General features: G+C 70.2%; 184 protein-coding genes and 11 pseudogenes (2 of these 195 running past the window's edge). 70 read left to right on the top strand and 125 right to left on the bottom strand.

The window, feature by feature from the left end; genetic code table 11:
• Positions 1-620 carry the 5' portion of a TetR/AcrR family transcriptional regulator gene (locus tag ACLLJJ_RS36440; protein WP_434598955.1) on the bottom strand. 22 nt of this gene lie to the left of the window's left edge, so 620 of the gene's 642 nt are visible here — the first part of the coding sequence; it begins with the start codon at positions 618-620; the stop codon falls past the left edge of the window.
• 100 nt (positions 621-720) lie between these two features.
• On the opposite strand from ACLLJJ_RS36440, the gene ACLLJJ_RS36435 reads away from it, so the two are divergent.
• From ACLLJJ_RS36435 to ACLLJJ_RS36420, 4 genes and pseudogenes are all read left to right on the top strand, one after another.
• Positions 721-1,491 (top strand): MBL fold metallo-hydrolase, encoded by a 771-nt coding sequence (locus ACLLJJ_RS36435; protein WP_434598953.1) that lies wholly within the window; start codon positions 721-723, stop codon positions 1,489-1,491.
• Positions 1,492-1,639: 148 nt separating this feature from the next.
• Positions 1,640-2,059: an ester cyclase gene (locus ACLLJJ_RS36430; RefSeq protein WP_434598952.1), complete on the top strand. Its 420-nt coding sequence runs from the start codon at positions 1,640-1,642 to the stop codon at positions 2,057-2,059.
• A 467-nt stretch (positions 2,060-2,526) separates the two neighbouring features.
• Positions 2,527-3,471 (top strand): hypothetical protein, encoded by a 945-nt coding sequence (locus ACLLJJ_RS36425; protein WP_434598951.1) that lies wholly within the window; start codon positions 2,527-2,529, stop codon positions 3,469-3,471.
• Positions 3,472-3,729: 258 nt separating this feature from the next.
• Positions 3,730-4,722: pseudogene (locus ACLLJJ_RS36420) on the top strand (IS256 family transposase); the annotation flags it as partial.
• 7 nt (positions 4,723-4,729) lie between these two features.
• Here ACLLJJ_RS36420 and ACLLJJ_RS36415 read toward each other — a convergent pair.
• Together ACLLJJ_RS36415 and ACLLJJ_RS36410 are read right to left on the bottom strand one after the other, a co-directional pair.
• A complete protein-coding gene (locus tag ACLLJJ_RS36415) occupies positions 4,730-6,772 on the bottom strand; it encodes a recombinase family protein (RefSeq protein ID WP_434598950.1) in 2,043 nt (680 codons plus the stop codon).
• Between the two features lie 130 nt (positions 6,773-6,902).
• Entirely contained in the window at positions 6,903-7,310 is a 408-nt protein-coding gene (locus ACLLJJ_RS36410; protein ID WP_434598949.1) for a DUF5372 family protein, read from the bottom strand.
• Here ACLLJJ_RS36410 and ACLLJJ_RS36405 point away from each other — a divergent pair.
• From ACLLJJ_RS36405 to ACLLJJ_RS36395, 3 genes and pseudogenes are all read left to right on the top strand, one after another.
• Positions 7,204-7,498 (top strand): annotated as a pseudogene (locus ACLLJJ_RS36405) (transposase); the annotation flags it as partial. The gene ACLLJJ_RS36410 and the pseudogene ACLLJJ_RS36405 overlap by 107 nt on opposite strands.
• A gap of 285 nt (positions 7,499-7,783) precedes the next feature.
• Positions 7,784-8,149: a hypothetical protein gene (locus tag ACLLJJ_RS36400; RefSeq protein ID WP_434598948.1), complete on the top strand. Its 366-nt coding sequence runs from the start codon at positions 7,784-7,786 to the stop codon at positions 8,147-8,149.
• Between the two features lie 69 nt (positions 8,150-8,218).
• Positions 8,219-9,226 carry a transposase family protein gene (locus ACLLJJ_RS36395; protein ID WP_434598947.1) on the top strand — a complete coding sequence of 336 codons (1,008 nt, stop codon included), beginning with the start codon at positions 8,219-8,221 and terminating at the stop codon, positions 9,224-9,226.
• Between the two features lie 148 nt (positions 9,227-9,374).
• Here ACLLJJ_RS36395 and ACLLJJ_RS36390 read toward each other — a convergent pair whose 3' ends face one another.
• Positions 9,375-9,629 carry a hypothetical protein gene (locus tag ACLLJJ_RS36390; RefSeq protein ID WP_434598946.1) on the bottom strand — a complete coding sequence of 85 codons (255 nt, stop codon included), beginning with the start codon at positions 9,627-9,629 and terminating at the stop codon, positions 9,375-9,377.
• Between the two features lie 76 nt (positions 9,630-9,705).
• A complete protein-coding gene (locus tag ACLLJJ_RS36385; protein ID WP_434598945.1) occupies positions 9,706-9,957 on the bottom strand; it encodes a hypothetical protein in 252 nt (83 codons plus the stop codon).
• A 534-nt stretch (positions 9,958-10,491) separates the two neighbouring features.
• Here ACLLJJ_RS36385 and ACLLJJ_RS36380 point away from each other — a divergent pair.
• A complete protein-coding gene (locus ACLLJJ_RS36380; protein WP_434598944.1) occupies positions 10,492-10,617 on the top strand; it encodes a hypothetical protein in 126 nt (41 codons plus the stop codon).
• A 163-nt stretch (positions 10,618-10,780) separates the two neighbouring features.
• On the opposite strand, the gene ACLLJJ_RS36375 is transcribed toward ACLLJJ_RS36380, so the two are convergent.
• Complete coding sequence (locus ACLLJJ_RS36375; RefSeq protein WP_434598943.1) at positions 10,781-11,632, bottom strand: helix-turn-helix transcriptional regulator; 852 nt, start codon at positions 11,630-11,632, stop codon at positions 10,781-10,783.
• 215 nt (positions 11,633-11,847) lie between these two features.
• On the opposite strand from ACLLJJ_RS36375, the gene ACLLJJ_RS36370 reads away from it, so the two are divergent.
• The 3 genes from ACLLJJ_RS36370 to ACLLJJ_RS36360 all read left to right on the top strand — a co-directional run bounded on the left by ACLLJJ_RS36370 (position 11,848) and on the right by ACLLJJ_RS36360 (position 14,644).
• A complete protein-coding gene (locus ACLLJJ_RS36370) occupies positions 11,848-13,185 on the top strand; it encodes a metallophosphoesterase (protein ID WP_434598942.1) in 1,338 nt (445 codons plus the stop codon).
• 175 nt (positions 13,186-13,360) lie between these two features.
• A complete protein-coding gene (locus tag ACLLJJ_RS36365) occupies positions 13,361-14,062 on the top strand; it encodes an SDR family NAD(P)-dependent oxidoreductase (RefSeq protein ID WP_434598941.1) in 702 nt (233 codons plus the stop codon).
• A 54-nt stretch (positions 14,063-14,116) separates the two neighbouring features.
• On the top strand, positions 14,117-14,644 hold the full coding sequence (locus ACLLJJ_RS36360; RefSeq protein WP_434598939.1) for a hypothetical protein: 528 nt from the start codon (positions 14,117-14,119) through the stop codon (positions 14,642-14,644).
• A 926-nt stretch (positions 14,645-15,570) separates the two neighbouring features.
• Here ACLLJJ_RS36360 and ACLLJJ_RS36355 read toward each other — a convergent pair.
• Both ACLLJJ_RS36355 and ACLLJJ_RS36350 read right to left on the bottom strand, forming a co-directional pair.
• A complete protein-coding gene (locus tag ACLLJJ_RS36355) occupies positions 15,571-16,776 on the bottom strand; it encodes an IS256 family transposase (RefSeq protein ID WP_434600620.1) in 1,206 nt (401 codons plus the stop codon).
• 356 nt (positions 16,777-17,132) lie between these two features.
• Entirely contained in the window at positions 17,133-18,407 is a 1,275-nt protein-coding gene (locus tag ACLLJJ_RS36350; RefSeq protein ID WP_434598938.1) for an APC family permease, read from the bottom strand.
• Positions 18,408-18,869: 462 nt separating this feature from the next.
• Between ACLLJJ_RS36350 and ACLLJJ_RS36345 the strand changes: the two genes are divergently transcribed.
• The 4 genes and pseudogenes from ACLLJJ_RS36345 to ACLLJJ_RS36330 all read left to right on the top strand — a co-directional run bounded on the left by ACLLJJ_RS36345 (position 18,870) and on the right by ACLLJJ_RS36330 (position 22,533).
• Positions 18,870-19,040, top strand: coding sequence for a hypothetical protein (locus ACLLJJ_RS36345; RefSeq protein WP_434598937.1), 171 nt, complete (start codon positions 18,870-18,872; stop codon positions 19,038-19,040).
• A complete protein-coding gene (locus tag ACLLJJ_RS36340) occupies positions 19,037-20,077 on the top strand; it encodes a DNA cytosine methyltransferase (RefSeq protein WP_434598936.1) in 1,041 nt (346 codons plus the stop codon). Before ACLLJJ_RS36345 ends, ACLLJJ_RS36340 begins: the two co-directional genes overlap by 4 nt.
• Positions 20,077-21,097, top strand: a pseudogene (locus tag ACLLJJ_RS36335) (DnaB-like helicase N-terminal domain-containing protein). The gene ACLLJJ_RS36340 and the pseudogene ACLLJJ_RS36335 overlap by 1 nt, the downstream one beginning before the upstream one ends.
• Positions 21,098-21,267: 170 nt before the next feature.
• A complete protein-coding gene (locus ACLLJJ_RS36330; RefSeq protein ID WP_434600619.1) occupies positions 21,268-22,533 on the top strand; it encodes a DUF317 domain-containing protein in 1,266 nt (421 codons plus the stop codon).
• A gap of 160 nt (positions 22,534-22,693) precedes the next feature.
• Here ACLLJJ_RS36330 and ACLLJJ_RS36325 read toward each other — a convergent pair whose 3' ends face one another.
• From ACLLJJ_RS36325 to ACLLJJ_RS36280, 10 genes are all read right to left on the bottom strand, one after another.
• Entirely contained in the window at positions 22,694-23,443 is a 750-nt protein-coding gene (locus tag ACLLJJ_RS36325; protein WP_434598935.1) for a DUF5655 domain-containing protein, read from the bottom strand.
• A 102-nt stretch (positions 23,444-23,545) separates the two neighbouring features.
• Positions 23,546-23,971, bottom strand: a complete 426-nt coding sequence (locus tag ACLLJJ_RS36320) for a hypothetical protein (protein WP_434598934.1) — start codon at positions 23,969-23,971, stop codon at positions 23,546-23,548.
• 71 nt (positions 23,972-24,042) lie between these two features.
• Positions 24,043-24,519: a hypothetical protein gene (locus ACLLJJ_RS36315; protein ID WP_434598933.1), complete on the bottom strand. Its 477-nt coding sequence runs from the start codon at positions 24,517-24,519 to the stop codon at positions 24,043-24,045.
• Between the two features lie 67 nt (positions 24,520-24,586).
• Positions 24,587-25,165: a DUF6262 family protein gene (locus ACLLJJ_RS36310; protein WP_434598932.1), complete on the bottom strand. Its 579-nt coding sequence runs from the start codon at positions 25,163-25,165 to the stop codon at positions 24,587-24,589.
• A complete protein-coding gene (locus ACLLJJ_RS36305) occupies positions 25,162-27,747 on the bottom strand; it encodes a tyrosine-type recombinase/integrase (protein WP_434598930.1) in 2,586 nt (861 codons plus the stop codon). The genes ACLLJJ_RS36310 and ACLLJJ_RS36305 overlap by 4 nt, the downstream gene beginning before the upstream one ends.
• Positions 27,744-28,925, bottom strand: coding sequence for a tyrosine-type recombinase/integrase (locus tag ACLLJJ_RS36300; RefSeq protein ID WP_434598929.1), 1,182 nt, complete (start codon positions 28,923-28,925; stop codon positions 27,744-27,746). The genes ACLLJJ_RS36305 and ACLLJJ_RS36300 overlap by 4 nt, the downstream gene beginning before the upstream one ends.
• Before the next feature lie 278 nt (positions 28,926-29,203).
• Positions 29,204-30,466, bottom strand: coding sequence for a hypothetical protein (locus ACLLJJ_RS36295; protein ID WP_434597396.1), 1,263 nt, complete (start codon positions 30,464-30,466; stop codon positions 29,204-29,206).
• Between the two features lie 368 nt (positions 30,467-30,834).
• Complete coding sequence (locus ACLLJJ_RS36290; RefSeq protein WP_434595796.1) at positions 30,835-31,173, bottom strand: helix-turn-helix domain-containing protein; 339 nt, start codon at positions 31,171-31,173, stop codon at positions 30,835-30,837.
• Complete coding sequence (locus ACLLJJ_RS36285; RefSeq protein ID WP_434597394.1) at positions 31,170-32,237, bottom strand: tyrosine-type recombinase/integrase; 1,068 nt, start codon at positions 32,235-32,237, stop codon at positions 31,170-31,172. Before ACLLJJ_RS36285 ends, ACLLJJ_RS36290 begins: the two co-directional genes overlap by 4 nt.
• A 176-nt stretch (positions 32,238-32,413) precedes the next feature.
• Positions 32,414-32,584 carry a hypothetical protein gene (locus ACLLJJ_RS36280; protein WP_434598928.1) on the bottom strand — a complete coding sequence of 57 codons (171 nt, stop codon included), beginning with the start codon at positions 32,582-32,584 and terminating at the stop codon, positions 32,414-32,416.
• A 451-nt stretch (positions 32,585-33,035) separates the two neighbouring features.
• Here ACLLJJ_RS36280 and ACLLJJ_RS36275 point away from each other — a divergent pair, with 451 nt between their 5' ends.
• Positions 33,036-33,305, top strand: a complete 270-nt coding sequence (locus ACLLJJ_RS36275) for a DUF2399 domain-containing protein (RefSeq protein ID WP_434600618.1) — start codon at positions 33,036-33,038, stop codon at positions 33,303-33,305.
• A gap of 266 nt (positions 33,306-33,571) precedes the next feature.
• On the opposite strand, the gene ACLLJJ_RS36270 is transcribed toward ACLLJJ_RS36275, so the two are convergent.
• Positions 33,572-36,862 carry a BTAD domain-containing putative transcriptional regulator gene (locus ACLLJJ_RS36270; protein ID WP_434598927.1) on the bottom strand — a complete coding sequence of 1,097 codons (3,291 nt, stop codon included), beginning with the start codon at positions 36,860-36,862 and terminating at the stop codon, positions 33,572-33,574.
• Positions 36,863-37,038: 176 nt separating this feature from the next.
• Between ACLLJJ_RS36270 and ACLLJJ_RS36265 the strand changes: the two genes are divergently transcribed.
• From ACLLJJ_RS36265 to ACLLJJ_RS36250, 4 genes are all read left to right on the top strand, one after another.
• Positions 37,039-37,644, top strand: a complete 606-nt coding sequence (locus ACLLJJ_RS36265) for an NADPH-dependent FMN reductase (protein ID WP_434598926.1) — start codon at positions 37,039-37,041, stop codon at positions 37,642-37,644.
• Entirely contained in the window at positions 37,641-38,408 is a 768-nt protein-coding gene (locus ACLLJJ_RS36260; protein ID WP_434598925.1) for a thioesterase II family protein, read from the top strand. The genes ACLLJJ_RS36265 and ACLLJJ_RS36260 overlap by 4 nt, the downstream gene beginning before the upstream one ends.
• A gap of 55 nt (positions 38,409-38,463) precedes the next feature.
• Positions 38,464-40,797, top strand: coding sequence for a BTAD domain-containing putative transcriptional regulator (locus ACLLJJ_RS36255; protein ID WP_434598924.1), 2,334 nt, complete (start codon positions 38,464-38,466; stop codon positions 40,795-40,797).
• A gap of 69 nt (positions 40,798-40,866) precedes the next feature.
• On the top strand, positions 40,867-41,547 hold the full coding sequence (locus tag ACLLJJ_RS36250) for a hypothetical protein (protein WP_434598923.1): 681 nt from the start codon (positions 40,867-40,869) through the stop codon (positions 41,545-41,547).
• Here the strand turns inward: ACLLJJ_RS36250 and ACLLJJ_RS36245 are convergent.
• Both ACLLJJ_RS36245 and ACLLJJ_RS36240 read right to left on the bottom strand, forming a co-directional pair.
• The gene (locus tag ACLLJJ_RS36245; RefSeq protein ID WP_434598922.1) at positions 41,462-43,600 is read right to left on the bottom strand and encodes a BTAD domain-containing putative transcriptional regulator; all 2,139 of its coding nucleotides are present in this window, start codon (positions 43,598-43,600) and stop codon (positions 41,462-41,464) included. The two genes, ACLLJJ_RS36250 and ACLLJJ_RS36245, sit on opposite strands and share 86 nt — an antisense overlap.
• Positions 43,601-43,839: 239 nt before the next feature.
• Positions 43,840-45,438: an aspartate aminotransferase family protein gene (locus tag ACLLJJ_RS36240; protein ID WP_434598921.1), complete on the bottom strand. Its 1,599-nt coding sequence runs from the start codon at positions 45,436-45,438 to the stop codon at positions 43,840-43,842.
• Positions 45,439-45,634: 196 nt separating this feature from the next.
• Here ACLLJJ_RS36240 and ACLLJJ_RS36235 point away from each other — a divergent pair, with 196 nt between their 5' ends.
• Positions 45,635-46,183: a flavin reductase family protein gene (locus ACLLJJ_RS36235; RefSeq protein ID WP_434598920.1), complete on the top strand. Its 549-nt coding sequence runs from the start codon at positions 45,635-45,637 to the stop codon at positions 46,181-46,183.
• Between the two features lie 112 nt (positions 46,184-46,295).
• Here the strand turns inward: ACLLJJ_RS36235 and ACLLJJ_RS36230 are convergent, their stop codons facing one another.
• The 4 genes from ACLLJJ_RS36230 to ACLLJJ_RS36215 all read right to left on the bottom strand — a co-directional run bounded on the left by ACLLJJ_RS36230 (position 46,296) and on the right by ACLLJJ_RS36215 (position 49,992).
• Complete coding sequence (locus ACLLJJ_RS36230; RefSeq protein WP_434598919.1) at positions 46,296-47,471, bottom strand: acyl-CoA dehydrogenase family protein; 1,176 nt, start codon at positions 47,469-47,471, stop codon at positions 46,296-46,298.
• A 147-nt stretch (positions 47,472-47,618) separates the two neighbouring features.
• The gene (locus tag ACLLJJ_RS36225) at positions 47,619-48,044 is read right to left on the bottom strand and encodes a YybH family protein (protein ID WP_434598918.1); all 426 of its coding nucleotides are present in this window, start codon (positions 48,042-48,044) and stop codon (positions 47,619-47,621) included.
• 57 nt (positions 48,045-48,101) lie between these two features.
• On the bottom strand, positions 48,102-49,508 hold the full coding sequence (locus ACLLJJ_RS36220; RefSeq protein WP_434598917.1) for a flavin monoamine oxidase family protein: 1,407 nt from the start codon (positions 49,506-49,508) through the stop codon (positions 48,102-48,104).
• A gap of 106 nt (positions 49,509-49,614) precedes the next feature.
• Entirely contained in the window at positions 49,615-49,992 is a 378-nt protein-coding gene (locus ACLLJJ_RS36215; protein ID WP_434598916.1) for a YybH family protein, read from the bottom strand.
• A gap of 261 nt (positions 49,993-50,253) precedes the next feature.
• Here ACLLJJ_RS36215 and ACLLJJ_RS36210 point away from each other — a divergent pair.
• The 4 genes and pseudogenes from ACLLJJ_RS36210 to ACLLJJ_RS36195 form a co-directional block, all read left to right on the top strand.
• Positions 50,254-52,863, top strand: a pseudogene (locus tag ACLLJJ_RS36210) (type I polyketide synthase); the annotation flags it as partial.
• A gap of 16 nt (positions 52,864-52,879) precedes the next feature.
• Positions 52,880-61,750, top strand: a pseudogene (locus tag ACLLJJ_RS36205) (SDR family NAD(P)-dependent oxidoreductase); the annotation flags it as partial.
• Between the two features lie 60 nt (positions 61,751-61,810).
• Positions 61,811-67,948, top strand: a complete 6,138-nt coding sequence (locus ACLLJJ_RS36200) for a thioester reductase domain-containing protein (protein WP_434600617.1) — start codon at positions 61,811-61,813, stop codon at positions 67,946-67,948.
• Complete coding sequence (locus ACLLJJ_RS36195; protein ID WP_434598915.1) at positions 67,911-68,198, top strand: hypothetical protein; 288 nt, start codon at positions 67,911-67,913, stop codon at positions 68,196-68,198. The genes ACLLJJ_RS36200 and ACLLJJ_RS36195 overlap by 38 nt, the downstream gene beginning before the upstream one ends.
• A 69-nt stretch (positions 68,199-68,267) precedes the next feature.
• Here ACLLJJ_RS36195 and ACLLJJ_RS36190 read toward each other — a convergent pair whose 3' ends face one another.
• Positions 68,268-68,849: a maleylpyruvate isomerase N-terminal domain-containing protein gene (locus tag ACLLJJ_RS36190; RefSeq protein ID WP_434598914.1), complete on the bottom strand. Its 582-nt coding sequence runs from the start codon at positions 68,847-68,849 to the stop codon at positions 68,268-68,270.
• 225 nt (positions 68,850-69,074) lie between these two features.
• Between ACLLJJ_RS36190 and ACLLJJ_RS36185 the strand changes: the two genes are divergently transcribed.
• The 4 genes from ACLLJJ_RS36185 to ACLLJJ_RS36170 all read left to right on the top strand — a co-directional run bounded on the left by ACLLJJ_RS36185 (position 69,075) and on the right by ACLLJJ_RS36170 (position 76,336).
• A complete protein-coding gene (locus ACLLJJ_RS36185) occupies positions 69,075-70,250 on the top strand; it encodes an acyl-CoA dehydrogenase family protein (protein ID WP_434598913.1) in 1,176 nt (391 codons plus the stop codon).
• A gap of 131 nt (positions 70,251-70,381) precedes the next feature.
• The gene (locus ACLLJJ_RS36180) at positions 70,382-71,269 is read left to right on the top strand and encodes an NAD(P)-dependent oxidoreductase (protein ID WP_434598912.1); all 888 of its coding nucleotides are present in this window, start codon (positions 70,382-70,384) and stop codon (positions 71,267-71,269) included.
• Between the two features lie 206 nt (positions 71,270-71,475).
• Positions 71,476-72,900, top strand: a complete 1,425-nt coding sequence (locus ACLLJJ_RS36175; RefSeq protein ID WP_434598911.1) for a flavin monoamine oxidase family protein — start codon at positions 71,476-71,478, stop codon at positions 72,898-72,900.
• Positions 72,901-74,947: 2,047 nt separating this feature from the next.
• Positions 74,948-76,336 carry an endo-1,4-beta-xylanase gene (locus tag ACLLJJ_RS36170; protein WP_434598910.1) on the top strand — a complete coding sequence of 463 codons (1,389 nt, stop codon included), beginning with the start codon at positions 74,948-74,950 and terminating at the stop codon, positions 76,334-76,336.
• A 79-nt stretch (positions 76,337-76,415) separates the two neighbouring features.
• Here the strand turns inward: ACLLJJ_RS36170 and ACLLJJ_RS36165 are convergent, their stop codons facing one another.
• The 4 genes from ACLLJJ_RS36165 to ACLLJJ_RS36150 are packed head-to-tail and all read right to left on the bottom strand — an operon-like array spanning position 76,416 to position 81,973.
• Positions 76,416-78,887 carry a beta-glucosidase gene (locus tag ACLLJJ_RS36165; protein WP_434598909.1) on the bottom strand — a complete coding sequence of 824 codons (2,472 nt, stop codon included), beginning with the start codon at positions 78,885-78,887 and terminating at the stop codon, positions 76,416-76,418.
• Positions 78,884-79,705 carry a carbohydrate ABC transporter permease gene (locus tag ACLLJJ_RS36160; protein WP_434598908.1) on the bottom strand — a complete coding sequence of 274 codons (822 nt, stop codon included), beginning with the start codon at positions 79,703-79,705 and terminating at the stop codon, positions 78,884-78,886. The genes ACLLJJ_RS36165 and ACLLJJ_RS36160 overlap by 4 nt, the downstream gene beginning before the upstream one ends.
• Entirely contained in the window at positions 79,702-80,637 is a 936-nt protein-coding gene (locus ACLLJJ_RS36155) for a carbohydrate ABC transporter permease (protein WP_434598907.1), read from the bottom strand. Before ACLLJJ_RS36155 ends, ACLLJJ_RS36160 begins: the two co-directional genes overlap by 4 nt.
• 31 nt (positions 80,638-80,668) lie before the next feature.
• Positions 80,669-81,973 (bottom strand): ABC transporter substrate-binding protein, encoded by a 1,305-nt coding sequence (locus ACLLJJ_RS36150; RefSeq protein WP_434598906.1) that lies wholly within the window; start codon positions 81,971-81,973, stop codon positions 80,669-80,671.
• Between the two features lie 140 nt (positions 81,974-82,113).
• Here ACLLJJ_RS36150 and ACLLJJ_RS36145 point away from each other — a divergent pair, with 140 nt between their 5' ends.
• Positions 82,114-83,145, top strand: coding sequence for a LacI family DNA-binding transcriptional regulator (locus tag ACLLJJ_RS36145; RefSeq protein ID WP_434598905.1), 1,032 nt, complete (start codon positions 82,114-82,116; stop codon positions 83,143-83,145).
• A 1,053-nt stretch (positions 83,146-84,198) separates the two neighbouring features.
• Here ACLLJJ_RS36145 and ACLLJJ_RS36140 read toward each other — a convergent pair.
• The 7 genes from ACLLJJ_RS36140 to ACLLJJ_RS36110 form a co-directional block, all read right to left on the bottom strand.
• The gene (locus ACLLJJ_RS36140; RefSeq protein ID WP_434598904.1) at positions 84,199-84,780 is read right to left on the bottom strand and encodes a hypothetical protein; all 582 of its coding nucleotides are present in this window, start codon (positions 84,778-84,780) and stop codon (positions 84,199-84,201) included.
• The gene (locus ACLLJJ_RS36135) at positions 84,780-85,928 is read right to left on the bottom strand and encodes an ROK family glucokinase (protein WP_434598903.1); all 1,149 of its coding nucleotides are present in this window, start codon (positions 85,926-85,928) and stop codon (positions 84,780-84,782) included. The genes ACLLJJ_RS36140 and ACLLJJ_RS36135 overlap by 1 nt, the downstream gene beginning before the upstream one ends.
• Positions 85,929-86,147: 219 nt before the next feature.
• Complete coding sequence (locus ACLLJJ_RS36130; protein ID WP_434598902.1) at positions 86,148-87,023, bottom strand: ATP-binding cassette domain-containing protein; 876 nt, start codon at positions 87,021-87,023, stop codon at positions 86,148-86,150.
• Positions 86,990-88,051, bottom strand: coding sequence for an ABC transporter permease (locus tag ACLLJJ_RS36125; RefSeq protein ID WP_434598901.1), 1,062 nt, complete (start codon positions 88,049-88,051; stop codon positions 86,990-86,992). Before ACLLJJ_RS36125 ends, ACLLJJ_RS36130 begins: the two co-directional genes overlap by 34 nt.
• Positions 88,048-89,031: a sugar ABC transporter substrate-binding protein gene (locus ACLLJJ_RS36120; RefSeq protein ID WP_434598899.1), complete on the bottom strand. Its 984-nt coding sequence runs from the start codon at positions 89,029-89,031 to the stop codon at positions 88,048-88,050. The genes ACLLJJ_RS36125 and ACLLJJ_RS36120 overlap by 4 nt, the downstream gene beginning before the upstream one ends.
• A gap of 155 nt (positions 89,032-89,186) precedes the next feature.
• Positions 89,187-90,191 (bottom strand): substrate-binding domain-containing protein, encoded by a 1,005-nt coding sequence (locus ACLLJJ_RS36115; RefSeq protein ID WP_434598898.1) that lies wholly within the window; start codon positions 90,189-90,191, stop codon positions 89,187-89,189.
• Positions 90,192-90,314: 123 nt separating this feature from the next.
• The gene (locus ACLLJJ_RS36110) at positions 90,315-91,079 is read right to left on the bottom strand and encodes a GntR family transcriptional regulator (protein ID WP_434598897.1); all 765 of its coding nucleotides are present in this window, start codon (positions 91,077-91,079) and stop codon (positions 90,315-90,317) included.
• Between the two features lie 102 nt (positions 91,080-91,181).
• On the opposite strand from ACLLJJ_RS36110, the gene ACLLJJ_RS36105 reads away from it, so the two are divergent.
• A complete protein-coding gene (locus tag ACLLJJ_RS36105) occupies positions 91,182-92,186 on the top strand; it encodes a Gfo/Idh/MocA family protein (protein WP_434598896.1) in 1,005 nt (334 codons plus the stop codon).
• 48 nt (positions 92,187-92,234) lie between these two features.
• On the opposite strand, the gene ACLLJJ_RS36100 is transcribed toward ACLLJJ_RS36105, so the two are convergent.
• From ACLLJJ_RS36100 to ACLLJJ_RS36085, 4 genes are read right to left on the bottom strand one after another with little or no spacing between them, the layout of a single operon-like run.
• Positions 92,235-92,657: a PaaI family thioesterase gene (locus ACLLJJ_RS36100; protein WP_434598895.1), complete on the bottom strand. Its 423-nt coding sequence runs from the start codon at positions 92,655-92,657 to the stop codon at positions 92,235-92,237.
• A complete protein-coding gene (locus tag ACLLJJ_RS36095; protein WP_434598893.1) occupies positions 92,654-93,835 on the bottom strand; it encodes a cytochrome P450 family protein in 1,182 nt (393 codons plus the stop codon). Before ACLLJJ_RS36095 ends, ACLLJJ_RS36100 begins: the two co-directional genes overlap by 4 nt.
• 24 nt (positions 93,836-93,859) lie before the next feature.
• The gene (locus ACLLJJ_RS36090; protein ID WP_434598892.1) at positions 93,860-94,537 is read right to left on the bottom strand and encodes a response regulator transcription factor; all 678 of its coding nucleotides are present in this window, start codon (positions 94,535-94,537) and stop codon (positions 93,860-93,862) included.
• The gene (locus ACLLJJ_RS36085; protein ID WP_434598891.1) at positions 94,534-95,748 is read right to left on the bottom strand and encodes a sensor histidine kinase; all 1,215 of its coding nucleotides are present in this window, start codon (positions 95,746-95,748) and stop codon (positions 94,534-94,536) included. Before ACLLJJ_RS36085 ends, ACLLJJ_RS36090 begins: the two co-directional genes overlap by 4 nt.
• Positions 95,749-95,893: 145 nt before the next feature.
• Between ACLLJJ_RS36085 and ACLLJJ_RS36080 the strand changes: the two genes are divergently transcribed.
• A complete protein-coding gene (locus ACLLJJ_RS36080) occupies positions 95,894-96,112 on the top strand; it encodes a hypothetical protein (RefSeq protein WP_434598890.1) in 219 nt (72 codons plus the stop codon).
• A gap of 38 nt (positions 96,113-96,150) precedes the next feature.
• On the opposite strand, the gene ACLLJJ_RS36075 is transcribed toward ACLLJJ_RS36080, so the two are convergent.
• The gene (locus ACLLJJ_RS36075; RefSeq protein WP_434598889.1) at positions 96,151-97,077 is read right to left on the bottom strand and encodes a DMT family transporter; all 927 of its coding nucleotides are present in this window, start codon (positions 97,075-97,077) and stop codon (positions 96,151-96,153) included.
• A gap of 354 nt (positions 97,078-97,431) precedes the next feature.
• Between ACLLJJ_RS36075 and ACLLJJ_RS36070 the strand changes: the two genes are divergently transcribed.
• The gene (locus ACLLJJ_RS36070; protein ID WP_434598888.1) at positions 97,432-98,172 is read left to right on the top strand and encodes an SDR family NAD(P)-dependent oxidoreductase; all 741 of its coding nucleotides are present in this window, start codon (positions 97,432-97,434) and stop codon (positions 98,170-98,172) included.
• A gap of 19 nt (positions 98,173-98,191) precedes the next feature.
• On the opposite strand, the gene ACLLJJ_RS36065 is transcribed toward ACLLJJ_RS36070, so the two are convergent.
• The 23 genes from ACLLJJ_RS36065 to ACLLJJ_RS35955 all read right to left on the bottom strand — a co-directional run bounded on the left by ACLLJJ_RS36065 (position 98,192) and on the right by ACLLJJ_RS35955 (position 122,910).
• Positions 98,192-99,478, bottom strand: a complete 1,287-nt coding sequence (locus tag ACLLJJ_RS36065) for an MFS transporter (RefSeq protein WP_434598887.1) — start codon at positions 99,476-99,478, stop codon at positions 98,192-98,194.
• Positions 99,475-100,374, bottom strand: a complete 900-nt coding sequence (locus tag ACLLJJ_RS36060) for an alpha/beta hydrolase (RefSeq protein WP_434598886.1) — start codon at positions 100,372-100,374, stop codon at positions 99,475-99,477. The genes ACLLJJ_RS36065 and ACLLJJ_RS36060 overlap by 4 nt, the downstream gene beginning before the upstream one ends.
• A 202-nt stretch (positions 100,375-100,576) precedes the next feature.
• Complete coding sequence (locus tag ACLLJJ_RS36055; protein ID WP_434598885.1) at positions 100,577-101,527, bottom strand: Gfo/Idh/MocA family protein; 951 nt, start codon at positions 101,525-101,527, stop codon at positions 100,577-100,579.
• On the bottom strand, positions 101,527-102,927 hold the full coding sequence (locus tag ACLLJJ_RS36050; RefSeq protein ID WP_434598884.1) for an NDP-hexose 2,3-dehydratase family protein: 1,401 nt from the start codon (positions 102,925-102,927) through the stop codon (positions 101,527-101,529). The genes ACLLJJ_RS36055 and ACLLJJ_RS36050 overlap by 1 nt, the downstream gene beginning before the upstream one ends.
• Positions 102,924-104,228: a lipopolysaccharide biosynthesis protein RfbH gene (rfbH, locus tag ACLLJJ_RS36045; RefSeq protein ID WP_434598883.1), complete on the bottom strand. Its 1,305-nt coding sequence runs from the start codon at positions 104,226-104,228 to the stop codon at positions 102,924-102,926. Before rfbH ends, ACLLJJ_RS36050 begins: the two co-directional genes overlap by 4 nt.
• A 1-nt stretch (position 104,229) precedes the next feature.
• Complete coding sequence (gene rfbB / locus ACLLJJ_RS36040; protein WP_434598882.1) at positions 104,230-105,231, bottom strand: dTDP-glucose 4,6-dehydratase; 1,002 nt, start codon at positions 105,229-105,231, stop codon at positions 104,230-104,232.
• Complete coding sequence (locus tag ACLLJJ_RS36035; RefSeq protein WP_434598881.1) at positions 105,228-106,295, bottom strand: glucose-1-phosphate thymidylyltransferase; 1,068 nt, start codon at positions 106,293-106,295, stop codon at positions 105,228-105,230. Before ACLLJJ_RS36035 ends, rfbB begins: the two co-directional genes overlap by 4 nt.
• Positions 106,296-106,798: 503 nt before the next feature.
• Positions 106,799-107,392, bottom strand: coding sequence for an NADPH-dependent FMN reductase (locus ACLLJJ_RS36030; protein ID WP_434598880.1), 594 nt, complete (start codon positions 107,390-107,392; stop codon positions 106,799-106,801).
• A gap of 137 nt (positions 107,393-107,529) precedes the next feature.
• Entirely contained in the window at positions 107,530-107,733 is a 204-nt protein-coding gene (locus ACLLJJ_RS36025; protein ID WP_434598879.1) for an acyl-CoA carboxylase subunit epsilon, read from the bottom strand.
• Between the two features lie 14 nt (positions 107,734-107,747).
• Positions 107,748-109,292 carry an acyl-CoA carboxylase subunit beta gene (locus ACLLJJ_RS36020; RefSeq protein ID WP_434598878.1) on the bottom strand — a complete coding sequence of 515 codons (1,545 nt, stop codon included), beginning with the start codon at positions 109,290-109,292 and terminating at the stop codon, positions 107,748-107,750.
• Between the two features lie 18 nt (positions 109,293-109,310).
• Entirely contained in the window at positions 109,311-110,090 is a 780-nt protein-coding gene (locus ACLLJJ_RS36015; protein ID WP_434598877.1) for a 4'-phosphopantetheinyl transferase family protein, read from the bottom strand.
• On the bottom strand, positions 110,087-110,503 hold the full coding sequence (locus ACLLJJ_RS36010) for an acyl carrier protein (protein WP_434598876.1): 417 nt from the start codon (positions 110,501-110,503) through the stop codon (positions 110,087-110,089). Before ACLLJJ_RS36010 ends, ACLLJJ_RS36015 begins: the two co-directional genes overlap by 4 nt.
• A gap of 36 nt (positions 110,504-110,539) precedes the next feature.
• A complete protein-coding gene (locus tag ACLLJJ_RS36005) occupies positions 110,540-112,006 on the bottom strand; it encodes an MFS transporter (protein ID WP_434598875.1) in 1,467 nt (488 codons plus the stop codon).
• A 103-nt stretch (positions 112,007-112,109) separates the two neighbouring features.
• Positions 112,110-114,398: an SDR family oxidoreductase gene (locus tag ACLLJJ_RS36000; RefSeq protein WP_434598874.1), complete on the bottom strand. Its 2,289-nt coding sequence runs from the start codon at positions 114,396-114,398 to the stop codon at positions 112,110-112,112.
• Between the two features lie 2 nt (positions 114,399-114,400).
• Complete coding sequence (locus ACLLJJ_RS35995) at positions 114,401-115,339, bottom strand: aromatase/cyclase (protein WP_434598873.1); 939 nt, start codon at positions 115,337-115,339, stop codon at positions 114,401-114,403.
• A gap of 20 nt (positions 115,340-115,359) precedes the next feature.
• Positions 115,360-116,145: a 3-oxoacyl-ACP reductase FabG gene (fabG, locus tag ACLLJJ_RS35990; RefSeq protein ID WP_434598872.1), complete on the bottom strand. Its 786-nt coding sequence runs from the start codon at positions 116,143-116,145 to the stop codon at positions 115,360-115,362.
• A gap of 94 nt (positions 116,146-116,239) precedes the next feature.
• The gene (locus ACLLJJ_RS35985; RefSeq protein ID WP_434598871.1) at positions 116,240-116,512 is read right to left on the bottom strand and encodes an acyl carrier protein; all 273 of its coding nucleotides are present in this window, start codon (positions 116,510-116,512) and stop codon (positions 116,240-116,242) included.
• Positions 116,513-116,620: 108 nt separating this feature from the next.
• Positions 116,621-117,835, bottom strand: a complete 1,215-nt coding sequence (locus ACLLJJ_RS35980) for a ketosynthase chain-length factor (RefSeq protein ID WP_434598870.1) — start codon at positions 117,833-117,835, stop codon at positions 116,621-116,623.
• Positions 117,832-119,103 carry a beta-ketoacyl-[acyl-carrier-protein] synthase family protein gene (locus ACLLJJ_RS35975; protein ID WP_434598868.1) on the bottom strand — a complete coding sequence of 424 codons (1,272 nt, stop codon included), beginning with the start codon at positions 119,101-119,103 and terminating at the stop codon, positions 117,832-117,834. The genes ACLLJJ_RS35980 and ACLLJJ_RS35975 overlap by 4 nt, the downstream gene beginning before the upstream one ends.
• Positions 119,100-119,429: a TcmI family type II polyketide cyclase gene (locus tag ACLLJJ_RS35970; protein WP_434598867.1), complete on the bottom strand. Its 330-nt coding sequence runs from the start codon at positions 119,427-119,429 to the stop codon at positions 119,100-119,102. The genes ACLLJJ_RS35975 and ACLLJJ_RS35970 overlap by 4 nt, the downstream gene beginning before the upstream one ends.
• A 67-nt stretch (positions 119,430-119,496) precedes the next feature.
• Positions 119,497-120,966: an FAD-dependent monooxygenase gene (locus ACLLJJ_RS35965; RefSeq protein WP_434598866.1), complete on the bottom strand. Its 1,470-nt coding sequence runs from the start codon at positions 120,964-120,966 to the stop codon at positions 119,497-119,499.
• A gap of 323 nt (positions 120,967-121,289) precedes the next feature.
• The gene (locus ACLLJJ_RS35960; protein WP_434598865.1) at positions 121,290-122,204 is read right to left on the bottom strand and encodes a hypothetical protein; all 915 of its coding nucleotides are present in this window, start codon (positions 122,202-122,204) and stop codon (positions 121,290-121,292) included.
• Positions 122,197-122,910, bottom strand: a complete 714-nt coding sequence (locus ACLLJJ_RS35955; RefSeq protein ID WP_434600616.1) for a response regulator transcription factor — start codon at positions 122,908-122,910, stop codon at positions 122,197-122,199. The genes ACLLJJ_RS35960 and ACLLJJ_RS35955 overlap by 8 nt, the downstream gene beginning before the upstream one ends.
• Before the next feature lie 410 nt (positions 122,911-123,320).
• On the opposite strand from ACLLJJ_RS35955, the gene ACLLJJ_RS35950 reads away from it, so the two are divergent.
• Positions 123,321-124,010: a ScbR family autoregulator-binding transcription factor gene (locus tag ACLLJJ_RS35950; RefSeq protein ID WP_434598864.1), complete on the top strand. Its 690-nt coding sequence runs from the start codon at positions 123,321-123,323 to the stop codon at positions 124,008-124,010.
• 89 nt (positions 124,011-124,099) lie between these two features.
• Here the strand turns inward: ACLLJJ_RS35950 and ACLLJJ_RS35945 are convergent, their stop codons facing one another.
• From ACLLJJ_RS35945 to ACLLJJ_RS35935, 3 genes are all read right to left on the bottom strand, one after another.
• Positions 124,100-124,786 (bottom strand): ScbR family autoregulator-binding transcription factor, encoded by a 687-nt coding sequence (locus ACLLJJ_RS35945; protein WP_434598863.1) that lies wholly within the window; start codon positions 124,784-124,786, stop codon positions 124,100-124,102.
• A gap of 142 nt (positions 124,787-124,928) precedes the next feature.
• Positions 124,929-125,702 (bottom strand): SDR family NAD(P)-dependent oxidoreductase, encoded by a 774-nt coding sequence (locus ACLLJJ_RS35940; RefSeq protein WP_434598862.1) that lies wholly within the window; start codon positions 125,700-125,702, stop codon positions 124,929-124,931.
• Positions 125,699-126,433, bottom strand: a complete 735-nt coding sequence (locus ACLLJJ_RS35935) for an HAD family hydrolase (RefSeq protein ID WP_434598861.1) — start codon at positions 126,431-126,433, stop codon at positions 125,699-125,701. Before ACLLJJ_RS35935 ends, ACLLJJ_RS35940 begins: the two co-directional genes overlap by 4 nt.
• Before the next feature lie 392 nt (positions 126,434-126,825).
• Here ACLLJJ_RS35935 and ACLLJJ_RS35930 point away from each other — a divergent pair, with 392 nt between their 5' ends.
• Positions 126,826-127,809 carry a ScbA/BarX family gamma-butyrolactone biosynthesis protein gene (locus ACLLJJ_RS35930; RefSeq protein WP_434598860.1) on the top strand — a complete coding sequence of 328 codons (984 nt, stop codon included), beginning with the start codon at positions 126,826-126,828 and terminating at the stop codon, positions 127,807-127,809.
• Positions 127,810-127,895: 86 nt separating this feature from the next.
• On the opposite strand, the gene alc is transcribed toward ACLLJJ_RS35930, so the two are convergent.
• On the bottom strand, positions 127,896-129,029 hold the full coding sequence (gene alc / locus ACLLJJ_RS35925) for an allantoicase (RefSeq protein WP_434598859.1): 1,134 nt from the start codon (positions 129,027-129,029) through the stop codon (positions 127,896-127,898).
• Between the two features lie 2 nt (positions 129,030-129,031).
• Complete coding sequence (gene allB / locus ACLLJJ_RS35920; protein WP_434598858.1) at positions 129,032-130,372, bottom strand: allantoinase AllB; 1,341 nt, start codon at positions 130,370-130,372, stop codon at positions 129,032-129,034.
• 304 nt (positions 130,373-130,676) lie between these two features.
• Between allB and ACLLJJ_RS35915 the strand changes: the two genes are divergently transcribed.
• Positions 130,677-131,474 (top strand): IclR family transcriptional regulator, encoded by a 798-nt coding sequence (locus ACLLJJ_RS35915; protein ID WP_434598857.1) that lies wholly within the window; start codon positions 130,677-130,679, stop codon positions 131,472-131,474.
• 186 nt (positions 131,475-131,660) lie between these two features.
• On the opposite strand, the gene ACLLJJ_RS35910 is transcribed toward ACLLJJ_RS35915, so the two are convergent.
• Together ACLLJJ_RS35910 and ACLLJJ_RS35905 are read right to left on the bottom strand one after the other, a co-directional pair.
• Positions 131,661-132,326 (bottom strand): ABC transporter ATP-binding protein, encoded by a 666-nt coding sequence (locus ACLLJJ_RS35910; RefSeq protein ID WP_434600615.1) that lies wholly within the window; start codon positions 132,324-132,326, stop codon positions 131,661-131,663.
• Between the two features lie 2 nt (positions 132,327-132,328).
• Positions 132,329-133,408: an ABC transporter permease gene (locus ACLLJJ_RS35905; protein WP_434598856.1), complete on the bottom strand. Its 1,080-nt coding sequence runs from the start codon at positions 133,406-133,408 to the stop codon at positions 132,329-132,331.
• Between the two features lie 110 nt (positions 133,409-133,518).
• Here ACLLJJ_RS35905 and ACLLJJ_RS35900 point away from each other — a divergent pair.
• Positions 133,519-134,714 (top strand): annotated as a pseudogene (locus ACLLJJ_RS35900) (sensor histidine kinase).
• Positions 134,711-135,346, top strand: coding sequence for a response regulator (locus ACLLJJ_RS35895; RefSeq protein ID WP_434598855.1), 636 nt, complete (start codon positions 134,711-134,713; stop codon positions 135,344-135,346). Before ACLLJJ_RS35900 ends, ACLLJJ_RS35895 begins: the two are co-directional and overlap by 4 nt.
• Before the next feature lie 172 nt (positions 135,347-135,518).
• Here ACLLJJ_RS35895 and ACLLJJ_RS35890 read toward each other — a convergent pair whose 3' ends face one another.
• Both ACLLJJ_RS35890 and ACLLJJ_RS35885 read right to left on the bottom strand, forming a co-directional pair.
• Entirely contained in the window at positions 135,519-135,833 is a 315-nt protein-coding gene (locus ACLLJJ_RS35890) for a DUF5955 family protein (protein ID WP_434598853.1), read from the bottom strand.
• A 165-nt stretch (positions 135,834-135,998) separates the two neighbouring features.
• A pseudogene (locus ACLLJJ_RS35885) lies at positions 135,999-137,839 on the bottom strand (serine/threonine-protein kinase).
• Between the two features lie 94 nt (positions 137,840-137,933).
• Between ACLLJJ_RS35885 and ACLLJJ_RS35880 the strand changes: the two are divergent.
• Complete coding sequence (locus ACLLJJ_RS35880; RefSeq protein WP_434598852.1) at positions 137,934-138,548, top strand: nucleotidyltransferase family protein; 615 nt, start codon at positions 137,934-137,936, stop codon at positions 138,546-138,548.
• 224 nt (positions 138,549-138,772) lie between these two features.
• On the top strand, positions 138,773-140,395 hold the full coding sequence (gene aceB / locus ACLLJJ_RS35875) for a malate synthase A (RefSeq protein WP_434598851.1): 1,623 nt from the start codon (positions 138,773-138,775) through the stop codon (positions 140,393-140,395).
• A gap of 67 nt (positions 140,396-140,462) precedes the next feature.
• On the opposite strand, the gene ACLLJJ_RS35870 is transcribed toward aceB, so the two are convergent.
• Positions 140,463-140,774, bottom strand: coding sequence for an ATP-binding protein (locus ACLLJJ_RS35870; protein WP_434598849.1), 312 nt, complete (start codon positions 140,772-140,774; stop codon positions 140,463-140,465).
• 55 nt (positions 140,775-140,829) lie between these two features.
• On the opposite strand from ACLLJJ_RS35870, the gene ACLLJJ_RS35865 reads away from it, so the two are divergent.
• Positions 140,830-141,063, top strand: a complete 234-nt coding sequence (locus tag ACLLJJ_RS35865) for a DUF397 domain-containing protein (RefSeq protein ID WP_434598848.1) — start codon at positions 140,830-140,832, stop codon at positions 141,061-141,063.
• On the opposite strand, the gene ACLLJJ_RS35860 is transcribed toward ACLLJJ_RS35865, so the two are convergent.
• The 3 genes from ACLLJJ_RS35860 to ACLLJJ_RS35850 form a co-directional block, all read right to left on the bottom strand.
• Complete coding sequence (locus tag ACLLJJ_RS35860; protein ID WP_434598847.1) at positions 141,047-145,531, bottom strand: DUF3320 domain-containing protein; 4,485 nt, start codon at positions 145,529-145,531, stop codon at positions 141,047-141,049. The two genes, ACLLJJ_RS35865 and ACLLJJ_RS35860, sit on opposite strands and share 17 nt — an antisense overlap.
• Before the next feature lie 231 nt (positions 145,532-145,762).
• Positions 145,763-147,031 (bottom strand): helix-turn-helix domain-containing protein, encoded by a 1,269-nt coding sequence (locus ACLLJJ_RS35855; RefSeq protein ID WP_434598846.1) that lies wholly within the window; start codon positions 147,029-147,031, stop codon positions 145,763-145,765.
• 49 nt (positions 147,032-147,080) lie between these two features.
• Positions 147,081-147,233, bottom strand: coding sequence for a hypothetical protein (locus ACLLJJ_RS35850; protein ID WP_434598845.1), 153 nt, complete (start codon positions 147,231-147,233; stop codon positions 147,081-147,083).
• Positions 147,234-147,409: 176 nt separating this feature from the next.
• Between ACLLJJ_RS35850 and ACLLJJ_RS35845 the strand changes: the two genes are divergently transcribed.
• From ACLLJJ_RS35845 to ACLLJJ_RS35810, 8 genes are all read left to right on the top strand, one after another.
• Positions 147,410-148,375, top strand: a complete 966-nt coding sequence (locus tag ACLLJJ_RS35845) for a DUF3068 domain-containing protein (protein WP_434598844.1) — start codon at positions 147,410-147,412, stop codon at positions 148,373-148,375.
• 230 nt (positions 148,376-148,605) lie between these two features.
• Positions 148,606-149,892, top strand: a complete 1,287-nt coding sequence (locus ACLLJJ_RS35840; protein ID WP_434598843.1) for a glycosyltransferase family 4 protein — start codon at positions 148,606-148,608, stop codon at positions 149,890-149,892.
• A gap of 4 nt (positions 149,893-149,896) precedes the next feature.
• Positions 149,897-150,622: a class I SAM-dependent methyltransferase gene (locus ACLLJJ_RS35835; protein WP_434598842.1), complete on the top strand. Its 726-nt coding sequence runs from the start codon at positions 149,897-149,899 to the stop codon at positions 150,620-150,622.
• A complete protein-coding gene (locus tag ACLLJJ_RS35830; RefSeq protein WP_434598841.1) occupies positions 150,619-155,421 on the top strand; it encodes an alpha-(1->3)-arabinofuranosyltransferase domain-containing protein in 4,803 nt (1,600 codons plus the stop codon). Before ACLLJJ_RS35835 ends, ACLLJJ_RS35830 begins: the two co-directional genes overlap by 4 nt.
• Positions 155,418-156,725 (top strand): condensation protein, encoded by a 1,308-nt coding sequence (locus ACLLJJ_RS35825; protein WP_434598839.1) that lies wholly within the window; start codon positions 155,418-155,420, stop codon positions 156,723-156,725. Before ACLLJJ_RS35830 ends, ACLLJJ_RS35825 begins: the two co-directional genes overlap by 4 nt.
• Positions 156,722-157,492: a class I SAM-dependent methyltransferase gene (locus ACLLJJ_RS35820; protein ID WP_434598838.1), complete on the top strand. Its 771-nt coding sequence runs from the start codon at positions 156,722-156,724 to the stop codon at positions 157,490-157,492. Before ACLLJJ_RS35825 ends, ACLLJJ_RS35820 begins: the two co-directional genes overlap by 4 nt.
• Before the next feature lie 17 nt (positions 157,493-157,509).
• Positions 157,510-158,421 (top strand): hypothetical protein, encoded by a 912-nt coding sequence (locus tag ACLLJJ_RS35815; protein ID WP_434598837.1) that lies wholly within the window; start codon positions 157,510-157,512, stop codon positions 158,419-158,421.
• Complete coding sequence (locus ACLLJJ_RS35810) at positions 158,408-158,620, top strand: Trm112 family protein (RefSeq protein ID WP_434598836.1); 213 nt, start codon at positions 158,408-158,410, stop codon at positions 158,618-158,620. The genes ACLLJJ_RS35815 and ACLLJJ_RS35810 overlap by 14 nt, the downstream gene beginning before the upstream one ends.
• Before the next feature lie 17 nt (positions 158,621-158,637).
• On the opposite strand, the gene ACLLJJ_RS35805 is transcribed toward ACLLJJ_RS35810, so the two are convergent.
• The 6 genes and pseudogenes from ACLLJJ_RS35805 to ACLLJJ_RS35780 all read right to left on the bottom strand — a co-directional run bounded on the left by ACLLJJ_RS35805 (position 158,638) and on the right by ACLLJJ_RS35780 (position 168,059).
• Positions 158,638-159,618, bottom strand: coding sequence for a fibronectin type III domain-containing protein (locus tag ACLLJJ_RS35805; RefSeq protein WP_434598835.1), 981 nt, complete (start codon positions 159,616-159,618; stop codon positions 158,638-158,640).
• A gap of 252 nt (positions 159,619-159,870) precedes the next feature.
• Positions 159,871-160,548 (bottom strand): hypothetical protein, encoded by a 678-nt coding sequence (locus tag ACLLJJ_RS35800; protein ID WP_434598834.1) that lies wholly within the window; start codon positions 160,546-160,548, stop codon positions 159,871-159,873.
• Positions 160,549-160,558: 10 nt separating this feature from the next.
• Positions 160,559-163,405: pseudogene (locus ACLLJJ_RS35795) on the bottom strand (polymorphic toxin-type HINT domain-containing protein); the annotation flags it as partial.
• Between the two features lie 801 nt (positions 163,406-164,206).
• Positions 164,207-165,733 carry a YfcC family protein gene (locus ACLLJJ_RS35790; protein ID WP_434598833.1) on the bottom strand — a complete coding sequence of 509 codons (1,527 nt, stop codon included), beginning with the start codon at positions 165,731-165,733 and terminating at the stop codon, positions 164,207-164,209.
• Positions 165,734-165,884: 151 nt separating this feature from the next.
• Positions 165,885-167,237 carry a M20/M25/M40 family metallo-hydrolase gene (locus ACLLJJ_RS35785; RefSeq protein WP_434598832.1) on the bottom strand — a complete coding sequence of 451 codons (1,353 nt, stop codon included), beginning with the start codon at positions 167,235-167,237 and terminating at the stop codon, positions 165,885-165,887.
• A gap of 129 nt (positions 167,238-167,366) precedes the next feature.
• Positions 167,367-168,059: an alpha/beta fold hydrolase gene (locus tag ACLLJJ_RS35780; protein WP_434600614.1), complete on the bottom strand. Its 693-nt coding sequence runs from the start codon at positions 168,057-168,059 to the stop codon at positions 167,367-167,369.
• A gap of 167 nt (positions 168,060-168,226) precedes the next feature.
• Between ACLLJJ_RS35780 and ACLLJJ_RS35775 the strand changes: the two genes are divergently transcribed.
• The 3 genes from ACLLJJ_RS35775 (at position 168,227) to ACLLJJ_RS35765 (ending at position 171,414) form a co-directional block, all read left to right on the top strand.
• Positions 168,227-169,120 (top strand): chitosanase, encoded by an 894-nt coding sequence (locus ACLLJJ_RS35775; RefSeq protein WP_434598831.1) that lies wholly within the window; start codon positions 168,227-168,229, stop codon positions 169,118-169,120.
• Positions 169,121-169,332: 212 nt separating this feature from the next.
• A complete protein-coding gene (locus tag ACLLJJ_RS35770) occupies positions 169,333-170,196 on the top strand; it encodes a chitosanase (RefSeq protein WP_434598830.1) in 864 nt (287 codons plus the stop codon).
• A gap of 231 nt (positions 170,197-170,427) precedes the next feature.
• Positions 170,428-171,414 carry a phosphatidylinositol-specific phospholipase C domain-containing protein gene (locus ACLLJJ_RS35765; protein WP_434600613.1) on the top strand — a complete coding sequence of 329 codons (987 nt, stop codon included), beginning with the start codon at positions 170,428-170,430 and terminating at the stop codon, positions 171,412-171,414.
• Between the two features lie 69 nt (positions 171,415-171,483).
• Here the strand turns inward: ACLLJJ_RS35765 and ACLLJJ_RS35760 are convergent, their stop codons facing one another.
• From ACLLJJ_RS35760 to ACLLJJ_RS35730, 7 genes are all read right to left on the bottom strand, one after another.
• The gene (locus ACLLJJ_RS35760) at positions 171,484-172,908 is read right to left on the bottom strand and encodes a nucleobase:cation symporter-2 family protein (RefSeq protein WP_434598829.1); all 1,425 of its coding nucleotides are present in this window, start codon (positions 172,906-172,908) and stop codon (positions 171,484-171,486) included.
• 355 nt (positions 172,909-173,263) lie between these two features.
• Positions 173,264-174,673: an 8-oxoguanine deaminase gene (locus tag ACLLJJ_RS35755; protein ID WP_434598827.1), complete on the bottom strand. Its 1,410-nt coding sequence runs from the start codon at positions 174,671-174,673 to the stop codon at positions 173,264-173,266.
• Between the two features lie 192 nt (positions 174,674-174,865).
• Entirely contained in the window at positions 174,866-175,789 is a 924-nt protein-coding gene (pucL, locus tag ACLLJJ_RS35750; RefSeq protein WP_434598825.1) for a factor-independent urate hydroxylase, read from the bottom strand.
• Positions 175,790-175,794: 5 nt separating this feature from the next.
• Positions 175,795-176,199, bottom strand: a complete 405-nt coding sequence (gene uraH, locus ACLLJJ_RS35745; protein ID WP_434598824.1) for a hydroxyisourate hydrolase — start codon at positions 176,197-176,199, stop codon at positions 175,795-175,797.
• Positions 176,200-176,204: 5 nt separating this feature from the next.
• Complete coding sequence (gene uraD / locus ACLLJJ_RS35740) at positions 176,205-176,714, bottom strand: 2-oxo-4-hydroxy-4-carboxy-5-ureidoimidazoline decarboxylase (protein ID WP_434598823.1); 510 nt, start codon at positions 176,712-176,714, stop codon at positions 176,205-176,207.
• Between the two features lie 168 nt (positions 176,715-176,882).
• On the bottom strand, positions 176,883-177,203 hold the full coding sequence (locus ACLLJJ_RS35735; RefSeq protein ID WP_434600612.1) for a helix-turn-helix domain-containing protein: 321 nt from the start codon (positions 177,201-177,203) through the stop codon (positions 176,883-176,885).
• A 44-nt stretch (positions 177,204-177,247) separates the two neighbouring features.
• The gene (locus ACLLJJ_RS35730) at positions 177,248-177,499 is read right to left on the bottom strand and encodes a hypothetical protein (RefSeq protein WP_434598822.1); all 252 of its coding nucleotides are present in this window, start codon (positions 177,497-177,499) and stop codon (positions 177,248-177,250) included.
• A gap of 125 nt (positions 177,500-177,624) precedes the next feature.
• Between ACLLJJ_RS35730 and ACLLJJ_RS35725 the strand changes: the two genes are divergently transcribed.
• The 3 genes from ACLLJJ_RS35725 to ACLLJJ_RS35715 all read left to right on the top strand — a co-directional run bounded on the left by ACLLJJ_RS35725 (position 177,625) and on the right by ACLLJJ_RS35715 (position 181,073).
• Positions 177,625-178,488 carry a TIM barrel protein gene (locus tag ACLLJJ_RS35725; RefSeq protein ID WP_434598821.1) on the top strand — a complete coding sequence of 288 codons (864 nt, stop codon included), beginning with the start codon at positions 177,625-177,627 and terminating at the stop codon, positions 178,486-178,488.
• A gap of 48 nt (positions 178,489-178,536) precedes the next feature.
• Complete coding sequence (locus ACLLJJ_RS35720) at positions 178,537-179,433, top strand: 2-hydroxy-3-oxopropionate reductase (protein ID WP_434598819.1); 897 nt, start codon at positions 178,537-178,539, stop codon at positions 179,431-179,433.
• Positions 179,434-179,615: 182 nt separating this feature from the next.
• A complete protein-coding gene (locus tag ACLLJJ_RS35715; protein ID WP_434598818.1) occupies positions 179,616-181,073 on the top strand; it encodes a catalase in 1,458 nt (485 codons plus the stop codon).
• Between the two features lie 798 nt (positions 181,074-181,871).
• On the opposite strand, the gene gcl is transcribed toward ACLLJJ_RS35715, so the two are convergent.
• Positions 181,872-183,647 carry a glyoxylate carboligase gene (gene gcl / locus ACLLJJ_RS35710; RefSeq protein ID WP_434600611.1) on the bottom strand — a complete coding sequence of 592 codons (1,776 nt, stop codon included), beginning with the start codon at positions 183,645-183,647 and terminating at the stop codon, positions 181,872-181,874.
• A 236-nt stretch (positions 183,648-183,883) separates the two neighbouring features.
• Between gcl and ACLLJJ_RS35705 the strand changes: the two genes are divergently transcribed.
• Positions 183,884-184,606: a hypothetical protein gene (locus tag ACLLJJ_RS35705; RefSeq protein ID WP_434598817.1), complete on the top strand. Its 723-nt coding sequence runs from the start codon at positions 183,884-183,886 to the stop codon at positions 184,604-184,606.
• Positions 184,607-184,632: 26 nt separating this feature from the next.
• Complete coding sequence (locus tag ACLLJJ_RS35700; RefSeq protein ID WP_434598816.1) at positions 184,633-185,139, top strand: GNAT family N-acetyltransferase; 507 nt, start codon at positions 184,633-184,635, stop codon at positions 185,137-185,139.
• A gap of 16 nt (positions 185,140-185,155) precedes the next feature.
• On the opposite strand, the gene ACLLJJ_RS35695 is transcribed toward ACLLJJ_RS35700, so the two are convergent.
• Complete coding sequence (locus tag ACLLJJ_RS35695; protein WP_434598815.1) at positions 185,156-186,778, bottom strand: AMP-binding protein; 1,623 nt, start codon at positions 186,776-186,778, stop codon at positions 185,156-185,158.
• Positions 186,775-188,457 carry an AMP-binding protein gene (locus tag ACLLJJ_RS35690; protein WP_434598814.1) on the bottom strand — a complete coding sequence of 561 codons (1,683 nt, stop codon included), beginning with the start codon at positions 188,455-188,457 and terminating at the stop codon, positions 186,775-186,777. The genes ACLLJJ_RS35695 and ACLLJJ_RS35690 overlap by 4 nt, the downstream gene beginning before the upstream one ends.
• 129 nt (positions 188,458-188,586) lie before the next feature.
• Between ACLLJJ_RS35690 and ACLLJJ_RS35685 the strand changes: the two genes are divergently transcribed.
• Positions 188,587-189,423, top strand: a complete 837-nt coding sequence (locus ACLLJJ_RS35685; RefSeq protein WP_434598813.1) for a response regulator transcription factor — start codon at positions 188,587-188,589, stop codon at positions 189,421-189,423.
• A 140-nt stretch (positions 189,424-189,563) separates the two neighbouring features.
• Here the strand turns inward: ACLLJJ_RS35685 and ACLLJJ_RS35680 are convergent, their stop codons facing one another.
• Together ACLLJJ_RS35680 and ACLLJJ_RS35675 are read right to left on the bottom strand one after the other, a co-directional pair.
• Positions 189,564-189,779, bottom strand: a complete 216-nt coding sequence (locus ACLLJJ_RS35680; RefSeq protein ID WP_434598812.1) for a hypothetical protein — start codon at positions 189,777-189,779, stop codon at positions 189,564-189,566.
• Between the two features lie 115 nt (positions 189,780-189,894).
• The gene (locus tag ACLLJJ_RS35675; protein ID WP_434598811.1) at positions 189,895-191,010 is read right to left on the bottom strand and encodes a winged helix DNA-binding domain-containing protein; all 1,116 of its coding nucleotides are present in this window, start codon (positions 191,008-191,010) and stop codon (positions 189,895-189,897) included.
• Between the two features lie 145 nt (positions 191,011-191,155).
• Between ACLLJJ_RS35675 and ACLLJJ_RS35670 the strand changes: the two genes are divergently transcribed.
• Together ACLLJJ_RS35670 and ACLLJJ_RS35665 are read left to right on the top strand one after the other, a co-directional pair.
• Positions 191,156-192,286 (top strand): magnesium and cobalt transport protein CorA, encoded by a 1,131-nt coding sequence (locus ACLLJJ_RS35670; protein ID WP_434598810.1) that lies wholly within the window; start codon positions 191,156-191,158, stop codon positions 192,284-192,286.
• 291 nt (positions 192,287-192,577) lie between these two features.
• A pseudogene (locus tag ACLLJJ_RS35665) lies at positions 192,578-192,742 on the top strand (transposase); the annotation flags it as partial.
• A 132-nt stretch (positions 192,743-192,874) separates the two neighbouring features.
• Here the strand turns inward: ACLLJJ_RS35665 and ACLLJJ_RS35660 are convergent.
• Positions 192,875-193,045, bottom strand: a pseudogene (locus ACLLJJ_RS35660) (IS6 family transposase); the annotation flags it as partial.
• A 75-nt stretch (positions 193,046-193,120) separates the two neighbouring features.
• A pseudogene (locus ACLLJJ_RS35655) lies at positions 193,121-193,285 on the bottom strand (NF041680 family putative transposase); the annotation flags it as partial.
• 252 nt (positions 193,286-193,537) lie between these two features.
• Between ACLLJJ_RS35655 and ACLLJJ_RS35650 the strand changes: the two are divergent.
• Positions 193,538-193,837: a putative quinol monooxygenase gene (locus ACLLJJ_RS35650; RefSeq protein ID WP_434598809.1), complete on the top strand. Its 300-nt coding sequence runs from the start codon at positions 193,538-193,540 to the stop codon at positions 193,835-193,837.
• 599 nt (positions 193,838-194,436) lie between these two features.
• Here the strand turns inward: ACLLJJ_RS35650 and ACLLJJ_RS35645 are convergent.
• The 16 genes from ACLLJJ_RS35645 to ACLLJJ_RS35570 all read right to left on the bottom strand — a co-directional run bounded on the left by ACLLJJ_RS35645 (position 194,437) and on the right by ACLLJJ_RS35570 (position 208,850).
• Positions 194,437-194,802, bottom strand: coding sequence for a hypothetical protein (locus ACLLJJ_RS35645; RefSeq protein WP_434598808.1), 366 nt, complete (start codon positions 194,800-194,802; stop codon positions 194,437-194,439).
• Between the two features lie 195 nt (positions 194,803-194,997).
• A complete protein-coding gene (locus tag ACLLJJ_RS35640) occupies positions 194,998-195,558 on the bottom strand; it encodes a relaxase domain-containing protein (RefSeq protein ID WP_434598807.1) in 561 nt (186 codons plus the stop codon).
• A gap of 29 nt (positions 195,559-195,587) precedes the next feature.
• Entirely contained in the window at positions 195,588-196,331 is a 744-nt protein-coding gene (locus ACLLJJ_RS35635) for a DUF6390 family protein (RefSeq protein ID WP_434598806.1), read from the bottom strand.
• Positions 196,332-197,399, bottom strand: coding sequence for a hydrogenase expression/formation protein HypE (gene hypE / locus ACLLJJ_RS35630; protein ID WP_434598805.1), 1,068 nt, complete (start codon positions 197,397-197,399; stop codon positions 196,332-196,334).
• An 8-nt stretch (positions 197,400-197,407) separates the two neighbouring features.
• Complete coding sequence (hypD, locus tag ACLLJJ_RS35625; RefSeq protein WP_434598804.1) at positions 197,408-198,511, bottom strand: hydrogenase formation protein HypD; 1,104 nt, start codon at positions 198,509-198,511, stop codon at positions 197,408-197,410.
• Entirely contained in the window at positions 198,508-198,804 is a 297-nt protein-coding gene (locus ACLLJJ_RS35620) for a HypC/HybG/HupF family hydrogenase formation chaperone (RefSeq protein WP_434598803.1), read from the bottom strand. Before ACLLJJ_RS35620 ends, hypD begins: the two co-directional genes overlap by 4 nt.
• Before the next feature lie 37 nt (positions 198,805-198,841).
• Positions 198,842-201,400 carry a carbamoyltransferase HypF gene (hypF, locus tag ACLLJJ_RS35615; protein WP_434598802.1) on the bottom strand — a complete coding sequence of 853 codons (2,559 nt, stop codon included), beginning with the start codon at positions 201,398-201,400 and terminating at the stop codon, positions 198,842-198,844.
• Between the two features lie 2 nt (positions 201,401-201,402).
• Positions 201,403-201,915 (bottom strand): hydrogenase maturation protease, encoded by a 513-nt coding sequence (locus ACLLJJ_RS35610; RefSeq protein WP_434598801.1) that lies wholly within the window; start codon positions 201,913-201,915, stop codon positions 201,403-201,405.
• Positions 201,916-201,918: 3 nt separating this feature from the next.
• Entirely contained in the window at positions 201,919-202,125 is a 207-nt protein-coding gene (locus tag ACLLJJ_RS35605) for a hypothetical protein (RefSeq protein ID WP_434598800.1), read from the bottom strand.
• Positions 202,126-202,142: 17 nt separating this feature from the next.
• Positions 202,143-202,262, bottom strand: coding sequence for a DUF6893 family small protein (locus ACLLJJ_RS35600; RefSeq protein WP_434598798.1), 120 nt, complete (start codon positions 202,260-202,262; stop codon positions 202,143-202,145).
• 14 nt (positions 202,263-202,276) lie between these two features.
• Entirely contained in the window at positions 202,277-203,719 is a 1,443-nt protein-coding gene (locus tag ACLLJJ_RS35595) for a hypothetical protein (protein WP_434598797.1), read from the bottom strand.
• Complete coding sequence (locus tag ACLLJJ_RS35590; protein ID WP_434598795.1) at positions 203,716-204,357, bottom strand: DUF6084 family protein; 642 nt, start codon at positions 204,355-204,357, stop codon at positions 203,716-203,718. The genes ACLLJJ_RS35595 and ACLLJJ_RS35590 overlap by 4 nt, the downstream gene beginning before the upstream one ends.
• On the bottom strand, positions 204,354-205,007 hold the full coding sequence (locus ACLLJJ_RS35585) for a DUF5947 family protein (RefSeq protein ID WP_434598794.1): 654 nt from the start codon (positions 205,005-205,007) through the stop codon (positions 204,354-204,356). Before ACLLJJ_RS35585 ends, ACLLJJ_RS35590 begins: the two co-directional genes overlap by 4 nt.
• Positions 205,004-205,969: a NifU family protein gene (locus ACLLJJ_RS35580; protein WP_434598793.1), complete on the bottom strand. Its 966-nt coding sequence runs from the start codon at positions 205,967-205,969 to the stop codon at positions 205,004-205,006. The genes ACLLJJ_RS35585 and ACLLJJ_RS35580 overlap by 4 nt, the downstream gene beginning before the upstream one ends.
• A gap of 1 nt (position 205,970) precedes the next feature.
• Positions 205,971-207,761: a nickel-dependent hydrogenase large subunit gene (locus tag ACLLJJ_RS35575; protein ID WP_434598792.1), complete on the bottom strand. Its 1,791-nt coding sequence runs from the start codon at positions 207,759-207,761 to the stop codon at positions 205,971-205,973.
• Positions 207,762-207,794: 33 nt separating this feature from the next.
• Entirely contained in the window at positions 207,795-208,850 is a 1,056-nt protein-coding gene (locus ACLLJJ_RS35570; protein WP_434598791.1) for a hydrogenase expression protein HypE, read from the bottom strand.
• 302 nt (positions 208,851-209,152) lie between these two features.
• On the opposite strand from ACLLJJ_RS35570, the gene ACLLJJ_RS35565 reads away from it, so the two are divergent.
• The 4 genes from ACLLJJ_RS35565 to ACLLJJ_RS35550 all read left to right on the top strand — a co-directional run bounded on the left by ACLLJJ_RS35565 (position 209,153) and on the right by ACLLJJ_RS35550 (position 212,743).
• Positions 209,153-209,482, top strand: coding sequence for a hydrogenase maturation nickel metallochaperone HypA (locus tag ACLLJJ_RS35565; RefSeq protein ID WP_434598790.1), 330 nt, complete (start codon positions 209,153-209,155; stop codon positions 209,480-209,482).
• A 3-nt stretch (positions 209,483-209,485) separates the two neighbouring features.
• Positions 209,486-210,304: a hydrogenase nickel incorporation protein HypB gene (gene hypB, locus ACLLJJ_RS35560; RefSeq protein WP_434598789.1), complete on the top strand. Its 819-nt coding sequence runs from the start codon at positions 209,486-209,488 to the stop codon at positions 210,302-210,304.
• Positions 210,305-210,319: 15 nt separating this feature from the next.
• Positions 210,320-210,799 carry a hypothetical protein gene (locus ACLLJJ_RS35555; protein WP_434598787.1) on the top strand — a complete coding sequence of 160 codons (480 nt, stop codon included), beginning with the start codon at positions 210,320-210,322 and terminating at the stop codon, positions 210,797-210,799.
• Between the two features lie 111 nt (positions 210,800-210,910).
• On the top strand, positions 210,911-212,743 hold the full coding sequence (locus ACLLJJ_RS35550) for a serine/threonine-protein kinase (protein WP_434598786.1): 1,833 nt from the start codon (positions 210,911-210,913) through the stop codon (positions 212,741-212,743).
• Here the strand turns inward: ACLLJJ_RS35550 and ACLLJJ_RS35545 are convergent.
• The 6 genes from ACLLJJ_RS35545 to ACLLJJ_RS35520 form a co-directional block, all read right to left on the bottom strand.
• Entirely contained in the window at positions 212,684-213,088 is a 405-nt protein-coding gene (locus ACLLJJ_RS35545) for a hypothetical protein (RefSeq protein WP_434598784.1), read from the bottom strand. The two genes, ACLLJJ_RS35550 and ACLLJJ_RS35545, sit on opposite strands and share 60 nt — an antisense overlap.
• A gap of 47 nt (positions 213,089-213,135) precedes the next feature.
• A complete protein-coding gene (locus ACLLJJ_RS35540) occupies positions 213,136-214,284 on the bottom strand; it encodes an aromatic ring-hydroxylating oxygenase subunit alpha (RefSeq protein ID WP_434598783.1) in 1,149 nt (382 codons plus the stop codon).
• Between the two features lie 12 nt (positions 214,285-214,296).
• Positions 214,297-215,460, bottom strand: coding sequence for an N-methyl-L-tryptophan oxidase (solA, locus tag ACLLJJ_RS35535; protein ID WP_434598782.1), 1,164 nt, complete (start codon positions 215,458-215,460; stop codon positions 214,297-214,299).
• Between the two features lie 12 nt (positions 215,461-215,472).
• Positions 215,473-217,923, bottom strand: a complete 2,451-nt coding sequence (locus tag ACLLJJ_RS35530; protein WP_434598781.1) for a GcvT family protein — start codon at positions 217,921-217,923, stop codon at positions 215,473-215,475.
• A 65-nt stretch (positions 217,924-217,988) separates the two neighbouring features.
• On the bottom strand, positions 217,989-219,074 hold the full coding sequence (locus ACLLJJ_RS35525) for an S-(hydroxymethyl)mycothiol dehydrogenase (RefSeq protein WP_434598780.1): 1,086 nt from the start codon (positions 219,072-219,074) through the stop codon (positions 217,989-217,991).
• 192 nt (positions 219,075-219,266) lie between these two features.
• Positions 219,267-220,079, bottom strand: coding sequence for an IclR family transcriptional regulator (locus ACLLJJ_RS35520; RefSeq protein WP_434598779.1), 813 nt, complete (start codon positions 220,077-220,079; stop codon positions 219,267-219,269).
• Positions 220,080-220,233: 154 nt separating this feature from the next.
• Here ACLLJJ_RS35520 and ACLLJJ_RS35515 point away from each other — a divergent pair, with 154 nt between their 5' ends.
• Together ACLLJJ_RS35515 and ACLLJJ_RS35510 are read left to right on the top strand one after the other, a co-directional pair.
• Positions 220,234-220,572 carry a bifunctional 3-phenylpropionate/cinnamic acid dioxygenase ferredoxin subunit gene (locus tag ACLLJJ_RS35515; RefSeq protein ID WP_434598778.1) on the top strand — a complete coding sequence of 113 codons (339 nt, stop codon included), beginning with the start codon at positions 220,234-220,236 and terminating at the stop codon, positions 220,570-220,572.
• Between the two features lie 23 nt (positions 220,573-220,595).
• On the top strand, positions 220,596-221,771 hold the full coding sequence (locus tag ACLLJJ_RS35510; protein WP_434600610.1) for an NAD(P)/FAD-dependent oxidoreductase: 1,176 nt from the start codon (positions 220,596-220,598) through the stop codon (positions 221,769-221,771).
• Between the two features lie 75 nt (positions 221,772-221,846).
• On the opposite strand, the gene ACLLJJ_RS35505 is transcribed toward ACLLJJ_RS35510, so the two are convergent.
• Positions 221,847-222,494, bottom strand: a complete 648-nt coding sequence (locus tag ACLLJJ_RS35505) for a pyridoxamine 5'-phosphate oxidase family protein (protein WP_434598777.1) — start codon at positions 222,492-222,494, stop codon at positions 221,847-221,849.
• 158 nt (positions 222,495-222,652) lie between these two features.
• Between ACLLJJ_RS35505 and ACLLJJ_RS35500 the strand changes: the two genes are divergently transcribed.
• The 3 genes from ACLLJJ_RS35500 (at position 222,653) to ACLLJJ_RS35490 (ending at position 226,246) form a co-directional block, all read left to right on the top strand.
• Entirely contained in the window at positions 222,653-223,864 is a 1,212-nt protein-coding gene (locus ACLLJJ_RS35500) for a lycopene cyclase family protein (RefSeq protein WP_434598776.1), read from the top strand.
• 73 nt (positions 223,865-223,937) lie between these two features.
• A complete protein-coding gene (locus tag ACLLJJ_RS35495; protein WP_434598775.1) occupies positions 223,938-224,675 on the top strand; it encodes a class I SAM-dependent methyltransferase in 738 nt (245 codons plus the stop codon).
• The gene (locus ACLLJJ_RS35490; RefSeq protein WP_434598774.1) at positions 224,672-226,246 is read left to right on the top strand and encodes an FAD-dependent oxidoreductase; all 1,575 of its coding nucleotides are present in this window, start codon (positions 224,672-224,674) and stop codon (positions 226,244-226,246) included. The genes ACLLJJ_RS35495 and ACLLJJ_RS35490 overlap by 4 nt, the downstream gene beginning before the upstream one ends.
• Before the next feature lie 259 nt (positions 226,247-226,505).
• On the opposite strand, the gene ACLLJJ_RS35485 is transcribed toward ACLLJJ_RS35490, so the two are convergent.
• The 4 genes in view from ACLLJJ_RS35485 to ACLLJJ_RS35470 are tightly spaced (each overlapping or abutting the next) and all read right to left on the bottom strand, a layout consistent with a single transcriptional unit that may run on beyond the window.
• Positions 226,506-227,543, bottom strand: coding sequence for a DUF5914 domain-containing protein (locus ACLLJJ_RS35485; RefSeq protein ID WP_434598773.1), 1,038 nt, complete (start codon positions 227,541-227,543; stop codon positions 226,506-226,508).
• On the bottom strand, positions 227,540-228,613 hold the full coding sequence (locus ACLLJJ_RS35480; protein ID WP_434598772.1) for a phytoene/squalene synthase family protein: 1,074 nt from the start codon (positions 228,611-228,613) through the stop codon (positions 227,540-227,542). Before ACLLJJ_RS35480 ends, ACLLJJ_RS35485 begins: the two co-directional genes overlap by 4 nt.
• The gene (locus ACLLJJ_RS35475; RefSeq protein ID WP_434598771.1) at positions 228,610-230,175 is read right to left on the bottom strand and encodes a phytoene desaturase; all 1,566 of its coding nucleotides are present in this window, start codon (positions 230,173-230,175) and stop codon (positions 228,610-228,612) included. Before ACLLJJ_RS35475 ends, ACLLJJ_RS35480 begins: the two co-directional genes overlap by 4 nt.
• Positions 230,172-230,686, bottom strand: partial view of a polyprenyl synthetase family protein gene (locus ACLLJJ_RS35470; RefSeq protein ID WP_434598770.1) — the 3' portion only. Its footprint extends 865 nt past the window's final position; 515 of the gene's 1,380 nt are visible here — the last part of the coding sequence; its start codon lies beyond the right edge, outside the window; it ends in the stop codon at positions 230,172-230,174. Before ACLLJJ_RS35470 ends, ACLLJJ_RS35475 begins: the two co-directional genes overlap by 4 nt.

Raw genomic sequence — 230,686 nt, 5'->3', positions numbered from 1 at the left:
AGAACCTGGGACAACCACCGCTGGTAGGCGGCGGCGTCCCACTGCCGCCCGGCGGTGAGCTGGGTATACACGTGCGGGCCGGTGAGCACCCAGCACGCGTCGGCTTCCTGAGTCGGGGCCGCGTCGGCGCGCAGCATGCCCTGCTGGGCGAGGTGGGCGATGAACGCGGTGACGCCGGTCAGCCTCTCCCGCTCAGTGGTGGCGAGCACCTGCGCCACCTCGGGTCCCGCCTCGCCCAGCAGTGACTGCAGCGGAGCGGTTCGCTCATGGAAGCCGCACACGAAGGCCGCGTACTGGCGCAGCTTCCTGCGCGCATCCTTTTCGGCCCACACCTGCTGGAGAGCGGGACGCTCGGACATGGGCACCGGGTCGTCGTCTCCGGCCAAAGTGGTGTCCCACAGCGCTTTCATCAGCCCCGGCTTACTGCCGTACGTCTTGTACACCATCTCGGGAGACACCCCGGCGCGCGCGGCCACCGCGCGCATGGTCGTGGCCTGGTAGCCCTCGGCCAGCAGCAGTTCCCCGCACGCTCGCAAGACGGCGGCACGGTTGCGCCGGGCGGCGGCCTGCCGCCCACTGGCGTCGTACGACCTTCGGCCTGCCGGATCGGTGGACGGCACGTGCGGAACCTCCAATATTGAGTACAATACGTTGTATCGAACGTTCGGCGTCAGTTCAGTTCGCCCTCAGACGCCATTCTCCCGCCCGCCGGAGCAGCCCATGAGCAAGACCGCCCCCGTCCGCACCGTCGCGCCGGGCATCGACCGCCTCGGTGACGACGCAGTCAACTTCTATCTGGTCCATCACCCCGACGGGCTCCTACTCGTGGACGCGGGCCTGCCAGGGCACCTGAGCCAGCTGCGAGACCACCTGGCCGCCGCAGGCCGCCACCTGTCCGACATCCGAGCAGTGTTGCTCACCCACGCCCACCCCGACCACACGGGCCTTGTGACCGCTCTGCACCAGGCCGGAGCGGACGCCTGGATCCACAGGCAGGACGTCTCGACGCTCACGGACGGACCGCGCAGCGCGATGCGTCACGCGAAGCCCGAACGTTCCCTGGTGCCGTACGTGCTGCGACGCCCGTCGGCGCTGGGCACCCCCCTGCACATGGCGCTTCGGGGCGGCTTCACGGCGCCGCCCTTTTCTCACGCTCGCAGCTTCGACGGTGACAGGACGTTCGACTCCCTTCCCGGTAACCCCCAAACGCTGTCCCTGCCGGGCCATACCCCGGGGAGCGTGGCGTACGTCTTCGCCGAACGCGGGGTGGTGTTCACCGGGGATGCTCTGGTCACCCACGACGGCATCACCGGGCATCGAGGCCCGGCCACCGTCTGCGGGGCGTTTACCAACGACAGCGCCACCGCTCTCGCCTCCCTCGGCCGGCTCGCCGAACTGCCCCATTCGCTGGTTCTTCCCGGTCACGGCGAGCCGTTCACCCAAGGCATCGCCGCCGCGACCAGCCAAGCCATCCGCAACGGCGCCTCCTGATCACGGCCGCAGCACTACTGAGACTCACCCCCCGCCGGCATTAACGGCTCGCCCGCGGCCCCGCCATCATCGTGACCGACTTGCGTCCGTACCCCGTACCCCGTACCCCGTGCCCCGCACCTGACCGCACACCCATGGAGCATCAGACATGACCAGCATCGAAGACCGGAACAAGGCTCTCGTCACCCGGTTCAACAAGGAGTTCATCGAAGGAGGCGACGCCGACGTCTTCACGGAAACGATGTCGTCGAACTTCGTCAACCACAACGCTCAGCAGGGAACCTCGCCGGGGCCCGACGGAGCAGCACACTTCTTCAACGAGATCCTGCGCACCGCCTTCCCGGACCTGACGGTCACGATTCACGACCAGATCGCCGAAGGCGACAAGGTTGTCACCCGCAAGTCCTACGAAGCGACACACCGCGGACCTTTCCTCGGCGTCGCACCCACAGGGCGGAAAGTCACCTTCGGCGTCATCGACATCATCAAGCTGAAGGACGGCAAGTACGTCGAGCATTGGGTCAACGCAGACATGCTCGGCCTACTCGGTCAGCTCAACAGCAGGTGACGTGACCGGCACTCCCGAGCCCTGGCGGACCTCGGCCGTCGCGACGTGCGGTATGGCCCCTGCCAGGCGAACACGGAGCTTCACCCCCGCACCGTGACGCGGAGGCAAGGCCGCCGAGCGCGCCGCCCATCGCCCGCGTGCGGCGGGCCGATCACACCTGTTGCTGTCCTCCATGCGCACGCGAGCCCCTCGAACGAAATGAAACGGAAACGATCCCTTGCGCTATGGACCGAACGATCGGTAGTTTCCAGGGGCAGGGCGAAGGGGCCGCGCTCATCCGATGGATGCCGCTTCCGCGCGGCCCCTCACGAGCAGTTGACCGCGTTTCACCGCAGGACAACAGCGCCCGCCCCATGGGGCGAACGGCGCGCTATCGGCCGCCCCCGGGCCGTCCCGAACCCTGCAACTCCCGCCGCCCGGGCTACCTGTCAACCAGCACTATTCCTGGAGGATGCATGTATCGTCGCTTGCCCATCGCCAGCCTCGCCGGAACCGCCGCCGCAGCCTTGCTCTTCACCGCAGGAACCGCCTCCGCCGTCGCCCCGCCCCTGTCGAACGCCCGAGTAGTCGCCCATCTCGACCTCACCGCAGGGCAATTACCGGAGAACATCGCCCTCGGACCCGACGGCTCAGCCGTCCTGAGCCTCTCCGGATCGCGACAGGTCGCACTTGTCACGCCCGCCGGGCAGATGAAGGTGCTCGCCACCTTGCCCGGAGCGCACTCCCCCTCAGAACAGGCCAGCATCGCCGGACTCGTACGAGCCGGCGACAGCAGCATCTACGTCGCCTACCGATCAGGGGACGCGGACCGGAACGGCATCTGGCGCGTGTCCCCGACCAGCCCTCCCCAGCGCGTCGCGGCGCTGCCCGTCGGCGTCGCCGTGAACGGACTCGCGGCTGACCCGCTGACCGGCGTTCTCTATGGAACCGACTCCACGCGCGGGACGATCTGGCGCATCCCCACCCGCTCCGGCTCGCCCGAGATCTGGAGCTCCGACGCCTCCCTGAAACCCGGCAGTTCACCCACCTCATACGGCTTCGGCGCCAACGGCATCAAGGTGCACAAAGGTGCTGTCTGGGTGAGCAACAGCGACAACGGCACTCTCCTGCGGTTCCCGGTGCGCCCCGGAGGCTCGGCCGGTCCCGTCGAGACGAAGACAACCGGCCTCACCGGTGTGGACGACTTCTCCTTCGTCGACAACTCCGACACCGTTCTGGCCGCCCTGAACAGCCAGAATGAAGTCGCTTTGGTGAAGCCCGACGGCACACACAGCATCGTGCTCACTGGGCAGGACGGTCTACAGACTCCCACCGCCACCGCAGTGCGTGCTGGGACGGCCTACGTAACGAACGCCGCCTACTTCACCCAGCAGGACCCCAACCTGCTCCTGGCCGACATCGACCTTCCGTAGCACGTCAGTCGCCGCGCAATGGCCAAACCCGCAGCGGGTAGCTCTTGGCACCCCCTTTCCCTGTCGGCCGCTCACCGCACTGGTGAGCGGCCGCGCCCGCAGTTCGGCGCACAGCGCCGCTCAGGGCACGCTGTGCTACCACCGCATGTGCGACAGAGCCAAACGTTCGGTGTGACTCCGCACCAAAGCGTCAACCACAGATTCCGGGAAGGGTCTGTACGGTGACTGGTGTAACTCCCGAGCTGGAAGCGACAGTTGATGACTGACGTGGCGAGTGACATCGAGGCCGGGGAGGCCGCCGTGAATCCGTCGAGTGCCGTGGATGACGGGCTGGTCGCCGAGCTGGTGGCCCGGGCTCAGGCCGGCGGGGTGAGACTGACCGGGGAGGGCGGCCTGCTGGCCGAGCTGACCCGGCGGGTCCTGGAATCGGCCCTGGAGGGTGAACTCACCGACCACCTGGGCCATGAGCCCGGGGAGCGGGCCGAGGGCGGCCGGGAGAACTACCGCAACGGACACCGGTCCAAGACGGTGACGACCGAGGCCGGGCCGGTGGAGATCACGGTGCCGCGGGACCGGGCCGGGACGTTCGAGCCGCAGCTGGTCAAGAAGCGGCAGCGGCGCCTGGGCGGGGTCGACGAGATGGTCCTGTCCTTGTCCGCGAAGGGGCTGACGCACGGGGAGATCTCCGCGCACCTGGCCGAGGTCTACGGAACCGAGATCTCCAAGTCCACGATCACCAACAGCGTCATGGCCGGCATGGCCGAATGGCAGAACCGGCCGCTGGACCGCGTCTACCCGGTCGTCTTCATCGACTGCGTGAACGTGAAGGTCAGGGACGGCTCTGTCGCCAACCGCCCGGTTTACATGGCCCTGGCGGTGACCGCCGAGGGTCATCGCGACATCCTCGGCCTGTGGATTGGGGACGGCGGTGAGGGCGCGAAGTACTGGCTGCAGGTCCTCACCGAGATCAAGAACCGTGGCGCGGACGATGTGCTGATGCTGGTCTGCGACGGTCTGACCGGGCTGCCTGACGCGGTGAATACCGTCTGGCCTGCAACGATCGTTCAAACCTGTGTCGTCCACCTGCTGCGGAACAGCTTCCGCTACGCGGCCCGCCAGGACTGGGACAAGATCGCGAAAGCGCTCAAGCCCGTCTACACCGCACCGAACGAGAACGCGGCGGCCGAACGCTTCGGAGAGTTCCAGGACGCCTGGGGGAAGAAGTACCCGGCGATCATCAAGCTGTGGGAAGTCGGCTTCATACTGCCTGCCCTGTCTCGTAGTTGGGGTTTGTGCGCGTGAGGTGCGAAGAGGTCTGGACGCGGGTGCGCCAGTACGCCTCGGTCTCGTCGTTCCACGGGATGCACCAGCGGCGGTGACGTCCCTGGCGGGCGGTCATCTCGCCGCTGCGGAGCCAGGGATAGATCGCGGACTCGTGGATGTGCAGGATGCGGGCGACCTGCGGCACCGTGATCTCTCCAGGTTCGGTGGGGTCGTTGCGTTTGGAGCCGATCGCGTGCTGCTGGCGGATGTGCCGGATCGAGGCGACGGTGAAGGGACGGGACTTGCCGGTGGTGAAGCCGAGTGTGTTGAGGTGTTCGGCGATGGCAGCGTCGCTGCAGGTGTCCAGCAGTTCGCGGACGATCAGCACGGCGGCCGTCGGGTTGCGGTTGGTGCGCCGGTCACAGGCGATCTCGTCGGTCGCGCCGGTGTGCCAGCGGACGCCGATGTGTGCGCGAGCGTCGTCGACATGTCGCACGGTGACATCCGCGATCAGGGTCCTCAGCAGGCGCTTTCGGTCTCTGGCCGTGGTGGTCGGCGCGTCCCACAAGGCCGGTAGGTCGTGGGCGAGTTGTTGCAGGCTGCCAGGTTCGGGCACGGCCGGCTCGGCTGCGATCAGGTCCGCCAGTGCGGTCTCGGCCTGGGCGAGGACGGTGAGTTTCGCCTCCCATCGGGTTTCCAGTGACCGGGCGACCATCCGGTTCTCCGGCTCGACCTGAGCGAAGGAGCGCTCGGCACGGTCGGCTTCGTAACGGGCGCGTTCGACAGCGAGTTCGGCGGCCCGGTGGGAGCGCTGGTGACGGTGGTGGACCTGGTCGGCGGCGGCCAGGGCGAGCTGGACGTGCTCGGGGGTCAGCGCGTCCAGCAGCAGCCCTGCGACCTGCGGGTCGACGGCCGCGGCGGCGATGGTGTGACAGCCGGGGGCGAGGACTGCGTCGCTGCGGGCCCGGGTGCACACGTAGCCCGCGGTGTTGTCCGCGCGCCGGTAACTGGTGTTCATCGGGAAGCCGCACGAGCCGCAGAAGATGATGCCCTGGCACAGCGGCGGGCCCTCGCGCGGCGGCCGGGCTCCGGTGTTGGTGCAGTTCGCGGCCAGCTTCGCCTCGATCTGCAGATAGCGCGGCCAGGAGATATACCCCTCGTGATGCTCGGTGATCAGGACTGGCCACTGGTCACGGGGGCGGCCGGTGACCGACGTGGTCACCGTGCCGTCGGGCCGGACGCGACGCACGCTCCTGTCACGACCATAGGCGTAGGCACCGGCATAAGCGGGGTTCTTCAGTACGGCGACGGCCCGGCCATGGGTGAGCCGTCCCCAGCCCAGGCGCCCCTCCCAGACACCGGTATCCCGGCGCGGGAAGCGCCGCCCGGCAAACGCCCGCACCACACCGAGAGCGGAACCATGCTGGTCGAAGAGGGAGAACACGTCGGCGACCGCTGTTCGTACTTCCTCGTCCGGGTCGATGACGATGTGTCCGTCACTGTCGTGGAGCAGGCCGACGGGCAGCGGCAGACGCAGGTCACCGCGCTCGGCGGCGGCCTTGCGGGCTCCCTGCAAGCGTCCCGCCAGGATGTGCAGTTCGGCCTCGCTCATCGTGGACTTCAGGCCGAGCACCAGACGATCGTTGAAATCTCCCAGGTCATAGACACCATCGCTGTCGATCAGGAGGGTGTCGGTGAGCCGGGCGAACTCCAGGAGCCGGCCGAACTCGGCCGAGGACCGGGCCAGCCGGGACACCTCCAGGCCAAGCACAGCCCCGACCTCGCCGAGGCAGACCCGGGCCACCAGCTGCTGGAAGCCGACCCGGGTGCCGGAAAACCGGCCCGAGGTCCCCAAGTCCGCATCCACGACGGTGATATCGCAGGCGGCCCATCCCAGCTCCCGAGCCCGGTCGGCCAGCGCGTACTGACGGGCCGTCGACTCGGTGTTCTCCCTGACCTGCAGCAGCGTCGACTGCCGCACATAGATCAACGCCAGCCTCGACCGGTGCGAGGCAGTGATCTTCTGACTCCCGCTCATCCCTGCTCGCCTCCCCGCGCAGAGCAGACTCGATCATGTTCGCGACCAGCAGCGCAGCAACCCGGTTCCAGTCCTCGGCATGCGTCACCGCCCGTCACCTCCACTCGGGCGACTGCAAGCGGGCCGCCCCTCATGACGTTCCTCCGCCGCTCGGCTCGCCGCAACGGCTCATCAGGGCATTCACCAGGGCAGACAGCGCGCAGAGCCCCTCGATCGCGAGCCGGTTCTCACTCGCGACTGGAGCGCGATCCGTCCACGCCTGCGGCAACGTCACCGTCATGCCGTCACCGGCCGTGCAGATGAAGACCAGCTGCCCCGAACGGCGCACCGTCCGGCACACGCGCACCCGGCGCCCCGACCACGGATGGAACGGGTGAGTGACGGTCAACGAATCCACAGAATCAACACGATCAGGGGCACTATGCGCTGCCCTCTGGGAAAACGCCTGGGCCGAGTTCGTTCCCTTCCTCCAGTTCGACGTGGAGATCCGCACAATCGTGTGCACGACCAACGCGATCGAGAGCGTCAACGCCCGCATCCGCAAGGCGGTAAGAGCTCGCGGCCATTTTCCCCAACGATCAAGCCGCCCTGAAATGTGTGTACTTGGCGGTGATGAGCCTGGACCCCACCGGCGCAGGACGCAAGCGGTGGACCATGCGGTGGAAGGCCGCACTCCAGGCCTTCGACATCGCCTTCGACGGCCGGCTCACCGCCGGACGCCGCTAAAGAAATCCGAACGAGTTCCACCGTTCGCTACACAGACCCTCCGGGAAGTTCGAGGGGCCCCATGAACTTCGAACCTCGGCGCTTACGACCTTGGGAGTAATTGACGTTGGGGCGTGCTGGCCTGGCAGGTCGGCTGGTGGGTGATCAGCGGGTCGTCATGCGGGCGAGGACCAGTCTCGGTTTCTGATCTCGACCCAAAATCCGCATCGCGGTGTGTAGCTCCAGGGTCCAAGCTGGAGGGGAGGGGTTCTGCTGTTTCCCTCAGTAGGTAAGCAGGGAGGAGCTATGACAGCAACGAAGCGGAAGGACACTCCTGTCGCCATCGAAGGTGGCGGGGTGGAGTTTCGTATGCAGGACGTCGGTGGAGACATGTCCGTTGCCTTTGTGACGTTTCCCGAGGGCACCGACATGGGGCCGGCTCTTAAGGGTCTGGCCGGCGACCTGTGTCCGTGCCCGCACTGGGGCTACCTCTTCAAGGGGCGGCTGAAGATGCGGACGCCGGACGGTGACGAGTTCTACGAAGCGGGTGAGGCCTTCTACTGGCCGCCCGGCCACGCCCCAGTGGCGCTCGAAGACTGCGAGTACATCGATTTCTCGCCGACCAAGGACCTCAACGAGGTCATCGAGCACGTCAAGGCGCAGGGAGGATGACGGCCGTCTCGCAAGGGCCGGGCGGCCCTTGCGGGTTTCGGGGCAGTACCGGCCGGGCCTGACCGTGACATGAGAAGGGCCGTGCGGGTTGGGTGGGTTGTGACGCTTACTTGGGCCCGTGCGGCCTGTTCCCATCCTGCCCTGTCCGGGGTCTCTCGCGCACACTTCGGCGAGTTGCTCGAAGAACTCGCCCCGAAGTGGCAGGCCCGCCGTGAGTCCGCACTGCGCGAGCGGCGGGGCGGGGAACGGCGGCGGGCCGCCGGGGCCGGGCGCAAGCAGCGGCTGGTGTTCACCGACCGGCTCCTGGTCACGCTGGTCCACCTGCGGCTGGGCCTGCCGCACGCGGCACTGGCCGAGCTGTACCGGGTGGACCGCTCGACTGTCTCCGGCGCGATCCGAGAGCTCCGGCCGCTGCTGGCGGCCCGGGGCTTCGCGGTGCCCGGTCGGCCGGGGCTGCGGCTGCACACGCTGGAGGACCTGTTCGCCTATACCGCCGCGGAGGGCGTCAGGCTGCGGATCGACGGCACGGAGGTGCAGGTCCGGCGCCCGCGCGCGGGCCGCCCCGGCCGCAAGGCGTTCGTGTCCGGCAAGAAGAGGCAGAACACCATCAAGACCACCACCTTCAGTGACGGCCAGGGCCGCACCCTGTTCAGCGGGGTTGTACGGCCAGGCCGGATGCACGACCAGACCGCCGTGCGTACTGAGGGCATCGCCGAGCAGTTCCGCCACCACCCGAAGGTCGAGGCCGAGGTCGACGAGGGCTACCGGGGACTGGCCAACGAGTTCCCCGACCAGGTCAGCGCCCCGCCGAAGAAGCCGAAGGACGAGGCTCCACTCGGCGAGCACCACGCCTGGCGCGAACAGCGACGCCGCCAGTCCTCCGCCCGGATCTGCGTGGAACACACCAACGCTGAGTACAAGCAGTGGCGCCCGCTCCAGCGGTTCATGGGTTGCCGCGAGACCTACCCCGAGACCCACCTCGCGATCGCCGCCCTGGTCTCCGACCGCTCCGCCCGGCGGGCGACCCGCCGCAAGCTGAGCACCGAACTGGTGCTCGCCCGGCAGGTCGCCCGCTGATCACCCACCGGCCGACCCGCCCAGGCCAGCACGCCCCAACGTCAATTACTCCCAAGGTCGTTACCGCTTGCTGTCCACGGACACAGATCACAGCAGCCCAGAATCGATCTCCCGCTTGAGTGCCAAGAGGATCGGACCCGGCTTTCAGTCACAACCTCTTCAGGACGAGCGCAGCGCCGAAGAGACTTGCTGCCAGCGGAACGCCGATTTGCGCGGTGACCAAGATGAGGTAATGGGCGGTCGAGTACACGCCGTACGGAATCGCGTGCCCGGAACCTGCGTCGATCGCCCTCAGGGTATTTTCACCGAAAACGGCGCTGGAGGCCCCGCTCAGGGCGAGCACGTACGACGCGATGCGCGCGCGCTTCGCGACAGCTGCGTTGGAGGTCGGTTCCGTATTCAAGATTTTCCAAGCCCTTCTGTGCTGGATCTCAGCAGTCGTCCGCTCACCGGCCCCACAAGTGTTGTCTCTGGGCGAATCATTCGATGATCTCGGAGTCTTTGAAGATCAGGACGTTATTGCGGTCGGCGAAGACGTTGCAGGTTGCGGTCACCACGATCTCCTCGCCGATTTTGACGCTCTCCAACCGGCGGAATGATTCTGCGCGGCGATCGTCATAGGGAAGGACGATGCTGGCGAGATGGGTGCCGTTCTCTGCGTCCGACGCTTCGATCGCAGGTGTCCCGTACTCACTTGCGCCTGTCTTCAACGCGACGGCCTGGACCGTCACGGATTGTCCGTAGCACTCCTTCTCCGCACGGGATCGGTCTGCCATGAACAGGTCGTGAAGGTCCCGGATCCGAACGGTACCGGTCAGGTCAACTAGCGTATGAGACGCGGTTTTTGTTGCAGGTGTGCCACCCCTCGGAGCGCCGGCACCGGCCCCCGCGCAACCCGTCAGGCCGACGAGAAGCGCCAAGGCACCTGGGAGAAATATGCTGTGCCTCATCGCGTCATCCTTCGGTCGTTCCTGTTTCTCGATTCCAAGGTGGGCAGAAGGCAAAGAAAGATCCGACCGGACTCCCGCCTGTTGCTCGGCGGCACCCGGGCGCCCACGTTTCGGCGTCCCGAGTTCCGATGTGCACGGCGTGACCCGCGGCGACCTTCCGGTGTGCGGTCGTGAACCCGAGCCCGTCGTTCACGCGGTGACAGCGTCGTAGCCATGCCGTCACGCTGCCTCAATGCCGGATGATCAACCAGGGACTCCGCTTCCTGGTACCGCCGATACCAGAATGACCACGATGAGCCGGTGCACAGTAATGCCATGGCGACGACAGAACGGTTCGCAGGCGCATCCCACGAGCCGGCCCTTCAGGTGGTCTCGAAGCGTGACGCGACGAACTCGGCACAATGCGCCCGGCTCCTGGCGCTCTTCCCGCCCAAGGACTGACCGCCGCATCCCTTGCGGGTCACGCGCGACTGAGCAGCCCGCCACCGGCCGGAGTGCTCAGTCGTTCAAGATTGTTCTCGGCGTTGTCCGCTATGCCGCAGGTACTCAACCCTGAAGGGTGACGCGGTCCCCGCGCCGGGAGGGGCGGGGGCATGCGCGGCGTTCATTCGAGGGATCCGGTCATCAGGCGCTGGGTGCCGATGGTGGCGAGCAGGGCGAGTTTGCTGTCGGATTCACTGCCGGGCTCGGCGGTGTACATCACGATGCGCAGGTCTCCACGCTGGGCGTTCAGGATGTCGCAGTCCAGGTCGAGGCGTCCCACGTCGGGGTGGGCGATGCTCTTGACGGTCGGGCCGTGTTCGGTGATCTCGTGGCGCTTCCAGATTTCTCGGAACTGCGCACTGTCCTGGTTCAACTGTGCGATGAGCTGGCGCAGCTGGGGGTCGTCGGGGTAGCGGCCGGCACTACGCCGCAGGTCGGCGACCATAGAAGCCTCGAATGCCTCGGTGTTGCCCGATCTGCGGACGTGGCAGTCTGAGAGGCCGGTGAAGTGCAGCCACAGGACGTTGCGTTCGGTTTCCCGCAGCTGGGAGGGGTCGCCCATCAGGGCTGCCCACATCGGGTTCCACACGAGCAGGGTCCACATGGCGTCGAACACGGCAAGAGGCCGGTCGGGATTGCGTTCCACCAGGCGGCGGATGCTTGCGGGCACCAGCTGGCTGATGCGATCGCCGCCGGTGGCATGCCCGGCCAGGTGGAACAGGTGTTCTTGTTCGGTGTCACTCAGCTGAAGCGCGCGGGCGAGTGCGGCACATACCTGGGCTGACGGCGCAGAGGCCCGCCCCTGTTCCAGGCGCACGATGTAGTCCGCCGAGACCCCCGCCAGGACAGCCAGCTCTTCACGCCGCAGCCCGCTGGTGCGCCGGGCGGTATTCGCCGGCAGTCCCGCTTGCCGGGGTGTCAGCCGCTCGCGCCACACACGCAGGACGGCTGCCAGCTCGCCGGATGCAGTCATGCTCCCATCGTCGCAGCCCAGGACAGGAGCAGCCTGGTACTGCGATTACCAGGAAGAGGAGTCTCTGAATCGCATCGACGGTTTGGCGCAGACTGAAGAGCCGTGGCGCACCATCGGGCGCTTTGTCCTGGGCACGGTGGTGGGCGTTTGCTGGGCTGCGTCTGGCCCTTACCATGCCCGCACGCGCCTATGAATGAGCAGGAGAATACGGAATCGTGCTGGTCATCCTTGTTGTGGCGGCGGTGATCATCGCGCTGCTCGCCGGGGCACACTGGTATGTGTGGCGCCGGCTGGTGCGCGACGTGACGGCCCGGACCAGCAAGGCGCGGCGGGTGGGCACGGTCGCCGCGGTGATCATGCCGCTGCTCTCGCTCAGCGCGCTGGGTGCGGGCCAGGTGGAGGGCGCGCCGTTCTGGTTGCAGCGGGCGCTGGCCTGGCCGGGCTTCCTCTGGCTGGCGCTGCTGTTGTACGGGGTACTCGCCTTGGTGGTGGGCGAGGCGGTTCGTCCCCTGCTGCTGCGGGCCCTCGAGCGCCGGGCTACACCCGTTGCGGGGCCGGTGTCATTGGCGGCCGTCACCGCTCTGCCCGAGACGGCCGCGGTCCTGCCGACCAACGGGGCCACCGGCCCCGCACCCCCGGCTGCTACCCAGTCCGCCTGGAGTCAGGCTCATGAATCGCTCATCGCGCCCAAGAGGGACGGGGAGCGGAAAGTTCCGCAGCCCTCGGGGGTGAGCCGTCGACTGTTCGTCTCCCGCGCCGTAGGCGGCGCCGCCGCGGCGGTCGCCGTAGGAACCGTCGGCTACGGCACGTACGGGGTGCTGCGGGGGCCGAGGGTCAAGCGGATCACCGTGCCGCTCGCCAAGTTGCCGCGCTCCGCGCACGGCTACCGCATTGCGGTCGTCAGCGACATCCACCTCGGGCCGATCCTGGGACGCGCGCACACGCAGCGGATCGTCGACACCATTAACTCCACCCAGCCGGACCTGGTGGCCGTGGTCGGTGACCTCGTCGACGGTTCGGTCGCCGACCTCGGCACGGCCGCGGAACCGCTCGCCCAGCTGCGGGCGCGGCACGGTTCGTACTTCGTGACCGGCAACCACGAGTACTACTCCGGCGTCGAGGAATGGGTGGAGCGCGTACGCGAGCTGGGTGTGCACCCGCTGCGCAACGCGCGCGTCGAGATCCCGGGCTTCGACCTCGCCGGCGTCAACGACGTCTCCGGCGAAAACCACGGTGACGCGCCCGACTACGGCCGGGCGCTCGGTGACCGCGACCGATCCCGCGCCGCCGTGCTCCTGGCCCACCAGCCTGTGATGATCCACGAAGCGGTCGAGCACGGCGTCGACCTCCAGCTCTCCGGTCACACCCACGGTGGCCAGCTCTGGCCAGGCAATCTTATCGCCGCACTGGACAATCCCACTGTCGCCGGCCTGGAGCGCTACGGCGACACGCAGCTGTACGTCACGCGCGGCGCGGGCGCCTGGGGCCCGCCCGTCAGAGTCGGCGCGCCTTCGGACATCGCGGTCGTGGAGCTCGCCTCTCGGCAGGCATGACCGGTGCGTCATGCAGCGCGGGGCAGCTCGCACCGCGCCTGCGAGATCGAAGTTGGCTGGTGTGAGCTACGCGGGTCTGGGCCGTCGTCGCAGCTCAGAGCGGCATCCTGGTACTCCCGTTACCAGGAAGAAGCATCTCTGGCCCGAGTCGGTGAGCTGACGCAGACTCGAAGTCATGACCACCACACTGATCACCGGAGCCAACAAGGGCCTGGGATTCGAGACCGCACGCCAGCTCGTTTCCGCCGGCCACATTGTTTACGTCGCCGCCCGCAACCCCGCCCACGCGCAGCGCGCCGCGGATGAGCTGGGTGCGCTGCCGCTGGTTCTGGACGTCACCGACGACGCCTCGGTCCGCGCCGGCGCCGTGCGCGTCGCCGAGGAGCACGGCGTCCTCGATGTCCTGATCAACAACGCGGGCATCAACGGAGGAGGCCCCCAGCCGCTCGGCGAGTGCACGGGAAGCGACATGGCCGCCGTCCTGGACACCAACGTCGTCGGCATCGTCCGCATGCTGCACGCCTTCCTCCCCCTCCTTCAGCGCAGCGGCAACGGCATCGTCGTCAACGTCGGCAGCGGCCTGGGATCCTTCGCCCGCGTCCACGACCCCGAGCGCGCCGAGTCCCGCGTACCCAGCCTGCTGGCCTACCCGGTCTCGAAGGCGGCAGTGTCCATGCTGACCGTCCAGTACGCACGCGCCTACCCCAGCCTGCGCATCAACGTCGTCGACCCGGGCCCCACCGCCACCGACCTCAACGGGCGCCAGGGCGTCCAGAGCGTCGAACAGGGAGCCGCTCCCATCGTCCAGGCAGCGCTCACCGGCCCTCAAGGCCCCACGGGCACGTTCCTCGACGCCGAAGGCATCAGTCCCTGGTGAACGCACCCGCCGAAACCCCCATCCCACCCCGCCTGTACCCCGAAAGGGCACCGCGTGCTCACGCCCACCCGCGAGGTTCTCAGCTTCCGCACCCTCGCCGTTCTGCCGTCCGTCCTCTTCATGCCCTCGCTCGTCACCTTCGCCGTCGCCCCCGGGGCAGTCGCGGCCGAGTACACCGGCGTCCTGTTCCACCTGGCCATCATGTTCATCGTCGCGCGGCTGCCCGCACCCCAGTGGGCGAAGGCAGCCGGTTTCGGATGGCTCACCCTCGATGTCCTGTCGGCGATCATGACGATCAACGAGGTACCGCACGAGATCGCCTGGTCGGTACGACTGGGCGGGCACGTGCTGGCCGGCATGTGGTTCATCACCACCTCACTGCTCGCCCGGCCCAGGAGCATCCGCGTCGTCGGCGTGGTCCTGGGCACCTGGCTCGCCCTCTACAGCTTCCTGGGCAACGTCTTGCCCCAGGAATTCCTCTTCCCCGGTGGAATCCTGGTGCCCGTCTGGTTCCTCCTGCTCGCCTGGAAGCACCAGCCCTCCCAGGACGGCGCGCCATCCCTCAGCCCGCGTACCGCCTGAGGACGCCCGTTCCTCAGCATGTCGCGAGCCCGGATCACACAGCGGCGACACGGCCCCACCTCAGGGGCGCACCAACGCCCCAGCCAAATCAGCCGGATCCGTCATCGGCGTGGTCTTGATCGTCGCGGAGCCGGAAGACGCGTGACGTTTCCTGCCTGTCTGAGGTTGCCCTGAGCCTCGTGGAGCTCCAGATCAAGTTCAGCGATGATCCGCCGGAGTGGGCTCCCACATGACCTTGGGGCGGGGCGATGGAGAGGGACCGCGTACTGCGCCGAGCAACTTGCGGCGGGCAAGTCCGTCAAGGCGACCCTCCGCCTTCTCAGACACCGTATTTCCGGCCGCATCGGCTCAGGCGGGGGTGTAGTCCCCTCACTACTGTTGCTCGCAGGCGCCACCGGGGGCCGCACCGGACGCCGCCGCGTCTTCCGATGGGGCCTTGCGCTGTTCAGCAGCGCGTCACTGGCCTACTCCTGGCCGCCACCCTGGATGCTGGGCACCCGCCCCGGCGGACTCCCCCTGCCACCGGGGCGGTTCGCGCGTCCAAGGGCGCACCGCGCCGTCATCACCGTTGCCTGGGGCGATCACATCGACGGGGTCCACATCCGCCGTCAACGGGGACGATCGACACACCCCCTTTGGAGTGCACCGCTCAACCGCCACTTCCGGGTGCAACCTGTCTCATTCCACTACGTGTAAGCGACGCAATTGAGATCTTTGAGAGCCCCATCGCTCCGAGCTTCCAGGGATCGGCAACGTCTCATGAGACAAGTGCATCGCGGAGAACACCGTGCGCCAACAGGCATGCACAGCCGACGTGCAAGGCCGCATGCAAGCGACCGGTCAATGGACCGCGTTCGGGCTCCGCCCCTTCGCCGCCCTCCTCGCGGGGGTGTGTCAAATTAACGGCTGATCTTGGTTGTTGGGGTTCAGTTGTTGGCCGGGGTGAGCCGGCCCTCGAAGGCGATCTGGAAGGCGTTCAACGGTGCTTTCCAGCGCATGGTCCAGCGCTTGCGGCCCTTGCCGGTCGGGTCGAGGCTCATCAGCGCCATGTAGACGCACTTGAGGGCCGCGGCCTCGTTCGGGAAGTGGCCCCTGGCGCGGACGGCCTTGCGTATGCGGGCGTTCACGCTCTCGATCGCGTTCGTCGAGCAGATCGCCTTGCGGATCTCGACGTCGAAGGAGAGGAAGGGGACGAACTCGGCCCAGGCCGACTCCCACAGCTTGATGATCGCCGGGTACTTCTTCCCCCAGGCGTCCTGGAACTCTCCGAAGCGTTCGGCCGCCGCGTTCTCGTTCGGTGCGGTGTAGACGGGCTTGAGCGCTTTCGCGATCTTGTCCCAGTCCTGGCGGGCCGCGTAGCGAAAGCTGTTGCGCAGGAGGTGAACCACGCAAGTTTGAACAATCGTTCGAGGCCAGACGGCTTCAACGGCGTCCGGAAGGCCCTTCAGGCCGTCGCAGACGAGCATCAGTACATCGTCCAGGCCGCGGTTCTTCAGCTCAGTGAACACCCGCAGCCAGTACTTGGCGCCTTCGCCGGCGTCGCCCGCCCAGATGCCGAGGATGTCGCGGGTGCCGTCGACCGTGACCGCCATGACGACGTAGATCGGCCGGTTGGCGACCTGACCGTCCCTGATCTTGACGTTGATGGCGTCCACGAACAAAACGGGATACACGCGGTCAAGAGGGCGGCTCTGCCATTCGGCCATCCCCTCCATCACCTTGTCGGTGATCGTGGAGATCGTCTGCTTGGACACGTCCGCGCCGTAGACCTCGGCCAGGTGCGCGGAGATCTCCCCGTGCGTCAGCCCCTTCGCGGACAGCGACAGCACCATCTCGTCCACGCCGGTCAGTCGCCGCTGACGCTTCCTGACGATCTGCGGCTCGAACGTGCCGGCCACGTCCCGGGGCACTTTGACCTCGACGGGCCCCACGTCGGTCAACACGGTCTTCGCCCGGGCCCCGTTGCGGCTGTTGCCGCTGCCGCGGCCCTCGAAATCGTGCTTGCCATAGCCGAGGTGGTCGGTGATCTCGCCTTCCAGGGCCGACTCCAGGACCCGCTTGGTCAGCTGCTGCAACAGTCCGCCCTCACCGGTCAGCTGCAGGCCCTCGCTCCGGGCCCGGTCGACCAGCATCGCGATCAACTGCTCGTCCGAAGTGGCTGTCTCAACCGGCTCAGCCACGGACTCGTGCTCGATTGTCATCTCACTCACTTGGCGTCTCCATGATCAGCAGATCCGCCGTTAATTAGACACTCCCCGAACAAGGTCGACCTGACCGACGACGAACGCGAAGCCCTCGAAGGGGACCGCGACGCCGTCACCGCCCTCACCCAGCGCCTCGCCGATATCCCCACCCCCGCCGGTCCGACTCCCAGAGAACTCGGGACCACCAGCGCCTTCATCCCTCTGACCCACCTCACAGGCACCGTCCCGGCACCACCGAGAGGCAGGAAGAATGAAGCCCCGACCGGGGGGCGAAGAACAAGAGATCAACGTCGGGATCCGACGGCCGTGATCTTCCGCAGCCCGTAGACGGCAGCACCAAGTAGGAGAACGGCGGCGCCGGAGATGACGGTGGCCACGGGCAGGGCGAAGGCGAGGGCCGCACAGCCCGCCAGGCCGATGACAGGCACGAGGCGGGGCGGCCTTCCTTCGCCAGGGGTCAGAGTCCACGCGGCCGCGTTGGCGACGGCGTAGTAGGCCAGGACACCGAAGGAGGAGAAGCCGATCGCGCCCCGTACATCAACGGACGCCGCAAGGACGGCGACCACCGCGCCGACGACCAGTTCGGCGCGGTGCGGAACCTGGGAGCGGGGGTGCACCGCGGCCAGAGCGTGAGGCAGGTGACGGTCACGGGCCATGGCCAAAGTGGTGCGCGAGACACCGAGGATCAGCGCGAGAAGCGACCCGAGCGCCGCGACAGCCGCCCCGACACGCACAGCGGGAGCCAGTCCCGGGACGCCCGCGGCACGCACGGCATCGGCCAGCGGCGCGGTACTCTGCGCAAGTCCGCCCGGCCCCAGCACCGCGAGGACACCCACGGCGACAGCCGCATACACGGCGAGGGTGATGCCCAGCGCGAGAGGGATCGCGCGGGGAATGGTCCGGGCGGGATCCCGAACCTCCTCGCCAAGGGTGGCAATCCTGGCGTATCCGGCGAAAGCGAAGAACAGCAGCCCGGCCGCCTGGAGCGTGCCCCCGGCGGTCATGTCCGCGCCGATGTCCAGGCGTGCGATGTCGGCGGTGTCACTGGTCAGACAAGCGGTGACCACGGCAGCCAGGACCGCGAGCACGACAGCGACGATGGCACGGGTCAGCCACGCGGACTTCTGCACCCCGGTGTAGTTGAGTGCGGTCAGCGCCACCACGGCGGCGACCGCAACGGCGTGGGCCTGGCCGGGCCACACATAGGAACCGACGGTCAAGGCCATCGCCGCGCAGGAAGCGGTTTTGCCGACCACGAACGCCCAGCCGGCCAGGTAGCCCCAGAAGTCGCCCAGCCGCTCACGGCCATAAACGTACGTGCCACCGGATGCCGGGTAGCGGGCAGCCAGCCGCGCTGAGGACGTCGCGTTGCAGTACGCCACGAGCACGGCCAGGGCCAGAGCAACCAGCAGGCCGGATCCGGCGGCGCTGGCCGCCGGCCCGAACGCGGCGAAAACCCCGGCCCCGATCATCGACCCCAGGCCGATCATCACCGCATCGGACACCCCCAGGCGGCGCTTCAGCTCACCCGAGCCCGTCGAGGCCCCCACCGTGCTCATCACTTGCTCCTTCACCACACCAGCCGTAGATCTCGGCGCACGGTAGCCGACGAAGGTGTCCAGCAGGGGTGGTCAGCCCGCACCGCTCAGCGGCCCCATGCGGGCGCTGGCCCGACCGGCCTTCCCACACACGGTGCGGACGCCCTCCGGCAGCACCTGCCCTTGCTCGCCCACCGTGCCAGTGGCCGATAAGACCTCAATGCCTGCCGCCGAATGGGACCGTTCGGCGCCTCTCCAGAACAACCCACACACACCACTAGAAAGGTCACGACACTGTCTCGATTCTCAATAACATGCCCGTTCCATGGAAATGCGCAGTGGCGGCATATCAGGGACACCTCTCCGTCCGAGTGGGCGGACTTCGTCACATTCGACGCGGCCATCCGACAGGGCAATGCCCGCGCCAACGCATCGGGTAACCAACTGCTCGGCGAGGCATTCCTGCACCGCTCCCGCGTTCCCTTGCGCCGGGCCCCGATCGACCATGTCACCGCAGCCGAACGGGCGGCCCCGCGTATCGGCGCGGACGAGGCCGACGTCCTGGAGAACGGCGTCGAGGACGGCTGCTCACCCTGGGCGTGCCGCGGGGAGGCCGACGCACTGACGCGGGACAACTTCGGGCTGGCCACGTGATACTCGACCTCTTCGCTGGGCCGGGCGGCTGGAGCACCGCTCTGGGCGTGTTCGGTGTGCACACCCGCGAACGCCTCCTCGCCGCATGCCGCGACGAGCGCTCCCTGCTCGCCGCCGAGCCGATGCGCTACCTCTACGCCCTGAACACGGTCGGTGAGCCCGACTGGGTCGCCATGGAGGAAGTGCCGGACGTTCTCCCGCTGTGGAAGCAGTACGCGGCCGTCCTGCGCGGGTGGGGATTCTCCGTCTGGTACGGGATCCTCAACGCTGCCGACTTCGGCGTCCCGCAGCCCAGAAGGCGGGCGATACTCCTGGCCTCCCGCGTCCGCACGGCGCAACCGCCCACACCCACGCACGCTCAACTCGCCGAACCGGATTCACTGTTCGGCCCGGGCCGCACTCGCTGGGTCAGCATGGCCCAGGCCCTCGGGTGGGGCGCGACCGACTGCCCCGTCCCCACCGTCTGCGCCGGCGGCGGCCCCGGGGGAGGGCCCGAGACTTTCCCCTCGGGCTCCCGCAAGGCGCTGTCCGACGCCCGGGATCGGGGCACCTGGGCGCCCCGGGCCGACGGTGTGGTCCTGCAGTCACGCCGCGAAGGCGCAGGATGGGCGGCACGGCACGGTACCCGCGAGAACCGGGCCGCCGACGCTCCGGCGCCGACGTTCACCGCCGAGGCCCACCGCTGGTCCTGGTCCCTGCGCAGCAACAACCAGGCCAACGCCACCGTCCGTTCGTTGTCCGAGCCGGCGGGCACGCTGCTCTTCGGGCACCGGGCGAACGAGTGCACCTGGGTCGCCGAACCGGCCCCGACACCGACGCAGGCCACGGGTACGCCAGCTGTTCCGGAGCCGATCCGGATCACCGCCCGCGAGGCCGGCCTCCTGCAGACCTTCCCCGCCGACTACCCCTGGGCCGGCAACAAGGGCCAGGTCTTCGGCCAGATCGGCAATGCCGTGCCCCCGTTGCTCGCTGGCCACCTCCTCGCCCCGCACCTCGGCGTCGCTCTCGACCCGAACGACTTCACCCTCGCCGCCTGATGTCCCGCGCCCCCGAACCCGACGAAGACGACCTCGACGCCATTGCACCGCCGCAGCCGGTGTTCCACGTCGAGCAGGCCCTCCTCGGCGCCCTCCTCCTCGATCCCCACCGCCTCGGCGACGTCACCGGCATCGCCGCCGACTCCTTCTCCACCGCCGCGCACGCCGCCCTGTACGCCGCGATCAGCACCCTGCCGCCGCCCGATCCCACCGAGCACGCAAAGAACACCACATGGCTCGACCAAGTACTCGCCACAGGACGCGAGCAGGCGCGCGGACTGACCGCCTCCTACCTCCACACCCTCATCCAGGTCTGCCCCTGGCCACGGCACGCACCGGCCTACGCCCGCATGGTCGAGGCCGAACACGCCCGCCGCCGCTTGCAAACGGCCGCCGAACACCTCCTCCAGACCGTCCACGACGCCTCCCTCCCGCACCCCATCCAGACGGTGCTCGCCGAGGCCGACGCCCTCGGCGCAGTCGTGGACAACATCGCGAGCCGCTTCCCGCCCCGTGCCGGAGCGTTGCCCCGCACCGCGGTACCGCCGTCACCGGTCCCGCCCGACCGCAGCGAAGCAGTCGAAGAGGAACAGCTACTGCTCGCCACCGCCACCGCCCTCGCCCGCCGCCACGAGGCCGTCGACCCCGTCACCGTCCTGTGGGAGGCCCAACAGCGCGGCCTACTCGACGCAAGCGAACCCCGAGACGTGATCCGCCTGCTGGCCGAACCAGCCGGTTCCCTGGATTACTGGGGCGAGCGCGCCCTGCAGCGCTCCCTGATAGCCACCGCCGATCATGCCGGCAGGCGCATCGAGGCGTACGCCGGCGACCCGGCGAACACTCCGTTCCAGCTCGTCGTCGGCGCCCGCCGCTCCCTCGCCGATATCGCCGCCATCCGCACCCGCTGGCAGCACGCCACCGGACCGGCCCCGACGCGAAGACCTCGGCTTACGCGCCGGACCGCCGACGACGACCGCCGCCGTCGCTCCCACCACCCGCGGCGCGCGAGCCACCCGATAGCACCCCGCATAGGCCGGTGGCCGGACCCGAAGATCCGGCCACCGGCAGAAGAGACGACACCTCATGCCAACCACACCCCCATCGACGCCCACGTCCGCCTCGACGTCCACCCCACGCACTCCAGCGCCGTGACCGCCACCCTGACCGGCACCCAGGCCCGCATAGCCCACATGGGCCTGGAGGCAGCCGACTGGACCGTCGTAGCGGACAACGTCCTGGCTCTGGTCCGCATCGACTCCGAGGAGCCCTACTGGGCACAGGACGCAGCCAAGCACCTGACCGCCGAGGGGATCACCGTCGAGATCACCCCTCGACTCCGGGAGGCCATCGACGAGGAATGGACCTGGGCCAACTACCCGATGCCCTGGTGCACCCGCAGCGAGATCCGCGAAGTCTCCAACGAGGCCCAGAAGATCCACGACGACATCCGAAACGGCCAGCTCCTCATCCACGCTCACGCCCATGACGGACACACCACCGTCGCGGTTGGTACCTACCTCCGCCGCGTTGGCAAGTCCGTCTACCTCCACGGCGAGAACCACCTGCGCCAGGTCGCCGACACCTTCGACTCACCTGCCCAGGCTTTGCTCGCGTTCGAGAAGGTCCACGGTGAGGAGATGCGCCCCGGCCCGGCGCCCCTGACCGACACCGAGCGCTCCGCCGCCGAAGCCCGCACCCCGCTCGCTCTCACCGGAGCCAGGCCCGAACCGGCCCTGCCGGAGCCGGAGACCCTCCCCGTCTACCTGGCCGACGCCGGCGACCAGGACGCCCTCCTCGACGAGTTCATCGACGCGCACGGCGAGTTCGAGAAGTGGCGGACCTGGTCGGATGAGACGACTCACGCCATCCACGAGTCCCAGACCCTGCGCATCGAGCGCGTCCACGAAACCCAGGACCGCGAGACCGCATGGACTATCGCCGCCTACGAGACCCCCGTCTCCGACCGCATGTGGGTCCTCACCGCGACCGGCGCCACCCCCGCCCCGGTGCTGCAGGAACTACTGAACCACCTCGCCGACGGCGACGGCTGGGACACGGCAATCGGAGCCCCGGTGGACGAGAGGACGGTCGCCGCGGCCACGCAGCCGCTCTCCGACGCCGGGTGGAAGCACACCTTTAACGGGCACGGGATCCGTTGGACGTCCCCCGACGGTGAGGCAGGCGTGCAGTTCGACCCACTGACCGCGCAGCGCCCCCAGAATTCAGCCACTTGGACCATCTGGGCCGGCACCGGTCCGGACCGGCCTGCCTGGGCCGTCACCGCGTCCCCGCACACCCCGAGTTCGCTGCTGGCCGACCTCTCCGAGACCCTCGCCCAGGAAACGGGACTGCGCCGCCCCCAGAGCGCGGGCACCGGACGCAGGACGAGCCTCGTCACCAGCCCACCGGCCGTACCGGTAGTTACGGGCCGCCCCGCTACCAGCCGTTCACGCTGATCACCGGCCTCCGAGAGCGGGGCAACATAGCGCGGGATCGCCGGTTAGCCAAACCGGCGATCCCGCGCCTCATTGATAGTCCACCGCCACGTCCCGCACGCACGTCGAAAGGCAGCACCCCACGACCACAGAGCAGCCAGGCCATGAGGCCGGCAGGCGATCACGCAGCCGCGTAGCTCGCCCGGAACAGATCCTGCGCCCGCTCCACGTCCCTCGGCATGCGGAGCTGTACCTCCAAATCGCCCGTCCCGTGGTGACCGAGCTCAGACACGTCCCGGGTGAACCCCGGAACGAGGTCCACGTCCGTCGGGTCGACCTTCAGGTAGACCAGCAGCTTGCTGCGCTGCGGCGGACAGAGGCAGGCGAAGTTCCGCAGCCGCTGATACGCCCGGTACGTCTTGCGCTCCACGCGGTTCACGCCGTCACCGAGCCCGAGGAGCACCTCGTCGACCGCGCCCGCCAACTCCACCATCGGCGCGCTCTCGACGTCGACTGCCGCCCGGGCAACCGCCTGGCGGCGCGCCCGGCGGGCTACCTGCATGCAGCCGCTCACGGACGCCACGGTCTCAAGGCCGAGCAAGTCGCTGCCGAAGAGCCGGTAGCGGACCAGGTCGATCGAGCGCCGGTGCTCGCGCACGGCATGCACGTCGTAGCGAGTGAAGTCACCTGCGATACAGATCAGGCGCGGGCCGCTCCACAGGACCTGGGACGCGGCCGTCACCCCGAGCCGGGCGCGGACCAGGTGCTCGAACTCGGCCCGGTGGTCCATCAGCCACGCCAGGTAGAACAAGCCCTGGTTTATGACGCCGGCGTCGACACCGCGCTTGTACTCCACTTTACCGACCGCAGGAGCTCGGATACCGGCTCTGAACTGCGACGATTTATAGACTACATGTCCGTGACGATGCATCACTACTTTCTGAGGTCGCCCGATGGGGTGGTTCTCGGCTTCGTCGTCTGAGATGACTCTGGAGCCTGTGCTGGTCCAAGCTGCTGACAGATTTCGGGCAGGTCACGGGCTTGGCGACAGGTCAACGGCTCCGGCTGAGCGGAGCGCGCGTCCGAGGTCGCCGACGAAAATCCGCGGGTAGCGCCGCCACCACCACATAGCGTCGGGATCGAACCGACCGATCCGATGAAACTGGGACAGTGCCTGGCCGTCGTCGAAGGCGGTTGCGTCCCGGAAGCGGTCGTCGAGTTCCTGGATCCGCTGGTTCCAGGTCATGAGCACGTGCCCGGGCAGGAGAACCCACGCCTCGTGGAGCCAGTTCCGGCTGTAGAGGTCGTTGGTGTACTCGTCGATGAGGTCCTCGTAGCCGTTCTCAACGGTCCTGACGAGCGAGGCCCACTGGTCGACCATCTCGGTGACGGTGAATGCCTTGCGCCAGCCGCGCCCGTGCAGCACCTCGCCTGCCGCTTGGTCGTCCTGGGGCTCCATGCTGGGGATGTTCGCATGACCCCGGCTGGTGCGGCTACTGGCTTTCCCGGCTTCGAGACCGAGGGGGCTGTTCAGGTATCGCGCCCGATTCGACGTGTCCAGACCGGGAACGGCGGCGGCATGACGTCTGCCCGGTCCTGGCCGTCGGACTCGATTGGTGTGAGGTCGGTCCACGGCACCGAGCCGGGATCACTGTCGTCGAGGAAGCTGGTGATGATCGGTTCGAGCGTCTCGGTCAGCACGTAGTTACCACCGAACGGGAGCGATTCCGGGGGCTGGGAGGAGGTCGAACAGCGAAGTTGTCCGGCTTGCTCGTCGTGCCAGACGTAGAACGTGGCGGTTCCATCCAGACCGAGGGTCCGGATGCGGTCACGCAATGCCCTCGCGGTGCTCTCGAAGGCGGCAGCCACCTCCTTCACGGACAGCGTCGCCCGCTCCTCGGCGTCGGTGACGAGATGCCAGGTGTTGGTCTGCGACTCGGTCGCCTGGTTGCCCGGGTCCAGGACCAGGTGCTCGTCCGCGACCTCTGCGATGAACGTCAACAGCATCGGCCAAGTGTGCACTACGGCCGGTGGCCGCCCCACCAGGGATGCGGCGGCCACCGGTCACGTCGGATCAGCCCGCCGGAGCCGCGATCTGGGCTTCCAGGTCGGCGACGCGGCGGTCCTGGAAGCGGAGGTTGGAGCGGGCGGCCTGGAGGCGTTCGTCGAAGGATCGGTTGTCGGCGGTGAGCTGGCGGACGCGCTGCTTGAGGGCGGTGTTCTCGGTGGTAATCCGCTGGATGGCCTCTTGGGTCCATTCGGCTTCCAAGTCGCGTACCTGTCCGAGGAGTTCACCGATGCGGGTGCGCTGGGTGAGGATCTCGGCGTGGGCGGCTTCGAGGGCGTCCTCGGCGTTCAGGGCCCGCTCGCGCCAGGTCGCCTCGCGTGCCTCGTCCTGGTCGGTGACCATCTGGGTCCGTCGTTCGCCGGCTTCGGCCATCGCGGCGGCGACCGCGGCTCTGGCGTCGGGGTGGCCGTAGAGGAAGGTGCGGGAGACGTTCGCGCGGCGGGCGACCGCGGAGACGCTGACCTGGGTCTTCTCGCGGCGGAGCCGGGCGATGGCGTCGCGGACCCGTCCGAGGGCGGCGTCGGTGCTGCGGCGACGGGCAGTCAGGGCGGCGGCCGTGCGCGGATCGGGGACGGTGGTGGTCACGCGCATTGCTCCTGTTCGTCACCGGCGGCCTCGGCGAGGTCGGCGGCGCGGAAGGCGGTGGACCACACGCGGTGGAAGTAGTCCTGGGGTTTGCGCAGGTCCAGGGCGAGGGCGTCGTCAAGGAGGCCAAGGCCGGCCAGGGCGCTCTCCAGGCCGTCGATGGCGCGGGCGGTAGGTTCGAAGTAGCGGTGGAGGTAGTCGGCGGTGGCGTCGTCGGGGGCGCCCTCGGCCAGGAGCCGCCACTGCTCGCGCTTGCGCCGCCAATAGAGGAGGTCGGCGCCGGACAGGACGAACTTGTCGCAGTTGTGGCAGTTCAGATTCCAGGGGCAGGCGCCGCCCTCGACGACGGGCTGGAAGGTGCAGAACCCGCCCTCGGCCGGGGTGCTGCGGCGCGACAGGTCGATCGCCAGGGCCTGGGCCTGCTCGCGAGTGAGTGGAGCGGCGCCCTCGGTGAGGAGTTCACCGGGGTTGGCGGTGCCGGGGCCGGCGACCCAGACGCGTTGGAGGACGTCGTCGAGGTCGGACTGGGTCAGGTGGACATAATGCTCCGCCATTCGATCACTGACCTGCCCCATATATCGGCGGATGTGCGTCAGGCTCGCCCCGGCCCGCAGCAGCCGGGTCGCCAGGGTATGCCGGGCTTGGTGGGCGACGTAGTGGCCGCCCAGGTCGAGGTCGGTGATCCAGTTGCGCAGGCCGGTATGGAACCAGGTGTAGGACAGGGCGCGACGGCCGTCCGGGTTGAGCATGTCGGTCGGGAACAGGGCCAGGTGGACGCGCTCGGCGGGGGTGGGCGCGCGGCCGGCGTGGCGGTCGGCGAAGTGGGTCAGGGTCTTGCGGCGGCGTTCCTCAAGCCGGTCCATGAGCCGGTCGGGGATGCGGACGGCCGCGTTCAGGTTGCCGACCTTAGTCTGGTCGTGCCAGAGCACGGGCAGCCCGCCGTAGCGGCCAATGCAGTCCAGGTGGAGCTGGATGACCTCGTTGGCGCGCCGACCGGTGATGATGATGGCCTCCCACATATCCCGCAGGCCGCGGTCGTGCGGGTCGTGGTCTTCGGCGAGTCGCCGCAGGTTGCTCTCGTCCGCGAGAGCGCGGGCGACCTCGTCGGGGAAGGGGTTGCGGCGGCGGGGCGTGCCCGGGCCGCCGACCGGCACGGCGGTAATGAAGGCGCGGTTCAATCCGATCTGCTCGGCGCTGCCGTTGTCCAGCGCGCCACGCAGCACGGCCCGGCCGTAGTTGAGCATCATCCGGCGCATGTTCTCGGTGACCGTCGACTTCTTGCCGTCCAGGCGGGCCTGGCCGCGGAAGGCAAGGCCGAGACGTTCACGGTTGCGCAGGTCCGCGACGAAGCGGTGGGCATGCTCTTCGTGCAGCGCCCTCGGATCGTGGCCGCCGTCCGGGGCTTCGGCCTCCAGGAACGCGCTCAGCTCAGCGCCCGCGCGGCGTTGGTAGTCGACCGGCTGGGCGCTGCGCGGGCATGAGGGCGAGCGCAGCACGTCGGCGATGTGGTCCCACAGCAGATCGCGCAGCCACCGCTGGGAGATGCAGGTCAGGTCGACGTAACTGGAGCGGTGGGGGAAGCGCACTCCGAAGTGCTCGGTCTCGATGTAGCCGGCATCCCGGGTCTCGCCGGGGCTGAAGTAGACCTTCCGCAGGGCTTCTTGCATCTCACCGACCATGCGCTGGTGGTAGTCGCGGTGGAAGACGGTCGGGTCCAGGCCGGCCAGGGACACCACGTCACGACGCTGGCACTCGTCCGCGAGCGACTGCACCCACGTCAAGTTCCACACGGTGGTGGGCTGCAGGCCGTGGGCGTACAGGCCCCACTGGAACTCCGCCCGCAGCAGGGGCCGCAGGCCGCGCAGGTAGATCCGCCCCGTGCGGTGCACCGGCAACTGCGCGCGGCACCAGGCCCGGAAAGCGATCTGGTCGTCGCAGGAGACGGGGACGGGGCGGTCGTGCTGCTCGAAGGTGGCGAAGAAGTTCTTCGGCAGCCGGGCCCCGCCCGGACGCCCGGCCCGGATGTAGCCGCGCTCGTGGGCGCCGCACAACCCCAGCGGCGAGGCGGCCAGTTCGTCACACACCTCCGCGCGGCACTCGCCGTAGCCCGGGCAGGGCTGCTGATCGGCCAGCCACCTCTCGAACTCCCCGTCCACCTCACCAGCGCCGGGGTTCCGCTTCAGGTGGCTCAGCCACCGGTTGCGGTGCCGGAAGCACACCACCAGGCGCAGGCTGAAGGCCGGTCGCTGCGGGCAGATCCGGCACATCATCTCCTCCGGGGCCTCCCACGCCGCCAATGGCTTCGCCCCGCGCAGGAACTGGACCCGGGTCATCCCGCCGGCCTCTGCCTCCTGCCATTGGTCGGCGTGCACCGAGCACATCGCGTACCGCCGCCAGCGCGACCGCGCACAGTCAGGGACCGTGCAGCTCCACGGATAGACCGGGTGGGACGCCGGGATCTTCAGGACCCCGCCGCGCAATGCCGGGTCGAACTCGGGCCCGTTGATCAGCACGGTGAGCACCTCCAGCCGGTCTCGCCGCGTGCGGGCGTCCTGCTGCGGCAGCGGGGAGGGCGCGGTCACTGGGCCCCACCCCAGACCGTGCGCAGGGCGGTGTCGAAGGCCGGGGCATGGATGTCGACGTGCCCGTAGACCTCGTCGACCATCGCGGCCGAGGCCCAGCCGCCGGCGTCCCGGGCGATCAGCAGGTTGCCACCGGCCGCGTCGAGCACGGCGGAAGTGAAGTTGTGCCGGAAGGCGTGGGGTTTCACGACGCCGAGCCCAGCGCGCTTCCCGGCCCGGCCGAGCATCCGGCGGGCCCCAACCGGCGCCCATGGCTGCCCGGAGTTCTTGCCGTGGAGCTGGACCAGGAGCATGCCGTGCCCGGCGGTGCCGCGCGGGTACTCGCCGATGAGGTACTCGAAGTACGTGTGCACCATCGCCGGGCTGACCCGCTTGATCAGCCCGCCGGTCACCGTGCCGCCCTCGATGCGCCAGGGGAGCTTGGTCTTCGCCTCGGCCCGGTTCGGGTTGCCGGGCCGGTGGCAGACGTGGACGTGCGGGGCGCGGCACTCCCCGCAGGCCGCGTTCTCCCGTAGGTGCAGGTCCACCAGGTGCAGCCCGCAGAGCTCGCCGATCCGCAGGCCGCCGTCGGCCAGCCAGGTCACCACCAGCCTGTCGCGGGCGGCGTTCACCACCGCCAGGAGCTTGTCCCGCGCCCCGTCGGGGAGCATCTTCGGGTGCCGACGCCGCGGCCGCGTCGGCGCGAGCGGGTTGGTGGGCAGGGAGGTCTTCACGTGCCCCAGGAACGCGCGGCGCCGGTCCGCCCGCGTGGGCAGCCGCGAGGTGTCGAGCTTCTTGCCGAGCTCGCCATTCACGCCCAGGGACGACTGATGCAGGTAGAAGCCCTTCAGACAGGCCGCCGCGGTCGACAGCGCGGAGCGGCCGTAGGGGCGCTTGCCGATCCGCCACGGCTCGCCCAGCGGCATGCGGACCTCCGCACCGACGATACCCATGTAGCGCTCAAGGTCTCGCAGCACGACCGTCTCGAAGGCCCGGCACTCGCGCTCCAGCCACCGCAGATGATCCACCAGGTAGTACGCGTAGGTCCTCTGCGTTCCCGACCCGTCGTGCACGCGCAGGAACCGGTCCGCCTCCGCATGAAGACGGCCCTCGGGCCACACGATCGTCCACGACCGCCGCCCGTCCTTCCGGTCGATCCGCTGAACCCTCAGGTCCCCGACCACCACTCGCCGTGCCACTCGTCCTCCGTACCGACTCCGGAACATGACGGGCGCTCCGGACACGGTCGGTAAACGAGCCCGCGACGCCCAAGTCACAGGCCCAGACGGACATCACGGGCGGCACTACCCGCGGTCGGTAAACTCCACGATGACCGGCGACCCGTTCTCGTCAAGACCGAGCGAGTCGATCCGACCGCCGTGAAATCCCCGCGAGTTCACGATTTCTGAAGGTATCGAAATCTGAACTGTAGGTGCTGCTGGGGGATTTGGAGGCTCTCTGGCCGTGGGTTCGCAGGTTACCCGGTCGTCGTTTCGGTGCCTGCCGGGCTGGCCGCACGGGTGTAGCGCAGGCTTGCCTGGGCGCTGAGGTTGAACATCGTGGAGATGCGGAGGGGATCGGGTCCGGCGGCGATCGCTTCTTCGAGGACCCGGTCCTGGCGGAGGCTGTCGACCGTGGCGGGCAGCCCCTTGAACAGGCGCTTGAGCCAGAAGTCGCTGACTGGACTCTTTTTCTTGGCTGTCTGCTGGGTGAGGAGGAGATGAGGGTTTGCCGAGTCCGGCCAGCGGGCGTCACGGTAGCGCCGGTACTTGCGGATGGCTTCGGCGGTGAAGTCGTCGAGTGGCCGGCTGACCTCGCCCCGCCGGAGGCGCCCGGTGCTCAGCTCGATGTCGGAGTCTTGGAGCATTCTGATCTCGTGCGGGAAGAGGGCGTGGATGCCGGCAAGGGCGACGACGGCCAGGAGGGCCGGGCTCTCAGCCGCGGCTCTGGCCACTTGTTTGAGTTGGTCTCCCGCGACCGGTGTGGGCGGGTTGACGAGGGTGTTGCCGGGCCTGATGCGTCGGGCTGGGTCGGCGAAGATCAGCCGCTGTGACTTGAGCGTCTTGAACATGTCCCGGAGCGCGACGATTTCGCGCTGGACGTTGTTCCGTTTGGCCAGCCAGTCAGTGATGTCCTCGGGGGTGACCTGCCTCAATGTCGAGTATCGGGGGGCACAGTACTCGGCAGTGAACGGGACGATCAGCCGCAGGTGGATGTCAACTGTGTGAGGCGACCTGGGGCGACGGCGAGGGGCTCCGTTGCGGAGGACGTCGAAGTAGGCGGTCACCTCGACGCGTATCTGCTCGGGAAGCCTTGCGAGGTGAGCTCTGACCAGTTGTTCGAGGGGGTCGGGTGCGTCGTCGAGCAGGATGTCGAGATCGTCGAGTATGTCGATGAGATGGACTGCGGGAGCATCGATGTCCCGGGAGAGTGCGTGCACCGTGGTGGCTTTGATCCTTTCGAAAGGCTGGTGCAGGGCCGAGAGGATCATTAATCCGCACTTCACGCGCTTGATGGTGCAGCGGTTCCAGCCCCGTACCACCGCGACGTCCCTGGCCCGATCGACGAGGAAGTCCGCATATCCGGGATCTGCCGGGGTGAATCCTGTCCAGGAGCGCCCCTTCGAGCCGTTCGGGTTCCGATAGCGCCGGAAGTCCCGGACCGGCTCGAAGAGCGTGAGCTGGATGCTCTCGGGCGGCTTCAGCAGCAGGGGGTGTCTGTGCGTCGTCTCGCTCGGCAAGTCAGGCACCTCCGCTGTTCTTGCGGTGAGGTGGTGGCGCCGATTCCATTTGATCAGGTCAGCGAGAAACGTCTGGTGCCCGATTGTGGCTGCGACCGTGAGGTCCAACCGGGCCCCGTGGCCGGCTGAAGGGACCTTGATACGGCCGGCGACGATTGCGGCCTGGTGACGGCAGGCCCGGCAGACTCCGTCACGCAGGGGGACGGTCGCGCCACACGTGCCGCACGAGTCGGCAGGGTACTTGTACCACCATGCCCTGCACGCATAGCAGAGGATCTTCGCGCCGCCCGGGTTAGGGTGCAGGCCCCAGGCCATGCAGACCTCGCAACTCTCAGGCGTCCCAAGCCCCTTGGCCTTCGCTTCCTTCGTCACAACGGCGGCATCAAGTTGCGGGAGGCCGGGCCGCCGCCGCTCCGACGACGGTTCTCACCAACAGCGGGACGGATGGCCGCCCTGCTCTCATCCTGCTCCGGTCGTTTCGCGCGGGCCTCCTCGGGCTCACGGACAAGCAGATCGCTGGGCTCGCATTGCAGCACCTCGCAGATCACGTCGAGATCGTCCAGGCGGATCGTCACCGGCTGGCCGGCCCACAGGTTGGACATCTTGCCAGCACTGATCACCAAGCCCGCGTCGGCCAGCATGCGCTGGAGTTCGGAGGACTTCCAGATGTCCCGCTTGGCCGCGGTCATCCGCAGGTTCCACTTCATGACGCTCCTCCGAATCGCGCCCGTCCACGCTCACCCGCACGGACCCACGCGTCCTCGACATGAGTCTGGTTGACGTGTACGTAGATCATGGTGGTGTTGATCCACTTGTGGCCAAGCAGCTCTTGGATCGCCACCACATCCATGCCCTGACGGTAGAGCTCCGAGGCAGCGAAGTGCCGAAGCGTGTGCGGCGTCAGCTTGCCTGCCTGCGAAGGAAGGTGCTGGGCGACCATCTTCTTCAGATGCAGGCGGAGCGTGTCGGTATCCACCCGCAGGCTCGAGCCGTCCGCGGCCCGCCGCTCCGAGGGGAACAACGGCGCCTCTGGCTCATCCACCCGATCGTCGTACTGCCAGCGGGGGCCGTCGACCCACCACTCCAGCAGCGAACGGCTCCCGTTGATCAGCGGGACGAGCCGTTCCTTCTTCTTGCCGCGCCTCCCCTTGCCCCGCAGAAGAATCTTTCCGAACTGGCCGAGCTCCCAGTGGATGTCGTCGACGTTCGCCAGGCACAGCTCCGAGACCCGGGGACCTATCAGACTCGCCAGCCTCATCGCGGTGTAACTCCGGACGATCGACAACGGTTTACGCGCCTGCGGCACCTCGTCACGCCAAGCCGAGAACAGATGCTCGACCTCCCCGAGCGGCGGCGGAACCCGCAACCGGGACAGGGTCGATCCACGGGGCCGGTTGATCTCATCCAACGGCGACTCGACGACATAGCCGGTTGCCCTGTGGATGGCGGGCTTGTGCCGTAGTTCAAGGAACTCGAAGTACACGCTGAGAGAGTGCGCCTTGTGGACCTTCGTGCCATGAGCCAAGCCCTGTTGATGTCGACCGAAGAACCGGTCCAGATCGCGAGGTTCCATCTCCCACAGCGGGCGCGTGAACCATGAGCGCACTTCGACGATCACGCCGACATCGCCGGCGACCGTCCCGTCACTGACACCGGCCGAAGCCCGGGCGAGCACGAACTCGGACAACAGATCCTGCTCGAAGGCCGCGACCTCCTCCGGCGTCGTCAAGCGCAGTTCCGGACGCAGATCCCGCACGATCGCCAGGGACACGAAACCTCCAGCTCGGCCATTTGACCAACTGATCGGACTGGACGATATTATCTCAAGAATTGTGAGATTCCATCGGGATGGACAACCTCTCGCGTGGGACGGATAGACCTCCAGGTCAGGCGCACGCTGCGGCGAGACCACGCTTCGGTGCGCTTGAGGAACCCTCGGGAGGAGAGTCAACCGGCCCGGTCCCGTACTCGCTCGCCAAGAACCGCACCCCCCAGCAGCGCCTCCATGTGCGCCTCGACGAGACCCTGCACATCTGCCTCGACCTCAGCAAGACGCGGCATGACCTCGGTCATGCCGCTACTCGTCGTGTCCGTACGGAACAGCTTCAGGCCCGACACCTTCCCCTACTCGGCTCGAAGATCGACAACGCCGAGTAGATGCAGGATTGTTTCCATGAGGGGCTTCTGAGCTGTGAAGATTGTGTGAGCTCCTACGTGCGGCCCAGCCGGGGACCGCTTGCGTCTCCCTACCACCGGGGATCTACGATTCCCCCATGCGTCCCCCGCTTCCCGGGGGACAGCGCAAGGAAGCTGCGTTTTCGCAGGTCAGCCCCCGTAGCTCAGTGGATAGAGCAGGTGCCTTCTAAGCGCCTGCTCTATCGGTGCACGCCACGCCAGCCAGATGCGCACTCTTCGGCGCGGCACGAGAAACGGAATGGGGCACCTTCGCTACGCCGCACACCCACGCATTACACGACGATACGGCGCACGACGGAATGACGAATAGACGCATCGTCGCGATGAATTTACCTAACCGCACCGCCCCACACCTCACCGCCTCGCCCAAAAGATCTTCGAGGCTGGCGGGACTCTGATGTACCAAGGCGATTTCTACTGTCCCGGCATCGAGCTGGCCATCACCTGCGCACGCGCTATCGGCCAACCCCTGGCGCATGAATACGGCGGACTATCTCGACGGTGTCAACGCCGACAGCGAGCACATCCAGTTGGCGGGCCACGCGCAAGACACCGGCTGGGATCCAGAATTGGCAAGGCCATGGTGCGCGAAAACCGCGCCATGCATGAGGAAGCGGTCGCCGACACTCTGCTGACCGATTAGTCCCAGAGGCCCCAGTAACGCGACGCCAGGGAGGCCGTCAGACGTTGAAGCGGAATGTTTGGTGCAGAGCTCTTACCTGCGGAAACGTCGTTCTTGAGACTGCTATCCCAACACGGGAGCAGCATCCCAGCACCGTGCAGCTCAGACGCCCCTCGAACCCCTACGCGGCTTGGGGGCAGGCACCGGGGCTTGCCACCTCCTCGAGCTGGTCCGCGCTGTCTCCTCCTGCTCCCCGCCCGGCCCGTTCCATCTGGCGGGCGTGGTTGTCACCCCAGCGCCGACCGGTCCTCCGGACAAGCCGCCGCGCGGGCAGGATCACTCACAGCCTCGGTGTGGTGCGTCCTCTCGCCTGTCGCGAACGCCTCCGCGTACGCCGCCTCGCCCAGAGCACCACACAGGCGGGCGGCGATCCGCTCCACGTCGCCGCGTTCGGCGAGCGGCTGCGGGGCCCCCGAGCGGACCCGGGTAGCGGCGGCCGTGCCCAGCAGGCGGGCCGCGTCGTCCGGGCGGCCTGTGAGGGAATAGGCGCCCGCGAGTCCTTCCAGCGCGAGGGCGGCCGACCGCGGGTCGCCGGACTCGCGCGCCGCGGCGAGCCCGTCCAGGTGCAGGCTGCCAGCGAGCACACCGTCGCCCCGCTGCTCGGCGATGAAACCGAGTTCGGCAAGCACCAGGGCCAGGCCCGGCGCGTCAGCGCGGCTGCGGTTCCAGTCCAGCCAGGGGCGCAACAGGCGTTCCGCGTCGGCCAGCCGCCCCTCGCGCCGGTTGCCGAGAGCCAGACCGACCGCCGCGAACTGCTCAGCCGGCTGGTTTCCCTGCTCGACGGCGAAGCGCAGGGCGCGGGTGTGGAATTCCTCCGCCTCGCGATAGCGGTCCATGAGGAGCGCGATCCTGCCGAGGCCGGACATCTGCCGGGAGACCTCCGACCAGAGCTCCAGGCTCTCGGCGATACGCAGGCCCTCGCGGTGCAGCTGGGCGGCCCGGTCGTAGTCGCCGTCGATCTCAGCGAGCACGCTGAGGGTCTCACTGGCCTTCAGCTTTCCCCAGTTCTCCCCCAGTTCGGCGAAGTGTTCGTGCGCCTCCAGCGCATTGCCGTTCATCGCCTGCAGGTCGCCCCGGCCCATCGCCAGCGCCGCACGGCTGCTGAGTGCGGCGGCGGTGCCCCAGGCGTCACGCAGGACCCGGAAGTCGCGCAACGCCCGCTGCACACTCGTCTCTCCCGCCGAGAGCGCTCCCACGCTCCACTGCGCGAACCCGAGGAACCATTCGGCGCGGGCCCTGCCCACGGTCCGCTCCTCCGGGTGCTCCCCGTGAGCGCCCGCAGAACATTCGGTGCGTCCCGCGTAGCCGGTGTCATGACCCCGCTCGCCCAGCAGGAGCGCGAAACCGGCGTGCCAGGCCCTGGCCTCGGCCAGTTCCGCGGTCGGGACCTCACCGCGGGTGCTCAGCGCCTCGGCCAGCGCCTTGCGGCCCTCGCCGAGCCGCCCGCGCAGAAACCAGTACCAGCTCAGCGCGTTGGCCAGGCGAACGGCACGGTGCGCCGCTCCGGTGCGGCGGGCCTCCTCCATGACGCGCTGGAAGTTCGCGGACTCCGCGTCGAGCCGGCGCAGCCAGCGGCACTGGTCGCGCCCGTACAGGTGCGGACGGGCGCGCTCGGCGAGTTCGGTGAAGTGGCGCACCTGGCGGGCGACGGTCTCGGCGGCCTCACCGGACTCGCGCAACTTCTGCTGCGCGTACACGGCGACCGATTCGAGCAGGCGGTAGCGCGCGCCGCCCGGCCCGTCGACCCGCAGTGCCAGCGAGCGGTCCACCAGCCCCGCGAGGGTGTCGAGGACGTCGGCGGACGCCACTGGGCCCTCGGCGCACACATCCTCGGCGGCTTCGACGCCGCACCCGTCGGCGAACACGGTGAGCCTGCGCAGGACGGCCTGCTCCCTGGAGTCCAGCAGACTCCAGCTCCAGTCGATGGTGGCCTGGAGGGTGCGGTGGCGCCGGGGCGCGTCACGGTACCCGCCGGTCAGCAGCCGGAAGCGGTCGTCGAGCCGGTCGTGCAACTCCCGCACCCCCAGGGACCGGACCCGGGTCGCCGCGAGTTCGAGGGCGAGTGGGAGGCCGTCCAGACGTCGGCACACCTCGGCGATCACCGGGGCGGTGGTGGCGTCGAGGGCGAACTTCGGGTCCGTCACGGCGGCCCGTTCGACGAACAGCCGCACGGCGCTGGACTCGCGCAGCGCCTCGATGTCGTCCTGCCCCGGCGGGGGCAGCGTCAGCGGCAGCACCGGCCAGACGGCCTCCCGCCCGGTGCGCAACGTTTCTTGACTTGTCGTCAGGACATGCAGGCCGGGGGCGCTGTCGAGCAGCGGGCCCACGAGCCGCACCACGGCGTCGAGGACGTGCTCACAGTTGTCCAGCACGAGGAGCACACGCTGGGAGGCGAGTACACCTGCCAGCCGCCGCACCGGATCGTCGGTCCGGTCGTCGTACACGCTCTCCCGGATCCCGATCACCGCCAGTACCAGCTCGGCCAGCGCCTGCGGACCGACGGCGCCTCCGGCCGCGCCGACGCCGGCCATCTCCACCAGCCAGGTGCCGTCGGGGAATTCGCCGGTGAGGCCCCTGGCCGTCGCCATGGCCAAGCGGGTCTTGCCGACGCCGCCGGGGCCGGTCAGGGTGACCAGGCGCTGCTGGGCCAGCAGGGCACTCACCCGGCTCACCGCTTCGCTCCGCCCGATGAGGGTGTTCACGGGGGCGGAGAGGTTGGTGCGGGCGCGGGTGGCCGTGGTGGTCCTTACGGTGGTGTCCCGGCGGGCGAGGAGCGGGTCGTGGCGCAGGACGGCCCGCTGGAGCTCGACGAGCGCCGGGCCGGGTGTCAGGCCCAGTTCCTCGTCGAGCCTGCGCCGCAGTTCCGCGTAGCTGTCGAGGGCGTCGGAGGGGCGGCCCGCCTGGTACAGGGCCCTCATCTGCGCGGCGCGCAGGCCCTCGCGGAACGGAAACCGGTCCACCAGGGCCGCGAGTTCACCCAGGAGTACGCCGTGTTCACCGAGGGCGAGCCGGGCGTCAGCGCGCTCCTCCACCACACACAGGCGCTCCTCCTCCAGGCTCGCGGCGACGGCGCGGGCGAAGGGCTGGTCGGCGAAGTCAGCGAAGGCGGGACCCCGCCACAGCTCCAGGGAATCCGTCAGCAGCGCCGCCCGGGTCCGGGGCACCTCACAGGAGCGGGCCTCGGCGACCAGGGCCCGGAAGCGGCCCACGTCCAGGGCGTCGGCCGGCACGTCGAGCAGGTAACCGGGCGTCCGATGGACGACCAGTGACCGGGCGCCCGGCTCCGCGTTCTCCAGGGCCCTGCGCAACTGGGAGACCTTCGCCTGGAGCGACGAGGTCGGCTGGGCGGTGAAGGTGGATCCGCCCCAGAGGTCTTCGATCAGCCGCCCGGTGGAGACCACTTGGCCGTGATGGACCAGCAGGTCCGCGAGGAACGTGCGGACCTTCAGCTCGGGAACCCGCACCTGGCGGCCCTCGGCTGTCCATACCTCCAGCGGCCCCAGAACCCCGAATTGCATGACCTCACAGTAACCCGGCCGAACCTCGGGGTAACGATTGAGTCGTGCAGGTCACAGCCCTGCGCGCGACGGTGACGGAGCGTTCCGAAGCGGGTCCGAAGCAAACCCGAAGGGGCTTCGGAGACAGTTGAAGCGCGGGCCGACGCAGCCTGGGAGACATATGCGGAGAGGTTGGAATGTCCGAAAGTGATCAGCTACGGCTCGTAGTAGTCATCGGCAGTGTGAGAAAAGGCAGGTTCGGGCCTGTCGCCGCGGAATGGCTGGCGTCCAGGGCCCGGCTCCGACCGGACTTCGACGTCGACGTCATCGACCTGGCGACAGCATGGCTGCCCGACGTCATGTCGGCCGACCCCGCGGCCCCCAAACCGCAGGCCGTCCAGGACCTCGCGCCCTGGCTGGAGGCGGCGGACGCCTTCGTCGTGGTCACACCTGAGTACAATCAGAGCTTCCCGGCGTCTTTGAAGAACGCGATCGACTGGTACGACAAGGAGTGGCACGCCAAGCCCGTCGGCTTCCTCTCGTACGGGGGCGCGTCCAGCGGACTGACGGCTGTCGGCCATCTGCGCCAGGTCTTCGCTGAGTTCCACGCGGTCACCGTGCGGGAGACCGTCAGCTTCCACGACTACTGGGAACGCTTCAGCCCGGACGGCTGCCCCTTGGCGGGCGACACCTATGACGAGGCCGCCCGTCGGATGTTCGACCGAATCGGCTGGTGGGCGCGGGCGCTGCGCCTGGCGCGCGCCCAGGAGCCATTTGAAACACCGCAGTTGCACACACAGTGAGGAATGCCGTGGACAGTCTATGGTTTCGAGGATTCGGCGGGACGCGAGCGGCCGGGGCCGATGCGGTCCGGCTCATCTGCTTCCCGCATGCGGGCGGTTCGGCCAGTTGGTTCGCCCCCTTGTCGCGTCTGCTGTCACCGCACGTCGACGTCCGGGCCGTCCAGTACCCGGGCCGGCAGGACCGAAGACGCGAGACGCCGGCCGGGGACATCACCGAGTTGGCGGGGCGCATCGCCGAGAGACTCCGGCACCAGGACGAGCGGCCGTACGCCTTCTTCGGCCACAGCATGGGGGCCCTGCTCGCGTACGAGACGGCGCGCGTGCTGCAGACCTGGCAGGTGTCCGCCCCGGTCCGGCTCTTCCTCTCGGGGCGCGGGGCACCCACGACGGCCCCGCACCGCCATGACGTGTTGCCCGACGACGCGGCGATTCTGACGGCCGTCCGGGCGCTGGGGGGCACCGCGGCCGTCGTACTGGAAGACCCCGAGCTGATGGAGATGGCGCTGCCCGCGCTGCGCGCCGACTACCGGGCGCTGGCGTCGTACCGCTGGCTGCACGGTGATCCGCTGGATATGCCGATCACCGTACTGACCGGCTGCGACGATCCCGTGGTGCCGGTCACCGAGGCGGCCCGCTGGTCCGAACACACCCGGTCGTCCTGCGGCCTGCGGGTGTTCCCGGGCAACCACTTCTATCTGGACGAACAGGTCACGGAGGTGGCCGAAGCACTGACGGACGAACTGCGGCCGACCGCGAAGCGATAGACCGGCCCACGGGGGAAGGGGGCGGTACGACCGAATGTACAACGCAGGGGGGAACATGCAATTCAGGATTCTGGGTCCGCTGGAAGTGGTGTCCGGTGACCGCACGCTGGCCTTAGGGGGGTTCAAGCAGCGGGCGGTACTGGGTCTGCTGCTGTTGCGGCCGAATCAGGTGGTGGCCACGAGCGAGCTGCTGGGCGCGCTCTGGCCGGAGGCGAGCCGCCCGATGACGGCTCGCAAGATCGTGCAGAACGCTGTCTCCGGACTCCGCACGACTCTGTCGGCGCACGGCACACGGGAGGACCAGCCGTACGCGATCGCGCCCGAACTGATCACGCGGGCACCGGGGTACGTGCTGCGGGTCGACCCCGGCAGGCTCGACATGACGCGTTTCGACGACAGGGCCGCGGCGGGGCGGGCGAAGCTCGCCGCGGGCGAGCCGGTGGAGGCCGCCGAGCTGCTGCGCGAGGCGCTCGCCGAGTGGCGCGGGCCCGCCCTGTCCGACCTGATGGAGCAGGGCATCAGCTGGCCCGAGGTGGCGGGGCTTCGACAGTTGCGGCTGGACGCCATGGAGTACCGCTTCGAGGCGGAACTCGCCTGCGGTCGCCATCACACGGTGCTGGGCGAGCTCAACTCACTGGCCCAGGCACAGCCGTTGCGGGAGCGGCTGAGCGGGCAGCTGATGCTCGCCCTGTACCGGTGCGGCAGGCAGGCGGAGGCCCTGAACGTCTTCAGCCGGGTGCGGCGGGCGCTGGTAGAGGAACACGGACTCGAACCCTCCCGCGATCTCCATGCCTTGCAGCAGCGCATCCTCCACCACGACCAGGAGCTGACCTCTCCGGTGGAGGAGGTAGCCGGGCCGGTGCGTCTGGTCACGGACCCGCGACCGCCGCACGCCGCGACGACGACGTCGGCGTGGGACCCGCGCCCCGCGCCCCCGTTGCTGTCCGTCGCCGAGCAGGACGGGGCGCGAGTTACCGGCGCCGCCCGGGGACCCGCGCCACTGCGCGCGGTGGACCAGTTTCCGCCGGACACCGGCGCCGGCCCGTCCAGCCGCAGACGAGACGTGTGCGTACTGCTGGTTCGCTTCCGGGCCGGTGCCACCGGCGCAGCGGCGACTCCGGAGCAGCTGGACGCTACGCTCAGCGAAGCGGCCGCGTCCCTCGCGGAGAACGTCGAGACGCACGGCGGCACGATCGTGGGGTCGCTGGGGCACCTGACCGCCGCCCTGTTCGGGCTCCGTGACGACTGGTCGGGTGCTCCGCTGGCGGCTGTGCGGGCGGCGTTCACGATGCGGGACCGGGTGCACCGGCTGCCCGGTCTCAGTATCGAGGCCGTGGTGACCATGGGCGGGGCGCTGGTGCGCGAGGACTACGCCGGCGCGGTCTCCGTGGTGGGTACGCTGCTGGACACCGCCCAGCATCTGCTGGCCGACGTTCCGCCGGGCAAGGTGCACGTCAGTGCCGATGTGGCGGGCAGCACCGAGGGCCGGGTCCGCTACCGCAGGGTCACCCGCGAATCGGAGTCGACCGCGGAAGTGCGCGAGGCGTGTGCGCTGTACGCGCCGGGCGCCCCGGCGCCCGGCGGTGCCTCGTCGCCCGGCCGGGAGCACGAACTCGCCATCGTGACCAGTCATCTCGACCACTCGCGGCACCACCACGCGCCCTATCTGGTGACTGTGCTCGGTGACCAGGGAGTGGGCAAGAGCCGCTTCCTCGCCGAATTCCAGCGGCGCCTGGAGGGACTGCCATACGAGGCGCGGGTGCTGAGGCTGGTGGCGCCGGAACACGGCGGCTACGGCCTGCGGGCCCTGACCGAGGCGCTGCTCGACGGATGGGGCGCGACGTCGGGGGCGCGGCCAGGCGCCACGCCGGAGGAGCTGGTCACCGATCTCGTACGCCGTGTGGCGGGGACGGGACCGACCGCCGACCGGTTGCTGCGGGCACTGCTGGCGTCGGCCACGCCGTTCAGGACGGCGCGCCCCCGGGCCGTCATGGACGCCTGGAAGGAGCTGCTCGTGCTGTGCGCCCGGCAACTGCCGCTGGTTCTGTGCCTCGACGGGCTGCATCTGGCGGACGACGCCGTACTGGACTGGCTGGAGGAGCTCGTCACGACGGTGGAGGACGCACCGCTGCTGGTCGTCGCGTGCGCCCGTCCGCAGTTGCTCGGGCGCCGCCCGCTGTGGGGGGTGGGGCGGGGGCGCACCAGCATGCTGAGCCTCGCCCCGCTGCCCGGATCGCCCGCGGCGCCTCTGCGGGTGGCGTCCGACGGCGGCGCCAGGCGGCCCTCGGTGGACCGTTCGGCCGACCTGTTGTCGCTGTCCCGCGGCCCGGTGCGGGTCGGCGCGAGGCGGAGGACGGAGCAGCAGGCGGAGCGGCGCATGGTGCGCTGAGCGAAAAATGACCGTAGAGGGGACCGGCGAGTGGGCTCCCGGTGTACCGGGCTTGTTTTGCTGCACGGCATGGACGACATGGATGACAACGTCACCGGCCGTGAGCCCGTGGGCCCGCGCCCCTGGTCACCGACCGGCGGACCGCCCGGGCCCTACGAGCAGGGCGCCGCACTGGCCGCGTTCGTGGGTCAGGAGTTCGCCGTGGCCCTGCGGGACGGGCTGCGCCGGGCACGGACACCGGTCAGGGCCGCGGCCCGCGCCCCCGTACATCTCGTCCCCGTGCCCCCGCCGGTGTCCACCGCCGCGCCCACGCCGGGCGCGGCCCTGCTGGACGAGCACGCCAAAGTGATCCTGCTCTGCTTCGAGAACGCCCTGCCGTTGGAACCGGCGCTGGCGGGGCCTGCGAGGCGGGGGGTGCGGATCTCGCTCTTATGGTGGGCCAGGCGGGTGTTCGCCACCGCCCGACGATTCGACGTGCCGGGGGCGCCCGACCTGGGTGTGCCCGGTCTGCCGGTGCCGTCGGCGCACCAGCAGACCGCCGCTGTGTCACTGCTCGTCGAGTCGGCCTCGCTGTGTCTGCCGTTCGACGCGCCGGCGGGTCCGGAGGCGATCCGGACCCTGACGCGGGTGGTGCGTCTCACGGGTGCGGCAAGCGCCGTTCAGGTCACACCGGTTCGGTCTGCCGCTTCGGCAGAAGAAGGGATTCGAGCAGCCGGTCCAGCGCGTCGTCGGCCACGGGCAGCAGGCTGATGACCATGGCGTGCGGATGGCCGGCCCCCCAATGGGGGCGTCTGCCGAGCAGCCGGTTGTCCGCCGCCACGACATGCAGGACCGGTACGTCGGCGGGCGCCGTCACCAGCTCGTCCAGGGCGTCGAGCAGCGCGTCGTCGGCGTAGTGCAGGTCGTCCCAGATCACAACCAGGGGCGTTGCCCGGGCGGCGAGAGCGAGGAAGTCCTGCCAGGCGGCCAGGGTCGCGGGCGTCGGATCGGCCGAGTGGAACAGGGGCCGCAGCAGCGACGGCAGAGTGCGCCGGATCTCCTCGTCCCCGGTCAGCCGTCCGAGGGCCGCCGAGATCTTGGCCGACGCCACTTCCGCGTTCTCGCCGGGGCGGATTCCGCAGTATGCGGCGAGTACGTCGGCCGGCATGCGTGAGCCACCGCCGGTGCCCGGGAGGGGGGCGGTGGCGGTGAGAACCCGCGTCGGCTCGGTGGGATCCTCCTCGATCCGGCGCTGGAACTCCATGAGCAGCTGCGTCTTGCCGCAGCCGGGGGTTCCGAGGACGGTGATCAGGTGCGGGGTGGCGCGGCGCCTGGTGCGCCCCAGCATGCCCCCCATCAGGTCGAGTTCGCTCTCCCGGTCGCCGAAGGTCAGCTCGCCTCCGCCGGTGGTGCCGTCCTGGACGGCGAGCAGCTCCCAGGGCGCGGAGGCCGAGGCGCAGGCGTGGCGGTAGGTCACGTGGGCCTCCGTCAGCCGGCGGGTGGTGTCACAGACGTGGACCTCACCCGCCGCGACGGACGCCAGCATGACTTGGCAGGCGTCGACCAGTCCGTCGCCGGCCCAGGCGGTCGTCGTGCCGGTCCCCGGCCAGGGCGACACCGCCCGCCGGGTGACCACCGCGCCGTACACGGAGAGCCCTTTGGCCACGGGGACCCTGGGCGCGCCGGGGGTGGCGGAGATAGTGAGGCAGTCGCGGACGTCGGCGGCGGCGCGCACCGCCCGTACGGAGCCGGCGGACTCCTGTCCGTCCTCCTCGAAGACACCGAGAAGGAGGGAGCCCAGCGCGGATGCGACCTTTCCGCCGTGTTTCTCGATCTTCTCGCGGGCCAGCATGGTCAGCGCGTCGAGCGCCCGGTCCATGTCCTCGGCCAACAGGGAGCTGAATTCCGCTCCCAGGCCGAAGCGGACCAGCAGCACACTGGTGGGCCGCCGGGCGCCCGGTCCTGGGGCCGCGGCGCCGGGGCGGGTCCGGGCCGCGGCGGTCTTCCCCGCTCCGACGGTTTCCGGTGCGGTGCCGGTGTGTGCGGGGTGCATGTCGCCGGTGGCCAGGCCGGCCACGGGCGTGCCGGTCTCCGCCCGGCGTCCCCCGTCCGGCGCGGTCGGTGCCGGGGCGGGACGGAGTTCCGCGGTGGTCCGCGGCGGGTCGAGCGCGGTGTCCTGGGTGAGGACCGACTGCTGGAGCCGCTGGAGTTCGCGGCTCGGCTCCAGCCCCAGACCGCCGACCAGCTCCTCGCGTACCCGCCCGTACACGGCGAGCGCCTCGGCCTGTCTGCCGCACCGGTAGAGCGCGAGCATCAGCTGCCGGGAGGCCCGCTCGCGCAGTGGGTCCGACTCCACCAGTGTCTTGAGGTCGTGCAGGATGCCCTGGTGCCCGCCGCAGGCCAGCTCGGCCTCGAAGCGGTCCTCCATGACGTCCACGCGCTTGTTCTGAAGTGCCGTCACCTCTGGCCAGCAGATGTCCTCTTCGACCAGGTCGGCGAGGACCGGTCCGCGCCACAGGGAGAGCGCCTCGTTCAGCAGGGTCCGGGCGGTCTGCGGGTCGCCGCCGGCCAGGGCGGCCCGGCCGGCGGCGACGCGCTGCTGGAAGGTGAGCAGGTCCACCTGTCCCGGCTGTACGTGCAGGGTGTACCCGGGGCTGCGGGTGAGCAGCCGGGGGGCGGGCGAATCGGCGAACGGTCCGGCGAGGACTCCCCGCAGCCGCCAGATCGCGTTCTGCAGGATCTTGCGCGCGGTAATGGGCGCGTCGTCCCCCACCCACAGCGCGCCCAGCAGCTGATTGGTCGACACCACCTGGTTGGCGTGCATCAACAGGTACGCTAGCGCGGCGCGTTGCCGAATCCCCCCGAATTCCACAAGCCCTTCGTCGTTATCAGCTTCAAGCGGCCCCAACAGACGAAAACGCATGAAATCCCCCCCAACTCATTGCCCGTCGCACGGTACGGGCGAACGATTCCCCAGTCACCGGCGGACTGCATATGCCATTATCGCTGGTTCGCCTGCCGTAGGACTTGCGGGCGGCCTCCGCGCCTGGTGGCGACGCGGTGTCACACCGCGAGCAGGACGTCTCCCTTCCCGTCGCGCAGCAGGGTGCAGACGTCCCGCAGTGCCGCCTCCAACTGTGCGATCTCCGCGTCGGTGAGCCCGATGGAGGGCTCGAAGCGCAGGGTGTTCAGGGCGCTGGCGGTCGGGAAGGTACGGACCCGGTGCCCGCGCAGCAGATGACCGGCGAGGACGTAGCCGAACATGCCACCCCTCGCCGCTCCCTGGATCGCCGGGGACGGGGAGTCGGACTGGTCCCGGAACTCCACGCCGAGCATGAGACCGCGGCCCCGCACCTCCTCGATCACCATCGGGAAGTCGGCTTGCACCCGCCCCAGCATGGTGCGCAGCGCCGCACCGCGTTCGGCGGCGCGCCGGTAGGCCAACCCGCCGTCCGCCTCGAGGAGTTCCAGGACCTTGAGCGCGATGTGGCAGGAGAAGCTGTCCTTGGCGAAGGTCGAGCTGTGGACGATCTCGAACTCCTTGCGGTAGTACGCCTCACGCACCAGCATCACGGAGGTCTTGGCGATGCCGCCGCCCAGTGTCTTGGCGAGGGTGTAGTAGTCGCCGCGCAGCCCGAGCGCGGAGCTGGCGAGAAACGTTCCCGTACGCCCCATTCCGCTTTGGATCTCGTCGATGACGACGGGACAGCCGATCGCCGCGCAGAACTCCTGGATCTCCCGTGCGAACTCCTCGGAGAGCACCCGGATTCCGCCCTCGCCCTGAAGGGGCTCGACCAGAAACGCACAGAAGACCGGGAACCCCCGCTCCCGGACCACGACATGGCCGTCCGCGACGCCTAGTTCCAGCAGGTCACCCCGCTCCTCGGCGTGGATCTCCTTGAGCGCGTCGGGCTGGTTGTGCGGCACGAAACGGGCTTGTGCGGCCAGCGACTTGAAGGGGGCCCGGTACCCCTCGTTGTGGGTGAGCTGCACGCTCGCGGCGAGCTTCCCGTGGAAACCGCCCTCCAGCGCCAGGAAGAGCGGCGGCCGCGCGGTCTGCTCCGCGTTGCGCCGGTCGAGCTCCGCCTCCAGCAGACTGAGGGCGGCGGCCGGGTCGCCCTCGGCCGCCGTCAGGCCGAACAGGGTCAGGACCGGCTCCGCGACGATGGCGGCGCCGCTCGCCACGGCGGCCCGGGTGCTGCGCCCCGCTTCGGCGCACTCGTCGAGGAGTGCCCGGATCCGCATGCCGCGGTCGAGTTCGGCGTGCTTGACGGCCGCCTCCACGGCCTCCGCCCCGCTGTTGCCGAAGATGGCGAAGTACGGTTCCGTAGTGTCCAGTTCGCGGTGGATGATCCGGTTGAGCTCGGCGGCGAGTCGGTTGGCGTACGGGTGGCGGGAGAACTGGGCGTGCACCGGGGTGCCCTCGGCCAGCAGTTCCTGGGCGCGCGCCACGATCTCGGGGTGATGGTGTCCCAGGAGGACCGACCCGTAGCCGCCCGCGAAGTCGACGACAGCGATCTCACTGCCATCGTCTGCCCGCTGGTACAGCGTGTTGCCCTCGGCCCTGACGTACTCGACGGCGAGCCCCGCACCGGCCAGGACCTCGCGCAGGTAAGGCTCGGCGAGCTCGGGGCCATCGGCCGCGGAAGTGTTGTGATCCATGGCCAAAGGGTGCGGTCAAGCGGTCAACCATCGGTCATTGGAGGGTCATTCGCGACGTGCGGGGCCAGGTGAGAACGGAATTACCCGACGGTGGGAGATGCCCGGATTGGCCCAGGTACGTTGAAGGAAACCGACTGCCGCCTCCAGTGCGGACGGTGCTGAACGTGCCTTGCACGACGTATTCGGAGAGGGTGGCATGAATTCCGCGTCCACTGAACTCGATCCCACGACTTTGCATTCCGGTCAACGGTTTGTCGAGTCCGCCCGGCTGAGAGAAGTGATGGCCCGTTTCGCGACCGGCGTCACGGTGATCACCGTGGGTGGCGAGCATTTGCACGCCATGACGGCGAACGCCTTTAGTTCGGTCTCCCTGGACCCGCCCTCGGTGCTGTGCAGTGTGGGCCACAGCGCGGTGATGCACGGCGCCCTGACTTCGGCCGGCCGTTTCGCCGTAAACATTCTCGGCGTACCGCAGGAAGGTCTGGCCCGGCATTTCGCAGACAAGCGGCGGACGCTGGGAGCCGCCCAGTTCGACGGGGTGGAGTGGCGCACCGGAGAGCACACCGGGGCGCCGCTGATCGCCGGATCGGTGGCCTGGCTGGAGTGCGAGCTGACCGACTCGCACTCCTTCGGCGACCACACGATCTTCATCGGCACGGTCCTGGCTGCCGGGCAGGGTGACCACGAGGACGGCCTGCTGTTCGTCAACGGCCGCTTCGGCAGGACCCACCCCGCGTCACGCTGACAGTACGGTGCAGTGCCGCTCCGACCGGGAGGGGCACCGCACGCGGCAGGGCCCGGGCTGTGACGGCGGCCCGGGCCCTGCGTTTTGTGGGGATCGAAAGAAGCGGTGCGGATCAGAGGAAGTACGTACCGGGGTCCAAGCCCAGCAGGACCCGCCCCTGCACCTCCAGGTTGGCGTCGCGCTGCACGAGGGCGTGCAGCGCGAAACCCTGGATGTCGCGGTGGAAACGCTGCAGATGTGTGTCCCGGCGGATGACCGAGCCACCGCTCGCCGAAAAGAGCAGCTCCACGGCCTCCTTCGACAGCTGGGCGGCGTACGCCGTGCGGCCGCGGATGACGGCCTTCTGCTCGTCGGACGGCTGCGTGCCTGCGTCGGCGGCGTCCTGCAGGACCTGGTGCCAGGTGCCGGCGAGCGCCTCGGCCGCGTCGATCTTGTTGGCGGCAGTGGCCACCTGCACCTGGGTGAGCGGATGGAGACTCTGCTCGGTCCACTCCGTGTAGGTGATGCCCCGGCCGGGCAGCCGCTCCACGAACAGCTCGTAGGCACCGCGGGCCATCCCGAGGAAGGTCGCCGCGACGCTGGACATGATGTAGCCGAGCAGACCGTAATTGCGGCCGGTCGCACCGGTGTTGGCGCGGTCGCCGGTGGCGCTCACCATCGCCTCCTCCAGCGGCACCACCCGGTGCGCGGGAACAAAGACGTCGGTGGCGGTCGTGGTGGAGCTGCCGGTGGCGGCGCCCGCCGAGACGTGCCAGTCGTCGGCGAGGGTCAGCTCGCTCATGGGGACTAGGGCGACAAGCTCCTCGCTCGTCCCGTCCGGGTGCTCGACCATCGCGGCGAGCAGGTCCCAGCCGGCCCCCCGGCAGCCTGAGTTGAAGCGCCAGGTTCCGTCGAGCCGGTATCCACCGTCCACCGGCTTGAGGGTGCCCGTCGGGGCGAACACGATCGACACGCGGCTGCTGCCACCCTCGAAGACCTCCTTCTGGGCCTGGTCGGGGTAGAGCGAGGCGGCCCAGGCACTGGTGAGCCAGACCATGGTCAGCCATCCGGTGGAGGGGCAGCCCCGGGACACCTCGGCGATGATCGCGGCCTGCTGCGCCGCGTCGAAGTCGAGGCCGCCGTGGGCGCGCGGCACTGCCGCGCGGAAGACTCCGGCCTTCTCCAGGAGCTCCAGGTTCTCGTCCGGTATCCAACGCCGGTCCTCCGCCTCCACCCCGTTGCGGCGAAGGGTGGGGACGGCTTCCCGTACGGCGTCCAGTACGGACGCCAGTTCTTCCTGCGTGGCCACGCTCTCTCCTCGATGTGCCGTGCTGTGCACGGATGTTGCCTGTGTGCGGGCACGGCTGCGCACCCCCTGCGCGAGCGAGGGGTCCGCAGCCGTGCTCCCTGTGACGTGCCGGCCGGGCCGCGACGGCCCGGCCCCGGAACCGTCCGGTTACTCCGCGACCAGACCGGTGGCGGCCACCGGACGGTCGATGGACATCAGCCAGCGGCCGTCGGCGCCTCGCCGCAGAACGTCCGTGCACTGGCCCGCGAGGTGCAGCGGGGCGCCATCCGGGCCGGTGGTGTCGATGCTGTACTCGACGCCGATCAGAGCCACGTCACCCGCGACGTACGAGTGCGTGACCGAAGCCTTCAGGCGAGGCTTGACGGCGAGGAACTCCTTGAAGAACGCCAGCCGCGCATCGCCCGTCAGGGGCTCGCCAGAGAAGTTCGATATCGAGTCCTCCAGGTAGAGACGGTTGAACAGGTCACCGTCGCCGGAGTTGAAGACCTGGAGAAAGATCTCGTTCTGGGTCTCGGTGTCGTCGGTGAGGTCCGGACGCTCGGGGTCGAAGTCGACAGTGAAGGTGAAGGACATGGGTAGCGCGGTCCCTTCCGGGTTTCGGATGATGGGTGGTGCCGGTGGTGGCCGTGGCTACGCGGCGCCGAGGGTCTGCTGGGCCGCGCGCAGCCCGGACTCGATGGCGCCGTCGATGAAGCCGCTCCAGCCGTTGGCTATGTCGCCGCTCGCGAAGGCCAGCTGGCCCTTGGGCTCGATGACGTCCGGGTAGAGCGTGGTGAGCTGTCCCGGCTTGCGGAACGCCCAGCCGCCGCGCGCGTAGGGGTCTTTGCCCCAGTCGTGGGTGTAGAGGCCGAGGATGTCGAGGTCCACGCCGAGCTTCTGCACCGCCGCCTTGACCTGCGGGATGCTCTTGGGGTCGAGGGTAGGGTCGGTGCTGAAGGCGACGTACAGCATTCCCTGGCTGGTCTCCTTGAACGGAATGACCATCGGGATGGGCGTGCCGCCCTCGGCGCCCTGGCCGTAGAACCGGCCCGCGCCCTTGCGGGCGTGGATCCACAGCTTGACGGCGTTCTTGACCGCGATGCCCTGGGTCCCGGCTGCGCCGATCGCCGGGGGCAGGGTCGGGGTGAACTTGATCGTGGGCCACACATTGGCGGGCACAGCCACGACCGCCTTGGGCGCGCTGTACGACGCGCCGGACTTCAGAGTGACGTACACCCGCGTGCCGGTGTCGGCGACGGAGGCGACCGGGGAGTTCAGCCGAACCGTCGGTGACGTCTCGGCGACCATGGCGTTGAGCAGGGCGCCGGTTCCCTTCGTGATCCGATACCGCTGAGTGTCGTTCCAGCCGGCGTTGGTCCACCCGGCGAGCGCCCACCAGTGCGCGAACATCGTGAACGCGCCCTCGGTGCTGGCCCCGCCGGAGTAGATGGCCGTCTGACCGTTGATGACCAGCTCCTCCTCTGCCGTGAGGGAGAGCTGGGTCAGCCGGTCGCGCAGCGTGAGCCGGTCCAGGCTCTGGAGCAGATCCGCCCGGTACAGCGGTTGGAAGGGCTTTTCGAAGTACTGCCGCGAACCGTCGAACATCCGGTCCATCACGGCGCCGATGCGCCCGAACCCGTCCTCCGGAGTGAACTGCTGGGGCCCGGTGGGCGTCGGCAGCATCACCCGGTCGACGGGCAGGTCCTCCTCCAGCGCGAGGGAGTAGCGCTGGAGCTCTGCTCCCAGGTGCGGCTGGGTCGGCTCGACCCAGGTGCCGCCGCGCTCCACCAGGTGCCCGGCGAAGTTCCCCGTCCAGGTGCGGCCGCCGATACGGTCACGGGCTTCCAAGACCAGCACACGCTTGCCCTTGGCACGCAGCTCACGGGCGGCCGTGATGCCCGCGAAGCCCGCGCCGATGACGATGACGTCGTATCCCGTGTCATCCGCGGCGACCGCGGGGGCCGGTGCGGCGACCGCAACGACCGCGGGTGTGGCGATCGCCGTGGCGCCGGCCGCCTTGAGCAGGGTGCGCCGTGTCGGTCTGCTGCTGTACCTCATGGTGTGTCTGCTCCCCCGTGCGCCGAATGCCGGTCCGCCGGGCGGAGCCGCATACCGTTCATAGTGGTGTGTTCTCTTGCTCTGTCCGGATGTGTGACGGGGCCGCTCAGCCCTGGCCGTACGGGTCGTCGATGGCGTAGCGCCAGACGTTGTCCTCGCCGAGCCGCAGCACGTCCACGCCGACGCCCTCGAGGTGCTCCGGCTTGCCGTCCGCGTCGACCGTGTCGATCGTCCAGTCGACGATCAGCAGCGCGGTGTCGCCGGTGACGAAGGTCTGCCGCGGAACGGCCGTCATCTTCGGCGCGCTCTTGAAGAACTCGCGCTGGTACTCGCGGCGGGCATCGCCCGTGAGCGGCTTGCCGGGCTCCCAGACGGCCACGGCTTCCTCTGTGTAGAAACTCTCGACCGTTTCGAAGTCACCGGAGTTGAATGCCTCCACGTACATAGCGGTGTGCTTTTCCACGTTGTCGGTCAGTTGTGACATGACGGGAGTCGACCTGCCTTCTCAAGGTTCGGCGTCGTGATGAATCGGTGCCACGACACTATTCCGACGCATTCAACGTCCCACCCATGACCGGGTAATGCGCTGCTCTCTGGCGCGAGAGACCGTAATTACTGGGCGGTGAGCGGGCGCTGAGATGCCGGAGAGCACCACCTGCATACGATCGGTGAGCAGTTTCGCCGAAGTGTTTTTTGGCGGTAGGTCAGTTCGGTCGTAATCAGCTGGAAAGGGCAGTCGAGCGCGATGACGAATCAGAACCATTCCCACCGGGACGCCGAGCGCGGTGGACACGAGGAGCCCGTCGCGGTCGTCGGAGTGTCCTGCCGGCTCCCTGGGGCCGACGGTCCCGGGGCCTTCTGGGACCTGTTGAGCACCGGCTCGGACGCCATCACCGCCGTGCCCGACGGCCGGTGGGTGGCCGCGTCGGGCGCCGAGGCCCCCGAGGACACCGAGCCGGGGATGCGAAGGGGCGGGTTCCTCGAGCGGGTGGACACCTTCGACGCGGCCTTCTTCGGCATCTCGCCGCGTGAGGCCGTCGCCATGGACCCCCAGCAGCGGCTCGTGCTCGAACTCGCCTGGGAGGCCCTGGAGGACGCGGGCGTCCGCCCGGAGGTGCTGCGCGGCAGCCGTACCGCCGTGTTCGTGGGCACCCTGCGTGACGACTACGCGGCGCTGCTCTACCAGCACGGCGACAGGGCCATCACGCAGCACAGCATGGCCGGCGTCAACCGCGGAGTCATCGCCAACCGGGTCTCCTACCACCTCGGGCTGCACGGGCCGAGTCTTACCGTCGACTCCGCCCAGTCCTCCTCGCTGGTGGCCGTGCACCTCGCGTGCGAGTCGCTGCGCACCGGCGAGTCCGACACGGCGATCGCGGCAGGTGTCAATCTGAACATCCTCGCCGAGGGCGCGGTGACCGAGGAGCGGTTCGGTGGGCTGTCGCCCGACGGCACGACGTACACCTTCGACTCGCGTGCCAACGGTTTCGTACGCGGGGAGGGCGGCGCCGTCGTCGTCCTGAAGCCGCTGGACCGGGCGATCGAGGACGGAGACCGCATCTACGGCGTCGTCCGGGGCAGCGCGGTCAACAACGACGGCGCGACGGCGGGGCTGACCGTTCCCGGCCAGGGCGCGCAGGAGCGCGTGCTGCGGGAGGCGTACGGGAAGGCCGGTGTCGATCCGGCAGCGGTGCAGTACGTCGAACTCCACGGCACCGGTACGCCGGTGGGCGACCCCATCGAGGCCGCCGCCCTGGGCGCGGTGCTGGGCGCGGGCCGGCCCGCCGGGGCGCCGCTGCGGGTCGGTTCGGCCAAGACCAACGTGGGCCATCTGGAAGGCGCCGCGGGCATCGTGGGGATGCTCAAGGCGCTGCTCGCGCTGAGCAATCGCAGGCTGCCCGCGAGCCTCAACTTCGATTCCCCCTCGCCCCGGATTCCGTTGGCGGAACTGGGTCTCGACGTCCAGCGCGAGCTGACCGCGTGGCCCGCGCCGGACCGTGAACTGATCGCCGGCGTCTCCTCCTTCGGGATGGGTGGCACCAACGCGCACGTCGTGCTGGCCGAGAGCCCGGTGCGCCCCGACTGCGTCGACGCCACCCCGGGCTCCTCCCCGGAGACCGCAGGCGTCGTCCCGCTGGTGCTCTCCGGCCGCTCACCCGCGGCCCTGCGCGCCCAGGCCGCCGCACTGCGCGAGGCACTCGCGCGGGACGGGGCGCCCGGCGCGGCCGACATCGGCTGGTCGCTCGCCACCACCCGCACCGTCTTCGAGCACCGGGCGGTCGTGCTCGCCGGGCCGGCAGGCACCGACGCCCCGCTGCGCGCGCTCGCCGACGGCGAGGCGTCGCCGGACGTGCTGCTCGGGACCGCGGGGCCGGGACGCCCCGCCGTCATGTTCACCGGGCAGGGCTCCCAACGGGTGGGCATGGGACTGGAGCTGTACGAAGCCCACCCCGCGTTCGCCGAAGCGTTCGACGCCGTGTGCGCCGTACTTGACCCGTTGCTCGACCGGCCGCTGCGCGAGGTGATCGCCTCCGGCGACGGCCTCGACGACACCGGCTGGGCCCAGCCTGCCCTGTTCGCCGTCGAGGTCGCGCTGTACCGGCTGGTGGAGTCGTGGGGCGTCGTCCCCGCACTGGTCGCCGGGCATTCCGTCGGCGAGATCGCCGCCGCGCACGTCGCGGGCGTGCTGGATCTGCCGGACGCGGCGCGCCTGGTGGCCGCCCGTGGCCGTCTGATGCAGGCGCTGCCCGCCGGTGGCGCGATGGTCGCGGTGGAGGCGGACGAGGAAGAGGTCCTCGCCGTGCTCGCCGGTCATGAGGGGCAAGCAGCGGTCGCCGCCGTCAACGGACCGCGCTCCGTGGTTGTTTCGGGCGCCGAGGACGCGGTGCTCGCGGTGGCCTTGCTGCTGCGTGAGCAGGGCCGCAAGACGAAGCGGCTGACCGTCTCGCACGCCTTCCACTCGCCGCTCATGGCTCCGATGCTCGCCCCGTTCCGTGCGGTCGTCGAAGGACTCACCCTGCGCGCGCCCCTGGTGGACGCGGTGTCGTCGGTGACCGGCGAGCTGGTCACCGACGCCTGGTCGACGCCCGAGTACTGGGTGGAGCAGGTGCGCCGCCCGGTGCGCTTCCTGGACGCGGCCCGCGCCCTGGAGGCGGCCGGCGCCAGCATGTTCCTGGAGCTCGGCCCGGACGGCGTCTGCTCGGCGATGGTCCGTGACTGCGTCCGGGAGCCAGCCTCCGTGGTCGCCGTGCCCGCGCTGCGCCGTGGCCGCCCGGAGAGCCGCACCCTCCTCGCCGCGCTCGCCACCGTCTTCGCACACGGCACGGACGTGGACTGGGCGGCCATCCACAGCGGCCCGGTCCGCCGGGTGCGCGCTGTTCGCGGTCGAGGTGGCGCTGTTCCGGCTTGCGGCCCACCACGGGCTCAGCCCCGACCTGCTCGCGGGGCACTCGATCGGCGAACTGGCCGCCGCCCACTGCGCGGGCGTGTTCTCACTGGCCGACGCCGCCCGCCTGGTGGCCGCCCGGGGCCGGCTGATGGAGTCGGCACACCCCGGCGGCGCCATGATCGCGCTGGAGGCGGAGGAGTCCGAACTGGCGCCCTTGCTAGCAGAGTTCGACGGACGCTTGGCGGTGGCCGCCATCAATGGTCCGGCCTCGGTGGTCGTCTCCGGTGACGAGGACGCCGCCGAGACGGTGGCGGAGCGTCTTCGGGCGCTGGGCCGCCGTACCCGGCGCCTTCAGGTCAGTCACGCGTTCCACTCGCCGCACATGGACGCGGTGCTCGACGAGTTCCGCTCCGTCGCCGCGGGAGTCACTTTCCACCCGCCCGCCGTCCAGATCGTCTCGACGGTGACCGGCCGCCTGGCCACCGCGGCGGAACTGGCCTCGCCCGACTACTGGACCAGACAGATACGCTCGGCGGTACGTTTCCACGACGCCGTCCGGGAACTCGGCGTGCACGGCGCCACGGTGTACGTCGAGATCGGCCCGGACGCGGTGCTGACGCCGCTCGCCCGGTCCGTCGCCGGGGACGGGGCGACGGCGGTGGCGCTGCTGCGCGCCGGGCGTCCCGAGCCCCGGGCGCTGGCCCTCGCACTGGCGACCGCCAGGGTCCACGGGGCCCCGCTCGACGGTGGCTCCTTCTTTCCCGGCGGGCGCCGCACCGATCTGCCGACGTACCCCTTCCAGCGCGAGCGCTACTGGCTGGCGCCCCATGCGGCCGGCGACGCACGGTCGTTCGGGCTCTCCCCGGCAGAGCATCCGCTGCTGGCCACCGCCATGGACATCGCGGGAGGCGACGACCTGGTGCTCACCGGGCTGCTGTCCACCGCCACCCACCCGTGGCTGGCCGACCACGTCGTCGCCGGCGGCGTTCTGGTGCCCGCCACCGTCTTCGTGGAGCTGGCCCTGGCCGCGGGCAACCGCATCGGCACCGACCGGGTGGGCGACCTCACCCTTGAAGCGCCGCTGCTGTTGCCCGCCGACTCCGCGGCCCGCGTCCAGGTCTCCGTCGGTGCTACCGCCGGGGACGGCAGCCGCCCCTTCAGCGTGCACGCCAGGCCCGGTCACGCGGCCGCCGACACCGAGCCCTGGTCCCGCCACGCCTCCGGCGTCCTCGGCGGCCCCGGTGCGGCCGCCGCCGCGGAGCTGCGGCAGTGGCCGCCGGCCGGAGCGGTCGCCGAACCGCTGGACGGCGTCTACGACCGGCTTTCGGACCTCGGCTACACGTACGGGCCTGCTTTTCGGGGCCTGACGAAGCTGTGGCGTTCGGGCGACGACCTCTTCGCAGAGGTGCGCCTGCCCGCCGAACACATCACGCACGTCGGCCGGTTCGGGCTGCATCCGGCGCTCTTCGACGCCGTGCTGCATCCCCTGGTGCTGCACGCGGCTGACGCCGCCGACGACGGCGCCGTGCGGCTGCCGTTCGCCTGGACGGGAACTGAGCTGCACGCGACCGGCGCGAGCGAACTGCGGGTGCGCATCTCTCCGACGGGCCCCGACACGTTCACGCTCGCCCTCGCCGACACCACCGGAGCCCCCGTGGCGTCCGTGGAGTCCCTGGTCCTGCGCGCTGTGCCCCGCACCGGCCTCATCGGTGCGGCGCAGCGCCACGGCGACCATCTGTACGCCGTGGAGTGGACCGCTGTGCCCGTCCCCGCGGCCACGGACGCCCTACGGGTCGCGACGGTGCACGGCGACGAACTCCCCGACGCGCAGGGCTTGGAGGCACTGCTCGTACACACCGACCTGCTCGCCACTCCCGGGGACGACCCTGTGCGGGCGGCGCACGTTGTGGCGCGGCGCGTCCTGGGCCTCGTACAGCGGTTCCTCGCCGACGAGCGCTACGCCGACGCACGCCTGGTGGCGGTCACCCGGGGCGCCGTCGCGACCCGGGACGGCGAGACGCTGTCCGCGCTGGAGGCCGCCCCTGTGTGGGGTCTGGTCCGCGCCGTGCAGGCCGAGCACCCGGGCCGTCTGGTCCTGGCCGATCTGCACGGGCCGGCCGACGACGGGCTGCTGCCGGTGGCCCTGGCCGTCGACGAACCGCAGCTCGCCGTGCGCGCGGGTGAGGTGCTGGCACCGCGTCTCGTCCGGGCCGGCGCGCCCGAAGCGGCGCGGCCGTCCGGGTTCGGCCCGGAGGGAACGGTGCTGATCACCGGCGGCACCGGTGGGCTGGGCGCGCTCTTCGCCCGTCACCTCGTCACCGGCTACGGCGTGCGTCGGCTACTGCTGGCGAGCCGCAGCGGCGAGGGCGCGGCCGGGGTGCCCGAACTGCGCGCCGAACTGGTTGCGTTGGGCGCCGACGTCACCGTCGCCACCTGTGACGTGTCAGACCGGGCGCAGCTGGCCGCGCTGCTCGACGCCGTACCGGCGGAGCATCCGCTGACCGGTGTCGTACACACCGCCGGTCTGCTCGACGACGCCACCGTCGAGGTGCTGACGGCGGAGCGGCTGGCGGCTGTGCTGCGGCCCAAGGCCGACGCCGCCTGGCATCTGCACGAGCTGACGCGGGACCTCGGCCTGTCGGCGTTCGTGCTCTTCTCGTCCGTCTCCGGCCTGACCGGCACGGCTGGTCAGGCCAACTACGCAGCGGCCAACACCTACTTGGACGCCCTCGCCGCGCATCGCCGGTCCCTCGGGCTGGCCGCGACCTCACTGGCCTGGGGCCTGTGGGACGCCACCCATGGCATGGGCGGCACGCTCAGTGAGGGCGACCTGGCGCGGTGGGCGCGGGCCGGTGTCCGGCCGCTGACCCCGGAGCAGGGGCTCACCCTGTTCGACCGGGCGCTCGCGGACGGACTGCCGCTGCGGGTACCCGTCCACCTGGACCTGGCCGCGCTGCGCCGCCACCCGGAGCCGCCGGCGGCGCTGCTGCGGGGGTTTGTCAAGGCCGCTCCCCGCCGCGCCGTCGTCCGTAAGGCGGGCGACGGCGGCGACTGGGCCGCTCGCACCGAAGCGTTGCCCGCTGAAGAGCGGGAGACGGCGGTCATCACGCTGGTGCGGGCCACCGTCGCGAGTGTGCTTGGCCACACCGACTCCACGGCGCTCGACCCCGGCCGGGCCTTCAACGAGATCGGCTTCGACTCGCTGGCCGGTGTCGAGCTGCGCAACCGGCTGAACGCCGCGACCGGAGTCCGGCTGCCCGCCACCGTCGTCTTCGACCATCCCTCACCGCAGGCACTGGCGGACCACCTGCTCACCCTGGTGGCGGGCGCCGTGTCCGTCGCCGCGCCCACGGCGCCCGCCGCGCGCACCGCCTCGGCCGACGAGCCGATCGCGATCGTCGGCATGGCGTGCCGCTATCCGGGAGGTGTCGCCTCCCCCGACGACCTGTGGCGCCTGGTCGCCGATGGCACCGACGCGATCAGCGAGTTCCCCGTGAACCGAGGCTGGGACCTGGAGAAACTGTACGACGCGGACCCGGCGCACACCGGGACGTCCTATGTGCGGCACGGCGGGTTCCTGCACGAAGCGGACCAGTTTGACCGGGAGTTCTTCGGGGTCTCGCCCCGCGAGGCCACCGCGACCGACCCGCAGCAGCGGCTGCTGCTGGAGACGGCGTGGGAGACGCTGGAGAGCGCGGGGCTCGACCCGGCGCGGCTGCGGGGCTCGCGCACCGGCGTGTTCACCGGTGCCATGTACGACGACTATGTGTCGCGTCTGACGTCGGTGCCCGAGGAGTACGAGGGCTTCCTGCTCGCGGGGAACCTCTCCAGTGTGGTGTCGGGCCGGCTGTCGTACACGTACGGCTTCGAGGGTCCCGCGGTCACCGTGGACACCGCCTGCTCGTCTTCGCTGGTCGCGCTGCACCTCGCCGCCAACGCACTGCGGGGCGGCGAGTGCGACCTGGCCCTGGCCGGCGGGGTCACCGTCATGGCGGGGCCCAGCGTCTTCGTCGAGTTCTCCCGGCAGCGTGGTCTGTCGGCGGACGGTCGCTGCCGGTCGTTCGCCGCGGACGCGGACGGCACTGGCTGGTCCGAGGGAGTGGGTTTGCTGCTCGTGGAGCGGCTGTCGGACGCCCGGAAGAACGGCCACCAGATCCTCGCGGTGCTGCGCGGCAGCGCGGTCAACCAGGACGGTGCCAGCAACGGACTCACCGCACCCAACGGCCCCGCCCAAGAACGCGTCATCCGCCAGGCCCTCGCCAACGCCCGGCTCACACCCGCCGACATCGACGCGGTGGAAGCACACGGCACCGGCACCCGCCTCGGCGACCCCATCGAAGCACAAGCACTCCTCGCCACCTACGGACAACACCGCCCCGCCGAACAACCCCTACTACTCGGCTCGTTGAAATCCAACATCGGACACACCCAAGCAGCCGCAGGTGTCGGCGGCGTCATCAAAATGGTGCAGGCCATGCGCCACGGCGTGCTGCCCAAATCCCTGTACGCACAAGACCCCACCCCGATGGTGGACTGGGACTCCGGCGCCGTCGAACTCCTCACCGAACAACAGCCCTGGCCCCAGACCGAACACCCCCGCCGCGCCGCCGTATCCTCATTCGGCATCAGCGGCACCAACGCGCACGTCATCATCGAGCAGGGTCCGCCGACGCCCGCACCCCCGGCGGAGCAGCCGACGTCAGCCCTGCCGGCCGCGCCCTGGCTGCTGTCGGCGCGCGGAGACGCCGCCCTGCGGGCCCAGGCCGCGCGACTGCGGACGCATGTCGCCGAGCGCCCCGGGCTGGACCTCGCGGACATCGGCCTGTCCCTGGCCACCACCCGCGCCGTGCACAGCCACACGGCTGCCGTCGTGGCGTTCGGCCGCGACGAACTGCTCGCCGCCCTGGACCTGCTGGGCCGGGGAGAGTCCTCGCCGGCCGTGGTGCGCGGCAGCGCCACGCCGCGCCCGGGCAAGACGGCGTTCCTGCTCACGGGGCAGGGCGCCCAGCGGCTCGGCATGGGCCGTGAGCTGTACGCCCAGTCGCCGGTGTTCGCCGCCGCGCTTGACGAGGTATGCGCGCACCTGGACGGCGGACTGGTGCGGCCTCTGAAGCAGGTGCTGTTCGCCGTCGAGGGTTCGGCGGACTCGGCTCTGATCGACCAGACCGCATTCACACAGGCCGCGCTGTTCGCGGTGGAGACCGCACTGTTCCGGCTGGCCGAACACCACGGCCTCGTACCGGACTTCCTGCTCGGCCACTCAATCGGCGAGATCACCGCCGCGCATCTGGCGGGAGTCCTCGACCTGCCGGACGCCTGCGTCCTGGTCGCCGAGCGCGGCCGGCTCATGCAGGCGGCCCGTGAGGATGGGGCGATGGCCGCGATCGAGGCGGCCGAGGTGGAAGTGCGCGCCACACTCGCCGCGTACGGCGACCGGGTGGCGGTCGCCGGGGTCAACGGGCCCAGTTCGACGGTGATTTCCGGGGACGCCCCGGACGTTGACGAGGTCATGGCGTTGTGGCGTGAGCGCGGCAGCAGGGTCAAGCGGCTGCCCGTCAGCCACGCCTTCCACTCGCCGCACATGGAGGAGGTGCTCGACGAGTTCCGCGCCGTCGCCGAGGGCCTCACCTTCCACCCTCCGCGCATCCCCGTCGTCTCCAACGTCACCGGCGTCCTCGGCACCGCGGAGGACCTCGCTTCGCCCGATTACTGGGCGCGGCACATCCGTGAGGCGGTCCGGTTCATGGACGGGGTACGGCACCTGGCCGGCCGGGGCGTCACCGAGTGGCTGGAGCTGGGACCCGACGGCGTGCTGACGGCGCTCGTGCGGGAGTGCCTCGGTGAGGAGGAGACCGGCGCGCTGACACCGGCTCTGCGCAGAGGGCGGCCCGAGGGGGTTGTGTTCGCCTCGGCTCTCGCGCAGCTCGCGTTGCGTGGTGCGCCAGTGCGCTGGGACACCGTGTTCCCGGGCGCCCACCGGGTGGACCTGCCCGGTTACGCGTTCCAGCACCGGCGGTACTGGCTGGACGCCCCGGCGACGGTGGGCGACGCGGCCGGGTTCGGCCTGGCCGCCGCGAGCCATCCGCTGCTGGGTGCCTCGGTGGCGCTGGCCGACCGTGACGAGTACGTCCTGACCGGGCGCCTCTCGCGGCACAGTCACCCCTGGCTGACCGGTCACGTCGTCGCGGGCACCGTGCTCGTACCCGCCACCGGGCTGCTCGAACTGGCGCTGAAGGCGGCGGAGCAGACCGGCACCGACGGCGTGGACGAGCTGACGCTGGCCGCGCCGATGGTGCTGCCGGAGCACGGCGGCGTCCAGCTCCAGGTGTCGGTGTCCGGCGCGGAGCCGGACGGCGGCCGGGCGATCCGTGTGCACTCCCGCCCGGACGGCGCGGACAGCGAGGGGACGTGGACCCTGCACGCGCACGGACGGCTCGGCGGCGACCACGGAGCCGGCGCCGACCTGACGGTGTGGCCGCCGCCCGGCGCCGTCGAGACCGACCTGAGCGGGGCCTACCAACGGCTCGCCGCGGCGGAGTACGACTACGGGACGCCGTTTCAGAACCTGCGCCGGCTGTGGACCGGTCCCGGAGGCGAGCTGTACGCCGAGGTGTCGCTGAACGACGAACTACAGGGCGAGGCAGCGAGGTTCACGGCGCATCCGGCGCTGCTTGACGCGGCGCTGCACCCGCTGCTGCCGGGCGTCGCGGCCGACGGCGGGCGGGCCTGGCTGCCGTTCTCGTGGTCCGGTGTCGCGGTGCACGCCACCGGTGCGGCAAGCCTGCGGGTACGGCTGACGCCCACCGCGGCGGGCGACGCCGACTCACCTACGCTGGCCCTGACGGTGGCGGACAGCACCGGCGCGCCTGTGCTCTCCGTCGACGCGCTCACGCTGCGGCCACTGTCGGCGGACGCGGTGCGGGCGGCGGGAAACAGCCTGTCGGACGGCCTGTTCCGGGTCGACTGGGCTCCGTCGGCCGAGTTGCCCGGTGACGCGGGCGCCCCCGGGGAGCTGGCCGTCATCGGCTCGGCCGAGGACGCGCCGTACGCCCCTGGAACGCCATCCTACGAGGACCTGGGCGAGCTGGGCCGCGCGGTGGACGGGGGTGCGGCGCTGCCGTCCCTGGTGATTCTGCCGCTACCCGCCCGCGGCACGGCGACCGCCGCGAGCGGCCTTTCCGTGCCGGACGCGGTGCGCGCCACGCTGCACCGGGTGCTCGCTATCGTCCAGGAGTGGCTGGCCGACGACCGGTTCGCCGGGGCCCGGCTCGCCGTTGTCACCCGGGGCGGCGTCGCCACCGCCGCCGGGCAGGAGACGGACCTGGTGCACGCCCCGGTGTGGGGTCTGCTGCGGTCCGCTCAGACCGAGAGCCCGGGCAGGATCGTTCTCGCCGACGTCGACGAGTACACCCCGCTCCTACTGCGGGCGCTGGACAGCGACGAGCCCCAACTGGCCCTGCGCGAAGGCCGGGTTCTGGTCCCGCGCCTGGCCCGCACCGCGGAGCCCCAGGCGGGCGTGACCGGTCCCGACTGGGGCGACGGCACGGTGCTGGTGACCGGTGCGACCGGTGCGCTGGGCGCTGTGCTCGCCCGGCACCTGGTGGACGAGCACGCTGTACGCCGCCTCCTGCTGGTGAGCCGGCGAGGTCCGGACGCGCCTGGCTCGGCGGAACTCGCCGCCGAACTCGCAGAGTTGGGCGCCGACGTCACGGTCGCGGCCTGCGACGTGACCGACCGGGACCAGGTGGCCGCACTGCTCGCCGCCGTACCGGCGGAGTATCCGCTGACCGGCGTCGTGCACACGGCGGGTGTCCTCGACGACAGCACGGTCCAGTCGCTCACCCCCGCACGCCTGGACGCCGTGCTGCGACCGAAGACCGATGCCGCGTGGCACCTGCACGAGCTGACCCGCGACCTGAGCCTTTCGGCGTTCGTGCTCTACTCGTCCGTCGCCGGACTGCTGGGCACGGCGGGCCAGGCCAACTACGCGGCGGGCAACACCTTCCTTGACGCGCTGGCGGCCCACCGCCGGGCGCTGGGCCTGGCCGGGACCTCGCTCGCCTGGGGTCTGTGGGCGCAGAGCAGCGCGCTGAGCGGGCACCTGGCCGACGCCGACCTGCGCCGCCTCGCCCGCTCGGGTCTGCGGCCACTGGCTACGGACGACGCCATGGCGCTGTTCGATGCGGCCCCCGGCACCGGGGAGTCACTGCTGGCGGTCACCCGATTGGACGCGGCGGCCCTGCGCGCCTCGGGCGAGCCGACTCCGGCGCTGCTGCGCGGCCTGGTCCGTACGCCTGCCCGGCGCGCCGCGGGCGCGTCGCAGGCCGCGGCGTCGGGTCCTGGCCTCGCGGAACAGCTGGCCGTCCTGCGGCCCGCCGAGCGCGACCGGATGCTCACCGACCTGGTGTGCGGCCGGGTCGCCGCGGTACTCGGGCACCCGGACGCCACCGAGATCACGCCCGGCCGCGCTCTCCAGGAGCTGGGTTTCGACTCGCTCACCGCGGTCGAGCTCCGCAACCACCTGGCCAGCGCGACCGGGCTGCGGCTGCCGACCACGCTCGCCTTCGACCAGCCCACCCCGGGCGCCCTGGCCGCGTATCTGCGGGAGCGGCTGGTGAGCGACGACGTGACGCCGGACGAGCCGCTCCTGGCCGAACTGGCCCGGCTGAAGCCCGCTGTCGAGGCGGCCGCGGGTGACTCCGGAGCCCACGGCCGGATCATCGCGCGGCTGCGGGAACTCCTGGCCGCCGCCGACGCCGTCGGACTGTCCGCCGCCTCCGAGGAAGAGGCGGACAACGACCTCGAATCCGCCACGGACGAGGAGCTCTTCGCACTGCTCGACGAAATCGAATGACCCGCCGCCGCCGGGTGCGCACACGAGGCAACAGACCATTTATAACAGGGAGTTGAGAAGATCATGGCGGGTGAGGAGAAGCTCCGCGACTACCTCAAGAAGGCCATCGCGGACGCGCGCGACGCGCGCAGAGAGCTGCGCGAGGCCGAGGACAGGCAGCACGAGCCGATCGCGATCGTGAGCATGGCGTGCCGCTATCCCGGCGGGGTGACCTCACCCGACGAGCTGTGGCGCCTGGTGACCGATGGCACCGACGCGATCAGCGAGTTCCCCGAGAACCGGGGCTGGGACGTGGAGAGCCTGTACGACCCGGACCCCGACCGGGCCGGGACCTCTTACGGCCGCGAGGGCGGGTTCCTGCACGACGCCGACGCGTTCGACGCGGAGTTCTTCGGGATGTCGCCCCGCGAGGCGCTGGCGGCGGACCCGCAGCAGCGGCTGCTGTTGCAGACGGCGTGGGAGACGCTGGAGAGCGCGGGGCTCGACCCGGCGCGGCTGCGGGGCTCGCGCACCGGCGTGTTCACCGGTGTGATGTACAACGACTACGGCTCGCGGCCGCACCTTCCGTCCGAGGGGTTCGAGGGTTACCTGTTCAGCGGCAGCGCAGGCAGCATCGCCTCCGGCCGGCTGTCGTACACGTACGGCTTCGAGGGTCCCGCGGTCACCGTGGACACCGCCTGCTCGTCGTCGCTGGTCGCGCTGCACCTCGCCGCCAACGCACTGCGGGGCGGCGAGTGCGACCTGGCCCTGGCCGGCGGGGTCACGGTGATGTCGACGCCGGTCGCGTTCGTCGAGTTCTCGCGGTTGCGTGGTCTGTCGGCGGACGGTCGCTGCCGGTCGTTCGCCGCGGACGCGGACGGCACTGGCTGGTCCGAGGGAGTGGGTTTGCTGCTCGTGGAGCGGCTGTCGGACGCCCGGAAGAACGGCCACCAGATCCTCGCGGTGCTGCGCGGCAGCGCGGTCAACCAGGACGGTGCCAGCAACGGACTCACCGCACCCAACGGCCCCGCCCAAGAACGCGTCATCCGCCAGGCCCTCGCCAACGCCCGGCTCACACCCGCCGACATCGACGCGGTGGAAGCACACGGCACCGGCACCCGCCTCGGCGACCCCATCGAAGCACAAGCACTCCTCGCCACCTACGGACAACACCGCCCCGCCGAACAACCCCTACTACTCGGCTCGTTGAAATCCAACATCGGACACACCCAAGCAGCCGCAGGTGTCGGCGGCGTCATCAAAATGGTGCAGGCCATGCGCCACGGCGTGCTGCCCAAATCCCTGTACGCACAAGACCCCACCCCGATGGTGGACTGGGACTCCGGCGCCGTCGAACTCCTCACCGAACAACAGCCCTGGCCCCAGACCGAACACCCCCGCCGCGCCGCCGTATCCTCATTCGGATTCGGTGGCACCAACGCGCACGTGATCGTGGAGGAATCCCCTGCCTCCGATATCACTCAGGAACCGGCCGCCACACATCCCGCCCGGCCGGCCGGCGCTGTGCCCTGGGTCCTGTCGGGCAAGACCCCGGAGGCCCTCGGTGATCAGGCCCGCCGCCTGCTCACCCACCTCGGGGCCGGCCGCGACGCGTCTCCCTTGGACATCGCGTACTCACTCGCGACGACCCGCACCGCGCTCGACCACCGGGCCGCCCTCACCGGCACCACCCGCGACGAGCTGCTCACCGGGCTGCGGGCCCTCGCCGACCGCCCCCGCGGAACCAACGCCGCCCGCGGCAACGGCCGACTGGCGTTCCTTTTCAGCGGCCAAGGTGCCCAACGTGTCCGCATGGGCAACCAACTCGCGGACACCTACCCCGAGTTCAGAACCTACCTCGACGAGGTATGCACACACCTCGACCAACACCTCGACCGCAACCTCCGCGACATCATCACCACCGGCAACGGCCTCAACGAAACCCAATACACCCAACCCGCACTCTTCGCCATCGAAGTCGCCCTCTACCGACTCCTCACCCACTGGGGCATCACCCCCGACTACCTCACCGGCCACTCCATCGGCGAAATCACCGCAGCACACTGCGCCGGCATCCTCAACCTCCCCGACGCAGCCAAACTCGTCACCACCCGCGCACGACTCATGCAAAACATGCCACCCCACGGCACCATGATCGCCATCCAAGCCCCCGAACACGCCATACTCCCCCACCTCACCGGCCACGAACACACCATCAACATCGCCGCACTCAACAGCCCCACCAACACCGTCATCGCAGGCGACACCACCACCGCCCAACACATCACCACCCAACTCCACAACACAGGCCACAAAACCCACACCCTCAACGTCTCCCACGCCTTCCACTCCCCCCACATGGACGGCATGCTCAACGACTTCCGCACCGCCGCCGAAAACCTCACCTACCACCCACCCCACACCCCCATCATCTCCACCCTCACCGGCAAACCCGCCACCGGAAACGACCTCCAAACCCCCCAATACTGGACCAACCAACTCCGCCACACCGTCCGCTTCCACGACGCCGTATCCACACTCCACGAGCTGGGCGTGACGGCCTTCGTCGAGATCGGACCCGACGCCATGCTCACCGCGCTCGTGCGGGGGACCCTCGGCACCGACGCCACCACGGTCGCCCCGCTGCGCCGCGACCACCCCGAGGCGGACACCCTGGTCACCGCCCTCGGCGCGCTCCACGGCGCGGGCGTGCACGTCGACTGGGAAAACTACTTCGCCGGGACCGGCGCGCGACGCGTGCCCCTGCCGACGTACGCCTTCCAGCACGAGCGCTACTGGGTCCAGGCGTCCAGGGCTCCGGCCGACGCGGCCGGGCTCGGGCTCGTGGACGCCGGGCATCCGCTGCTCGGTGCCGCGCTGCACCTGAGCTGCGGCGAGGAGACGGTCTTCACCAGCCGGCTGTCCCGGCACACGGGCACCTGGCTCGCCGGTCACCGCGTCGGCGCCAGGTCGGTGCTGCCATCGGCCGTCCTGGTGGAGCTCGCGATCCGCGCGGGCGACGAGGTGGGCTGCGGGGCGCTCGACGAACTGGTCGTGGACGAACCCGTGGTGCTGCCCGACGAGGGCGGCATCCACCTCCAGGTCCGGCTCTCCGGCCCGGACACAGAGGGACGGCGGGCGGTCACCTTCCACGCGCGCCCCGACGACGCGGATGTTCCCTGGACCGCCCACGCCCACGGGGTGCTGGACACCTTCGCGGCCCCCGCACCGGCCGCCGGTCAGGAGCAGTGGCCGCCCGCCGGTGCGAGCGTGGTCGCACACGAGGCCGTGTACCGCCGACTCGCGGACACCGGGGTGACGTACACCCCGCAATTGCAGGTGCTGACCGGACTCTGGAGCCGGGGCGACGAACTCTTCGCGGAGTTGCGGCTCACCGCCGAAGCCGGCGCCGAAGCAGGTCACTACGGGCTGCACCCGGCGCTGCTCGACGCCGCCCTGCACGCGCTGCCCGTCGCGAACCGGCCTTCGGCCGCCACGTCGTGGCGCGGCGTGCGGCTGTACGCCACGGGCGCGTCGGCGGTACGGGTCCACCTCACCCCACAGGACGGCGAGCACGACGCCGTCATCGGTGGGCGCGCAGTGGGCGTGCGCCTCTACGACCTGTCCGGACAGCCTGTCGCGGACATCACCGAGGTGACTGTACGTCCGGTCGACCCGGCCCGGGTCGCCTCGGGCGCGGCCCGTGACCACGAGGCGCTCTTCCATCTGGACTGGGCGCCCCGCCCGGCCGCCGCGTCCGCCGTCCCGCCCGCCGGCGCCGTGTTCGAACGGTTGTCGTCCGCCGATCCCGGCGATCCGCTCGCCGCCGTGCACGACACCACCCGGCGGGCGCTGGCCCTGGCCCAGCAGTGGCTCGCCGACGAGGAGCGGTCCGACTCCCCGCTGGTAGTGGTGACCTCCGGCGCCGTGGCCACCGGCCCGAGCGAACAGGTCACCGACCCCGGCGCCGCCGCCGCGTGGGGGTTGCTGCGCTCCGCGCAGTCCGAGGCCCCCGGCCGGATCGTCCTCGTCGACGCGTCCCCGGACACCGACCCCGCGTTGCTGGCCGCCGCCGTCGCCTCCAACGAGCCCCAGACGGCGATCCGGCGCGGCGGTGTTTTTGTCCCACGCCTGGCCCGCGCACGGCGCCCGGACCCGGCCCGCGCGACCGCACCGTCGTTCACCGCCGGAGGCACCGTCCTCATCACGGGCGGTACGGGCTCGCTGGGCTCACTGTTCGCCAGGCACCTGATCACCCGGCACGACGTACGCCATCTGCTGCTCGTCAGCCGCAGCGGCGAACGGGCGCCCCGCGCAGCCGAGTTGATTGCCGAGCTGACCGCTCTCGGGGCGAGCGTCACCGTCCGGGCCTGCGACGTGTCCGACCGGACCGAACTGGCCGTGCTCCTAGCCGCGATACCCCACGCACACCCCCTCACCGGGATCGTGCACACCGCGGGCGTCCTGGACGACGGGCTCATCCCGTCGATGACCCCCGAGCGGCTGGTTTCGGTGCTGGCACCGAAGGCCGACGCGGCCTGGCATCTGCACGACCTGACCCGGCACCTCGATCTGACGGCGTTCGTCCTGTTCTCCTCCGTCGCCGCCCTGGTCGGCGGCCCCGGTCAGGCCAACTACGCCGCCGCCAACGCCGCCCTCGACGCGCTCGCCGCGCGGCGCGCCGCCGAGGGCCTGCCCGCCACCTCCATCGCCTGGGGCCTGTGGGCCGAGGCCACCGGACTCACTGGAGGGCTCACCGAGGCAGACCTCACCCGCATCGCCCGCAGCGGACTGCTCCCGGTCACCAATGCCCAGGGCCCCGCCCTGCTCGACCTGGCGTTGACCGCCGGCCGCCCGGACGCGGTGGCCACCCCGCTCGACTTCGCCGTGCTGAGCAAACAGCCGCGCGTCGCACCAGTGTTCAGCTCTCTGGCGCGCCGCACCGCGCGGCCCGCCGCGCACGACGAGACCACCGGCCCGTCCTCGCTCACCGCGCTGCTCGCCAGTCTCGACGAGGAGCGGCGCCCGCAAGCGGTGCTTGAAGCGGTCCTTGAAGAGATCGCCGGGAGCCTGGGCCACGCCGGCACCCGGGGCATCCCCCCGACGCAGCCCCTTCCGCAGCTGGGTCTTGACTCGCTGACCTCGGTGGAGCTGCGCAACCGGCTCGGGGAACGCACCGGTCTGCGGCTCCCCGCCACCCTGGTCTTCGACCATCCGACCCCGACCGCCCTGGCCGCGTACCTGCTGGGCGAGATGGGGGACGGCTCCGGGCCGGGGTCCCCGGCCGAGGCCGTCGACCACGCCGCCGACATCCGGCTCGACGACGCCATCCGTCCCGCCGATGAGGTGGTACGTACCGTCACCGACCCCCGCGAGGTGCTGCTCACGGGCGCCAGCGGGTTCCTCGGCGCCTTTCTGCTGCGCGACCTGATGCGTACCACCCGGGCCCGGATCCACTGCCTGGTGCGCGGGCCGGACGACGCGGCGGCGTACACGCGGCTTCGGGAGAGCCTGCGTTGGTACCGGGTCTGGGGCGAGATCGATCCGGCCCGTCTCTCCGTCGTCGCCGGGGACCTCGCCGAACCGCGGCTCGGGCTGGCCGAGGACGTCTTCGACGGCCTCGCCCGCACGGTCGACGTAGTGCACCACGCGGGTGCGACGGTCCACTGGCTGCACCCGTACACGGCGCTCAGGGACGCCAACGTCCGCGGCACCGAGGAGATCCTGCGGCTCGCGGCGCGGCACCGCACGGTGCCGGTCCACTACGTGTCCACCGTGGGTGTATTCGACGGCCCGGTGACGCCGGGTGTGCCGCTGAGGACAACAGACCCCACGGGTCCCCCGCAGGCGCTGCCCAGCGGCTATCTTCAGAGCAAGTGGGTGGCCGAGCAGGTGCTTGAGCTGGCCAAGGAGCGCGGCATGCCCGTGTCGGTGTACCGGGTCGACGTGATCTCCGGTGACCGGGTCAACGGGGCCTGCCAGACACGGGACTTCGTGTGGCTCACGCTCAAGGGGCTGCTCCAGTCCGGCGCCGTGCCGTCTGGCACGGGTGGCCGTTTCCACCTGCTGCCGGTCGACTACGTCAGTTCGGCCATCGTCGCGCTCTCCGGCCGGCCGGCCGGCGGCGGACGGTGGTGTCTTCCACCTGTTCAACGGGGACTCGCTGAGCCTGACCGACTGTGTGGAGCGGCTGCGCGGCCTCGGTTACGGGCTGCGTGACCTGGACCGGGAGACGTGGACGGAGGCCGTGCGCTCGGACCGCGGCAACGCCCTGCTCCCGCTGCTGCACGCCTTCGACATGATGACCTCGGACACGGACGCCTTCTACCCGCCGATCGACACCTCCGGGACGGAGCTGGCGCTGCGCGGCACCGGCATCAGCTGCCCGCCGCTGACCGGTGAACTCTTCGACAAGTACGTCGAGTTCTTCGTCCAGGAGGGTCACTTCCCGCCGGCCCCGACCGCCTAGCCGCAGTTCGTGCGAAAGGGGCGGCCGACCGACTCTGGGAGTCGGTCGGCCGCCCCTTTCGCACGGCGGTCAGCGGACTTCGCCGTACCAGCGCCAGCCCGACTGGCGGGGCAGGCCCGGCAGTGCGGCGCGGCCGGTACACCACAGCAGGGTGTCCACAGGGCCGTGACCGGTGGGCGCGTCGGGGAACAGCCGGTCAACGACGGGCGCGCACAGCTCATCGGAGGGGGTCCAGTCGATGCCGAGCCCACGGGCGATGTCGCGGCCGTGCACCACCAGCTCCAGGGCGCCCATGGCGGCGAACCCGGCGGCGTCGGAGTGTCCGTACGGGTGCCAGGCCCTGACGTCGGACGGGGTGGTGTCCACCGTGTTCGCCAGCAGGGTACCGGCGATCCGGATGCCCTCCAGGGCCGCGGGGGCCGGGGCGTGGGAGTCGATCGAGGAGAACAGCGTGATGTAGCGGTCGGTCGGTCGGGCGATGAGCAGCCCGGCGTAACCCACCACGCCGAGGGCGATGTGCGACAGGGTCTCGTGGGCGCTCCAGTCGAGGTCCCCGGCCGTTCGGGCCCAGCTCTGATCGGCTCCCTCCTCCAGAACTGCGGTGCTTTCTTCGGCTGCGGTACGTACGAGGTCGGACCAGGAAAGAGTCATGGAACGGATGTTGCCACAAGGAAGCCGATTCCGCGGCAGAGTCATTTTTCGGTAATTGAACGGTAATTTGGCCCCGCCGAGCGGCCGGGATTTCCCATGACCGCACAGTGGACACTCTCTTACTCTTTTCCGCTTCGCTTTAAGTACTGTTCCAGGTGCCTTGAGAGTGTTGGCCGAGTGCGCCCTCTCGTTCGGCAGAACCGACCCCACGACCGAGGAGCCGCAATGGCTACGAACGACGACCTGGCGTCCGTACTGGAAGCAGTGAGAAGCATCATTCCCACGCTCCGCGAGAACGGTCCCGAGGGCGAGGATCATCGCTGGCTCCCGGAGGAGAACCTCGCCCTTCTGGAGAAGGCCGGTGTATTCCGCATGGCCGTGCCGGCCAGGTTCGGCGGCCTCGACCTGCCGCTGGCCGACCAGGCCGCGGTCATCACCGAGATCGGGCGCGGGTGCCCCGCCACCGCCTGGGTGACGATGGTCTGGGTGACCAGTACCTGGACCGCCACCCTCTACCCGGACCGGGCCCAGGAGGAGATCTTCGCTCCAGGTTCGGTGAAGATCTCCAGCGCCTTCACGCCGAGCGGAACGGTCGTGGAGACCGAGGGCGGTTACATCCTCAACGGCAGCTGGCGGTTCAACACCGGTTCGCCGGGCGCGGACTGGAACTTCACCGCGGCGATGCTGGAGCGCCCCGACGGCACGCACGAAGAGGTCATGGCCATCGTCCCGATGGACAAGATGACCGTCGCCGACGACTGGCACGTGTCCGCGGGCTCCGCCACCGGCAGCGCCACGACCTCCGCCAAGGACGTCTTCATCCCGGCGCACCACGTCACCACCTTCGAAGAGGTGATGGTCAGCGCCACCAGTGACCGCTCCAACACAGGGGCCACCGGCCGCAATTACGGTCTGCTGAGCTTCGTCATGGCCGAGTGCGCCGCCGTCTTCATCGGCATCGCCCGGGGCGCGTACGAACTCTTCCTCGACCGGCTGCCCGGCCGCGGCATCACGTACACCGACTGGACCGACCAGAAGCAGCACCCGCTCACCCAGATCCAGGTGGCCACCGCGGCCAACAAGATCGACGCGGCGCAGGCGCTGTCGGAGCGCTGGCTGACGCTGCTCCAGGAGCGGGCCGACGCGGGTGTGCAGCCGACCGACGCGGAAAAGGCGATCGTGCGCGGCCAGACCGCATTCGCCGCGCAGCTCTCGAAGGAAGCCGTCGAGATTCTTTTCAACGCCAGCGGTGGTTCAGTGATTCAGCGCAGCGTTCCGCTGCAGCGTTTCCACCGCGACATCCAGGGTTTCTCCCTGCACGCGCTGGCGCAGATCGATGTGAATCTGGAACTCCAGGGCCGGGTACTTCTCGGCATGGACCCGGGCACCGTCTTCCTCTAGCCCGCAGCGCCCACACCGAGTGACTCGCAGAACAAACTTTCCCTTTTCTTCCCCTTCTCACCCCTTTCCGGAATTGTGGCGCGCTCGACGCCGCTTTCACCCCCGCAGAACAATGCACTGGAGGATCATTCATGGGCGACAACCGCACCCCGGTGACAGTCATCGGCCTCGGCCTCATGGGACAGGCGCTCGCCGCCGCGTTCCTGAAGGCGGGTCACACCACCACCGTGTGGAACCGCTCGGCTCAAAAGGCCGACGACCTCGTCTCGCAGGGTGCGGTGCTCGCCGCCACCCCTGCGGAGGCCGTGGCCGCCAGTGAGCTCGTGGTCGTGTGCCTCTCGACGTACGACACCGTGCACGACGTGATCGGCTCGCTGGGCAACGCCCTCAGCGGCAAGGTCCTCGTCAACCTGACGAGCGGCTCGTCCGACCAGGGCCGCGAGACCGCGGTGTGGGCGCAGAAGCAGGGCGCCGAGTACCTCGACGGCGCGATCATGATCACGCCCCCCGGCATCGGCGCCGACACCACCGTGCTCTTCTACGCCGGCACGGAGAGCGTCTTCCAGAAGCACGAGTCGACGCTGAAGCTGCTGGGCGGTGCCACCACATACCTGGGCGCCGACCACGGCATGCCGGCACTGTACGACGTGTCGCTGCTCGGCCTGATGTGGGGCACGCTCAACAGCTTCCTGCACGGTGTCGCGATCGTGGAGACCGCGGGCGTCGGCGCCCAGCAGTTCCTGCCCTGGGCGCACATGTGGCTCGACGCCATCAAGATGTTCACGACCGACTACGCGGCCCAGATCGACGCCGGTGACGGCAAGTTCCCGGCCAACGACGCGACGCTCGAGACGCACCTGGAGGCGCTCAAGCACCTCGTGCACGAGAGCCAGGCGCTGGGCATCGACGCCGAACTGCCCAAGTACTCGCAGGCGTTGATGGAGCGGGTCATCGGCCAGGGCCACGCCAAGAACAGCTACGCGGCCGTCGTCAAGGCGTACCGCAAGCCCACCGAGTGAGCACGGCGACAATGATCACTTCCCGGTGAGTCGGCAGGGGCCGGTCCGGCGGTTGTCACGGGCCGCCGGGCCGGCCCCTGCCACGCCCGCCCCTCCACACGCGTCAACCGCCCCACGCGCGCCCACGCTCCACAGGCAGGCACCCCACGCCCACCGCACCGCTTCGCGCCTCTCCTCGTCACCTCTTCGCCCCAGGGGGAACCTCCATGAATCGGCAACTTGGCACGTCGGCGAACGCCACCACATCCACCGGCCCGGACCGCAGGTCCCTGCTGAAGGCGGGCGCCGCCACGGCACTCGCATCGGCCCTCGCCGCAGCAGGCGCCGGCCCGGCGCGCGCGGAGGATGCGCCCTGGGACGTGATCGTGATCGGCGCCGGGTACGCGGGCGGCACCGTCGCGCGTGAGCTGACCGCGCGTGGTCTGTCCACGCTGGTGCTGGAGGCCCGTGACCGGATCGGCGGACGGGTGTGGACCAGCGCCTTCGCCGGGGAGCGCGTGGAGCTGGGCGGCGGGTGGTTCGGCCCCGGCCAGCAGCTCGTCGAGCGGGAACTCAAGCGCTACTCCATCGGCACCACGCTGGACGTGTCGCCGACCCTGGCCGTGATGCCGGGCGCCGACGGCTACTTGAGCAGCCCTCCGGCGGAGGTCTTCGGCCGTTTGGGCACCCTCTTCGAGCAGTTTTACGCGGGATCGGAGCAGTACTTCGAGCGCCCCTTGGAACCGCTCTACCGCCAGGACCTGCTGCAGGGTCTCGATCACCTGTCGCTGTCCGACCGGATCAAGCAGCTCAGCCTCTCCCCCGTGGACCACAAATGGGTGGCGGGCTCCACCGCGGTGTTCGCGGGCGGCAACGATGTCGGCGCCCTGACGGGTCTGGCCCAGTGGTATCAGCTCGCGGGCGGGACGTACGACGGCTTCCACTCGACCATGAGCCTCAAGCCCGACGGCGGCATGACCTCCGTGCTCAAGGCGATGCTGGACGAGTCGAAGGCGGCCGTACGGCTCAACTCGCAGGTCTCGTCGGTCACGAAGGCGGGCAACTGGACGCAGGTTCGGCTGAGCGGCGGCCAGACGTACAAGTCCCGGGTCGTCGTGGTCGCCACGCCCGTCAACACCTGGCGGACCATCGCCTTCAACCCGGGTCTGCCCAAGGTCCACACGGATGCGGCCACGGAGGGAATCGGCGTACCGCACGCGACGAAGCTGTGGCTGCATGTGCGGGGCAGCTCGGAGGCGGTGTACGCGCAGTCGGCCGAGGACGGTCCGATCCTACTGATGCTGCCCCAGCAGGAGCTTCCCGACGGGCGGTTGTACGTCGCCTTCACGGGCCCCTCGCTCGACGTGTCGAACCGGTCGGCGGTCCAGGCGGCGGTGCGTCAGTTCATCCCGCAGGCGACGGTGGCCGGTTACCGCGCGATGGAGTGGACCAAGGACAAGTACGCCCGCGGCGGCTGGGGCCTGCGTCGCCCCGGCCAGCTGCTGCGCCAGCTCCCTGCCATCCAGCAGCCACACGGCAACGTCGTATTCGCGGGCTCCGACATCGCGAGCGGCTGGTACGGGGCGTTCGTGGAGGGCGCGATCGAGTCCGGCCTGCGCGCGGCGCAGCAGGCGGTGGCGCTGGCGGGCTGAGCCCCTGACTGACGCCACGGCCCCCACCTCTCGGCGCCGGATCCGGCGCGGTCACCGAACGGGTGGACGGGCCGGGGTCTGGGGGTGGCGGCCGAGACAGCGTAGACGAGCGGGGCGGGCCGGATCGCTCTTCGGCCAAGACCTGTTGTCTCATGTTGACAGGCTTTCCGTAGACGCGGCCCCCGAAAAGCAACAGGCCGCCCTGGGTGAGGGTTTCCAAATCTTGCCAACTCCTTCCGGAGCCGCTGAGGAAGCTCTACGCCGAGAAGCAAACAGGATCGCCCCGGCCGAACAAGTCTGGGAAATTGGTAACGGGAAACCGACGAAGGCCCGTGGCGCCAGGGACGTCACAATCCGGCTCACACTCCTGGAATGCGCTCGCTCGACTGATGCCCCGGTGTGGTTCGTCTGGCCTGACCAGCGACGCACGATGCCTGACGGGCCATCAGAACGAGCGTCAAATGAGCGTCAAGATGCCTCTGAGAGCGTCATTTCAGCGTCAAGATATCGCCCGTAACGCCCACAGTGCACATAATGCACACCACTCGAACCCGCAGGTCAGGAACCCTTGGCGGCGGGCTCAAGGATGGCCACGCACTCCACGTGGTGCGTCATCGGAAAGACGTCAGCCGAGACGACACCAGAAAAAATGCCAGGTCAGAGCCGCTTTACCGGCTCCGTTGGTCGGCAATCCGATGGCCGGAGCGTCAAACGGGCGTCATGGAGCGCCGGCTCGCAGCCGTCGCCTGGGGGTGACGCGGGGAACGCATCGGCCTATGGCAGCTGCGCCCCACCCGCGTGACGGGCCGACCGGAGCAAAGGCGGACGTGGACGCCTGCCACAGCGAGCGCAGCTCGGGGCGGCGCAGGGTTCGTTCGCCCGGCACCGTTGCCGTAGGCGTCATCACGCCTCCGAGTCAGTGCCGTTCCAGACGAAGCAAGCGCTGGTGACCGCGTCGTCGTCCGCACCAGTGAGTAGCGCGCGGCGATACCTGGCGGCTGCCGGCCGGTGCCACGCGCGGGGACGTGGATCTGACTGCCGCGGTCGGCCGCGCCGATGACGGTGGACAGGGCGACGCCGCCTGGTCTCTGACACCGGCCACGAACCCAATGGTGCTGCCGCGTCAGTGCGACTGCCGGTCGAGGCCGGTGGCTGGCGTCATCGGCCGTCGGCTATTCGCGCAGCGTGCCCAATGCCTCGTCATGGAACTCGGACGACGACAAGGAGGCCCGTGATGGCCTCGATCAACGGCTAGCTGAGTTGAAGCCCCCGGCGTCCCGACGGTCTTGGGGGGAGGCCGCCGCCGGGGCCCGGGGGAAGGCGCACACGGCGGACCGAAATAATTTCGGTTGTTACGCGGCATTGTTTCGGAAGCGCGCATCACTCAGGATTCCTTTGGGAGCCATTCTCCGTGCGACAGAAGGGCGGAGCTGGCCAGTCGACCCCTGAAAGCTTTCGCAGGGCATCCCGCACATGCCAGGCGCGGAAAGGAGCGCACACCGCTTCCGGGGGCGAACCGCTCTGCCCCGGCCCGTATTCACTCCCCAGGAGATCCCATGCGCCGACGCACCCTGCACGCCCTCGCCGCGGCGACCACGGCTGTGCTCGTACTGGGAGCCGCCACCCAGACGGCACGCCCACCCCGGCAAGCACGACCGGACACTGCGCATGCTCGTCGATCGCGCGGATCTCCGCACCGGCACGGCGGTGGACACCGCCGCACTCGACGCGGGCACCCCGGACCTACCAGTGGGACGTCGTCAACGAGACCTTCGACGAGGGCGGCACCTACCGGGACTTGCTCTGGCTGCGGGAGCTGGGCCGTCGTATACGCCGACGCGTTCCGCTGGGCACACGCCGTCCGCCCGAGGGCCACCCTCTTCTGACGCCGCCAACATCCTGGACGCGGTCTTCGCCGCAAAGCCCGCGCACACCGCACCGACCGCCGACCGCCGAACCGCCGAACCGCTGAGCGGCGCGCGCACCCAGCGGTAACCCGCTCAGCCATCCACCCCGCACGGCCCGCCCACAGAAGAAAGAGGTTGTCATGATCAGCACAAATGCGAACACTCCTGGGGAAGGTCGCAGCCCTCTACGTGCCTACGCGCGCAGGGCACTGGTCCTCTCCGTCACCGCGCTGCTCACGGCCACCGGTGTCGTCGCCCTGTCCGGCACCGCCCACGCGGCGAGCACCCTCGGTGAATCGGCAGCCGTCAAGGGCCGCTACTTCGGCACGGCGGTCGCCGCGAACCACCTCGGTGAGGCGCCCTACGCCGCCACGCTGAACACCGAGTTCAACTCGGTGACCCCCGAGAACGAGATGAAATGGGATGCGCTGGAGGCGTCCCGGGGATCGTTCTCCTACGGGGCGGCCGACCAGATCGTCAGCCACGCGCAGAGCCGCGGCATGAAGGTGCGGGGACACACCCTGGTCTGGCACTCCCAGCTGCCCGGCTGGGTGGGGTCACTGGGTGCGAGTGACCTCCGTACGGCGATGAACAACCACATCACCCAGGTCATGCGGCACTACCAGGGCAAGATCCACTCGTGGGACGTCGTCAACGAGGCGTTCCAGGACGGCAGCAGCGGAGCACGCCGTAGTTCGCCCTTCCAGGACAAGCTCGGCAACGGCTTCATCGAAGAGGCGTTCCGCACCGCGCGGGCCACCGACCCGGCTGCGAAGCTCTGTTACAACGACTACAACACCGACGGGGTGAACGCGAAGTCCAACGCCGTGTACGCCATGGTGAAGGACTTCAAGCAGCGCGGTGTGCCCATCGACTGCGTAGGCTTCCAGAGTCACTTCAACAGCCAGTCCCCCGTCCCCGCCGACTTCCAAACGAATCTGCAGCGCTTCGCCGACCTCGGCGTCGACGTGCAGATCACGGAACTGGACATCGAGGGGTCCGGGGCCTCGCAGGCCACGAGTTACGCCAACGTGGTGAAGGCGTGCCTCGCGGTGACGCGCTGCGCGGGCATCACCGTCTGGGGCATCACCGACAAGTACTCCTGGCGCGCGAGCGGGACCCCGCTGCTCTTCGACGGCAACTACAACAAGAAGCCGGCCTACGACTCCGTGCTGTCCACCCTGGGCGGTACGAGCGGCGGTGGTGACGGGGGAAGCGGCACCCGCACGTGCACCGTCTCGTACGCGAAGCAGGAGACGTGGGGTGACCGCTACAACGGCAAAGTGACCGTGACGGCGGGAGGTTCGGCGATCAGCGGCTGGAACGTGCGGGTGACCATCGCCTCGGCGCAGCGGATCTCGGCCACCTGGAACGGCACGCCCAGCTGGGACAACACCGGGAAGGTAATGACCGTGGCCCCGAGCGGCAACGGCAGCCTGGCGGCCGGCGGGACGACGAGCTTCGGCTTCACCGTCATGACGAACGGCAACACGGCACCGCCCACCATCAGCGCCTGCACCGCATCCTGACCGGAGCGTCCGGCCGGAGGGACAAAAGGACCTTCGCGGGTGGTCGTCCCACCCGCGAAGGTCCTTCCGGTGCGCCGGGCTACGGCGCGTCCGCGAGGATCTCCGTCGTGACGCTCGGGTGCAGCCGACGGGTGTGATCGACCATTCGTACCGGTCCGGTCAGCCTGACCCGGGCCGTGAGGCGCGTATCGGTGCTCGACGCGCTCAGCCGCAGTTCGAGATCGCCCGGCTCGACGATCCGGTGGCCGTCGCGGCCTGTGAAGGACGCGAGGTCCGCCGGGACCGTCACCCGTACCCTGGCCGCCCGTCCGGCATTCAGTTCGAGGCGTACGTACCCGATGAGGCGCTGTACGGGCTGGACCACGGAGGCGACCGGGTCGTGGAGATATACCTGGACCACTTCGGTCCCCTGCCGCGCACCGGTGTTGCGGATGGTGCAGGAGAGCGTGAACTCCCCTTCTGTCGACGCCCGTCCGTGCTCCACGACGAGGTCGCTCCACTCGAAGGCGGTGTACGTGAGACCGTGGCCGAACCCGAACGCCGGGGTCGGGTCGACACTGGACACATCGCTGGAATGGCCCAGCCGCGCCGCCAGGTAGGTGGAGGGCTGGGAGCCCGGGTGGCTCGGCACACTGACGGGCAGTCGGCCGGACGGTTCGGTGCGGCCGCTGAGCACCGAGGCGATGGCCGTCGTTCCTTCCTCGCCGGGGAAGAACGACTGCACCACCGCAGCTGCCTCGTCCACCGCACGCCCGAGGGCGTAGGGGCGTCCGGCGAGCAGGGTGACGACGACGGGGGTGCCCGCGTCGAGGAGGGCGTCGAGCAGCTGCTGCTGGACACCGGGGAGCGCCAGGTTCTCCGCGTCGCAGCCCTCCCCGCTCGTGCCACGCCCGAAGAGACCGGCCCGGTCGCCGAGTGCGGCGATCACGAGGTCGGCGCCCCTGGCCAGTTCGATGGCCTCATCGAATCCGCCGGTGGCCGGCCCGTCGATGTCCGCACCCTGCGCGGTGACGATCTCGCTGTGGGGGAACTCCGCCGCACATGCTTCGCGCAGGGTGGGCAGTTCGATACCGAGCGGTGTTCCGGGGTGCTGGCCCCCGACGTGGACGGGAAAGGCGTAGCAGCCGAGGACGGCCGTCGGGGTGTCGGCGTTGGGTCCGATGAGTGCGATACGGGCCGGGGCTTCGGCGGCCGCGTCCGCCGCCAGCGGCAGGGTGCCGTCGTTGCGTAGGAGTACGACGGCTTGTTCGGCGACGCGGCGGGCGAGCGCGCGGTTCTCGTCGGTGTCGAGACGGACGGTCCCGCGCAGCGCCTCCGAGTTCCCGCCGGAGCCGTCCGCACCCGCGGCTTCGATGAGCCCCGGTGGTACCGGCCTCCAGTCCGCGTCCAGCAGCCCCAACTGGACTTTCTGGACCAGCACTCGGCGTACCGCACGGTCCACCAGTGCCTCTGGTACGAGGCCCTCGGCGATCGCGTCGGTCAGCGGGCTGCCGAACGTCTTGACGGTCGGCAGTTCCACGTCCACACCCGCGCCGAGTGCGGCGCCGGCTGCTTCCCCGAAGGTCCCCGCCACCCCGTGCAGCGTCTTCAGGAACGCGATGCCGAAGTAGTCCGCGACAACGGTCCCGTCGAAGCCCCAGGTGTGGCGGAGCAGGCCGGTCAGCAGCGGCCCGTCGGCCGCGGAGGGGATTCCGTCGGTGTCGGTGTAGGCGTGCATGACGGACCGTACGCCGCTTTCGCGTACGGCCATTTCGAACGGGGTCAGGATGATGTCGGCCCGCTCCCGCACGCCCATGCCGACGGGGGCGAGGTTGCGGCCCGCTCGTGAGGCGGAGTAGCCGGCGAAGTGCTTGAGAGTGGCGACGACCCCGGCCGACTCCAGTCCCCGCACATAGGCGGTGGCGACTGTTCCCACCAGGTACGGGTCCTCACCGATCGTCTCCTCGACACGGCCCCAGCGTGCGTCGCGTACGACGTCGAGGACAGGGGCGAGCCCCTGGTGCACGCCGACGGAGCGCATGTCGCGGCCGATCGCGGCGGCCATCTCACGGACCAGCTCCGGATGGAAGGTGGCGCCCCAGGACAGCGGCACCGGGTAGGCGGTCGCGCCCCAGGTGGCGAAGCCGGCAAGGCACTCCTCATGGGCGAGCGCCGGTATGCCGAATCGGTTCGCCCCGGCGATCCGCTCCTGGGTGCGCGACAGCGAGAGGGCACCCACGGCCGGGTCGACCGGGGCCGTGCCGAACGGGCGGGTCAGCTGGCCGAGGCCGTGCGGAAGAAGGTCGTCGAGGGCGACGGCCTCCTCCATGTCGTGCTGGAACGGCGCGACTTCGGCGCCCTCGTCGGACGCGCCCACCCAGATGCCGAAGAGCTGGGAGATCTTCTCCTGGAGGGTCATGGCGGCGATCAGGGCGTCGGCCCTGGCCTCGGGAGCGAGGGTGGCATCTCGCCAAGGCCCGGTGCGGTGGTCCGTGAGGCCGGACGCCGGCGCCCGGGAGTCGGTGGTCTCGGCGGGTGTCGGCACGCCGGCGTTGTCGATGTTGGCGGTCACTTTCCTCCGACCCCCATCAGCCCCTGTACCAGGGCACGACGAGCGAACAGGTAGACGATCAGGATGGGGAGCATGGACAGGACAACTGCGGCGAGCAGGCCGGGGGTGTTGACTCCGTGTTCCGTCTGGAATTCATAGAGCCCCATGGTGATGACTTTGGTCTCCGCCGACTGCGTCAGGACGAGGGGGAAGAGGAAGCCGTTCCACGCCTGGAGCGCGGAGAAGACGACGATCGTCGAGACCCCGCTCTTGGACAGTGGCAGCACCAACTGGAAGAAGACCCGCCGGGACGAAGCACCGTCGATCGTCATCGCCTCGTACAGATCGGGGGTGATGTCTCGCATCACCCCCGTGAGGACCAGGGCGCAGACCGGCATGGCGAAGGCTGCCGTCGGCAGGATGACGCCGACGAGGTTGTCGTAGAGACCGGCCTCGCTGATGACGAAGAACATCGGGACGATGACGGCCTGCGAGGGAATCGCCAGGCCCAGGAGGAACAGCCGGAAGACCGTGGTGGCGGCCCGGCCCCGGCTCCTGACGATGGTGTAGGCCAGCGGTGGGACGAGAAGCACGTCGATGCCCACCACGCACACGGTGACGATGACCGTGTTGAGGAAGTACTGCGCGAAGCCGCTGTCGAGGTCGTTGACGTAGTTGTCGAGCGTGAAGTGCTCGGGGAAGGCCAGCGGGCCGTTCGCCGCGTAGTCGGGGCGCGACTGGAACGTGGCGACGAGCATCACGTACAGCGGCAGCCCCACCACGAGGAGCCAGGCCAGCGAGCCGAGACCGGCGAAGTAGTTGGGACGGCTCTTCCTCACAGTCCCTCCATGGTGCTGCGCATCTTGTCGTAGCCCGAGAGCCGCACCACGATCAGCGAGATGACCGTGGAGACGAGGACCAGGAGGAGGGCGATGGTGGACGCCGCTCCGTAGTCGAAGCTCTTGAACGCCTTCTGGTACATGTAGTACGCGCTGATGGTGGTGTCGCTTCCCGGTCCGCCCTGGGTCAGGATGAGCACGGTGTCGAAGGTCGTGAGTCCGCCGACCACCATCAGGATCATCGAGGTGATGATCGAGTTGCGCAGCTGCGGCAGCGTGATGTGGAAGAACTGCCGCACCGTGCCCGCGCCGTCGATCTGCGCCGCCTGGTAGAGGACCGGCGGCACCGCGCGCGCCGCGCCCTGGTAGATCAGCGTGTGCAGTGGGGTGAACTGCCAGGTGCTGACGAAGACCAGGACGCCGATCGCACTCGACTGCATCCCGAACAGGTTGCCGTCGCCGAACAGCCAGGTGGCCTGCGCGGGGACACCGAGGTTGGGATCGAGGACGGCGCGCCACAGCACGGACACGGCCGCGATGGACAACAGCATCGGGACGAAGTAGATGGCTGACAGGACGGCCCGGTTGCGTTGGTGCCCCGCCGCCCAGACCCCGAGCAGGATGCTCAGCGGGGTCTGGACGAGGACCCCGAGCACGGTGAGCAGGACGCTCAGCCAGAGGCTCTTGATCATGACAGGGTCGTCGAGGAGCTTCTTCCAGTTGTCGAGGCCGGCGAATTGCGGGTCGCTCAGACCGTCCCAGCTGGCGAAGGAGAGGACGGCGACCATGATGAGCGGGACGATGGCGAAGAGGCCGAAGAAGACAGCGGCGGGGGCCGCCCAGAGGAATCCCGGGCGGCCCGCTCCGATGCCGGACGCACCGGCCCTCTTGACCGTCTCGCTGTCCGCGGAGGGTATTGCGATTCGGGTCATGTCATATGTTCCGAGTCCGGATTCAGTGAGCTCACGAGCTCGGCAGCGTCTGCATGGCCTCGATGAAGGCGTCCTCGTCCATCGAGCCGTTGAAGAACTGCTGGAGGGACTGGTACATCGTGGTGGCCGCCGACTGGGGGTACGCCTGGTCCCAGGAGAGCTGGAACGCCGGGGCCGCCTTGACCATGTCGTACTGGAACTTCGCGAACTCGGGGCTGGCGGCGGTGTCCAGGAAGCCTTCGGTGTTCGTCGTGGTCGGCAGGTTGCCGATGCCGAGCTGCGCCTTGACGAACTGGTCCGAGTACATGAGCTTCAGGAACTCGGCGACGGCCTGCGGGTGCTTCGTCTTCTTCAGCACGGAGTAGAAGTTGTTGGTGTTGCCGACGACGTTCGCCTGGTCGCCTTTGCCGCCTTCGACGGACGGGAAGGTGCTGTATCCGAGGTCGCTCTTCGCGAACTCGGGGTGCGCGTCCTGCTGCGTCGAGTACTCCCACGAGCCCATCAGCTCGAAGGCGGCCCTGCCGCTCGCCAGGAGCGTGGGGGAACCCTGGTCGGTGAACTTCACCGAGTCGTAGTTGGTGCCGAAGGCCCCTGCGTCCACCAGTTCCTTGATCTTGCTCAGCGCCTTGCGGCTGTCCGGGCTCGCCCAGGCGTCCTGGTCGCCGTCCAGGGCCCTCTGGAAGAGCTCCGGGCCGGCGATGCGGTCGTAGAGATACTCGAACCACATCAGTGTCGGCCACCGGTCGCCGCCGCCCAGTGCGATCGGAGTGACACCGTCGGCCTTCAGCGCCTTGACAGCCGCCAGCAGGTCGTCCCAGGTCTTCGGGGGTTCGACGCCCGCCTTCTTGAGCGCCTTGCCGTTGTTGAACAGCAGCACGGGCTGCGTGCCGCGCATGGGGATCCCGTAGGACGTACCGTCGATCACCGCGCTGTTGAACACGGACGGCAGGAAGTTCGTCTTGAGGCCGGGGTCCTTGGCGATGAAGGAGTCCAGCGGGAGCAGCAGACCGGCGTCGACGAACGGCCTGATGCTACCGCCGCCCCAGTTGAAGAAGACGTCCGGCGCCTGCTTGCTGCTGATGACCGTCTGTAGCTTGGCCTGGTAGTCGGCGCCCGGGATCGTATCCAGGACGGCCTTCACCTTCGACGTCTTGTTGAAGGTGGCGACGAGCTCCTTCTCCACCTTGTTCGCCGCGTCTCCGTAGACCAGGACGTGGAAGGTGTCGCCGCCGCCGGCCGCATCGGAATCTCCTCCGCACCCGGAGAGGGACAGCAGCAGCGCCAGCGCGGCACCACCGACGACGACGGCCCGCGAGAACCGTGCGCGTTGCTTCATCGACTCACCCTTCGAAACTTTTTCGGCACAGTTACCGAAACTTCCTGAGTCGGGACGCTAGGACTCCCCATCTGGGGGGTCAACCCTCGGTCACCGCGTTATCAAAGCGTTACGCCTCGGTGGTAGAGGTCTCGTGCCTTATGCTCCTGGGCATGCGTGATGACGAGGAAATGGGCCGCGTCACCCTGGCCCAGGTGGCCCAGCGGGCCGGCGTCTCCATTTCGACAGTTTCGAAGGTCCTCAACGGTCGGCAAGATGTGGCACCCCCCACGAGGGTCAAGGTGGAGCGCCTGCTGGAAGCCCATGCGTACCGGCGCACCACACGGTCGGCCCGCGAGGCACCACTCATCGAGATCGTGTTCCACGAGCTGGAGAGCATCTGGGCGATGGAGCTGATCCGGGGAGTGGAGAACGTCGCCAAGGCGCACAGCGCCGGGGTCGTCCTCACCGAGAGCGGAACCCGTCACTCGCCCAGCCCCGACTGGATGGAGGCGATGCTCCAGCGTCGGCCGCTCGGTGTCGTCCTGGTCTTCTCCGCCCTGCCCAGCGAAGTGAAACAGCAGCTCAGGGCGCGTTCGATCCCGTTCGTCATCATCGACCCGGCGGGCGACCCCGACCCCGACGTGCCCTCGGTCGGCTCGGCCAACTGGAATGGCGGACTGGCCGCCACCCGCCACCTCATCGAGTGCGGGCACCGGCGCATCGGCATCATCACCGGACCTGAGGACATGCTCTGCTCCCGCGCCCGGCTCGACGGCTACCGGTCGGCGATGACCATGGCTGGGCTGGAGGTGGACCCCGGACTCATCCTGTTCGGCGACTTCCACGTGGAGGGCGGATACGACCGCGCCGCCGAGATGCTGTCCCGGCCCCAGCGGCCCACCGCGATCTTCGCGGGCAGCGACCTCCAGGCACTCGGCGTACTGGAAGCCGCCCGAGTACACGGCCTGCGCGTCCCCCACGACCTCTCGGTGGTCGGCTACGACGACGTGTCCATCGCCCGCTGGGCCAGCCCGGCACTGACCACGGTCCACCAGCCGCTGCGCCAGATGGCGGAGGAGGCCACGCAGATGCTGATGCGACTGCGGGCCCAGGAACCGGTGTCCACGCGGCTGGAGCTGGCCACGAGCCTGGTCGTACGCAAGAGCACGGCGCCGCCGCCCGAGAACTGAGCACCAGGTGGGGCCGCGGTCCATGAGCGGGTGAAGGCAGCGGCCCACAGCCCGGGCCCCCGCTTCCGCCGTGCGGTCCTGGTCATCCAGCTGGCGCCTTGAAGGCTGCTGGGGCACAGGCAGGACTCGGCCGACAAGCGGATCGCCCATCGGCACCTCACCCCGTTGGCCCGCCGACGTGCACCGCGGTCAGAGTGCTCATGAAGGGGTAGGTGGCCAGCGCCCTTGAACCACCTGCCGCCACTGGATGACCCACCTCTCCCGCGAACCCGTACACCTGGCGTTACGAGTGGGACGCAGGCCGGACGGGCAGACGGGCACCGGACCGAGGGGTGGGGGCGGTGTAGCGGCCACGGAAAGCTCCAGGAATAGGGGCAGGGAGAACACCTTCGCCCCTGCCAACCCGGCGGTCGCGACCTCCACGACCACCTGGTAATTAATCGTAGTCACCGACATTCATGCCAGCCGCGAACACGTGCTGACCCGCTGGGAGCGAGCACTCAAGGACGGTGCACGCACCCTGGGGAGTCCAGCCCCGCCGGCTCCCGTCAGAGCCCTTGACCTCGATGCGATGGTGTTTGCGTCGTGGTGCGACATCGCGCCAATCGCCGAAGTGGGACTCCATCACCACGGCCAAAGGGCGGCAACCCCACCAGGAGCGGCTGGGGCATCGGCACGACGTCGACCGGAGAGCTGGGCAACATAGCCCGGGAACGCCGGTTAGCCAAACCGGCGTTCCCGCGCACGATGGATACCTCGTCGTCGCCCCGAGCAGACACCTTGATGCCTCGTCGAGCCGAGAGCCACTTGTGCCCGCAGAGATCGACCCGTTCACCGCGTCAGAACGCGTCACTACCCCAGGAGCCGCCACGTGAGCCCAGTAACCGCTGATGCACATGCCGGGATTGCCGCGTACAGCCCCGTGTGCATCCGTGCCACGGTCGAGGAGACCGCGCCCCGCGCCTCGGAGTAGTCGACCGAGCTCTCCTTGTGCATCCACATCACGAACTGGCCGGTCGACTTCGAACCGGTACCGAAGGGGGCGATCCGTGGTCAGGGAGTGGCGGCCGAGACGGCGTAGACCAGCGGGCGGGCCGGATCGCTCTCGTCGACGGTGATGTCGACGGTCGGCAGCGGGTCCTTCTCGGCGACCGTGGCGCCGGCCCAGTCGTCGCCCGTTCTGAGGTCCCAGCCCGCGATCCCGGCGTCGCGCTCGCTGATGGAGACATGGCCGGTCTTGAGGGCGGAGCGGCTGATTCCCAGGTCGCTCAGGAACCAGTCGAAGTCCGCGGGGACCGTGCGGAACTGGACGTACAGCCTGCTGGTCTTCCAGTTGTTCGTCTCGTAGTACGCCACGTCGGTGGCCGCGTTCGGGACCGGGATGTCGTAGATACGGCGCTGCAGGCGGGACGGGAAGCCCTCGGTGAGGCCGGTCGCGGAGGCCGCCTTCGCCTTGTCGCGTCCGCTGTCGCGGCTCTGCTCGGCGGAGATCAGCAGATAGCCCGCGGGGACTCCGATGAGCAGCACGATGGTGATCGCCGTCAGCCAGCGCCGGGTGACGACGTGACGGCGGCTCTCGGGGCGCTTACCGCCCCCCTCGGGGGGCGGGGACTGGCGGGGCACGGAGGGGGGCATTACGGGGATCCCTGGGTGGTGGTGCGGATGGCCTGCGCGTAGCGCTCGTAGCGTTCGTAGCGCTCCACGCGGCGGCGGCTGGTCCGGCGGAACCGGCGGGCGACGAGGCGGGCGAGGTCGGCGGCGCCGACCATGCCGGCCTCGGGGCCGAGCTGGGCCTTGGCGATCCGGGCCTCGGGGCGGTAGCCGCGGCCCGTGAGGTGGCGGCGGAAGGCGTCGCGGGCCGGGCCGATCAGCAGGTCGTCGGCGGCGCTGACGCCGCCGCCGATGACGAAGCAGGAGGGGTCGAGGGCGGCGGCGAGGTTGGCGATGCCGACGCCGAGCCACTGGCCGATGTCCTGGAGGAGCTCGGTGCACATGGCGTCGCCCTCGCGGGCCAGCTCCGTGATGAGCGGGCCGGTGATCTCATTGACGTTGCCGCCGACGCGCTCGATGAGACCGTGCGCGACCGGGGAGTCCGCGGCGGCGAGCTCTCGGGCCTCGCGGACCAGGGCGTTGCCCGAGCTGTACTGCTCCCAGCAGCCGCGGTTTCCGCACGGGCAGCGGTGGCCGCCGGGCACCACCTGCATATGGCCGAACTCGCCAGCGACGCCGTACTTGCCCCGCTTGACCTGGCCGTCCTCCAGGATCGCGCCGCCGATGCCGGTGCCCAGCGTGATCATGACGAGGTGGTCCTCGCCGCGGCCGGCGCCGAAGCGCCATTCGGCCCAGGCGGCGGTGTTGGCGTCGTTGTCGACCAGCACGGGCACGGCGAGGCGGGCCGTGATCGCGTCGCGCAGTGGCTCGTTGCGCCAGGCGAGGTGCGGGGCGAAGAGCACCTTGGAGCGGTCGGCGTCGACCCAGCCGGCCGCTCCGATGCCCACCGCGTGCACGTCGTGGCGGTCGGAGAGGTCGAGGACCAGCTCGACGATGGTGTCCTCAACGACCTTGGGGCTCTTGGACTTGTCCGGCGTCTCGGTGCGGATCTTCTCCAGGATGACGCCGTCGGCGTCGACCACGCCGGCCATCACCTTCGTACCGCCGATGTCGATTCCGACGGTGGGCACCCGGGGCGCGGTGAGGTGGGAGCGTCGCTCACGGGTCCCGACCGTGCGCAGGACGGTGGCGCGGGCGGAGCCGCGGTGCGTGATGTCCCGGTAGGTGCTCATCGGGCGGCCGCCGTCCTGCCGAGAGGGGCGGGGGTGGGGGCGTGTACTCGCACGGCTCGGTTCGTCCCTGGGTGGTCTCGGTGGCCGGCCGTCGCCGGCGGCGAACGGCGCCCGCCGGTCCCGATTCTGCCACCCCTTGTGCGCGACGACCTTGTGCCAGGGGGTGAGGCGCCCCACCTCCTGCCCCCTCCGGCGGGTTTCGCCGCCCCGGGAGCGGCCTCAGTCGTCCTTGGTGGGGGCGTCCTTGGGGACGGTGTCCCTCGGGTGCCCGCCGAGATGTGTCGGGGTGGGGGCGCGCTCCAGTTCGTGGCTGAGTTCCTCCAGCTCGCTGCCGCCCGCCATCTGTCGGGTGAGCTCGTCCAGAGTGATCTCCTCGCGCGTGTGGCTGCCGGCCATGATGCCTCGCTTGAGGAGGACGAAGCGGTCCCCGACCAGATAGGCGTGGTGCGGGTTGTGGGTGATCAGGACGACGCCCAGACCCGCGTCGCGCGCCGCGGCGATGTACTTCAGGACGACGCCCGACTGCTTGACGCCGAGGGCGGCGGTCGGCTCGTCGAGGACCAGGACCTTCGCGCCGAAGTAGACGGCGCGGGCGATGGCCACGCACTGGCGCTCGCCGCCGGAGAGGGTGCCGATGGGCTGGTCGACGTCGCGCAGGTCGATGCCCATGCGCAGCATCTCGGTGCGGGTGGTCTCCCGCATGAAGGTGGTGTCGAGGCGCTTGAAGGGGCCGACGCCCTTGGTGGGCTCCGAGCCGAGGAAGAAGTTCCGCCAGACGGGCATCAGCGGGACGACGGCGAGGTCCTGGTAGACGGTGGCGATGCCCCGGTCGAGCGCCTCGCGCGGGGAGCTCAGGTGGGTCTCGTGGCCCTCCATCGAGAAGGTGCCGGCGTCGTGCTGGTGCAGCCCCGCGATGATCTTGATGAGGGTGGACTTGCCCGCGCCGTTGTCGCCCAGCACACAGGTGATCTCGCCCGCGTGGACTTCGAGTGAGACACCCTCCAGTGCCTTGATGTTTCCGTAGAACTTGCTGACGTCGTCGAGCTCGACGAGGGCCGCGGTCATTTCGTCGCCTCCGCGCGCTTGCGTACCCATGCGTTGAGCAGGGTGGCCAGAAGGAGCATCGCTCCGAGGAAGAACTTGAACCAGTCGGGGTTCCACTCGGCGTACACGATGCCCTTGCTGGTCATGCCGAAGATGAAGGCACCGACCGCGGCGCCGATCGCCGATCCGTAACCGCCGGTGATCAGGCAGCCACCGATGACGGCCGCGATGATGTACGTCAGCTCGTTCCCGACGCCTTCGCCCGACTGGACGACGTCGAACGAGAAGAGCAGGTGCTGGCCGGAGATCCAGGCGCCCACGGCCACGCCCATGTAAAGCCCGATCTTCGTCCTGTTGACCGGGACGCCGACCGCGCGCGCCGCGCCCTTCTCGCCGCCGACCGCGAAGATCCAGTTGCCGGAGCGGGTGCGCAGCAGGATCCAGGTGGCGACGGCGATCAGCACGGCCCACCACAGGATGGTGACTTTGAGGTTGACGCCGCCGATCGTGGTCTGCGAGGCGAAGACCTGCTTGGCGGACTCGAAGCCCTCCATGTCGCTGATGCTCTTGGTGGAGACCGTGCCGCTGATCAGCTTGGTGAGGCCCAGGTTCAGGCCGGTCAGCATCAGGAACGTACCGAGGGTGATGATGAAGCTCGGCAGTTCGGTGCGGGTCAGCATGAAGCCGTTGAAGACACCGATGGCGAGTGTCACCAGAAGCGAGACGAGGATGCCGACCCAGACGTTGGCCGTCATCTGGTAGCTGAACATCGAGGAGATCAGCGCGGAGCTGGTCACCATGACGCCGGCCGACAGGTCGAACTCTCCGCCGATCATCAGCAGCGCGACAGGGACGGCCATGATGCCGATCACCGACGCCGCGTAGAGGACCGTGCCGAAGCTGGACATCCGCAGAAAGCTGTCCGCGGCGACCGCGAAGAACAGGAAGACGGCGACGGCTCCGACCACCGAGCCCAGCTCGGGGCGGCCGAGCAGCTTGCGCAGCGGGGAGGCCCTGATCAGCCGCTCGTCGGGGGCGGCCTCGTTGCCGGGGGCGGGCGCCGGTGCGGTCGCGGTCATCGGGTCCCCCGCTTCGTGTAGGCCTCCAGCGCGGGGGCGTCCTTCTTGGTGATGATCTGGGGTCCGGTGAGGACCGGCTTGCCGCCGCCGAGGACGTTGTCGTTGTACTTGTAGAGCCACAGCAGGTCCACGGCCTCATAGCCCTGGACGTACGGCTGCTGGTCGACGGCGAAGCCGAGCGTGTCGTCCTTGAGCGCGGTGACGACCTTGGCGTTGAGGTCGAAGGTGTCGATCTCGGCCTCGCTGCCGGCCTGCTCCTTGGCCTGGACCGCGGCGTCCGCGAAGGGCGCGCCGAGGGTCACGACGGCGTCGATGCCCTTCGTCGACTGGAGCTTCGCCTCGATGGACGCCTGTACGTCGGGCATGTTCGTGCCGTCGACGTAGAGGTTCTGCAGGTCGCCGTCGAAGGTCTTCTTGGCACCGGCGCAGCGCTGTTCGTGGCCGACGTTGCCCTGCTCGTGCAGGATGCACAGCGCCTTCTTGCGGCCTCGTTTGCCGAGTTCCTCGCCGACGGCCTCGCCCGCGATGGTCTCGTCCTGCCCGATGTGGGTGAGCGCGCCGAACTTCTTGGACTCCGCCGTGCCCGAGTTGACAGTGATCACCGGGATGCCGGCCTTGGTGGCCCTGGCGACCGCGGCCTTCATCGCGTCGGGCTTGGCGAGCGAGACGATCAGCCCATCGACCTTCTTGTCGATGTAGGAGTCGACGAGCTGGGCCTGCTGCTGGCCCTCGTCGTTGTGGGCGTACAGGAACTTGATGTTGTCCTTGACCGCCGCCTGCTCGGCGCCCTTCTGGACGATGTCCCAGAAGCTGTCGCCATCGCCCGAGTGGGTGACCATGCCGACGGTCCAGCGGGGTGTGTCCACCGCGGCCTTGCCCTGGGCGGCCTGCTGCGAAGCCCGCTCTTCGGCGCGCTTGCCGCCCGTGCTGCTGCAGCCCGCCAGCGAAGCTCCGAGCACCGCCGCCAGCACCGCGCCCATTGCGCGTACCCCTGTCCGAACCCTTGCCACGACGCCGTGCCCTTCTCGTACTCCTCGGTGCGCCCGGGGATCATTCAGACCGTCCCCGGCCGCCCAAGTATCTACGAGCTTGCGCCGACCTCGCCCAGCAGGCCCCGGCTGCGCGCGGCGCGCGCTCATCGGGTACCACGGGCCGTGTACTTCTCCAGCGCCGGTACGTCCTTGCCGGTGACCACGGCCGGTCCGGTCAGGACGGGCCGACCGCCGCCGAGAACGTTGCCGTTGGTCGCGTAGAGCCACAGCTCGTCGACGGCGAGGTAGCCCTGGAGATAGGGCTGCTGGTCGACGGCGAAGCCGATTTCCTTGGCCTTGAGCTGCTTCACCACCTCGGCGTTGAGGTCGAAGGTGTTGACCTCGGCGTCGCTGCCCGCGCCGGTCTTCGCCTTGACGGTGGCTGCCGCGAAGGGCGCGCCGAGGGTGACGACGGTGTCGATGTCCTTGCCGCTCTCCAGCTTCGCCTCGATGGAGGAGGTCGAAGCGGGCATGTTGGTGCCCTCGATGTTGAGGTTCTCGACGGTGCCTTCGAAGGTCTTCTTCACCCCGGCGCAGCGCGCTTCGAGCGAGACGTTGCCCTGTTCGTGGATGACGCAGAGCGCCTTTTTCTTGCCGCGCTTGTTGAGTTCCTCACCGACGGCCTCGCCGGCCACGGACTCCTCCTGGCCGATGTGGCTGAGCGCGCCGGTGGCCTTGGAGTGCTCGCCGCCGGAGTTGATGGTAACGACGGGTATGCCGGCCGCGACGGCCTTCTTGACGGCGGCGGCGACCGCCTCGGGCTTGGCCAGGGTCACCACGATCCCGTCGACCTTCTTGTCGATGTAGGACTCGATGTGCTGGGCCTGTTCCTTGCCCTCCTTGTTGGCGGCGTACAGGAACTCGACGTTGTCCTTGGACGCGGCCTGCTCGGCGCCGCTCTGGACGATGTCCCAGAACGTGTCGCCCTCCCCGGAGTGCGTCACCATGGCGATCTTCAGGCGCTTGGTGGTGACGGTCTTGCCGCCGCCCCCGTCCTCGTTCTTGCCGGTGTCCTCGGAGTCCTTGCCGCCCGAGCCGCTGCACCCTGCGAGTGCGAGTGCGAGCGCGCACGCGGCGAGGAGGGCTGCTGCCTTGCGAGGGGTACGCATCGTGGGTTCCGCCTTGTCTCCCGGCCGCCCCGTTGCGGCTGGAGGGAGTTCTAGCGGCGTATCCGCGGCCCCGTCAAGACTTTGTCCGAACATTCTTACGCGGACTTGTCCGGGGGTGGCTCGTCAGGGCCTGACGAGGAGCTGGAACTCGAAGGCGTAGCGCGAGGCGCGGTAGAGGTGCGAGCCGAACTCCACGGTCCGGCCGGTGTCGTCGAACGTCGTCCGCTGCATCGTCAGCAGCGGCGCGCCCTCCGCCTCCGCCAGCTGCCGCGCCTCCTGGGGCCCGGCGGCGCACGCGCCGACCGTCTGGCGGGCGCTGTGCAGCGTGATCCCCGCCGAGCGCATCATCCGGTACAGGCCGGTGGCTTCCAGGTGCTCGGTGTCGAGCGGGAGCAGCCCCATGGGCAGGTGATTGCGCAGCCGGGCCATCGGTTCGTTGTGCGCCAGGCGCAGCCGCTCGACGAGATGGACGTCGCTGCCCTCGGCCACGCCGAGCGCGGCCGCGACCTCGGCGGTCGCCGGTTCGACGGTGTTGCGCAGCACCTGGGTGGCCGGGCGCTGGCCCGCGGCCTCCAGGTCGTCGTACAGGCTGCTCAGTTCGAGGGGGCGCTTGACCTGGCTGTGTACGACCTGGGTGCCGACGCCGCGGCGTCGGACCAGGAGGCCCTTGTCGACGAGCGACTGGATGGCCTGGCGGACGGTGGGGCGGGACAGGCCGAGGCGTCCGGCCAGCTCTATCTCGTTGCCGAGGAGGCTTCCCGGGGCGATCCGGCCCTTCTCGATGGCCGCCTCCAGCTGTTGGGACAGCTGGAAATAGAGCGGGACCGGACTGTTGCGGTCGACGCCGAGCTGGAGGGAGACGGTGGGATTCGCCGCGTGTTTCGACACGCCAGAGAGCGTATCCCCAGGTAATGACCACCGGTAGTCCTGAAGTCCGATTGTCAGGACAAACCCTTGACAGGGTGGTGGGCAGCGGGTCACTTTGGGGCCATGCGCATCGGACTCATCGGCACGGGACGTATTGGCTCCTTCCACGCTGGAGTGCTCAGCCGCCACCGGGAGGTGGGCGCCCTGCTCGTCGCGGACGCCGATGCGGCGCGGGCGGTGGCGGTCGCCGACCAGCTCGGCGTCACGGCCGCGCCGTCGGTCGACGAGATCTTCGCCTGGGGTGTGGACGCCGTGGTGATCGCCTCCGCCACCTCCGCCCACGCCGAGCTGATCGGCCGGGCGGCCCGCGCCGGCCTGCCCACCTTCTGCGAGAAGCCCATCGCACTGGACCTGAAGGGGACGCTGGGCGCGCTCCGCGAGGTGGACGCGGCGGGCAACGCGCTGCAGCTCGGTTTCATGCGCCGCTTCGACGCGGGATACACCGCCGCGCGCGAGCTCGTACGCTCCGGCGGCCTCGGCCGACTGCACACCGTGCGGGCGATGACGTCCGACCCGGCGCCGCCGCCCGCCGCGTATCTGCCGCTGTCCGGCGGCCTCTACCGGGACTGTCTGGTGCACGACTTCGACATGCTGCGCTGGGTCACCGGCCGCGAGGTCGTCGAGGTGTACGCCGTCGGATCCGACGCGGGACCCGCGATGTTCCGCGAGGCGGGCGACGTCGACACGGCCGCCGCGGTCCTCACCCTCGACGACGGCACGCTCGCCACGGCCACCGCCACCCGCTGCAACGCGGCGGGCTACGACGTACGGATGGAGCTGGCCGGCGAGCTCGACCAGGTCTCCGTGGGCCTCGACGACCGCACCCCGATCACCTCGACCGAGCCCAAGGGGCCGCCGGCCGCCGAGCGGCCCTGGCCGGGGTTCCTGGAGCGGTTCGCACCGGCCTACGAGGCGGAGCTGGACGCCTTCGTGCAGCTCGTCCGCGGTGAGATCGCGAACCCGTGCGACGGCACGGAGGCCCTGCACGCGCTGCGCATCGCGGAGGCCTGCGAGCTGTCCCGGCGCGAGCGACGCCCGGTGCGGCTGGCGGAGATTCCCTCCTCATGACGGTGCGTGCGTGGCCGACGGATCCGTCGGGGCTGCCACGGACGGCCCCTACGGCGCCCCTGCCGTGAGCACCGTGCCCTGCGCGACCGCGCACAGCGCCTCCGCTCCCGTCTCGTCCGTCACGTAGAGGTCGCAGCGGCAGACGGCCTGGCGGCGACCGCCGTGGACGACCACGGCGCGGGCGATCAGGGTGACACCGGCCGCGGGGCGCACGTACTGGATGGAGAACCCGCCGGTGAGGACGGCCGGGCCGAGCGCCGTGCCGCCCGCGAAGGTGATGGCGTTGTCAGCGGCGTAGGCGAGGACGCCGCCGTGCAGGTGGCCGTTCTGCTGGCGCAGGTCGTCGCGGATGTCCACTTCGAGCACGGCCGCCCGGTCACCGAAGGCGGTGAGGCGGGCGCCGAGGAGACGGCTGAACGGCTGGCTGTCGAGGACCTTCTGGGCCGTGCCCAGGTCCAGCTCGGCGCTCACCAGCGCACCGGCAGCCGCCGCACGCCGCGCATGAGCATGCCCGGCAGCCACTCCGGCGGCCCGCCGTCCGGGTCGAACTCCAGGTCCGGGCAGCGCTCCAGGAGCGTACGGACGGCGATGCGGCCCTCCATGCGTGCCAGCGGCGCCCCCAGACAGAAGTGCAGGCCGTGCCCGAAGGCGAGATGGCCCTGGGTGTCGCGGGTGATGTCGAAGCGGTCCGCGTCCGGGAACCGGGTGGCGTCGCGGTCGCCCGAGGCGAGGGCGACCAGGACCGGTTCACCGGCCGGGATGACCGTCCCCCCGATCTCGACGGGTTCGCGTGCGAAGCGGAGAGTGGCGTTCTCCACCGGCCCGTCGTAGCGCAGCATCTCCTCGACCGCGCCGTCGAGCAGCCCGGGATCGGCGCGCAGGGCGGCCAGTTGGGCCGGATGGGACAGCAGGGCGCGCATCCCGTTGGAGATCAGGTTGACGGTGGTCTCGTGGCCCGCGATGAGCAACAGGAAGGCCATGCCGATGAGTTCGTCGGGAGCGAGCCGGTCGCCCTCCTCGTCGCGCGCCCTGATCAGCGCGCTCATCAGGTCCTCGCCGGGTGAGTCGCGCTTCTCCTCGACAAGCTCGGCGAGGTACTTGCCCATCTCCTGTACGGCCGTCTGTTCCGAGCCCGAGCCGGTCGGTGCGACGATCTGGTTGGACCAGACACGGAAGGCGGCCCGGTCGAGGTCGGGCACGCCCAGCAGTTCACAGATGACGGTCATGGGCAGCGGGAAGGCCAGCACGTCCACGAGGTCCGCCGCGGCCCTCCCGTCGGCCGTCATCGCGTCGAGCAGCTCGTCGGTGATCCGCTGGACCTCCGGGCGCAGCGCCTCGACCCGGCGGGCAGTGAACTCCCGCGCGACGAGCTTGCGCAGCCGCGTGTGGTGCGGCGGGTCCATCTCCAGCATGTTGGCGTTGATCGGGTTGGTGGTGGCCTCCCACATCCCCGAGGTACGCCAGTCCTTGCCTAGCCGCGGGTCGGCGAGCGTGCGGCGCGCCTCCTCGTGGCCGACGATCAGCCACACCATGTCGAAGTCGCGTGTCTTGATCCGATGCAGCGGACCGGCCTCGCGCAACCGTGCGTAGTGCGGATACGGATTCGCCGTGAAGTCCTCGGCGTCCACCCTCAGATCGATGACGTCCATCTGCGACCCTCCTGCCGGAAGATCTCAGCCTACGTCGCCGCCCTCGTCGAGGACGCCCGCGTCGTGCACCAACAGCGCGATCTGGACACGGTTGTTGAGACCCAGCTTGGCCAGGACGCGCGACACATGGGTCTTGACGGTGGGCACGCTCAGGTAAAGGGTCGCGGCGATGTCCGCGTTGGACTGCCCGTGTCCGACGGCGACCGCCACCTCCCGTTCCCGCTCGGCCAGCAGGGCGAGGCGCCGCGCGGCCCGGCCCTTGCGGTCGTCGGGGGCGCCGGAGGCCGCGACATGGGCGATGAGCTGCTGAGTGACGGCCGGGGAGAGCACGGGGTCGCCGGCCACCACCCGCCGTACCGCCGCGACGATCTCGGCGGGCGGGGTGTCCTTCAGTACGAACCCGGCGGCGCCCACCCGCAGGGCCCGCAGCACCTGTTCGTCCGCGTGGAAGGTGGTGAGGACGATGACCTCGGGCGCGTCGGGCCTGCCGCGCAGCTCCTCGGTGGCGGTGAGACCGTCCATGACCGGCATCCGGATGTCCATGAGGACCACGTCGGGCCGGTGCCGGTCGGTCATCGCCGTGGCCTCGGAGCCGTCGGCGGCCTCCCCCACGATCTCGATGTCCTCGGCGCCGCCGAGCATGAACGTGAGCCCGGCCCGTACGAGCGGGTCGTCGTCGACGATGAGCAGCCTGATGGTCATGCGGCCCACGGTAGCCAGGCGTCGATACGGAATCCGCCGTCGGGTGTCCCGCCGTGCCGGAGCCTGCCGCCCGCGAGCATGGCGCGCTCGGTCAGCCCGATGAGGCCCTGGCCCGAGCCGGGGACCGGCGGAACGGGGCCGACGGGGGCGGGGTTGCGCACCTCGATGGTCAGGCCGTCCCCCGGCGCGCCGGTCACCGTCACGGTGACCTCGGCGCCGGGTGCGTGCTTCCGGGCGTTGGTCAGCCCCTCCTGGGCGATGCGATACGCGTTGCGGCCGAGGGCGGTGGGCACGGTGGCGGGCCGGTCGACGCGGTTGCCGAGGACGACCTTCATGCCGGCGTCCCTGGACTCGGCGACCAGGGCGTCGAGGGTGGCGAGGGTGGGCTGCGGACGGTGGTCGTCGCCGGCGCCCGGCCCGCGGAGTACGCCGATGATCTCGCGCAGGTCCTGGAGCGCCTCGTGCGCGCTGTCGCGGATCACCCCGGCGGCGCGGGCGACCTCGGCGGGCGGCGCGTCCGGGCGGAATTCCAGGCCGCCGGCGTGCACGCTGAGGAGGGTCAGCCGGTGGGCGAGTACGTCGTGCATCTCGCGGGCAATGGCCTCGCGAGCCAGCCGCTGGGCCTGTTCGGCGCGCAGGTCCGCCTCCGCCTCGGCGCGGCGGGCGCGCTCGCGCAGCGAGAGGACGAGCTGGCGGCGGGCGCGTACGAACATGCCCCAGCCGACGACCAGCAGGGCGATCACCAGCGAGGCGATGGCCGAGGCCGTGAAGCTGACGGACGGGTCGGGGCGCAGATACGCCTGGACGAACCCGGCGGCGAGGCACCCGGAGCCGACGGCCGCGACCGTCTTGAACGGCCGGTGCACGGTCAGGCTGAACAGGGCGACGATCGCGGCGCCGCCCGCGGCGGGCGCGAGCGCGGAGAGGGCGGCCACGGCGACCCCGAGCGCCACCGGCCACCTGCGCCGAACCCACAGCGCGCAGCAGGCGGCAGCGCCCGCGAGCTGGTCGAAGAGGACGATCCCCTCGTGGTTGCCGACCTTGCTGGCGGCCTCGGAGGCCATGACGCCGATGAACGCGGCGAAGAGGAACGCGGTGAGGTCGACGATCCAGTCCCGCGCGGTACGCCGCCTCCGCCTGCCCCGGTCGCCCGGCAGGTCGGGGTCGGCCATCGCCGACGGCAGCAGCCAGCGGTACTCCTGTTCGCCCATATCGACAAACTACGCAGGCGGGGCGGCCTGGTGCGGCCCGGTGACCGAAGGAAACGACCAAAGTCGCGGAGCCGCAGACTTTCGTCGCGGCGGGCGGTGCCGATGGCCGACGCGGCGGGGGCACGGGGCGCGACAGGCTCGCCGTATGAAGAAAATCCTTGAAGTGGTCGGCTTCGTGCTGTTCGTGGCGGGGGTGTCGGGGCTGGTGCATGAGGTGACGGGCTGGATGCCGCAGCTCTTCGGCTTCCTGCGGGTCCTGGATTCCGTGGACGCCCTGGAGGGGCATGAGGTCTATACCAACATTGTGCTGGCAGCCGCCGGTACGGCGGTCATGCTCTCCGCGGACCGGCTCCGGCGCGTGTAGCGGGGGCGGGGCGCGGAACAGCCCGCCGCGGGCGTCCGCTAGCCCGCCACCGACCGCCGCCCCCACATCGTCCCCGCCAGCACCAGCGCGCCGCCCAACAGGCCTACCGCCCCCAGCCGTTCACCGCCGATCGCGATCCCGACCGTCGCCGCCCACAACGGTTCCGTGCCGAGCAGCAGGCTGACCCGCGACGGCGAGGTGCGGCGCACCGCCCACATCTGCACGAAGAAGGCGAACAGCGTGCAGAAGACGGAGAGGAAGACCAGCCCCGCCCACTCGCGCGGCCCGAACCCCGCCGCGACCGTCCAAGGCGCCGGACCAGTGCCGGGCGCGGCGGCCAGGACCGCGAACACGGCCACCGCGCCGCCGAGTTGGACGGTGGTGAGCGAGAGCGCGTCCGCGCGCTGCACCGCCTTGATCCTCGCCATGGCCAGCACGTGCACGGTACGGGCGAGCGCGGCCAGCAGCATCAGCAGATCGCCGCCGGAGGGCGTGGTGAACCCGCCGCTCTGGGTCAGCAGCACCACACCGGCCACCGAGAGCCCCGCCGCGCCGAGGAAGGCGCGCGGTGGCCACACCTTGCGCACCGCGGCCTCCGCGAGCGGGGTGAAGATCATGGTGAGGCTGATGATGAGCCCGGCGTTGGTGGCCGAGGTGTGCACGACGGCGTATGTCTCCAGCAGGAAGATCGCGCCGAGTACGAGCCCGAGCACCCCCGCGCCCCGCCACTGAGCGCCACTGAGCGCGCGCAGGTTCCGCCATCCGGCCACCACCAGCACGGGCAGCACGATCGCGAAGCGCAGCACCAGGACGGCGATGACGGTCTGCGCGGTGGTGATGTCCTTGGCGGCGAGATAGCTCGCGCCCCACACCACGGCGACGAGCAGCACCGGCAGATCGGTGAGCCAGGCTGCCCGGCGGGCCGGCGCGAGGTCGGGCAGGGCGGTCGGCGGTGCAGCGGCCACGGGCTCGGTCCCCCACAGAGAGAAGTGGTGCTGTGTGGAGACTTCGGTGGCTCGCACGCGGAGCGGTCACCGTACCCGCGCATGATCGGCCCGGGAAAGACCCGTCTCACTGGTTGGCGGCTGACCTAGACCGGTCCCGGCGGGCGGCGGCGCGGGCGAACCCGGGCCCGTTCCGAAGGTGCTCCGCATGGCCTGCGCCCTTCTCGGATGTGCAGGCTCCAGCTCCCGCCCTCCCCGGCGATCATCGGTGTCCGTTTGCCGCCAGCAGCGCCCCTGTCCCGCCGCTTTCATTGAATTCGTCACCACCACTTCACGCATCACCACGGATTACGCAATGAGGAAAGAGGTACGGACATGTCTTCACTGACCGGCAGGACCGCGCTGGTGACGGGCGGCAGCCGCGGAATGGGCGCGGCCATCGCACTGCGGCTGGCCCAGGACGGCGCCGATGTGGCGATCACTTATGTGCATGGCGAGGATGCCGCGCACGAAGTAGTCCAGAAGATCGAGGCGATGGGCAGGCGCGGGATCGCGCTGCGGGCCGACGCGGCGGACGCGTCGGCGGCCGGAGCCGTCGTGGGCCGGGCCGCCGACGCGCTCGGACGGCTCGACATCCTGATCAACAACGCCGGGGTCGGCGTACTCGGGCCGATCGGTCTCCTCGCCCTCACCGATGTCGACAGGGTCCTGGACATCAATGTACGAGCCGTCTACCTGGCCTCGCAGGCCGCGGCGGGACGTCTGGAGCGTGGTGGGCGGATCATCTCGATCGGCAGCTGCATGGCTCACCGTGTGCCGGGTCCCGGCGGGACGCTGTACGCGATGAGCAAGGCGGCGCTGAGCGGGCTGACCAAGGCGCTGGCGCGGGAGCTGGGCGAGCGCGGCATCACGGCCAATCTTGTCCTCCCGGGCCCGATCGACACGGACATGAACCCGGCGGACGGGCCGTACGCCCAGTCGCAGAGCGAGCTGACGGCCCTGGGCCGCTTCGGCACCGCGGACGAAGTGGCCTCCATGGTCGCGTACTTGGCGAGTGACGACGCGCGCTACACGACGGGTGCCGAGGTGCTGGTCGACGGCGGGCACGCGGCGTGACACCCGCTGGTGGCACCCGCTAGCGGCGACTGTCCGCGGCCGGGGAGCGGGGAGCGGCCCGCCTCTTCACGAGGCTGCTCCCCTCCCCCGGCTCTTCCCCCCGGGTCCGTACGACGACCAGCGCGACGGCCGCGGCGGCGAGCGAGATCAGACCGCCGACGTACAGGCCGGAGCGGGCGCCGAGGAGTTCGCTGAGCAGACCGACGAAGAGGGCGCCGAGCGGGGTGGAGCCCTGGAAGATCAGGGTGTAGAGGGCCATGACCCGACCGCGGTACCGCGGGTCCGTACCCAGCTGGATGCGGTGGTTCGCCGCCTGCGCGAAGTACATCGTGGCGAAGCCGGTGAGGACGAGCATCACCACCGCCGAAACGAGGTTGGGTGCGAATCCCGTCAGCGTCTCCAGCAGGCCGAAGGCGAGTGCGGCGCCGACCACCGTGCGGGCGGAGGGCCGGCCGCGGCGGGCCGTGGTGACGAAGGCCGCCACGAGTGATCCGACGCCCAGGGCGCTGGCGAGCAACCCGAAGGCGGAGGCGTCGGCGTCGTACACGGTCCTGGCGATCAACGGCAGGGTGAGCTGGAAGTTGAACCCGAACATCCCGACGACGCCGACAAGCGCCATCGGGAGCATCAGATCGGGGCGGGACCTCATATGGCGAAGACCGTCCACGACCCCGCCGCCCGCGCTGCTCCCCGCGGCGACGCGGTGGAGTTCGGCGGGCCGCATCATGCGCAGGGCCAGCACCGTCGCCAGGTAGCTCACGGCGTTCAGCAGCATCACGGGACCGCTGCCGAACTGGCTGATGAGCACGCCCGCGAGGGCCGGTCCGGCGACGCGGGCGGTGTTGAAGTACGCGGCGCTCAGCGCGGACGCGTTGGGCAGCAGGTCTCCGCCGACGAGCTCGCTCACGAACGCCATCCGGGTCGGCACCTCCACGGCATTGACGCTGCCGAGGGCGAACGCGAACAGATAGATGTGCCACAGCTGCACCGCCCCGGTGAGCACCACCAGCGCGAGCACCGCGGCGAGCACCCCCGAGACCAGGTTGGCGATGGTCAGCAGCAGCCGCTTGTCGTGGCGGTCGGCTAGTCGGCCGCCGTACAGGGTCAGCAGCAACAGCGGGGTGAACTGGAGCGCCGTCACCATGCCCAGCGCGGTGGCGGAGTCGCCGGTCAGTGAGAGTACGAGCCAGTCCTGGGCCACCACCATCATCCAGGTGCCCCCGACCGACATCACCTGACCGGCCGCGAACAGCCGGAAGTTGCGCACGGACAGCGAACGGAAGGTGCGGGAGAGAGTCTTGTTCACCGGACCGGATCACGCCTCGCGTGGCGCTCCGCCAGGCACTCCTCCAGGAACGCCAGGACCCTCAGGTGGTACGAGCGGGCCGCCCAGCCGAGGCTGATGTTGTGTCCGGCCGTCCACTGCCGGTCCACGGTCACGCGCGGCGCCGCGCGGAAGTGGGAGGTGAGTTCCTGGACGGCCGTGTCGTCGTCCTGCCACCAGCACTCGTGCTCGGCGAAGGTCAGCCGGACCGGCACCCGGACGCGGGAGGCGACGTCAGGGAAGTGCTCGGGCCAGTGGGCGGCCTGGTCGCGCTCCCGGGCGGGCATCGGGGCGATCAGCTGGGCGCTGGCCCGAAAGGTGTTCGGGGGGTAGAGGCACAGGGGCCCCCAGTTCCTGGCCCACTGGCCCCTGCTGCGGGAGCCCGGCAGGTGCTCGGGCTCGACGGCGTAGCGCAGGGCGCAGCCTGAGATGTCCAGCCCGATGAGCTCGGACGGGTCGCGGTCGGCGGCGGCGGTGAGCGCCAGTTTGCCGCCGTAGGAGTGGGCGAGGAGGAAGAGGCCCTCACCCACCGCGTATTGGGAGGTGAAGTCCTTGAGTGCGGCGCGCAGGGTGACGGACTGCTCGGCCGGCGTCTGTCCCTCGGGCAGGTGAGCGGCGGACTGTCCGTAGCCGGGGCGGTCCACCGCGAGGACGGTGTAGCCGAGGCTCGCCGCCAGCGTCATCAGGGACAGACCGGGGTGGGCCTGGCCGTCGAAGTAGCCGGCGCGCATCCCCCCTCCGTGCACGGCGACCACGACCGCCCGTGGGGGCGTGCCGATGTCCGCCGGTTCGGCCAGCAGGGCGGACAACGGGATGCCTCCGCCGTCCAGGGTGATCGGGCGCACTCCTGGGGATGTGCTCTGGATCGGGCCTGTCATGCGGTGGGCTCCCCGTTCGTGTCGGTCGGGCGCGGTCGGGTCGGCTGGCCGGCGGTCAGTCGGTGCCACGGAAGATGTGGGGGCCGATGGCCTCGTCCTCGACCTCCCCGGCGAGCAGCAGAATCGGTGGCACGCGGTTACTCTGGTCGGCTGTGTCGTGGGCGTCGTCGTTCACCTGGCTCCTCCATGGCGGTGGTGGTGATCAGTTGCGGATCCGGTCCAGCAGTCCGGCCGTGCACAAGGAGTCCCGCACGGCCGGTACTTCACGAGCGCGTACGGCGGATGCGAACGCCAGGACCGTCGCCCCGACCTGGTCGTGCGCCTCCAGAGTGATCTCCCGCTGTCCGGTGGGGCTCTCGATGCGGAGCACGGGCCGGTGGTCCGCGGGCGGGGTGAAGGCGCGGTCGACACTGATCCGGCCCCTGCTGCCGACCAGTTCGTAGGCGGAGCGGTAGCCGTGGTCGAGGCCGAAGGTGAGCTGGGCGGTGACGCCCGCCGGGGTGTCCAGGAGGGCGGAGCCCGCCGTGTCCACCGTGATGCCCTCGGCTGCGGCGAGTCGAGCGCCGACGACACGCAGCCCGTCGCCGAGGAAGTGCACGGCGGCGCGAACCGGGTAGACACCCGTGTCCCACAGCGCGCCGCCGCCCAGCTCCGGGCGGTGGCGGATGTCACCGTCGGGCATCCTGGGAACGGTGAACTCAGCTCTGAATGAGCGGAGTTCACCGATGACCCCGTCGGCGACCAGCTCGCGGACCACGGCGTGCTGGGGGTGGTGGACGAACATGACGTTCTCCATCAGTGCGAGCCCCTTGCCGCGGGCCAGCTCGACCAGGCCGGCGCTCTCCCCCCGGTCGCAGCTGAGCGGTTTCTCCGCGAGGACGTGCTTCCCCGCCCGCAGCGCGGCACCTGCCCATCGGGCGTGCAGCGCTGCGGGCAGCGGCACGTACACCGCGTCCACGTCGGGCAGGGCGAGCAGCGCGTCGTACCCCCGGACCGCGCGGCAGCCGTACGGCCGCGCGGTCTCCTCGGCCCGCTCCAGGTCGCGGGCCGCGATCGCGGTGATCTCGACCCCGTCCGCGGCGGCCATCGCGGGGAGCATGCGGCGCCGTGCGATGTCGGCGCATCCCAGAACGCCGATGCGCACGGACGCCATCAGGTGCGCACCGTCGTCGCGTTCAGGCAGGCGAGGAGGGTCCGGGCCTGGACGTTGACGTAATGGCCGTGCCTGACCAGGGAGGTGAGCTGGCCGGGTGCGACCCAGCAGTAGCCGGCGGGCGGGTCCAGCGGCACCTGCTCCTCGTCGCTCTCGTCGACTTCGACGAGGAGGTAGCGGCTCTCCGCGTTCAGGAACCGGCCGCCCTCCTCCGAGTGCACGGCCTCGTAGCGGATCCGGCTCGGGTCGGCGGCCATCACCAGGTCGAGGAACGGCGGCCGGTCCGCGCCGGTCCGGTGGGCGTAATTCTCCGGTGTGTACTGGACGGTGGGGCCCAGCTCGACGGTGTCGAGGAAGCCGCCCTCGACGCGTGCGTGCGCCAGGACGTGCGGCACGCCGCCGATCCGCCGGGTCAGGAAGGCCGTTACGCCGAGCCCCTTGGGCTCGAACAGCGGCTGGGTCCAGCCGGTCACCTCCCGGCTGGCCGCCTGCACCGAGACCGCGACGACGTCGAAGTACCGTCCCTCCTCGTGCTCGATGGTCGACTCGCCACGCTTCCAGCCGGGCACCTCGTCCAGCGGTATCCGCTCGGCGCGCACCTCGTGGCTGGCCCGCTCGGCGGTGAACCAGGAGAGCAGTTCGGTGTCCGAGTGCAGCGCGCCCGCCCCGTCGCCGGGGAAGGGGGCGCAGGCCAGTACGGTCCGCGAGTCCATGTTGACGACATTGTCGCGGTGCAGCAGCTCACCGATCTGACCGAGCGTCAGCCAGCAGAAGTCGTCGTCGACGATGACGTCGCCGACGGCCTCCACGATCATGTTGCGGTTGGACTTGTGGTAGAACCACGAGCCGTGCTCGGACTGGAGTACGTCGGCGATGACCGAGCCCCGGTCGGGCCGGATGAAGTAGTCGATGTACTTGACGTCCGCGCCCTTGTGCACCTTGGTGTAGTTGCTGCGGGTGGCCTGGACGGTCGGGGAGAGCTGGAGCAGATTGCGGTTGCCGGGCTCCATCTTGGCCTGCATCAGGAAGTGCAGGACCCCGTCGAACTCCTTTACCAGGATGCCCAGGATGCCGACTTCGGGCTGCTTGATGATGGGCTGGTGCCACTCGCGGACCGGACCGTCCTCCGTGCTGACGCGCAGCCCCTCGACGGTGAAGAACCGGCCGCTGCGGTGGCCCAGGTTGCCGGTGGTCTCGTCGAAGGACCAGCCGTCCAGCTCGGCGAACGGAATGCGGTCCACCCGGAACCGGTGGGCCTGGCGGCGCCCGTCGAGCCAGCCGGCGAAGTCGGCGGTGGGCAGCCACGCGCCCACCGTCGTGGCGGCGGACCGGGCGATGCGGCCGGGCAGGGCGGTGTCCTCACGCGGGCGCAACCGTGCGGGCTCGACGGCCATGGTCATCGCCGGCCCCCGACGAATTCCTTGACGGAGGAGATGATGTAGTCGAGCATCTCGTCGGTCAGTCCGGGATACACGCCCACCCAGAAGGTGTGCTCGGTGACGATGTCGCTGTTGGTGAGGTCGCCGACGACCCGGTGCGGCTGGTCGATGTAGGCGGGGTGGCGGGTGAGGTTGCCGGCGAACATCCGGCGGGTGCCGATCTTGCGGTCCTCCAGGAACGCGACCAGCTCGGAGCGGTGGAAGGGCGCGTCGGCGTCCACGGTGAGGACGAATCCGAACCAGCTGGGGTCGCTGCCCGGCGTCGGCTCGGGGAGCTGAAGGTGCGGTACGCCGTCGAGTCCGTCACGCAGCCGCCGCCAGTTGCGCTTGCGGGCCTCGATGAAGCTGTCGACCTTGGTGAGCTGGGTGAGGCCGAGGGCCGCCTGGAGGTCGGTGGCCTTCAGGTTGTAACCGACGTGGGAGAAGATGTACTTGTGGTCGTAGCCCTCGGGCAGGGTGCCCATCTGGTATTCGAACCGCTTGAAGCAGGTGTTGCTCTTGCCGGGCTCGCACCAGCAGTCCCTGCCCCAGTCGCGCAGCGACTCCACGACCCGGGCCATCTTCAGGTCGTTGGTGAGGACGATGCCGCCCTCGCCCATCGTGAGGTGGTGCGCGGGGTAGAAGCTGACCGTCGCGAAGTCACCGAAGGTCCCGGTGAGTTGGCCCTTGTACGTGGAGCCGACCGCGTCGCAGTTGTCCTCGACGAAGAACAGGTCGTTGTCCTTGGCGAGTTGGGCGATCTCGGCGACCTCGAAGGGATTGCCGAGGGCGTGCGCGATCATGATGGCCCGGGTCTTGGGGCCGATCGCCTGGGCCACCCGTTCGGCGGTGGTGTTGTACGTCCCCAGCTCGATGTCGATGAAGACCGGCACCATGCCGTTCTGCACGATCGGGTTGACCGTTGTCGGGAAGCCGGCCGCGACGGTGATCACCTCGTCGCCGCGGCGCAGCCGCCGGTCCCCCAGGGTGTGCGAGGTCAGCGCGGACAGGGCCAGCAGGTTGGCGGACGAACCCGAGTTGACCAAGTGGCCCTTTCGGCGTTTGAGCTTGCGGGCGAAGGCCGACTCGAATTTCTGCGAGCTGACACCGGCGGCGATGCGCATGTCCAGCGCGGCCCCGACCAGTGCCGCCCGGTCCTCCTCGTCGAGGACCGCGCCGGACGGCCAGATCTCGGTGACGCCCGGCACGAAGGCGCCGGTCGGCTGGATGTCCTGGTGATACTTGCGGGTGGCGTCAAGAACGTGCGCCTTGTACTCACTCATCTCAGACTCCTGCTGTCTCGGCTACTGCCCCGGCATGACGGTGCTTGACGGCCTTCCACCAGCCCGGGTTGTCCTGGTACCAGGCGACGGTGTCGGCCAGGCCCTGTGCGAAGGGGACGCGCGGCGCGTAGCCGAGCTCTTCGCGGATCTTGGTCTCGTCCAGTGCGTAACGCAGGTCGTGGCCCTTGCGGTCGGCGACCCTGCGGATCATGGAGCTGTCTGCGCCGACCAGGTCGAGCAGCAGGTCGGTGATGCCGCGGTTGGTCTGTTCGTTGCCGCCGCCGATGTTGTAGATCTCGCCCGCCCGGCCCTTGGTGAGGGCGAGCTGGATGGCCCGGCAGTGGTCGTCGACGTGCAGCCACTCGCGGATGTTGAGGCCGTCGCCGTACAGCGGGAGCGGCACACCCTCCAGCAGATTCGTCACGAAGAGCGGGATCAGCTTCTCCGGGTGCTGGTAGGGGCCGTAGTTGTTGGAGCACCGGGTGATCGTCAGATCCAGGCCGTGGGTGCGCCAGTAGGAGCGTGCGATCAGGTCGGACGCGGCCTTGGAGGCGGCGTACGGCGAGTTGGGGGCCAGCGGCCACTCCTCGGTCCAGGAGCCCTTCTCGATGGAGCCGTAGACCTCGTCCGTGGAGACATGGACGACCCGCTCGACGCCGGCGCTCAGGCAGGCGTCCAGCAGGTTCTGGGTGCCGCCGACGTTCGTCCGTACGAACTCCGAGGCCGACTCCAGGGACCGGTCGACATGCGACTCGGCGGCGAAGTGCACCATCGCGTCGTGTCCGGGGGCCAGCTCGCGCACCAGCCGCGGGTCGCAGATGTCGCCCTGGACGAACTCCAGGCGCGGGTGGGAGTAGGGCAGGTTGTCCCGGTTGCCGGCGTAGGTGAGTTTGTCGATGACGGTGACGTGGGCCGATTCGTAGCCCTCGTACCCGCCCTCCAGAAGGGTGCGGACATAGTGCGAGCCGATGAACCCCGCACCGCCCGTGACCAGGACCTTCATGCCGCTACCTCGATTCGGGTGTGGTCACCCACCACCAGTCGGTGGTAGGGGTCCGTCTCGACGCCCGCGTCGACCGTGGCGCCCCGGCCGATCAGGGAGCCGTGGATGCCGGGGACGTGCGAGATCGTCGCGCCGGCCAGGACGATGGAGTCGCGGATGCGGCTGCCGCGCAGGACGCAGCCCTCACCGATGGAGGTGTCGGGACCGATGTGGCAGTCCTCGATGATGGTGCCGGCGCCGATGATGACGGGGCCCTCGATGCGGGAGCGGGTCACCCGCGCGCCGGGCTCGATACGGACCAGGCCGGTCAGTTCGCTGATGTCGTCCACCTCGCCGGCGACCTCGGCGTGCAGCCCCATCAGCAGCTGCCGGTTGCAGTCCAGGACGTCCTCGGCGCGGCCGGTGTCCTTCCAATAGCCTTGGTACTCACTGGCCTTGACCTCGGCGCCGCTGGTGAGCAGCCACTGGATCGCGTCGGTGATCTCCAGTTCGCCGCGGGGGCTCGGCTCGATCGCCGCCACCGCCGCGTGAATGGCCGGGGTGAAGAAGTACACGCCGATCAGGGCGAGGTCGCTCTTCGGCTCGCGGGGCTTCTCCACCAGCCGCTCGACGCGCCCGTTCTCGTCGAGCTCGGCGACGCCGAACGCCCGGGGGTCGGACACCTTGTGGACGACGACCTGCGCGGCGGGCCGTTCGGCCCGGAATTCGTCCGCGATGCGCACGGTGCCCTCGGGCAGCATGTTGTCCCCGAGGTACATCACGAAGTCGTCGTCGCCGAGAAAGGGACGGGCCAGCGTGACGCAGTGGGCCAGGCCGAGCGGCTTGTCCTGCGGGATGTAGGTGACCTTGACGCCGAGGCGCGAACCGTCGCCGATCACCTCGGCGATCTGCGCCGACCAACCGCCGACGATGACACCGATCTCGGTGATCCCCATGTTTCCGATGTCCTCGAGAACGTGCTCGAGGACGGGCTTGTTGGCAATCGGGATGAGCTGTTTCGGCATGGAATAACTGAACGGACGCAAGCGGGTACCGGACCCGCCCGACAACACCAGAGCCTTCATTCTCGTTCTCTCCTCGTAGCCGTTCGATGTGGAACCCGGCCGTGCTCCCGCGGCTCCTCCCAGCTGATTCTTTTCCGCATTTTTTGGCAGGCCGAAGATCGCGCGGACCGACGACGACGTCGAGTGGCGCGCGCACGGTTCAGGGGGTTTCGCTCGGCCGGGCGGAATGGACACGCCGTGGATGCCATGCAGCGAATTGCGCTGCGCGGCGGAGCAGATGGTCCGCCGCGCAGCGAAGGGCCGGCCGAGTTCGCATGCGCATTCATCGGCACGCACGGCCCTGTGGGGGTCTCAGTGCTGACGGTCTCGCGCAGCGCGACGACGGCCGTCCTCAGATGCTCGTGGGGCCCGGCAGGGTGGGATCACCCGGCGCGGGCGGTACGACGCCGGCGACGAAGTACGTCAGGACCCGGGCGCCCGTTCCAGGCCATGGAAAAGACCAGGGGCGAGTGAACTTCACACACCCCTGGCCAGGGTCGACTGCTGTGGGGAGAGCCCCGGTTCTACTGTCCGTAGGGGTGCTTCGCGCGGGCCTCACGCAGCGCGTCGCCCCACCACACGAGCTGGTCGAGCAGAGCCTTGGCGGCGCCGTCACTGCCCTCGGGGCTGATCGGCTGGCCGTCCTTCTCGAAGTTGCCCCACGCGTTGTGGAAGCTGATCATGTCGCGCACGGTCGTGGCGTGGACCTCGGCGAACACCTGACGCAGGTGCTCCGAGGCGCGCAGGCCACCGCCCATGCCACCGTAGGAGATCAGACCGACCGGCTTGGCCATCCACTCGTCCCGGTACCAGTCGATCGTGTTCTTGAGCGCGGCCGGAAGAGTGTGGTTGTACTCCGGCGTCACCACGACGAAGGCGTCGGCGTCCGCCAGCCGGGCGGACAGCCGCTCCCGGATGTCGGCCGTCTCGGCGTCGGGGTCCTGGCCGAACGCGGGCATCTGGAGAGGCAGCGGGTAGTCGATCAGGTCGATGACCTCGACCTGAACGTCCCCGTGCTTCTCGGCCTGGCCGACGAACCAGTTGGCGACCGTCGTACCAAAACGCCCGCCACGTACGCTGCCGATGATGACTGCGAGCTTCAGGGGGGTCTCAGGCATTCCGCACCTTCCAAAGGGATTGACTCGATGTGCTGTGAGCAATAGGGGACCAAAAAATAATCCCGTAGTCAGCTTCCTTCACGCCGTGGAGGACAACAAGCGACTTGACCAAGACCTGTAGCGCGGGAACTCGCTGGTCATTGCCAGGTCCTTGGGCCGGCGAAACGGGCCCGCCGCTCAAGTCGCCGCCAGCCGGCCGTCGCCCGCTCGCGCGGTGGTTCGGAGCCCGGTGGCGGTCCGGCCGCGCGGGTGAGCAGCACCGCGGTGAGCGCGGCCAGTTCCTCGGCGTCGGGGGCGCCCTTCTCCACGCGGAAGAGGCGTTCGGAATCGGTCGCGCTCATCGCTGTCTCCCTGGTCACTGTGGGGGGTTCCCGTGCTTTCTGGCCGGCAGCTCGGAGTGTTTAGTGCGCAGCATCGACAGGGCGCTGATCAGCTTCGTCCGGGTCTCGCGCGGGTCGATGATGTCGTCCACCAGCCCGCGTTCGGCCGCGTAGTACGGATGCATCAGCTCCGACCGGTACTCCTTGATCTTCTGCTGCCGCACGGCTTCGGGGTCGTCGGCCGCGCTGATCTCCCGGCGGAAGATGACGTTGGCCGCGCCCTCGGCGCCCATCACCGCGATCTCGTTGCTCGGCCAGGCCAGGGCCAGGTCCGCGCCGATCGAGCGGGAGTCCATCACGATGTACGCGCCGCCGTACGCCTTGCGCAGCACCAACGAGATGCGTGGCACGGTCGCGTTGCAGTACGCGTAGAGGAGCTTGGCGCCGCGCCGGATGACGCCGTTGTGCTCCTGGTCGACACCCGGGAGGAAGCCCGGGACGTCCACCAGGGTCACCAGCGGGATGTTGAACGCGTCGCAGAACTGGACGAAGCGAGCGCCCTTCTCGGACGCCTCGATGTCCAGCACCCCCGCCATCGCCTGCGGGTTGTTGGCCACCACGCCGATGACGTTGCCGTCGAGCCGGGACAGTGCGCAGACCAGATTCGGCGCCCAGGCCGCTTGCACCTCGAAGTAGTCGCCGTCGTCGACGATCTCCTCGATCACCGAGCGGACGTCGTACGCACGGCCCGACTCGACGGGCACGATGTCCAGCAGCGCGTCGTTGGAGCGGTCGACAGGGTCGTCGGTCTGCTCCGTCGGTGGCAACTCCCGGTTGTTGGACGGCAGGAGCGACAGCAGGAAACGTACGTCCTCCAGGCAGCCCTCCTCGTCGTCGTAGGCGAAGTGCGCCACTCCGGAGACACCGGCGTGCACATCGGCGCCGCCGAGGCCGTTCTGGCTGATCTCCTCGCCGGTCACCGCGCGGACCACGTCGGGCCCGGTGATGAACATCTGTGAGGTGTCGCGCACCATGAAGACGAAGTCGGTCAGGGCGGGCGAGTAGGCCGCTCCCCCGGCGCACGGGCCGAGCATCACCGAGATCTGCGGGATGACGCCGGAGGCCCGGGTGTTGCGCTGGAAGATGCCGCCGTAGCCGGCGAGGGCGGTGACTCCCTCCTGGATGCGGGCGCCCGCCCCGTCGTTGAGCGACACGAGCGGCGCTCCCGCGGACTCCGCCAGGTCCATCACCTTGTGGATCTTCTGGGCGTGTGCCTCGCCGAGCGCACCGCCGAAGATGCGGAAGTCGTGCGCGTAGACGAAGACCGTGCGGCCGTGCACCGTGCCCCAGCCGGTCACCACGCCGTCGGTGTACGGCTTCTTGTCCTCCAGTCCGAAGCCGGTGGCCCGGTGCCTGCGCAGCGGCTCCACCTCGTTGAACGACCGCTCGTCCAGCAGGAGTTCGATCCGCTCACGGGCGGTCAGCTTCCCCTTGCCGTGCTGCGCCTCGGTGGCCTTCTCGCTCGGCCCGCGGTGCGCCGTCGCTTTGATCTCTCTGAGTTCGTCCAGCTGTTGCTGCAAGACCTGCTCCTTCACGATCTAGGCGGCGGGCTCCAGGAGCGCGCTGTCGCCGGGATTCACGGCTTCGGCATGTACGGCGGCGCCGTCGAAGAGGACGTTCACCGGCAGCCGGTGGACGGCGGCCGGTGCGGCGATGTCCGCCCGCACCGCTGCCGCCGCGCTGTGGCGGGGGCCGGCGGGCAGGTCGAGGACCGACCAGCCGACGGGCCTGCTGTCCTTGTCCGCGCCGAGATAGTCCAGGGACGGCTCACGGCTCAGACCGGTGCCGAGGCCCTTGAGGTAGGCCTCCTTGCGGGTCCAGATCCGCCCGAACGCCTCGCGGCGTTCCGCCGGTTGGATCGCGGCCAGTTCGGTGCGCTCGTCCGGATGGAGCGACGGGGTGCACATCTCCACGGTGTCGGGGCGGGGCGTCTGCTCCACGTCCACGCCGACGGTCGACGAGGCGACCGCGACCAGCACCATGCCGCCGCCGTGCGAGAGCGAGAAGTGCAGCGGTGGGTCGGGCGTCGCCACGGCCGGCCTGCCGTGCGGCTCGCCGCAGCCCGGGCAGGGCTCCCGTACGAATCTCACGTCGCTCGGGTGAATGCTCAGGCAGTCGCCCAGGATGCGGCGCAGTGCGATGTGCGCCGAGGTGTAGAGCACGGCGTCGCGGGGCCGCAGGAACGAGGCGCCGCGCCTGCGTTCCCGGTCGTCCAGCTCGGACCGGTCGATGAGGTGTGCGATCTGGTCGTGTTTGGGCAGCCTCAACAGCCATACGTCGAGCCGTTCTTCGTCCGCGCCCCCCAGCAGGACGCTCATACGGGGCGCCGGCCGTGCGGTGTGTGCGGGGAGTCGTCGGGGCCGAGCTGACCGGACAGGCAGTCGATCAGTTCACCCGCGCTGTTGGCGAGGAGCAGCATCTGCAGGTTCACCTCGACCTCCAGCGCCTCCTCGATGCGGCTCTGTATCTGCAGCCCGGCGACGGAGCCCACGCCCAGGCCGTTCATGGTCCGGCCGGAGATCTCGACGCTGTCCGCGGAGATGCGCAGCACCCGCGCCAGTTCCTGACGTACGTACGCCTCGATGATCCGGGTGCGTTCCCGTTCGGGGAGGGCCGCGAGGACCCATCGCTCGGGCACGGTCACCTCCGGGCCCAGCAGGTCCTCGTAGGCGTCGTCGTCCTCCTCCCAGTCGTCGAAGTCCCATACGGGAGTCGTCTGCTGGACGGTCATCTCGTTCCTCTCGCTTCGTTAGTCACGGTTCACGGTTCACGGTTCAGGGGGCGGACGGCGGGGTGCTCCGCGCGGGAGCACCCCGGCGATGCCTGCGAGCAGGCCGAGCGCTCCGACCCCCGCCACCAGTGCGGCCGCGGGGCGATAGCCCTCCAGCACGGCGGCGGGGGAAGCTCCTTCAGGGGCGCGGTGGGCGTACAGCAGGGCCGCGACCAGCGCGATCATCACCACGGCACCGAGTTGTACGGCGCTCTGGTACACCGCGCCAGCCCGGCCGCGCTCGGTGGCGGGAAGGCCCGAGACCGCCTGCGTGTTGAGCGCGGCGAAGGCGAGCACGAAGCCCGCCGCGACGAGCAGCAGCACGGGCAGCACATCGACGGCGTACGACCCGGGCCCGGTGCGCCGCAGGCCCACGGCGTACACGAGGTATCCGGCGAGCGGGGCGACTGCGCCCAGGGCGATGAGGCGCGGTGCGCCGAAGCGGTTCACCATGCGGCCGGAATGCAGCGCCGTCACGGCCAGCGGGACGCTCGCGGGCAGCAGGGCCACGGCGGTCCGCGACGGGCTCCAGCCCCAGAGTTCCTGGAGCTGGAACGTGAGGACGAGCAGCAGGCCCAGGTATGAGCCGTTGAGCGCCGCCGCCCCCAGCGCCGAGCGGACCATCGGGCCGTTTTTCAGGACGCCGGGCCGGAACAGGGGCTCCGGCGCTCCGCGTTCGGCCGTGGCGAAGGCGCCCGCCAGGGCCCCGGCGAGCACGAAGGAGCCGATGGTCCTGGCGTCCGCCCAGCCGTACCCCGCCGCCGACACGATCGCGTACACCAGCGCGAACAGCCCGCCGGTGAGGGTGAGTGCCCCGGCCGCGCCGTATCCGCGCGGTTTCGCCGCGGCCGGCTCGTCGCCGGGCACCAGACGCAGGCCGAGGACGAAGAGCAGCAGGACGATCGGGGCCGGGAACGCCAGCGCCCAGCGCCAGCTCACCTCGGTGAGCAGGCCGGAAAGGAGCAGCCCCGCGGTGAAGCCACCGGCGCCGAAGAGGGTGTAGACCGACATGGCGCGGGTCCGGTCGGGCCCTTCGGCGAAGGTGGTGCTGATGATGGCCAGACCGGTGGGCGCGGTGAGCGCGGCGCAGAAGCCCTTGACGATGCGGGTGGCTGTCAGCAGGGCCGGGTCGCTGGTCAGTCCCGCCACCACGGAGGCGGTGGCGAAGACGACCAGCGCGAGGAGGTAGACGCGTCGTCGCCCCAACAGCGCCACGACGCGTCCGCCGAAGAGCATCAGGCCGCCGAAGCCGAGGGCGAATCCGCTCATCGTCCATTGCAGGACGGTCAGCGGCAGGCCCAGGTCGGCGCCGATCGACGGCATGGCCACGACCATGGCGGACACTTCGAGTGCGTCGATGAGCATGTTGCCGGCGAGTACCGCGAGCAGGCCCCACAGCCGGGGGCTCCAGCCCGTGGGGCCTCCGGCCTGGTCCGGTGACTTCAGGGTCTTCAGTGACGTCATGGTCCTGTTTCGGGTCCGGGGTCACGACGGCGCCGGAAGGGGCCGGCCGCGCGGTTCGCGGCCGGCCCCTTCCGGCGCCTCGGGGATGTTCGCTCCGGTGGCTTCACCCCAGCAGTGTGCCGCCGGTGGCGTCGACGAACGAGCCGGTGACCCAGCGGGCCTCGTCGGAGGCGAGGAAGGCCACCACGTCGGCGACGTCCTCCGGTTCGCCGACCCGGCCGAAGGCCGACAGCTGGGCCATCTGCTCCACGGCCTCGGGGATGTCGAAGACCGGGTTGCCGTTGCGGGTGATGCCGGGGGCGACGCTGTTGACCGTGATGTTCCGCGGCCCCAGGTGCTTGGCGAAGTGCAGGGCGAGCTGCTCGACGGCGCCCTTGCTCATGGCGTACGCGATCTCGTTCGGGTTGGCGCAATGTGTCAGCCCGGAGGAGATGTTGATGATGCGTCCGCCGTTGGGCATGTTCTTCTCGGCGCGCTGGATGAGGAAGAACGGCGCCTTGGCGTTGACCGCGAAGACCCGGTCGAACTTCTCGGGCGTGGTCTCCTCGGGGGTGACGTTGCCCATCACGCCGGCGTTGTTGACCAGGATGTTCAGGTCGGTCGATCCGGTGCGCTCGCGCAGTCCCTCCTCCAGGGCGAGGAAGAGCTCGTGTACGTCGCCGGGGACCCCGAGCTCCGCGCGGACCGCGAAGGCGCGCCCGCCGTCCTTCTCGATCGTGGCCACGACCTCGTCGGCGGCTTCCTTGCTGCTCGTGTAGTGGACGGCGACGAGTGCGCCCTCCCGTGCGAGCCGTATCGCGGCCGCCCGGCCCATGCCACGGCTGGAACCCGTGACGAGTGCCGTCTTGCCGATGAGCCTGCCCATGTCGTTCCTCCACTTGTCGATGGATGTACCGGCTGCGCCGGCCGCCGTCGGCGGGCCGAACCAGCGTCGAAGTGCGGTGTCCAGCCCCTGGGTGCCGGGCCCGGCCCGCACGATGTGACCGTCCGGGCGCACCAGCACGCAGTCGCCGGCCAGGAAGGGGCTGCCGGCCGGGGCGGTCGCCGTCACAGTGGTGACCCGGTCCGCCCACGGCGCGGCGGCCGTGCGCGGCGACGCCCCGCTGTCCTGGTCGCCACTCAGGTCGAGCAGCAGGCCGCGGCCCGTACGCAGCAGCGCGGTGGTGGTGTCGGGTCCGCCGTCCGTGAGCAGCGCGGTGTGCGGGAGGCGGGCCCCGGTCAGGGGGTGTTCGCCCGCCCCCACGTCGTAGCGGATGTCGAGGCCGGAGATGGTCCCGGCCAGGTGGCTCCGTACGTCCTCCTCGGTGAGCAGTTCACCCATGACGGACCGGATCGGCTCCACTTCGGGGCCGCCGAGGAGCAGCATCGCCTGGGCCTTGATGTTGCCCAGGACGCGCCGGCCGACGGCGTGCCGCTCCGTGTGGTAGCTGTCGAGCAGCCCTTCGGGCGCCGCTCCGCCGAGGTGCAGGGCCAGCTTCCAGCCCAGGTTCACGGCGTCCTGAAGGCCCAGGTTGAGGGCCTGTCCGCCGATGGGCATCTGCTGGTGCGCGGCGTCACCGGCGAACAGGACGCGGCCGTCGCGGTACTGGTCGAGCTGACGGTTCCCGTCGCCGAAGGAGTTGACCCACAGCGGGGTTCCGCCGCTGATGTCCTCGCCGGTCACCCGCTTCCAGACGGCGGCGATCTCCGTGAAGGCGGGTTCCCCGGTGCGGGGTTCGGCGGCGCTGCCGAACGCGTGGACCATCACCCGGGTGACGCCGTCCCGGTGCGCCGCGACGGCCAGGCCCTTCTCCAGGCGTTCGAATCGGCGGGCCGGGACGTCGATGCCCGCCACGTCCGCCCGGAGCATCTCGCGGCCCGCGTCCTCGCCCGGGAAACCGGCCCCGGTCAGGGCACGCACCATGCTGTTCTCGCCGTCGCAGCCGACGACGTACCGGGCCCGCAGGCGTACGGTCCCGTCGGGGCCGGTGGCTTCGGCCCCGACGTGGTCGTCGTGCACGGACAGCGCGCGCAGCTCGTGACCGCGCCGGATGTCCGCGCCCAGCGACGCGGCCCAGTCCTGGAGTACCTCCTCGGTGCGTGTCTGGGGGACCTTCCACTGGCCGGGGTACGGACCGGGCAGGGTCAGATCGAGCGGGTTGCCGCCGAAATGCCCCCGGGGTTCGTTCGGCGGGGTGCCGATGGTGTCGAGCAGCCCGCGGCTGTCCAGGATCTCCATGGTGCGGGCGTGCAGCGTGGACGCCCTCGACTCCGTTGTCGGGGTGTCCCGTTGCTCCAGCACGATCACGTCGGCGCCGCCGAGCCGCAGCTCCCCGGCGAGCATCAGCCCGACGGGGCCGGCGCCGATGACGACGACCTGGGTGTCCAGGTGTTGCGGCTTCTGGGCGGCCATGGTCAGCGCTTGTTCTCGGCGTAGTCCTTGGCGTGCCCCAGGGTGGCGCGGCTGTTGGTGCTCAGCGCGCCCTGCACGTACTCCCTGGCGTCGGCGACGGTGGCGTCCGGGCCGAGGATCTTCGCGGTGTTCGCGGTGTTCAGCACGACGGTGTGCTGCGAGGACGCGGTCGCGCCGCCCTCGTTGTCCTCCTCGAACGTCCAGTAGCCGGTGTGCAGGAGCATCAGCGCCGGCAGGGTCACCTGCTTGTAGGCGATCTTGTGATGCGGGAAGCACACCCGGTACGACTTGGTGGTGTGCGTGGAGCCGTCCTTGGCCCGGGTGTCCATCTCCAGGGTCTGCAGGCCCGGGGAGTCCTCCTCCAGGCGGACGACCGCCACGTGCGGCAGCCGCTCGGCCCAGAGCCCGGCCTCGTTGACGAAGTCGTAGAGGTCCTTGACGGACCCTTCGACGCGCACGGTGTCCTCGAAGGAGAACGTCAACTCGGCCGAGGCGTGCGCCTGTTCAACGTTGACCTTGAGGGCGGCGAGCTCGGAGCGGGAATTGCGGTCGACGGCCTCGTCGATCCACTCCAGGCCCTTGGGGTCGTCGTCGACGGCCCGGTACTCGTGCAGCAGCCGGATCCGCGACCCGCCCTCCGCCAGCGGCTCGATGACCCAGGTGCCGCTCATGGCGGCGACGGGCGGAGTGGAGACCTCCTGGCGGAAGCCGATCCGCAGGCCCTCGGCGTCGAGGGTGCGCCGGGAGGTCCAGTTCTTGGCCTCGCCGTTGGCGGTGGCCCAGATCCGGATGCGCTCCTGGTCCTCGCCGCGCTCCACATGGTCGACGTAGATCGTCGGCGGGAAGATCCGGGGCCAGTTCTCCACCTGGGCGAGCAGGCGGTAGACCTCGGCTGCGGGGGCTTGCACGGTGATGTCGTGCTCGACCTCACGGGTTGTCATGGTGAACTCTCCTGTCACTGTCAGAAGTTGCCGAGGCCGCCGCAGACGTTGAGCGCCTGCGCGGTGATGGAACCGGCGGTGTCGGAGGCGAGGTAGCCGACCAGTCCGGCGACCTCTTCGGGCGTCGAGTAGCGGCCGAGCGGGATCTTGGACTGGAACTTTTCGAGGATGGCGTCCTCGGAGGTGTCGTACGCGGCGGCGTAGCCCTGGCGTACGCGCTGCGCCATCGGCGTCTCGACGTAGCCGGGGCAGACCGCGTTGACGGTGATGCCGGTCGGCGCGAGCTCGTTGCCGAGGGCCTTGGTGAAGCCGACGACGCCGTGCTTGGAGGCCGAGTACGGGGCGCCGAGTACGACGCCCTGCTTGCCGGCCGTGGAGGCGATGTTGATGATCCGGCCGCGGTCCTTGTGGCGCAGGCCGCCGGCGTTCAGCACCTCGCGGGTGAGCCGGAAGACGCTGTTGAGGTTGGTGTCGATGACGTCGTTCCACAGCTCGTCGGTGATGTCGGCCGTGACACCGCCGCCGCTGCGACCCGCGTTGTTGACCAGCACGTCGACGGTGCCGAAGCGGTCGACCGCGGCCTGGACGAAGGCCGCGACGTCGTCCGCGGACCGTACGTCGAGGACGGCGCCGTCGACGTCGAGGCCCTCCTCGCGCAGCTGCTTGACGGTGGTGGTCACGTTCTCGGCGTTGCGGGCGCCGATGAAGACCCGGTGGTCCTGGGTCGCCAGCAGCCTGGCCACCGCGAGACCGATCCCGCTGGTGGCTCCGGTGACCAGGGCGACCCGCTTCTCCTGCTGCGGCATGTTCTCTCTTCTCCGGTGCGTGGGGTGTACGGATGTCGGGCAACTGCGGGGCCGCCGGGCGGGGATGACCCGCCCGGCGGTGGCGGCCTCGCGGTCAGGCCGCCGAGGAGGCGAGCGCGAGATGGCTGTTGACGGCCTTGAGCAGCGCGCGCGGCGTCTCGGAGTCGGTCAGCGCGGAGTCGTCGAGCGTGATGCCGAACTCGCGCTCTATGCGGCTGCCGGTCTCCAGCAGGGCGAGCGACTCGTAGCCGAGCGTCTCGAAGTCGGTGTCGAGGATCTCGCCGTCGAGGTCCACGGCCTCGTCGGCTCCTGCGCCTTCGAGGAGAATGCGTCGAAGGTCCTGGAGGGTGAATTCGGAACTGGGCACGTCTGTCCTTTCGAGCTTTCGTTGGTTGTGGGGTCCCGCATCGCAGGCGGGAGCGCCCCCGCCGCCCGCGGGGGACGGTGTCGCGGCGGGGGCGCCGTTCCGGGGGGCCTAGTCCACGGCCCGTACGACCACGGCGGAGTTGAAACCGCCATGGCCCCGGGCCAGGACCAGCGCCGTGCGCACCTCGGCGGTGCGCGGCTGGGAGACGACCAGATCCAGGTCGTATTCGGGAGAGAGCTCGACGTTCACGGTGGGCGGGATCAGGCCCTCGTCGATGGCCAGCAGGGCCGCGGCCAGGTCCAGCGGCGCGGCGCCCGAGTAGAGGCGGCCGGTCATGGTCTTGGGCGCGGTGACCGGTACGCCGCGGGGGCCGAAGACCGCGTTGATGGCCTCGGCCTCGATCCGGTCGAGCTCGGGGATCGCCGCCGCGTCCGCGAACACCGCGTCCACGGCGGTGGGTTCCACGCCCGCGTCGGCCAGGGCCACCTCGATGGCCCTGCGCAGACCGGGCTCGCGGCCACTGCCCGGCCGGGGGTCGAAGGTCGATCCGTACCCGGCGATCTCGCCGTAGACCTTCGCGCCGCGCCGGCGGGCCGCCTCGGCGTTCTCCATGATGAGGATCGCGCCGCCCTCCCCCGCCACATGGCCACTCGCCTCCGCGTCGAAGGGGAGGTAGGCGCGGGTCGGCTCCTCGCTGGTGGACAGCCGGCCGCCGGCCAGCTGCGCGACCCAGCCCCAGGGGCAGATGGACGCGTCGATGGCGCCGGAGACGATCAGGCTGATGCCCTTGCGGATCTGCCGACGGGCGTGCGCCACGGCGTCGAGACCGCCGGCCTGGTCGCTGACGACCACCCCGGCGGGGCCCTTCATGCCGTTGCGGATCGAGATCTGGCCGCTGTTGACGGCGTAGAACCAGGCGAAGGACTGGTACGCGCTGACGTACTGGCTGCCCTTGCTCCACAGCTTCTGCAGCTCGCCCTGGCCGAACTCGAAGCCGCCGGACGCGCTGGCGGTGACCACGCCCATGTCGAACTCGGACATCTCCGCCGGGTTCACCCCGGCGTCGGCGAGCGCCCAGTCCGTGGCGACCAGGGCGATCCTGGTCATCCGGTCGGTCTGCGGCAGCAGCCGGTTCGGCAGATGGTCCTCGGCCACGAAGCCGGGGATCTCACCGGCCAGCGTGGCCGGGTACTGCGCCGGGTCGAAGCGGGTGATGCGGCCGATGCCGCTCTTGCCGCTGCGGGTCGCCGCCCAGAAGTCCTGCGCGCCGAGGCCGTTGGGGGACGCGACGCCCAGGCCTGTGACTACCACCGAGGTCGTCATCGGATGCTCCTCTCGGGACGGGTCAGCACCATGGCGCTCTGGAATCCGCCGAAGCCGCTGCCGACCGAGAGCACGGTGTCCGTCCGCCACTCGCGGGCGGTCAGCGGCACGTAGTCGAGGTCGCACTCCGGGTCGGGTGTGTGCAGATTCGCCGTGGGCGGGACCACGTGGTTCTCCATGGCCAGGGCGGACGCGGCGATCTCGATGGAGCCGATCGCGCCCAGCGAGTGACCGACCATCGACTTGATGGAGCTCACCGGGGTGCGGTAGGCGTGGTCGCCGAGGACGTTCTTGAACGCGGCGGTCTCGTGGCGGTCGTTCTGCTTGGTGCCCGAGCCGTGCGCGTTGATGTAGTCGATGTCGTCCGGGTTGAGCCGTGCCTCGTCGAGCGCGACACGTATCGCCTCGGCCATTTCCAGGCCGTCGGGCCGCAGACCCGTCATGTGGTACGCGTTGCTGCGGGTGGCGTAGCCGGCTATCTCCGCGTAGATGTGGGCGCCGCGCTGCCGCGCGCGCTCCAGCTCCTCCAGAACGAATACGGCCGACCCCTCGCCCAGCACGAAGCCGTTGCGGGTGCCGTCGAAGGGACGTGACGCGTGCGCCGGGTCGTCGTGCCGGTTGGTGGTGGCCTTGATCGCGTCGAAGCACGCCATGGTGATCGGCGAGATCGGGGCGTCCGAGGAGCCGGCGATCATCACGTCGGCGGTGCCCTCGCGGATCAGCTCGACGGCGTGGCCGACCGAGTCGATGCCGGAGGTGCAGCCGGTGGAGACCACGGTGGCGGGCCCCTCGGCACCGACCGCCCAGGCGACCTCTGCCGCGAACGAGCTGGGCACCAGGTGGTTGTACAGGTGCGGTACGGCGTACTGGTGGTCGACGAGGTCGAGCCGCCCGCCGTCGCTGACGATGCGGTACTCCTCGTCGAGGCCCATCGTCGCGCCGACGGCGCTGCCGATGGTGACACCGGTGCGGTGCGGGTCGAGCTCACCGAAGCCGAATCCGCTGTCCGCGAGCGCCTCGCGGGTCGCGACGACGGCGAGCTGCGCGGCCCGGTCCATGCGCCGGATCTCCTGCGGGCCGAGCCCGTGGGCCTCCGGGTCGAAGTCGATCTCGGCGGCGACCCGGGAGCGGAACGAGGAGGGATCGAAGAAGGTGATCCCCCTGGTCGCGGTGCGGCCGTCGCTGAGCAGGCTCCAGAAGTTCTTGACGCCGGTGCCTCCGGGCGCCATGACCCCGATGCCGGTGATGGCTACTCTGCGGCCGCTCACGCCGACGCCTCCCAGTTGTAGAAGCGGGTGGCCATGGCATCGGCGGGCGAGCGCCAGGTGGCGGGGTCGTACGCCTCGATGAACGGCTTCAGGTCCTCGCTGATGCCCATGAAGCGGGGGTCGGCCTTGGCGGCCTCGATCAGCTCGCCGCCGTTGTCGGCGTCGAAGTCCTGCAGATGGAAGTACAGGCCACGGTACGAGAACAGTTGGCGGCGCCGGGTGCCCATGCGGTGCGGCATCTCGGTGCCGTCGAAGTCCTTGAACAGGCGGGCGACATCGGGGCTGGATCCCGGCTCCATGCGGGCCACGATCAAAGTACTGTGCATGCGTCTTCTCTCCTCAACGACCGGATCGCTCCGGGCATAGGACGTGTGTGTTCCGGCTCGATCCGCGCTAGCGGGAGGGGCCGAACCAGCGCTCCAGGGACATGGGCAGGTCGCGGTGACTGCCGGGGGCCGTCCAGGCGATGTGGCCGTCGGGGCGCAGCAGCACGGCGGCGGTGCCGCTGAGCGGTCCGTCGGCCGCGAGACCGTGCGGCGCGGCCGTCACGATGTCCACCCGGTCCGTCCAGCCGGCCGCCCTGCGGCGCAGTACGGCGTTGTCCTCCAGGTCGATGAGGACGCCACGCCCGGAGTGCAGCAGCCGACTGGTATTGGTCTTGAAGTCGTCGCCCACCAGCTCCAGTTCGGGCATCCGGTGGCCGAGCAGCGGGTGGCTGCCGCCGCCCATGGGGTAGTGGATCTCCAGGCCGCTGACCATGGCCGCGAGATGGCGGCTCACGGGCTCGTACTGGATCAGCTCACGCAGGACGTCGCGCAGTGGCTGCACCTCCGAGCCGCTGAGGAACAGCAGGCCCTGGGCCTGGGTGTTCATCAACAGACGCTTGCCGACCGGGTGACGCTCCTCGTGGTACGTGTCGAGGAGCGCCTCGGGGGCCTTGCCCCGCACCACGGCGGCGAGCTTCCAGCCGAGGTTGACCGCGTCCTGGATGCTGGTGTTCATGCCCTGGCCGCCTGCGGGCAGATGGATGTGCGCCGAGTCGCCTGCCAGGATGACGCGGCCGCGACGGTATTCGGTGACGAGGCGGGTGGCGTTCCCGAAGGCGCTGACCCACACCGCCTCACCGTGCGAGATGTCCTCGCCGGTGACGCGCTTCCAGCCGTCGGCGACCTCGCTGTAGGCCGGCGGCGCGGTGCGCCGCTGGGGCGGGGTGCCGCGCTCACAGAGGATCAGGCGGGTGATGCCGCCCGGCAGCGGGCCGACCATGACCATGCCGTCGGCGAAGGTCTCACCGATCATGCGGGGCGAGAGGTCGAGTCCCTTGACGTCGGCCAGGAACATCTCCATGGTCGCCGTGGTGCCGGGGAAGTCGAAGCCTGCGGCCTTACGGACCATGCTCCGGCCGCCGTCACAGCCGACCAGGTAGTCGGCGCGCAGCGTGTGAACGCCCTGAGGGCCTCGGACTTCGACCTCGACGGCGTCGCCCTCGTCCTTGAAGGAGATCACCTCGTGGCCGCGCCGCAGGTCCGCGCCGAGTTCGGTGACCCAGGCTTCGAGCGCCGCCTCGGTCTGGGACTGCGGCACGGTCTTGGCCGCCTGGTGGGCGCCTTCGAGGACGCCGAAGTCGACCGGCAGGCCACCGAAGTGGCCGACGTTGCTCGTCTCGATGTCCCCGAAGCGGGGCAGCAGACCGCGCTGCTCGAATATCTCCATGGTGCGGGCGGTGAAACCGAGTCCGCGGGATTCCCCGGTTCGCTCCGCCAACCGCTCCAGGACAATGACGTCGACCCCCACGAGTCGCAATTCACCGGCAAGCATCAATCCCGCCGGGCCTGCGCCCACGACTATGACTGCAGCGTCCATGTACCTCTCCTTGACCATCTGCGTTGCGAGACAATGCGGCGGAAGCTATGAACAAGGTTCTTCGCTCCAAAGAAATACTTCAAGGGAAACAAAGTCAGGCCTTGGTGAAGTTGCGTCAGCCTTCTGCCACGCGAATTCCCCGGTACGCGAAGGAGGCCGGCCGGAGCGGTTTTCCCGCTCCGACCGGCCTCCTCGGGACAATGCACCGGAAACTAAGAACTAGCTTCTTCGGTCCTGGGGCGCCTTACAAGGCATTTCACTACAGGATTGGGTGAGGTTTTACAGACGTCGGGTAAGTATCGATCCTGCGCACTGCCGACCGGTCACACGGAAAGCCGCGCGGCCCGTCGACTGAAACAGTCGTGGACATCCGATTCGGAGTAATAGGTGCGGCCCGCCCGGGTGCGCCGACGCCACTGCTGCTCGCTGGCGAGGCGGTAGACCGTACCGATCGGGGTGCTCCACAGGCGCGAGACGTCGGCGGCGGTGAGCCACCGCTCGGTGGCCGCGTCCCCCGCCTCGGTGGCGTCCGCGGCGTCGTCGGACACCGTGCCGGGGCCGGCCTGCCGGAGTGAGCGACTCAACCGCGTCCACAGGTGCCCCGGCCAGGTGTGGCGCGGATCCACGCCACACCGGATCTCGCCGGCCGCGGCCACTCCCTCGGCCCCTACGTACGCGGCGAGTTGACCGTGGCAGCCGGATTCCACGCAGGGTCCGACGGGCACCCGCCGCCGCGGATCGCGGCGAACCGCCCGCCGCGACTTGCGCACCAGCCGGGCGACTTCCTCGGTGATCTCGACTGCCGCCGGATGCGCCGCCAGCCAGTCGGCGTGCCGGGCGAGGAAAGCGGCCATCGGGACGACCGAGCGCCGGGGCGCGTACAGTCCGCGCTCCTCCGCGACCAGACCGCTCCACGACCCGAGTACGGAGACGATCGCCGTACGGGCCTCTGCCGCGTCCGTGTTGAACGGCATCCCCGGCAGGGGTCCGCCCGTGGTCTTCTCCCGCAGGCCTCCCGGGGAGCTGCCGCCGAGCGCGATTCCGCACTCCTCGAACAGGGCGGGCAGCTCCCGCAGCCGGACCGAGAGCCGCTCGCGGCAGACGCGGCACAGCCGGAGGCCGGCCACCGCCCGGTTGCGCAGGGCAGCGCTGTCGGTGCCGCTCAGGCAGTCGACGCCCTTGCAGAGCGCGTCCATCACGGTGGTGAAGCTCCGCGGCCGGTATCCCGTCTCACGCATGGCCGAACCGGAATCCGACACCGCGGACCGTGATGATCCACTCGCTGGCACCGAGCTTGCCGCGCAGGCTGCTGACATGGGTGTCGATGGTCCTGCGGGACCAGGTGTCGCCCCAGACGCGCTGCATGACCTGCTTTCGCGGGATGACGGTCTCGGGATGCGAGGCGAGCAGGTACAGCAGGTCGAACTCCTTGCGCGTCATACCGACGAGCCGGCCGTCGAGGCTGACCTCGCGCAGTCCCGCGTCGATGTGCAACGGGCCGTGCGTGACCGTCCGGTCCACGGCGGGCTGCGGCCGGGACCTGCGCATCACGGCGTCCATACGGGCCATCAACTCCCGGAAGCCGTACGGCTTGACCAGGCAGTCGTCGGCGCCGGCCTGAAGGCCGAGCACACGGTCGAGCTCGGTCGGCCTGGATGTGACGGCGATGACGGGTATACCGCTCGACGACCGGATTGCCCGGCAGACCTCAAGGCCGTCCACATCGGGCAGATCGAGATCGAGGAGGACCAGGTCCGCCTCCGCGTGGACCCGCAGGGCCTCGCTCCCCGTCGCGACGTGATCGACGGTGTGACCGTGACGCCTGAGCCCCCGGCTCAGGGATTCCGCGTCACGGGTATTGCTTTCGACCACGAGCACGCGCCAGGTGCCGGACGAGCCGCGCGGACCCGGCGCCACGGCGTCGGCGTACGCGCCGGACGGCATGGGCCCGGCAGCGGGGCGCGGGTGGGTGGTGCGAGGCTCCAGAAGGTCTGTTGTGCGCTGACTCATCGTCTCCCCCTCGGTGGATACAGCTCACAGGTGCTGTGGGCGCAACACCTGGCAGCAGATTACAAACCGCGCTGTCGGTTTGTCAAAGACTCGACGATCCGATCTGGCCGTTTGGGCGAGAAAATTTGGCGACCACAGTACGACATACAGATCGATATCGGATGATCCTCGCCCAGTCACCGCAAGACACGCGTGCGTTGGACTGGTAAACAAACCAGAGCGTTGGTTTTATAGCGCTCCACGAGACCCCCGCTACGCCCTCCGCACACCGTCGCCACCCCGGCACGACTTCGCGCCTCACGAGCGCGCCGGGTTGCCAGCCACCACACCCACGAGGGGTGCCCATGACCAAACAAGAGCGCGCCGTCCGCACCCGCAAGCTGCTGATCGCATCCGCAGCCCGCGCCTTCTACGAGCAGGGCTACCCCCGGACGAGCCTGACCACGGTCAGCTCCCGGGTCGGCGTCAGTTCGGGCGCGCTGTACTTCCATTTCGAGAACAAGGCCGCGCTGGCCTCCGCAGTGGAGACGGAGGCCTCGCGCGCCATGCGCGCGGTCACCCGGCGGGCGTGTCGCAGCTGCGACTCCTCGCTGCAAGCACTGATCGACACCACACACGGCCTCGCCGAACTGCTGCGGACCAGCATCGTCGCCAAGGCCGGCTTCCAGCTCAACTGCGACGACTTCGAGGGCACCCGGCTCGACCTCCGCCAGGAGTGGCGCCAGTGCGTGCGGCGGCTGCTGGCCGAGGCCGCACATGAACGCACACTCGACCCGGAACTGCCCCAGCAGGCCGTCACCGACACCGTCGTCGCGGCCACCGTGGGATTCGAGATCCTCAGCCGGGGCGACCGGGAATGGTTGTCCCGGGACTCGATCACCGCGTTCTGGGAGCTGCAGTTGCCGCGCCTGACCGCACCGGCCAGCACCCGTCGGCTGGATCCGGCCGGCACGGGCCCGGTCGGCACGGATCCGGTGTCGGTGCCGGGCCAGGCCGCCCCACGGTCCGGTCCGGCGCAGCTCCCCACACCGTAAGAAACAGCTGTGCCGGTTTTCCGGCGCGCAAGCTGAGCCCGCCCCGTAGCGGCCGCCCAGGATTTGGTCCGGCTGCTGCGGCGCGGGGTTCAGCCCGAGAACTCGGGCGCGATCTGCGGCTCCGCGCCCGTCAACTGCGCCTGCTCGGCCTCGGCCAGCGCCCGCTCCCCGCGGCCGGGCGCCATGTCCAGCATGGCCAGTACCCCCGGCACCGCCACGCTGGGCATGATGTGCCGGTAGAGCGCGGACGCCTGCCGGTCCAGGTCCGACGAGGCCCCCCGGGCCCGCAGCATCATATTGATGCCGGCATAGGCGCCCACGATGAGCGAGGCCGTCTCCGCGGGGACGACATGCGCCAGGACCTCGCCCCTGTCCTTCGCCTCGGTGAGCACCCGGGTGTGCAGTTCGGTCCAATTGGCGTAGGCGCCACCACGGTTGAGCTGCGCGCCGGCCTGATCGAGCGTGAGGCGCACGCTGCCGCGAACCAGCGGGTCGTGCATGAGGCGGTGCGCGAAGACCATGCCGATGTCGACACCCTCCTGCAGCTTGGCCGCCTGGGGCAGTCGCAGCGGGGCCTCCACCACCTGCGCATCGATCACCGCGAGCGCCAGATCCTCCTTCGATTCGAAGTGGAAGTACAGCGCCCCCTTGGTCACCTCGGCCCGAGCCAGAATGTCGGTGATCTTGGCTGCCTCATACCCGTGCTCCTCGAAGACGGCCGCCGCCGCCTCCAGGATGACCCGTCGCGTACGGATCGCTCGATCTTGCTTCGCCACTGGGCGTCCCATCTCTCAGTGCCCATCGTGTGCGGGCTGACATACAGGTGCGATTGTGCACGTGTATGCAGTCAGTTTAAACCGCCAAGTATGTATGGAATCAAGATGGGCTCTACAGCTACGTATGGCTACCCATAGCTCGTCACACCATGGTGAACCCTCCGTCGACCGGCATCGTGGCCCCGGTGACGAACGAGGCGCGGTCGCTGCAGAGCCAGGCGGCGGCCTCGGCTATCTCCACGGGCTCCGCGGTCCGCGGCTGCGGGGTCGCCTGGTGCAGCGCTTCCTCGATCCCCGGGTTCTGCGCGAACCACGCCCCCACCACCTCCGTGCGGGTGGTGCCGGGCGCCACCGCGTTGACCCGGATGCCCTGCGCCGCGTACTCGGCGGCAGCCGCCTTGGTCAGGCCGATCACGGCGTGCTTGGAAGCGACATAGGGGGCGGCGACCGGGGTCGCGAGGAGCCCGCCGACGCTGCTGGTGTTGACGATCGCCCCGCCGCCCGAGGCCAGCATGGCGCCGATCTCGTCGCGCAGGCAGTTCCAGACGCCGCGCACGTTGACGTCCATGATCTGGTCGTACAGGTCGTCGCCCATCAGATGCAGGGGCGTGCGGCCCACTCCGTAGCCGGCGTTGTTGAAGGCGACGTCCAGCCGGCCGTAACGCCGCACCGTGTGCGCGACGGCCCGCGCGGTGTCCTCGGCCCTGACCACGTCGGCCACCACGTAGTCGGCCTCGGCCCCCGTCGCGCGTATCTCCTCCACCAGGGACTTGAGCCGGTCCTCCCGGCGCGCGACCAGGACCACGGTGGCGCCCTCCCTGGCGAACACCCGGGCCGATGCCTCACCGATGCCGCTGCTCGCGCCGGTGATCAGGGCGACCTTGCCGGGAAGCAGGCTGCTGTTGTCCTTGTTCATGCGACATTCCCCTTTGTCTCTGCGAGCGAGTTGGTTCCGGTCTCCCACACACGGCCGGTGGCCGCTTCGGCGTCCACGGTGCGCAGCAGTTCCTCGTTGATGTCCGCCAGGGAGTCCACGAGGTGCCGCACCCCCGCCTTGCGCATCAGCTCGCCCTGGTGGCCGTGCTCGAATCCGCTGGGGTGGCCGATGAAGGGGACGCCGAGCTCCTTGGCGGCCTCCGCGACCCTGGCGACATCGTCGATGAACACGATCTCGTCGAACCCGAGCCCGAAGACCTCCGTGGTGATCTCACGGACCCCCGGCCGGTAGTCGTTGGTGCAGACGTACCCGGGCCCGTCGAAGAGATCGGCGTGGTCCCCCAGGTAGCGGTCGAAGTGGCTCTTGTCGAGGCCCCCATAACACACCGTCCGCAGGCCCGTCCCGCGCAGGCGGCCCAGCAGGTCGACGGCTCCGTCCAGGATCCGGATCGGATCGTGTGCGAGGTACTGCTCGCGCTCCGCGAAGTAGGCTGCGAGGATCTCCTCCGGCGGCGAGGTGAGACCGGCGGCGACGCCCAGGGCCCTGGCCGCGGTCAGCTGGGTCTGGGAGAAGATCTCGCGCTCCACGGCGGCGTCGTAGTGCCCGCCGCGGCTGGTGATGAAGCGGTGGATGACGGGGCTGAACGTGTCGTTCAGCAGGACACCGTCGATGTTCACGGCTGCGAGCCGTATCTGCTGGAGCTGCTGCACGAGGTCTCCACAGTCGTCTGGACGGCCGGTCGGTGAGCCACCACGACGCTGTGCGCACACTCCGGCCGCCAGGGCGGGCACAAAGAAAACCGGGCCGCCCGGATGTTATGGCTTCAGAAACATACCTGAACCGGCCTGGATGTGCACCCACCCTGCCCCGCGGGGCAGCCTTAACTTCCGGCCTGAGCTGTGCAGTTAGTGGTCAACCCACACGCTGCCGCGCCCTACGGAATGAAAGCTTCCGGGCTGAAAACCGCCACCCCGCACACACTCTGAACAACTTCAGTCTCAGAAAGTGTTGTGAACCAAACCGAGAAGTACGTATCTTTCTTCCGGGCAGGACGCTTCGCTTCACGAGCTCAACCCGTCGAGTCTTCCAGGGGGAAGAAGCCATGACACAGACGCTCGCTCCGACTCTCGCCACGAACGAAACCACCCTCGCGACCAGAGCCCCATCGGGTGTCTCAACGCCCCTTCTCACCACGACAGTTCCCCGCCAGTTCGTGCACCGCGCAGCCGTGGCAGAGGTCTTCCTCACCGGCTGGGCGCCCGTGGACGACAAGAGCTTCTCCGTGACCGCCCAATGGCCGCGGGCACACAGCTTCTTCACCCCGATCAGCGGCCACTACGACCCGTTGCTGGCCGCGGAGACGATCCGGCAGGTCGGCGCACTTCTGGCCCACACGGCCTTCGAGGTACCGCTCGACCACAAGTTCCTGCTGTGGGACCTCAATTACACCGTGGCCCCCGAGCACATCGCCCTCGGCAGCACCCCCGCCGACCTGGAACTCGACGTCGTCTGCACCGAGATACGGCTGCGCGGGCGCAAGCTCTCCCGCCTGCGCTACGAGGCCGCGATCCGCCACGACGGCCGGGTCATCGCCACCGGTGGCGCCAGCTACACCTGTACGTCGAACGAGGCGTACCGGCGGCTGCGCGCCGCCCACCTGGACGCCGTACCGGGCCCGGTGGACCTCGGGGCCCCGGTTCCGCCCCGGACCGTCGGCCGCGCCCTCGGCTCGGACGTCGTCCTCAGCCCCGGTGACCGGCCGGACCACTGGCAGCTGCGGGTCGACATCGACCACCCGATCCTCTTCGACCACCACAACGACCATGTCCCCGGCATGGTCCTGCTGGAGGCCGCGCGACAGGCCGCACAGGCCATGGAACCGGCCGGCAGCACGGCCCTGCCCGCGTCGATGAACAGCACGTTCCACCAGTACGCCGAGTTCGGCACCCCGTGCGTGATCCGGGCCGAGTCGCTGGCGGACTCGACGGACCCGGCGGACCCGGACGCCGGAGTACGGGTCACCGCCCACCAGGCGGGCGAGTTGGTGTTCTCCTCGGTCGTGGTCAACGCCCCGCTGCCCGCCTGAGGCGGACCCGCGACGACGAGAGAGTGCGCGGGGCCCCCGGTTCGCATGAACCGGGGGCCCCGCGCGCTCTCCTGGTGCTCCCGGTGTCAGCCGCCCAACTCCTGGTGGCGGGCCGCCAGACGGGCCGCACCCTGCTCGGTCAGCGAACCGAAGAGCCGCAGCCGGGAGATGCCGCCGTCCGGGAAGATGTCGATGCGGACCTCGCTCGCTGCCGCTGCCGAGTCCAGGACGAAGCGGTGGTTCGTGTCGGGCTGCAGACGGGTGCGCGGCAGGATCTCGGTCCAGCCCTCGGCCCCGGCAGAGCCCGAGCCGGCTCCGCCGTCGCGGACCGAAATGGCCGCCCAGCCCGCCGAGTTGCCCTTGAGGTACGCCGTGTCGATCTCGATCGCGCGGATCTCCGACTGCTCCACAAGCCGGTAGCGGATCCAGTCGTTGCCCTTGTCGCGGCGACGGCGCGTCTCCCAGCCGTCGTCCATCTTGTGCGAGCGGCCCGGCGAGATGGTGTTGGTCGGCGAGGAGTAGAAGCGGTCCGACGCGTCCTCGACCTGGCCACCGTTCTCCAGGGCGGCGAGATCGAACGTACCCAGGACAGCCAGCCACGCCGGGTCCGGCACGACCTCGCCGTACACCCGCAGGCGCGCGATGCCGCCGTCCGGGTGCTGGTTGACGCGCACGTGGGTGAAGCGCTGCTCCACGTCGACGACGAAGCCGTTGGCCGCGTGACCGCCAAGAGCCGTACGGGGAACGAGCGTTGTCCACTTCACGTCGGAGCCGGCGAGCTGCTCGGGCGACGGGGAGCCGGCGAGCGAGGTCCCCTCGACCGAGACGGCCTGCGGGTAGTTGCCGCGGAAGTGGGCCGTGTCGACGACGATGCCGCGGATCACGCCGGGCGCGCCGAGGCGTACGAGCGCCCAGTCGTGGTCCTCGTCCGTGGGGTGCGGCTGCACGGCCGAGACCCCGCGGCGGCGGCGGGTCTCCCAGCCGTCCATGATCTTGCCCTTGTGTCCGAAGTGCTCAGGGTCGAAGTGGGCGGGGGCGGAGCGCAGCATGTTCTCGCGCTCGGCGAAGAACTCGTCGTTGGCGGCGATCACACCCGCGCCGAGCCGCCGGTCGGCGAGGTCGGTGAGGTGGGTGAAGGGCAGGTCGGCGGTGCGGTAGTCGGCGTACGGGTCGCCGCCCCCGTAGGGGCTCGCGTCGCCGGTGAACAGGGCTGTCGCCACGGTCAGTTGTTCCTTTCGAGCAGAAGGCCGGTGGGCTCGGCGAGGATGCCGTGGTCCGCGATGCGAACGCCGCGCAGCCAGGTCGACTTCACGACGCCGTGCAGCGTCTTGCCGGCGTACGCCGTGACCTGGTTGCGGTGGAACAGCTCGGCGGGGTCCACCGTGAAGGTCTCTTCGGGCGCGAGCACCGCGAAGTCGGCGTCGCGGCCGGCCTCGATGGCGCCCTTCTGCGCCAGGCCCGCGAGGGCGGCCGGCGCGGTCGACATCCAGCGGACGACGTCCTCGACCGTGCGTCCCCGCTTGCGGGCCTCCGTCCAGATGGCGGGCAGGCCCAGCTGCAGCGAGGAGATGCCGCCCCAGGCGGTGGCGAAGTCGGGGGTCTTGAGGTCGGTGGTGCACGGCGAGTGGTCGGAGACGACGCAGTCGATCGTCCCGTCGATGAGGCCGTCCCACAGCGCGTCCTGGTTGGCGGCCTCACGGATCGGCGGGCAGCACTTGAACTCCGTTGCCCCGTCCGGGACTTCCTCGGCCGTGAGGGTGAGGAAGTGCGGACAGGACTCGACCGTGACACGGACGCCCTCGCGCTTGGCGGCGGCGATCAGCGGCAGCGCGTCCGAGGACGACAGGTGCAGGACGTGCACGCGGGCGCCGAGGCGCTTGGCGTGCGCGATCAGGCCCTCGATCGCGGTGTTCTCGGCGTCCCGGGGCCGGGACGCCAGAAAGTCGGCGTAGGCGGGGCCGGTCTTCTGCGGTGCGCTCTCCAGGTGGTGCGGGTCCTCGGCGTGCACGATCAGCAGGCCGCCGAAGCCGGAGATCTCGGCCATCGCGGTGGCCAGTTGCTCCTGGTCGAGCTCGGGGAACTCCTCGACGCCCGAGGGCGACAGGAAGCACTTGAAGCCGAAGACCCCGGCGTCGTGCAGCGGTCGCAGGTCCGACACGTTGGACGGGATGGCGCCGCCCCAGAAGCCGACGTCGATGTGCGCCTTGCTGCGGGCCACGTCCTGCTTGGTGGCGAGGTGGTCGGGCGTCGTGGTCGGCGGCAGGGAATTGAGCGGCATGTCGAGGAGGGTGGTGATGCCACCGGCCGCGGCGGCGCGCGTCGCGGTCCAGAAGCCCTCCCACGCCGTGCGTCCGGGGTCGTTCACATGGACGTGGGTGTCGACCAGGCCGGGGAGCAGCGCGTCGTCCCCGAAGTCCTCCAGCCGGGCCCCGGCCGGCACCTCGGCGTCGTACGGCAGCACACCGACGATCTTCCCGGCGGCCACGGCGACGGATGCGGCGCGTGATCCCTCCGGGGTGATGACGCGCGTCGAGCGCAGTACCAGTTCCACGGCGTCGGACACCCATTACCTCACTTCAGCGAAATTCAACGAACTGTTGAAGAAGTCTTCACTCCGGACCTTGGTCCGTCAAGACCCGGCCCTGGTGACGAGATCGCTTGGTCGATTCCACAAAGTGGAAGTAGAATTTCGCTTTGCAGAAGGTAGCTACCCACAAGGCGCGCTCTCCAGGATGACGGGAAGTGACGGCCGACACACGGACAAACACCCTCTGACCGGCAAGGACCTATTGACGCCGTCCGTGTCCCCCGCGCGGCCCGACCGATAGGCTGCCACCTTGCCCGCCCGCCTCGAAAGGACCGTTGACGTGCTGTCGTCCAACGCCACCACCGACGCTTCCAAGCCTGCCGCGCCCAGCGGTGGTGTTCAGTCCCTGGAGCGCGCCTTCGACCTGCTGGAGCGGATGGCAGACGCCGGCGGTGAGGTCGGACTGAGCGAGCTCTCCGCCAGCAGCGGTCTGCCGCTGCCCACGATCCACCGCCTGATGCGGACACTGGTCGCCTGCGGTTACGTACGCCAGCAGTCGAACCGCCGCTACTCGCTGGGCCCGCGCCTGATCCGGCTCGGGGAGAGCGCGTCCCGGCTGCTCGGCACCTGGGCCCGCCCCTTCCTGGCCCGCCTGGTCGAGGCGACCGGCGAGACCGCGAACATGGCGCTGCTCGACGGCGACGAGATCGTGTACGTCGCCCAGGTGCCCTCCAAGCACTCGATGCGGATGTTCACCGAGGTCGGGCGCCGGGTCCTGCCGCACTCCACGGGAGTCGGCAAGGCGCTGCTCGCCCACACCCCGGCCGACGAGGTGCGGGCGCTGCTCGGGCGTACCGGGATGCCGGCCGCGACCGAGAAGACGATCACTACGCCCGAGGGCTTCCTGGAAGCGCTGGAGCACGTTCGCCGGGTCGGTTACGCGGTGGACGACAACGAGCAGGAGATCGGGGTCCGGTGCCTGGCGGTTTCGGTGCCCAACTCCCCCACCGCTGCGGCGATTTCCATCTCCGGGCCGGCCGGGCGAGTGACGGAGTCCGCGACGGACAAGATCGTGCCGATCCTCCAGGAGGTCGCCCAGGAGCTCTCGGTGGTCCTGACGAACGCGGGCCACAACTAGCCTCCGCAGCGCGGGGCTTGTTCCCCACCCCCGCCACTTCCCCGCTGTGACCCTTCACGGCCGCCGCCGCGCAGGAGCCCCGCCCCGGACGGGCTGAAAGGAATCTTTCAGCCCGTCCGGCGTTCGTGGGCTTCGGGAAGGGGCGGCCGAGGGAAAGCGCCGTAGCCACCTCCACCGCACCGGCCGCTACCCCAGCCCCCCGTCCGCCATCGCCACCACCGCGTCCATCCTCGCCAGATGCGCCCGATCGTGCGTGACCAGGACTGTCGCCGTCCCCCGCTCCCGCGTCAGCGCGACCAACAGGTCAAGCACCGCCGCCCCCCGCTCGTGGTCCAGCGCACTGGTCGGCTCGTCGACCAGCAGCACCGCCGGGTCGTTCATCAGCGCCCGCGCGATGTTCACCCGCTGCCGCTGACCGCCGGACAGCTGGTGCGGGCGGCGGTCCGCCTTGTCGGCCAGACCCACCGCGTCCAGCAGCTCCAGCGCACGCTCGCGGGCCCGGCGCGGCGGCCGGCCGGACAGGTGCGCCATCACCTGGAGTTGTTCCGCCGAGCTGAGGGACGCCGGCAGGTTGGGCTGCTGGAAGACGATGCCGATGCGCTCGCGCCGCAGCCGGGCCTTCTCCGCGCGGCTCAGCGCCCCCGTGTCCGTACCGTCGACGACGATCCGGCCGCGGTCCGCGGTGACCAGCGTGGCGGCGACCGCCAGCAAACTGGACTTGCCGGATCCCGAGGGGCCGACCACCGCCGTCAGCGAACCGGCGGGCACATCGAGGGTGACGTCGTCGAGGGCGGTCAGACGGGCGTCGCCGTCGGGGTAGGTGAGGGTCACATCGGTCAGGGTCAGGGTCAGGGTCATCGGGCGCTCCCGAGTGCGGTGAGGGGGTCGACGGCGGTGATGCGCCGCACGGACAGGGCCGCGCCGCCCGTGCCCAGCACGGCCATGACGGCGGCCGGGACCAGCAGCGTCGCCGGTTCGAGGACGAACGGAACGGCGCCGGCGGCCGACGCCCCGACCCCGGCGGCCAGCGCGGTGCCCAGGGCCGTACCGGCGCACAGCATCAGCACCGCCTGTCCCAGCGCGTCGCGCAGGAGGTAGCCGGTGGAGGCTCCGAGCGCCTTGAGGACCGCGATGTCACCACTGCGCTGAATCGTCCAGACCGTGAAGAACGCGCCGACGACCAGCGCCGAGATGGCGAAGAGGAAGCCGCGCATCAGCTGGAGCGAGCCGTTCTCGGCCTGGTAGGAGGCGAGCGCGCCCAGCGAACCCTCCAGCGTGCGGCTCTCGGTCCCGGCCGCCTCGTCGCCCGCCGCGAGATCCGCGCCGCCCCCGGTCGTCAGCGCGACGACCGTGGCCTGCTCCTCCGTGCTCGTCCCGCTGTGCCCGAGCCGCTGCCAGTCGTCGAGCGTGGTCCACACCACGGGTGTGTGGCTGTACGAGTCCTCCCCCGCCACGGCTGCGACCTCCGCCTCGACGTCCCCGATCCGGATCCTGTCGCCGGACCCGATGCCCAGGTCCTCGGCCGCCCGCTCGGAGAGCACGACCCGCCCGGAGCCGAAGTCCCGGCTCGGCGCGAGCCCCGAGTCCGGCTCGACGCCGAACGCGGTGACCGCGGCCGTACGGTCGCCCGCCCCGGCATTGGCGGTACGGATACCGATCGGCTCGGCGGCGGTGACACCGGGCCGGCGCGCCCACTTCTCCCAGGTGCTCTCCGGCACCGAGGAGTTGGTGAAGGACACCTCCTGGCCGTCGGGCGGCGCGGCGAAGGCCAGGCGGTCGGCGGGCAGCGAGGTGATGGCCGAGGTGTTGTCCCTGGCCAGCCCCGCAGTGAGGCCGGACAGCAGACCGACGAGCAGCGTGATCAGCACCACGACCGTGCCCATGAGCGCGAACCGGCCCTTGGCGAACCGGAGATCTCTCCATGCGACAAACATGGTCCCCAGCCTCTTCGCGCCCGCCCGCCAAAACATCGCGCCGGGGACCGCTCCCACCTCAACCTTTTGATTGACGGAGCGGGCGCACCGGCCGTCTACGCTGGAAAACCATGGATTCCCGCCCCCCGGCCCCCGTCCTGCGCCTGTGTCTGCACGCGCTGCTCATCGGGCTGCTCGCACTGGCCGCCGTCAAGGCCGTGGCGAGCGGCGCACCGCACGTGTACGCCGTGGTCGCGGCGGCGGCCCTGGTGGCCGTCGTGTACGCGGCGGGGGCCCTGAGCCCCGCCCCGCGCCGCCGCTCACCACGTGCCGCCGCGCTGTGGCTCGGGGCGCTGGGCGCCGCCTGGCTGGCCCTGCTGGCGCTCTCCCCCGACGGGCTGTGGACGGCCTTCCCCCTGTACTTCCTCCAGCTGTATCTGCTGCCGATGCGCTGGGCCCTGCCCGCCGTCGCCGCGACGGCAGCCGCGGCCATCACCAGCTTCGTCCTGCACGGGCAGCAGATCTCCGCGGGCACCTTCATCGGGCCGGTGCTGGGCGCCGGGGTGGCCGTCGCGACCGTCCTGGGGCATCAGGCGCTGTACCGGGAGAGCGAGCGGCGCCGCGAGCTCATCGAGGAGCTGATCGCGACCCGCGCGGAGCTGGCCGCCGCCGAGCGGGCCGCCGGCACCCTGGCCGAACGCGAGCGCCTCGCCCGGGAGATCCACGACACGCTCGCCCAGGGCCTGTCCAGCATCCAGCTCCTGCTGCGGGCGGCCGAGCGGACGCTGCCGGACGGCGACCCGGCCGTGGTCCATGTCCGGCAGGCCCGGGAGGCCGCGCAGGACAACCTCGCCGAGGCGCGGCGCTTCGTACGGGCGCTGAGCCCGCCCGATCTGGAGCACGGCTCGCTGGCCGCCGCCCTGGAACGGCTGTGCGCGGCGGCGCCGGCCCTGCCGTGCGATTCGGGGTGAGCGGTACGCCGGTCGCGCTGCCCACCCCGTACGAGGTGGCGCTCCTGCGCATCGCCCAGTCCGCGCTGGCCAACACGGTGCTCCACGCCGACGCGGGCCGGGCCGGGATCACCCTCAGCTTCATGGACACCTCGGTCGCCCTCGATGTGGTCGACGACGGCTCGGGGTTCGATCCGGGGACGCCCGGGGCCAAGGGCGGAGGGGGCTTCGGGCTGCCCGCGATGCTCTCCCGGGCGCGCTCGCTCGGCGGCACCTTGAGCGTCGAGTCGGCGCCGGGCCAGGGCACGGCCGTGGCGATCACCCTGCCGCTGCCGCAGCCCCTGCCGGCCGGAACGCCCACGGGAGACCCGGCATGAACGGTCCGATCCGGCTGCTGCTCGCCGACGACCATCCGGTGGTACGGGCGGGCCTGCGCGCGGTGCTCGACACCGAGCGGGACTTCCTGGTGGTCGCGGAGGCACCCACCGCCGAGCGGGCCGTGCTGCTGGCGGGATCGGAGGCGTTCGACGTGGTGCTGATGGACCTCCAGTTCGGTCAGGGCATGATGCACGGCTCGGAGGCCACCGCGGCGATCACCGCCAGGCCGGGGGCGCCCCGGGTGCTCGTGCTGACGACGTACGACACGGACGCCGACATCCTGGCGGCGGTGGAGGCGGGCGCGAGCGGCTATCTGCTCAAGGACGCCCCGCCGGAGGAACTGGCGGCGGCGGTCCGCACGGCGGCGGCCGGGCAGTCGGCGCTCGCACCGGCCGTCGCGCACCGGCTGATGGACCGGATGCGGACGCCCGCGCAGGCCCTCACCCGGCGGGAGCTGGAGGTGCTTCAGCTGGTCGGGGACGGTCTGTCGAACCAGCAGATCAGCAAGGAGCTGTTCCTCAGCCAGGCGACGGTGAAGTCCCATCTGGTGCACATCTACGCGAAGTTGGGCGTGGACTCGCGCACCTCGGCAGTGGCCGCCGCGACCGCGCGCAGGCTCATTCGACGCTAGCGCGGTAGAATGGAGGCCGCTCTTCGGTCGACGGACCGGCGGCTTCGGCTTATGGGCGGCGACATCCTGCCGCCCTTCCCGACCCGGGTGCGCGCCTTCACGGCGCCCCGGGTCATCGGCCTGTACCCCTTGCCGGACACCTCACCAAACGCCCCGGCCGACTCACGTCCGGCTAGCGCGGCGACGGCTCGCCGAAGATCTCGACGGCCCTGCGCACCTGTGTCATCGCCACGCCGAGCGCGCTGACCGAGCCGACCGATCCGGCGATCACCAGCAACGAACGCCGCAGCCGCCTGACCTCGGGCACTCCGCTGAGCGCCATCGCGTCCAGTGAGGCCAGCTCGTCGTCGGCGATGGCGCGGTCGGACAACTCGGCCGGGTGCGCCGCCAGTTCACGGCGGAGCCGGGAGACGGCAGCACGCAGCTCCGTCACCCGGGGGTCCTCGCCGCTACCGGCCACAAGCCTCGGCTCCACGCTTTTCAACACAGTTCTCCCCCTCGCACACTGAGGTGCAGGTCCCGCCGGTGGTTCACCCCCTCACAACGTTGGTCAGACGTCGCGCAAGAGGGGCCGGGGTCAGTTAACGCCAATCGATGGGCTGTTCGCCACCCGGCATCGCCCCGGCCGACCGCGGGCACCACCGCCCCGGCCTCAGCTCGACGCCGACGCCGTCGCGTTGCGCCAGACCGTCAGGTCCAGCGTCATGTAGTCGCTGGGCGAGTCCTCGGGGGAGAGACCCTGGACGGTCACCAGGCCGATGTGCCCCGTGCCGGTGGTCACACAGACCTGTCGCCCCTTGGACAGCTTCGTCGTGTAGATCGAGTCGGTGAACCGGGTCTCCGCGCGGCAGGCTTCGAGGGAACCCCGCTGCCCCGGGTCGAGCAGCGCCAGGGAGCCGCCCGAGCTCTCCGAGTCGAGATATCCGCCGGTGTCGTACGAAAGTTCGTATCCGCGGTCCTCGCCCTGCTGGGGTCGTACGTCCTCGTCCGAGAACGTCAGGTGGTAGCCCGCGGTGAGGTTGATGGCCTTGAAGTCGGCGGGCTCGGGGTCCACCGCCTTCGGCTTCCCCTAGGCGCTGCCGCCCGCATCGGGAGACTTGGCCGGGTCGGCCTCGTCGCCGCCCTTCCGCTTCGGCGCCGGGTCGTCCTGCGCCTGGTTCCCCTTGTCGCCGTCCTTGAGCAGGACGTACGCCGTGCCACCGCCCGCGACGCCGAAGATCAGGGCCGCCGCGAGTGCGATGGCCACCCCCTTGCCCTTGCCCTTGCCCTTGCCCTTTGTGGGCGCCGGTGGGGCGGGCTGCGGAAGCTGGGTCGGGTACTGGTGCGGGGCCTGCTCCTGCGGGTGCTGGTACTGCTGCTGCGCGTACGGGGACTGGGGCTGCTGCCCGGGGGGCGTGGACGGCGCCCCCAGTTGCGTCGGAGCGTGATGCGGCGGCACCGGCGTCTGCTGCCCCGGCTGCTGTGTGGACGGCTGGTGCGTCGGCTGATGTGTGGGCGGCTGCGGTGTCGGCGCCGGGCCGTAGCCGTGCGGCGCGGTGGTCGGCCGGACCGGCTGCGTGGGTGAGTACGCCGGCGGGGCCGGGGCGGCGTTGCGGCCGGTGATGTCCGCGGCGACGGCGCCGGGCAGCCAGTCCTCGGGGCGCCGCAGGACTGTCTCGGCGTTCGCGCTCTGGCACAGGGCGATCACCTCGGCGACCGTAGGCCTGGCCGCGGGGTCCTTCTCGAGGCAGCGGGTGACCAGCTCCCGCAGCCGCTCCGGGACGCCGCTGATGTCGGGCTCCTCGTGCACGATCCGGTAGAGCGCCGTGCGAGGTGCCCTCGCCGAAGGCCGGGGTCCCGGTGGCCGCGTAGGTCGCGACCTGGCCGAGGGCGAAGATGTCGGTGGCCGCGGTGACCTTGCGCCCGGCGGCCTGCTCCGGCGCCATGAACGACGGCGTACCGATGGTGACGCCGCTGCCTGTGAGCGACGTGGCGTCGGCGGCGTGCGCGATGCCGAAGTCGATGACACGCGGGCCGTCGGCCGCGAGCAGCACATTGGACGGCTTGAGGTCGCGATGCACGATGCCCGCGCCATGGATGACGTGCAGCGCCTCCGCCATGCCGGTGATGAGCAGCGCGACCGCCTCCACCGGCAGCGCGCCGTGCTCGGCGACCGCGCCGGCGAGCGAGGGGCCCGGCACGTACGCGGTGGCCAGCCAGGGCTCCGAGCCCTCGGTGTCGGCGTCGATGACGGGCGCGGTGAACAGGCCCTGGACGCGCTGCGCGGACTTCACTTCCTGGGCGAAGCGGCGGCGGAACTCGGCGTCCTGGCTGAAGTCGGGACGGATCACCTTGATCGCGATGGGGCGGCCACCGGGGGTGTACGAGAGGTACACCTTGCCCATCCCGCCCGCGCCGAGTTTGGCGGCCAGCTGATACCCGGCCACGGTGCGCGGGTCGTCTCCCTCAAGCGGCTGGGAAGACCTTGTCCCGACCCGGCTGCTGACCACTCATTGCCACACGTCCCCCATGCTGAACACCGCTGTCGGACGGCACCCCATCCAAGGGCGTCCCCTGTTCGCGCGTCGCGATGGGGTAAGCAGGGCCCATGGGCCGTAACAGAAGTGAAGACGAGGCGGCCGGCGTCGCCGGACTGCTGCTCGCGGCAGGCGGCGGGCGACGGCTCGGGGGCCGGCCGAAGGCACTGCTCGAACACCGCGGCCGGCCGCTGGTGGAGCACGCCGTGCGGGTCCTGCGCGAAGGGGGCTGCGGTCCGGTGCATGTCGTCCTGGGCGCGTCCGCGCCGGTCGTACGGGACCGGGCCGACCTGGCGGGCTGCGTACTGGTCGACAACCCGCACTGGGAACAGGGCATGGGCTCATCGCTGCGGGCGGGCCTCGCGTCACTGGCCGGCACCGGGGCGCGGGCGGCGCTCGTCTCACTGGTGGACCAGCCCGGGATCGGCGCCGATGCTGTGGCGCGGGTGCTGGCGGCGTACCGCTCGCCCGGCAGCCTGGTGGCGGCGGCGTACAACGGGAAGCGCGGGCATCCGGTGCTCTTCGGCGCCGACCACTGGGAGCCGGTGGCGGTGACCGCGGAGGGCGATCGGGGGGCACGCGCCTACCTGAAGGCGCACGAGGCGGCCATCACGCTCGTCGAGTGCGGGGATGTGGCGGAGGCGTACGACATCGACACACCCGGGGACCTCGGCCGCCTGGAGTGACCGCGATGGCACTCGGAGCCACCTCGCGGCGATTTCTGTCGACCCGGAGAATCTCGATATCAACAAACCATTGAACTTCCACCATGAGAAAACTACTATCCACTGGTCAGAAGCGCCCTGAACCCCAGACGGCGCCCGCGACCGTAACTCGGAGCCACGGCACCCGGTGCCGCATCGGCGACCCGGCGGTCGCCAGGCACCGCCCGCTGAAGGAGTGACAGCTCATGTCCGCACCAGCGCCGTCCCCGCTGGCCATCGTCGATGCCGAGCCCCTGCCGCGGCAGGAAGAGGTCCTCACCGACGCGGCTCTGGCCTTCGTGGCCGAGCTGCACCGGCTGTTCACGCCCCGCCGTGACGAGCTCCTCGTCCGCCGCGGTGAGCGTCGCAGCGAGATCGCCCGCACCTCCACACTGGACTTCCTCCCGGAGACCGCACAGCTCCGCGAGGACGACTCCTGGAAGGTCGCACCGGCTCCGGCCGCGTTGAACGACCGTCGCGTGGAGATCACCGGACCGACCGACCGCAAGATGACCATCAACGCCCTGAACTCGGGCGCGAAGGTCTGGCTCGCCGACTTCGAGGACGCGTCCGCCCCCACGTGGGAGAACGTCGTCCTGGGCCAGCGCAATCTGATCGACGCCTACGCGCGCACCATCGACTTCACCGACGAGAAGTCCGGCAAGTCCTACGCCCTCAAGGCCGCCGACGAGCTGGCCACCGTGGTGATGCGCCCGCGCGGCTGGCACCTGGACGAGCGTCACCTGCAGGTCGACGGGCGCCCCGTGCCCGGCGCGCTGGTCGACTTCGGCCTGTACTTCTTCCACAACGCCAAGCGCCTCATCGAGCTCGGCAAGGGCCCGTACTTCTACCTGCCGAAGACCGAGTCGCACCTCGAAGCCCGCCTGTGGAACGAGATCTTCGTCTTCGCGCAGGACTACGTCGGCATCCCGCAGGGCACCGTCCGCGCGACCGTCCTGATCGAGACGATCACGGCGGCGTACGAGATGGAGGAGATCCTCTACGAGCTGCGCGACCACGCGGCCGGGCTGAACGCGGGCCGCTGGGACTACCTCTTCTCGATCGTGAAGAACTTCCGTGACGGCGGCGCCAAGTTCGTACTGCCGGACCGCAACGCGGTGACGATGACGGCCCCGTTCATGCGGGCGTACACCGAACTCCTGGTGCGTACGTGCCACAAGCGCGGCGCGCACGCCATCGGCGGCATGGCGGCCTTCATCCCCTCGCGCCGCGACGCCGAGGTCAACAAGGTCGCCTTCGAGAAGGTCAAGGCCGACAAGGACCGCGAGGCCGCCGACGGCTTCGACGGTTCCTGGGTCGCGCACCCGGACCTGGTGCCGATCGCGATGGCCTCCTTCGACGCGGTGCTCGGCGAGAAGCCGAACCAGAAGGAGCGGCTGCGCGAGGACGTGTCGGTCACGGCCGGCGAGCTGATCGCCATCGACTCGCTGGACGCGAGCCCGACGTACCAGGGCCTGGTCGGCGCGGTGCAGGTCGGCATCCGCTACATCGAGGCGTGGCTGCGCGGCATGGGCGCCGTCGCCATCTTCAACCTGATGGAGGACGCCGCCACCGCGGAGATCTCCCGCTCGCAGATCTGGCAGTGGATCAACGCGGGCGTCGTCTTCGAGGACGGTCAGAAGGCCACCCCGGAGCTGGCCCGCAAGGTCGCCGGTGAGGACCTGGCCGCGATCCGCAAGGAGATCGGCGAGGACGCCTTCGCAGCAGGCAAGTGGCAGCAGGCGCACGACCTGCTGCTGACGGTGTCCCTGGACGAGGACTACGCGGACTTCCTGACGCTGCCGGCGTACGAGCAGCTGCGCGGCTGATCCCGCTACGTGTCACAACGCCCCCGGTACCTACGAGGTACCGGGGGCGTTGTGCTGCACCCGGTCCTCACGGCCGACCCGAATTCAGATCGAGTTCCGCCCATACGTCATTTCCGGGAGCACCGGTTCGGGGCGCGATCCCCCAGCGGTCGGCGACCTGGGACACGAGGTACAGGCCGCGGCCAGATTCGCCGTCGAGGGGTGGTGTGTCGGGCAGCTCGAAGGTGGAGCGCCGCTCGGTGCGGGTGTCTGCGACCTCGATACGGAGGGAGGCGTCCATAGCCGTCAGGCGGACGTGGAAGTCCCGGCCGGGGACGTGGCCGTGGCGCACGGCGTTCGCGGTGAGCTCGGCGGCGATGAGCGTCAAGGTCTCGTTCACGGTCCCGTCGTACGGGTGGCCCCACTCATCGAGCCGAGAAGTTGCTTGGAGAGAGATGAACGTCGAAGCGCCCGCGCAGGCCGTACCCGAGTCGGCCTGGTTCAAGAGCAGTTACAGCACCGGCTCAGGCGGAGAGTGCATTGAGGTCGCCGCCTGCGCCGACGCCGTCCACGTGCGCGACTCCAAGGACAAGGCGGGACCGCCCCTCTCCCTGCCACCAAGCGGCTGGGCAGCCTTTGTGGAGTTCGCAGCGCAAGGCGCGGCGCCGGACCTCAGCGCACCGCGCTGACTCGTTCCGGTCCGCCCTCCAGCCTGCCGTGCCTGTACAGCTTCGCGATGTCTGCCGCCAGGCAGTCCCGGATTTCCTTGCCCATCCGACGCCAGCCGAAGAACTCGCACGCCTGCTTGATCAGCTCGTCCTCCGTCATCCCCGGGCATTCCGCCGCCAGCTCGCACAGGGCCAGGCACCGTTCCGCCGGAGCGATGTACGTGACCTTGCGTATCGTCCCCCCGCCCTCGGGGCGCCGAGCCTTCAGCTCTCTGCGCTCCGCCACGTCGAAGAAGGAGCCGTCAGCGGCAGCGAGGCGCGAGCGGACCAGGGCACGTGCCACCGCCTGGACGTTGTCCCGGATGCGGTTGCCCGCCCTGCCGACACCCCACGCCTCACGGGCCCGCAGCACCAACACATCCTCGTGGATGGGCCCTTCCGCCTCAATGAACTGCGTGAGTATCCTTCTCAGCGCGGGCCGGGCCTCCGGGGTGTGGAGTTCGTGGCGCGGGCTGACGCTGATGGAACTCGTGCGATACGGGGCGCTCCACTCGCGCTCAGACCCCGTGTCGACGGGGACACGCTCGTACTCAACCTCAACCGGTACTTGAGCAAGAATCGGCACCTGCATCTGTGTGACCGGAACAGTGAGCACCTGACCGCCGGTGTGCTCCGCCGGGCTGACCGTGGACGCCGACGCGGCGGACGGCTCGTACCCGGAATCCACCGGAGCTGACGGCGTAGGCACTCGCGCCGAGGCGGGGAGCGGGCCCCACGCGATGGCCTGTTCGACCGCTTCCCGCAGTCTCGACTCGGCCGCCGTGCGGCCCCGATACCAGTCGGTGCCCCAGATGCGGTAGAGCCGCCAGCCGAGGCCGTTCAGTACCTGTTCCCGCAGCCGGTCGCGGTCACGGGCGGTCTTGGAGGAGTGGTACATCGCACCGTCGCACTCGATGCCCAGGGCGTACGCACCCGGCAGCTCGGGGTGGCGCAGGCCCAGGTCGATGCGGAAACCGGCGACACCGACCTGCGGCTGGACTGTGTAGCCCCAGTTCTGGAGTACCGCGAGCACTGACTCTTCGAAGGGGCTGTCCGGCTCCGCGTCCGACTGGACGACGTCGCGGGCAAGGACGTTCGGACCGCTCTCCGCGTACTCCAGGTAGCGCTTCAGATGCTGAACGCTCTCGTTCGTACTGTCGGGGAGAGTGTTACCGCGGAAAGAGGCAACGACCTCCATGCGGTAGCGGGCTCGGGTGACTGCCACATTGAGACGGCGCCAACCGCCGGCCCGGTTGATAGGGCCGAAGTTGAGCCCGACCTTGCGGTGTTCGTCGGGACCGTAACCGACGGACATGATCATCACGTCACGCTCGTCGCCCTGCACCGATTCGAGGTTCTTGACGAAAAAACCGTCGAGCCGGTCCTCGGTGAAGCAGTGGTCGAGGTCGGGACGCCCGAGTCGGGCCTGCTGCACGGCCTGGTCGATGGACGAGGCCTGTGCCTGGGAGAGGGCAACCACGCCGAGGGTCCGTCCCGGGCGGGTGTCGAACGACTGCACGACCTCGCGTGTCCGGCCGAGCAGTTCCCTCACCGGCATGTGCCGGGTCTTCTTCTCGGCCTCGCGCGTGATCACCGCGCCGCCACCGCTGCCGAAGCGGCGCGGGCGGCGCTTGTTGCATGCCTCGATCACCGCGCCGCCGGCAGCGGCGACCAGGCGACGGTCGGCCTCCTGAAAGTCCGCCACGCGCGCGTCCAGGTCGTCCGAGCGAGTGTTGCGGAGACGATCGTCGGTGGCGAGGATGTCGTCGGCCCAGGATCGGAGCATGGCCTGTTCGACGACGGCCGGGAACCGCCGCGGATCGACGCCCCGCTCGGCCGCCGTCGCGACGAGACCGTCGGCGCCGTGGCGGGCGAGCGCTGCAAGACCGTTGCGGTGCGCGTGCCACTCCTCGGGCCCGTGCGGGTCTGCGAGCAGGGCGTCGATCACCTGCTGGGCCTGGTCGAAGTTGCCCAGGAGCGACGGGGACAGCTGCGCTCCCCGGGCGGCGTCAAACAGGTCGAGCAATGCCGACACGGAGTCGGACCAGCGCTCGGCGCGGCGGGCCGTGATCGCGCTCCAGTCGCCCAGCGAACGCCGCACGTTCTCGGCCAGCAGGGTCGGCAGGCGATCAATGTCCGCATCGTCGGCCAGGTGGTCGGCGAGCAGATCGCGTCGTTCGGCATCGCGGCTCAGTTCGGCGATACGGTCGGCCGTGGCTAGAGCCTGGTCGAGATCGGCGAGGGCCTGCTGCGTGCGCGGGGTACAGCTCCCCAGGAGGGCGGCGTGGCGGTCGGCCAGTCGTGCTGCTTCGACCGCCGCATCGTGCCAGGCCAGAGCCTGGTCCAGGCGGCCGGCCAGGGACTTGTCCCAGGTCCCGCTACGGGTGAGGGCGGTCACGATTGTCCGGTCGGCCTTGAACTGGGCCGAGAAGCGGGTCAGCAGCCCGCGGTGCTGATTCGCGAACCGGTCCACCAGTCCGGGCAGATCCGCCGCCTGGAGGGTCTGCTCGCCGAAGACGTCCTCGGCTGCGGTACGTGCCTGGGTCTCGGCGTGCAGAGCCTGGCGCAGCTCCTGGGCCGCCCGATGTGCTTCGCTCAGGACGCCGGTGTCGAACCAGCCCCGCTGCGGGCGGTGCGCGGCAGCCGTGAGGTCGGTGAGCTCGCACAGAGCGAACGCAGCCTCGACACGGTCAGGCTTCGGCATGCCGAACCGGTCTGCCAGATCCGCCAGTTGGTGGGACCGATCCTCGGGGAGGGGCGCGTCCGGCGAGCCGGAGCCCGGGAGGAGACCGGCCCGTACCGGACGCAGGGTCTGCTGCAGCTCCCGGACCGAGCGGGGTTCGGGGTGCGTGGCGGCGAACGGGCGGCGCCCGATCGCGGTCAGCAGGGCGTCAAGGGCGTCCGCCGCCTCGGAGACCACTTGGTGCGCCGAAGCACCGGTCAGCCCCCGCCAGGGGAAGGACTCCGCTTCGACTGCGGGACGCCACGCCCGGCTGACGGCTTTGGCGGCGGTGTCGAGATCGCTCAGCGCACCGGCGCTCAGTGTGCGGACGGTCTTGGCCCTCTGGGCGGACAGCGGCAGTAGCGGAGTGCCCGCCTGCTCCAGTTGCACCAGCCGTCCGAGAACGTCATGGAGGGGCTTCTGGAGAGGTTCGCGGCTCTGGTTCATGGCGGCGGCGTAGGCGGAGAGTTCCTCCCGCAGCCGGCGCGCGCGTTCCAGTTCGTGCTCGGCGGCTCCGGTGACACGGGCCTCGGTCGTCAGGACGCGGGCGAGCTCGGTGGCGACTGCCTTTTTGCTGGTGTCACCGCTGTGCAGCGCCATGACGAAGTCGCCGAGGCCCACACCGCGCAGCCGGTTGCGTACGACATCGAGTGCAGCGGCCTTCTCACTGACGAACAGCACACTGCGGCCCGCGTGCATGAGCGCGGCGATCATATTGGTGATGGTCTGGCTCTTGCCGGTGCCGGGCGGGCCGCTCATCACGAAAGAACGGCTGTCGAGGGCCGCGGCGATGCACTGGCGCTGCGACGCGTCGGCATCGAGTACCAACGGGTTTCGCTCCGGCAGTTGGACATCGTCGATGCGGTCCAGTTCGGCGGGCTCGAAGTCGATCAAGCCGTCGGGCAGACCTGCATCGGGGCCGAGAGCGACGGCCCGAACCAGCGGATGACCGAGGATGCGGTCTTCGTTCTGCTGGAGGTCCTGGTACATGGCTTCCCGGTGCGAAGCGAACAGGCCCAGGACCACACGCTCGTCGACGGACCAGCCGCTCTGCCCGCCCGCGACGGAGCGGGCGGCCGAGATCACTGCGGGCAGGTCGGTGCTGTCGGTGTCGGTGACACGACTCCAGTCGATTCCGAGCCGCTCCAGTTTTACCGCCAGAGCCGGGTTGTGCGCCCTGTCCTGATTTTCCGCCAGATGCAGGCGGTAACGTCTGTTGCTGTCCCTGCGCAGCTCGACCGGGACCAGAAGCAGCGGGGCGGCACTGCTCTCTTGGGCTCCTGGCTCGCGCCAATCGACCATGCCGACGCCAAGCCACAGCACCCACAGGCCGTAGTCGTTGAACATCTGGCCTGATTTCTGGCGCAGTTGGTACAGGGCATTGTCCAGTGTGGGCTGGCTGACCTTCTGGGTGACCAGCCCGGGCCGAGTCCGCCGGACGGCAACCGAACTGCTCTCCTCCCCGCCCCCTTCCGCTCCTTCTCCCGCCTCTTCCCCTTCTACGAGGAACGGCGCGAAGTCCCAGCCCCTGGCGAGTTGAGAAAGGACCGTCCCGGCCTCGGGTGAAGCGATCTCCAGCGTCGCCGTCTTCGTGTGACGGAAGTTCAGCAGCCGGTTGTGCCCACCCATGTCGAGCAGGGAATGACGCCAGCCGTCGAGGACGACCCTCAACCGGTCGAGACCGGGATCACTGGTGGCGGCGGACGCGGTCCGGGGCTGATGGGGCATACGACGAGTACCTCCTGAACAGAACGCACAGGGGTATCCGCAAGCACAGGTCCCCCCTGGAGGTATCTAGATATCAGCCCGGATCTGACGACACACCAGAAATCAACAACACGGTATGGATTTGTTGTGAAGGCCGAGCCAAAGATGACAAACCGTCGGCTACACGGGCGCGGCGAGGTCGTCCGAGGTGTGAGGGAGGCAGTGCGCGCCGACAGCCGCCCGCACCGTCGCTCAGCGGATCGGCTCTGACAGTTCCCCCCGCAACCGCTGGGCCCGCAGCACCAGTTCGAGTTGGAAGCGGCGGTCCGGGTCGTCGACCTCGTCGCCCCACAGCTCGCGGATCTGCCGCATGCGGTAGCGCACGGTCTGCGGGTGTACGCCGAGCCTGGCCGCCACCTCCGGTGCACCGCCCCGGGTCTCCAGCCAGGCGAGCAGCGTCTCCGAGAGCCGGCGGCCCTGGGTGGGGCCGCAGTCGGCGAGCGGGGCCAGGCAGCGGCGCGTCAGGTCCTCGATGAGTTCCTCGGGTGGCAGCAGGACCAGCGCCTCGGTGTGCTCGGTGCAGTCGAGGAGCTCACCGGACGGCAGCAGCTTGCGCTCCATCAGGCGCACCGTGGCGGTCGCCCAGCGCAGCGACTTCGCGGCCTCGGCCAGCGGCACCTCCGGGCCGATCGCGCCTGACCAGCCCTTCATCGCCCGGCGCAGCAGCTCGGTACGGCCGGCCGACCCCGGGTCGGGGACGACCATCAGCGGCTGTTCGCTCTCCATGTCGAGCAGCACCCCCTGCCCCACGGCCGGCGCCACGCACTCGCGGGCCGGGCGCAGGAGTACGGCGACCGCCACCCGCTCCGGCAGTGTCCAGCCGATCCGGGCGGCGTGCTCGGTGAGGGAATGGGTGGGGTCGGTGCGGTGTTCGGCGAGAAGCACCTGGGTGAACTTCCTTTGCAGGCGCAGTCGTTCACCGGCCTGGCGGGCGGCGGCCTCGGCGTAGCCGCGTACCGACTGGTCCACCAGACCGTCCAGATAGGCGAAGCCGGACTCGGCCAGTTCGTACATCGCGGGCGGCGGAATGCGGACCTGCTGGCCGATTTCGGCGAGCCTGCGCCAGGCCAGCCGGACACCGAGCCGGTAGTAGGCCTGGAGGGAGTCCAGCGACCGGCCGTGCAGCCCTTCGCCGCGGCCGAACTCCTGGAACACCTCCAGGTGGACGGGCGGCCGGGTCGCGTCCTGCACCACGAGGTGCTGCACGAAGTCTTCGAGCGCGCGGCGGATGCCGACGAGAGCCGTCAGCTCGCCGGACTCGTCGAGGATGAGTGGTACCCGCGGGTACTCGCGGCGGATGCCGTCGAGTATCTCCTGGGCGAGGGACGGGACTTCGTCCATCGCCCGGTCGGTGAACTGCCTCACCTGGAGGCGCGGCACATCCTCCCAGGCCGACCCCGTGGAGCGGGCCGGACCCCCCGATCGCGCCAATCCTGCCGATCCCGCGGGGCGTTCAGCCATGCGTCGTTCCCCGTCCACTCGTGCGCTCGGGTCACTTCATGCGCTCGGGTCACTTCCGTGGCGTCGCCGTCTGATAGCTGATCAGCGGCACATTGGGCTGGTCCGGGGTGACGTTCAGTAGGGCGACGACACCGAGGGCCGCCCCCACGGCGAGCGCGGCGGCCACCACTGCGGTCAACGCTGCGGCTAGAAATCTGGGCATGGTCGGATCAGCCTCTCTGACGCTGTGACCCCACCGGTGCCGCCGGCCCCGTCCGGCAATGGCTCAGTGTCAACAATGCATTGACAGTCCGTCAAGGGGCCGCCTACGGTTCCCGGCCCATAAGCATGTGCACGTATCCGCCGACTCGTTCCCGCCGGCCCCACTGGAGTGCCCGTATGCGTCGCACCGCTTCCCCCCTGTCGCTGATCCTGCTGGGCGCAGGCGTCTTTCTGCTGGTCCTGGCACCGCTGCTGGCCTGGTACGTCGAGCCACGCGCCAAGCGCACCCCGATCGACGTCGATGTCACCACGGTGTTCACCGGCACGGGCAGTTACTTCGACACCACGAAGATCGAAACGGTCGACGACGAGAAGCTCACCATCACCCGGCAGGTCCGGGGCGATGTGGCCGAGAGCGAGAAGAGCGGCCGGGCCGTCTGGGACGTCTCCACCTCGGTCGACACCAAGAAGTCGCTGCCCGCGGCCGACACCCACGACTCCCTGCAGTGGACGCTGGAGCGGTGGGTCACCGACCGCCGCACCAACGAGCCGGTGCACTGCTGCGACGAGAAACCCGCCTTCGACGGCGAGGCGTACCTCAAGTTCCCCTTCGACGTACAGAAACGCTCCTACCGCTGGTGGGACAACACGCTCGGCTCGACGGTCCGGCTCCGCTACGACGGTACGAAGAAGATCCAGGGCCACCTGGGCCACCGCTTCACCGGCTCCGTGAAGCCGGTGAAGACCGGCACCAGGCTGGTGCCCGGACGGCTCGTGGGGCTGCCCGAGCGCAGCCAGGTACTCGCCGAGGAGTGGTACGCCAATCACGGCATCGAGCTGGTCGTCGACCAGCGCACCGGGCGCATCGTCAACGCCGCCATCGGGCCGCGCAAGACACTGCGCGCGCCGGGCGGGAAGCGGGACGCGATGGTGCTGCTCGACAGTGAGCGGATGGAGTTCACCCCGGCCACGCAGCGCGCGCAGGTGGCGCTGGCCTCGGACGACGGCGACCGGCTGAAGCTGGTGGGCGAGACGCTGCCGATGGGCGGTGGCGTGGCGGGTCTGCTGCTGGCCGCTTCGGGTGCGGTGCTCGTCGTACGAGGCCGTCCACGTCCAACTACGCAGCAAATCATCATAATGTGAGGACTCATCAGTTCTCAGTGGGCCCGAACTTGTCATCGAGGTGAGTAGCCGCATCCGACGGTGTGGCGAAAACTGACCTCCCCACCCCAGCTCGGCCCCAACCCGGTTCGGCTCGTCCCCGGGAACAGTCCCGGAAAGCTCGGAACGGTTCCCGCTCACAGCCCCGCAGCAGTTCGGCAGTCCCGTACAGCCCCACCCGGTTCCGCACCCTGAAACGAGTTGGAGCTCGCATGCCCCAGCACGTACCCCCCACTCTGCACGACGCGAAACCCCACAGATTCCAGGACCCGCAGCAGGGCTCGGAGCCGCTGCGAGAACCACGCAGGATCGTTTTCCTCTCCCGCCGCGATCTCGGAAATCCCGCGGCCGGCGGCTCCGAGCTCCTTGTGGACCGGCTCGCCGACGGCCTCACCGCGCTCGGGCACCAGGTGACGCTGCTGTGCGGGGGCCCGGCGGCGTACCGGGGCTACCGGGTCATCTCCGCCGGTGGCGACCTCGGTCACTTCCTCAAGGCGCCCAGCACCTTCGCCCGCCGGATCGGCGACTGCGACCTGTTGGTCGAGGTCTGCAACGGGCTGCCGTACCTCACCCCGCTCTGGCACCGCGGCCCCACCCTGTGCCTGGTCAATCATGTGCACACCGAGCTGTGGGGCATGCGTTTCCCGGGCCCGGCGGCCGGTCTCGGGCGACGCCTCGAACACTGGGCGCTGTCCGGCGCGCAGCGCAACAATCTGCTGGTGGCCGTGTCCGCGTCGACGGCCGGTGCGCTCGGCGCGCTCGGCGTGGACCGCGACCGGATCCGCGTCGTGCACAACGGGGTCGAGATTCCGGCCACCCGGCTGCCCCGCTCCCGCGAGCCGCTGTTCCTGGCGATGGGGCGGCTCGTCGAGTACAAACGCATCGATCTGCTGCTGCGGCTGTGGGAACGGGTGCGGCCGGTCACCGGCGGAAAGCTGGTGATCGTCGGGGACGGGCCCGAGCGGCAGCGTCTCGAAGCGCTCGCCGGCCCCGATGTGATCTTCAAGGGGCGGGTGTCGGAGGCGGAGAAGCATCAACTGCTCTGCGCTTCTTGGCTGTTGCTCCATCCTTCCGCGGTCGAGGGCTGGGGTCTGGTCGTCACCGAGGCGGCCACCCGGTCCACGCCGGCGATCGGCTTCGACGTACCCGGCCTGCGCGACTCCATCGAGGACGGCGTGACCGGTGTGCTCGCCCGCGGTGAGAGTTCCTTCGCCGCCGCCTGGTGCACGCTCACACTCAGCGCCGAGCGGCGTGCGGCGATGGGGGCCGCCGCGGCGGTGCGGGCCGAGCGGTATCTGTGGAGCAGTACGGTGCACCAGTTCAGGGCAGTGGCGGCCGAAGCGGCGGGTGCGACCGGGCCGGCCGGTGTGACGGCGGGTGCGACCGAACCCCCGCGCGCGACGGCGGACATGACCGCGGATGTGACAGCGAACGTGACAGCGGGTGTGGCCGAAGTGGCTGCCTCGACCGTACGAGCCGCCGCACCGCGGCGGGGGTGAGCCGGTGAAGGACCCCTCCCTGCACAGGTCCGTCACCCTCTTCCGGGCCTTCATGCGCGAGCAGTCCGAGCCCGAGCTGTGCTACACGCTGCTGGCCCGTGACGCGGCGGACCAGTTGGAGCGATACACCCCTCTCGACGGCCGGGTCGTCGTCGATGTCGGCGGCGGGAACGGGCACTTCACCGAGGAGTTCCGGCGGCGCGGCGCGCAGGGGTTCCTCTTCGAGCCCGACATGAAAGAGCTGAGCGCGGGCGACCGCAAGCCGGAGGGCGCGGTCGTCGCCGACGGGTATCTGCTGCCGCTCCCCGACGGGGTCGCCGACATCAGCTTCGCCTCCAATGTGCTTGAGCACGTGGAGGATCCGCAGACCTTCCTCAGCGAGATGGCCCGGGTCACCGCCCCCGGCGGGCTGATCTACGTCTCGTTCACCAACTGGTACTCCCCCTGGGGCGGTCACGAGTGGGCGCCCTGGCACTACCTGGGCGCCGAGCGGGCCCGGCGCCGCTATCAGCGGCGCACCGGGCATCCGGCCAAGCACACTCTCGGCGAGAACCTCTTCACCATCCATATCGGCACCACCCTGCGGCAGGTACGCGCCCGCACCGACGTTCAGGTCGTGACGGCCCGTGCCCGGTACTGGCCGTGCCTGCCCGCGCTCATACCCAAGGTGCCGGTGCTGCGCGAGTTCGCCACCTGGAACCTCCTCCTCATCCTCCGGCGGTGTCCATGACCAGCACGCTGCAGGCACCCCCTCAGGCACCGGTGCCCGCTGCCCCACGCGCACCGGGTCCGTCCGAAGGCCCGCGCTCCCGGCGCTGGCTGTTCGGATTCTGGGCGGTCGTCCTGGTCGCCCTGCTGGCGGTCTCGCCCGGCCGGATGACCTTCGACACCAAGCTGGGTGTCGTCGTCGACCCGTTCAAATTCGCCTCGGACCTCGGGGAGTTGTGGCACGACAGGTCGGGCTTCGGCGGCATCTTCGACCAGTACGTCGGATACGCCTTCCCGATGCTGCCGTTCCACGCCCTGGCCGATCTGGTCCAGCTGCCGGTCTGGCTGGCGGAGCGGCTGTGGATCTCCCTCATCGTCGCCACCGCGTTCTGGGGCGCGCTGCGCCTGGCCGAGCGGCTGGACATCGGCTCCGGCCCCGCCAGGCTGCTCGGCGCGGTCGCCTACGCGCTCTGGCCGACGTACACCATCGTCATCGGATCGACGTCGGCTGCCGCGCTGCCCGGCGCGATGCTGCCGTGGGTGCTGCTGCCGCTCACCAACCCGCGCACCAGCGCCCGGATCGCCGCGCTGCGCTCCGCCCTGCTGATCCCCTTCATGGGCGGGGTGAACGCCGCGTCCACCCTCGCCGCGCTGCTGCCCGTCGGCCTGTACCTGCTCACTCGGGCCGGCACACCGCGCGGGCGGTCGCTGCTCGCGTGGTGGCTGCCGGGAGTGGTCCTGGCGACCGCCTGGTGGGTCGTGCCGCTGCTGATGCTGGGGATATTCGGCGAGAACTTCTTGCCGTACGTCGAGCAGGCCGAGACCACGACGGCCACCATGTCCGCCACCGAGCTGCTGCGCGGCGCCGGCAACTGGGTCGCGTATCTGAACTTCGGTGAGGCCTGGCTGCCCGCGGGCTGGGCGGTCGCCACCGCCGTGCTCGCGGTGCTCGGCTCGGCCTTCGCCGCCGCGCTGGGACTGGCCGGCCTGGCCCGCCGCGACCTGCCGGAGCGTCGCTGGCTGCTCCTGGTCGTACTGTCCGTCGTCCTCGTGACACTGGCCGGGTACGCCGGATCGCTGGGCGGCCCCTTCCACTCCGTCATGCAGGACTGGCTGAACGGATGGCTGGTCCCCTTCCGCAACATCTACAAGTTCCAGTCGGGCCTGGCGCTCGCCCTGGTCCTCGGCCTGATGCACATCACCGCGGTCGCCGCCGAACAACGCGGCGCGCGACCGCTGCCCGGCCGCCGCTTCCTGCCGCTCGTGGCCGCGGTCCTGGTGCTGCCCGGGCTGGCGTTCCCGTACCTCAACGGGAGCATTCTGCAGCCCGGTTCGTTCAGCAAACTGCCCGGCCACTGGGAGGCCACGGCCGACTGGCTGAAGAAGTACTCCCCCGACAGCCGGGCCCTGGTCGTGCCGGCCACCGCCCACGGCCTGTACACCTGGGGCTCCCCCATCGACCAGCCGCTCGACGTCCTCGCGGACTCGCGCTGGGCGCAGCGCGACTATGTGCCGTTCGGTACGCCGGGCAACCGGCGGGCCATGGACGCGGTCGAGCAGGCACTGGTCTCGGGCAGTGAAGTGCCGGGCCTGAGTGACTACTTGAGCCGGGCCGGGCTGTACTACGTGGTGGTACGCAACGACCTCGACCCGGACCAGATCGGGTACGTACCGCCGCAGACCGTGAAGCGCACCCTGGAGTCCTCCGGCTACCGCCGCGTCACCGGCTTCGGCCCGGTGCTCACCGGCGGGCGCATCCCCGACGACACCCCGGTACAGATCGAGGGCCTCTACCCGCGCCAGCAGGCCGTCGAGATCTACCAGCCGAACACCGCCACCGAGCGGCCGGGCCGGGCCGGGCTGCGCGAGGCCGCGGACACGGCTGTCGTCAGCGGCGGGCCCGAGGCCCTGCTGCGGCTCTCCGCGGACCCGTCGATGCGTCGGCGGCCCGCCGTACTGACCGGGGACAGCCACCCCGGCGTCGGCGCCCCCGAGGTGCGGGCGGTCGGGGACGGGCTGCGGCGCGCCGACACCCGCTTCGGCCTGGTCAACTCCAATACGTCGTACACCTACACCGCGAAGGAACACAATCACCCGGGGGCCGTGCAGGACCCCGGCGCGCAGCCCCGGCAGATCCTGCCGACCGACGGGGTGCGGCACCAGACCACGGCGGCGCTGCGCGGCGCGGAGTCGGTGACGGCGTCGAGCAGCGGCAACTGGCTGTTCCATCTGCCGCAGTACGACCCGGTGAACGCCTTCGACGGCAACCCCGACACCGCGTGGGCCGAGGGCAGCGCCGCTTCGCCGGCCGGCGAGTGGCTGCGGGTCGACTTCCGGCAGAAGGTGTCGGTGCCCTCGTCGATCGGGCTCACGCCACTGCCCGGGGACGGGGTTCGGGCCGCGCCCACCGTCGTGAAGGTGGAGACCGACCGGGGCTCGAAGACCAGCCCGCTCCAGCCGAACGGCATGCCGCAGTCGGTCACCGCGCCGGAGGGCGAGGCGAGTTGGCTGAAGATCACCATTGTGGACGCCCAGCAGGGGCGGCCGGGACTCACCGGGGCGGGCTTCACGGCCGTGTCCGTGCCCGGGGTGCAGGTGACCCGGCTGCTCTCGCTGCCGGAGGACACGGCGGGCGAGCCGGAGGCCACCGGCTCCGAGGTGTTCTCGCTGCACCGGGGCAGCGACCCGGGCGGGCTCTCCCCCGCCTCGGCCGAGGTCGGTCTGCACCGGCAGTTCAACTCCACGGCGGGCGGCGACTACGCGCTGCGGGCGACCGCACTGCCGGTGCCCGGCGACGCGCTCGACGAGCTGCTGTACCGGATCGCGCCCGAGCAGCGGAGGCGGGTCACCGCGACCGCCGACTCGACGGCGAAGCTCGGTGCGTCACTGACGCCGCGCAACCTGGTCGACGGCGACCTGACGACGTCGTGGATCGCCGGGGACCGCGCCGTGCTGCATCTGCGCTGGCCCGGCAAGCGGCCCGTCGGCGAGATCGTCTTCGCGGCGGCGGGTGGGCTCTCCACCCGCCCCGAACAGGTGGAGATCAGCTCCCCGGACGGGGCGGCGACCGCCTCGGTCGACGAGAACGGCCTGGCCCGCTTCGAGCCGATCAACACCGACCGGCTCGACATCACCATCTCGCGGTCGGCGCCGCTGACCATCCACAACCCGGTCGCGAACGGCGAGATGCAGCTTCCGGTGGGTCTGAGCGAGGTGTACGTCCCCGCTCTTGAGGAGTTCCGCGTCCCGCAGCCCGACCCGGAGGAGAAGTTCGAACTTCCCTGCGGGCAGGGCCCGGTGCTCTCCATCGACGGCACCCTGCACGCGACGAGCGCGCAGGGGCGGCTGGCCGACCTGACGGAGCGTCGGCCGATCGAGGTCGCACTGTGCGCGGGCGAGCAGCGCAACGGGCAGGCCGAACTCTCGCCGGGCACACACCGGGTGGAGGCGGGCGACACCGGACCGCTCGCGATCACCGACATCACGCTGACCCGGGGCAGCGCGTCCGCGCCGGCCGCCGAGGCGCGTGGGCTCACCGTCACGGACGGCGCCGGTGACCGGCGCACCGTGCGGGTGGCGGCGGGCAAGTCGTCGTACCTCCAGATGTACGAGAACGAGAACTCCGGCTGGCACGCGACGCTGAACGGCAAGGAGCTGCCGTCGGTGCGGCTCGACGGCTGGCAGCAGGGTTGGCTGGTCCCCGAGGGCGAGGGCGGCACGGTCCGCCTGGAGTACGAGCCCGCGCGGTGGTACGAGGCCGGGCTGATCGGCGGCGCGATCGGCGTCGCCCTCCTGGTGGGCCTGGTGCTGTTCCGGCGCCGCACCCGGAATCCGGACCTCGCGCAGCAGGTCCCGCCGCCCGCGCCCGGCCCGGTGCTCGGCGTCGCGGCGCTCACGGTGGCGCTGGTCGTGGTGGCGGGCCCAGTGGCCCTGCTGGTCCCGGCCCTGGCCCTGGTCGCCCACTTCCGGCACACGCTGCTGCCCCCGATCGCGCTGGTCGCGATGGCGGCGGCAGGCATCGCGGCGGCGGCCGACGCGGGCGCACCGCCGTCCACGGACGCGGGTGCGTTCGGCCCGGCGGCGCAATTCCTGGCGCTGACGGCGCTGGTGGCGGCCCTGGTCACAACGCGTTCCGACAGCACGGGCCGGAGCCCGGCCACGAGCACGCCGGGCGGCGGGCCGGACCAGGGAGCCTCGGGAACGCACCCCAACCCGGCGGCGCCGGGCTCCGGGCCGTACCCGCCACCGGGCCGAGGCGGAGGCGCCGGGGCGCCGGGCGCCAACCCGCCCCCGGCGCACACGGGTTGGGGCGCCGACCTGGAGACCCCGCGCTCGGGAACCGACCCGGGAGCCCCGGGCTGGGGGCCACCGCCCCCGGCAGCTCCGGGCCGCCCCGACCCAGACCCGGACGCCTCGGTGTGGGGGCCCGCCCCCGGCGCGCCCGCCGCGGGCCCCGCCCCCGGGCCGGATCCGCGGGCGGGCGGGGGCTCGTACCCCGACTCGGGCCGCTCCCGCTCGGAGGCCCCGACCATTCCCGGCCCGCGCCAGGCCCCGGACACCGGGAGCGCGAGCCGGACCCCGGACCCGCCGGGCCCGGAAACGGCGGCCCGGCCTGGGACTTCGCCCCACGCGGGCACGGGGAGGGGCCCGGACCCCGAACCGGTCGACCAGCCGCCGCCCGGCCACCGCGCCGAGCCCGGCCCGCGCACCCGTACCGGCCCGGAGGTTCCGGGCACTCCACCGGCAGGACCGGCCCCGAAACCGGGTCCGTCGGACGCGGCGGGCCCCGCCGACAACAGCGCGGAGGAGAACGACAGGTGACCGCTTTGCAGCATCCGTACCCCGCCCGGCACGAGGGACCGGCGCCGCGGGTGCCCTTCACCGTCGTCGACGAAGTCACCCGGCACTGCCTGGAGCCGCGCGAGCCCGAGACCGTACACATCGAGGTGCACCTGCCACGGCGGCCGGACCCGGACCGACTGCGGGCCGCGTTCACCGAGGCCCTGCGGCGCCACCCGCGCATCCTGATGCGGGAGGCGCCCGGGCCCTGGTACCGGCGGCGGTACGAGTGGGAGCTCACCCGCGAGCCCGACACGGACGTCGTGACCTTCCTGGAACCGGGACCCGACGTCCTGGAGCGGGCGCGCGAGCGGGCGCTGACCGTCGCACCGCCCCTGGCGCTCTCCCCGCCGGTGCGGCTGGAGGTCATCGACCGCGTCCTACTGCTGGTCATCAACCACACCGCCCTTGACGGCCCCGCCTGTCTGCGGGTCCTGGCCACCGCCGCCGACATCTACGGAGGCCGCGACAACGCCCCCGCGACCCCGCCGGTACGCGCCGCCGCACCACAGAGCGCACCGGAGCCGCCCGGCCCGGGCGGCGGCACCGGTTTCGCCCCGGTCGCCCGGGTGGCCCACGGCGCGCCCACCGGGGGCGCGGGCAACGGGATGCTGATCGCCGAGCTGCCCGTACCGCGCAGGCCGAAGGGTGCGCCGTACACCGTCAATGACCAGCTGATGGTCGCCACCGCCCGGATGATCGCCGCTTGGAACCACGAGCGCGGCAGCCGGCCGCGCCCCATGCGTATCACCATGCCCGTCGACGACCGGACCCGCGGGCTCGACATGCCGATCGGCAACGGGACACGACTCGTCGAAGTGCCTTTCCAGGTGGCGGAGTTGGCGGGGCATCCGGACGTTTCCGAGCTGTTGCGGCGCACCGCCGAGCGCACCCTCGCCCTCAAGGCCGTCACCCGCCCCCAGCTCGGCCACGGCGCCGCCCTTCTCACCGCGCCCGTGCTGCCGGTCGGCATCCGGTCGGCGCTCACCCGCGGGCTGCGCCGGGCCGCCGCGCCCTGGACCTCCACCACACTGCTCAGCAACATCGGCCGAATCCCGTACCCGCTGGACTTCGGCGAGGACACCGGCCGCGCGACGGCCGTCTGGTTCTCGGCGCCCGCGCGGATGCCGCGCGGTCTGACCGTGACCACGGCGAGCACCGGCGGCCGGCTGCATTTGGCCCTGCGCTGGTCCGGCGCGCTCCTCGGCCCCGGCGACGGCGCCCGGCTGCGCGACCTCTTCGAGCAGTACCTCGATGCCACCTCAGAGGGAGGCGGTCCTTCATGACGAGCACCAGCACACTCTCTTCCGGCCTGCCGGGCGGGTCCCCCCGGCCCTCGGGTCTGCGCGAGTTCTATGAGGACCCCGCCGTCCCGGTCGCCTCCGGCGACGCCCGCAGCCTGCGTCAGGCGAGGATGCTCGCCGCCGCGCTCGGCCCGCCCGCTCCCCCGGCCACCGTCCTCGACATCGGCTGCGGCGACGGCACGGCGGCCGCCACCGCCGCGCCGCTCATCTCCGGCCACCGCGTCATCGGCGTCGACTGGTCACAGGACGCGCTGCGCCGCGCGTCCATCCGCATCAACCACGTCGTACGCGGCGAACTCACCGACGGGGGACTGCCGTTCGCGGACGGCTCCGCCGACGCGGTCCTCTTCAGCGAGGTCATCGAGCACCTCGTGGATCCCGACAGCGCCCTCGACGAGATCCGTCGCGTCCTGGCCCCGGGCGGCCACCTCATGCTGTCCACCCCCAACCTCGCCGCCTGGTACAACCGTCTCCTGCTGCTCGCCGGGGTCCAGCCGGTCTTCTCCGAGGTCAGCCTGCGCGCCATCCACGGCCGGCCGGGGCGTGAGGTGGTGGGCCATCTGCGCCTGTACACCGCCCGCGCCCTGCGCCAGTTCCTGACGGCGTCGGGCTTCGACGTCGTACGCATCGCCGGGGCGCCGTTCCACGGCGTACCGCGCCCCCTGCGCCCCGTCGACCGGCTCGCCTGCGCGGCACCGAGCGCGGCGTCCATCCTGCTGGTGCATGCCCGCCGTCGCGCCGGGGACTGACCCCGATGTGGTGGGGAGTGGCCTCGGCACTGCTCGCGAACGTCCTGTACAGCACCGGTTTCGTTCTCCAGAAGCGCGCGCTCGCCAAGCTTCCCGAGCTCAGTGTGCGCAGCCCCGCTCGACTGGTCCGGCTGCTGCTCGGCAAGCCGCTGTGGATCGCGGGCTCCCTCTCGCTCGGGGGCGGATTCGCCGCGCAGCTCGTCGTGTACCGGACCCTGCCGATGGCCGCCGCCCAGGCGATCTTCGTCTCGGGCCTGGTCCTGCTGCTGCTTCTGTCGTCGCTCTTCCTGGGCGAACGGACCTCGGGCCGCGAGCGGTACGCCATCGCGGCTATCCTGGCGGCCCTGCTGATGGTCGTCGCTTCCCTGCGCCAGGACGCGGACAGCGTCGGCCGCAGTTCACCCGCCCCGCTGATCCTGCTGATCAGCGGCCTCGCCCTGGCCGCGGGTTACTGGCTGTACGTCGCGACCGAGCGCCGCACGGCCCGCCGGCACCGCAACCGGCCGCCGCCCTCCGGCGTCGAGTACGGGGCGGCGGTCGGTCTCGTCTACGGAGTGAGCTCCCTGGCCATCAAGGGCGTCTCCGCCCACCTCACCGCGGACACCCTCCACGACCCGGGCGGGGCCGCACTGGACCTGCTGGCGTCCCCGTACCCGTACCTGCTGCTGGTCACCGGCGCGACCGGCCTGGTGCTGTCCCAGTCGGCGCTCCAGCGCTGCCGGGCTTCGCTGATCGTGCCGGTGTGCACGACGGTCTCCTGCCTGTTCACGGCGGTGCTCGGCACGCTCGCCTTCGGCGAGTCGCTGCCGGACGATCCGCTGCGGCTGGCCCTGCGGGTGGCGGGCGCGGCGCTCGCCGTCGCGGTCCTGCTCACCCTGACCACCCAACCCGCGCCCGAAACCAAGGAGTTGCACCGTGAACCCCGATGACCCACTGCTGAAGATCATCGCCTGCCCGCTGGACAAGGGCCCGCTCACGCTGCTCGTCCTGGAGGACGCCCTCTACAACCCGCGGCTGCACCGGCGTTACCCGATCGTCGACGGCATTCCCCAACTCCTGCCGTCCTCGGGCGAACAGGTCGCAGAGGACGAGCACCAGCGCCTGCTGGGCCTGACGGCGGGCCCCTGAGAGACGAACGGGGCGGCTCAGCCCGTCACGACGGTGCGCTGCGCCGAGAAGTCGCCCCATTTCCCGTCCGGCAGCTTGGCGCGGAGTTTGATGCTGTAGCGGGTACCGGCGGGCTCGTTCACAGTGAAGCGGTACGTCGCTTTCCCCTTCGGCGGGTCGGCGCCCCAGACGATCATCGTGACCAGTTTCCCGTTGAGGTACAGCTGGTGCTCACGTATCTCGCCCCCGGCCTCGGGCGGCGTCCACTCCAGGTCGATGCCGCGTTCGCCCTCCTCGGTGCGGGCCTTCGCACGCAGGGCGGTCGGCGCGGTGGACGGGCCGCCGTCGGGCCCCGAAGCGGTCGTCAGATCAAGGGTGTTGCTGTCCTTCGATGAGTTCTCGGCAGCGTCCCTGGCCCGCACGGTGAAGCTGTAGACGGTGCCGGGCCGCAGCCCGGTCACACGGGCCGTGGCGGCGGCGCCGGACACGCTGTGGATCCGTGAATCCTCCTGATAGATGTCGTACGACGTGACCCCGATGTCGTCCGCGGCCCGCCCCCAGGACAGACTCACCGCACTGTCCCCGTCGGCCCGCCCCCGCAACTTCACGGGCTCGGAGGGCGCCTTGCGGTCGTCCGGCGTGGGAGCCGGGGTGGTGACGGGGGCCGCCTTGCTGGGCGCGGAGAGATTCCCGGCGGCGTCGCGCGCGCGAACGGTGAAGCTGTACCCGGTCGAAGGGTCGAGCCGGTCGATGTCGATCATGCGCCGCCCGGCCGCCACAGTCTTGACCTTGGCACCCTTCTGATACACCTCGTACGCGGTGACGGCCTTGTTGTCGGTGGCCCGGTCCCACATCACATGCACGGAAGTGGCACTGCCCGCCTGGACGGTCACCTCTTCGGGGGTGGAGGGGTCGGCGGTGTCGCGGTCGGGTTCGGACGCACAGGCGGTCATCAGAAGCAGGGCGGAACAAGCCAACACGGCGCATACGGTGGGGCGTTGCACAGCCGGACCCTTCATACGAAGTTAATGGTCCAGACCTGTATGCCATGGGTGACGGCGGCGGGCAAGGGGTGGGGGGCGGTGACCTCACATTGCGTGGTGCGGTCGGACGGGCCGGCCGCTGCTGAGCGCGCTGCGGGTGACGAAGACCCGAGGGCGGTAGCCGTTGAAGCCCGGGTACCGCCACCGTGCGGACCTATGCGCGAGCAGCACGAAGAAACCCCGCCAGGAACTACCTGGCGGGGTTTCGACTTCATCGATCCACCGGGATCACTGCTCGTTCAAAGCAGCTCGCAGATACGCGATCAGATCACCCGGCGGCACCTCGACCCAGGAGGCTCCGGGCACCCCGACGCGGGCCTCATAGCTCCCCCCGTCCAGCTCGTACACCAGGACCTGACGGCTCGCTCCGTCGAACAGATCCACTCGCAAGCGGACGGCACCGTGCGAGATCGTCGGGAACATGTGCCGCAGTGTCTCGTCCGCGTGGAGGCGACGGAGAAGGTCCCATTGCCGCCGGTGGAATTCGGCCGAGAGAAGGTCGGCCCACTGCGAAGAAGTGGGCTCTCCCCTCCTGAGCGCCCTGGCGAATTCGTCGAGCTCCAGGAACGTGAACCTCGCCGCCAACTCGTCGAACGGCACACGTTCGCGCCATGCGGCGACCATCTCCACGAGCAACCCGAAATTGTCCGTCGAGCCGATCTCCCAGGAAAACCCGGGAATGTCCCCGGTGGACCCGGGAATGTGGACACGCACCCGGAACAGACGCTCCACGGTCGCAGGAACGACCGACACAAGGCCCCTCGCTGTTTCGATGGTGATGGCGTCGATGGCCGAGGGTACTGGCCAGATTTCGCCTCCGCGCAGCTTCGCGGCCTCCTTCATCGCCGACACAAGGCCGCCCGCAGCGGTCACCTCCGGGTACAGGTCTTTCCGGTCGGAGTTCATATGCGGTTCCTCAGCAGTGGCAGTAATCGATGACCGAACCCTTCACGGGGGGAAGTTTCCCCTTCAGCACCGATAGATCAGGCATAGGTGTCGGGGGATCCAGTCGCATGGCTCCACCCGGACCCGTCGGGGAGTAGAACTTGATCGAACTCCACGGACGCTGACCATTGGCGAGAGCCCTCGCGATCATGGACATCTCGTAGTCCGTGGCAGCAGCTCCGGCCTCACCGCCCTTCAGACCACGCTGGGCAGCATCCATGAAGGTTCCCCGTTCGGCCAGGCCCGACATGTTGATGTGCAGCTTCACATTCGGGTCGGCAATGGCCTTTTCCGCAATCTGGGCGAAGTCCCTCGGGGACGCCGCGGAGAAGGTGACGAACTTGTTCTCGGGCAGCGCGGCCCACTCGTCGAGCTTCCCACCCCTCTGCCACCCCAACGCCACCTTGCAGTTGTGGACAAGGACCGGAGTGGCCCCCGCCAGCACGAAGAAGGTGTGCAGGTCCGCGACCGTAAGGTCGTAGACCGTGCGCGGAGCCAGGCCCGAACCGTCGTGGAGGGCGGTCACCGCGCGGACGGAGCCGTCCGGGGTGCGCAGGCGGTCGCCGGTGTGCAGGTCGGAGACCAGCGTCCACCCCCGGTCCATCACATAGAACTTGTGGCCGGCGGTGCTAGCCAGCTTCCCACCGTCGGCAACGGTGATATCCACCAGCCGCTGGGTGTCGTGCTTGAAGGTGTCGGTAACCTGCCGGGCCCTCAACTTGCCGGAAGCCGGATCCGTGGCCATGACGAGGTCCCCCACGCCCACCTGGCTGATGGACCGGTGCGAGCCGTCCGCCATCAGCACCCGAGTGGTGCCAGGGAAGCTGTTCGTCTTGCAGGCGGTGTACAGGTCTTCGTAGGCATTGATGGTGCTGTTGAGCTTGGCGAGGGTCCCGGGGTCCAGACCGAGCGCCTCAAGGGCTTTGAACGCATCACGGACGCCGACGCCGGTCTTCATGGCGGCGTCCAGAGCCCGGAGCCCTTCGTAGACCTTGCCGAACACCTTGCCCGGGATGAAGTTGCTCAGCGCCCAAGCGCAGCCGCTGGCGCTGCCGTGCCAGCAGTCGACGAAGTCCTGGACCAGGGCGGCCTTGAGGAGCTTGTACGTGACGGTCTGCTCGATCAGCTCCCACTTCGTGAAGTACCTGGTTGCCTCCTTCTTCAAGCCCTTGAGGGGCTCGCTCTCCAGGAGCAGCGTGTCCTGAGCGGGGCAGCCGTCGGCGCTGGCCGGCACCTTGGAGTTGGTGCAGAGGAAGAAATCGACCGTCGCGTTGAACGTGACGAGGAACGTGACGGTACAGCCCTCGAAGCCGATCTCGATGACGCAGTCGTTCTGCTGCTTGGCGTCGGTGATCTCGATGCTGTCGTCGTCAACGACGTACCACGTGCCGCCGATTCCGGTACCCGCGCCGCTGTTGACCTGCTTGTTGGCCTCCTTGCGCGCCGCAGACTCGGCCGCTTCCTGGGCCTCCTTCGCGTACTTGTCCGCGTCCTTCGCGGCCTTTTCGGCTTCCGTCGCTGCGACGTCAGCGCGGTCGGCTGCCGCCCGGGCGTCCTTCGCGGCCTCTTCCGCCTCAGTTGCCGCCGCGCGGGCGGCCTCCGCGTCGAGGGCCGCGTCGTCCGCCGATTCGCGGGCGTCCTTGGCGTGGCCTTCGGCGCGTCCCGCGGCCTTGTCGGCGGCTATGGCGTCCTCAGTGGCCTGTCGGCCGTATTCGACCGCGCGAGCCAGTGACGCGGCGGCCTTGGACGCGGCCTTGGCGGCGTCGGCCGCGTAGCCGAGCGCTTCGTTCGCATAGGTACGGGCGTCCGCCGCATGCCCGGCGGCGTTGGCCGCGTGCTGGTGGGCGGCCTTCGCGTCGCCCTGCGCCGCCGCGGCGAGGGCCTTGGCGGTGGCGGCTTCTTCCTTCGCGTTCTTGGCGTGCGCGTCGGCGACGGCTTTCTGTTGCTCGGCGATCGTCTTCGACGCCTGCCCCGTCAGCACCACCAGGCTCGCGGCCGAGTCCGTGGTGATGTACGGAGAGCCGAGCTGGATCGCGTCGTTCGCCGGCTTGGCGACCTGTGCGGCGGCCTTGCCCGCGTCGACTGCGGCCTGTGCGGTGACGTAGGCAAAGCCCGCGGCCTTCGCCGATGCCACCAGGGCCTTGCCGGCCTCCTTGCTCGCCTCGTTGGCGTGGCCCTTGGCGGTCTTGGCCTGTGCGTCCGCCTCATCGGCGAGCTTGACGGCCGCCTGCGCCTCGGACGCGGCGTGCTTCGCGGCCGCGATGGCCTCCGCTGCGGAGCTGGTCGCGGTCCTCACCGCCGCATCGGCCCTCAGCTTCGCGGCCTGGGCACCATCCGCGTTGGCGCGGGCGCGTGTCGCGGCTGCCTCGGCACGGGTCGCTGCGGCATCCGCATCGGCTGCCGACTGAGTCGCTGCGTCCGCCGCGGCGCGGGACCTCCCCGCTGCTGCTTCGGCGTCGTCGGCGTGCGCGTCGGCCGCGTCGGCGGCCGCCCTGCTCTCCTTGGCGTTGGCGTCCGACTCATGGGCATACGCGAACGCTTCCTTCGCGTCCGCCTTGGCGCGTGCCGCGTCCGCCTTCTGCTCGGCGTCCCACGCGTCGTCCCGCTTGTCCTTGGCACCGTCGCGGGCCTTGACCGCGGCGTTCCTCTTCTCGACCGCAGTGCCCTCAGCGGTTTCAGCCTTGCCCTTGGCGTCCTTCGCCTTCGTCGCTTCGGCTTCCGCGGTCTTTCTGTGCTGCGCCGTCTCCGCCCGCTTGGCGGCGGCAGTCTCCTTCTCCGCCTTCGCCGTTTTCTCCTCGGCCTCCCTGGGCGAGCGGCGTGTTCTGCCAGTGCTCCCGGTTGGCCAGAGCATATAGCGCCTCCGGGCTCTGGTTGAGCCCGTCCTGCGCGGTCGTGGCCATGGTCGGACCACCGACGCGCAGGACGTCGGTCATCAGGCACTGGTCCTGCCGCAGTTGCTCGCCGGCCGTGTCCTCGAACCAGTCGTAGGAGCTGCTCGCCGGGGCCATGCGCGGGTTCGTGGCCGGCCCGGGCAGGTCGGGCCGGACTGCCAGGCCGCCGACTACGGCCAGGGCCGTGAGGGAGGTGACGGCGGGGGCGAGTATCGAGGATCGGCGTGATCCGGGTCTGAACAACCCTGGTTTGGGGCGCAAGAGAACATCCTTCATGGCGAAAGGGGCAGACGGGGGCGACGGTTCCGTTCCGACGGAAGCGGCAGGGGAAGAGGGCGGGACTGCCAGCCCGCGGCTTCGGTGCGCAGGGCGGCGCCGTCCGGTGCGACGTGCGCGGTCAGTCGGTGTCGCGGCATGGCGAAGCCCCTCCCCGTGGTGGTGGCACCGTCCCCCGGCCGCCATCTGATGCGCGCGTCCGGTTGCGGACCGGCCAAAGGCGTTCGCAGAGGCGCGCGGCGATCACCATAGATGCAGATCAAGGCCATGTGAGGAGGGGAGACCGCAGCGTTCGGAGCCGGGCGGAAAGCCACTTGCCCGGCGCGGGACGCACAAAACGCCTGCTCATACCCACGGGTAGTTGTGTGGCAACTGTAAAGAAAGGGTGCAGAATGCGATGTCTTTCCGCCAGAAAATGGCCGGAAGCTTGCAGTGGGCCGACGCGAAACGACTTACGTCAGCACCGCACCCAGCGCCACGAACCCGCAGATCAGCGCGAAGAGAATCGCCAGCAACGGCCAGACGAAGCGCAGGTACTTGTCGTAGCCGACCTTCGCCAGGGCGACGCCGCCGATGGTGACCGCGGTGGTCGGGACCCACAGGTTCATCCAGCCGCTCGCCGCCTGCCACGCCGTGACGACGACCGCGCGCGAGACACCCGCGAAGTCCGCGAGCGGTGCCAGGATCGGCATGGCGAGGGTCGCGTGGCCCGAGGTGGAGGGGATCAGGAAGGCCAGCGGGAGGTTGACCACGAAGACGATGATCGCGAAGACCGCCGACGAGGTGCCCGAGACGATGCCCTCGATGGAGTGCAGGACGGTGTCCGTCACCTTGGAGTTGTTCATGATGACCGTGACTCCGCGCGCCAGCACGATGACCAGCGCCGGCGAGATGAAGTCCGCCGCGCCCTGCACGACCGTCGCGCTCAGCTTCTGCTCGCCGAAGCGGGCCACAATGCCCACGACCACCGCCGCGACCAGGAACAGCGCCGCCAACTGCGGGAAGGACCAGCCCAGTTCGAAGCCGTACGGGGTCGCGTCGGCGTCGCCGGTGATCGCGCTCGACCAGGGCACCACCGAGAAGATCATGAAGGCGAAGGTCAGGCCGACCAGGACGAGGATCGCCTTGTGCAGGCCGGTCAGTTCGGGCGGTTCGCCCGCGTCCGCGGCGGTGTGGTCACGATCGCCCGGGAGGAAGCCCGACAGTGAGCGTCCCGGGTTCTTCTGGACGCGTCTCGCGTAGCGGATGACGTACGCGACGGTCACGCCGGTCAGGACCACCCACATCACGGCGCGCAGCACGATGCCGTCGCCCAGCGAGATGTCCGCGGCCGAAGAGGCGACGCCGGTCGCGAAGGGGTTCACCGTCGAGCAGAGCACGCCGATGCCGGCGCCCAGGATGATCGTGCCGGTGGCGACCATCCGGTCGTACCCGAGGGCGAGCATCAGCGGCACGATCAGGCCGTAGAAGCCGAGCGTCTCCTCCGCGAAACCCTCGACCGTGCCGAGGAGCGCGAAGACCAGCATCACGCCCGCGATGAGCAACGCCCCGCGGTCGCGCAGCCGGTGGGCGAGGCGGCCGATGCCACGGTCGAGGGCGCCGGTCGCGAAGACGACCGTGATGAAAGCGCCGATCGCGAGGACAAAGAGGAACACGCCCGCGCTGCCGTACAGTTCGCCCGCCATGTCGGGCCCGACCTGCCCGTTCTTCGTGTCCTGGACGCCGTACAGGCCATTGACCGGGGCGAGGAAGAGATCGTTCAGCCGGTCTACGAAGCTCTGCCCGGAGGGGACGCGGTGGTACGTGCCCTCGATCGGCGCGCCGTCCTTGTCGCGGTCGTACGCGCCGGAGGGGATCAGAAAGGCCAGGGCCCAGACCGCGAGCGTGACGACGGCCAGGACCGTCAGCGCGCTGGGGAAGGTGAACTTGCGCTTCGGCGCCGCTGGTGGTGTCGGCGTCGCATCGGTACGGGTACTCACGAGGATGCTCCCGTCCGGGTTTCGGCGCCCGCGCTCACGAAGACGCTCCCACCCGAGGGTTCGGTGGCCGCGCTCACAGGGTCGCCTCCGTCCGAGGGGCCGATGCCCGCGCTCACGACATCGCCCCCGCCCGAGGGATCGGCGCCCGCGCTCACGACGTCGCCCCCGCCCGGAACGCTTCCGCGTACTCGCGCAGGAAGGCCGCCTCCGCGACGACTGCGGACCGCAGCTCCGAGAAGAGCACCCGCTCGTTCGGGGCATGCAGGTTGCACATGCTGTCCTGGGCGCCGAAGAGCAGCACCTCGGCGTCGGGCACGGCCTTCTGTAGGCCGTTGACCAGCGGGATCGAGCCGCCGCTCGCCACCAGCTCGGGCTCGGTCCCCCAGCCCTCGCGCAGCGCCGTCCGCGCGGCCCGGTAGGCGGGGCCACCGGTGGCCGGTTCGAAACCGGGGCCCGTGTCCCCCGCGGTGACGCTCAGCGTGACACCGAACGGCCGCAGTGAACCCAGGTGGGCGATCAGGATGCCCTGCGCCTCCTTGGGGTCCTGCCGCGGGTGGAAGCGCAGGTTCAGTTTGGCCCTGGCGTACGGGACGACCGCGGACGCCGCGTGGTCGACGCTCGGTGCGTCGATGCCGACGACCGTGATCGCCGGACCGCTCCACAGTCGCTCCCCGAGGCTGCCGGAGCCGATGAGCGGGACGCCGTCCCGGACGCCGGCCAGCGAGCGGAACTCCTCCTCCGTGTACGTCGTCCCGGTCCACTCCTCGCGGCGCAGGCCCTCGACGGCGATATCGCCGTGTACGTCGTGGAGGGTGGCGAGGGCCTTGATGAGCACGAGGAGCGCGTCGGGTGCGGCGCCGCCGAACTCGCCGCTGTGCCGGGGCTCGGCCAGCGTACGAACCTCGACGACGACCTCGGAGGCCCCGCGCAGGCCGGTGGTCAGGGTGGGGCTGCCGGGGCGGATGTTGCCCATGTCGGCGATGACCATGGCATCGCAGGCGAACCGGTCCGGGTCGGTCGGCGGGTAGTCGTCGAAGGCGCTGCCGAACTCCTCCTGGCCCTCCAGCACGATCTTCAGCCCGACCGGCGGCCTGCCCTCGTACGCCCGCAGGACGCCGAGGTGGACCACGATGTTCGACTTGTCGTCCGCGACACCGCGGGCGCGCAGCCCGCCCTCGATCGGCGTGGGCTCGAAGGGCGGCGACAGCCACAGGCTCTCGTCGCCGGGCGGCTGGACGTCGTAGTGCCCGTAGAGCAGGACGGTCGGGGCGTCCGGGGTCGGCGGCGGCACCTCGGCGACGATGATCGGGGAGGTGTCCGGCAGGTCGAGCCGGTCGATGCGGGTGACTCCGGCGTCGCGGAGCAGCTCCACGAGGAGGTCGTGTGCCTGATGCACGGGCTCCGGGGGGAATCCCGGGAACGCGACGGACGGGATGGCCGTCAGCCGTTCCAGATCCGCGCGGAGTCCGTCCATCAGTGTGTCGACCCTGGATCCCAGATCCATCGCAACCCCTGCTGTTCGTCCGTACGCCCCTGGGGCGCGCCCTTGAGGATTCCTCGCTCAATGGATCACAGGGGGCGTACCGGCGCATCTTCGAACAGGGGCGGGGAGCGGCACTTCGGAGCCGCCGCGTCAGCTGCTGAGGAACTCGCTGACCTGCTGGGCGAACTCGCGGGGGTGCTTCTCGTGCACGTGGTGACCGGCGGAGATGGTGACCGAGTGGCAGTCCGGGATCAGGACGGCCATCTCTGCGACCCGGTCCGCGGACATCGAACTGTCCGGGCCGCCGGTGATGATCAGGCTCGGCGCGACGATCTCGTTGAGCCCTTCGAGCCACTGCGGGTCCGGGTCGGCGAGCTGCTTCGTGATGGCCGGCACGACGGGCCAGTCGTAGTCGATCGGCGTGTCGGGGTGCACAACCGGCGCCTGCGGGGTCTCGGCGGGGAACGGCGGCGGGGTCTCCGCCATCACGAGCCGCTCCACGCGGTCCGCGTGCTCCTGCGCGAGCAGGTAGGCGACGACGCCGCCCATGCCGTGGCCGACCACGCCGACCCGGTCCACCAGCTCCAGCTCGTCGAGGAAGCCGTACACGTCGTCGCGCATCAGCTCGACGGAGTACTCGTCCGGCCAGTCGCTCTCGCCGTGCCCGCGCAGGTCGATCGCGTAGACCCGCCATTCCTCGCCGAGCGCCTGCCCGGCCTCTTCCCAGCTCGCCGAGGAGGAGCCGAGCCCGTGCAGCAGCACGATCGGCGTTCCGAACGAATCGCCCCAGGTCCGATAGGCCAGCCGTACGTCGCCGACATCCACTACAGAGAGATCACCCATACCCATACCCCGACGCTACAGCCCTGGGCGGGGCGCCCGGACCGCGCGGGGACCGGTGCCCGTGAAAGGCTCGTCGGGTGAAGCCGACCACCCGACCGACCCCCTGCCCGGCCCCCTGCCCGACCGCGCGCCCGACCGCTCGGTCTGCTGCCCGTCCGACCACCCGGGTGACCGCCCGCCGCACCACCCGTCTGCTGCTCGCGACACTCGCGCTCACCCTGCTGGCTCTGACCGGCTGCGGCTCACCCCCGTCGGACGGATCGAATGGGTCGAACGGATCCCAGGGGTCCAAGGGGTCCAAGGGGTCCAAGGGGTCCAAGGGGTCCAAGGGGTCGTCCTCCGCCCGGCCCGGGCTCGGAGACCCCGTACTGAAGGACATCGCGCTGCAGCTCGTCTCCAGCGCCGAGAACTCCTCGCTGGACTGGAAGGCGCAGTACAAGTACATCGAGGACATCGGCGACGGTCGCGGCTACACCGGCGGGGTCATCGGTTTCTGCTCCGGCTGCGGCGACATGCTGAAGGTCGTCGAGCGCTACACGCGGGCGCGGCCCGGCAACCCGCTGGAGCCGTTCACCGGGGCGCTGCGCGCGGCCGGCGGCGGCGACTCCCACGAGGGGCTCGGCACGCCGTTCACCGAAGCGTGGGTGCGGGCCGCCGGGGACCCTGAATTCCGCGCGGCGCAGGACGCCGAGCGGGACCGCGCCTACTTCGACCCGGCACTCGCGCAGGCCGAGCGGGACGGGCTCGGCGCACTGGGCCAATTCATCTACTTCGACGCCCGCGTGATGCATGGTCAGGGCGACACGAAGGGCACGGTCGGCTTCCGCACCATGCGCGCCAGGGCCATCGCGAAGGCCGAGCCGCCGTCTCAAGGAGGCGACGAGAAGGCGTACTTGGCGGCGTTCCTCGATGTCCGGGTGGCGGCCATCGACTGGGAGCCGTCCCACTCCGACACCAGCCGCATCGAATCGGCCCAGCGGATCTTCCTCAACGAGGGGAAGTTCGGGCTGGAGAGGCCGTTGCGCTGGACGGTGTACGGCGACTCGTACCGCATCGACTGACCCGACGGCAGATCTCAGGCCGACCCACCGACTGAACCATCAGCCGACCTGGACCGACCCACCCGCCGCCCCATCCGCGATCGCTGCCGCATGCACCGGCTGACAGGTCCTCACCAACTCCGCATGTCCGCAAGGGTATACGCCGTGCCGCTCGCCTGATAGGAAAGCTTCCTAACAAACCACAGCGGCACCACATCACCCTTGGAGGCCAGGTGCACACCCCCTTCTCACGCGCCCAGCACCGTGTCACCCCCCTGCTCCCGCTCCTGCTCGGAGTGGCACTGACGGCGATACCGGCCACCGCCTTCGCCGACGCCTCCGCGGACACCACGTCCGCGTCCTCGGCGTCGGTCACGACGGCGGCCGCGGTAGGACTGGACGATCCGGCGAAGAAGGAAATCGCCATGAAGATCGTCTCCAGCGCGGAGAACTCTTCGCTGGACTGGAAGGCGCAGTACAAGTACATCGAGGACATCGATGACGGCCGCGGCTACACGGCGGGCATCATCGGCTTCTGTTCGGGCACCGGCGACATGCTCGACCTGGTCGAGGCCTACACCGCCCGCAAGCCGGGCAATGTGCTCGCCAAGTACCTGCCGGCCCTGCGCAAGGTGGACGGCACCGACTCGCACCAGGGTCTCGACCCGAACTTCCCGCGCGACTGGGCGACGGCCGCCCAGGACTCCGTCTTCAAGGAGGCGCAGAACAACGAGCGTGACCGGGTGTACTTCAACCCCGCCGTCGACCAGGGCAAGCGCGACGGCATCGGCACCCTCGGCCAGTTCGCGTACTACGACGCCATCGTGATGCACGGCAACGGCACCGACAGCACCAGCTTCAGATCCATCCGCAAGCGCGCCCTGGCCAAGGCCAAGCCGCCGGCCCAGGGTGGCAACGAGACCACCTACCTGCACGCGTTCCTCGACGCCCGCGTCTGGGCCATGAAGCAGGAGGAGGCGCACTCGGACACCAGCCGCATCGACACCGCGCAGCGCGTCTTCCTCAACAAGGGGAACCTGAACCTCAACACACCGCTCGACTGGAAGGTCTACGGCGACAGCTTCCGCATCGGCTGACGTCACCTCTCGTCACGTGACCTCTCATCACGTCACGCCGCATCATGTCGAGTCACGTCACTGGCAGTCCGGTTTCTGTACTCCTGTAATTCGCCCAACTCTCGTATGGTGCTTCGCAGTTGAACCACTGGTCACGTGAACCACTGGTCACGCGGACGAGGGCGAGGATGCATGAGAGCGGTATGGCGTCGATCGGTGACGGCTCTGGCGGCAGGACTCCTGACCGTAGGAATGGCCACGGTCGACGCCGTGGCCGCCGATCCACCGCAGCCGGCCTTCTCGGCCACCACCGGCGTCGGAGTGCACAACGCGTACGAGAAGGCGAAGTACCCGTACTTCGCCGACGCGTTGGACTCCGGCGCCGCACTGCTGGAGCTGGATGTGTGGACCAACGTATTCGGCAGCAACTGGCGTGTGTCGCACAGTAATCCGTTCGGCAACGACAACAACTGTGAGAACGCGGCGAACGCGGACCAGTTGCGTACCAAGGCCCGCAACCAGAACCTGGGCGGCTGCCTCGCGGACATCAAGGCGTGGCACGACGCCCACCCCGGCCACCGGCCCATCGTCCTGAAGCTGGAGCTCAAGGACGGCTTCCAGGGGAAGAACGGGCGTGGTGCCGCCCAACTCGACGCCCTGCTCGGCGAGAAGCTCGGCGACGCGCTGTACCGTCCTGCCGATTTGGCCGGCGGACACGGGACGCTCGACACCGCCGTACGGGCCGACGGCTGGCCCGCCCGGTCCGCGCTCGCGGGGCGGTTCGTGGTGGAGCTGATCCCCGGGACGGTCGAGGAGGGCAACCCGGCCGACACACTGTGGACCGACCGGGAGTACGCCACGCACCTGCGTGACCTCGCGGCGGCCGGCCGGCTCCGGGACGCGGCGGCGTTCCCCGCCGTGCACCGCGCCGAGGGCGGTGACCCGCGGGTGCGGTACGCGGATGCGAGCATCCGGCCCTGGTTCGTGGTCTTCGACGGCGACGCGTCCGCCTACACGGGCGGCTCCGTCGACACTGGCTGGTACGCCCGCAACCGGTACTTCCTGATCATGGCGGATGCCCACAACGTGGTCCCGGCGATCGACGGTACGAACCCGACCGAGGCGCAGGCCATCGAACGGCTCTCCCTGCTGGCGGGCAGACACGCGAGCATCATTTCGGCCGACTGGTATCCCCTGCCCCGGGTGCTGGCCGCCGTCGTACCGCGCGCTTCGGGCTGACCCGCGGCGTGAACGGCGAGGAGGGGTGGCGGTCCGTCCGGACCGCCACCCCTTCGCATCCCGCCCGGCTCAGTGCGCGGTGGCCGGGATCTGGTCGGGGATCTCGGGCTTGGTGATCTCCCCGCCCCCGTCCGCTTCCTCGGCCGAACTCTGCTGCTTGCCCCAGTGGTTGAAGGCCAGGTTGAGCGCGATGGCCACCACGCACCCGGTGCTGATGCCCGAGTCGAGCACCACCAGCAGGTCCTCGGGGAACGCGTGGTAGAAGCCCGGGGCGGCGATCGGAATGAGACCGACGCCGACCGAGGCCGCCACGATCAGCGTGTTCTCGCCCTTCTCCAGCGCGGCCGTGGCCAGCGTCTGGATGCCGCTCGCGGCGACCGTACCGAAGAGCACGATGCCGGCGCCACCCAGTACGGGCAGCGGGACCAGCGCGATGACGGAGGCGGCGACCGGGCACAGGCCCAGCAGGATCAGGATGCCGCCGCCGGTGGCGACGACGTACCGGCTGCGCACCTTCGTCATGGCGACCAGGCCGACGTTCTGGGCGAAGGCGCTGGCCATGAAGCCGTTGAAGAGGGGGCTGATGGCGCTGCCGAGGGTGTCGGCACGCAGACCGCCCTCGATGACCTTCTCGTCCGCCGGCCGGCCGACGATTTTGCCCAGCGCGAGCATGTCGGCGGTGGACTCGGTCATGCAGACCAGCATCACGATGCACATCGAGATGATCGCGGCGATCTCGAACTGCGGTGCGCCGAAGTGGAATGGCGTCGGGAAACCGACGACGTCGGCGCTCTTGATGGCATCGAAGTTGGTGATGCCCACCGGGATGGCGATGAGCGTACCCGCCACGAGCCCCAGCAGGATCGCGATCTGCTGGAGGAAGCCGCGCAACAACTTGCGCAGCGCCAGGACGATCACGAGGGTGAGCGCGGCCATCCCGATGTTCGTCATCGAACCGTAGTCGGGCGCCTTGGCGTTGCCGCCCTGCGACCAGTTGAACGCGACCGGCAGCAGTGAGACGCCGATCAGCGTGATGACGGTGCCGGTGACGACCGGCGGGAAGAAACGCACCAACTTGCAGAAGTACGGGGCGAGTACGAAGCCGATCACGCCGGCCACGATCACCGCCCCGAAGATGATCGGCAGGGCGTCGTCGCCCTGGCCCTTGCCGATGGCGATCATCGGGGTGACACCGGCGAAGGAGACGCCGTTGACGAAGGGCAGCTTGGCGCCGATCTTCCAGAAGCCGAGCGTCTGGAGAAGGGTGGCTATGCCTGCCGTGAAGAGGCTCGCCCCCATCAGGAAGGCGGTCTCCTTGGCGTCGAGGCCGACGGCAGGGCCGATGATCATGGGTGGGGCCACCACGCCGGCGTACATCGCGGCGACATGCTGGAGGCCGGTGGTGAACATCTTCAGTGGGGGCAGCGTCTCGTCGACCGGGTGCTTCTCATCGGCGGCGACTGCGTCTTTGCGAAACCTGGGCTTTACGGCCACAGCGGTTCCTCCGGTCGGTTACACGTCTGCGGGGACATGGGTGTCATGGAGGTGGTGCGGAGTGGGGCGTGGTGCAGGTGTGCAGATGCTGCGAGTCGTGCGGGCGGTTCGTCGGTGCGGGTGTTCTGGTGGTGCGGTGATCCGGACGGCCCGGGCGGTGCTGGCCTGGGCCTGTCGGTGATGCGGGTCGTGCGGGCAGGGCAACCGGACGGGGTGCTCACCGGTCCCGAGGGGCGCGCACGCTCACGTACGCGCCTCCCGGAATCGGCCACCGTGAACCCCGCTCGGGTCCACGGCCGCCGATCGGGGGCCGTCCCCCCCGATCGGCCGGTCTGGTGAAACGGCCCGACGTCGGTCAGGCCTGCGCGGCGATCCGCGCGAGCCGCTGTGCCTCGCCGCGCGCGGAGCGGGCGATGGCGTCCTCGTCCACCGTGATCAGGCGGGTGTCCTCGACCACGGGCTTGCCGTTGACGAGGGAGAGGGTGACCGGGGCGGCGGCGCCGAAGACGATGGCGGTCACGGGGTCGGCGATGGTGGAGTGGCCGATCCCGTCGATCTTCCACATCACCAGGTCGGCGAGCTTGCCGGCTTCGAGCGAGCCGATCTGGCTCGCGCGGCCGAGTACCTGGGCGCCGCCGTACGTACCGAGGCGCAGCGCCTGGCGGGCGTTGAGCGATGCCTCGCGGTGCGGGCCGAGGCGGTTGATGAGCAGGGCGTTGCGCAGTTCGGTGTGCAGTTCGCCCGACTCGTTGGAGGCGGTGCCGTCGACGCCGAGGCCGACCGGGACGCCCGCCTTCAGCATGTCCGGGACCCGGGCGATGCCCGCGGCGAGCCGGGCGTTGGAGGACGGGCAGTGGGCGACGCCGGTGCCCGTGCGGGCGAAGGCTGCGATGTCGGAGTCGTTCATGTGGACGCAGTGCGCCATCCACACGTCCTCACCGAGCCAGCCGGTCGACTCGAAGTAGTCGGTCGGGCCCATGCCGAAGAGTTCCTTGCAGAACTGCTCCTCCTCGACGGTCTCGCTGCCGTGGGTGTGCAGGCGTACGCCCTTGCGGCGGGCCAGCTCCGCGCCCTGCTTCATCAGTTCCGTGGTGACCGAAAACGGCGAGCAGGGGGCGACAGCGATCTGGGTCATCGCGTCGAAGGAGGTGTCGTGGTGCTGGTCGATGGTCGCCTCGGTGGCGGCGAGTGCGCCTTCGAGGGTCTCGACGGCGAAGTCCGGCGGCAGGCCGCCGTCCGACGTGCCGCGGTCCATGGAGCCACGGGCGAGGGTGAACCGTACGCCCGTCTCGGAAGCGGCGCGGACGATGGCGCTCGACAGGTCGCCGGAGCCCTTCGGGAAGACGTAGTGGTGGTCCATCGCGGTGGTGACACCGCCGCGGGCCATCATGGCCAGCGAGCCCTGTGCGGCGGCGTACGCCATGGGTTCGTCGATGCGCGCCCAGGTGGGGTAGAGCGCGGTCAGCCAGTTGAAGAGGTTGTGGTCGGTCGCGAGACCGCGGGTGATCCACTGGTAGAAGTGGTGGTGCGTGTTGATGAGGCCGGGCGTGACCAGGTGGCCGGTGCCGTCGATACGGCGTACGACCCCTTCCAGACCCTTGGGGGCCTGGCCCGCGCCGATCGATTCGATCCTGTTGCCGGCGACTACGACGTAACCCGACGCGTACTCGGTGTCGTTGGCGTCGACGGTCGCGATCGCGCAGTTCTCGATGACGATGCGCTCGACCGCGCTGACCGCGCTGTCATGGGCTGCCGGTGCTGCCATGGTGCTTCCTCGTTCTCTCTGTGGCGGTTCGGGCACGGCAGGGCCACGGGATTTTGAGTGCCGGAGCCCGGCGTGGCAGCTGACAGTACTGCCGCCGATGAGCTGCTCCGGGTGCCGAAATGAGGGAATCGGATTTCGGTCCGGTACGGCGCCCGCCGGTGGTGGGCCGGCGGGGCCGTACTCAGCCATGGGTCAGAGGTTGGTCATGTCGACCGGGATGCGGGGCTCGACACCGTCGCGCAGGACGGTGGCCTCGATCAGGCCGTACGGGCGGTCCGCCGCGAAGTAGACCTCGTTGTCGTTCTTGAGCCCAAAGGGCTCCAGGTCGACCAGGAAGTGATGGTTGTTCGGCAGCGAGAAGCGGATCTCGTCGATCTCGCTGCGGCTGTTGATCACCCGCGAACCCATTTGGTACAGGGTCTGCTGGAGCGACAGGGAGTACGTCTCGGCGAAGGCCTGCAGGATGTGCTTCTTGGCCTGCTCGTACGAACGCTCCCAGTTGGGCATCCGGTCCGCGTCGTCGGTCCAGTTGTAGCGCCAGGCCGCGGAGACGTCGGTGCACAGGACGCGGTCGTACGCCTCCTTGAGGGTCGTGTACTTGTCCTTGACGTAACCCCAGAACTCCGAGCTGGTGGAGTTCATGACCGTGAGGTCCTTCAGGCCGGAGATGATCTCCCACTTCTCACCGTCGAAGGTGATCTGCGTGGTGCGCAGTTCCTGGCCCTTGCGGGCGAAGGAGTGCCTGACCTCGTCCGAGCCGATGAAGCGGGAGTTGTTGTCGGCGGTGGCGATCCGCTCCCAGGTGTACTCCTGGATCCGGATGCGGGCGACCTTGATCGGCTCCTGGCTGGTCACGAAGTGGCGCGCCAGGTGGATGCCGAACTGCTCGGCCGACTCGATGCCGTGTTCCTTCGCGAAGGCGTACACCGTGTTCTTGGTGGTGTCCGTGGGCAGGACGTTCGCGTTGGAGCCCGAGTAGTGGACGTCGTCCATGTCGCCGGAGAGGGCGACGGAGACGTTCAGGTCCTTGATGTGGTGGGTGTCGCCGTCCCGCGTGATCTTGACGACGCGGTTCTCTGCCTTGCCGTACTGGTTCTGGCCAAGAATCGTGGGCATGTCTGCTAGCTCCCTCGGTATACGGAGTAGCCGAACGGGTTGAGCAGCAGCGGTACGTGATAGTGCTCGCCCGGCGCGACGGCGAACGTGATCGCCACCTCCGGGAAAAACGCACCGCTGTCCCTTACGCGGGGGGCGTCCTGCTTGGCCTCGGCTTGCTGGTCTGTGCTGCGGTCGTCAATGAAGTACGACTCGGTCTCGAAGTCGAGCCGTACGTGGGTGGTGCCTTCCGGCAGGGCCGGCAAGTCCTTGCAGCGCCCGTCCGCGTCGGTCTTCGACCCGCCGAGCGCCGTCCACCGCGCCGCACCGCCGCTGCGGGCGGTGAGGGTGATGGCGACGCCGGCTGCGGGGCGTCCGATGCTGGTGTCCAGGATGTGCGTGGACACCGACGCGGTGGTCTCGGTACTCAAGACCTTCACTCTCCTTCTTCTACGAGGCGGGTCAGCCGGATGCGGTTGATCTTGCCCAGTTCGGTGCGGACGATTTCCCGCTCCTGCTCGGGCGCGTTCCCGATCCGCTCACGCATCGCGTCGCGCATCTGCTCCCCGGTCGCACCGGAGGCGCAGATCAGAAAGACATGTCCGAACCTGTCCTGGTAGGCAAGGTTCAGTTCGAGCATTTCGGCCTTGAGTGCCTCGGAGGCACCGGCCATCCCCCGCTGCTCGCGGGAGGAGGTCGGGTCGCCGGGCTTCGGCCGGCCGATCGGCGGGTGCCCCGACATCGCTTCTGCCAGGTCCCCCGCGGTCAGTTCGGCCATGGCGGCGTCACTGGCGAGGAAAAGGGCGTCCGCGGTGGCGAAGGGGCGTCGGGCGAGCAGGTCGCTCCTCCACGCCGAACTGGCGCACACCTCGTGGAGCGCGGCTGTGGCCTCGCCGACCTGCAAGGTGTTGAACCGGGCCAGACCCGGTGTCGTACTCGAAGTCACGGGAGCCTCCGTGGCCTTGTGCTGGACGGGCTGGGCATAGCTAACGCTCTCAAGAACATCACGTCAACAGTTTGTTGAAATTCGGCGAACACAAAAACCGCCGCCCGGGCGTCCGGACGGCGGTTCCGCGAAATGATCGATCAAACCGGTGGCCGCACCGGCGGCCGGCTACTCGCTCTTGGGGGTGTTTTCCCTGTTCAGGTAGTTGTACACGGTGAAGCGGCTGACTCCCAGGGCGCCCGCCACCGTCTCCACCCCATGCCGCACGGAGAAGGCCCCGCGGCCCTCCAGGGTCCGTACGACCGACTGCTTGGCCTTGCGGTCGAGCTCGGACAGTGGCATGCCGTACCGGCGCTCCAGGGCGGCCAGGATGTGGTCGAGGGAGTCCGAGAGCTGCGGCAGCCGCACCGCGAGGACGTCCCGGCCCTCCCAGGCCAGCACCACATCGTCACCGCACGCCTGCTCCGGCCCCATGATCTCCGCGCCCATGGCGTCGGCGAGCGGCTTTATCGCCGTGAAGAGCGGGTGTTCGGTCACTGCTCGTCCTCCCCGATCACATTGACCTGCAACGAGACCCGGGTGGCACCCTCGGCCAAAGACCTGCGCAGCAGCGCGTCGACCGCGGTCAGCACCGCGTCCGCACCGCCCTCCGCGGTGTTCCCGAACGGGCCGACATCCACCGCGTCCAGTTCGGCCACCTGGATGACCTCCCGGGCGGCCAGCGCATGCGGCGGCGCATCGTCGAGGTCGAACGGCTCGGTCGTGAACTCCACTCTCAATCGCACGCGCTCAACCTACTGCGCGAGGCACGAAAACCGGGAGCCCCTCTTGACAGCCCTCCCGCATTCCGGGCAACCTTCCATCAAGCAGAAAACAACTTCCGCGATACGGAAGGAGCGTCAAAACTCTCATGGCCTCTCTTTTTTCCGAGAAGCGCGGCACCGGCCAGCGCTTCGATGTGAACCTCTCCATCCTCTTCACGGAACTCCCGCTCCTTGAGCGTCCCGCGGCCGCCGCCGCGGCGGGCTTCACGGCGGTCGAGCTGTGGTGGCCCTGGATCGAGACCCCCACCCCTGACCAGGCCGAGCTCGACGCTCTCAAGAAGGCGCTCGACGAGGCAGGCACCCAGCTGGTGGGCCTGAACTTCTACGCGGGACAGCTGCCCGGCCCCGACCGCGGCGCGGTTTCCGTGCCGGGCGAGGAGTCGGACCGCTTCCGCGCGAACATCGACGTCGCAGCGGACTTCGCCGCCTCGGTCGGCTGCAAGGCGCTCAACGCGCTCTACGGCAACCGCGCGGAGGGCGTCGACCCGGCAGTCCAGGACCAGCTGGCCCTGGAGAACCTGGTGCTCGCCGCCCGCGCCGCCGACCGCGTCGGTGCGATCCTCCTGATCGAGACCCTGAACAAGCCGGAGTCGCCGCTCTACCCCCTGGTGAGCGCGCCCGCCGGGGTGGGTGTCGTCGACAAGGTCAACGCGGCGACGGGACTGGGCAACGCCAAGTTCCTGCTCGACCTCTACCACCTGTCGATGAACGGCGAGGACCTCGTCGAGGTCATCGACAAGTACGCCGACAAGACCGGTCACGTGCAGATCGCCGACAACCCCGGCCGCGGCGCCCCCGGCACCGGCAGCCTCGACCTCGCCGACCTGCTCGACCGCCTCGGCAAGGCCGGTTACGACGGCTGGGTCGGCCTCGAGTACAAGCCCGGCGACCGGCCGAGCGCAAGCGCCTTCGAGTGGCTGCCGGCCCCGCTGCGCGCCGCCGGCGCCTGACGGCCCACCCCTGACGTACGCAAGATTTTTTCCGAAAGAGGCACCCTCATGAGCACCCTCCCCAAGATCGGCTTCATCGGCCTCGGCATCATGGGCTCCCCCATGGCCGAGAACCTGCTGAAGGCGGGTTACGACGTCACCGGCTTCACCCTTGAGCAGCCCAAGATCGACCGTCTGGTCGCGGCCGGCGGCAAGGGCGCGGGCTCGATCGCCGAGGCCGTCAAGGACGCCGACGTCGTCATCACGATGGTGCCCGCCTCCCCGCAGGTCGAGGCCATCGCGTACGGCGAGGACGGCATCCTGGAGAACGCCAGGAAGGGCGCCCTCCTGATCGACATGTCCTCGATCACCCCGCAGACCTCCGTCGACCTGGGCAAGGCGGGCGCCGAGAAGGGCCTGCGCGTCCTGGACGCCCCCGTCTCCGGTGGCGAGGCCGGCGCGATCGAGGCCGTACTGTCGATCATGGTCGGTGGCGAGAAGGCCGACTTCGACGCCGCCAGGCCGGTGCTCGACGTGCTGGGCAAGACCATCGTCCTGTGCGGCCCGCACGGCTCCGGCCAGACGGTCAAGGCCGCCAACCAGCTGATCGTCGCGGTCAACATCCAGGCGTGCGCCGAGGCCGTGGTTTTCCTGGAGAAGTCCGGCGTGGACCTCGCCGCCGCGCTCGACGTCCTCAACGGCGGCCTCGCCGGTTCCACCGTGCTGACCCGCAAGAAGGACAACTTCCTCAAGCGGGACTTCGCCCCGGGCTTCCGGATCGACCTGCACCACAAGGACATGGGCATCGTCACCGACGCCGCCCGCAATGTCGGTGCCGCCCTGCCCGTCGGCGCGGTCGTCGCCCAGCTCGTCTCCTCGCTGCGCGCCCAGGGGGACGGTGGCCTTGACCACTCCGCCCTGCTCCGTGGCGTCGAGCGCCTGTCCGGTCAGCCCGTCAAGAGCTGACCCGACCTCCTGAACTCCGGGCTGCGGCAGCGCTGACACCTGTCCTGTCGCGCCCAGGCGCTGCCGCCGCCCGGACCCAGACTCTTGTTTTCAACAAACTGTTGACGCTAAGTTCAGCCCTTGCCTACGCTCCACATGACGGAAAACGTCTTCCGTCAGCAGCTCCCGCACGGAAGGTCCCCATGTCGAAGCGTGTGCTCACGACCGAATCCGGCGCCCCGGTCGCCGACAACCAGAATTCCGCGTCCGCCGGTCTCGGTGGCCCGCTCCTCCTCCAGGACCAGCACCTCCTTGAGAAGCTCGCCCGGTTCAACCGTGAGCGCATCCCGGAGCGTGTGGTTCACGCGCGCGGCTCCGGCGCGTACGGCTACTTCGAGGTCACCGACGACGTCACCGGCTTCACCCGCGCGGACTTCCTCGGCGAGGTCGGCAAGCGGACCGAGACGTTCATTCGTTTCTCGACCGTCGCCGACAACCTCGGTGGCGCGGACGCGGTCCGCGACCCGCGCGGTTTCGCGCTGAAGTTCTACACCGAAGAGGGCAACTACGACCTCGTCGGGAACAACACCCCGGTGTTCTTCCTCAACGACCCGGTCAAGTTCCCCGACTTCATCCACTCCCAGAAGCGCGACCCCTTCACGGGCAAGCAGGAGCCGGACAACGTCTGGGACTTCTGGGCGCACTCGCCCCAGTCCACCCACCAGATCACCTGGCTGATGGGCGACCGCGGCATCCCCGCCTCGTACCGGCACATGAACGGCTTCGGCTCGCACACCTACCAGTGGACGAACGCCGAGGGCGAGGCCTTCTTCGTCAAGTACCACTTCAAGACGAACCAGGGCGTCCGCTGCCTGTCCTCCGAGCAGGCCGCCGAACTGGCCGGCTCGGACGCCAACTCGCACCAGACGGACCTGCTCCAGGCCATCGAGCGTGGGGTCAACCCGTCCTGGACGCTGCACGTCCAGGTCATGCCGGCCGCCGAGGCCGCGGACTACCGCTTCAACCCGTTCGACGTGACGAAGGTCTGGCCGCACGCGGACTACCCGCTCCAGCGGGTCGGCCGCCTGGTCCTCGACCGGAACCCGGACAACGTCTTCGCCGAGGTCGAGCAGGCCGCGTTCTCGCCGAACAACTTCGTGCCCGGCATCGGCGCGTCCCCGGACAAGATGCTCCAGGGCCGGCTCTTCGCCTACGCGGACGCCCACCGCTACCGCCTCGGTGTGAACCACACCCAGCTGCCGGTGAACGCGCCCAAGGCGACCACGGCCGACAACTACGGCCGCGACGGCGTCATGTCGACCCGCTACGGCAGGCGTCACGACAAGAACTACGAGCCCAACTCGTACGAGGGCCCGGCCCAGACGGACCAGGCGCTCTCGGCCCCCCTCGCGGTGACCGGCTGGACCGGCACCCACGAGAACGCCGTCCACGTCAAGGACGACGACTTCTTCCAGGCCGGCGAGCTCTACCGGCTCATGTCGGACGAGGAGAAGGCCCGCCTGATCGCCAACATCTCCGGCGGCCTCTCGCAGGTCACCCGCGACGACGTGATCGAGAAGAACCTCGCCCACTTCCACGCTGCCGACCAGGACTACGGCAAGCGCGTCGAGGAAGCGGTCCGCGCCCTGCGCGAGGACTAGCACGCAACGCACAGCCCACAGACCGCGCGCGGAAGCTGACGGGAGGTCATCTTCCACGCGCCGTCCGTACCGTCGACCCGAATGAGGGGTGATCGGCGATACGGACCGGACTGGGAACCGCGGCGGCGAGCGAGCCAGTGCGGTGGTCAAGGCTGCCGGTCCGCCCTGCTCGACCTGAGAACAGGGCGGACCGGCAGTTCATCGCCCACCGCCGCGGTCCCGGACCGACCCCCACCTCCCCCTGCGACCCTCGCACCGCGCGGGGTTCAGGACGCTGCGCCGGACTCCGGCCGGCCACCCACGCGGGCCGTGTCTCGGCCCGCCGCACCACCCGCGGCCTCGACCGCACCCCATAGACCCGCCCGGCGGCGCGAATGTCCTGTCGCGCCAGCCTCGTGCCGTCGGGCGGCTTCAACTTCCGTGAAAGTGCGCGGAGTACGGATGGTTCCGTACTCCGCGCACTTTCGCGTTCCGGGCGCGCACATGCTCCCGCGTGCCCGGGTCCACGCGCCCTGGTCCCGCCCCTGAGCCCCGCGCACCCCGCACAGGGCAATCGGGACACCGCACCAGGCTCGGCGTCCGGCTGCGCACGCCTCACACGTCCACCCGCCGCCGTCGACCCCGCCGCGCTCGCGCGGGTGAGCGGCGCCGGCGCGCCAAGGGCCCTCGCCCGGCAACCCGGCCCAGCACCCAGCACGAAGCGCGGCGCCCCGCAGTGGCACGCGCACGCCGAAGGGGCGGCCCGCCGTGCTGGCGGGCCGCCCCTTCAGGAGGTGCGGGTCGTGCGGGGAGCTACCGTCAGACGAGCGGACGGATCGCCGTGGGTGCGTGGCCCGGCTCCGTGGCGAGCTCCTCCCACTCCTTGACGGCGCTGATGTCGGCCGTCGGGCTCATGGAGATGTTGGTGACCCGCTCCAGGATCGCCTCGACGACGACCGGGACCCGGAATTCGGCCGCCAGTTTCTTGGCCTCCTCGAAGGCGGGCAGCAGCTGGTCGGGCTCGGTGACCCGGATCGCCTTGCAGCCGAGACCCTCGACGACCTTGACGTGGTCGACGCCGTAGACACCCAGCTCCGGGGAGTTGATGTTCTCGAACTCCAGGTTGACCTGGAAGTTGATGTCCAGGCCGGCCTGCGCCTGACGGATCAGCCCGAGGTAGGCGTTGTTCACGAGAACGTGGACGTACGGGATCTTGTGCTGCGCGCCGACCGCGAGCTCCTCGATCATGAACTGGAAGTCGTAGTCGCCCGAGAGGGCGACGACGGGCGTCTGAGGGTCGGCGGTGGCGGCACCGAGCGCGGCCGGGATCGTCCATCCGAGCGGGCCCGCCTGGCCGCAGTTGATCCAGTGCCGCGGCCGGTAGACGTGCAGCATCTGCGCGCCCGCGATCTGGGAGAGGCCGATGGTGGTGACGTAACGCGTCTCCGGGCCGAAGGCCTTGTTCATCTCCTCGTACACGCGCTGCGGCTTCAGCGGCACGTTGTCGAAGTGCGTGCGGCGCTGGAGCGTGGACTTGCGCTCCAGGTGCGAGGCGACCCACGCGGACCGGTCGGGCAGCTTGCCCGCGGCCTTGAGCTCCTTGGCGACCTCGACGAAGAGCTCGAGGGCTGCCTTGGCGTCGGACGCGATGCCGTAGTCCGGGGCGAAGATCTTGCCGATCTGGGTGGGCTCGATGTCGACATGGACGAACTTGCGGTCCTTGGTGTAGACGTCGAGCTTGTAGCCGGTGTGGCGGTTGGCCCAGCGGTTGCCGATGCCCAGGACGAAGTCCGACTCCAGGAACGTCGCGTTGCCGTAGCGGTGCGAGGTCTGCTGACCGACCATGCCCGCGTTCAGGTCGTGGTCGTCCGCAATGGTGCCCCAGCCCATCAAGGTCGGGACGACGGGCGTGTTGGTGATCTCGGCGAACTCGACCAGCAGGTCGGAGGCGTCCGCGTTGATGATGCCGCCACCGGCGACGATCAGCGGGCGCTCGGACTCCAGCAGGAAGGTGATCGCCTTCTCGATCTGGGCGCGGGTCGCGGCCGGCTTGTAGACGGCCAGCGGCTCGTACGTCTCCGGGTCGAACTCGATCTCGGTCAGCTGGACGTCGATCGGCAGGTCGATGAGGACCGGGCCCGGACGGCCCGAGCGCATCAGGTGGAACGCCTGCTGGAAGACGCCGGGCACCTGCGCGGCCTCCAGAACGGTGGTCGCCATCTTGGTGACCGGCTTGGCGATCGAGGCGATGTCGACGGCCTGGAAGTCCTCCTTGTGGAGGACCGCGACCGGAGCCTGGCCGGTGATGCACAGGATCGGAATCGAGTCGCCGATCGCGGAGTATAGCCCGGTGATCATGTCGGTGCCCGCCGGGCCCGACGTACCGATGCACACACCGATGTTGCCGGCCTTGGTGCGGGTGTACCCCTCGGCCATGTGGGACGCGCCCTCGACATGGCGGGCCAGCGTGTGGTCGATACCACCGCCCGCTTCGAGGGCCTTGTAGAAGGGATTGATCGCCGCGCCGGGCACACCGAACGCGGCCGTCACGCCTTCGAGCTTGAGGATCTCAACAGCCGCTCGGGCGGCGGTCATACGAGGCATTGGGTACTCCTGCTTCGGCCTGTCGGAACGACCCCACCGCTGTGGACCGGTGAGCGTCATTTCCATAATGCGGAAGTTTAGTTCTGCTATATGGAAGTAATCTAGAGGTGGGTCGTGCAACCGTCAAGGGCGGCCAATGGTTGAAGTCCCTCCCCAAGGCGTCGCTCTTGGTGGACGATGGGACACGTACCGCAGTCATAAGCGCCGACGGTCCGAGGGGGACGGTCATGGGAGAGAACGTGCCGGTGCGCTGCCCGGCATGCCGCCGCCATCACACGTTCACGCCGCCGGCCTTTCCCTGCGCGTGCGGCGTGCCGCTCGCGCCTCCGCTGCTCCGGGGCGCGGCGCCGGAGCGAATCACGCACCGCACCTGGACCGACGCCTGGGTCACGGTCCGCTGCGAGTCCTGCGGGCGCCAGGACCAGTGGCCGCAGCCCGAGCTGGGCTGCGCGTGCGGGGTGGTCCTGCGCATTCCGGTGCGTCCGGTGCCGCGCACCGCGGCGGCCGGATCCCCGCCCACCGCCGAATACCCGTCCCACATCCCGTTGCCGCCGACCGCGGCTCCCCCGCGCCCCACGTTCCGCCCGATGACGATCAGGACCGCGCGGGACGCGGTGACCGCGGCTGCGCTCTATCTGAAGTGGCTCGGGTTCCGGGACATCATGCAGTCGCCCGAGCGGCCGGCGTCCGGCATCGATCTGCGCGGGCCCGGCCTGGTCGCGCAGATCGACCCGACGACCCGGCCCGCCAAGCTGCGCGACGTCGAATGCCTGTGGCTCAACGGCCTCAGCTCGTCGGCGGTGAGTGTCTTCTTCTCGCTCGCCGGGTACGCCGACGACGCCAGGGCCCGAGCCGACTCGCTGGGCATCCCGCTCTTCGTCATGGACCTCACGGGGACGCCACAGCCGGTCAACGGCCCGGCGGACGAGCTCATCAGCACCGGTGCGTAGGGGTGCCCCCGGGCGATACTGCCGCCATGCGCATCCGACCCGCGATCCTCGCGGAACTCCCCCTGCTCCAGGCCGTCGAGCGTGCGGCCGGCGAGCCGTTCCGCGCTCTGGGCATGGCGGAGATCGCCGACGACGAGCCCCCGGCGCTGGACCTGCTGACCCGCTACCTGCGGGCGGGGCGCGCGTGGGTCGCGGCGGAAGCCGGGAAGCGGCCCGTCGCGTATCTGATCCACGACACCGTGGACGCGGCGGCCCACATCGAGCAGGTCTCCGTCCACCCCTCGGCCGCGGGTCGCGGCACGGGCCGCGCCCTGATCGAGCACCTCGCGGACCGCGCCGCGACCGAGGGCGTGGGCGCCCTGACCCTGACCACGTTCACCGACGTCCCGTGGAACGCCCCGTACTACGCGAGGATCGGATTTCGCACGCTCCCCGATCGCGAACTCACCCCGGGCCTGCGGAAGATCCGCGCCGAGGAGGCGGCGCTGGGCCTGGACCACTGGCCCCGGGTCTGTATGCGCCGAGAGCTCTGATCAGCTCCGACACCGCCTAGGTGTACCGTTCGCGCAGCTCCACCTTCCTGACCTTGCCGCTGACCGTCATCGGGAACGCGTCCATGACCTGCAGCCTGCGTGGCAGCTTGTAGTGCGCGAGCCGGTCGCGGCAGAACTCCGTCAGTTCCTCCAGCGTCGGCGGGTCCTGCGGGTCGCGCGGGATGACGCAGGCCAGGATCTCTTCGCCGTACCGCTCGTCGGGGGTGCCGACCACCTGGACGTCGGAGATCTTCGGATGGGCGTAGAGGAACTCCTCGATCTCCCGCGGATAGACGTTCTCACCACCTCGGATGATCATGTCCTTGATGCGGCCGACGATCTGGACGTACCCGTCCTCACGGATCACCGCCAGGTCCCCGGTGTGCATCCAGCGGCCCGCGTCGATGACGTCCGCCGTCTTCCGCGGCTCCTCCCAGTAGCCGAGCATCACGCTGTAACCGCGGGTGCACAACTCGCCCGCCGCGCCGCGCGGCAGTGTCACTCCGGTCACGGGGTCCACGACCTTGACCTCGATGTGCGGCAGCACCCGCCCGACCGTGCCCGTGCGGCGCTCCAGGTCGTCGTCGCGGCGGGTCTGGGTGGAGACCGGGGAGGTCTCCGTCATTCCGTAGCAGATGGACACCTCGGCCATGTGCATCTCGCTGCCCACCCGCTTCATCACCTCCACCGGGCACGGCGAGCCCGCCATGATGCCGGTGCGCAGCGAAGTGAGGTCGTACGTCGCGAAGTCGGGCAGGCCGAGCTCCGCGATGAACATGGTGGGTACGCCGTAGAGCGAGGTGCAGCGCTCCTGTTCAACGGCGCGCAGCGTCGCGGCCAGGTCGAAGGACGGGGCGGGGACGACCATGCACGCGCCGTGCGAGGTGGCCGCGAGGTTTCCCAGGACCATTCCGAAGCAGTGGTAGAACGGCACCGGCAGACAGATCCGGTCCTGCTCGGTGTAGCCGACCGTCTCGCCCACGAAGTAGCCGTTGTTGAGGATGTTGTGGTGCGAGAGGGTGGCGCCCTTGGGGAAGCCGGTCGTGCCCGAGGTGTACTGGATGTTGACGGCGTCGTCGCAGGACAACTCGTCCTCGCGCCGGTCGAGTTGGGCCTGAAGGTCGGGCGTTCCTGAAGCGAGGAGCGTGTCCCAGGTCGGGTCGCCGATGTACACGGTCTCGCGCAGCCCGGGGCAGTCGCTCCGCACTTCGTCGACCATGCGCCGGTAGTCGCTTCCCTTGTGCGCGAGCGAGGCGACCAGGACCGAGACACCCGACTGGTCCAGGACGTACTTCAGCTCGTGCGTCCGGTACGCGGGATTGATGTTGACCATGACCGCGCCGATCCGCGCGGTGGCGTACTGCGTCAGCACCCACTCCGGACAGTTGACCGCCCAGATCCCCACCCGGTCGCCCTTCAGCACACCCCCGGCCAGCAGAGCCCGCGCCAACCGGTCGACATCCGCGCCGAATTGAGCGTACGTCCAGCGGCGCCCCGACGATACGTCGACCAGCGCGTCGCGCTCCGGGTGCGCCGCGACCGTCCGGGCGAGGTTGCGCCCGATCGTCTCACCGAGCAGAGTCGTGGCGCTCGTGCCGTGCGTGTACGACAGTCCGGTCGTCCGCCCCGGCCCGCTCATCGCAGGTCCCCCTCGACGTACTCGGCGTCCGAGCCCTTCGCCGTGCGCTCGCGGAGCTCGATCCGGCGGATCTTGCCGGAGACCGTCTTGGGCAGCTCGGCGAACTCGATGCGGCGGATGCGCTGGTACGGCGCGAGCACCGAACGCGCGTGCGCGAACAGCAGCTTCGCCGTGTCGGGGCCCGGCTCCCACCCCTCCGCGAGTACGACGTAGGCCTTCGGCACCGCGAGGCGCAGCGGATCGGGCGCGGGCACCACCGCGGCCTCGGCCACCGCCTCGTGTTCGAGGAGCGCGCTCTCCAGCTCGAAGGGGGAGATCTTGTAGTCGGAGGCCTTGAACACGTCGTCGGAGCGCCCGATGTAGGTGATGTAGCCGTCGGCGTCGCGCGAGCCGATGTCGCCGGTGCGGTAGTAGCCGTCCGCCATCGCCTCCGCCGTACGCTCCGGGTCGCCGTGGTAGCCGGTCATCAGGCCGACCGGTCGCGCGGACAGGTCCAGGCAGATCTCGCCCTCGTCGACACCGGGTTGCCCGGTCACGGGGTCGAGCAGTTCAACGACGTAACCGGGGCTGGGCCGCCCCATGGAGCCCGCCAGCAGCCGCTGGCCCGGGGAGTTGGCGACCTGCACGGCGGTCTCGGTCTGCCCGAAGCCGTCCCTGATGGTGACGCCCCACTCCCGGCGCACGGTCTCGATGACCTCGGGGTTGAGCGGTTCACCGGCCGCCAGGACCTCGCGCGGCGGGGTGCGCAGCAGGCCGAGGTCGGACTGGATCAGCATCCGCCACACGGTGGGTGGCGCGCAGAAGCTGGTGACGCCCGCCTCGTCCATCTCGGCCATCAGCCTGGCCGGGTCGAAGCGGGTGTAGTTGTGGATGAATACGGTCGCCTCGGCGTTCCAGGGGGCGAAGAGATTGGACCAGGCGTGCTTGGCCCAGCCCGGCGACGAGATGTTCAGATGTACGTCGCCGGGCCTCAGCCCGATCCAGTACATCGTCGCCAAGTGGCCCACCGGGTAGGACACATGGGTGTGCTCGACGAGCTTGGGCCTGGCGGTGGTACCGGAGGTGAAGTAGAGCATCAGCGGGTCGCCGGCCGGCGTTTCGCCGTCCGGCTCGAAGGCCGGGGAGGCGTCGGCCGCGCCGTCGTACGACAGCCGGCCCGCGCCGTCGCCGCCGGCGCCCACGACGATCCTGGTGTAGTCCCCCGGCACCTCGTCGAACTTCGCGATGTCCGCGGCCCGCGCGATCACGTGCCGGGCCCCGCCGCGCTCGATGCGGTCCCGCAGGTCGGCGGGGCCGAGCAGCGGCGTGGCGGGGATGACGACCGCACGCAGCTTCATCGCGGCCAGCGCGGTCTCCCACAGCTCGACCTGGTTACCCAGCATGACGAGGATGCGGTCGCCCGGCCGGACGCCGCGGGCGCGCAGCCAGTTGGCGACCTGGTTCGAGCGGGTCGCGAGGCGCTCGAAGGTGTGGCGGGCCTGTGTGCCGTCCTCCTCCACGATGTGCAGGGCGGTCCTGTCGTTGCCCTCGGCGATGTGGTCGAACCAGTCGAGCGCCCAGTTGAACCGTTCGGGACGCGGCCAGACGAAGCCCTCGTAGGCTGTGGCGTAGTCCTCCCGGTGCCGGAGCAGGAAATCCCGGGCCGCCCTGAACTCCTCCGTCGCGCCGTGTGCCGTCATGCGTCCTCCTCATTGCCGGACCGCTCACTGACATCCTGTAATCAGTGACGTGGATCTCACTACCCCCGTACGGGGGTGAAGGACTGTGCTTTCCCGGGGACATCCCCGGACCGGGTGAAGGAGGAGCGCATGGCCGAACCGGTTGAGGCAGTGGAGATGCGGGCGGCGCTGCTGCGGATGCGCCGGGTCACCGGGCTGCCGATCGCCTTCGGAGGGCTGCTGGGCGACGCGCGGCAGCTGCGCATCGGGGAGCTGAGCGGCGCGGTGACACGCGCGCTGCACGGCCTGGCGATCACGGCGGGCAACGGGCTGGGTGGCAAGGCGATGGCGATGGCCCGCCCGTGCGCGGTGACGGACTACCACTCCTCGCGGCACATCAGTCACGAGTACGACCCGGCGGTGGCGGCCGAGGGCCTGCGGTCGGTGCTCGCGGTCCCCGTGGTGGTACGCCGCAAGGTGCGCGGGGTGCTGTACGCGGCGCTACGCGACGCCATGCCCCTCGGCGACCGCACCCTGGACGCGGCGGTGGCGGCGGCACGGGACGTGGAGCAGTCCCTGGTGGTACGCGACGAGGTGCGGCAACTCCTGGCGGCGGCGCGCGAACCGGCGGTGGGGCCCGCGGCGTGGGAGCTGGTCAGGGACGCGCACCGGGAGCTGCGTACGTTGGCGCCGCGTGTCGTCGACCCGGACCTGCGCGGTGAACTCGTGCTGGTGTGCGGCTGGTTGGCCGCGGCGACCGGGGCCGGCCCGGAGCGCGACCCGGACCCGCTGGTGACGCTGACGCCGCGCGAGCTGGATGTGCTGGCGTGCGTGGCGGCGGGCTCGACGAACGCGGCGGCCGGCCGTCAGCTGGGGCTCCGGCCGGAGACGGTGAAGGGGTATCTGCGTTCTGTGATGCGGAAGTTGCGGGCGCACACGCGGCTGGAGGCGGTGGTCGCGGCGCGACGGGCGGGCCTGTTGCCGTGAGGCGGCGGGGGCCGCTCTCCCCGCCCACTCCAGCCCGCCCACTCCAGCCCGTCCGGCGTTTGAGGACCGGGGCCGGGGCGAAGCCCCGGTTCGGGAGGGCGGGGAGCGGAACAGCCCCGCAGCGGACCGCCCACCCCCCGTCAGAACAGCGGCAGCTGACCCGGAAACGCCGGCACGTCGTACCCGTCCAGAGAGGCCTGCACCGCAGGATCCAGCGGCGCGTGCCGCCGCGACCCGGGGCACGACACCAAGTCGCCCACATGCCGCGTCCCGGAAGGGTCGTGGCGGGCAAATCTGCTCGCGACGACGGCGATTTCACGGCGGCACACCGGGCACGTGCGACGGGGAGAGGACATGCCCCCAGTCTGCCCTGCCCGCCGCGACGCCGTGCCCCGGGGATCCGCGCTGTCCCTCAGATGCCGAGCCCCGAGCCCTCCGCGCCGATGCCGGGGCCGTCGGAAGCGGCGGTCCTCAAGCGTCGAGTGGCGCGAACCGGATGTCGTGTCCGGCGGCCGACGCCATCGTGCCCAGCATCCGCTCCCCCTCCTCGGCGATGTCCGCACGCTGGGCGCGGGTGAACGTGCCCAGGGCCTCGATGGTCAGCGTCGCGGTGTCCTTCGTCTCGTCCATGCGCCAGATTCCGGCCGTGAACCCGTCGACGAGGAGGGAGCGGTAGTACGCGTTCGTCCGCCAGATACGCGGCCGGTACTCGGGCGGCACCACCCGGCTGCGGTCGGCGTACGAGAGCAGCAGGTTGTCGAACTCGGGGAGGAAGCGGGGCGGGGACGGGGTGTCCTGCGCCGGGCGGGGCGCGTCGGGGAGGTCGAAGAGCTCGACGCCGTTCTCGTCGCTGAAGGTCACGAGCCGCGGCCTGAGCCGCTCGAACGCCTCCCGCAGCCGGGTCAGCCCTGCCCAGGTCTGCATGTCCTTGACCGAGGCGGGCCCGAAGGCCGCCAGGTAGCGCAGCACGGTCGCGTCGGGCGTCGCGGGGGCGGGCTCGGACGGCCGGCCCAGCCAGTGCTCGGCGGTGGTGAGCGCCACCTGGCCGCTCCGGCCCCACAGACCGCGCGGGGTGACCTGCACCAGGGGCAGCTTGCAGCGGGCCGCGACGGCCAGGGCGAACGGGTCGGCGTCCGGCCATTCCTTCAGCAGCGCCTCCCGGAGTTCGGGCATCGTCCGTGGGAGCTCCTCGACGAGGTCACGGCTCAGCGCGGCCAGCCGGTCGAGGTCCACGCCCACCAGCCCCTTGCGGAACGCGTTGAGCTCGCGGTCGCGCGCCGCCTGGACGAGGGGCCGCAGGGTGAGGCAGTCGTCGGCGGTGTGCGTGTGGATGGTCGAGCGCATGGTGACGATGCGTACGACGTCGCGCGAGGCCATCAGGCCCGAGAGCTCCTCGGGATCGAAGCCTTCGAGGCGGGCGAAGAGCTGGTAGTACGGCGGCTTGGTGTTCTGCGCCTGAAGCCCGACCAGGTGCTCGACGGCATCCGCGGCGGGCATCGCGGCGCGGCTCAGCAGCAGCTGGCGCGCCAGGGTCGCGCGGTTCAGGGCACGGGTGCTGAGCACGGCCTTCGCCGGGGATGCTGTCATGCTCCGCACGCTACTCACCCTTGCGGACACTTACCGTCCGCATCCCGCAGATCCCCGCACCTCGCAGGCCATGCGCCCGACATTTGGGACGTATATCCTGCACCGTGGCCATGACACCGCAGCACCCATGGGAGGCGGGACCCGTATGAAGCACTCCTGGCGCCGTCAGCCGGCGCCCCCGCTCCCGCCTCCCACCGCCGAGCGCCCCGCTGCCCGCCCGGCCGCCGCCTCCGGCGATCCGGCGCAGCACAGCCACGCCAGCGTCGTGCATGCCGCGCTCTACCGGTACGGCCGGCGCGTGTCCACGCCGGACTCGCTCGCCGAGACGTTCCGTCAGCTGCGCGAGGATCCCGACGGGATGGCCTGGATCGGCCTGCACCGGCCGACCGAGGCCGAAATCCTCACCCTGGCCGACGAGTTCGACCTGCACCCGCTGGCCGTCGAGGACGCGATGGAGGCGCACCAGCGCCCCAAGCTGGAGCGGTACGGCGAGACGCTCTTCGTCGTCCTTCGGGCGGCCCGCTACCTGGACGCCGTCGAGGAGGTCGACTTCGGCGAGCTGCACGTCTTCGTCGGCAGGGACTTCGTCATCACCGTCAGGCACGGCGCGGCGCCCGACCTCTCCGCCGTACGCCACCGCATGGAGGAGACCCCGGAGCTGATGGCGCTGGGGCCCGAGGCGGTGCTGTACGCGATTCTCGACGCGGTCGTCGACGGATACGTGCCGGTGGTCGAGGGCGTACAGAACGACATCGACGAGATCGAGACCGAGGTCTTCCGGGGTGATCCCGAGGTCTCCCGACGCATCTATGAACTCTCGCGCGAAATGGTGGAGTTCCAGCGCGCGACCCGCCCGCTGGTCGGCATGCTGCACGGTTTGATGGCGGGTTTCGCAAAGTACCGCACCGACGAGGAACTCCAGCGCTACCTGCGTGACGTCGCCGACCACGTCACGCACACCAGCGAGCGTGTGGACGGCTTCCGCCAGGCTCTGGCCGACATCCTCACCGTCAACTCCACCCTGGTCACACAGCAACAGAACGCGGAAATGCGGGCCATCGCCGAGGCGGGCTTCGAACAGAACGAGGAGATCAAAAAGATCTCCTCGTGGGCGGCGATCCTGTTCGCACCCACACTCGTGGGAACCATCTACGGCATGAACTTCGACCACATGCCGGAGTTGCACTGGGTGCTCGGGTACCCCTTCGCGATCGCCCTGATGGCGACCGTATGCTCCGTTTTGTACGTCATCTTCAAGCGGAGGGACTGGCTCTGAGTAGTCGCCCTGGGAGGGGCTCCCGTGAGTGGGTGCGGCCCAGATCGCAGGCTCCGGCGGCGCTTTCGAGGCCGCTGGGGAGAATCTGGGGAGAATGAGCCGCGCTCCGATCTGGGCGATCTCCTGCGATCGAGTGCGTTGACCTGCGGGAGCGTTGCCGCTGAGACGCCGCCTGGGAGCGCCGAAGTAGCACGGAGAGTAGCGAGCTTCCCAGGTCGAACGCCAAAAACGGATGGGCACGGCCGATCGCTGTGCCCATCCGTTTCGTGGGTTGTAAAAAGCGGACGTCTACTGCGCCGGCGGCACCGCTGTGCCACCGTGGTGATCGACGCCGAGACCCATGAGCGGATCGATGTGCTGCCCGACCGCACGGCTGACACCCTGGAAGCCTGGCTGCGCGGGCATCCGGGCGTCGAGATCGTGTGCCGTGACGGCTCGGCGACCTACGCCGAGGCCACGGCCTGTTCCCGTAGTAGGACCGCGTACACGGTGTGATGGGGCGGGAAGCCGACGGGCAGGCTGCGCCACTCGCAGCCGTCGTCCGAGCGCGGGGGCGAGGATGTAGAGCGCCTCCAGCGCTTAGGCGGGTCCAAACGTGCGGGTCCACTGACGGATCGTCTCGTAGGTGACGACGGTGCCGCCGTTCCAGCACCCCCTCCTCGACCTCGCGGAAACTGAGCGGGAACCGGTGGTACAGCCGCACGGCGTACGCGATGGTTTCCGGGGTAGCGGTAAACCCTTGTACGAGAGGGTGCCCACGAACGACCCTTCCGACAGCGAGATCAACCCGCCGATAATGCCCCAGATGAGGATCCGGCCAAGTTGACAACGCCGCGTCGAGTCGACCGGGGACTCCACCGCCCCGTCCGCGCGCAACACCGCGCCGGACGGCTCGAACAGTTCATCGCGCCGCGCGGTCAGACAATCACAGAACGCGCCCCGGAAGCGTGACGCTTCCGCGAACGCTTCCCTCCGGACAGCATCAAGCAGCAGACTCAACCCCCACGGCCTTCGTCTTGGTCACGCGAACCTTGGTCGGAACACATGATCAGACGAAATGTGCCTCCACGTCCGGTGAATACTCAGTTCGCGGCGTCGTTCGAGGCGTCGTTCGAGGCCGGAAGATTAAGAAACAGGCTAAGAGATATACCGGCACGAGCCCTTCGGAGGGAGGGCACGTGAAAGCGATCGACGCGGGGGCCCCGATGCCCTCGGCGATCAAAACGCAAACCGAGACACCACGGAGAACTCATGCCCCACACCGGCCTTCTGGCCCGCATCGAGGCCAAGCCCGAGCACGCAGCGCAGGTCCAGGAACTCCTCGAGGGCGCGCTGGAACTCGCCCGCCAGGAAACCCAGACCGTGACGTGGTACTCCTTCAAGCTTGGCCCCACCAGCTTCGGGGTCTTCGACACCTTCGCCGACGAAGCTGGGCGCCAAGCACATCTGAACGGCAAGATCGCAGCAGCCCTCACGCAGATCGCCTCCACCATGCTCGCCGAAGCCCCCGACATCCAGGAGATCGATGTCCTGGCGGCGAAACTGCCGTAAGCCCGTCCGGGTCATCACAGCCCCCAGACGGCGAGGCGACGTTCCTCTGCCACCGGCCTACTACGGCACTGACCCGGCGTCAACAAACAACCGCTAGCGGGTTTCGTGGCCGCCGTAGCCGTGTTGGTCGACGAGGGTTCCGTCGCCGACGGTGAGGCGGGCGGTGTCGCCCTCGTCGTTCCACACCCCTGCCTTGCCGTCTTGCCGGCGGAGGAGTGGCCCCCGGTCTCGTGGTGGGTCGCGTTGGTGTAGACGCGCAGCGTGGCGCCGGGGTGCCGGTGGGGAAGGTGAAGTCCTGGCCTTCGTCACCAGCGTTCAGGGTCCAGCCGTCCCTGGGAGCGATGGCGGTGCCCCGATTGGTGAGCTCGGCGTACTCGTCGGCCTGGGTGCGCCGAGCTCACCCTTGAACTGGACGTGGGTGATGCGCACGTCGGGCGCTGCGGTGGCGATCATCCGAGCCCGGACGGTGACGGTCTTCGTGCCTGCGTCGGGGCCGGCGAACTCGGCCGTGACCGGCCCCTGGCTACCCAGACCTGAGCGGAAGCCGCGCCCGGAGCCCGCTCCCGACTTGTAGCCAGCAGCCCGACTACCGGGGAACGTTAGGGTGCCGGGAGAGGCGGGACAGCAACCGGCAGCACACAGCCTGCGGCGGCGGCCGCGGTCTTGAGGGCGTCGGCAGCCGCAGCGTTAGCCGTCTCCTGGGCCTTAAGGGCTGCCGCGGCCGTGGCCTTGGCAGCGTCCGGGTTGGCAGCAATTTCCAGGGCAGCGGCCATGCTGGCCGCCGCAGCGACATTGGCTGCCGCGAGGGCCGCGGCCTTGGTGGCTGCGTCCTTGAGCAGGCCCACGCAGGCTGCGGCATCGGGGGGTACGGGATCGGCAGCGGCCGACGGAGCGGTCAACAGCCCAGCGCTGACAACCAGGACCGAAGCGGCCAGGGACGTAGCGGCTACACGACGAAGCTTCATGGATCGAACTCCTGACATATAAGGGACGAGCCCACACAGGGCAAAACCGGAACCGGAGGCGCGACGAACGGGCCCACAGCCACGCGACAGGCGACTCGCTACCCGTCACGCGGCGAGCCATCGCGCGGCCCCCACCAGAGCCGACCACGTTCCCATCCCACCCGCATCCTCAAGCAGGCCGAACGAGCCTCGAACTCAGGAAGGGCGCTGAAGCAGGGGTGATCCGTCTCGGGATTCGTGGTGGCGGAACCGGGCGGCGATCATGCCGGGCCGGGCCCGTTCGGGGGTGCTGTCCTTTCCCCGGCGCACGATCAGCAGCTCCGTCTCGATCACGTCCACGATCGAGGCGATCATCCGGGTGTGCGCGGACTCGATGACTTTCCTGACCATGGGGCTGCCCGGGGCCCACAGGATCTGGACGCTGCCCGGTGCGCGGAAGACGAGATCGCCTCCGGACCACTTCTGGACCACGCAAGCCGAGGCGGGTTGACCAGGCACTGTCGGCTCGTATCGCCGAGATCCACGAGGAGTCCGACAGCACCTACGGTTCCATGCCGGGAAGCGTGGCGAAGCCCCCAGTGAGGCTTCCCCCTCTGTGTGGACCCGAAGCCGTGGCGCGGCCCCGTGGAGGAGGCCCCGTCCCGGCCCGAAGAAAGGCAAGGGGCCCGTCGTCGCTGCTGCGGCGTCGGACCGGGCCGCACACTGCACAGTAGGTCGCCGGGCCTCTTGGCCGCCCCGAAGCGGTGACCATGCCATGACCGTATGGACCCTCCACGGGGCACTCGTCACCGCCCGGGCCCGCCCGGCAGCGGCCACGGCGCGAGGCTGGCGACTTCGCCGCGCTGCCGCTCCTCCAGCGCCTCGACGCGCGCGCGCTGCTCCTCGGTGAGGATGTCGCACACCCAGTCCCAGTGCAGCGCCACCTGGTCCCCCGGGGTGAGCCCGCCGATCAACGACCGGCCGCCGGTCGACCAGCGCACCACCTCCTGCCTGAGCGGACCGGTCACCACTGCGTCGCCTTCCAGCCGCAGGGGGCGGGATTCCACGGTGGCCGATTCGCCGTCGACGTGAAGGACCACACCGGTGCGGATACGGCACTGGTCGAGCACGGACAAGGCGGACGGGTTGCCGCCGGCCCGTAGGAGCCGGGTCCACGGGTACACGTCGAAAACCTGGAAGCTGTGATGGGCGCGAGCGCGGCGCCCCGCCTCGCGCCAGGTGCCGCCGGTCTGGCCGCGGAAGCGTTCCAGCAGCCGGTCGAGCAGCGCCGCGGGGTCCACCTGCTCCAGCAGCTCGTTGCCGATCCAGTACGCCTCGACCACACGCACGTCGAGCGGATCCGGGAGCCCGGCCGACTCGGCCAGGAATTCGAGATAGCACCATGCCCCCTCGAACTGCCGCGCCCGCCGCTCGATGCCAGCCGCCGCCTCGGGCCTGAGCAGGGCCGACGCGTCCGGGGGACCGCAGTAGCCGAGTTCATTGGGAGGGTAGGCGTATCGCGCGAAGACCAGCGCTCCCTGTGCGCTCATTCAGCAGATCCTCGGCAGTTGCTCGCCGATCGGCAGCCCGACGACCCGGTTGCCACCCAAAGCGGTCTTCGCCACCACCATGCCCGGGTGGTCCGCGACGCACGTGCCGACCCGGCAGGCCGACCGCCCGAGGGGGTGCGCCCGCAGAGCCGCCAGCACCTCGTCCGCGGATTCGGCGGGCACGAAGGCGAGGAGCTTGCCCTCATTCGCTACCTGGAGCGGATCGAGCCCCAGCAGACTGCAGGCGTCCCGCACGGTCTGCGGGATCGGCAGCTCCCGCTCCACCAGTTCGACGCCGACCGCCGACGCACGGGCGATCTCGTTCAGCGAAGCCGATACGCCGCCGCGGGTCGGGTCGCGCAGCACGTGCAGGTCCGCGCCGGTGGCGATCATGGCGGCGACCAGACCGTGCAGGGCGGCGGTGTCGCTTTCGACCACAGTGCCGAACTCCAGCCCCTCCCGGCAGCTCATCACCGCCACACCGTGCACACCGATGTCGCCGCTGATCAGCACCGCGTCACCGGGCCGCGCCCGGCGCGGGTGGATGTCGACACCGTCGGGGATCATGCCGATGCCCGAGGTGTTGATGTAGACGCCGTCGCCGCTGGCGCTGTCGACGACCTTGGTGTCTCCGGTGACCAGCCGTACGCCGGCGGCCTGGGCCGCCGCCCCCATCGCCTCGGCGATCCGCCCGAGTTCGCTCAGCCCGGTGCCCTCCTGAAGGATGAACGCCGTGGATAGGAACAGCGGTGACGCGCCCGACATCGCGAGGTCGTTGACCGTCCCGTTTACCGCCAAGTCACCGATCGACCCACCGGGGAAGAACATCGGCTTCACCACGAACGAGTCGGTGGAGAAGGCGAGCCGACTGCCGTCGTCCATCGGCAGGACAGCCGAGTCACCGAGCTCGGCTGCTCCGGCCACGCCAAAGGCGGGCAGGAACAGGTGCTCGATCAGCTCGCCCGACATCGCCCCGCCGCCCCCGTGCCCCATCACGATGGACGGCGTGTCCCGCAGCGGTACGGGACAGACCCAGCTCTCGAAGTCGAGATCCGCTGTGTGTCGCATGGAGTCGGTCACTTCGCATCGACCAGTTCCAGTCGGCGGTACAGGTAGTAGGCGGCGCACGCTCCCTCGGACGACACCATCGTCGCGCCGAGCGGGTTGCGCGGAGTGCACTGTTTGCCGAACGCGGCGCACTCATGGGGTTTGATCAGGCCCTGCAGGACCTCCCCGGACCGGCACAGCGACGACTCGGAGGTGCGGATGTCGGCCACGTCGAACCGGCGCTCGGCGTCGAGATCTCGGTACTTGTCGGCCAGCCGCCAGCCACTGCGCGGGATCATCCCGATGCCGCGCCACGTCCGGTCGGTCACCTCGAAGACATCCCGCAGCATTTCCATGGCGGGGACGTTGCCCTCGTCGCGGACGGCACGCGGGTAGGCGTTCTGTACCTCGTGGCGGCCCTCTTCGAGCTGGATGACCGTCTGGCGGATGCCTTCGAGGATGTCCAGCGGTTCAAACCCGGTGATGACGACCGGGACCTTGTACTTCTCCGCCAGGGGCGGGTATTCCGCCGTGCCCATCACGCTGCAGACATGCCCGGCGGCGAGGAACGCCTGTACTCGGCAGGTGGAGGACTCCATGATGGTTGCCATCGCCGGCGGCACCAGGACGTGGGAGACGAGCAGCGAGAAGTTCCGAACCCCGAGGCGCTTGGCCTGGTACACGGCCATCGCGTTGGCGGGCGCTGTGGTCTCGAACCCGATCCCGAAGAACACGACCTCACGGTCCGGGTTCTCCCGGGCCAGCTTCAACGCGTCGAGCGGTGAATACACCACGCGCACATCGCCGCCGGCGCTCTTGACCGAGAACAGGTCCTGGCTGCTGCCCGGCACGCGCAGCATGTCGCCGAAGGAGCAGAAGATGACGCCGGGGCGGGCGGCGATGGCCAGTGCCCGGTCGATGATCTCCAATGGGGTCACGCATACCGGGCAGCCGGGGCCATGGATCATCTCGATTTCCGGGGGGAGCAACTGGTCGATGCCATGCCGGATGATCGAGTGCGTCTGGCCCCCGCAGACCTCCATCAGGGCCCACGGCCGCGTGGTGGCGGCGTGGATCTGGTCCAGGAGCTTCTTCGCCAGATCGGGATTGCTGAATTCGTCGAGGTACTTCACTTGTCCGCTCCTTCGGGGAACTCTTTTTGCCTGGCGGCGAGTTCGAACCCGTCGCCGAACTCCTCCGCCAGAATCCCGAGCTTCTCGAAGTTGGCCAGCGTCTCTTGCGCTGACCGTTCGTCGAGGCGCTGAATGGCGAATCCGACGTGCACGATGACGTATTCACCGATCGTCGCGTCGGGGATGTACTGGAGGCACACCTCCTTGCGTACTCCGCCGAAGTCGACCTCGGCCATCAAGGCGCCGTCGACTTCGGCGGTGCTGAGGACACGCCCCGGAACTGCCAGACACATGGTTCCTCTTCTCTGTGAATCCGTGGTGTGCACGGGATCAGCACGCGGCGGCGATCAGGAGCTGGCCGAAGGCGATCCCGCCGTCGTTGGGTGGCAGCAGCCGTGGTCGCAGGACGGTGAAACCCCGGTCGGTGAGCGTGCGCTGCGCCGCTTCGAGCAGGACGGCGTTCTGGAACACACCGCCGCCGAGCGCCACCACGTCGAGGCCGGTCTGTACGCGGCAGACCTCCGCCAGGTCGGCGACGAGCGCGGCGACGGACGCGTGGAAGCGTGCGGCGATCAGCTCCGCGGGGACCCCCGACCGCACGTCGGACACCACGGCGCGGATCACCGGCCCCGGATCGGCGATGACGGGCACTCCGGCTTCCGAGGGGCCGATGCCGAAGGCATAGCCGTTCCCCGGCTGGGTGGAGCCGGCTCCGGCTGACCGGGCCAGCCCCTCCAGTTCGATGGCCGCTTCCGCTTCGTACCTCACCTCGTGCCGCACACCGGCGAGGGAGGCGACGGCGTCGAAGAGCCGGCCCATGCTCGACGTGGGTACGCAGCCGAACCCGGTCGTGAGCTGGTGCGCCAGTACGTCCCGCTCCCCGGCCGGGCAGGCGCGCACCGCCGGAATCCCCTCGTCCCAGGCGACGGAGGCGGCGTGGAGGTGGGCGAGTGCCATCCGGTACGGCCGCAGCACACTCGCGTCGCCGCCCGCCAACGGCGCGTACCCGAGGTGTGCCGCCCGGCGGAAGGACTTGTAGCCGGCGACCAGGACCTCGCCGCCCCACACGGCTCCGTCGGTCCCGTAGCCGGTTCCGTCGAAGGCGACGCCGATCACGCTCTCCGCGGGACTCAGGCCGTGCTCTCCCATGACGGAGGCGATGTGGGCGTGGTGGTGCTGCACCGTCCGCACCGGACGGCCGTTCGCGTGCGCCCGCGCCCAGTCGGCGGACCGGTAGTCGGGATGGCGGTCGGCGACCCATTGCGCGGGCTTGACGCCGGTGAGGTGCTCAAGGTGCGCCTCGCTGCGGGTCAGGGCTCGGACGGTGGACAGGTCGTCCATGTCGCCGATGTGCTGGCTGACCCACGCGTAGCGCCCTTCAGCCAGCGCGCAGGTGTTCTTCAGATCGGCGCCGACAGCGAGCATCGGTGGTACGTCGAAGGGCAGCGCGAGTGGCAGCGGCGCGTAGCCGCGCGACCGGCGTACCGGTAGCTCCGCGCCGCCGACGAACCGGCTCACCGAGTCGTCGCAGGGCACGTGGATCACCCGGTCGTGGCGCAGCCAGGCGTCGGCGAGGGGGGACAGTTCGGCCAGCGCGCGGCGGTCGTCGGTGACGATGGGCTCGCCGGCCAGATTGGCGGAGGTCATCACCAGCACGTCGGGACCCGGGCGGTCGTCCCCGACCCCGAAGAGCAGTGCGTGCAACGGGGTGTAGGGGAGCATCAGTCCCAGGTCCGGGTTCCCCGGTGCCACCGCGTCGGCCACTGCGGCTCCCGGCTTGGCCGCCCGGCGGGGAAGGAGCACGACCGGTCGGCGAACCCCGGACAGCAGGGCTTCCTCGTCCCCGGTCATCGTCACGAGCTCCGCGGCGACCTCCAGACCGGAGACCATGGCCGCGAAGGGCTTACCTCCCCGCTGTTTGCGCCGCCGCAGCTCCACCACGGCCTTCTCATTGCGCGCGTCGCACGCGAGGTGGTAACCGCCGAGGCCCTTGACGGCTACGATCCGGCCTTCGGCGAGCAGCTCCCGCGCCCCTTGCAGCGCGTCCTCGTCCTTCTCCGGCGCACCGGACGGCCCGTCCTTGCGGATCAGTTCGAGCCGGGGCCCGCATTCGTGGCAGGCGATCGGTTGGGCGTGGAAGCGCCGGTCGGCCGGGTCGTCGTACTCCTGCCGGCAGGCCGCGCACATGCCGAACGCCGCCATGGTGGTGGCGGCCCGGTCGTACGGCGTACCGGTGATGATGGTGAAGCGGGGGCCGCAGTTGGTACACGTGATGAAGGGGTGGCGGAACCGCCGGTTCTCCGGACTGCGCATCTCGTCCAGGCAGTCCCGGCACGTAGCGATGTCGGGGGATACCAGCGTGCGGGTCCCGCCGTCGTCAGTGGAGTCCTCGATGGCGAACTCGGTTCCGCCCCGCGTCGGCTGCTCCGACGTGAGCACGGACTCCACGACCGCCAGCGGTGGCGCGTCCGCCCGGAGCCGTCGGCCGAACGCCTCCACTGCGGCGGCTTCCCCCTCGACTTCGGCGACCACGCCCGCGCTGGTGTTGGCCACCGTGCCGGAGAGCGCGAGATCAGAGGCGGTGGCATAGACGAACGGCCTGAAGCCGACGCCCTGGACGACACCGTGCACCTCGAAGCGTCGCCGGACCCGACGGGGGCGGGCCTGGCCCATCATCTCCAGGCCCGAAAGGGCCTTTTGGGCCTGGGCCTCGTCGATGACCTCCACCGCGAAGCCCATATGCAGCAGTACCCAGTCACCGTCGGCCGGCGGCGTGTCGAGCATCCCGATGTTGACGCGCCGCTGCGCCCCTTCCACGTCGACGAGCACGAGCTGGCCGGCGTATCCGTCAACGGCCTCCACGACTCGACCGGGAATGCCAAGGCACATGATCACGGGCTCCTGGGCTCTGCGGGCAGGACAAACTTTGCGCGTTCGGCCGATGCCAGGCGCCGGACCAGCGCGCGCACGGCATCCACCGCCACGGGTACGGCGGAGGAAACTGCCTCGCTGAGGCCGATTCCCTCATCGACATCGGCGGGGGTACAGCCCACGAGATGGGTGATCGGAAGACTACCGCCTATTTTGTCAAGATTTGCGAGCACCGATACCGGATTCATGCCGTGTGCGTCGAATTCTCCGGTTCCGAGATCTTCCGCGCCGATTTCGAGCAGCGTGAGCTCGCCGGGCGGGCCGCCCCCCGGGTACGCGTCCACCAGGACCAGCGCGTCGTACCCGTCGAGCAGGTCATAAGCGAGGTGCATGCCGCGGATGCCGTAGTCGGTCACCCGGACCCGTGGCGGCAGGCCACCGGGCGCGGCCAGACGCCGTACGACCTCGGGGCCGAAGCCGTCGTCGCCGAGGAAGAGATTGCCGATGCCCGCCACGAGCACGCCACCGGCCATCGGTCAGCCTCCGCCGGACTGCAGGTCGGGGGCGTCCGGGTGGGACGCCTCCTGCGGGTTGACGGACGTATCGGACTTCTCGTCGCCCTCGCCCGAGGGCCGGTCGACGGGCCCACCGGACGGTTCATCGGACCCGGTGTCGCGAGACCCCTTCGGGCCACGCTCCTCCTGCGGCTCTTCCTCGACGTCCTCGGCTGGCGTGTCGGTCATGGGGTCCACTTCCTCACTCACATCGAACGCATGCGCAGGTACCGGCGGATGTCGGGGATCGACATCACTCCGACGACCAGGGCGGCGGCCGCCGCGACCGCCGCAACACCGGTGGTGATCATGCCCAGGATCCTCATGGTCGGCTCTCCTCTCAGGGGTCCGGGGGGCCCTCAACGGGCAGCGGTTCCAGCTCGTCGGGCGCGAAGTAGAAGTAGCGGCCGTACCAGTCGTGCAGATCGGCCGCGGGGTCATCGACGAGCACCAGCGCGACATGCGTCGCCCCGTCGACGTCGGAGAGCACGGCGGTGACCCGGGCCACCTGGCCGGCGAAGAACAGGTCCTGTGCGTCGGCGCGTCTGGAGGGGTGCACGCGGACCAGGCTGCCCTTGGCGACCCGGACGCCGTCGATCACGACCGCGTCGGACGCCGGACTCACCATGGCGTCGGACGCCGGGTCCCACCAGGGTGCGCCGCCCGTGTCGAAGGGGGCCGGCTCCGCGTCACGGAGATCGGACGCCGCGGTGGCCTCGGGACCGGGCGGGGACGTCGGCGCGTGCGGATCGCGAAGCAGGCCGTGGAGCTGTTGCAGGTCCGCGGACGACATGCCCTCGCAGCGGTCGATGATCTCCCGCGCCCGGGGATCGGTGGCCCGTGCCTCGGCCTTCTCCTCCTCCGTCATCGTTATCACGCGCAGCGTCAGGATCTCGTCGATCTCGGTGGAGTCGAAGAGCGCGCCGGCGCTCTGCTCGGCCACTTCCGGGTGGTCGTACAGGATGATCGGCGCCCCGAGCAGGGTGTGGGCCGTCCCTTTCGCCCCGGCGAGCACGGGCCAGCAGCGGTGCTGCCGGCAGCGGGCGGCGGCGGGCGCGGCCTCGGTCGGTGGATCGAGCAGTGAGACGAACCGGACGCCGTGTGCCTGGAGGATCAGGTGTGAGCCGATCAGCGAGGCGCGGATCGCGGCGTCCTTGCCGACCGCTGTCCCGGCGTGTTCGTTGTCCACCGTCACGGACAGCCGGACGAAGCCGCCGTCCACCGTCGCCCGGGTTCGGATCCGGACCGTCAGGGGTTCGCGGCGCCGCACGATGCGGCCCAGCGGCGTGCCGCGGGTGTCCGACAGCGGCTCGGTGTCCTCCCCGCCGGGGATCGTGTACAGGTGGTCGGAAGGTTCGGCCAACGGCACGGTGGACAGCACGACTTCCCGCTCAACGGCCTCGTCCCAGCTCAGCACCGACACTCCGTCGACGCTCAGAGCTCCGACCGCGGTGTGGCTGCCGCCCTCGTCGCGGCGCCACACCTCGCGGACCTGCAGTTGGAGAAAGCGCAGATGGACCGTGACCGCAGCCGGCGTGTCGCCGGGGGACGTCAGCAGGCACTGCACGGCCATGCCCGGCTCCTCGCCGAAGCTCCCCGGAGACGTGGACGGCGGCCCCAGGACCCCGAACTGCCAGCGCGACTGGTTCTTGTGCGAACTCGCACGGTACGGATACAGCAGGTAGCCCTCGTAGAGCACCGCGTCGGCGACCGTACGGACGTGCTCCAGGCCCACCGGTTCAGTCGGTTCGGCCGGTTCGGTCCTGCTGGGCAGACCGCTCACGGGACCACCTCGCCGAGATCCGCCAGCAGGGTGCTCACCGTCTCGTCCCAACTGATCAGCCCTCGCCGCGCACGGAAGTCAGCGATTCGGTCGAGTACGTCCTGGTCCAGCCTGATCCAACCGGAGTTCGGGAAGTGGGACTCGATCATCTGCCGCCACACGGTTACCGGCATGAGATGGCGGGCCTCGCAGTCCCAGGGCACCTGGCGTACCCCGAAGCCCGCGCTGCCTTTGGTGAACACCGTGCCGGAGAAGAGCAGGGTGAGGGGCACCCCGCCGTCTCCGAGGGCGTGCAGGTACCGGGAGCCGATCACGTCGAAGTCGTAGGTGCAGGGCAGCGCGAGATCGACTTCCGTGGCGCCGGTGAATCCCTGCACGGTGGCGTTGCACTGCATCCACAGGAACGGTTTCAGGGTGTCGGGCCACCGGTCCCGCTCCCCGAACAGGCCGCGCAGCCCGTCCCGTTCGGTGTCGTCGTAGTGTCGGCGCTGTGGCTCGATGCGGACCTGGCAGCGCAGCACGATGGCATGGATCCTTTCGCCGGAGCCCTCTTCGATCCGCAGCCGCGCGGTCAGTTGCGGCACGACGGTGTATGGCTCGGCGAAGATGTCGAGTACGGAGAAACCGAGGCCGGTCATGATGGACCGGCCATGGCCGCGGGGCGGCTGCGCTCCCGCACCTGCGCGAAGAACGTGTCGATCGCCTGATGCGCCTCCCGGCCGCCGTCGAAGCCGCGCCACAGCGTTCGCAGCCTGCCGACGAGCTCGTAGCAGGCGTCGATGGGCACCAGGTGGCACGACCCCTCCGGCCCGTCCGTGCGTCGCACCAGCAGTGCCTCGACGTCGGGGCGCAGCACCGCCAGCTCCGGGTTGGCCTCGACGATGGTGCCCCAGGCGTCCAGTGGCAGTTCGGACTCGGTGGCGCCTGCGGGACCCGGGTAGAACGCGATGGTGCGCTCCTGCAGGGAGTTGCGGAACAGGAACGCCAGCCCGACCGGGATCTGCAGCTCGTCCCAGGTCCTTTCGTCGAGGGTGACGCCGTCGAACCGCAGGTAGCGGTCGGGAACCGCCCGGTAGTGCAGATGCGCCCGCTGGTCGCTGAACAGGAGATAGCAGGGTCGACACGCGCACATCAGGGCCCGGCTGTCCAGGTTCACCACATGGGAATGATCTGTTCCGAGCGGCTCCGCGCACATCTCGCAGCGCTCGCCCGCCGCCGGTTGCGGACGCCTGCGGGTGATCCGCAGCAGGGAGGCCGCGGGGGACGACGCGCAGCTTCGGATGATCATGTCGCCACCGGTGTGGGCACCGCGATCGAGACGCTCGTACCGTCCGCGAGCAGCGGCAGCGGGTCGAGATGCAGCCCCTCCTCTTCCAGGCAGGCGCCCGCGCGCCGCACGTCGTAGTGCGCGCGGCAGGCGGGGCAGCGCAGCACCGCGTCTCCCGATGCGCCGCCGAGCCGTCGGGCCAGCGCGGCACCCTCCAACGGCAGGTCGCACCGGGCGCACCAGTCCCTGAAGGCGAACAGGTCCGCGCCGATCCGACAGGCCAGCACCTCGACGCCGCCCGCGGTGACCCGGACGACGCCACCGGACGGCAGAGTGTTCAACTCCGGTACGGGCTGCCACGACGCGCCCGGTCGGCCGGGAGACGCAGAGGCCTCGTGGAGCCGCGAGAACAGCGCGTCGACCGGCACCACCGGACCGGAGGCGTCCGACGGCCCTTCGGCGGCGGTCTCCACCTCGATTGTGGTGATCTCCGGAGCCGCTGCCTCGACCGCGCCTTGCACGGCCAGCTTGAGCGTGACCGAGGAGGACGGGCAACCGTCGCAACTGCCCAGCAGCCGCAGCCCGACGACACCGTCATCGGTGACGCCGAGCAGCTCCACGTCTCCGCCGTGGGAGCCCAGATACGGTCGCACGCTCTCCAGTGCCTTCTCGACCCGCGTCTCCACGCTGTAGGGGTGCATTCCGTGCACCAGCAGAAGGCTGGCCACCAGGTCGTCTGCAGCGAGGGCGGCCAGGACGTCGTCGCCCAGCCGGCCGTGTTCGTACAGGACGTCGAGCAACTGCTCCAGTCCGGCACCGTAGAAATCGGTGACGAGTCGGACCAGTTCCTCGCTTCGTTCTCGCGCGACGGCGCCCCCCGACGCGCTGGCGGCGATCAGGGCGTCGATGCGGTCGCCGGTCGCGCGCCAGTCCGACGAGGCGGGCGCGGGCTCGGGAGCCGCCGGCTCGGAGTGCCCGGTCACGTCACGCACCCGCGGACTGGGTCGGCGAGTGCAGCAAGTCCAGCTTTTTGCCCTCGCCGAGATACATGTGCACTCCGCAGGGCAGACAAGGGTCGAAACTGCGTACGGTTCGCATGATGTCGATGCCTTTGAAGTGCTCCCGGTCGTTCTCCTCGAAGATCGGCTGCCCCTGCACCGCGTCCTCGTAGGGACCCGGCGTGCCGTAGGTGTCGCGTGGGCTCGCATTCCACGGGGTCGGCGGGTACGGGTGGTAGTTGGCGATCTTGCCGTCCCGGATCACCATGTGGTGGGACAGGACGCCGCGCACCGCCTCGGTGAAGCCACAGCCGATGCCCTCCTCAGGGACCTCGAACTTCTCCCAGGTCTTCGTCCGCCCGGCCCGGATCTCCACGAGGGCCTTCTCCGCGAAGTGCAGTGCGCAGGCGGCGGCGTACGCCTGGAAGTAGGTGCGGGCCCGGTTGCGCTCAAGAGTGTTGCTCCACTGCGGGATGCGCCATTCCAGTTCGACCGGGCCCTTGAGGGCGGTCTTGGGGAGGTTGATCTTCACGCTGTCGCCGGTGGCCTTGATGTAGCCGATGTCGACCAGGCCGGCGAGCGCGGTGACCCACAGCCGCGCCAGCGGTCCGCCTCCGGTGTCCAGTGCGAGGTAGTCCTTGCCGTCGAACCATCGCGGCGACATGACCCAGCTGTATTTGTCGTCCAGGTCCCGCTTCTGCGGCTGTGGGTTGGTGTGCTGGTTCCAGGGGTGGCGCCGGTCGACCGGATTGCCCAGCGGATCGTGGGTCACGAACATCTCCTGGTCTTCCCAGTCGCCGTAGTAGGACGAACCGAGCAGGATGCGGATGCCCAGATTGATCTTCACCAGGTCCGTGGTGACCAGTTTCCCGTCGACGACGACGCCTGGGGTCACGTACATCTTCCGACCCCAGTTGGTCATGTCCTTGTACTCGAAGTTGCAATGCTCGGGGTCCTGAAAAGAGCCCCAACACCCCAGCAGGATGCGCCGGTTGCCGACCTGCTCGTAGCCGGGGAGTGCCTCGTAGAAAAAGTCGAAGAGGTCGTCGTGCATGGGCACGACCTTCTTCATGAACTCGACGTACCGCTGAAGACGCGTGATGTAGTCCGTCATCAACTGGATGGTCGCCACGGTTCCCACGCCGCCGGGGTACAGCGTGGAGGGGTGCACGTGCCGGCCCTCCATCAGGCAGAACATCTCCCGGGTCATCCGGCTCACCTGGAGTGCCTCGCGGTAGAACTCGCCGGTGAACGGGTTCAGGGAGCGCATGATGTCGCCGATGGTCTTGTACCCGTGGGCGCCCGCGTGCGGCGAGGCGGTCCCGTTGGCCTGTTCGAGCACTCCAGGATTCGTCTCGGCGACCATCTTCTCGCAGTAGTCGACCCCCACCAGGTTCTCCTGGAAGATGTTGTGGTCGAACATGTACTCCGCTGCCTCACCGAGATTGACGATCCATTCGCCGAGATGCGGCGGCTTCACTCCGTAGGCCATGTTCTGCGCGTAACAGGAACACGTGGCGTGGTTGTCACCGCAGATGCCGCAGATCCGGCTGGTGATGAAGTGCGCGTCGCGTGGGTCCTTGCCCTTCATGAAGACCGAGTAGCCGCGGAAGATGGAGCTCGTGCTGTGGCACTCGGCGACCACCCGCTGCTTGAAGTCGATCTTCGTGTAGATGCCCAGGCTGCCGACGATCCGGGTGATGGGGTCCCACGCCATCTCCACCAATTCGTCCTGGCCCCGGCTTCCGCCGCCTCGCTTGTTGCGCGTCGCCGTCATTGCGCCGCCTCAGCTCTCTGTTTTCGCGGTGGGTTACCAGGTGCGGGTGGCACCGGTCGTGAGGGTCGTCCCCGGCTTACGCCATTTCGGCTCGCGGTCCAGGGTGTGCGAGGTGATCTGCCGCAGTCGGCGCATCGTGGATCCGTACAGTCCGACCGCGTTCGTGGAGAGCTTGCCGCCGGGGGGCTCGTCCATGAAGGGCATGAACTTGTCCGGGAAGCCGGGCATGGTGCAGCCGATGCAGATTCCCCCCACGTTGGGGCAGCCGCCGATGCCGTTCATCCAGCCGCGCTTGGGCACATTGCACTTGACGGTGGGACCCCAGCAGCCCAGTTTTACGATGCACTTGGGCGAGCCGTACTCCGTGGCGAAGTCGCCCTGCTCGTAGTAGCCGGCCCGGTCGCATCCCTCGTGCACCGTCTGGCCGAACAGCCAGGTCGGGCGGAGCGCGTCGTCGAGCGGAATCATGGGCGCCTGGTCGGTGGCCATGTAGAGCAGATAGGTGAGCGTCTCTGACAGGTTGTCCGGCTGAATGGGGCAGCCCGGCACGCACACGATGGGGATTCCGGCCTTGGACTTCCAATCCCAGCCCAGGTAGTCGGGCACTCCCATCGCACCGGTCGGGTTGCCCGCCATCGCGTGGATGCCGCCGTACGTGGCGCAGGTGCCGACCGCGACGATCGCGGTGGCCTTCGGCGCGAGCCGGTCGAGCCACTCGCTGGTGGTCATCGGCTGGCCCGTGGCGGGGTCGTTGCCGAAGCCGGACCAGTAGCCCTCGTCGTGCAACTGCTCGTTCGGGATGGACCCCTCGACGACCAGGACGAACGGTTCAAGCTCGCCCCGGTCCGCCTTGAAGAACCACTCCAGGAAGTCGTCTGCTCCGCCGTTGGGGCCGCATTCGAAATCGATTAGTGGCCAGTGCACCGCGACCTGCGGAAGGCCCGGCAATGCGCCGAGCGCGATTTCCTCGATGCTGGGCTGAGTGGCGGCGGTGAGCGCCACTGAATCCCCGTCGCAGCTGAGACCGGCATTGATCCACAGTACGTGGATCAGCGTTTCCTCTGCTTTGACCGCTGCGTCTGTCGGCATAGCGCTGCCGCCTTCCGGGGCCGACGGCCGATCTGCCGCTCCACTGAGATCAGCTGAGACCCATCGGTGTGGTGTCGCTCACATTGCTACCATCTAGACTCTTTCCGGGCGCCCTGTCAACACGAGAATTTGCAAGTCGGCCACGGTATTCCTCTTCGAGGTCGGCGGAGATCTTAGATCGGGCGTGAATCGAGCGGAATGGGAGCCGGTGAGCGGCTCGGCGGGATGAATCGCTCACGGCGGACGGTCTCGGCCGGCAAGCGAATATGCGGGCTGGATGTGGACGCGAGAATGGGGCGGCTATGCACGAATTGGCGATCGCGCAGAGCGTGGTCGACATGGTGTGCGAACGCGCTGCCGGTCGGCAGGTGTACGCGGTCCGGCTGCGGGTGGGCGTGCTTACCGCGGTGGTGGCCGACTCCATGCGATTCTCCTTCGACCTGGTCACCGAGGGCACTGCGGCCGAGGGCGCGCGGCTGGACATCGACCAGCCTCCGGGGACCCTGCACTGCCGCACCTGTGACTCCGATGTCACCTTGACTGATCTTGTCCTGCTCTGCCCTTGCGGCAGTGCCGACGTGGAGATCACATCGGGACGGGAACTTGAGATCATTTCGATGAGAGTGGGCTGACGTATGTGTGGCACCTGCGGTTGTGGTGAAGAGGGCGGCAGCGGAATCAGAATCGCCTTGCCGAAGACAGGTGACGCGACGGTGCAGGGCCACGCGCCCGGTGGTGCGGAGGTCCCTCCACGGGGCCACTCGCACGACCGTACGGGGGACCACGGGCACGTTCACCCGAATGCGGCCGGCGAGACGATCACGCTTGAGCAACGTGTGTTGGCCAAGAACGACGATCTCGCGGCCCGCAATCGCGGGTGGTTGGCCGATCGGGGGATCGTGGCGGTGAATTTGATGAGCTCTCCCGGCGCGGGCAAGACCACGCTGCTCGAACGCACCATCGCCGATCTCGCGAGTCGGCGACCAGTTGCGGTCGTCGAGGGCGATCAGGAAACGATGCTCGACGCCGACCGGATCAGGCGAACCGGATGCCCGGTGGTCCAGGTGAACACCGGGGCGGGGTGCCATCTCGACGCAGAGATGATGCACGGTGCGCTCACGGTCCTGTCGCCTGCGGCCGGCTCGCTGGTTCTGGTCGAGAACGTGGGAAACCTGGTCTGCCCGGCCCTGTTCGACCTGGGGGAGAGCAGCAAGGTCGTGATCATCTCGGTTACCGAGGGAACGGACAAGGCGCTGAAGTACCCCTACATGTTCGCCGCCGCCGACCTGGTGATCATCAACAAGATCGACTTGCTCCCCTATGTCGATTTCGACGTCGATCAGTGCGAGGCGTATGCGCGCTCGGTCAATCCGCAGGTGCGGTTGCTGGCGGTGTCCGCGACCACGGGGGAAGGGATGGGACGCTGGTACGAGTGGGTGGCGGAGCAGGAGTGAACGACCCTGGCCGCAGTGGTCCAGGCAGCTCCGGCAGCGCCGAGGGTGTCAGGCGGCGTCATCGACGCCCTCGACCGGCAGCTGACGGACGGCGATCCGCTGATCCTCACCTCGCAGTCCGCCGCGTATCACGACGTAACCGACAGTCACGGGAAGATCTCTGCGGCGGCGGCCACCGAGGCCCTGCCCGTCGAGAGTCCGGACGCGGTCGCCTACCTGCGAGGCGAGACCCTGCCCGAGCATGTGCGTCGCTGGGACCCGGTCTTCGAGGAACTCGGGGAGAGCCCGCTGGAGCCGGTGGCTCTCGCGCTGTCGAACCCGCTCATGCTGTGGCTGGCCCGCCGCGTGTACGAGCTGCCCTCCTCCACACCCGCGGCGCTCGTCGACGCGGCGAGGTTCCCGACGCGCGCGTCGATCGAGGACCACCTGCTCGACCGCATCGCGCCCGTTTCCCGTTACCCCGCTTCGGTGTTCGCACGACCGGCGGGTCTGTAACGGAACCGTTGCGCGACGCGGCGAAGGTGGCCAAGGGAAAGTCGGTACGCTCCCCCTTGACTTCGCGGCTTCGGCAGGGGCCGAACTGCCGTAAACAGGGGATGATTCATCATGAGCAGCGCACCTTCTGCCAACCTTTTCAAGCCGCTCCAGGAGGGCGACCCGGCTGTTGTGGGCGGTTATCGCCTGGCGGCCGTGCTCGGCACGGGTGGCATGGGCAAGGTGTATCTCTCCTACACGCCGGGCGGCCGGCCCATCGCGCTCAAAGTAATCCGGCCCGAGTTCAGCGAGGACCCCGAGTTCCGGCGGCGGTTCAAGCAAGAGGTCCACGCCGCGCAGCGGGTGCAGGGTCTGTACACGGCGCCGGTCATCGACTCCGACACCGACGGCGCTCAGCCCTGGCTCGCCACCGCCTACGTGCCGGGCCCCTCTCTCGCGCACGCCGTGGCCCAGCACGGTGGACTGCCGCTGCCCAGCGTGCTGTTGCTGACCGTGGGGGTCGCCGAGGCGCTCCACGTGATCCATGGCGCGGGCATCGTCCACCGTGATCTGAAACCCGCCAACGTGCTCCTGGCCTCCGACGGCCCCCGCGTGATCGACTTCGGCATCGCCCGCGCGGCCGACGCAACCGCCCTGACCGGCACCGGCGTCAGCGTGGGCACCCCGGCATTCATGGCACCCGAGCAGGCCTCGGCCGGCACGGTCACCCCCGCCACCGACATCTTCGCCCTGGGGCAGATCGCGGCCTTCGCGGCGATCGGTTCACCCGCCTACGGCGACGGATCCTCGCACGCGGTGCTCTACCGGATCGTCCACGAGGATCCCGACCTCAGCCGCCTGCCCGCGGAGCTGCTGCCGCTGGTGACCCGCTGCCTGAGCCGCGACCCGGCCGGCCGGCCGAGCCTGACCGAGATCATCGAGCTGTGCCACGAACTGTCGCCCGTCGCGCTGCGCCAGGGCGAGGACTGGCTGCCGCAGACGGTCGCCGGATCGATCACCGAGCGGCTGCGACTGCCCGAACCGGCGAAGACCCCGCCGCCGCAAGCCGCCGCCGCGCCGACGCCGACCCAGTTCTCCCCGCAGAATCCCGGGCCGGGGCAGAATCCGGCGCCGGGCGCGATGAACCCGTACGCGCCGACCGGGTTCGCCATGCCCTCCGCGCCGACACAGAGCGCGCCGGGAGTTCCGGGGCCGGTGCCACCGCCCCAGCACCCGATGCACCCCACGCAAGGCCACCACACCCCGACGCCCGGCTACCCGACGCACTCCACGCCCCCGCCGGGATATCACACGCCGCCCCCCGTCATCCACGCTCCCTACGTGCCCCCGACGCACCCGAAGCCGAAGCGGACCGGGCTGATCGTGGCCGCGTCGGTCGTGGGCGCGGTCCTCATCCTGGGAGTCATCGGCTCCCTGCTGCCCGACGGGAGCGGCAAGGACAAGGACAGCGGGGCCAACTCCCCCAGCAGTAGAAGCAGTAGCGGTTCGAGCGGTAGCGGGACCTCAGATGGGGGCCAGCCAAGGGCGGACCCGAAGCCGGTCTCGTACAAGGGCATCGCCCTGACGGAGAGCTACGAGATCATGCTCGCCGACAGCCCGCCACGCCCGGTCGAGCGCGAGGACGTGGCCTACGGCGACGGAGATCTTTACTTCAGCGTCGTACGTTTCGCGGACGAGGCAGCGATCGGCACCGCCAACGGGAAGCTCGTCGTGCTGAACAACACGCAGAAGGGCTCCCTGGAGACCTGCCGCACGGAGACGCGCTACACCGAGAAGGTCCGCCTCAACCAGCTCAGCAACGGGTCGGAGATCTGCGTGCTCAGCAACGCGGGTCATGTCGCGGTAGCCACCTACCGCGGCAAGTCGGGCGACAACGACCCCAGCTCATACGTCACCTTCGACCTGAGGATCTGGCGCAACGCCGAGGAAGCCAAGGCCAACTAGTGTCCTGCACCTGAAATCCTGGCGATATATTTCGCTAACGAGTTGAGGATTTCGTCGGCGCTTTTGGTCCATGTGAACGGTTTGCTCGGTGACCCACAGCCGGTTCGGCGCCGGCGCCGTGAAGTCGCGATTGACCAGGTCCGGGCTGGGTGCCAGATGTACGAGCACGTTGTAGATGTCGTGCAGCACGCTCGGGATGTCCACGGTCAGCCCGAGCTGCCGCCCGGCCTCCGTGGCGATCCGCACCGCCTCTTGAGCGCGGCTGCTGAGGGCGGCTGCGGGGTCGGGCCCGATTTCGGCACCGGATGCGGATGCGCGACTGGATTCGGATGCGGAGGAAACCATGCGTTCAGTCTGTACCGGTGCTCCCGCCCCTCGCCACCGTCCATCGATCAGCCGGTGACGCCGAGCCGGTCGGCGACCCAAGTGTGGAACGCCCCGATGTGGTGCTCGGCCGGGACGAGGACCCCGCCGTCGCGGTACGCCCGGGAGGCCATGGCGGGCTGGGTGCGCTCGCAGGCTTCAAAGTCCTGGGCGTTCACCCGGTGGAACAGCTCCACGGACTTGTCGAGGTCCGCGCCCGACGCCACGACCCCGGGGGCGTACAGCCAGTCGCACTCGACGATCGTGCGGTCCTCGGCCAGCGGGAACATCCGGTGGAAGATCACATGGTCCGGGACCAGGTTGACGAACACCTGCGGCTTGACGGTGATCGCGTAGTAGCGGCGGTCCTGTTCGTCCGCGATCCCGGACAGCCGCTCGAACCCGGCGCTGCCGTCGACGGTGAACCCGTGGGCGTCCGCGCTGAACTCCGCGCCGTGCCCCACGTAGTACTGCGCGGCCAGACCGTCTGCGAACTCCGGTAGTACGTCGGTGAGTTCGGGGTGGATCGTGGCGCAGTGGTAGCACTCCATGAAGTTCTCGACGATCAGCTTCCAGTTGGCCCGTACGTCGTAACGGATGCGCCTGCCGAGGGCCAGGCCCTCGGTCTCGTACGCCTCAATGGACTCGGTGTCCCCCAGCCGCTCCACGACCTCGCCGATCACTGTCTCGTCGAAGGACGGCGGCTCGTCGGCCAGGCACACCCAGGCGTAGCCCAGCCACTCCCGCACCGCCACCTTGACCAGGCCGTACTGCTCGCGGTCGACGTCCGGCATCTTCACCAGATTGGGTGCGGCGACCAACTTGCCGTCCAGGCCGTATGTCCAGGCGTGGTACGGACACTGGAGATTGCGGCGGACCTCCCCCGACTCCGCGGTGCACAGCCGGGCGCCGCGGTGGCGGCACACATTGAGGAAGGCGCACAGTTCGCCGGTGCGGGCCCGGGTGACGAGGACGTTCTCGCGGCCGACCTGCACGGTCCGGAACGCGCCGGGGCGGTCCAGGTCGGCGGAGCGTACGGCGCAGTACCAGAGGGCCTCGAAGATCCGCTCCTGTTCCTGCCGGAAGATTTCGGGGTCGGTGTAGAAGTGGCCGGGGAGCGTGGAGATCAGACTGCCGGCGGCGGGGGCGGAGTGGGCGGAGACGGGGCTCGTCGTCATGGGGGCTGCCTCTCAGGCGGACGCGGCGGCGAGCCGGCGGGGGTCGAACAGCTCGATGGGGTGCCGGGTGGCGCCGTCGACGGCCAGGTCCGCCAGGATCTCGCCGACCACCGGGACGAACTTGAAGCCGTGCCCGGAGAAGCCGCAGGCGACGGTCACGGCGTCGGGGTGCGCCGGGTGGCGGGCGATCACGAAGTGTTCGTCGGGGGTGTTGGAGTACATGCAGGTGGCGGCCTTGAGGAAGCGGCCGGCGAGAGTGGGGATGCGCGGGGCCATCTGGGCGGCCATGGCGGCGACCTCGTCGTCGTACACCGTCCGGTCGATGGTCTCCGGGGTGCAGGCGGTGCCCCTGCGGAAGAAGGCGACCTTGGCGCCCTTCTCCGGGCCGTCGATCGCGGGGAAGCCGTAGACCTGCACTCCCCCGGCGTCCTCCCAGATGTAGATCGGGTGGTGCGCGGGAAGGAAGGGCTGGGTGCCGCCGGTGGGTTCGAACCAGTACATGACCTGGCGCTCGATGGTGAAGGGCACCCCGATGTCGGTGAGCAGTTGCGGCGCCCAGGCGCCGGGGCAAATGACCAGGTGGCCTGCCGTGTAGGTGTTCTCCGCGGTGTGCACCCGCACTCCACGACCGCCTTCGAGCGCCTCCCAGCGGGTCATGGGCTCGTCGAAGTGCAGGTCGGCGCCCTGCCCGGTGGCGAGCTGGAGGTGCGCCGCGACGGTGTGCTCGGGCCTGACGAGACCGGCCCTGGCCTCGTGGAGCGCGACCTCGTCGTCGCCGGGGTTGAAGGTGGGGAAGCGGCGCCTGATCTCGGGGGCGTCGAGCATCTCGTACGGCAGGTCCCACTGCCGGGCGGAGAGCAGCGAGCCGGAGACCGTACGGGAGTCGGGGCGGCCGATCATGACGCCGCCGCACAGGGTGGCGACCTCGCGTCCGGTGTCGCGGCCGAGCCGGTCGTACAGCTCGTAACTGCGCAGCAGCAGGGGTACGTACGCCGGGTCCTCGAAGTAGGACTGCCGGGTGATGCGCGAACCTCCGTGGCTGGAGCCTTTGTTGTGGACCGGGCCGAATTTCTCCAGGCCGAGTACGCGGGCGCCGCGGGCGGCCAGGTGGTGGGCGGCGGCGCTGCCCATGCCGCCGAGGCCGACGACGATCACGTCATGGGTGGGTGGTGGCATCGGGTGCCTCGCTCACTTCAGGATGTGGGTCATCTCCGGGTCGAAGAGGGGCTCTTCGGCCACGGTGGCGGCGGTCTTCGCGCCGAAGTAGTCGATGTGCACGGGGGTGCCGGGGGCCAGTGGTGGCAGCCAGGCGTAGGCGACGCAGCGGCCGAGCGTGTAGCCGTATCCGGCGCTGGTGAGGTAACCCGCCGCGGATTCGGCGGAGTTGATGTACACGGGTTCCTTGCCGAGGACGACGGCCGCCGGGTCGTCGAGGGTGAGTGCGGTGAGCCTGCGGGTCGGCTCGCCGAGGGCCGCGAGGGCGTCGCGGCCGATGAAGTCGCCCTTGTTCATGCGGACGGCGAAGCCGAGCCCGGCCTCGTACGGGTTGTGTTCGGCGGTCATGTCGTGGCCCCAGGAGCGGTAGCCCTTCTCCAGCCGCAGGCTGTTGAAGGCGGAGCGCCCGGCGGCGATCACGCCGTGCGGGCCGCCGGCTTCCCAGAGGGTGTCCCACAGGCGCAGTCCCAGGTCGGCGGTGGTGTAGAGCTCCCAGCCGAGTTCGCCGACGTAGCTCAGCCGCATGGCGGTGACGGGGACATGGCCGATGTGGGTCCGCAGGGACTTGAAGTATCCGAGGGCCTGGTGGGAGAGGTCGTCGCGGGTGAGCGGCTGGACCAGGTCGCGGGCCAGCGGCCCCCAGACGCCGATGCAGCAGGTGCCCGCGGTGATGTCCCTGATCTGTACGTCGTCGGGCGCGTGGTCGAGGAGCCGGTCGAGGTCGGCGGGGGTGTTGGCGCCGAGCTGGAAGTGCTGTTCGGCGAGGCGGGCGACAGTGAGGTCGGACAGAACGCCGCCCATCTCGTCGAGGAGGAGCGTGTAGGTGACCGAACCGGGCTTCTTCGCCAGGTTGTTGGTGGTCATGTGCTGGAGGAAGTCGAGGGCGCCGGGTCCGGTGACCTCCAGCCGCCGCAGGGGCGTCATGTCGTACATCGCGACCCTCTCGCGGGTCGCCCTCGCCTCGGCGGCGGCGATCGGCGACCAGTGGCGGGCCGACCAGGGGTCGCGCGGGGGGAGTTGTTCGGCCGTGGCGCGTTCGGAGTTGGCCTCGTACCAGTGCGGGCGTTCCCAGCCGCCGCCCTCCAGGAAGTGCGCTCCGAGCTGGAGTTGGCGGGCGTAGAAGGGGCTGACGCGCAGCGGGCGGGGCTGCTCCATGCCTTGGAGGGGGTGGACGACGTCGTACACCTCGATGAACTGCCGGGCGGCCCGTTCCTCGACGTACGCGGGTGAGCTCTGCGCGTTCTCGAAGCGGGACACCTCGCATTCGTGCAGGTCCAGGGATGCACGGCCCTCGGTCATCCATTCCGCGACGGCCTTGGCGACGCCTGCCGAGTGGGTGACCCAGACGGCTTCGGCGAGCCAGAAGCCGCGCAGTGCGCTGCTCTCGCCGAGGAGGGGCATGCCGTCGGGGGTGAAGGAGAAGACGCCGTTGAAACCCTCGTCGACCCGGGTTCGGGCGAGGGCGGGCAGCAGGGTTTTGCACTCCTCCCAGCTGGGGGCGAAGTCCTCCTCGGTGAAGGGGTACGAGGAAGGCATGCCGGGGGTCTCCTCGTAGCGCGGCACGGTGAACGCGTCGACGGGCAGCGGGCGGTGGGCGTACGACCCGACGCCGATGCGGTCGGTGTGTTCACGGAAGTAGAGGTCGCGGTCCTGGTGGCGCAGGATCGGCCTGCTGGCCTCCGTGCGGGGGGTGTTGACGCCCGCGAGTTCGGCGAGCGGGGCGGTCCTCGCGTACTGGTGGGCGAGCGGCAGCAGCGGGATGTCGATGCCCGCCATCCGTCCGATCACCGGGCCCCAGAAGCCCGCCGCCGACACGACGAGGTCCGCCGGGAAGGACCCGCGGTCGGTGGTGACGCCGGTGACGCGGCCGCCGCGCTGTTCGATACCGGTGACGGTGGTCCGGTCGAGGAAGCGCGCGCCGCGCGCGCCCGCCCGCTCCGACTGGGCGCGGCAGGCGGGCAGCGAGCGGGCCAGGCCGTCGCCCGGGGTGTGGAATCCGCCGAGGATCCGGTCGCGGTCGAGCAGCGGCCACAGCTTGAGGCATTCGTCCGGGTCGATGATCTCGCCCTCGATGCCCCAGGATGCGGCGAGCCCGGCCTTGCGGTGCAGGTCGGCCCAGCGCTCGGGGGTGGTGGCGAGTTCCAGGCCGCCGACCGCGTTGAAGCAGGACTGCCCGTCGGCCCGCAGCGCGCTGAACTTCTCCACGGTGTACTGGGCGAAGGCCGACAGGGTCTTGGACGGGGAGGTCCGGTAGACCAGGCCGGGGGCGTGCGAGGTGGAGCCGCCGGGGGCGGGGAGCGGGCCCTGTTCGAGGACGGTGACGTCACTCCAGCCGCGGGCGGTGAGCTCGTCGGCCAGCGAGCAGCCGACGATGCCGGCGCCGATGACGATCACGCGGGGGCTGGTTGCGGGCGTGCTGGACATGCCCCTCCTAGCGGTGAAGTGGCTTGCGGGAAAACGGCGTTGGCCGGTCGGGTGCGTCCCCGGCGTCAGAGCACCACCACCGAGCGGAGCACCTCGCCGCGCAGCATCCTGGCGAAGGCCTCCTCGACGTCGTCCAGGGCGATCGTCTCGCTGACGAAGGCTCCGAGGTCGAGCTTGCGGCTGAGGTACTGGTCGATGAGGATCGGGAAGTCCCTGCTGGGCAGGCAGTCGCCGTACCAGGACGACTTGAGGGCGCCGCCGCGCGAGAACAGGTCGATCAGCGGGATGTCGAGCATCATGTCCGGCTCCGGCACGCCGACCTGGACGAGGATCCCGGCGTGATCGCGCATGTAGAAGGCCTGGCGGTACGTCTCGGGGCGGCCCACCGCGTCGATGGCCACGTCGACGCCGAACCCGCCGGTGAGTTCGCGTACGGCCTCGATCGCGTCGGTGCCTAGGGAGTTGACGGTGTGGGTGGCGCCGAAGCGGGTGGCGCCGTCGAGCTTGGCGTCGTCGATGTCGACGGCGATGACGCGGCGGGCTCCGGCCAGTGCGGCTCCGGCGATGGCGGCGTTGCCGACTCCCCCGCAGCCGATGACGGCGACGGTGTCGCCGCGGCCCACGTTGCCGGTGTTGACGGCCGCTCCGTAGCCGGCCATCACGCCGCAGCCGATGAGTCCGGCCGCCTCGGGGCGGGCCGCGGGGCTGACCTTCACCGCCTGGCCGGCGGCGACCAGCGTTTTCTCGGCGAAGGCGCCGATGCCCAGGGCGGGGCTGAGCGCGGTGCCGTCGAGCAGCGTCATCGGCTGGGCGGCGTTGCGGCTGTCGAAGCAGTACCAGGGGCGGCCCCGGCGGCAGGACCGGCAGTCGCCGCAGGGGGCGCGCCAGGCGAGGACGACGTAGTCGCCGGGGGTGAGGTCGGCGACGCCCTCCCCGACGGCCTCGACGATTCCGGCGGCCTCGTGCCCGAGCAGGAACGGGAAGTCGTCGTTGATCGCGCCGTCCCGGTAGTGCAGGTCGGTGTGGCAGACCCCGCAGGCCTGGACGGCCACCAGCACCTCTCCCGGGTCCGGGTCGGGGACGATGATCGTCTGCACCTCGACGGGTGCACCCTTCTTGGCGGCAACAACCGCACGGACCTCGTGTGGCACGACCGAGCCCCTCTCGTGTTGCGCAGTGCAAGACCCATTGCGCTATGAGAGACATCTTGAGAACGCCATCAGGGACTCGTCAAGGGGGCCGAGACATGGATTCGCAAAAGTCCGGGGGCCGCCCCGGACGGCCCGGGCACACCGGAGCGCGGGACCGTACGCCAACCGGTCCCGCGCCCAGATGGCTCTCCGTCAGGTGCGGTAGCCCATGCGGTAGGAGAGCTCGCCCGCCGCGTCGACGGCCGACTTGGCCAGCTCGCTCAGCCGCTCCTCGCCCATCCGGTACACCGGCCCGGAGATGCTGACCGCGCCGATGACCTGGCCGTCGTGCGCCCGGACCGGCGCCGCGACCGCGCTCAGCCCGACCTCCATCTCCTCGGCCACGACGGCGTAGCCCTGCGCGGCGATGTCCGCCAGCTGGGCCCGCAGCTCGGCGGCGGACGTCACGGTGCGTTCGGTGAATCTCGGCAGCCTCCTGCGGGCCAGGAAGATCTCCAGCATCGGTGTCGGCAGGCCCGCGAGCAGCACCTTCCCACTGGAGGTGGCGTGCAGCGGTGTGCGGCGGCCCAGCCAGTTCTGCGCGGTGACGGACGCCGCGCCGCGCGCCTGCATCACATTGACCGCGCCGTCGTCGTCGAGGACCGCGATGTTGACCGTCTCGCCCGCGTCGTCGGCCAACTCCCGAACGACGGGCGCGCTCTCCTGGGAGATATCCAGCCGTCCGGCCGCCGCTCCCGCCAGCCGCAGCACGCCGGCCCCCAGGTAGTACTTGCCCCGGTCCTTCGCCTGTCCGACCAGGCCACGGTTCTCCAGCACTCCGAGCAGCCGGAACGCGGTCGACTTGTGCACGTCCAGCTCGTCGGCGATCTCCGTCACCCCGGCCTCGCCGAGCCTGGCGAGGATCTCCAGCACACTCACCGCACGGTCCACCGACTGCACGGCGCTCGCGGCCCCCTTGGACCGCCTCACCTCGTCGGACCCGTCCGCACTGCTCTTGCTCGCCATGTGTCCGCTCTCACCGCCCGGCGGCCGATTCCCGGCCGACATTCAGGGGGGCCCTTGACGCAGCGGCTCCCGATCCGGATTCTGTTGCGCATCACGCGCTTCGATGCGCCATATGGAACGCCATGTTACCGAAGAGTGAAACCTGGGGGCTCTGGTGAATCCCGTCTGCCACCTCGACGATCTGCCCGAAGGCGAATCCCTGCGACTGCCCACCGAGCCGCCGATCGCCGTCTTCCACACCGAGGGCACGCTCTACGCGATCGACGACACCTGCTCCCACCAGGATGCCTCCCTCTCCGAGGGCTGGCTGGAGGGCTGCTTCGTCGAATGCCCGCTGCACGCCGCCCTGTTCGACCTGCGGACCGGACAGCCCAGCTGTCTGCCCGCACGCCGTCCGGTGCGGACCCACCGGGTGACGGTCGACGCCTCCGGCGGCGTGCATGTCCAGCTCGCCGCCGGGGAAGGGCACGCGGAAGAAGGTACCGCCGCATGAGCACCATGCCACCCGTGGACCCCATGGGCACCATCGCGGTCGTGGGCGCCTCGCTCGCCGGCCTGTACGCGGCGCGGGCCCTGCGCGACCAGGGATTCGACGGCAGGCTGGTGATCATCGGGGACGAGACCCACCGCCCGTACGACCGCCCACCGCTGTCGAAGGAGTTCCTCACCGGAACCATGCCCGAGGACCAACTGGCCCTCTGCGACGCCGAGGAGGAGACCGAACTCGGCGCCGAGTGGCTGCTCGGTGCCCGCGCCGAAGCCCTCGACACGGCCGCCCGGACCATCCGGCTGGACAACGGCCGTACGGTCCGGGCCGACGGCATCGTCATCGCCACCGGCGCGAGCCCGCGACGGCTGCCCGGCGCGGACGCGCTGCGCGGCGTACACACCCTGCGCACCCTCGACGACGCACGGGCCCTGCGCGCCGGACTGACCGGGCGGGCCGGGCACCAAGTGCGGGTCGTGGTCGTCGGCGCGGGGTTCATCGGCTCGGAAGTCGCCTCGTCCTGTGTCTCGCTGGGCCATCACGTCACGGTGGTGGAGGCCGCTCCACTGCCGCTCCTGCCCCAGCTCGGCGACGCCATGGCAGGGATCTGCGCGGCTCTGCACACCGGGAGCGGCGTCGAGCTCATCACCGGCACGGGGGTCGCGGCCCTGCGCGGCGCCGACGCGGTGAGCGGCGTGAGCCTGACCGACGGACGGCTACTGCCCGCCGACGTGGTCGTCGTGGGCATCGGCGCCACGCCCAACACCCAGTGGCTCCAGGGGACTTCGCTCGCCGCGCGCGACGGGGTGCCGTGCGACGCCGGCTGTGTCACCGCGCTGCCCCGGGTGGTCGCGGTGGGCGATGTGGCGCGGGTGGGTGGCGTCCGCGACGAGCACTGGACCAGCGCCACCCTGCAGCCCGCCGTCGCCGTGCGGAGTCTGCTCGCCGGGCACACCGTGCGCGGGGCGCGCCCGCTGCCGTACTTCTGGTCCGACCAGTACGGCGTACGCATCCAGTTCGCCGGCCGGTCGCTGCCCGGCGCCACCACCCGGCTGACCGAGGGGTCCGTGGAGGAGCGCAGCTTCCTCACCCTCTACGAACGCGACGGCGCGGTCACCGGCGTGCTGGCCGTGAACCGCCCACGCCCCTTCATGCGCGCACGCCGCGAGCTCGCCCGCGCGCAGGAGCCCGTGGCCACCGGCTGACGCGGCCACGGGCCGGCCGGGCCCCCGGGGCACCGCGCGGATCAGGGCCAGAGCAGCCCGCGGCGCCATACGTCGTTACCATTTGATACCGCAGGCGCACATGCGCGTGGTCGGGCGCCCCCTGGAAAAACTCCACTCGTCGATGTGGACGACGTACACCGCGTACGTCTCGGGCACCGCGTCCGGGTCGTCCGCCATCCGGTGCACGGCGCGCTCACGCGCCGCGTCGTAGTCCTCGCCCGGCTCCTTCGGGTGGCTCATCCGGCCGGTGAAGGCCGCGGCACGCCCCGGCTCGCCGAGCCGGCGGAAGTCGGTGCGCCGGTCATTCTCGCCGAGCAGGCCCACCGGCCCGGTCGCCCGGATCTGACGGCCGTGCCTGGGCCAGAACCAGGTGAGGCTCGCACACGGGTTGACCGCGAGGTCCCGGCCCTTGCGGCTGCCCGCGTCCGAGGAGAACACCACCCGACAGCGCTGCAGATCCACCGCGGTGATCTCGATGGCACGCGCCGAGGGACGGCCGTACGCGTCGGCCGTGCCGAGCATGTCGACATGACAGGCGGGCACACCGTCGTCGAGGGCGTACGAAAGCCAGTTGGCGAACAACGGGCCGGGCACATTCGGCGACTTGGACACGTCGGAGTCGGGAAAGGGACCGCTCAGGGGCGGCGCCGAAAGCATCCGTTCGCGCAGCCGTCGGGCCGCTTCCCGTAGCTCATGGCTCATCTGGTCGTTCCCCCCGCGAGGCCGGTCGTTCCCCGTCCATTCTGGTCAGCCCGGCCGGCATGGCACAGGCGGTTGGGGGAATCGGCCCGGACTCGCTCCGGCCGTGTGCATCCACCGACCGGCCGTCGACCGTATGACTGGGTGTGAAGGAGCTTTCCGTGAACGGTGCGAGCGGTTCGAGCGGCGCGGACGTCATCATCGTCGGCGCCGGGGCCGCCGGTCTGTCGCTCGCCCACCACCTCGCCGCGGCGGGCGGCCCGGCCGGGACCACCCCCACCATGGTCCTCGTGGAGGCCCCGGACGGGCCACTGCGGCCACCCGAACGCACCTGGTGCTTCTGGGAGGAGGGGGACGGTGCCTACGAGGAGGCCGTCGTCGCCTCCTGGAGCCGGCTGCGTGTCCGGGCCGCCGACGGGCGGACGACGGAGGGCGAGCCGGGCCCGCTGCGGTACAAGATGATCCGCTCCGGCGGGTTCGAGCAGCTGATCGGAGAGCGGCTGGCGGCCTGCCCCGGGGTACGCCGCGTCCGGGCCACCGTCGATGTGGTGCGCGATGTGGCGACCGGCGCGGAAGTGCTGTGCACCACGGCCGGCGGCAAGCGGCTCACCCTGCGCGGGCGCTGGGTCTTCGACTCGCGTCCGCTGCGCCGGCTGCCGCCCGCGCGGAGCACCCTCGTCCAGCACTTCCGGGGGTGGTTCGTCCGCACCGAGCGGCCCGAATTCACCCCGGGCATCGCCGACCTGATGGACTTTCGCACCGCGCAGCCCGATCACGGCCTGTCGTTCGGGTACGTACTGCCGCTCGGCCCGCAGGATGCGCTGGTGGAGTACACCGAGTTCTCCGCCGCCCCGCTGACCGGACCGAGGTACGAACAGGCGCTGCGGCACTACACACGCGACGTGCTGGGGCTCGGCGCACTGCGGATCGTCTCCACCGAGCAGGGGGCGATCCCGATGACCGACGCGGTCTTTCCCCGGCGCGTCGGCGCGTCGGTGTTCCGTATCGGTACGGCGGGCGGCGCCACCCGCCCGGCGACCGGCTACACCTTCGCGGCGGTGCAGCGGCAGAGCAGAGCGATCGCCGCCGCCCACCGGCGCGGCCGGGTTCCGGTGCCGCCGCCCGCGCATCCGGCCCGTGCCCGTGCGATGGACGCGGTCATGCTGCGCGCCCTGGACACCGGCCGGGTGAACGGCGCCGACTTCTTCGCCGGGCTCTTCGGCCGGACCTCGATGGAACGGATGCTGCGTTTCCTCGACGGCCGCTCCCGGGTGTGGGAGGACATCGCGATCGGGCTGCGCACCCCCGTCGGCCCCATGCTGCGCACCGTCGCCGAGCTGCCGCTGCTCCCCCGCAGGGAGCGACGCCCCTGACCCCACAGCTGTCCTGCCCCGCCCCCGCTCCCCCCTCCGGCACCACGGACCCGACACCCCGAGGAACACATTCATGACTCTCCTGCGCGACGAAGACCTCGCCACCGCCTTCGATCACGCCGCGCACACCTACGACCGGCTGGTCGCGGCGAACCCCGGCTACCACGCCCATCTGCGGCGCTCCGCCCGCCGGCTCGCCCTGCCGTTCGGGGGGGCAGGCATGCGTCTGCTGGACCTGGGCTGCGGCACGGGCGCGTCCACCAGGGCGCTGCTCAAGGCGGCGCCGTACGCGCAGATCACCGCCGTCGACGCGTCCGCGGGCATGCTGGAGCGGGCGGCGGCCAAGTCGTGGCCGGCCCAGGTGCGTTTTGTGCACGCCCCGGTGGAGGGGCTGTCCGACGTCGACGCCGGCGGCCCCTACGACGCGGCGTTCGCCGCCTATCTGTTCCGCAATGTCTCCGACCCGGACTCGGTCCTGGCCTCGGTGCGCGATCTGCTGGTGCCCGACGGCCGGCTGGCCGTGCACGAGTACACGCTGAGCAACGCGTGGGCGTCGCGGGCCCTGTGGACGGCGGTCTGCCGGGGAGTGGTGGTGCCGGCCGGCACCCTGACCGGCGACCGGGCGCTCTACCACCACCTGTGGCGCAGCGTCCTGGCCTTCGACCGGGCGCCCGCCTTCCGGCAGCGGATGGCCCGCGCCGGTTTCCGGCACGTCCGGTACGCACCGATGCCCGGCTGGCAGACCGGAATCGTGCACACCTTCGTCGGCCTCGCGGACGACACCGCCACCTCCGGCCGGGGTGGAGCATGAGCGCGGGCCGCGCCCCGGCCGGGACCGCGCGGCGGGGCCGGGACCGCCGTGCCCAGGTCCTGCTGCCCACGCCGGGCCGGGACCGGTTCACCGACCCCGGCACCGCACCGCGCGTCGCGGTCGTCGGCGGCGGCATCGCCGGGCTCGCCGCGGCCACGGGGCTCGCCGAACGCGGCGTACACATCACCCTGTACGAGAAGGAGTCCGCACTCGGCGGCCGACTGGCCGGGTGGCCCGTGGAGCTGGCCGACGGCTCGTCCGCCACCATGAGCCGCGGCTTCCACGCCTTCTTCCGCCAGTACTACAACCTGCGCGGCCTGTTGCGCAGGGCCGACGGGGGCCTGACCTCGCTCACCGGCCTGCCCGACTACCCGCTGCGGCACAGCGGCGGCCTGAGCGACAGCTTCGCCGGGGTGCCGCGCACACCGCCGTGGAGCGCGCTGGGATTCGTCGCGCTCAGCCCCACCTTCGGCTGGCGGGACCTGGCCCGGATGAGCCCCACCGCCGCGCTGCCGCTACTCGATGTGCGGGTCCCCGAGGTGTACGAACAGCTCGACTCGACCAGCGCCTGGGACTTCCTGGCCGCCATCCGTTTCCCGGCGGCGGCCCACCACTTGGCGTTCGAGGTGTTCTCCCGGAGCTTCTTCGCCGATCCCCGGGAGCTGTCGGCGGCGGAGCTGGCGCTGATGTTCCACATCTACTTCCTGGGGTCGTCGGAGGGCCTGCTCTTCGACGTTCCCAACGAGCCGTTCCCGCAGGCCCTGTGGGACCCGCTGGGGCGCTATCTGACCGGCCACGGCGCGCGGTTGCTGACCGGCACGCCCGTCGGGCGGATCGAACCGCTGCCCGGCGGGGACCTGGAGGTGACGACGGACGGGGCGCCGCCCGAGCGTTACGACGCGGTGGTCCTCGCCCTGGACACCGGCGGGCTGCGGGGCGTCGTCGGGCGCTCGCCCCGGCTGTGCGACGCGTCGTGGCGCGCCCGGATCGGGGGGCTGCGAACCGCGCCGCCCTTCCTCGTCTCCCGGCTGTGGCTGGACCGTCCCGTGCGGGCGGAGCGCGCCGGGTTCCTGGGGACCAGCGGGTACGGGCCGCTGGACAACGTCAGCGTTCTGGAGCGCTGGGAGGGCGAGGCCGCCGGGTGGGCGGCGCGCACCGGCGGCTCCGTGCTCGAACTGCACGCCTACGCCGTGGATCCGGCGGCCGACCGGGAGGCCGAACAGGACCGGCTGCTGGCCGAGTTGTACCGGGTGTACCCGGAGACGCGGGACGCGAAGATCGTGGACGCGCGCCACGAGTGGCACGCGGACTGCCCGCTGTTCCCGGTGGGCGGCTACCAGGACCGGCCCACGGTCCGCACTCCCGACCCGGCCGTGACGGTGGCCGGGGACCTGGTCAGGACCGGCCTCCCGGTGGCTCTCATGGAGCGCGCGGCGACCAGCGGTTTCCTCGCGGCCAATGCGCTGTTGGAACGCTGGGGCGTGCGCGGCCAGACGCTGTGGACCGTACCCCGCAAGGGACGCTCGGGACTGCTGCGGGCACTCGCGGGAGCGCGGGGCGGGCGGGGCTGAGGGGCGGCCGGCGCCCGGGAGGCCATCGGCCGGTGACCGCGGGCGGGGGCGCGGGCCGGCGGACGCGCGCAGGCGTCGGCGGGCGTGGGCGACCCGGCGGCAGCGGGCGGGCGCACCCGGCCCGCGACGACTGCGGGAGCGGGTCAGAGGTCTCGTGGTGGAGACGGCGTGCCGCCCCCGCCCGTACGGGTCCCCCGGGGCCCGGGGTCTTGAACTCCCGGGCCCCCCGGCCCCGCTCCTCCTTCGATTCCGCCGGGTATCAGCCGGGGAAGCGGCCTGTGCTGCGCAACTGCCAGCGGCGTTGCGCGTAGGCGAGGTCGTCGCGCCACAACCGGCCCGCGGCGAGCCGCATCAGCGGGCGCAGGGCGGGCGCCGCCGCGCGGGCGGCGGCGAACCCGGGGCGCTCCGAGACGGCGATGACGGCTTCGACCACCGCGGTGCGCGGGCGGCCCCGCGCGTCCGGGGCGAGGGGCGTGGCGTGCGTCTCGACGACGGAGGTACGGCCCTCGCCCTCGGTGATGTGCATGACGACCGTGCGCGGCTCCGGTGCGCTGAACACCGCGCGCACCGGCACGACCACCCGGCCCGCCAGCTTGAAGGAGACGTCCACCGCGAAGCCGTCGTCCTGGGCGGGGTCCCCGTCCGCGGGTGTGCTGAGCACCGTCAGATCTACGAAGGAGTACGGGTGGAACCATGAGCCGTGCCACGGGTCGAGCCGGTTCGCCACGATGTCCTCGGGCTCGCACATCCCCACCGCGGAGTACACCGCGTCCACCGCACCCGCGGCCGGCCGCTCGGGGACGATCGGGAGCCGGGTCGGTTTCTCGCCGCCGAGCGCGTCCAGCCTGACCCAGGCAAGCACCCCGTCGTCATGGGCGGGGTAGGGCTCCCAGCCGGCGAACGGCGCGCCGTTCAGGGCGAGTCCGTGCCAGTGGCAGACGACGGTGCCGCAGTGCACCCGGCTCTCCCGCAGCGGGGCGCCCAGGTGCGGGCAGATGCCGGAGCCCGCGGTGAGGCGGCCGGACGCGTCCCGCCACGCGATGACTTCGATCCCGCCGACGTTGCGGCCGAACGGCTGCCTGCCCCGGCCGACGGCGCGGCTCGCGCCGAGCACGTACCAATTGCCCGACGGTCGGGCGCAGGCCCGCTTGAGCGCGTCCGAGATCAGCGCGGGCTTCGCGTCCCGCCAGGTGGGCCACTGGCTCGCCCAGGGCACGGGCCGCCGCAACCGCAGCGGAAACCGCGCCCCGCGCCGGCCCTGTCCGGGGGCCGTGCCCGGCGTCGAACCGCGCGTCATGCCGGGTCTCCTTCGCCGAGCGGCTGCAGCGGCTGAAGCGGCTGCACCGAGGGTCCGGTGTCCGCCCGCCGCCGGGCCGCTCCGGGCCGCGCCCCGGCCGGGGCGCCGGCCGCCGGGCGGCGCGGGCGCCGTACCCGGGCGTCCCACAGCCGGGCCGCCGCGATCTGTCCGACGCCGCCGAGCGCCACCGCTGCCCGCCGCCCGCGGGGCACCACCGAGCGGCGGTGCAGCGCGGCGTAGCCGTCGTCGGCGACGGCGTCCAGGATGCCGCCGTAGAGCGTGTACGCCGTGCGGATGCAGGGCCGTACCACCGGGTCGAGCATGTCCAGGCCGGCCGCGGCCTCGCGGTACACACCCCGCGCCAGCGCCGCCGCTTCGGTCAGGGCGGCCCGGATGCGCGGGTCGGTGCGTCCCGTGTCGCGGCTCCATCGCAGCAGCGGCCGGTCGACGCCGTGCGCGGCGAGCAGGTCGGTGGGCAGGTAGATCCGGCCGCGGTCGAGATCCTCTCCCACGTCGCGCAGGAAGTTGGTGAGCTGGAAGGCGACGCCGAGCGCGGCGGCGTGCGGGGCCGCTTCCCGTGTCGGGACCACCGTGCCGAGCACGGGCAGCATCTGGAGGCCGATCACCGCGGCCGATCCGTGCATGTACCGGGCGAGGTCGTCGTACGTCGGATAGTCGGTGACGTCCAGATCGCTGCGCATCGACCCCATGAAATCGGCGAAGTGCTGTGGATCGATGCCGTACCGCGCGGCGGTGTCGGCCACCGCCACGACGACGGGCTCGCGGGTGGGCCTGCCTCGCAGCGCCGCGTCGAGCTCCTCCTGGAGCGCCCGCAGTGCGGCGTCCCGCTCCGGTCGGGCGGCGTCGGTGTCGAGGTCGTCGACGATGTCGTCGGCCCAGCGGGCGAAGCCGTACAGGGCGTGCACGGCGGGCCGCCGGTCCGCCGGCAGTAGCCGGGTGGCCAGGAAGTACGTCTTGCCGTGCCGGGCGTTGAGCTGCCGGCAGTGCGTGTACGCCGCGCGCAGCGCGGGGTCGGTGATCCGCGCCGCGTCGAGTTCACGTCGGGTCATCGCGGGGTCCCTTTCGCGGGAACGGGGCGGGACTGCGGCGCGGCGGACCGCAGCCGGGACACGGCGGAGCGGGGGCGGGTGCGGGGTCCGGTGATGCGGGCCGCCGCGAGCTTCCCGGAGATCAGGACGGTCGGCACGCCGACGCCGGGGGTGGTGCCGCAGCCGGCCAACACCACGTTGTCGACGCCCCTTACGAGGTTGCGCGGCCGGAACGGGCCGGTCTGCGCGAAGGTGTGGGCCACCGAGAACGGCGTACCCGCGGCGTGTCCTTCGGCCGTCCAGTGCACCGGGGTCACCACGTGCTCCTGCTCGATAGAGTCGCCGAACCCGTCGAGTCCGCGGCGCTCCAGCTCGGCCACCAGGCTGTCGCGGTAGCGCGGGGCGAGGTCCTGCCAGGCGCGGACGTCGGGGCCCGTGTCGGTATTGGGGCAGGGCGCGAGGACGTAGTGCAGGTGCTTGCCGTCGGGGGCCAGCGAGGCGTCGTGCGTCGTGGGCCGGGTGATGAGCAGCGAGGGGTCGCTCATCAGCCGGCCGGTGCGGGTGATCTCGTCGAAGGTCTGCTTCCAGGCACCGCCGAAGGAGATGGTGTGGTGGGCCAGGTCGTCCCAGGTGCGATCGGTTCCGGCGTGCAGGATGACGGCGGACGGCGAGTGCCGCAGGGCGATCGCGCGGCGCGGGGCGCGCCCGAGCAGCCGGTGGGCGACCGGCAGGTCGGGGGTGAGGACGACGGCGTCGCAGGGGATGCGTTCGCCGGTGGAGGTGTGTACGGCGGTGACCCTGCCCGCGGACCGTTCGAGGCGGGTGACTTCGCTGCCCCAGTGGAACTCGGCGCCCGCGTCCCGGGCGGAGTCGGCCAGCGCGCGGGGCAGGGCGTGCATGCCTCCGCGCGGGAAATAGACGCCCGCCACGGTGTCCATGTACGCGATCACCGCGTACGCGGCGAGTGCGCGGGCCGGCGGCACTCCCGCGTACAGGGCCTGGAAGGAGAAGACGCGGCGCAGTCGTTCGTCGGACAGGAAGCGGCCGATCTGGGCGTCGAGGGTACTGAATCCGCGCAGCGCCGCGAGACGGGCCAGGTCGGGGTGGAGGAGCTGGAAGGGGGAGTCGAAGTTGGTGTCGATGAAGCGGCGCATCTGGGCGGCGTACAGGTCCTGCAGCCAGCGGCGCAGCCTGCGGTAGCCCGCGGCCTCGCGCGCTCCGGCGAACCGGCGGATCTCCTCCTCCATGGCGTCGGCGCCGGTGTGCACGTCGAGGCCCGATCCGTCGGCGAACCTGGCGCGGTAGGCGGGGTGCAGCTCGATGAGTTCCAGCCGGTCGGCCAGCGAGTCGCCGACCGCCGCGAGTGCCTCGTCGACCAGGTGCGGCATGGTCAGGACGGTGGGGCCGGTGTCCGCCGTGAACCCACCGAGGTCGAGGCGGCCCGCCCGGCCGCCGGGCAGGTCCGCGCGCTCGACGACGGTCACCCGGCGCCCGGCGCCGAGCAGGTGCAGGGTGGCGGCGAGCCCGGACAGGCCCGCGCCGACGACCACGACATGGCCCGTGGGGCCGGGGACGGTCCTCATCGGCCACGCCCCGTGCTCTCGGCGCCGATGCGCCGGACGGCGGCGGGCCCGCGCGCGGGCCGCCGCTTCTCCCAGCCCGGGGATTCCGCGGTGATCGCGGAATTCGAAGTCGCTGACAGGAAAGGGGAGTTCGGGGGACTCGGGGATGCTGCGCCGGTCACGCCCGCGGCCATCGCGAGCAGTTCGGACAGCCGGCTGTGGGCACGCGGATCCATGGGGGCGCTCCTGAGGTGGCGTCGGCTGTGCAGCACCAGCCGTTCGATCTTCGACTCGACGACGGCTCGTGCTCCGGTCTCTTCCAACACCTCTCGAACGCGATCGAGTTGTACGTCGGTCAGGTCCGCAGCGCCGAGGCCGGCGGCCAGTACGCCGAGCGCCGCCGAGTCCGCCGAGGCATCGGCCCTGGACCGGGCCACCGCCACCAGATACGTCAGCTTGCCCTCGCGGATGTCGTCGCCCGCCGGCTTCCCGGTCAGCGCCGGATCACCGAACACACCCATCAGGTCGTCAC

It is taken from the genome of Streptomyces sp. A5-4 (assembly GCF_051131715.1).
Classification (GTDB): domain Bacteria; phylum Actinomycetota; class Actinomycetes; order Streptomycetales; family Streptomycetaceae; genus Streptomyces.
The sequence above is the reverse complement of the archived record's forward strand: the minus strand, read 5'-3'. Positions and strand labels throughout refer to the sequence as shown.

Bases quoted from the DNA above. Each gene is read 5' to 3' on its own strand.
- ACLLJJ_RS36435 (WP_434598953.1), top strand. From the start codon at position 721: ATGAGCAAGACCGCCCCCGTCCGCACCGTCGCGCCGGGCATCGACCGC.
- ACLLJJ_RS36430 (WP_434598952.1), top strand. From the start codon at position 1,640: ATGACCAGCATCGAAGACCGGAACAAGGCTCTCGTCACCCGGTTCAAC.
- ACLLJJ_RS36415 (WP_434598950.1), bottom strand. From the start codon at position 6,772: ATGAGCGGGAGTCAGAAGATCACTGCCTCGCACCGGTCGAGGCTGGCG.
- ACLLJJ_RS36410 (WP_434598949.1), bottom strand. From the start codon at position 7,310: ATGCGGGCGTTGACGCTCTCGATCGCGTTGGTCGTGCACACGATTGTG.
- ACLLJJ_RS36400 (WP_434598948.1), top strand. From the start codon at position 7,784: ATGACAGCAACGAAGCGGAAGGACACTCCTGTCGCCATCGAAGGTGGC.
- ACLLJJ_RS36395 (WP_434598947.1), top strand. From the start codon at position 8,219: ATGAGAAGGGCCGTGCGGGTTGGGTGGGTTGTGACGCTTACTTGGGCC.
- ACLLJJ_RS36380 (WP_434598944.1), top strand. From the start codon at position 10,492: ATGGCGACGACAGAACGGTTCGCAGGCGCATCCCACGAGCCGGCCCTT.
- ACLLJJ_RS36375 (WP_434598943.1), bottom strand. From the start codon at position 11,632: ATGACTGCATCCGGCGAGCTGGCAGCCGTCCTGCGTGTGTGGCGCGAG.
- ACLLJJ_RS36365 (WP_434598941.1), top strand. From the start codon at position 13,361: ATGACCACCACACTGATCACCGGAGCCAACAAGGGCCTGGGATTCGAG.
- ACLLJJ_RS36355 (WP_434600620.1), bottom strand. From the start codon at position 16,776: ATGCTGGTCGACCGGGCCCGGAGCGAGGGCCTGCAGCTGACCGGTGAG.
- ACLLJJ_RS36350 (WP_434598938.1), bottom strand. From the start codon at position 18,407: ATGAGCACGGTGGGGGCCTCGACGGGCTCGGGTGAGCTGAAGCGCCGC.
- ACLLJJ_RS36330 (WP_434600619.1), top strand. From the start codon at position 21,268: ATGGGCCTGGAGGCAGCCGACTGGACCGTCGTAGCGGACAACGTCCTG.
- ACLLJJ_RS36325 (WP_434598935.1), bottom strand. From the start codon at position 23,443: ATGCATCGTCACGGACATGTAGTCTATAAATCGTCGCAGTTCAGAGCC.
- ACLLJJ_RS36320 (WP_434598934.1), bottom strand. From the start codon at position 23,971: ATGGAGCCCCAGGACGACCAAGCGGCAGGCGAGGTGCTGCACGGGCGC.
- ACLLJJ_RS36315 (WP_434598933.1), bottom strand. From the start codon at position 24,519: ATGCTGTTGACGTTCATCGCAGAGGTCGCGGACGAGCACCTGGTCCTG.
- ACLLJJ_RS36290 (WP_434595796.1), bottom strand. From the start codon at position 31,173: ATGAAGTGGAACCTGCGGATGACCGCGGCCAAGCGGGACATCTGGAAG.
- ACLLJJ_RS36270 (WP_434598927.1), bottom strand. From the start codon at position 36,862: ATGCAATTCGGGGTTCTGGGGCCGCTGGAGGTATGGACAGCCGAGGGC.
- ACLLJJ_RS36265 (WP_434598926.1), top strand. From the start codon at position 37,039: ATGTCCGAAAGTGATCAGCTACGGCTCGTAGTAGTCATCGGCAGTGTG.
- ACLLJJ_RS36255 (WP_434598924.1), top strand. From the start codon at position 38,464: ATGCAATTCAGGATTCTGGGTCCGCTGGAAGTGGTGTCCGGTGACCGC.
- ACLLJJ_RS36250 (WP_434598923.1), top strand. From the start codon at position 40,867: ATGGACGACATGGATGACAACGTCACCGGCCGTGAGCCCGTGGGCCCG.
- ACLLJJ_RS36245 (WP_434598922.1), bottom strand. From the start codon at position 43,600: ATGCACGCCAACCAGGTGGTGTCGACCAATCAGCTGCTGGGCGCGCTG.
- ACLLJJ_RS36240 (WP_434598921.1), bottom strand. From the start codon at position 45,438: ATGGATCACAACACTTCCGCGGCCGATGGCCCCGAGCTCGCCGAGCCT.
- ACLLJJ_RS36235 (WP_434598920.1), top strand. From the start codon at position 45,635: ATGAATTCCGCGTCCACTGAACTCGATCCCACGACTTTGCATTCCGGT.
- ACLLJJ_RS36225 (WP_434598918.1), bottom strand. From the start codon at position 48,044: ATGTCCTTCACCTTCACTGTCGACTTCGACCCCGAGCGTCCGGACCTC.
- ACLLJJ_RS36220 (WP_434598917.1), bottom strand. From the start codon at position 49,508: ATGAGGTACAGCAGCAGACCGACACGGCGCACCCTGCTCAAGGCGGCC.
- ACLLJJ_RS36215 (WP_434598916.1), bottom strand. From the start codon at position 49,992: ATGTCACAACTGACCGACAACGTGGAAAAGCACACCGCTATGTACGTG.
- ACLLJJ_RS36190 (WP_434598914.1), bottom strand. From the start codon at position 68,849: ATGACTCTTTCCTGGTCCGACCTCGTACGTACCGCAGCCGAAGAAAGC.
- ACLLJJ_RS36185 (WP_434598913.1), top strand. From the start codon at position 69,075: ATGGCTACGAACGACGACCTGGCGTCCGTACTGGAAGCAGTGAGAAGC.
- ACLLJJ_RS36180 (WP_434598912.1), top strand. From the start codon at position 70,382: ATGGGCGACAACCGCACCCCGGTGACAGTCATCGGCCTCGGCCTCATG.
- ACLLJJ_RS36175 (WP_434598911.1), top strand. From the start codon at position 71,476: ATGAATCGGCAACTTGGCACGTCGGCGAACGCCACCACATCCACCGGC.
- ACLLJJ_RS36170 (WP_434598910.1), top strand. From the start codon at position 74,948: ATGATCAGCACAAATGCGAACACTCCTGGGGAAGGTCGCAGCCCTCTA.
- ACLLJJ_RS36155 (WP_434598907.1), bottom strand. From the start codon at position 80,637: ATGACCCGAATCGCAATACCCTCCGCGGACAGCGAGACGGTCAAGAGG.
- ACLLJJ_RS36150 (WP_434598906.1), bottom strand. From the start codon at position 81,973: ATGAAGCAACGCGCACGGTTCTCGCGGGCCGTCGTCGTCGGTGGTGCC.
- ACLLJJ_RS36145 (WP_434598905.1), top strand. From the start codon at position 82,114: ATGCTCCTGGGCATGCGTGATGACGAGGAAATGGGCCGCGTCACCCTG.
- ACLLJJ_RS36140 (WP_434598904.1), bottom strand. From the start codon at position 84,780: ATGCCCCCCTCCGTGCCCCGCCAGTCCCCGCCCCCCGAGGGGGGCGGT.
- ACLLJJ_RS36135 (WP_434598903.1), bottom strand. From the start codon at position 85,928: ATGAGCACCTACCGGGACATCACGCACCGCGGCTCCGCCCGCGCCACC.
- ACLLJJ_RS36130 (WP_434598902.1), bottom strand. From the start codon at position 87,023: ATGGGTACGCAAGCGCGCGGAGGCGACGAAATGACCGCGGCCCTCGTC.
- ACLLJJ_RS36125 (WP_434598901.1), bottom strand. From the start codon at position 88,051: ATGACCGCGACCGCACCGGCGCCCGCCCCCGGCAACGAGGCCGCCCCC.
- ACLLJJ_RS36120 (WP_434598899.1), bottom strand. From the start codon at position 89,031: ATGGGCGCGGTGCTGGCGGCGGTGCTCGGAGCTTCGCTGGCGGGCTGC.
- ACLLJJ_RS36115 (WP_434598898.1), bottom strand. From the start codon at position 90,191: ATGCGTACCCCTCGCAAGGCAGCAGCCCTCCTCGCCGCGTGCGCGCTC.
- ACLLJJ_RS36105 (WP_434598896.1), top strand. From the start codon at position 91,182: ATGCGCATCGGACTCATCGGCACGGGACGTATTGGCTCCTTCCACGCT.
- ACLLJJ_RS36095 (WP_434598893.1), bottom strand. From the start codon at position 93,835: ATGGACGTCATCGATCTGAGGGTGGACGCCGAGGACTTCACGGCGAAT.
- ACLLJJ_RS36090 (WP_434598892.1), bottom strand. From the start codon at position 94,537: ATGACCATCAGGCTGCTCATCGTCGACGACGACCCGCTCGTACGGGCC.
- ACLLJJ_RS36085 (WP_434598891.1), bottom strand. From the start codon at position 95,748: ATGGGCGAACAGGAGTACCGCTGGCTGCTGCCGTCGGCGATGGCCGAC.
- ACLLJJ_RS36080 (WP_434598890.1), top strand. From the start codon at position 95,894: ATGAAGAAAATCCTTGAAGTGGTCGGCTTCGTGCTGTTCGTGGCGGGG.
- ACLLJJ_RS36070 (WP_434598888.1), top strand. From the start codon at position 97,432: ATGTCTTCACTGACCGGCAGGACCGCGCTGGTGACGGGCGGCAGCCGC.
- ACLLJJ_RS36060 (WP_434598886.1), bottom strand. From the start codon at position 100,374: ATGACAGGCCCGATCCAGAGCACATCCCCAGGAGTGCGCCCGATCACC.
- ACLLJJ_RS36055 (WP_434598885.1), bottom strand. From the start codon at position 101,527: ATGGCGTCCGTGCGCATCGGCGTTCTGGGATGCGCCGACATCGCACGG.
- ACLLJJ_RS36050 (WP_434598884.1), bottom strand. From the start codon at position 102,927: ATGACCATGGCCGTCGAGCCCGCACGGTTGCGCCCGCGTGAGGACACC.
- rfbH (WP_434598883.1), bottom strand. From the start codon at position 104,228: ATGAGTGAGTACAAGGCGCACGTTCTTGACGCCACCCGCAAGTATCAC.
- rfbB (WP_434598882.1), bottom strand. From the start codon at position 105,231: ATGAAGGTCCTGGTCACGGGCGGTGCGGGGTTCATCGGCTCGCACTAT.
- ACLLJJ_RS36035 (WP_434598881.1), bottom strand. From the start codon at position 106,295: ATGAAGGCTCTGGTGTTGTCGGGCGGGTCCGGTACCCGCTTGCGTCCG.
- ACLLJJ_RS36030 (WP_434598880.1), bottom strand. From the start codon at position 107,392: ATGCCTGAGACCCCCCTGAAGCTCGCAGTCATCATCGGCAGCGTACGT.
- ACLLJJ_RS36025 (WP_434598879.1), bottom strand. From the start codon at position 107,733: ATGAGCGCGACCGATTCCGAACGCCTCTTCCGCGTGGAGAAGGGCGCC.
- ACLLJJ_RS36015 (WP_434598877.1), bottom strand. From the start codon at position 110,090: ATGAGCGTCCTGCTGGGGGGCGCGGACGAAGAACGGCTCGACGTATGG.
- ACLLJJ_RS36010 (WP_434598876.1), bottom strand. From the start codon at position 110,503: ATGACCGTCCAGCAGACGACTCCCGTATGGGACTTCGACGACTGGGAG.
- ACLLJJ_RS36005 (WP_434598875.1), bottom strand. From the start codon at position 112,006: ATGACGTCACTGAAGACCCTGAAGTCACCGGACCAGGCCGGAGGCCCC.
- ACLLJJ_RS36000 (WP_434598874.1), bottom strand. From the start codon at position 114,398: ATGGCCGCCCAGAAGCCGCAACACCTGGACACCCAGGTCGTCGTCATC.
- ACLLJJ_RS35995 (WP_434598873.1), bottom strand. From the start codon at position 115,339: ATGACAACCCGTGAGGTCGAGCACGACATCACCGTGCAAGCCCCCGCA.
- fabG (WP_434598872.1), bottom strand. From the start codon at position 116,145: ATGCCGCAGCAGGAGAAGCGGGTCGCCCTGGTCACCGGAGCCACCAGC.
- ACLLJJ_RS35980 (WP_434598870.1), bottom strand. From the start codon at position 117,835: ATGACGACCTCGGTGGTAGTCACAGGCCTGGGCGTCGCGTCCCCCAAC.
- ACLLJJ_RS35970 (WP_434598867.1), bottom strand. From the start codon at position 119,429: ATGCACAGTACTTTGATCGTGGCCCGCATGGAGCCGGGATCCAGCCCC.
- ACLLJJ_RS35965 (WP_434598866.1), bottom strand. From the start codon at position 120,966: ATGGACGCTGCAGTCATAGTCGTGGGCGCAGGCCCGGCGGGATTGATG.
- ACLLJJ_RS35960 (WP_434598865.1), bottom strand. From the start codon at position 122,204: ATGCGTGAGACGGGATACCGGCCGCGGAGCTTCACCACCGTGATGGAC.
- ACLLJJ_RS35955 (WP_434600616.1), bottom strand. From the start codon at position 122,910: ATGCCGTCCGGCGCGTACGCCGACGCCGTGGCGCCGGGTCCGCGCGGC.
- ACLLJJ_RS35950 (WP_434598864.1), top strand. From the start codon at position 123,321: ATGACCAAACAAGAGCGCGCCGTCCGCACCCGCAAGCTGCTGATCGCA.
- ACLLJJ_RS35940 (WP_434598862.1), bottom strand. From the start codon at position 125,702: ATGAACAAGGACAACAGCAGCCTGCTTCCCGGCAAGGTCGCCCTGATC.
- ACLLJJ_RS35930 (WP_434598860.1), top strand. From the start codon at position 126,826: ATGACACAGACGCTCGCTCCGACTCTCGCCACGAACGAAACCACCCTC.
- ACLLJJ_RS35905 (WP_434598856.1), bottom strand. From the start codon at position 133,408: ATGTTTGTCGCATGGAGAGATCTCCGGTTCGCCAAGGGCCGGTTCGCG.
- ACLLJJ_RS35895 (WP_434598855.1), top strand. From the start codon at position 134,711: ATGAACGGTCCGATCCGGCTGCTGCTCGCCGACGACCATCCGGTGGTA.
- ACLLJJ_RS35880 (WP_434598852.1), top strand. From the start codon at position 137,934: ATGGGCCGTAACAGAAGTGAAGACGAGGCGGCCGGCGTCGCCGGACTG.
- aceB (WP_434598851.1), top strand. From the start codon at position 138,773: ATGTCCGCACCAGCGCCGTCCCCGCTGGCCATCGTCGATGCCGAGCCC.
- ACLLJJ_RS35865 (WP_434598848.1), top strand. From the start codon at position 140,830: ATGAACGTCGAAGCGCCCGCGCAGGCCGTACCCGAGTCGGCCTGGTTC.
- ACLLJJ_RS35860 (WP_434598847.1), bottom strand. From the start codon at position 145,531: ATGCCCCATCAGCCCCGGACCGCGTCCGCCGCCACCAGTGATCCCGGT.
- ACLLJJ_RS35855 (WP_434598846.1), bottom strand. From the start codon at position 147,031: ATGGCTGAACGCCCCGCGGGATCGGCAGGATTGGCGCGATCGGGGGGT.
- ACLLJJ_RS35850 (WP_434598845.1), bottom strand. From the start codon at position 147,233: ATGCCCAGATTTCTAGCCGCAGCGTTGACCGCAGTGGTGGCCGCCGCG.
- ACLLJJ_RS35845 (WP_434598844.1), top strand. From the start codon at position 147,410: ATGCGTCGCACCGCTTCCCCCCTGTCGCTGATCCTGCTGGGCGCAGGC.
- ACLLJJ_RS35840 (WP_434598843.1), top strand. From the start codon at position 148,606: ATGCCCCAGCACGTACCCCCCACTCTGCACGACGCGAAACCCCACAGA.
- ACLLJJ_RS35830 (WP_434598841.1), top strand. From the start codon at position 150,619: ATGACCAGCACGCTGCAGGCACCCCCTCAGGCACCGGTGCCCGCTGCC.
- ACLLJJ_RS35820 (WP_434598838.1), top strand. From the start codon at position 156,722: ATGACGAGCACCAGCACACTCTCTTCCGGCCTGCCGGGCGGGTCCCCC.
- ACLLJJ_RS35805 (WP_434598835.1), bottom strand. From the start codon at position 159,618: ATGAAGGGTCCGGCTGTGCAACGCCCCACCGTATGCGCCGTGTTGGCT.
- ACLLJJ_RS35800 (WP_434598834.1), bottom strand. From the start codon at position 160,548: ATGAACTCCGACCGGAAAGACCTGTACCCGGAGGTGACCGCTGCGGGC.
- ACLLJJ_RS35785 (WP_434598832.1), bottom strand. From the start codon at position 167,237: ATGGATCTGGGATCCAGGGTCGACACACTGATGGACGGACTCCGCGCG.
- ACLLJJ_RS35780 (WP_434600614.1), bottom strand. From the start codon at position 168,059: ATGGGTGATCTCTCTGTAGTGGATGTCGGCGACGTACGGCTGGCCTAT.
- ACLLJJ_RS35765 (WP_434600613.1), top strand. From the start codon at position 170,428: ATGGCCACGGTCGACGCCGTGGCCGCCGATCCACCGCAGCCGGCCTTC.
- ACLLJJ_RS35755 (WP_434598827.1), bottom strand. From the start codon at position 174,673: ATGGCAGCACCGGCAGCCCATGACAGCGCGGTCAGCGCGGTCGAGCGC.
- pucL (WP_434598825.1), bottom strand. From the start codon at position 175,789: ATGCCCACGATTCTTGGCCAGAACCAGTACGGCAAGGCAGAGAACCGC.
- ACLLJJ_RS35735 (WP_434600612.1), bottom strand. From the start codon at position 177,203: ATGGGCGCGGAGATCATGGGGCCGGAGCAGGCGTGCGGTGACGATGTG.
- ACLLJJ_RS35725 (WP_434598821.1), top strand. From the start codon at position 177,625: ATGGCCTCTCTTTTTTCCGAGAAGCGCGGCACCGGCCAGCGCTTCGAT.
- ACLLJJ_RS35720 (WP_434598819.1), top strand. From the start codon at position 178,537: ATGAGCACCCTCCCCAAGATCGGCTTCATCGGCCTCGGCATCATGGGC.
- ACLLJJ_RS35715 (WP_434598818.1), top strand. From the start codon at position 179,616: ATGTCGAAGCGTGTGCTCACGACCGAATCCGGCGCCCCGGTCGCCGAC.
- gcl (WP_434600611.1), bottom strand. From the start codon at position 183,647: ATGACCGCCGCCCGAGCGGCTGTTGAGATCCTCAAGCTCGAAGGCGTG.
- ACLLJJ_RS35705 (WP_434598817.1), top strand. From the start codon at position 183,884: ATGGGAGAGAACGTGCCGGTGCGCTGCCCGGCATGCCGCCGCCATCAC.
- ACLLJJ_RS35700 (WP_434598816.1), top strand. From the start codon at position 184,633: ATGCGCATCCGACCCGCGATCCTCGCGGAACTCCCCCTGCTCCAGGCC.
- ACLLJJ_RS35695 (WP_434598815.1), bottom strand. From the start codon at position 186,778: ATGAGCGGGCCGGGGCGGACGACCGGACTGTCGTACACGCACGGCACG.
- ACLLJJ_RS35690 (WP_434598814.1), bottom strand. From the start codon at position 188,457: ATGACGGCACACGGCGCGACGGAGGAGTTCAGGGCGGCCCGGGATTTC.
- ACLLJJ_RS35685 (WP_434598813.1), top strand. From the start codon at position 188,587: ATGGCCGAACCGGTTGAGGCAGTGGAGATGCGGGCGGCGCTGCTGCGG.
- ACLLJJ_RS35680 (WP_434598812.1), bottom strand. From the start codon at position 189,779: ATGTCCTCTCCCCGTCGCACGTGCCCGGTGTGCCGCCGTGAAATCGCC.
- ACLLJJ_RS35675 (WP_434598811.1), bottom strand. From the start codon at position 191,010: ATGACAGCATCCCCGGCGAAGGCCGTGCTCAGCACCCGTGCCCTGAAC.
- ACLLJJ_RS35670 (WP_434598810.1), top strand. From the start codon at position 191,156: ATGAAGCACTCCTGGCGCCGTCAGCCGGCGCCCCCGCTCCCGCCTCCC.
- ACLLJJ_RS35650 (WP_434598809.1), top strand. From the start codon at position 193,538: ATGCCCCACACCGGCCTTCTGGCCCGCATCGAGGCCAAGCCCGAGCAC.
- ACLLJJ_RS35645 (WP_434598808.1), bottom strand. From the start codon at position 194,802: ATGAAGCTTCGTCGTGTAGCCGCTACGTCCCTGGCCGCTTCGGTCCTG.
- ACLLJJ_RS35640 (WP_434598807.1), bottom strand. From the start codon at position 195,558: ATGGCATGGTCACCGCTTCGGGGCGGCCAAGAGGCCCGGCGACCTACT.
- ACLLJJ_RS35635 (WP_434598806.1), bottom strand. From the start codon at position 196,331: ATGAGCGCACAGGGAGCGCTGGTCTTCGCGCGATACGCCTACCCTCCC.
- hypE (WP_434598805.1), bottom strand. From the start codon at position 197,399: ATGCGACACACAGCGGATCTCGACTTCGAGAGCTGGGTCTGTCCCGTA.
- ACLLJJ_RS35620 (WP_434598803.1), bottom strand. From the start codon at position 198,804: ATGTGTCTGGCAGTTCCGGGGCGTGTCCTCAGCACCGCCGAAGTCGAC.
- hypF (WP_434598802.1), bottom strand. From the start codon at position 201,400: ATGTGCCTTGGCATTCCCGGTCGAGTCGTGGAGGCCGTTGACGGATAC.
- ACLLJJ_RS35610 (WP_434598801.1), bottom strand. From the start codon at position 201,915: ATGGCCGGTGGCGTGCTCGTGGCGGGCATCGGCAATCTCTTCCTCGGC.
- ACLLJJ_RS35605 (WP_434598800.1), bottom strand. From the start codon at position 202,125: ATGACCGACACGCCAGCCGAGGACGTCGAGGAAGAGCCGCAGGAGGAG.
- ACLLJJ_RS35600 (WP_434598798.1), bottom strand. From the start codon at position 202,262: ATGAGGATCCTGGGCATGATCACCACCGGTGTTGCGGCGGTCGCGGCG.
- ACLLJJ_RS35590 (WP_434598795.1), bottom strand. From the start codon at position 204,357: ATGACCGGCCTCGGTTTCTCCGTACTCGACATCTTCGCCGAGCCATAC.
- ACLLJJ_RS35585 (WP_434598794.1), bottom strand. From the start codon at position 205,007: ATGATCATCCGAAGCTGCGCGTCGTCCCCCGCGGCCTCCCTGCTGCGG.
- ACLLJJ_RS35575 (WP_434598792.1), bottom strand. From the start codon at position 207,761: ATGACGGCGACGCGCAACAAGCGAGGCGGCGGAAGCCGGGGCCAGGAC.
- ACLLJJ_RS35570 (WP_434598791.1), bottom strand. From the start codon at position 208,850: ATGCCGACAGACGCAGCGGTCAAAGCAGAGGAAACGCTGATCCACGTA.
- ACLLJJ_RS35565 (WP_434598790.1), top strand. From the start codon at position 209,153: ATGCACGAATTGGCGATCGCGCAGAGCGTGGTCGACATGGTGTGCGAA.
- hypB (WP_434598789.1), top strand. From the start codon at position 209,486: ATGTGTGGCACCTGCGGTTGTGGTGAAGAGGGCGGCAGCGGAATCAGA.
- ACLLJJ_RS35550 (WP_434598786.1), top strand. From the start codon at position 210,911: ATGAGCAGCGCACCTTCTGCCAACCTTTTCAAGCCGCTCCAGGAGGGC.
- ACLLJJ_RS35545 (WP_434598784.1), bottom strand. From the start codon at position 213,088: ATGGTTTCCTCCGCATCCGAATCCAGTCGCGCATCCGCATCCGGTGCC.
- ACLLJJ_RS35540 (WP_434598783.1), bottom strand. From the start codon at position 214,284: ATGACGACGAGCCCCGTCTCCGCCCACTCCGCCCCCGCCGCCGGCAGT.
- solA (WP_434598782.1), bottom strand. From the start codon at position 215,460: ATGCCACCACCCACCCATGACGTGATCGTCGTCGGCCTCGGCGGCATG.
- ACLLJJ_RS35530 (WP_434598781.1), bottom strand. From the start codon at position 217,923: ATGTCCAGCACGCCCGCAACCAGCCCCCGCGTGATCGTCATCGGCGCC.
- ACLLJJ_RS35520 (WP_434598779.1), bottom strand. From the start codon at position 220,079: ATGGCGAGCAAGAGCAGTGCGGACGGGTCCGACGAGGTGAGGCGGTCC.
- ACLLJJ_RS35510 (WP_434600610.1), top strand. From the start codon at position 220,596: ATGGGCACCATCGCGGTCGTGGGCGCCTCGCTCGCCGGCCTGTACGCG.
- ACLLJJ_RS35505 (WP_434598777.1), bottom strand. From the start codon at position 222,494: ATGAGCCATGAGCTACGGGAAGCGGCCCGACGGCTGCGCGAACGGATG.
- ACLLJJ_RS35495 (WP_434598775.1), top strand. From the start codon at position 223,938: ATGACTCTCCTGCGCGACGAAGACCTCGCCACCGCCTTCGATCACGCC.
- ACLLJJ_RS35490 (WP_434598774.1), top strand. From the start codon at position 224,672: ATGAGCGCGGGCCGCGCCCCGGCCGGGACCGCGCGGCGGGGCCGGGAC.
- ACLLJJ_RS35485 (WP_434598773.1), bottom strand. From the start codon at position 227,543: ATGACGCGCGGTTCGACGCCGGGCACGGCCCCCGGACAGGGCCGGCGC.
- ACLLJJ_RS35480 (WP_434598772.1), bottom strand. From the start codon at position 228,613: ATGACCCGACGTGAACTCGACGCGGCGCGGATCACCGACCCCGCGCTG.
- ACLLJJ_RS35475 (WP_434598771.1), bottom strand. From the start codon at position 230,175: ATGAGGACCGTCCCCGGCCCCACGGGCCATGTCGTGGTCGTCGGCGCG.